At 57.4% G+C, this 186,043-nt stretch carries 210 protein-coding genes and 1 tRNA gene (1 of these 211 only partly in view); 118 read left to right on the top strand and 93 right to left on the bottom strand.

What is annotated here, in order from left to right; translation table 11 throughout:
* From ACR0AU_RS14800 to parC, 3 genes are all read right to left on the bottom strand, one after another.
* Window positions 1-91, bottom strand: a 91-nt coding sequence (locus tag ACR0AU_RS14800; RefSeq protein WP_036223564.1) for a GTP-binding protein, incomplete at its 3' end; no start/stop codon positions are given.
* Window positions 92-207: 116 nt separating this feature from the next.
* The gene (locus ACR0AU_RS14795) at window positions 208-798 is read right to left on the bottom strand and encodes a hypothetical protein (protein WP_170392584.1); all 591 of its coding nucleotides are present in this window, start codon (window positions 796-798) and stop codon (window positions 208-210) included.
* A 97-nt stretch (window positions 799-895) separates the two neighbouring features.
* Window positions 896-3,244, bottom strand: a complete 2,349-nt coding sequence (gene parC, locus ACR0AU_RS14790) for a DNA topoisomerase IV subunit A (protein WP_170513470.1) — start codon at window positions 3,242-3,244, stop codon at window positions 896-898.
* Between the two features lie 200 nt (window positions 3,245-3,444).
* Here parC and ACR0AU_RS14785 point away from each other — a divergent pair, with 200 nt between their 5' ends.
* From ACR0AU_RS14785 to ACR0AU_RS14760, 6 genes are all read left to right on the top strand, one after another.
* Window positions 3,445-4,062, top strand: a complete 618-nt coding sequence (locus ACR0AU_RS14785; protein ID WP_480763913.1) for an SH3 domain-containing protein — start codon at window positions 3,445-3,447, stop codon at window positions 4,060-4,062.
* A 69-nt stretch (window positions 4,063-4,131) separates the two neighbouring features.
* A complete protein-coding gene (locus ACR0AU_RS14780) occupies window positions 4,132-4,959 on the top strand; it encodes an SDR family NAD(P)-dependent oxidoreductase (protein ID WP_170392586.1) in 828 nt (275 codons plus the stop codon).
* Between the two features lie 79 nt (window positions 4,960-5,038).
* On the top strand, window positions 5,039-5,239 hold the full coding sequence (locus ACR0AU_RS14775; protein WP_170392587.1) for a twin transmembrane helix small protein: 201 nt from the start codon (window positions 5,039-5,041) through the stop codon (window positions 5,237-5,239).
* Window positions 5,240-5,242: 3 nt separating this feature from the next.
* Entirely contained in the window at window positions 5,243-5,815 is a 573-nt protein-coding gene (locus ACR0AU_RS14770) for a cob(I)yrinic acid a,c-diamide adenosyltransferase (protein ID WP_170425243.1), read from the top strand.
* 185 nt (window positions 5,816-6,000) lie between these two features.
* On the top strand, window positions 6,001-6,759 hold the full coding sequence (locus ACR0AU_RS14765; RefSeq protein WP_170392589.1) for an electron transfer flavoprotein subunit beta/FixA family protein: 759 nt from the start codon (window positions 6,001-6,003) through the stop codon (window positions 6,757-6,759).
* Window positions 6,759-7,688 (top strand): electron transfer flavoprotein subunit alpha/FixB family protein, encoded by a 930-nt coding sequence (locus tag ACR0AU_RS14760; RefSeq protein WP_170402252.1) that lies wholly within the window; start codon window positions 6,759-6,761, stop codon window positions 7,686-7,688. Before ACR0AU_RS14765 ends, ACR0AU_RS14760 begins: the two co-directional genes overlap by 1 nt.
* Window positions 7,689-7,751: 63 nt before the next feature.
* On the opposite strand, the gene ACR0AU_RS14755 is transcribed toward ACR0AU_RS14760, so the two are convergent.
* Window positions 7,752-8,570, bottom strand: coding sequence for a DUF6473 family protein (locus tag ACR0AU_RS14755; protein WP_480439339.1), 819 nt, complete (start codon window positions 8,568-8,570; stop codon window positions 7,752-7,754).
* A gap of 163 nt (window positions 8,571-8,733) precedes the next feature.
* Here ACR0AU_RS14755 and ACR0AU_RS14750 point away from each other — a divergent pair, with 163 nt between their 5' ends.
* Window positions 8,734-9,609 carry a 3-hydroxybutyryl-CoA dehydrogenase gene (locus ACR0AU_RS14750; protein WP_170392931.1) on the top strand — a complete coding sequence of 292 codons (876 nt, stop codon included), beginning with the start codon at window positions 8,734-8,736 and terminating at the stop codon, window positions 9,607-9,609.
* Between the two features lie 79 nt (window positions 9,610-9,688).
* On the opposite strand, the gene ACR0AU_RS14745 is transcribed toward ACR0AU_RS14750, so the two are convergent.
* From ACR0AU_RS14745 to ACR0AU_RS14715, 7 genes are read right to left on the bottom strand one after another with little or no spacing between them, the layout of a single operon-like run.
* Window positions 9,689-10,588 carry a lysophospholipid acyltransferase family protein gene (locus ACR0AU_RS14745; protein ID WP_480795844.1) on the bottom strand — a complete coding sequence of 300 codons (900 nt, stop codon included), beginning with the start codon at window positions 10,586-10,588 and terminating at the stop codon, window positions 9,689-9,691.
* A gap of 34 nt (window positions 10,589-10,622) precedes the next feature.
* Window positions 10,623-10,892, bottom strand: a complete 270-nt coding sequence (locus tag ACR0AU_RS14740) for an HPr family phosphocarrier protein (RefSeq protein ID WP_480795843.1) — start codon at window positions 10,890-10,892, stop codon at window positions 10,623-10,625.
* 16 nt (window positions 10,893-10,908) lie between these two features.
* Window positions 10,909-11,301, bottom strand: a complete 393-nt coding sequence (locus ACR0AU_RS14735; protein WP_170392594.1) for a PTS sugar transporter subunit IIA — start codon at window positions 11,299-11,301, stop codon at window positions 10,909-10,911.
* On the bottom strand, window positions 11,298-12,179 hold the full coding sequence (gene rapZ, locus ACR0AU_RS14730; RefSeq protein WP_255611801.1) for an RNase adapter RapZ: 882 nt from the start codon (window positions 12,177-12,179) through the stop codon (window positions 11,298-11,300). The genes ACR0AU_RS14735 and rapZ overlap by 4 nt, the downstream gene beginning before the upstream one ends.
* The gene (locus ACR0AU_RS14725) at window positions 12,176-12,646 is read right to left on the bottom strand and encodes an HPr kinase/phosphorylase (RefSeq protein ID WP_480795842.1); all 471 of its coding nucleotides are present in this window, start codon (window positions 12,644-12,646) and stop codon (window positions 12,176-12,178) included. Before ACR0AU_RS14725 ends, rapZ begins: the two co-directional genes overlap by 4 nt.
* Before the next feature lie 3 nt (window positions 12,647-12,649).
* Window positions 12,650-14,359, bottom strand: coding sequence for a sensor histidine kinase (locus ACR0AU_RS14720; RefSeq protein ID WP_170392597.1), 1,710 nt, complete (start codon window positions 14,357-14,359; stop codon window positions 12,650-12,652).
* A 32-nt stretch (window positions 14,360-14,391) separates the two neighbouring features.
* Window positions 14,392-15,096 (bottom strand): response regulator transcription factor, encoded by a 705-nt coding sequence (locus ACR0AU_RS14715; protein WP_170733744.1) that lies wholly within the window; start codon window positions 15,094-15,096, stop codon window positions 14,392-14,394.
* 344 nt (window positions 15,097-15,440) lie between these two features.
* On the opposite strand from ACR0AU_RS14715, the gene ACR0AU_RS14710 reads away from it, so the two are divergent.
* The 3 genes from ACR0AU_RS14710 (at window position 15,441) to ACR0AU_RS14700 (ending at window position 18,227) form a co-directional block, all read left to right on the top strand.
* On the top strand, window positions 15,441-17,039 hold the full coding sequence (locus tag ACR0AU_RS14710) for a phosphoenolpyruvate carboxykinase (RefSeq protein ID WP_170402270.1): 1,599 nt from the start codon (window positions 15,441-15,443) through the stop codon (window positions 17,037-17,039).
* Window positions 17,040-17,361: 322 nt separating this feature from the next.
* Window positions 17,362-17,652: a hypothetical protein gene (locus ACR0AU_RS14705; protein WP_170392600.1), complete on the top strand. Its 291-nt coding sequence runs from the start codon at window positions 17,362-17,364 to the stop codon at window positions 17,650-17,652.
* Window positions 17,653-17,684: 32 nt separating this feature from the next.
* Window positions 17,685-18,227 carry a hypothetical protein gene (locus tag ACR0AU_RS14700; RefSeq protein ID WP_255611805.1) on the top strand — a complete coding sequence of 181 codons (543 nt, stop codon included), beginning with the start codon at window positions 17,685-17,687 and terminating at the stop codon, window positions 18,225-18,227.
* Here ACR0AU_RS14700 and ACR0AU_RS14695 read toward each other — a convergent pair.
* Window positions 18,224-18,988: a sulfite exporter TauE/SafE family protein gene (locus ACR0AU_RS14695; RefSeq protein ID WP_170662871.1), complete on the bottom strand. Its 765-nt coding sequence runs from the start codon at window positions 18,986-18,988 to the stop codon at window positions 18,224-18,226. The two genes, ACR0AU_RS14700 and ACR0AU_RS14695, sit on opposite strands and share 4 nt — an antisense overlap.
* Window positions 18,989-19,132: 144 nt before the next feature.
* Here ACR0AU_RS14695 and ACR0AU_RS14690 point away from each other — a divergent pair, with 144 nt between their 5' ends.
* The 3 genes from ACR0AU_RS14690 (at window position 19,133) to ACR0AU_RS14680 (ending at window position 21,989) form a co-directional block, all read left to right on the top strand.
* Window positions 19,133-20,824 carry an acyl-CoA dehydrogenase family protein gene (locus tag ACR0AU_RS14690; RefSeq protein WP_480795841.1) on the top strand — a complete coding sequence of 564 codons (1,692 nt, stop codon included), beginning with the start codon at window positions 19,133-19,135 and terminating at the stop codon, window positions 20,822-20,824.
* Window positions 20,825-21,041: 217 nt separating this feature from the next.
* Window positions 21,042-21,584: a hypothetical protein gene (locus ACR0AU_RS14685; protein ID WP_170402284.1), complete on the top strand. Its 543-nt coding sequence runs from the start codon at window positions 21,042-21,044 to the stop codon at window positions 21,582-21,584.
* Window positions 21,585-21,596: 12 nt separating this feature from the next.
* On the top strand, window positions 21,597-21,989 hold the full coding sequence (locus ACR0AU_RS14680; RefSeq protein ID WP_480616401.1) for an META domain-containing protein: 393 nt from the start codon (window positions 21,597-21,599) through the stop codon (window positions 21,987-21,989).
* Here ACR0AU_RS14680 and recO read toward each other — a convergent pair.
* Window positions 21,973-22,698, bottom strand: coding sequence for a DNA repair protein RecO (recO, locus tag ACR0AU_RS14675; protein ID WP_170392605.1), 726 nt, complete (start codon window positions 22,696-22,698; stop codon window positions 21,973-21,975). The two genes, ACR0AU_RS14680 and recO, sit on opposite strands and share 17 nt — an antisense overlap.
* Before the next feature lie 168 nt (window positions 22,699-22,866).
* Here recO and ACR0AU_RS14670 point away from each other — a divergent pair, with 168 nt between their 5' ends.
* Entirely contained in the window at window positions 22,867-23,256 is a 390-nt protein-coding gene (locus ACR0AU_RS14670; RefSeq protein WP_170402289.1) for a VOC family protein, read from the top strand.
* A gap of 9 nt (window positions 23,257-23,265) precedes the next feature.
* Here the strand turns inward: ACR0AU_RS14670 and ACR0AU_RS14665 are convergent, their stop codons facing one another.
* From ACR0AU_RS14665 to folK, 15 genes are all read right to left on the bottom strand, one after another.
* Complete coding sequence (locus ACR0AU_RS14665; RefSeq protein ID WP_170392607.1) at window positions 23,266-23,589, bottom strand: SemiSWEET transporter; 324 nt, start codon at window positions 23,587-23,589, stop codon at window positions 23,266-23,268.
* A 110-nt stretch (window positions 23,590-23,699) separates the two neighbouring features.
* Window positions 23,700-24,029, bottom strand: coding sequence for a DUF1491 family protein (locus ACR0AU_RS14660; protein ID WP_170733742.1), 330 nt, complete (start codon window positions 24,027-24,029; stop codon window positions 23,700-23,702).
* Window positions 24,030-24,084: 55 nt separating this feature from the next.
* Window positions 24,085-24,993 (bottom strand): GTPase Era, encoded by a 909-nt coding sequence (gene era / locus ACR0AU_RS14655; RefSeq protein ID WP_480795840.1) that lies wholly within the window; start codon window positions 24,991-24,993, stop codon window positions 24,085-24,087.
* Window positions 24,994-25,161: 168 nt separating this feature from the next.
* Window positions 25,162-25,674, bottom strand: a complete 513-nt coding sequence (locus ACR0AU_RS14650; protein WP_480795839.1) for an N-acetyltransferase family protein — start codon at window positions 25,672-25,674, stop codon at window positions 25,162-25,164.
* A gap of 19 nt (window positions 25,675-25,693) precedes the next feature.
* Complete coding sequence (rnc, locus tag ACR0AU_RS14645; RefSeq protein WP_170392611.1) at window positions 25,694-26,371, bottom strand: ribonuclease III; 678 nt, start codon at window positions 26,369-26,371, stop codon at window positions 25,694-25,696.
* The gene (gene lepB, locus ACR0AU_RS14640) at window positions 26,368-27,207 is read right to left on the bottom strand and encodes a signal peptidase I (RefSeq protein WP_480562505.1); all 840 of its coding nucleotides are present in this window, start codon (window positions 27,205-27,207) and stop codon (window positions 26,368-26,370) included. Before lepB ends, rnc begins: the two co-directional genes overlap by 4 nt.
* Window positions 27,208-27,266: 59 nt before the next feature.
* Complete coding sequence (gene acpS / locus ACR0AU_RS14635) at window positions 27,267-27,686, bottom strand: holo-ACP synthase (RefSeq protein ID WP_480562506.1); 420 nt, start codon at window positions 27,684-27,686, stop codon at window positions 27,267-27,269.
* A gap of 1 nt (window position 27,687) precedes the next feature.
* Window positions 27,688-28,665: an NADPH:quinone reductase gene (locus ACR0AU_RS14630; RefSeq protein ID WP_170648480.1), complete on the bottom strand. Its 978-nt coding sequence runs from the start codon at window positions 28,663-28,665 to the stop codon at window positions 27,688-27,690.
* A 27-nt stretch (window positions 28,666-28,692) separates the two neighbouring features.
* Window positions 28,693-29,019 carry a Dabb family protein gene (locus tag ACR0AU_RS14625; protein ID WP_170587919.1) on the bottom strand — a complete coding sequence of 109 codons (327 nt, stop codon included), beginning with the start codon at window positions 29,017-29,019 and terminating at the stop codon, window positions 28,693-28,695.
* A 16-nt stretch (window positions 29,020-29,035) separates the two neighbouring features.
* On the bottom strand, window positions 29,036-29,659 hold the full coding sequence (locus tag ACR0AU_RS14620; protein WP_170425202.1) for a LysE family translocator: 624 nt from the start codon (window positions 29,657-29,659) through the stop codon (window positions 29,036-29,038).
* The gene (locus tag ACR0AU_RS14615; protein ID WP_170392617.1) at window positions 29,656-30,402 is read right to left on the bottom strand and encodes a pyridoxine 5'-phosphate synthase; all 747 of its coding nucleotides are present in this window, start codon (window positions 30,400-30,402) and stop codon (window positions 29,656-29,658) included. The genes ACR0AU_RS14620 and ACR0AU_RS14615 overlap by 4 nt, the downstream gene beginning before the upstream one ends.
* On the bottom strand, window positions 30,395-31,093 hold the full coding sequence (locus ACR0AU_RS14610) for a DUF2062 domain-containing protein (RefSeq protein ID WP_170392618.1): 699 nt from the start codon (window positions 31,091-31,093) through the stop codon (window positions 30,395-30,397). Before ACR0AU_RS14610 ends, ACR0AU_RS14615 begins: the two co-directional genes overlap by 8 nt.
* Window positions 31,094-31,109: 16 nt before the next feature.
* On the bottom strand, window positions 31,110-33,242 hold the full coding sequence (locus ACR0AU_RS14605; RefSeq protein ID WP_170761855.1) for a RelA/SpoT family protein: 2,133 nt from the start codon (window positions 33,240-33,242) through the stop codon (window positions 31,110-31,112).
* Between the two features lie 26 nt (window positions 33,243-33,268).
* Entirely contained in the window at window positions 33,269-33,622 is a 354-nt protein-coding gene (gene rpoZ, locus ACR0AU_RS14600; RefSeq protein WP_010437681.1) for a DNA-directed RNA polymerase subunit omega, read from the bottom strand.
* A gap of 94 nt (window positions 33,623-33,716) precedes the next feature.
* Window positions 33,717-34,298, bottom strand: a complete 582-nt coding sequence (gene folK, locus ACR0AU_RS14595) for a 2-amino-4-hydroxy-6-hydroxymethyldihydropteridine diphosphokinase (RefSeq protein WP_170597420.1) — start codon at window positions 34,296-34,298, stop codon at window positions 33,717-33,719.
* Window positions 34,299-34,424: 126 nt separating this feature from the next.
* On the opposite strand from folK, the gene ACR0AU_RS14590 reads away from it, so the two are divergent.
* From ACR0AU_RS14590 to ACR0AU_RS14560, 7 genes are all read left to right on the top strand, one after another.
* Complete coding sequence (locus ACR0AU_RS14590; RefSeq protein ID WP_039541714.1) at window positions 34,425-35,000, top strand: LabA-like NYN domain-containing protein; 576 nt, start codon at window positions 34,425-34,427, stop codon at window positions 34,998-35,000.
* 202 nt (window positions 35,001-35,202) lie between these two features.
* On the top strand, window positions 35,203-36,153 hold the full coding sequence (gene ispH / locus ACR0AU_RS14585) for a 4-hydroxy-3-methylbut-2-enyl diphosphate reductase (RefSeq protein ID WP_170802257.1): 951 nt from the start codon (window positions 35,203-35,205) through the stop codon (window positions 36,151-36,153).
* The gene (locus ACR0AU_RS14580; protein WP_480587594.1) at window positions 36,150-36,602 is read left to right on the top strand and encodes a DUF3429 domain-containing protein; all 453 of its coding nucleotides are present in this window, start codon (window positions 36,150-36,152) and stop codon (window positions 36,600-36,602) included. Before ispH ends, ACR0AU_RS14580 begins: the two co-directional genes overlap by 4 nt.
* Window positions 36,599-37,186 (top strand): class I SAM-dependent methyltransferase, encoded by a 588-nt coding sequence (locus tag ACR0AU_RS14575; RefSeq protein WP_480587597.1) that lies wholly within the window; start codon window positions 36,599-36,601, stop codon window positions 37,184-37,186. Before ACR0AU_RS14580 ends, ACR0AU_RS14575 begins: the two co-directional genes overlap by 4 nt.
* Window positions 37,179-37,646 (top strand): ribonuclease HI, encoded by a 468-nt coding sequence (rnhA, locus tag ACR0AU_RS14570; protein WP_170733738.1) that lies wholly within the window; start codon window positions 37,179-37,181, stop codon window positions 37,644-37,646. The genes ACR0AU_RS14575 and rnhA overlap by 8 nt, the downstream gene beginning before the upstream one ends.
* Window positions 37,643-38,266 carry a trimeric intracellular cation channel family protein gene (locus tag ACR0AU_RS14565; RefSeq protein ID WP_170392625.1) on the top strand — a complete coding sequence of 208 codons (624 nt, stop codon included), beginning with the start codon at window positions 37,643-37,645 and terminating at the stop codon, window positions 38,264-38,266. Before rnhA ends, ACR0AU_RS14565 begins: the two co-directional genes overlap by 4 nt.
* A gap of 24 nt (window positions 38,267-38,290) precedes the next feature.
* Window positions 38,291-38,890: a Clp protease/crotonase-like domain-containing protein gene (locus tag ACR0AU_RS14560; RefSeq protein ID WP_170733737.1), complete on the top strand. Its 600-nt coding sequence runs from the start codon at window positions 38,291-38,293 to the stop codon at window positions 38,888-38,890.
* On the opposite strand, the gene speB is transcribed toward ACR0AU_RS14560, so the two are convergent.
* The 6 genes from speB to def (ACR0AU_RS14530) form a co-directional block, all read right to left on the bottom strand.
* Window positions 38,887-39,708, bottom strand: coding sequence for an agmatinase (gene speB / locus ACR0AU_RS14555; RefSeq protein WP_480795838.1), 822 nt, complete (start codon window positions 39,706-39,708; stop codon window positions 38,887-38,889). The two genes, ACR0AU_RS14560 and speB, sit on opposite strands and share 4 nt — an antisense overlap.
* A 62-nt stretch (window positions 39,709-39,770) precedes the next feature.
* A complete protein-coding gene (locus ACR0AU_RS14550) occupies window positions 39,771-40,007 on the bottom strand; it encodes a GlsB/YeaQ/YmgE family stress response membrane protein (RefSeq protein WP_480795837.1) in 237 nt (78 codons plus the stop codon).
* Between the two features lies 1 nt (window position 40,008).
* Window positions 40,009-40,245 (bottom strand): hypothetical protein, encoded by a 237-nt coding sequence (locus ACR0AU_RS14545; protein WP_170392629.1) that lies wholly within the window; start codon window positions 40,243-40,245, stop codon window positions 40,009-40,011.
* Window positions 40,246-40,251: 6 nt separating this feature from the next.
* Window positions 40,252-41,166 carry a methionyl-tRNA formyltransferase gene (gene fmt, locus ACR0AU_RS14540; protein ID WP_480795836.1) on the bottom strand — a complete coding sequence of 305 codons (915 nt, stop codon included), beginning with the start codon at window positions 41,164-41,166 and terminating at the stop codon, window positions 40,252-40,254.
* A gap of 23 nt (window positions 41,167-41,189) precedes the next feature.
* Window positions 41,190-41,684 carry a peptide deformylase gene (gene def, locus ACR0AU_RS14535; RefSeq protein ID WP_480592533.1) on the bottom strand — a complete coding sequence of 165 codons (495 nt, stop codon included), beginning with the start codon at window positions 41,682-41,684 and terminating at the stop codon, window positions 41,190-41,192.
* Complete coding sequence (gene def, locus ACR0AU_RS14530) at window positions 41,681-42,199, bottom strand: peptide deformylase (RefSeq protein WP_170392632.1); 519 nt, start codon at window positions 42,197-42,199, stop codon at window positions 41,681-41,683. Before def (ACR0AU_RS14530) ends, def (ACR0AU_RS14535) begins: the two co-directional genes overlap by 4 nt.
* Before the next feature lie 94 nt (window positions 42,200-42,293).
* On the opposite strand from def (ACR0AU_RS14530), the gene ACR0AU_RS14525 reads away from it, so the two are divergent.
* Both ACR0AU_RS14525 and ACR0AU_RS14520 read left to right on the top strand, forming a co-directional pair.
* Window positions 42,294-43,466 (top strand): MalY/PatB family protein, encoded by a 1,173-nt coding sequence (locus ACR0AU_RS14525; protein WP_480562514.1) that lies wholly within the window; start codon window positions 42,294-42,296, stop codon window positions 43,464-43,466.
* A gap of 29 nt (window positions 43,467-43,495) precedes the next feature.
* Window positions 43,496-44,194, top strand: coding sequence for a fumarylacetoacetate hydrolase family protein (locus ACR0AU_RS14520; protein ID WP_170609756.1), 699 nt, complete (start codon window positions 43,496-43,498; stop codon window positions 44,192-44,194).
* 91 nt (window positions 44,195-44,285) lie between these two features.
* Here the strand turns inward: ACR0AU_RS14520 and ACR0AU_RS14515 are convergent, their stop codons facing one another.
* Complete coding sequence (locus tag ACR0AU_RS14515) at window positions 44,286-44,639, bottom strand: hypothetical protein (protein ID WP_170513411.1); 354 nt, start codon at window positions 44,637-44,639, stop codon at window positions 44,286-44,288.
* A 212-nt stretch (window positions 44,640-44,851) separates the two neighbouring features.
* Here ACR0AU_RS14515 and ACR0AU_RS14510 point away from each other — a divergent pair, with 212 nt between their 5' ends.
* The gene (locus ACR0AU_RS14510) at window positions 44,852-45,841 is read left to right on the top strand and encodes a glutathione S-transferase family protein (protein ID WP_480795835.1); all 990 of its coding nucleotides are present in this window, start codon (window positions 44,852-44,854) and stop codon (window positions 45,839-45,841) included.
* On the opposite strand, the gene ACR0AU_RS14505 is transcribed toward ACR0AU_RS14510, so the two are convergent.
* Window positions 45,823-46,185 (bottom strand): response regulator transcription factor, encoded by a 363-nt coding sequence (locus tag ACR0AU_RS14505; protein WP_008756687.1) that lies wholly within the window; start codon window positions 46,183-46,185, stop codon window positions 45,823-45,825. The genes ACR0AU_RS14510 and ACR0AU_RS14505 overlap by 19 nt on opposite strands.
* A gap of 181 nt (window positions 46,186-46,366) precedes the next feature.
* Between ACR0AU_RS14505 and ACR0AU_RS14500 the strand changes: the two genes are divergently transcribed.
* The 3 genes from ACR0AU_RS14500 to ACR0AU_RS14490 are packed head-to-tail and all read left to right on the top strand — an operon-like array spanning window position 46,367 to window position 49,425.
* The gene (locus ACR0AU_RS14500; RefSeq protein ID WP_170513404.1) at window positions 46,367-47,332 is read left to right on the top strand and encodes a threonine-phosphate decarboxylase; all 966 of its coding nucleotides are present in this window, start codon (window positions 46,367-46,369) and stop codon (window positions 47,330-47,332) included.
* Window positions 47,329-48,249 (top strand): adenosylcobinamide-phosphate synthase CbiB, encoded by a 921-nt coding sequence (gene cbiB / locus ACR0AU_RS14495; RefSeq protein WP_170513402.1) that lies wholly within the window; start codon window positions 47,329-47,331, stop codon window positions 48,247-48,249. Before ACR0AU_RS14500 ends, cbiB begins: the two co-directional genes overlap by 4 nt.
* Window positions 48,250-48,261: 12 nt before the next feature.
* Window positions 48,262-49,425, top strand: a complete 1,164-nt coding sequence (locus ACR0AU_RS14490; protein WP_480795834.1) for a lytic murein transglycosylase — start codon at window positions 48,262-48,264, stop codon at window positions 49,423-49,425.
* A 10-nt stretch (window positions 49,426-49,435) separates the two neighbouring features.
* Here the strand turns inward: ACR0AU_RS14490 and ACR0AU_RS14485 are convergent, their stop codons facing one another.
* From ACR0AU_RS14485 to ACR0AU_RS14465, 5 genes are all read right to left on the bottom strand, one after another.
* Window positions 49,436-50,233 (bottom strand): class II glutamine amidotransferase, encoded by a 798-nt coding sequence (locus ACR0AU_RS14485; RefSeq protein WP_170648503.1) that lies wholly within the window; start codon window positions 50,231-50,233, stop codon window positions 49,436-49,438.
* A 125-nt stretch (window positions 50,234-50,358) separates the two neighbouring features.
* Window positions 50,359-50,712: a hypothetical protein gene (locus ACR0AU_RS14480; RefSeq protein WP_170392640.1), complete on the bottom strand. Its 354-nt coding sequence runs from the start codon at window positions 50,710-50,712 to the stop codon at window positions 50,359-50,361.
* A 54-nt stretch (window positions 50,713-50,766) separates the two neighbouring features.
* Window positions 50,767-54,222: an AAA family ATPase gene (locus ACR0AU_RS14475; protein ID WP_170392641.1), complete on the bottom strand. Its 3,456-nt coding sequence runs from the start codon at window positions 54,220-54,222 to the stop codon at window positions 50,767-50,769.
* Between the two features lie 141 nt (window positions 54,223-54,363).
* The gene (locus ACR0AU_RS14470; RefSeq protein WP_170625093.1) at window positions 54,364-54,759 is read right to left on the bottom strand and encodes a hypothetical protein; all 396 of its coding nucleotides are present in this window, start codon (window positions 54,757-54,759) and stop codon (window positions 54,364-54,366) included.
* Window positions 54,760-54,804: 45 nt separating this feature from the next.
* Window positions 54,805-55,998, bottom strand: a complete 1,194-nt coding sequence (locus ACR0AU_RS14465; RefSeq protein ID WP_480795833.1) for an aminotransferase-like domain-containing protein — start codon at window positions 55,996-55,998, stop codon at window positions 54,805-54,807.
* Between the two features lie 151 nt (window positions 55,999-56,149).
* Here ACR0AU_RS14465 and ACR0AU_RS14460 point away from each other — a divergent pair, with 151 nt between their 5' ends.
* The gene (locus tag ACR0AU_RS14460) at window positions 56,150-56,920 is read left to right on the top strand and encodes a FadR/GntR family transcriptional regulator (protein WP_170392644.1); all 771 of its coding nucleotides are present in this window, start codon (window positions 56,150-56,152) and stop codon (window positions 56,918-56,920) included.
* Between the two features lie 81 nt (window positions 56,921-57,001).
* Here ACR0AU_RS14460 and ACR0AU_RS14455 read toward each other — a convergent pair whose 3' ends face one another.
* The 5 genes from ACR0AU_RS14455 to ACR0AU_RS14435 form a co-directional block, all read right to left on the bottom strand.
* Window positions 57,002-57,562: a F0F1 ATP synthase subunit B gene (locus ACR0AU_RS14455; protein WP_170392645.1), complete on the bottom strand. Its 561-nt coding sequence runs from the start codon at window positions 57,560-57,562 to the stop codon at window positions 57,002-57,004.
* 5 nt (window positions 57,563-57,567) lie between these two features.
* Window positions 57,568-58,119: a F0F1 ATP synthase subunit B' gene (locus tag ACR0AU_RS14450; RefSeq protein ID WP_170392646.1), complete on the bottom strand. Its 552-nt coding sequence runs from the start codon at window positions 58,117-58,119 to the stop codon at window positions 57,568-57,570.
* An 86-nt stretch (window positions 58,120-58,205) separates the two neighbouring features.
* Entirely contained in the window at window positions 58,206-58,430 is a 225-nt protein-coding gene (locus ACR0AU_RS14445; protein WP_005981269.1) for a F0F1 ATP synthase subunit C, read from the bottom strand.
* A gap of 48 nt (window positions 58,431-58,478) precedes the next feature.
* A complete protein-coding gene (locus ACR0AU_RS14440; RefSeq protein WP_170392647.1) occupies window positions 58,479-59,237 on the bottom strand; it encodes a F0F1 ATP synthase subunit A in 759 nt (252 codons plus the stop codon).
* A gap of 2 nt (window positions 59,238-59,239) precedes the next feature.
* On the bottom strand, window positions 59,240-59,572 hold the full coding sequence (locus ACR0AU_RS14435) for an AtpZ/AtpI family protein (RefSeq protein ID WP_170392648.1): 333 nt from the start codon (window positions 59,570-59,572) through the stop codon (window positions 59,240-59,242).
* Between the two features lie 231 nt (window positions 59,573-59,803).
* Here ACR0AU_RS14435 and ACR0AU_RS14430 point away from each other — a divergent pair, with 231 nt between their 5' ends.
* Complete coding sequence (locus ACR0AU_RS14430) at window positions 59,804-60,136, top strand: ArsR/SmtB family transcription factor (RefSeq protein WP_170392649.1); 333 nt, start codon at window positions 59,804-59,806, stop codon at window positions 60,134-60,136.
* On the opposite strand, the gene ACR0AU_RS14425 is transcribed toward ACR0AU_RS14430, so the two are convergent.
* The 4 genes from ACR0AU_RS14425 to ACR0AU_RS14410 form a co-directional block, all read right to left on the bottom strand.
* Window positions 60,133-60,546, bottom strand: a complete 414-nt coding sequence (locus ACR0AU_RS14425; RefSeq protein ID WP_170402365.1) for a universal stress protein — start codon at window positions 60,544-60,546, stop codon at window positions 60,133-60,135. The genes ACR0AU_RS14430 and ACR0AU_RS14425 overlap by 4 nt on opposite strands.
* 81 nt (window positions 60,547-60,627) lie before the next feature.
* Window positions 60,628-60,906 carry a hypothetical protein gene (locus tag ACR0AU_RS14420; protein ID WP_170625091.1) on the bottom strand — a complete coding sequence of 93 codons (279 nt, stop codon included), beginning with the start codon at window positions 60,904-60,906 and terminating at the stop codon, window positions 60,628-60,630.
* Window positions 60,907-60,963: 57 nt separating this feature from the next.
* Window positions 60,964-61,875 (bottom strand): DMT family transporter, encoded by a 912-nt coding sequence (locus ACR0AU_RS14415; RefSeq protein ID WP_170597451.1) that lies wholly within the window; start codon window positions 61,873-61,875, stop codon window positions 60,964-60,966.
* A complete protein-coding gene (locus tag ACR0AU_RS14410; protein WP_170513380.1) occupies window positions 61,872-62,750 on the bottom strand; it encodes a LysR family transcriptional regulator in 879 nt (292 codons plus the stop codon). The genes ACR0AU_RS14415 and ACR0AU_RS14410 overlap by 4 nt, the downstream gene beginning before the upstream one ends.
* Before the next feature lie 120 nt (window positions 62,751-62,870).
* Between ACR0AU_RS14410 and ACR0AU_RS14405 the strand changes: the two genes are divergently transcribed.
* Entirely contained in the window at window positions 62,871-63,452 is a 582-nt protein-coding gene (locus ACR0AU_RS14405) for an NAD(P)H-dependent oxidoreductase (protein WP_170565116.1), read from the top strand.
* 64 nt (window positions 63,453-63,516) lie between these two features.
* The gene (locus ACR0AU_RS14400) at window positions 63,517-64,257 is read left to right on the top strand and encodes an aspartate/glutamate racemase family protein (protein WP_480795832.1); all 741 of its coding nucleotides are present in this window, start codon (window positions 63,517-63,519) and stop codon (window positions 64,255-64,257) included.
* Here ACR0AU_RS14400 and ACR0AU_RS14395 read toward each other — a convergent pair whose 3' ends face one another.
* Window positions 64,258-64,788 carry a prolyl-tRNA synthetase associated domain-containing protein gene (locus ACR0AU_RS14395; RefSeq protein WP_480795831.1) on the bottom strand — a complete coding sequence of 177 codons (531 nt, stop codon included), beginning with the start codon at window positions 64,786-64,788 and terminating at the stop codon, window positions 64,258-64,260.
* An 89-nt stretch (window positions 64,789-64,877) separates the two neighbouring features.
* On the opposite strand from ACR0AU_RS14395, the gene ACR0AU_RS14390 reads away from it, so the two are divergent.
* The 12 genes from ACR0AU_RS14390 (at window position 64,878) to trmD (ending at window position 72,336) form a co-directional block, all read left to right on the top strand.
* Complete coding sequence (locus ACR0AU_RS14390; protein ID WP_170802233.1) at window positions 64,878-65,396, top strand: hypothetical protein; 519 nt, start codon at window positions 64,878-64,880, stop codon at window positions 65,394-65,396.
* Window positions 65,397-65,556: 160 nt separating this feature from the next.
* Window positions 65,557-67,065 carry a signal recognition particle protein gene (gene ffh / locus ACR0AU_RS14385; protein WP_170636254.1) on the top strand — a complete coding sequence of 503 codons (1,509 nt, stop codon included), beginning with the start codon at window positions 65,557-65,559 and terminating at the stop codon, window positions 67,063-67,065.
* A gap of 41 nt (window positions 67,066-67,106) precedes the next feature.
* Window positions 67,107-67,619, top strand: a complete 513-nt coding sequence (locus ACR0AU_RS14380; protein ID WP_170776226.1) for a GNAT family N-acetyltransferase — start codon at window positions 67,107-67,109, stop codon at window positions 67,617-67,619.
* The gene (locus tag ACR0AU_RS14375; protein WP_170392660.1) at window positions 67,616-68,167 is read left to right on the top strand and encodes a GNAT family N-acetyltransferase; all 552 of its coding nucleotides are present in this window, start codon (window positions 67,616-67,618) and stop codon (window positions 68,165-68,167) included. Before ACR0AU_RS14380 ends, ACR0AU_RS14375 begins: the two co-directional genes overlap by 4 nt.
* Window positions 68,164-68,703 carry a GNAT family N-acetyltransferase gene (locus ACR0AU_RS14370; RefSeq protein ID WP_170733722.1) on the top strand — a complete coding sequence of 180 codons (540 nt, stop codon included), beginning with the start codon at window positions 68,164-68,166 and terminating at the stop codon, window positions 68,701-68,703. The genes ACR0AU_RS14375 and ACR0AU_RS14370 overlap by 4 nt, the downstream gene beginning before the upstream one ends.
* Window positions 68,700-68,996, top strand: coding sequence for a chorismate mutase (locus ACR0AU_RS14365; RefSeq protein WP_170392662.1), 297 nt, complete (start codon window positions 68,700-68,702; stop codon window positions 68,994-68,996). Before ACR0AU_RS14370 ends, ACR0AU_RS14365 begins: the two co-directional genes overlap by 4 nt.
* A 42-nt stretch (window positions 68,997-69,038) precedes the next feature.
* The gene (rpsP, locus tag ACR0AU_RS14360) at window positions 69,039-69,428 is read left to right on the top strand and encodes a 30S ribosomal protein S16 (RefSeq protein ID WP_010437590.1); all 390 of its coding nucleotides are present in this window, start codon (window positions 69,039-69,041) and stop codon (window positions 69,426-69,428) included.
* A gap of 12 nt (window positions 69,429-69,440) precedes the next feature.
* Window positions 69,441-70,076, top strand: coding sequence for a 5,6-dimethylbenzimidazole synthase (gene bluB / locus ACR0AU_RS14355; protein ID WP_170392663.1), 636 nt, complete (start codon window positions 69,441-69,443; stop codon window positions 70,074-70,076).
* A gap of 2 nt (window positions 70,077-70,078) precedes the next feature.
* Window positions 70,079-70,225, top strand: coding sequence for a hypothetical protein (locus ACR0AU_RS14350; RefSeq protein WP_170392664.1), 147 nt, complete (start codon window positions 70,079-70,081; stop codon window positions 70,223-70,225).
* Window positions 70,218-70,721, top strand: coding sequence for a ribosome maturation factor RimM (gene rimM, locus ACR0AU_RS14345; RefSeq protein WP_170392665.1), 504 nt, complete (start codon window positions 70,218-70,220; stop codon window positions 70,719-70,721). The genes ACR0AU_RS14350 and rimM overlap by 8 nt, the downstream gene beginning before the upstream one ends.
* Window positions 70,721-71,536, top strand: coding sequence for a hypothetical protein (locus ACR0AU_RS14340; RefSeq protein ID WP_170425117.1), 816 nt, complete (start codon window positions 70,721-70,723; stop codon window positions 71,534-71,536). The genes rimM and ACR0AU_RS14340 overlap by 1 nt, the downstream gene beginning before the upstream one ends.
* Complete coding sequence (gene trmD, locus ACR0AU_RS14335; RefSeq protein WP_480795830.1) at window positions 71,533-72,336, top strand: tRNA (guanosine(37)-N1)-methyltransferase TrmD; 804 nt, start codon at window positions 71,533-71,535, stop codon at window positions 72,334-72,336. Before ACR0AU_RS14340 ends, trmD begins: the two co-directional genes overlap by 4 nt.
* Window positions 72,337-72,338: 2 nt before the next feature.
* On the opposite strand, the gene ACR0AU_RS14330 is transcribed toward trmD, so the two are convergent.
* Complete coding sequence (locus tag ACR0AU_RS14330) at window positions 72,339-73,139, bottom strand: glycoside hydrolase family 25 protein (protein WP_170392668.1); 801 nt, start codon at window positions 73,137-73,139, stop codon at window positions 72,339-72,341.
* Window positions 73,140-73,509: 370 nt separating this feature from the next.
* Here ACR0AU_RS14330 and rplS point away from each other — a divergent pair, with 370 nt between their 5' ends.
* Window positions 73,510-73,893 (top strand): 50S ribosomal protein L19, encoded by a 384-nt coding sequence (gene rplS / locus ACR0AU_RS14325; RefSeq protein WP_170328369.1) that lies wholly within the window; start codon window positions 73,510-73,512, stop codon window positions 73,891-73,893.
* Window positions 73,894-73,904: 11 nt separating this feature from the next.
* On the top strand, window positions 73,905-74,126 hold the full coding sequence (gene rpmE / locus ACR0AU_RS14320; protein WP_170392669.1) for a 50S ribosomal protein L31: 222 nt from the start codon (window positions 73,905-73,907) through the stop codon (window positions 74,124-74,126).
* Between the two features lie 76 nt (window positions 74,127-74,202).
* On the opposite strand, the gene ACR0AU_RS14315 is transcribed toward rpmE, so the two are convergent.
* The 3 genes from ACR0AU_RS14315 to ACR0AU_RS14305 all read right to left on the bottom strand — a co-directional run bounded on the left by ACR0AU_RS14315 (window position 74,203) and on the right by ACR0AU_RS14305 (window position 77,527).
* Complete coding sequence (locus ACR0AU_RS14315; RefSeq protein ID WP_480795829.1) at window positions 74,203-74,880, bottom strand: SOS response-associated peptidase; 678 nt, start codon at window positions 74,878-74,880, stop codon at window positions 74,203-74,205.
* 51 nt (window positions 74,881-74,931) lie between these two features.
* A complete protein-coding gene (locus ACR0AU_RS14310) occupies window positions 74,932-76,521 on the bottom strand; it encodes an MFS transporter (RefSeq protein ID WP_170733719.1) in 1,590 nt (529 codons plus the stop codon).
* A 118-nt stretch (window positions 76,522-76,639) separates the two neighbouring features.
* Window positions 76,640-77,527 (bottom strand): AEC family transporter, encoded by an 888-nt coding sequence (locus tag ACR0AU_RS14305; protein ID WP_170402414.1) that lies wholly within the window; start codon window positions 77,525-77,527, stop codon window positions 76,640-76,642.
* A gap of 218 nt (window positions 77,528-77,745) precedes the next feature.
* Here ACR0AU_RS14305 and ACR0AU_RS14300 point away from each other — a divergent pair, with 218 nt between their 5' ends.
* On the top strand, window positions 77,746-78,555 hold the full coding sequence (locus tag ACR0AU_RS14300) for a division plane positioning ATPase MipZ (protein ID WP_170402416.1): 810 nt from the start codon (window positions 77,746-77,748) through the stop codon (window positions 78,553-78,555).
* 132 nt (window positions 78,556-78,687) lie between these two features.
* On the opposite strand, the gene ACR0AU_RS14295 is transcribed toward ACR0AU_RS14300, so the two are convergent.
* Both ACR0AU_RS14295 and ACR0AU_RS14290 read right to left on the bottom strand, forming a co-directional pair.
* Window positions 78,688-79,923 carry an adenylate/guanylate cyclase domain-containing protein gene (locus ACR0AU_RS14295; protein WP_170392675.1) on the bottom strand — a complete coding sequence of 412 codons (1,236 nt, stop codon included), beginning with the start codon at window positions 79,921-79,923 and terminating at the stop codon, window positions 78,688-78,690.
* A gap of 62 nt (window positions 79,924-79,985) precedes the next feature.
* Window positions 79,986-80,438, bottom strand: a complete 453-nt coding sequence (locus tag ACR0AU_RS14290) for a MarR family winged helix-turn-helix transcriptional regulator (protein WP_170392676.1) — start codon at window positions 80,436-80,438, stop codon at window positions 79,986-79,988.
* A 65-nt stretch (window positions 80,439-80,503) separates the two neighbouring features.
* Between ACR0AU_RS14290 and ACR0AU_RS14285 the strand changes: the two genes are divergently transcribed.
* Window positions 80,504-81,127 (top strand): LysE family translocator, encoded by a 624-nt coding sequence (locus tag ACR0AU_RS14285; protein ID WP_480795828.1) that lies wholly within the window; start codon window positions 80,504-80,506, stop codon window positions 81,125-81,127.
* Window positions 81,128-81,149: 22 nt separating this feature from the next.
* Window positions 81,150-82,409, top strand: a complete 1,260-nt coding sequence (gene fahA, locus ACR0AU_RS14280) for a fumarylacetoacetase (protein WP_170513345.1) — start codon at window positions 81,150-81,152, stop codon at window positions 82,407-82,409.
* A 20-nt stretch (window positions 82,410-82,429) separates the two neighbouring features.
* On the opposite strand, the gene ACR0AU_RS14275 is transcribed toward fahA, so the two are convergent.
* Window positions 82,430-82,993, bottom strand: coding sequence for a DUF2585 domain-containing protein (locus tag ACR0AU_RS14275; protein WP_170402422.1), 564 nt, complete (start codon window positions 82,991-82,993; stop codon window positions 82,430-82,432).
* Between the two features lie 52 nt (window positions 82,994-83,045).
* Between ACR0AU_RS14275 and ACR0AU_RS14270 the strand changes: the two genes are divergently transcribed.
* From ACR0AU_RS14270 to ACR0AU_RS14245, 6 genes are all read left to right on the top strand, one after another.
* The gene (locus tag ACR0AU_RS14270) at window positions 83,046-83,996 is read left to right on the top strand and encodes an MBL fold metallo-hydrolase (protein ID WP_480592556.1); all 951 of its coding nucleotides are present in this window, start codon (window positions 83,046-83,048) and stop codon (window positions 83,994-83,996) included.
* A 134-nt stretch (window positions 83,997-84,130) separates the two neighbouring features.
* Complete coding sequence (locus tag ACR0AU_RS14265; RefSeq protein ID WP_480795827.1) at window positions 84,131-85,741, top strand: FAD-dependent oxidoreductase; 1,611 nt, start codon at window positions 84,131-84,133, stop codon at window positions 85,739-85,741.
* Between the two features lie 5 nt (window positions 85,742-85,746).
* Complete coding sequence (locus ACR0AU_RS14260) at window positions 85,747-85,944, top strand: DUF2783 domain-containing protein (RefSeq protein ID WP_170392682.1); 198 nt, start codon at window positions 85,747-85,749, stop codon at window positions 85,942-85,944.
* 4 nt (window positions 85,945-85,948) lie between these two features.
* Window positions 85,949-86,491: a VOC family protein gene (locus tag ACR0AU_RS14255; protein WP_170392683.1), complete on the top strand. Its 543-nt coding sequence runs from the start codon at window positions 85,949-85,951 to the stop codon at window positions 86,489-86,491.
* A 7-nt stretch (window positions 86,492-86,498) separates the two neighbouring features.
* Window positions 86,499-87,137 carry a maleylacetoacetate isomerase gene (gene maiA / locus ACR0AU_RS14250; RefSeq protein ID WP_170402426.1) on the top strand — a complete coding sequence of 213 codons (639 nt, stop codon included), beginning with the start codon at window positions 86,499-86,501 and terminating at the stop codon, window positions 87,135-87,137.
* 88 nt (window positions 87,138-87,225) lie between these two features.
* Window positions 87,226-87,558 (top strand): DOPA 4,5-dioxygenase family protein, encoded by a 333-nt coding sequence (locus ACR0AU_RS14245; RefSeq protein ID WP_170402428.1) that lies wholly within the window; start codon window positions 87,226-87,228, stop codon window positions 87,556-87,558.
* Here the strand turns inward: ACR0AU_RS14245 and ACR0AU_RS14240 are convergent.
* Window positions 87,555-89,183 (bottom strand): acyl-CoA synthetase, encoded by a 1,629-nt coding sequence (locus ACR0AU_RS14240; protein ID WP_170392686.1) that lies wholly within the window; start codon window positions 89,181-89,183, stop codon window positions 87,555-87,557. The genes ACR0AU_RS14245 and ACR0AU_RS14240 overlap by 4 nt on opposite strands.
* 221 nt (window positions 89,184-89,404) lie before the next feature.
* On the opposite strand from ACR0AU_RS14240, the gene ACR0AU_RS14235 reads away from it, so the two are divergent.
* Entirely contained in the window at window positions 89,405-90,796 is a 1,392-nt protein-coding gene (locus tag ACR0AU_RS14235) for an aminotransferase class III-fold pyridoxal phosphate-dependent enzyme (protein WP_170392687.1), read from the top strand.
* A 199-nt stretch (window positions 90,797-90,995) separates the two neighbouring features.
* Window positions 90,996-91,481 (top strand): RidA family protein, encoded by a 486-nt coding sequence (locus tag ACR0AU_RS14230; RefSeq protein WP_170392688.1) that lies wholly within the window; start codon window positions 90,996-90,998, stop codon window positions 91,479-91,481.
* Window positions 91,482-91,633: 152 nt separating this feature from the next.
* Here ACR0AU_RS14230 and ACR0AU_RS14225 read toward each other — a convergent pair whose 3' ends face one another.
* Complete coding sequence (locus ACR0AU_RS14225; protein WP_170733716.1) at window positions 91,634-92,194, bottom strand: CHAP domain-containing protein; 561 nt, start codon at window positions 92,192-92,194, stop codon at window positions 91,634-91,636.
* Between the two features lie 322 nt (window positions 92,195-92,516).
* On the opposite strand from ACR0AU_RS14225, the gene ACR0AU_RS14220 reads away from it, so the two are divergent.
* The 19 genes from ACR0AU_RS14220 to ACR0AU_RS14130 all read left to right on the top strand — a co-directional run bounded on the left by ACR0AU_RS14220 (window position 92,517) and on the right by ACR0AU_RS14130 (window position 115,054).
* Complete coding sequence (locus tag ACR0AU_RS14220; RefSeq protein WP_170402438.1) at window positions 92,517-93,332, top strand: ABC transporter substrate-binding protein; 816 nt, start codon at window positions 92,517-92,519, stop codon at window positions 93,330-93,332.
* Window position 93,333: 1 nt separating this feature from the next.
* Entirely contained in the window at window positions 93,334-94,167 is an 834-nt protein-coding gene (locus ACR0AU_RS14215; protein WP_010437538.1) for an amino acid ABC transporter permease, read from the top strand.
* Window positions 94,167-94,898, top strand: coding sequence for an amino acid ABC transporter ATP-binding protein (locus ACR0AU_RS14210; RefSeq protein ID WP_170818898.1), 732 nt, complete (start codon window positions 94,167-94,169; stop codon window positions 94,896-94,898). The genes ACR0AU_RS14215 and ACR0AU_RS14210 overlap by 1 nt, the downstream gene beginning before the upstream one ends.
* A gap of 101 nt (window positions 94,899-94,999) precedes the next feature.
* Window positions 95,000-96,475, top strand: coding sequence for a Y-family DNA polymerase (locus tag ACR0AU_RS14205; RefSeq protein ID WP_480795826.1), 1,476 nt, complete (start codon window positions 95,000-95,002; stop codon window positions 96,473-96,475).
* Window positions 96,472-99,819, top strand: a complete 3,348-nt coding sequence (locus ACR0AU_RS14200) for an error-prone DNA polymerase (RefSeq protein ID WP_480795825.1) — start codon at window positions 96,472-96,474, stop codon at window positions 99,817-99,819. The genes ACR0AU_RS14205 and ACR0AU_RS14200 overlap by 4 nt, the downstream gene beginning before the upstream one ends.
* Window positions 99,820-99,964: 145 nt before the next feature.
* Window positions 99,965-100,951, top strand: coding sequence for a cobaltochelatase subunit CobS (gene cobS, locus ACR0AU_RS14195; protein WP_010437533.1), 987 nt, complete (start codon window positions 99,965-99,967; stop codon window positions 100,949-100,951).
* A 121-nt stretch (window positions 100,952-101,072) separates the two neighbouring features.
* A complete protein-coding gene (cobT, locus tag ACR0AU_RS14190; protein WP_170733711.1) occupies window positions 101,073-102,950 on the top strand; it encodes a cobaltochelatase subunit CobT in 1,878 nt (625 codons plus the stop codon).
* A gap of 265 nt (window positions 102,951-103,215) precedes the next feature.
* Window positions 103,216-104,382: an alpha/beta hydrolase gene (locus tag ACR0AU_RS14185; RefSeq protein WP_480795824.1), complete on the top strand. Its 1,167-nt coding sequence runs from the start codon at window positions 103,216-103,218 to the stop codon at window positions 104,380-104,382.
* A 77-nt stretch (window positions 104,383-104,459) separates the two neighbouring features.
* Window positions 104,460-106,250: an aminopeptidase P family protein gene (locus ACR0AU_RS14180; protein WP_480795823.1), complete on the top strand. Its 1,791-nt coding sequence runs from the start codon at window positions 104,460-104,462 to the stop codon at window positions 106,248-106,250.
* 63 nt (window positions 106,251-106,313) lie between these two features.
* Window positions 106,314-106,658, top strand: coding sequence for a DUF427 domain-containing protein (locus ACR0AU_RS14175; RefSeq protein ID WP_170392698.1), 345 nt, complete (start codon window positions 106,314-106,316; stop codon window positions 106,656-106,658).
* 86 nt (window positions 106,659-106,744) lie between these two features.
* Complete coding sequence (locus ACR0AU_RS14170) at window positions 106,745-107,299, top strand: DUF333 domain-containing protein (protein ID WP_480795822.1); 555 nt, start codon at window positions 106,745-106,747, stop codon at window positions 107,297-107,299.
* 134 nt (window positions 107,300-107,433) lie between these two features.
* Window positions 107,434-107,670, top strand: a complete 237-nt coding sequence (locus tag ACR0AU_RS14165; protein WP_170648561.1) for a hypothetical protein — start codon at window positions 107,434-107,436, stop codon at window positions 107,668-107,670.
* A 333-nt stretch (window positions 107,671-108,003) separates the two neighbouring features.
* Entirely contained in the window at window positions 108,004-108,879 is an 876-nt protein-coding gene (locus ACR0AU_RS14160) for a carbon-nitrogen hydrolase family protein (RefSeq protein WP_170402459.1), read from the top strand.
* A gap of 90 nt (window positions 108,880-108,969) precedes the next feature.
* Window positions 108,970-109,188: a translation initiation factor IF-1 gene (infA, locus tag ACR0AU_RS14155; protein ID WP_005978431.1), complete on the top strand. Its 219-nt coding sequence runs from the start codon at window positions 108,970-108,972 to the stop codon at window positions 109,186-109,188.
* 10 nt (window positions 109,189-109,198) lie between these two features.
* Window positions 109,199-109,777 carry a Maf family protein gene (locus ACR0AU_RS14150; protein ID WP_480795821.1) on the top strand — a complete coding sequence of 193 codons (579 nt, stop codon included), beginning with the start codon at window positions 109,199-109,201 and terminating at the stop codon, window positions 109,775-109,777.
* Window positions 109,774-110,796, top strand: coding sequence for a ribonuclease E/G (locus ACR0AU_RS14145; protein WP_170733707.1), 1,023 nt, complete (start codon window positions 109,774-109,776; stop codon window positions 110,794-110,796). The genes ACR0AU_RS14150 and ACR0AU_RS14145 overlap by 4 nt, the downstream gene beginning before the upstream one ends.
* Window positions 110,793-110,975, top strand: coding sequence for a DNA gyrase inhibitor YacG (locus ACR0AU_RS14140; RefSeq protein WP_170402469.1), 183 nt, complete (start codon window positions 110,793-110,795; stop codon window positions 110,973-110,975). Before ACR0AU_RS14145 ends, ACR0AU_RS14140 begins: the two co-directional genes overlap by 4 nt.
* Window positions 110,976-111,054: 79 nt before the next feature.
* A tRNA-Phe gene (locus ACR0AU_RS14135) sits at window positions 111,055-111,129 on the top strand.
* 832 nt (window positions 111,130-111,961) lie between these two features.
* Complete coding sequence (locus ACR0AU_RS14130; protein WP_480439360.1) at window positions 111,962-115,054, top strand: hypothetical protein; 3,093 nt, start codon at window positions 111,962-111,964, stop codon at window positions 115,052-115,054.
* Window positions 115,055-115,280: 226 nt separating this feature from the next.
* Here the strand turns inward: ACR0AU_RS14130 and tcuB are convergent, their stop codons facing one another.
* From tcuB to ACR0AU_RS14115, 3 genes are read right to left on the bottom strand one after another with little or no spacing between them, the layout of a single operon-like run.
* Window positions 115,281-116,351, bottom strand: a complete 1,071-nt coding sequence (gene tcuB, locus ACR0AU_RS14125; protein WP_170733702.1) for a tricarballylate utilization 4Fe-4S protein TcuB — start codon at window positions 116,349-116,351, stop codon at window positions 115,281-115,283.
* On the bottom strand, window positions 116,341-117,735 hold the full coding sequence (tcuA, locus tag ACR0AU_RS14120) for an FAD-dependent tricarballylate dehydrogenase TcuA (protein ID WP_480795820.1): 1,395 nt from the start codon (window positions 117,733-117,735) through the stop codon (window positions 116,341-116,343). Before tcuA ends, tcuB begins: the two co-directional genes overlap by 11 nt.
* An 11-nt stretch (window positions 117,736-117,746) precedes the next feature.
* The gene (locus tag ACR0AU_RS14115; RefSeq protein WP_170597540.1) at window positions 117,747-118,427 is read right to left on the bottom strand and encodes a GntR family transcriptional regulator; all 681 of its coding nucleotides are present in this window, start codon (window positions 118,425-118,427) and stop codon (window positions 117,747-117,749) included.
* Between the two features lie 78 nt (window positions 118,428-118,505).
* Here ACR0AU_RS14115 and ACR0AU_RS14110 point away from each other — a divergent pair, with 78 nt between their 5' ends.
* Window positions 118,506-119,570, top strand: a complete 1,065-nt coding sequence (locus tag ACR0AU_RS14110; RefSeq protein ID WP_170424977.1) for an AbrB family transcriptional regulator — start codon at window positions 118,506-118,508, stop codon at window positions 119,568-119,570.
* On the opposite strand, the gene ACR0AU_RS14105 is transcribed toward ACR0AU_RS14110, so the two are convergent.
* The 5 genes from ACR0AU_RS14105 to ACR0AU_RS14085 all read right to left on the bottom strand — a co-directional run bounded on the left by ACR0AU_RS14105 (window position 119,539) and on the right by ACR0AU_RS14085 (window position 125,183).
* Window positions 119,539-120,519 carry a D-2-hydroxyacid dehydrogenase family protein gene (locus ACR0AU_RS14105; RefSeq protein WP_170392732.1) on the bottom strand — a complete coding sequence of 327 codons (981 nt, stop codon included), beginning with the start codon at window positions 120,517-120,519 and terminating at the stop codon, window positions 119,539-119,541. The two genes, ACR0AU_RS14110 and ACR0AU_RS14105, sit on opposite strands and share 32 nt — an antisense overlap.
* Complete coding sequence (locus tag ACR0AU_RS14100; RefSeq protein WP_170391780.1) at window positions 120,516-120,752, bottom strand: hypothetical protein; 237 nt, start codon at window positions 120,750-120,752, stop codon at window positions 120,516-120,518. The genes ACR0AU_RS14105 and ACR0AU_RS14100 overlap by 4 nt, the downstream gene beginning before the upstream one ends.
* 51 nt (window positions 120,753-120,803) lie before the next feature.
* Window positions 120,804-121,892: a 4-oxalomesaconate tautomerase gene (locus ACR0AU_RS14095; RefSeq protein ID WP_170597544.1), complete on the bottom strand. Its 1,089-nt coding sequence runs from the start codon at window positions 121,890-121,892 to the stop codon at window positions 120,804-120,806.
* 92 nt (window positions 121,893-121,984) lie between these two features.
* Window positions 121,985-124,015, bottom strand: a complete 2,031-nt coding sequence (locus ACR0AU_RS14090) for a tripartite tricarboxylate transporter permease (RefSeq protein WP_170513284.1) — start codon at window positions 124,013-124,015, stop codon at window positions 121,985-121,987.
* A 79-nt stretch (window positions 124,016-124,094) separates the two neighbouring features.
* The gene (locus ACR0AU_RS14085) at window positions 124,095-125,183 is read right to left on the bottom strand and encodes a tricarboxylate transporter (RefSeq protein WP_480795819.1); all 1,089 of its coding nucleotides are present in this window, start codon (window positions 125,181-125,183) and stop codon (window positions 124,095-124,097) included.
* Between the two features lie 139 nt (window positions 125,184-125,322).
* Here ACR0AU_RS14085 and ACR0AU_RS14080 point away from each other — a divergent pair, with 139 nt between their 5' ends.
* The 9 genes from ACR0AU_RS14080 to ACR0AU_RS14040 all read left to right on the top strand — a co-directional run bounded on the left by ACR0AU_RS14080 (window position 125,323) and on the right by ACR0AU_RS14040 (window position 135,023).
* Entirely contained in the window at window positions 125,323-125,991 is a 669-nt protein-coding gene (locus ACR0AU_RS14080) for a response regulator transcription factor (protein WP_170733700.1), read from the top strand.
* The gene (locus tag ACR0AU_RS14075) at window positions 125,988-127,355 is read left to right on the top strand and encodes a sensor histidine kinase (RefSeq protein ID WP_480795818.1); all 1,368 of its coding nucleotides are present in this window, start codon (window positions 125,988-125,990) and stop codon (window positions 127,353-127,355) included. The genes ACR0AU_RS14080 and ACR0AU_RS14075 overlap by 4 nt, the downstream gene beginning before the upstream one ends.
* Before the next feature lie 190 nt (window positions 127,356-127,545).
* The gene (locus tag ACR0AU_RS14070) at window positions 127,546-128,667 is read left to right on the top strand and encodes a ring-hydroxylating oxygenase subunit alpha (protein ID WP_170733699.1); all 1,122 of its coding nucleotides are present in this window, start codon (window positions 127,546-127,548) and stop codon (window positions 128,665-128,667) included.
* Window positions 128,664-130,190, top strand: coding sequence for a choline-sulfatase (gene betC, locus ACR0AU_RS14065; protein WP_170776218.1), 1,527 nt, complete (start codon window positions 128,664-128,666; stop codon window positions 130,188-130,190). Before ACR0AU_RS14070 ends, betC begins: the two co-directional genes overlap by 4 nt.
* 5 nt (window positions 130,191-130,195) lie before the next feature.
* The gene (locus tag ACR0AU_RS14060) at window positions 130,196-130,990 is read left to right on the top strand and encodes an SDR family oxidoreductase (RefSeq protein ID WP_170395498.1); all 795 of its coding nucleotides are present in this window, start codon (window positions 130,196-130,198) and stop codon (window positions 130,988-130,990) included.
* On the top strand, window positions 130,990-131,922 hold the full coding sequence (kce, locus tag ACR0AU_RS14055) for a 3,5-dioxohexanoate:acetyl-CoA acetone transferase (protein WP_170597199.1): 933 nt from the start codon (window positions 130,990-130,992) through the stop codon (window positions 131,920-131,922). The genes ACR0AU_RS14060 and kce overlap by 1 nt, the downstream gene beginning before the upstream one ends.
* Window positions 131,923-131,932: 10 nt before the next feature.
* Window positions 131,933-133,351, top strand: coding sequence for a gamma-aminobutyraldehyde dehydrogenase (locus tag ACR0AU_RS14050; protein WP_480795817.1), 1,419 nt, complete (start codon window positions 131,933-131,935; stop codon window positions 133,349-133,351).
* A complete protein-coding gene (locus tag ACR0AU_RS14045) occupies window positions 133,351-134,091 on the top strand; it encodes an SDR family oxidoreductase (RefSeq protein ID WP_170733695.1) in 741 nt (246 codons plus the stop codon). Before ACR0AU_RS14050 ends, ACR0AU_RS14045 begins: the two co-directional genes overlap by 1 nt.
* Complete coding sequence (locus tag ACR0AU_RS14040; protein WP_170408433.1) at window positions 134,091-135,023, top strand: 3-hydroxyacyl-CoA dehydrogenase NAD-binding domain-containing protein; 933 nt, start codon at window positions 134,091-134,093, stop codon at window positions 135,021-135,023. The genes ACR0AU_RS14045 and ACR0AU_RS14040 overlap by 1 nt, the downstream gene beginning before the upstream one ends.
* On the opposite strand, the gene ACR0AU_RS14035 is transcribed toward ACR0AU_RS14040, so the two are convergent.
* Window positions 135,001-136,098: a GlxA family transcriptional regulator gene (locus tag ACR0AU_RS14035; RefSeq protein WP_480439367.1), complete on the bottom strand. Its 1,098-nt coding sequence runs from the start codon at window positions 136,096-136,098 to the stop codon at window positions 135,001-135,003. The genes ACR0AU_RS14040 and ACR0AU_RS14035 overlap by 23 nt on opposite strands.
* A gap of 20 nt (window positions 136,099-136,118) precedes the next feature.
* Between ACR0AU_RS14035 and ACR0AU_RS14030 the strand changes: the two genes are divergently transcribed.
* Complete coding sequence (locus ACR0AU_RS14030) at window positions 136,119-136,529, top strand: hypothetical protein (protein WP_480795816.1); 411 nt, start codon at window positions 136,119-136,121, stop codon at window positions 136,527-136,529.
* An 89-nt stretch (window positions 136,530-136,618) separates the two neighbouring features.
* Here the strand turns inward: ACR0AU_RS14030 and ACR0AU_RS14025 are convergent, their stop codons facing one another.
* Entirely contained in the window at window positions 136,619-137,563 is a 945-nt protein-coding gene (locus ACR0AU_RS14025) for an alpha/beta hydrolase (protein WP_480795815.1), read from the bottom strand.
* A 29-nt stretch (window positions 137,564-137,592) separates the two neighbouring features.
* Here ACR0AU_RS14025 and ACR0AU_RS14020 point away from each other — a divergent pair, with 29 nt between their 5' ends.
* From ACR0AU_RS14020 to ACR0AU_RS13985, 8 genes are all read left to right on the top strand, one after another.
* Entirely contained in the window at window positions 137,593-138,273 is a 681-nt protein-coding gene (locus ACR0AU_RS14020) for a TetR/AcrR family transcriptional regulator (protein WP_480795814.1), read from the top strand.
* A gap of 425 nt (window positions 138,274-138,698) precedes the next feature.
* Window positions 138,699-139,937 carry a hydroxymethylglutaryl-CoA reductase gene (locus ACR0AU_RS14015; RefSeq protein ID WP_480444234.1) on the top strand — a complete coding sequence of 413 codons (1,239 nt, stop codon included), beginning with the start codon at window positions 138,699-138,701 and terminating at the stop codon, window positions 139,935-139,937.
* On the top strand, window positions 139,934-140,845 hold the full coding sequence (locus ACR0AU_RS14010) for a UbiA family prenyltransferase (protein ID WP_170733692.1): 912 nt from the start codon (window positions 139,934-139,936) through the stop codon (window positions 140,843-140,845). The genes ACR0AU_RS14015 and ACR0AU_RS14010 overlap by 4 nt, the downstream gene beginning before the upstream one ends.
* Window positions 140,842-143,298, top strand: coding sequence for a PEP/pyruvate-binding domain-containing protein (locus ACR0AU_RS14005; RefSeq protein ID WP_170776214.1), 2,457 nt, complete (start codon window positions 140,842-140,844; stop codon window positions 143,296-143,298). Before ACR0AU_RS14010 ends, ACR0AU_RS14005 begins: the two co-directional genes overlap by 4 nt.
* Entirely contained in the window at window positions 143,291-144,391 is a 1,101-nt protein-coding gene (locus tag ACR0AU_RS14000) for a DUF3419 family protein (RefSeq protein WP_170733690.1), read from the top strand. The genes ACR0AU_RS14005 and ACR0AU_RS14000 overlap by 8 nt, the downstream gene beginning before the upstream one ends.
* Window positions 144,388-145,719, top strand: a complete 1,332-nt coding sequence (locus tag ACR0AU_RS13995; protein ID WP_170733689.1) for a hypothetical protein — start codon at window positions 144,388-144,390, stop codon at window positions 145,717-145,719. Before ACR0AU_RS14000 ends, ACR0AU_RS13995 begins: the two co-directional genes overlap by 4 nt.
* Entirely contained in the window at window positions 145,716-146,561 is an 846-nt protein-coding gene (locus ACR0AU_RS13990; protein WP_480795813.1) for a hypothetical protein, read from the top strand. The genes ACR0AU_RS13995 and ACR0AU_RS13990 overlap by 4 nt, the downstream gene beginning before the upstream one ends.
* The gene (locus ACR0AU_RS13985) at window positions 146,554-147,975 is read left to right on the top strand and encodes an AMP-binding protein (RefSeq protein WP_480795812.1); all 1,422 of its coding nucleotides are present in this window, start codon (window positions 146,554-146,556) and stop codon (window positions 147,973-147,975) included. The genes ACR0AU_RS13990 and ACR0AU_RS13985 overlap by 8 nt, the downstream gene beginning before the upstream one ends.
* A gap of 265 nt (window positions 147,976-148,240) precedes the next feature.
* Here the strand turns inward: ACR0AU_RS13985 and urtE are convergent, their stop codons facing one another.
* The 5 genes from urtE to urtA all read right to left on the bottom strand — a co-directional run bounded on the left by urtE (window position 148,241) and on the right by urtA (window position 154,205).
* Entirely contained in the window at window positions 148,241-148,936 is a 696-nt protein-coding gene (urtE, locus tag ACR0AU_RS13980) for an urea ABC transporter ATP-binding subunit UrtE (RefSeq protein ID WP_480707328.1), read from the bottom strand.
* 3 nt (window positions 148,937-148,939) lie between these two features.
* Window positions 148,940-149,680 (bottom strand): urea ABC transporter ATP-binding protein UrtD, encoded by a 741-nt coding sequence (gene urtD, locus ACR0AU_RS13975; protein WP_480795811.1) that lies wholly within the window; start codon window positions 149,678-149,680, stop codon window positions 148,940-148,942.
* Window positions 149,677-150,906, bottom strand: a complete 1,230-nt coding sequence (urtC, locus tag ACR0AU_RS13970; RefSeq protein WP_170513230.1) for an urea ABC transporter permease subunit UrtC — start codon at window positions 150,904-150,906, stop codon at window positions 149,677-149,679. Before urtC ends, urtD begins: the two co-directional genes overlap by 4 nt.
* 3 nt (window positions 150,907-150,909) lie before the next feature.
* Window positions 150,910-152,862 carry an urea ABC transporter permease subunit UrtB gene (gene urtB / locus ACR0AU_RS13965; RefSeq protein ID WP_480795810.1) on the bottom strand — a complete coding sequence of 651 codons (1,953 nt, stop codon included), beginning with the start codon at window positions 152,860-152,862 and terminating at the stop codon, window positions 150,910-150,912.
* Window positions 152,863-152,924: 62 nt separating this feature from the next.
* Complete coding sequence (gene urtA, locus ACR0AU_RS13960; protein ID WP_170625015.1) at window positions 152,925-154,205, bottom strand: urea ABC transporter substrate-binding protein; 1,281 nt, start codon at window positions 154,203-154,205, stop codon at window positions 152,925-152,927.
* Window positions 154,206-154,648: 443 nt separating this feature from the next.
* Between urtA and ACR0AU_RS13955 the strand changes: the two genes are divergently transcribed.
* The 9 genes from ACR0AU_RS13955 (at window position 154,649) to ureG (ending at window position 159,997) form a co-directional block, all read left to right on the top strand.
* Complete coding sequence (locus ACR0AU_RS13955; RefSeq protein ID WP_480439375.1) at window positions 154,649-155,416, top strand: urease accessory protein UreD; 768 nt, start codon at window positions 154,649-154,651, stop codon at window positions 155,414-155,416.
* Between the two features lies 1 nt (window position 155,417).
* Entirely contained in the window at window positions 155,418-155,720 is a 303-nt protein-coding gene (locus ACR0AU_RS13950) for an urease subunit gamma (protein WP_170733683.1), read from the top strand.
* A 14-nt stretch (window positions 155,721-155,734) separates the two neighbouring features.
* A complete protein-coding gene (locus ACR0AU_RS13945) occupies window positions 155,735-155,896 on the top strand; it encodes a peptidase M23 (RefSeq protein WP_170392785.1) in 162 nt (53 codons plus the stop codon).
* Window positions 155,893-156,198, top strand: a complete 306-nt coding sequence (locus tag ACR0AU_RS13940; RefSeq protein ID WP_170402578.1) for an urease subunit beta — start codon at window positions 155,893-155,895, stop codon at window positions 156,196-156,198. Before ACR0AU_RS13945 ends, ACR0AU_RS13940 begins: the two co-directional genes overlap by 4 nt.
* Entirely contained in the window at window positions 156,198-157,907 is a 1,710-nt protein-coding gene (gene ureC / locus ACR0AU_RS13935) for an urease subunit alpha (RefSeq protein WP_480795809.1), read from the top strand. Before ACR0AU_RS13940 ends, ureC begins: the two co-directional genes overlap by 1 nt.
* A 121-nt stretch (window positions 157,908-158,028) precedes the next feature.
* On the top strand, window positions 158,029-158,253 hold the full coding sequence (locus tag ACR0AU_RS13930; protein ID WP_170392788.1) for a DUF1127 domain-containing protein: 225 nt from the start codon (window positions 158,029-158,031) through the stop codon (window positions 158,251-158,253).
* Between the two features lie 28 nt (window positions 158,254-158,281).
* On the top strand, window positions 158,282-158,734 hold the full coding sequence (gene ureE / locus ACR0AU_RS13925; protein WP_170565436.1) for an urease accessory protein UreE: 453 nt from the start codon (window positions 158,282-158,284) through the stop codon (window positions 158,732-158,734).
* Window positions 158,718-159,371 (top strand): urease accessory UreF family protein, encoded by a 654-nt coding sequence (locus ACR0AU_RS13920; protein ID WP_170733681.1) that lies wholly within the window; start codon window positions 158,718-158,720, stop codon window positions 159,369-159,371. Before ureE ends, ACR0AU_RS13920 begins: the two co-directional genes overlap by 17 nt.
* Window positions 159,368-159,997 (top strand): urease accessory protein UreG, encoded by a 630-nt coding sequence (gene ureG / locus ACR0AU_RS13915; protein WP_170733680.1) that lies wholly within the window; start codon window positions 159,368-159,370, stop codon window positions 159,995-159,997. The genes ACR0AU_RS13920 and ureG overlap by 4 nt, the downstream gene beginning before the upstream one ends.
* A gap of 70 nt (window positions 159,998-160,067) precedes the next feature.
* Here the strand turns inward: ureG and ACR0AU_RS13910 are convergent, their stop codons facing one another.
* From ACR0AU_RS13910 to ACR0AU_RS13865, 10 genes are all read right to left on the bottom strand, one after another.
* The gene (locus ACR0AU_RS13910; RefSeq protein ID WP_170776209.1) at window positions 160,068-161,180 is read right to left on the bottom strand and encodes a cytochrome c peroxidase; all 1,113 of its coding nucleotides are present in this window, start codon (window positions 161,178-161,180) and stop codon (window positions 160,068-160,070) included.
* An 8-nt stretch (window positions 161,181-161,188) separates the two neighbouring features.
* Window positions 161,189-161,494 carry a hypothetical protein gene (locus ACR0AU_RS13905; protein WP_170733678.1) on the bottom strand — a complete coding sequence of 102 codons (306 nt, stop codon included), beginning with the start codon at window positions 161,492-161,494 and terminating at the stop codon, window positions 161,189-161,191.
* Window positions 161,495-161,562: 68 nt separating this feature from the next.
* Complete coding sequence (locus ACR0AU_RS13900) at window positions 161,563-162,369, bottom strand: amidohydrolase family protein (RefSeq protein ID WP_170513215.1); 807 nt, start codon at window positions 162,367-162,369, stop codon at window positions 161,563-161,565.
* Window positions 162,370-162,390: 21 nt separating this feature from the next.
* On the bottom strand, window positions 162,391-163,257 hold the full coding sequence (locus ACR0AU_RS13895; RefSeq protein WP_170392795.1) for a dioxygenase family protein: 867 nt from the start codon (window positions 163,255-163,257) through the stop codon (window positions 162,391-162,393).
* A 10-nt stretch (window positions 163,258-163,267) separates the two neighbouring features.
* Window positions 163,268-164,572 carry a TRAP transporter large permease gene (locus ACR0AU_RS13890; protein ID WP_170565456.1) on the bottom strand — a complete coding sequence of 435 codons (1,305 nt, stop codon included), beginning with the start codon at window positions 164,570-164,572 and terminating at the stop codon, window positions 163,268-163,270.
* Window positions 164,569-165,120 (bottom strand): TRAP transporter small permease subunit, encoded by a 552-nt coding sequence (locus ACR0AU_RS13885; protein WP_170565459.1) that lies wholly within the window; start codon window positions 165,118-165,120, stop codon window positions 164,569-164,571. The genes ACR0AU_RS13890 and ACR0AU_RS13885 overlap by 4 nt, the downstream gene beginning before the upstream one ends.
* Window positions 165,121-165,150: 30 nt before the next feature.
* A complete protein-coding gene (locus ACR0AU_RS13880) occupies window positions 165,151-166,224 on the bottom strand; it encodes a C4-dicarboxylate TRAP transporter substrate-binding protein (protein ID WP_170392798.1) in 1,074 nt (357 codons plus the stop codon).
* Between the two features lie 35 nt (window positions 166,225-166,259).
* Window positions 166,260-166,715 (bottom strand): OsmC family protein, encoded by a 456-nt coding sequence (locus ACR0AU_RS13875; RefSeq protein WP_480795808.1) that lies wholly within the window; start codon window positions 166,713-166,715, stop codon window positions 166,260-166,262.
* 18 nt (window positions 166,716-166,733) lie between these two features.
* Entirely contained in the window at window positions 166,734-167,399 is a 666-nt protein-coding gene (locus ACR0AU_RS13870; protein WP_170733676.1) for a malonic semialdehyde reductase, read from the bottom strand.
* Window positions 167,396-168,280: a fumarylacetoacetate hydrolase family protein gene (locus tag ACR0AU_RS13865; protein ID WP_170733675.1), complete on the bottom strand. Its 885-nt coding sequence runs from the start codon at window positions 168,278-168,280 to the stop codon at window positions 167,396-167,398. The genes ACR0AU_RS13870 and ACR0AU_RS13865 overlap by 4 nt, the downstream gene beginning before the upstream one ends.
* Window positions 168,281-168,364: 84 nt before the next feature.
* Here ACR0AU_RS13865 and ACR0AU_RS13860 point away from each other — a divergent pair, with 84 nt between their 5' ends.
* The 4 genes from ACR0AU_RS13860 (at window position 168,365) to ACR0AU_RS13845 (ending at window position 170,197) form a co-directional block, all read left to right on the top strand.
* Complete coding sequence (locus ACR0AU_RS13860) at window positions 168,365-168,751, top strand: YciI family protein (protein WP_170625007.1); 387 nt, start codon at window positions 168,365-168,367, stop codon at window positions 168,749-168,751.
* A gap of 51 nt (window positions 168,752-168,802) precedes the next feature.
* Window positions 168,803-169,459 (top strand): GntR family transcriptional regulator, encoded by a 657-nt coding sequence (locus ACR0AU_RS13855; protein WP_255611858.1) that lies wholly within the window; start codon window positions 168,803-168,805, stop codon window positions 169,457-169,459.
* A 336-nt stretch (window positions 169,460-169,795) separates the two neighbouring features.
* Window positions 169,796-169,963: a malonyl-CoA decarboxylase N-terminal domain-containing protein gene (locus ACR0AU_RS13850; protein WP_170733674.1), complete on the top strand. Its 168-nt coding sequence runs from the start codon at window positions 169,796-169,798 to the stop codon at window positions 169,961-169,963.
* A gap of 54 nt (window positions 169,964-170,017) precedes the next feature.
* A complete protein-coding gene (locus ACR0AU_RS13845) occupies window positions 170,018-170,197 on the top strand; it encodes a malonyl-CoA decarboxylase domain-containing protein (protein WP_480592641.1) in 180 nt (59 codons plus the stop codon).
* A gap of 123 nt (window positions 170,198-170,320) precedes the next feature.
* On the opposite strand, the gene ACR0AU_RS13840 is transcribed toward ACR0AU_RS13845, so the two are convergent.
* A complete protein-coding gene (locus ACR0AU_RS13840) occupies window positions 170,321-170,707 on the bottom strand; it encodes an ectoine synthase (protein WP_170733673.1) in 387 nt (128 codons plus the stop codon).
* 11 nt (window positions 170,708-170,718) lie between these two features.
* Window positions 170,719-171,468 (bottom strand): SDR family oxidoreductase, encoded by a 750-nt coding sequence (locus ACR0AU_RS13835; RefSeq protein WP_170513178.1) that lies wholly within the window; start codon window positions 171,466-171,468, stop codon window positions 170,719-170,721.
* Between the two features lie 112 nt (window positions 171,469-171,580).
* Between ACR0AU_RS13835 and ACR0AU_RS13830 the strand changes: the two genes are divergently transcribed.
* Window positions 171,581-172,459, top strand: coding sequence for a LysR substrate-binding domain-containing protein (locus ACR0AU_RS13830; RefSeq protein ID WP_170733672.1), 879 nt, complete (start codon window positions 171,581-171,583; stop codon window positions 172,457-172,459).
* 331 nt (window positions 172,460-172,790) lie between these two features.
* Here the strand turns inward: ACR0AU_RS13830 and ACR0AU_RS13825 are convergent, their stop codons facing one another.
* On the bottom strand, window positions 172,791-173,177 hold the full coding sequence (locus tag ACR0AU_RS13825) for an excinuclease ABC subunit A (protein WP_255612012.1): 387 nt from the start codon (window positions 173,175-173,177) through the stop codon (window positions 172,791-172,793).
* Window positions 173,178-173,506: 329 nt separating this feature from the next.
* Between ACR0AU_RS13825 and ACR0AU_RS13820 the strand changes: the two genes are divergently transcribed.
* Window positions 173,507-173,695, top strand: a complete 189-nt coding sequence (locus ACR0AU_RS13820) for a hypothetical protein (RefSeq protein WP_170395992.1) — start codon at window positions 173,507-173,509, stop codon at window positions 173,693-173,695.
* A gap of 253 nt (window positions 173,696-173,948) precedes the next feature.
* Here the strand turns inward: ACR0AU_RS13820 and ACR0AU_RS13815 are convergent, their stop codons facing one another.
* Window positions 173,949-174,512 (bottom strand): coiled-coil domain-containing protein, encoded by a 564-nt coding sequence (locus tag ACR0AU_RS13815; RefSeq protein WP_170566463.1) that lies wholly within the window; start codon window positions 174,510-174,512, stop codon window positions 173,949-173,951.
* Window positions 174,513-174,543: 31 nt separating this feature from the next.
* Here ACR0AU_RS13815 and ACR0AU_RS13810 point away from each other — a divergent pair, with 31 nt between their 5' ends.
* The 4 genes from ACR0AU_RS13810 to ACR0AU_RS13795 all read left to right on the top strand — a co-directional run bounded on the left by ACR0AU_RS13810 (window position 174,544) and on the right by ACR0AU_RS13795 (window position 177,918).
* Complete coding sequence (locus tag ACR0AU_RS13810) at window positions 174,544-175,119, top strand: hypothetical protein (RefSeq protein ID WP_170733671.1); 576 nt, start codon at window positions 174,544-174,546, stop codon at window positions 175,117-175,119.
* A gap of 134 nt (window positions 175,120-175,253) precedes the next feature.
* On the top strand, window positions 175,254-175,892 hold the full coding sequence (locus ACR0AU_RS13805; protein ID WP_480439385.1) for a PepSY domain-containing protein: 639 nt from the start codon (window positions 175,254-175,256) through the stop codon (window positions 175,890-175,892).
* Between the two features lie 38 nt (window positions 175,893-175,930).
* Window positions 175,931-176,590 carry a response regulator transcription factor gene (locus ACR0AU_RS13800; RefSeq protein ID WP_170395997.1) on the top strand — a complete coding sequence of 220 codons (660 nt, stop codon included), beginning with the start codon at window positions 175,931-175,933 and terminating at the stop codon, window positions 176,588-176,590.
* 320 nt (window positions 176,591-176,910) lie between these two features.
* Complete coding sequence (locus ACR0AU_RS13795) at window positions 176,911-177,918, top strand: sensor histidine kinase (protein ID WP_480795807.1); 1,008 nt, start codon at window positions 176,911-176,913, stop codon at window positions 177,916-177,918.
* Between the two features lie 1,106 nt (window positions 177,919-179,024).
* Here ACR0AU_RS13795 and ACR0AU_RS13790 read toward each other — a convergent pair.
* From ACR0AU_RS13790 to ACR0AU_RS13775, 4 genes are all read right to left on the bottom strand, one after another.
* Complete coding sequence (locus ACR0AU_RS13790; protein ID WP_480454316.1) at window positions 179,025-179,159, bottom strand: hypothetical protein; 135 nt, start codon at window positions 179,157-179,159, stop codon at window positions 179,025-179,027.
* A 181-nt stretch (window positions 179,160-179,340) separates the two neighbouring features.
* Window positions 179,341-179,661, bottom strand: a complete 321-nt coding sequence (locus ACR0AU_RS13785) for an ATP-binding protein (RefSeq protein WP_170636310.1) — start codon at window positions 179,659-179,661, stop codon at window positions 179,341-179,343.
* A gap of 17 nt (window positions 179,662-179,678) precedes the next feature.
* Window positions 179,679-179,948 carry an HlyU family transcriptional regulator gene (locus ACR0AU_RS13780; protein ID WP_480772069.1) on the bottom strand — a complete coding sequence of 90 codons (270 nt, stop codon included), beginning with the start codon at window positions 179,946-179,948 and terminating at the stop codon, window positions 179,679-179,681.
* Window positions 179,949-179,995: 47 nt separating this feature from the next.
* On the bottom strand, window positions 179,996-181,195 hold the full coding sequence (locus ACR0AU_RS13775) for an ROK family transcriptional regulator (protein ID WP_170402926.1): 1,200 nt from the start codon (window positions 181,193-181,195) through the stop codon (window positions 179,996-179,998).
* 186 nt (window positions 181,196-181,381) lie between these two features.
* On the opposite strand from ACR0AU_RS13775, the gene ACR0AU_RS13770 reads away from it, so the two are divergent.
* The 5 genes from ACR0AU_RS13770 to ACR0AU_RS13750 form a co-directional block, all read left to right on the top strand.
* Window positions 181,382-182,401, top strand: coding sequence for a sugar ABC transporter substrate-binding protein (locus ACR0AU_RS13770; protein WP_170392952.1), 1,020 nt, complete (start codon window positions 181,382-181,384; stop codon window positions 182,399-182,401).
* Window positions 182,402-182,518: 117 nt separating this feature from the next.
* Window positions 182,519-183,589 (top strand): ABC transporter permease, encoded by a 1,071-nt coding sequence (locus tag ACR0AU_RS13765; RefSeq protein WP_170392953.1) that lies wholly within the window; start codon window positions 182,519-182,521, stop codon window positions 183,587-183,589.
* On the top strand, window positions 183,589-184,371 hold the full coding sequence (locus ACR0AU_RS13760) for an ATP-binding cassette domain-containing protein (RefSeq protein WP_170402609.1): 783 nt from the start codon (window positions 183,589-183,591) through the stop codon (window positions 184,369-184,371). Before ACR0AU_RS13765 ends, ACR0AU_RS13760 begins: the two co-directional genes overlap by 1 nt.
* The gene (locus ACR0AU_RS13755; RefSeq protein ID WP_480444231.1) at window positions 184,368-185,039 is read left to right on the top strand and encodes a nucleoside/nucleotide kinase family protein; all 672 of its coding nucleotides are present in this window, start codon (window positions 184,368-184,370) and stop codon (window positions 185,037-185,039) included. The genes ACR0AU_RS13760 and ACR0AU_RS13755 overlap by 4 nt, the downstream gene beginning before the upstream one ends.
* Window positions 185,040-185,761: 722 nt before the next feature.
* A protein-coding gene (locus ACR0AU_RS13750) for a hypothetical protein (protein ID WP_480592659.1) crosses the window boundary here: on the top strand, window positions 185,762-186,043 show its 5' portion. Its footprint extends 48 nt past the window's final position; the window shows 282 of its 330 coding nt (coding positions 1-282); it begins with the start codon at window positions 185,762-185,764; its stop codon lies beyond the right edge, outside the window.

The following is a 186,043-nucleotide window of genomic DNA, read 5'->3' as shown; positions in this document are numbered from 1 at the left end:
CTGCGGTCAGCGTGGTCTTGCCGTGGTCAACGTGGCCAATCGTGCCGATGTTGACGTGCGGCTTATTACGCTCAAACTTTTCCTTTGCCATTCCTCAGGCGCCCTTTTTGCAATTTGGGGGACCCTTGGTCCCGTGGTTACATCTGCGCGCGCGAGATATTTGGTTCAGGGGGGAAAATCAAGCACATCCTGAGGGAAATGCATCCATCACGCCGGATTTTGTGTGACAGCTTCAGTTTCAAGCGGCTGGATCAAGCTGGGACGCTTGTCAAACCAGCCATCATCCTTGTGCTCTTCGGCCAGCCACTCCTCAACCCGGTCGGCAACCTTCAAGGCCAGACCGTTCATCTGTTCTTCTCGGGTGCGCGCATTTCCTGATCCTGTAAGGGCGCTTTCACCGGTGGTATCTTCGAGCACCTGAAACTGCTTGCCTTTAGCAAGGAACTCTTTCTTTTCAACGTCATAGACGTTTACCAGAACGATGGCGGTGCTTTTGGGGTTGTAAATCACAGGAATTCCCGGAGGTGCCAACATGTAGCCCTCGAGACTGATGCCAATGTCGTATTCCTGTGAACCTTCATACCGGCCAAGCCTGATGTCCACTGCATTCTGGATCGCTTTGGTCCATTCATCCGGCGTAGCATCCCGCGAAACCGGTCCCTGAACGGCCTTTTCCGCAAAGGCATAATTCACGCGTAGCTTGAATTCACCCAGCGACTCGGGGTCTTCATAAACCTGCGTTTGGGTGCATGCGCCCATCAGGGCCAACCCGGTGATCAGTGTCAGAATGCGCAGCATGTCTCTCGTCTCGATAGGCCTGTTTTCTTTGGATGTAGCGCACCGATACGGGTTGTGCCAAGCCGTATCGGCAGATTTTCACCAAGCGGACAGCATATCACGAGAACTTGTAATCCCTCGGAAAGCCATAAGGTGCTTTTTTCCCAACACCCGCACGCTTGGCCAACCATTGGGACATATCTGCCTCGTGCCGGGTTTTGTCGCCGCCCATGGACCATTTCAGGCCCTCTTCCCAGTTGAAGGTGGTGATATCGGATAACCCACCATCCAATTCCAGTGTGCCCTGCCGTCCACGCGCCATGTTGTACTTCTGCAAGCGGACACCCTTACCACGGGTCATCTCGGGCAGTTCCTCTGTCGGGAACACTAGGAATTTCCCGTTCTGCGAGACGACAGCAACATGATCGCCCTCAACCGGCTTACAGATCATCGCCGTCTCGTCTCCTTTGACGTTCAGCACCTGTTTGCCATTCCGGGTCTGCGCCAGAACGTCATCTTCCGGCACCATAAAGCCGTTGCCCGCATCTGAGGCCACAAGCAGCTTGCGCCCCGGTTTGTGGATCAGGATGTCGATAATCTGCGCCTCGTTCGGCAGGTCGACCATCAGACGTAGCGGTTCGCCCATGCCACGCCCGCCAGGCAGGTTAGCGGCGCTGACGGTATAGAATCGGCCATTTGACGCAAAGACCAGCAGGCGGTCCGTAGTTTCCGCGTGGAAAATGAAACGCGGGCCGTCACCATCTTTGAACTTCAACTCGCGCTTCAGATCGATATGGCCGGTCATTGCCCTGATCCAACCCATCTGAGAGCAGACGACCGTGATCGGTTCCTTGTCGATCATCGCCTCAAGCGGCACTTCCTCGACCTGACCTGCCTCGGCAAATTGTGTCCGGCGCGCGCCGCCTTCATAGTCTTTGCCGAAGGTCTTCTTGGTCTCTTTGAGTTGCTCGGCGATCTTGGCCCATTGCAGGGCGGGGTCGGCCAGCAGGTCTTCGAGGTTGGCGCGTTCCAGCATCAGTTCGTCACGTTCGCGTACCAGTTCCATCTCTTCCAGACGGCGCAAGCTGCGCAGGCGCATGTTGAGGATTGCATCGACCTGCACCTCGGACAGTTCGCCCTCACCCGGCTTCGGCGAGACGTAATCGGACTCATCGGTTGCGCGGACGTGATCGATGCCCCAATCTTCGCGCATCAGAGCGGCCTTGGGGTCGTCGTCGTAGCGGATGATATCGATCACCCGGTCGAGGTTCAGGAAGGCGACGATAAAGCCCTCCAATACCTCAAGGCGGTGGTCGATCTTGGCCATGCGGTGACGCGACCGCCTGATCAGCACCTCTTGCCGGTGGTCAAGGAACGCGCGCAGCACTTCCTTCATCGAGCAGACCTTAGGCGTCACCCCGTCGATCAGCACGTTCATGTTGAGGCTGAAGCGCACCTCAAGGTCCGAGTTGCGATAGAGCATGCCCATCAGCACCTCGGGGTCCACATTCTTAGAGCGTGGTTCAAGGATCAGGCGGATGTCATCAGCGGATTCGTCGCGGACATCGGCGAGGATCGGGATCTTCTTGGTCTGGATCAGTTCCGCGATCTTTTCGATCAGCTTGGATTTCTGAACCTGATAGGGAATCTCGGTGACGATGATCTGCCACTGGCCACGCCCCAGATCTTCAACCTCGTATTTACAGCGCAGCCGGAAGGATCCACGCCCGGTGCGGTAGGCCTGCGCGATATTTTCGGGCGGCTCGACAATGACGCCGCCGGTCGGAAAATCCGGGCCGGGAACATAATTCAATAGCGTATCGTCACGCGCATCCGGCGTCTTGATCAGATGCAGACAAGCGTCGCACAACTCAGAAATATTATGCGGCGGGATATTCGTCGCCATGCCCACCGCGATACCGCTGGCGCCATTGGCCAGTAGATTCGGGAACTGTGCGGGCAACACGACCGGTTCGGTCAGTGTGCCGTCATAGTTGTCGCGGAAATCGACAGCGTCTTCGTTCAACCCTTCCAACAGGGCTTCGGCCACGATGGTCATCCGCGCCTCGGTGTATCGAGAGGCCGCCGGATTATCGCCGTCGATATTGCCAAAATTCCCCTGCCCGTCGACCAGTGGATATCGGACGTTGAAGTCCTGTGCCAGTCGCGCCATTGCGTCGTAAATCGCCGCGTCGCCATGAGGGTGATAGTTACCCATCACATCGCCAGAGATTTTCGCTGACTTACGGAAACCGCCCGTCGCACTGAGTCGCAACTCGCGCATCGCGTAGAGGATTCGCCGGTGAACCGGCTTCAATCCATCGCGCGCATCTGGCAAAGCGCGGTGCATGATGGTGGAAAGCGCATAGGTCAGGTAGCGCTCGCCAATTGCGCGGCGCAGCGGCTCGGCTACCTCGCCCCCATTGTCAGGGGTCTCCATATTGGGGTCGTCGATCGTATCGTTCATACATGATGTGATACGACGCAAGCGCGCGCGGGTAAAGCAATCGGCGCATATTTTGCTGGGGACAAGTCGGGCTTTTTGCAATAGGGGGAGGCAAGTATCGGATTTCCCCCGCTTTTCGACTCGAAGCTGAATCTATGGTAGGGTTTCGTACATTAAGACTGCTGCCTTTTATTGATGTTACGATTGCCAGGGGGTGCGCCATGAAGCGCGTTATTGTTATCACTTTCGCCATGCTCGGCTGGAGCTTCTATGTGATGAGCGGGGGCCCGGATTTCGAACCGCGTGGCACCCGCGTCGAGCAACCGGTTCGCGTTGCCTCTGTGCCAGAACATGAGCCTGCATCCGACCACGCACCTCGGGCTGAAGACCTTGTGACCAACGTTGCCGCGCGCATTGTACAGGCGCGCGCTCAGCCCGAGCCACAAGTAGAGGAGGATGCCGCGGTCGTCCTGTCACAAGTCACCAACGATCCGCTGTCTCAGTTCTCTGCATTTGACGAGAACGGCGTCAGCTTTACTCTGGCTTCGCTTGAAGACGGAGCCGCCGGACTGTTGCAGGTCGAGGCCGAGGTGCAGGATGACATCACACCTGTGACTCAAGTCATCGAGCCCGAGAAAGATATCCGCGAAATCTCGGGCACGCGGGTCAATATGCGCGATGGGCCCGGAACGATTTACCCCATCATCGCCAAAGCCAAACTTGGCCAGCGCGTCGAGGTTCTCAGCGATTCCGGCACCGGCTGGCTGCGTTTGCGGTTATACCCTGATCAGCGTGTGGGTTGGATTTCTGCCTCACTGGTTCGGAAACCAACAAACTGACGCAACTGTGTCATTGTCCTGACCTATAGCTCGCCATAGCTATGGGCGAAGTACAGAGGCGGGGGCAATATGCAGAAATCAATTCTGATCACAGGCTGCTCATCCGGGATCGGTCTGGACGCGGCGCACGGGATGCGCGCGCGCGGTTGGCGCGTTTTTGCCTCATGCCGTCAACAGCGTGACTGTGATCGGCTACGGGCACAGGGTTTCGACAGCCCGCTGATCGACTATACCGATTCCGATAGCATTACCTCAGGCCTGCAGCAGGTTTTGGACGCGACCGGTGGTACGCTGGATGCGTTGTTCAACAATGGCGCTCACGGCCTTCCCGGCGCGGTTGAAGATGTCCCAATCGAAGGGCTTCGCCTAATTTTCGAGACCAACGTATTTGGCTGGCACGAACTGACCCGGCAAGTGATTCCCGTGATGCGGGCTCAGGGCCATGGGCGCATCGTGCAGAACTCATCAGTGTTGGGACTGGTCGCGTTCCCCTGGCGCGGGGCATACGTCGCCACCAAATACGCCATCGAAGGCCTGACCGATACCTTGCGCCTAGAGCTACGAGACACCGACATCAAGGTCATCCTGATCGAACCAGGCCCGGTCACCTCGAAGATCCGTGTGAACGCGATCCCTGTCTTCGAACGCTTTATTGACTGGAAAAGCTCGGCCCTGCGACAGAGATACGAGGATACGCTGCTGAAACGCCTCTACGAATCCTCCGGACCTGACAAGTTCGAACTGCCTGCCTCGGCTGTTACCGCCAAATTGGCGCATGCGGTTGAATCCAAGCGCCCACGTCCGCGATACTATGTGACGACGCCCACCTATATCGCCGGATATCTGCGCCGTATTCTGCCCACCCGGGCCATTGATCGCATCCTCTCGGACATATGAGGCGAAATTACCTGTTCGCTTTTGCCGCTATCAACGCTAGATGACGGCTCAACAACTGAACAAACACGGACGGTGAGCTATGGACCTGACGATGGTCATACTGCTTCTGGCCATGGCGGCGGTCGTCGTCGTGCTAGTGATGGGCATTGCCAATTTTGGAAAACCCGGCAAAGAAGCCGCGCTGAAAAGCAACAAGCTGATGCGCCTGCGTATCCTGTTTCAGTTCATTGCGGTGCTGCTGATCGTACTTTACGTCTATCTGCGTGGGCAGGGAGGGTAAGGCATGGTCGTTCTCAACAAGATTTACACGCGCACCGGCGATGACGGGAAAACCGCTCTGGGCAATGGTGAGCGCGTTGCCAAATATTCCGGGCGTGTCGCGGCCTATGGCACTGTGGATGAGCTTAATTCCTTTGTCGGCGTGGCACGGACCGAAGCAGACGGAGAAGTCGAAGCCGCCTTGTCCCGTATCCAGAATGACCTGTTTGATCTGGGTGCCGATTTCTGCCGCCCCGACATGGATAAGGATGCCGAGGCCGACTACCCGCCCCTGCGTATCGTTTCCGCTCAGATCGACCGGCTTGAAGCAGAGATCGACGCGATGAACGAAGCGCTCCAGCCCTTGCGCAGTTTCATCCTGCCCGGTGGCTCACGTTTGGCCGCGCATCTGCATGTTTGCAGAACAGTTTCGCGCCGGGCCGAGCGGTTGGCGGTTGAGCTGACAAACATGGAACCGGTCAATGAGGTGGCTGTCAAATACCTCAACCGCCTGAGCGATTGGTTCTTTGTCGCCGCGCGCTGTGCCAACAACGGCGGGCACGATGATGTGCTCTGGATTCCCGGCGCAAACCGGTGATTGCGCCTGCCGTCGGGAAACTAAATTTCGTTTTTGGTCCAAAAAATGACAAAACGCGACGTCTCGAAACCATGACGTGACGATTTTGCTCTGTTGCGAGGCATCACGACTCGCTATCTAGGCCAGCGAGAGCATTGGTGGAGTCGCTGCGCGGCTTGCCGTTTTTGTAAGGAGCATACGCAAAAATGAAGGTACTTGTGCCTGTCAAGCGCGTGATTGACTACAACGTGAAAGTTCGTGTGAAAGCGGACGGCAGCGGAGTTGATCTCGCCAATGTAAAAATGTCGATGAACCCCTTCGACGAGATTGCCGTGGAAGAGGCGATCCGCCTGAAAGAGGCGGGCAAGGCCGATGAGGTTGTTGCCGTTTCGATCGGTGTGAAACAGTCGCAGGAAACCCTGCGGACCGCGCTGGCCATGGGTGCCGACCGCGCCATTCTGGTTGTCGCTGCGGATGACGTGCATCAGGACATCGAACCGCTTGCAGTTGCCAAGATCCTCGCCAAAGTGGTCGAAGAAGAGCAGCCCGGCATAGTTCTGGCGGGCAAGCAGGCGATCGACAATGACATGAACGCCACCGGTCAGATGCTGTCAGCCCTGCTGGGCTGGAGCCAAGGCACTTTCGCGTCCGAACTGGACATCGAAGGCGACACTGCCAAGATCACCCGTGAGGTTGACGGCGGTCTGCAGACCATCTCCGTCAAAATGCCAACCATCGTGACCGTCGACCTGCGCCTGAACGAGCCGCGCTATGCGTCGCTGCCGAACATCATGAAAGCGAAGAAAAAGCCGCTGGATGAGAAAACCGCCGCCGACTATGGCGTCGACGTCACTCCGCGTCTGGAAGTCGTCAAGACCGAAGAGCCGCCGGCACGCGCCGCCGGTATCATCGTGGGCTCGGTTGATGAGCTGGTCGAGAAACTCAAAGAAGCGGGGGCTGTGTAATGGCTGTTCTTCTTCTCGCAGAGGTTAACAATGGTGAGCTGTCGGTTGACGCCACCGCCAAGACCGTAGCGGCTGTCAAATCGCTGGGCGACATCACCGTTCTGGCCGCAGGTGGTTCTGCCGCTGCTGCTGGTGAGGCCGCTGCCAAGATCGATGGCGTATCCAAGGTTCTGGTGGCCGAAGACGCCTCGCTGGGTCATCGCCTGGCGGAATCTACCGCAGCCCTGATCGTGGGTCTGGCCGATGGGTACGAGCATATCGTTGCCCCTGCCACCACCGACGCCAAGAACGTGATGCCGCGCGTTGCAGCTCTGCTGGACGTGATGGTGATTTCGGATGCATCCGGCGTGGTCGATGCCACGACCTTCGAGCGTCCGATCTATGCGGGTAACGCGATCCAGACCGTGAAATCGAACGACGCCAAGAAAGTCGTGACCATCCGGACCGCCAGCTTCGATGCGGCGGGCGAAGGTGGTTCGGCGGCGGTCGAGACCATCTCAGTCGGTGAAAACCCCGGCCTGTCGTCGTGGGTCGAGGACAAGGTTGCTGAAAGCGACCGTCCTGAACTGACTTCGGCTGGTGTTGTTGTTTCGGGTGGCCGTGGTGTTGGCTCGGAAGACGACTTCAAACTGATCGAAGGCTTGGCCGATAAGCTGGGAGCCGCCGTTGGTGCCTCACGCGCCGCAGTTGACTCGGGCTACGCCCCGAACGACTGGCAGGTGGGTCAGACCGGTAAAGTTGTTGCCCCTGACCTGTATGTTGCAGTCGGCATCTCGGGTGCGATCCAGCACCTGGCGGGCATGAAGGACTCCAAGGTCATCGTTGCGATCAACAAGGACGAAGAAGCGCCGATCTTCCAGGTCGCAGACTTCGGTCTGGTCGCAGACCTGTTCCAGGCCGTGCCGGAACTCACCGAAAAACTCGGCTGATTTCAGACAAAGATTTCTCGACGAAAAATCTTAGAAGGCCCGCCACTGGCGGGCCTTTGCTGTTTATACGCCCAGGTCGTTGATCACTTGGGCAAGTGAGCCAGCGATATTGCGATGTGTGGCTGGGCCGATCATATGCTCGGCAATCGGTTGTTGCAGGGTGCCAAACAACATGTCTTCAAGCTCATCGGATACGCCGGACACCTGAACCTGCAAGGACAAAATATCCGTACAATGGGGCCCCAAAGGCTCAATCATCTCGGGGTTGATTGCAAAGCCGACACCCGGTGTCGAATCCAAATCGCTTCTCTCCACTTGCAGATGCAAAAGCAGGACGGGCGGGCCTACTTCTGCAAGAAACTTGCCGAGCTTTTCGATCCAGACATTGCGCAACTCTTGTTCCACAAGTTCAATACGGGCATCCGAGCGTGACGACAGGCGGTTCAGCAAATGCTGTACAAAATGGACATCCGTAAAATCTTCTTCGGGATACAGCGCAACCAGATCGGTATTTGGCGCAACGAAACGGTCATTGCGTCGTGGGTGCACCCGGTAGAATCGGTTCGATAGCCCCAGCATGCCGGGTAACTGCAGGACGCAGACATCAGACCGGTTTGCGATCTCCAGTAGCCCTTTGTCCTGCGTCAACGCTTCGACACCGCAGAACAGGCTGCCAAGGTTGAGGCATCGACGATCCAGACGACGTTCCAACTCATTGGGAAAGGGGGTTTCTACGAAACGGCCAAAAGTCTCTTCGCCCCCCAAACATGCCACATAGGGGTTGTTCAACGCCCTTTGAGGGCCCCTGAAACGTAGTTTGGAATTTTCATATTCGCACGTCGTTTCCTCGGAATGGACCGCATTGATCGATTGATAGCTCATCACACTCACCCAAATATTCACCCAACCGCCATTTTGCCGCCGCAAGTCTTGAGAAAGTCCTAATGCGCGCATTTGAAGCGAAATTGACTGTCCCCGTCCCCTTGCCGCCCATAGGGAACTGCCGATAATGTCGCCATATTCTGCGAACAAGGGCATCGAACAAATGGACGTAAAATCAGTCGGAGTGATCGGCGCTGGACAGATGGGCAACGGGATTGCTCATGTTATGGCGTTGGCAGAGTATGATGTTCTACTGAACGATGTCAGCCAGGACGCGCTAAACAGCGCGATGGCAACCATTGAAACCAACCTGGCGCGTCAAGCGTCGCGCGGCAAAATCTCGGATGATGCAGTGAAATCCGCGTTGGGTCGGATCACGACGACGCTGAATCTGCCGGATTTGGGGCAGACCGATCTTGTAATCGAAGCCGCGACCGAGCGGGAAACGGTGAAACAGGCAATCTTTGAAGACCTGTTGCCGCACCTACAGCCACATACGATCCTGACATCGAACACTTCGTCGATCTCAATTACCCGGCTGGCCAGCCGCACCGACCGGCCCGAACGTTTCATGGGATTCCACTTCATGAACCCGGTCCCTGTGATGCAGCTCGTCGAGTTGATCCGGGGCATCGCCACCGATGAAGCAACCTTTAATTCCTGTAAAGCCGTAGTGGACCGGCTTGGCAAAACCTCAGCCAGCGCCGAAGATTTTCCGGCCTTTATCGTGAATCGCATTCTGATGCCCATGATCAATGAGGCGGTTTACACATTGTATGAAGGTGTCGGGAATGTGCAGTCCATTGACCAATCGATGAAACTGGGCGCAAACCACCCTATGGGCCCATTGGAACTAGCGGACTTCATCGGCTTGGATACCTGTCTGGCGATCATGAACGTGTTACATGACGGACTGGCAGACACCAAGTATCGTCCCTGCCCGCTGTTGACGAAATATGTCGAAGCCGGATGGCTGGGACGCAAAACCGAACGCGGGTTTTATGATTATCGAGGCGAGGTTCCGGTACCCACACGGTAGAATCTGAGAGGGCCAGCCCTCTCTCGAGCCTATGGCTCAATTCACTCCCGAGATATTTTTGGCCAGATGAAGGGGCGGATCAGGATCTGAGCGTCTTGCCCAGCGCCATGGTGTGATCACGGAGCCATGCCATGAAACCGCGGGGGTCGCGTTCCAGCAGGTCCATGTCTTTATCCGAAATCGGATCACCGATCACCGGCGACTGGGGCCTGTTGCAGGATCGGACGATTTCGTGCAGCAGTAGGCCCTGGCGCAGGATGGGCGATATCCGGTTGGCAATTTGATACCAGCGCGAGTTGCTGCCAGGGAAGAAGATCGGCACGACCTTGGCACCCGACCTACGGATCATCTTCGCGGTGAAGACATTCCACTCCCGCTCGATGGCTGGTCCGAACCAATCATCCGAAGACATCACAACACCTGACGGGAATAACGCGACAACACCCCCATCTGCCAGATGCTTCATCGTCTTGCTGCGCATCTCAAGCATCTTGGCCTGCGCTTCAGGATCATGTGGGAACGGCACCGGGATCATGAATGAGGTCGCAGCTTCATCCAACCCGGTCAGGACTGAGCGGGTCAGGATGCGATAGTCACTGCGGACCCGGCCGATGAGTTCAGCGAAGATCATGCCATCAACCATGCCGTGCGGATGGTTCGCGACGACCACTACGGGGCCTTCTTTTGGAATGCGGGCGATCTGTTCGGCTGGGGTTGTCAGCTCAATACCCATGGTCTTGAGCGCGCCGCCCCAGAACTTCTGACCTCGATAGCGTTCGTTCTGCTTCTCGAACTTGTTGACCATGCGCAAGATGGTCAGCTTGCCTGTGCACCATTCGATGGCGCGAATGGCCGTAGACGTCCAGGCATCGTCAAACGAGTTGGCGTAGGTCAGGGTTCTGCGGTCGTAGATTTCACCCTGATCGGTGTCGTGATCCACTACAGGACCTGTCTTGGTATCGTGCGTGGTTTCCGCCAATTGCCTTGTCTTTCCGTCCTTGGTGTCGTGGCTGTCAGAACCCTTCGCCGAACTTATCGTTCACCAATGTTTCCAAAGCCTCTGCCAACGCCTCAGCATCCGGGCCGGACGTCTCGACGTCAATAGTGCTTCCGCGCGACGCTGCCAACATCAAAAGGCCCATGATACTGTCGCCCGAGGCAGAAAGCCCGTCTCGTGACACCTCGGCGCGCGCATCAAAGCCCTCGACCACCTCGACCAGCTTGGCAGAAGCGCGGGCGTGAAGGCCCTTTTCATTGATAATTTTCAAACTCTTGGTCGCCATATGAATCTATCCGGTGTCAATCCAATGTCACATTTTGCGCATTGATGTACTTTCGTCCAGCTTCCAAAGCCAAACGCACGGCCTCGGCCAGTGGCAAGTGGCGACTTTTGGCCAGTTTGATCAGCATGGGAAGGTTGGCCCCGTAAAGGATTCGCCGGTCTTGTGGCGCACATGCGCGCAGACTCAGATTCGAGGGGCTGCCGCCGAACAGATCGGTCACCACAACGACGCCATCGCCCATATCGACCTCGTCCGCCGCGCGGCAGATTTCAACTTGTTTCGCTTCGCGATCATGGTCGGCTTCTATCGGGATGGCCACCAGTCCGGGTTGCTTTCCAACCACATGCTGCGTGGCCGCAAGATACTCCTGAGCCAACCCACCATGTGCAACAATAACGATCCCGATCACTCCGGCCTCACATTCAACGCGCGTCGTTCCATTTCGCGATGCCTAATTGCCACCTGCTGCCCCCCTTCTGCAAGGGCCTTTGCAACTGCTTCAGCCACCGCGACCGAGCGGTGCTGCCCTCCGGTGCACCCAAATGCAACTGAAAGGTGCGCTTTGCCTTCCTCACGGAAGGCCGGAAGCAGTTCGATCAGCAGGTCGACCACCCGGTCAAAGAAGACGCCATAGTTTGCATCTGATTGAACATAGGCCGCCACATCCGAGTTTCGACCATCCGCATCCCGCAGTTCAGGCCGCCAGTATGGATTGGCCAGAAACCGGCAATCGAACACCATGTCCAAACCGCGCGGCAAGCCCCGCTTGTACGAGAAGGATTCGATCGACACCGCCAGATGCCGCCCGCCCTTTGGGGCGAACCAGCGTTCGACCTCTTCCCGCAGCTGATGCACATTCAACGCGCTGGTGTCGATCAGCGTGTCGGCAAACTCGCGAATTGGGGCTAACAGTTCCTTTTCCTGACAAATGCCGGTTTCCGGGCTGGCATCAGTCGCAACCGGGTGACGGCGGCGGGTCTCCGAGAAGCGACGCAGCAGCACCTCGTCCCGGCAATCCAGATAGAGGATCGTCAGGTCGACATTCTCCATCCGGCCCAGTTTGGCGGCAAGTTCGATAAACCCGGTGGTTGAAAAATCGCGGTTGCGCGCGTCGATACCCAAAGCCATTGGGCGCGCAGGCTCCGAATTGTCGACGAGGCGAGCCAGCAACCCCATCGGCAGGTTGTCAATCGCCTCGAACCCCAGATCTTCAAGCACATGAATTGCGGTCGATCGCCCTGCACCGGAAGGACCTGTTATCAGAACGACGCGCTGTTGTGCTGTCATGTATTCGGCCATTCCGGGGCTACGCGCCCCATTTTCACAAGTTGAATAAGTCCTGCAGCCAAATTGGGCACGCCAGCCCCCCGAAGCAAGGGAACAGTTTGCTTCAACACAAGAATTTCAGCGGGTTCAGGTAATCGCGCGGGCTCGGGTTGGTCCATATCCACAACAAATGCCAATCGGACCGGCCTCGCGGCTTCAGCTCGCAGTAACCCGATGCCGCGCGCTTCAATCAGGCCGCGGATCTGCGGAAGTCCAGCTGCCATCACGTGATCGGCCTGTCCAGTCAATTCGACCCGGTCATCCGCGACAAGCTGTGCCCCAAGCGCCATCATCTGTAGCGCCAAAGAAGATTTGCCCGTACCCGAGGCGCCAATGATCAATAAGCCCTTTTCCTGAACCGCAATACAGGTCCCATGAATGCAGGCCGACCCTTGACCCGCTATCTCAGAAAGTGGGGTGGTGCTCATAACCTAGACGGGAAGCCCGACAACAAACCGCGCACCTAGCGGGTCCGAGGTGATATCGGCTTCGGTCGGACGGATGTTTTCTGCCCAGATCACACCACCATGCGCCTCGACGATTTGTTTCGAAATCGCCAATCCAAGGCCCGAATTGTTGCCGAAATGCTCTTCGGGGCGTTCGGAGTAGAAACGCTTGAAGATCTTGGTCAGCGCCTGATCAGGAATGCCGGGACCGGTGTCTTCAACCACCACGAGCACGCGGTTGTCACGACGGCGGACCCAGACCCGGATGGCGTCTTTGTCCTCGCAGAACGAAATCGCATTGGTGATCAGGTTGACAAAGACCTGCGCCAGACGCGCCTCGAGCCCGTTGACCACGATGGGGTCCGAGGGAAGGTCAGTGATATATTCGATGCCTTTCGAACGGGCATCTTCACCCAGAAACTGACTGATATTGCCAAGCAGATTGAGCAGGTCAAAGGGCTGCTCTTCTTCTTTCACCAGTTCCGCGTCCAGCCGCGATGCGTTCGAGATATCGCTGACCAGTCGATCCAATCGCCGCACATCATGCTCAATCACGCCCAATAGCTTTTCGCGCTGATCATCGCGTTTGACCATGCGCATGGTGCCCACGGCGGATTGCAGGCTGGCCAACGGGTTCTTGATCTCATGCGCGACATCGGCCGCAAATTGTTCGTTCGCGTCAATGCGGTTATAAAGCGCCGTGACCATCCCGCGCAAAGCCTGGCTCAGACGGCCGATTTCATCCGGGCGCGCACTGAGATCCGGGATGCGGATACGTCCGGGGTTCACTCCGGCTCCGCGGTCCTTGCCCATCTCGGCAGCGGCGGCCAGATCAGCAAGAGGATTGGCAATCGTTGAGGCCAAAACGAGGCTCAGACCGATCGAGACCAGAAGTGCCACCACAAACATCTGAAGGATCCGCTCTTGCTCCTTGCGGGCCAGCGCATCGATCTCGCCTGCCGGGCCCGCCATAGCAACGGCACCCACAGGCGTATCGTCCAATAGGATCGGGGCCACGGCGACAATCACCGTCTTGCCTTTATCGTCGTGCACGGCCTGAACTTGCAATCCGCCGTTCAGCGCCTGCGGGATCATTTCCTGCACCCGTTGCGCCAGCGTCGGAGCCTCGCTTTCGGAAGAACCGCTAAAGACCGCAGACACACCATTCCAAACCGCATTCAATGCGTCGCTGATCAAAGTGCTTCCAGTGGCGCTGTCGGCGTCCTGATGCAAAAGGCTGGGCAATTTGTCGGCCATGGACGCCCCGCGTGTCCAACCGATCAGAGTGCCCGTGCCGTCATAAACAAAAACCTCGCCGCCTTCGGGCAAGCTGAGACCCGCTAGCGTATCACGGACATCCAATGTGCCTGCACCATTGGCAGAGGGTTGACGCAGCTGGGTTTCAAAAACGTTGCTGACAAGTTGCGCATCACCGACCAGGTTCTGCGCGGTCTGTTGAACCCGTTCTTTTCGCGTGTCGTCCAGATACAGCAGCCCTGCAACCAAAATGACAAGGGCAATGAGGTTGAAGGTGATAATCCTGCGCGCCAGGGGCGAATAGCGCATCGAAAACAGGTTTCGTCGCGAACGCTTGGCCTGTAGCTCGGCAGCATCAGGGTCTTGGGGGATGACCCAGTCATCCCCAAGAACGACGTCTGCGTCGTGCACTTGGTTGGCTTGTTCAGTATCGCGCACGAGACCCCTTCGGCTTGATAAAACGGCCGCGCCTATTCTTCGTTATAACGATACCCGATACCGTACAGCGTTTCTATCGCCGAAAACTCGGGATCGGCTGCGCGCATCTTCTTACGCAGTCGCTTGATATGACTGTCAATGGTGCGGTCATCCACGTAGACCTGATCATCATAAGCGACATCCATCAGCTGATCGCGGCTTTTGACAAAGCCCGGACGTTGCGCCAAGGCCTGCAGCAGCAGAAACTCGGTAACTGTCAGCGAGACATCATTGCTTTTCCAGCTGACTGCGTGGCGCAGCGGGTCCATCCGCAGCTCGCCCCGCTCCATCACTTTTGTATCGCCCGAGGCCGCGTTGGTCACATCACCATCGACCGCTTCCTGACGGCGCAACAAGGCGCGAATCCGTTCAACCAGCAGCCGCTGAGAGAATGGTTTTTTGACGTAGTCATCTGCACCCATGCGCAGACCCAGAACCTCGTCAATCTCATCATCCTTGGAGGTTAGGAAAATCACGGGCATCTGGGTTTTCTGCCGCAGCCTTTGCAGAAGATCCATGCCGTCCATCCGCGGCATCTTGATATCCAGTACGGCCATGTCTGGCAGCTTTTTGTTGAAAGCGTCCAGCGCAGCCTGACCATCGTTGTATGTTTCGACCTCAAACCCTTCGGCTTCGAGTGTCATGGACACGGACGTCAGGATATTTCTGTCGTCGTCCACCAGTGCAATCTTTGACATCGGGTTCACCCCTATTCCTGCTCACTCGCGCAATAATACGCTTTTTTGTAAGGCATTGTTGGCGGTTTTGAGCCACCGAATCAACTCGTAACCTCGAATCGTGCCATTCTTGCGGCAGGTATGCGGCAAATTTGCCTTGCTGCGCCCAAATAGCTGCCTTGATTTACGGCACACAATTCGTGATGGCGCTAAACCTTAACTTGGTTGCGCTAACTACCCCCAACCCTCCTGTTCATGTCCCAAAATACCGTGATAAGAGGCGCTTGACCGCCGGCTCTTTCCGGTATCCGCCCCAATGGTGCACCCGGCCCAAGGCCCTCGCGCCGCCACAGGAGAAGACACACATGACATCTGGACGGGTTAACCCGCAATTCCGCCTCGAAGATCAGGGCATCGAGGGTCTGGGCAATGTCTATTACAACTTCATGGAACCGGCGCTGATCGAAGAAGCGCTGAAGCGCGGCGAAGGCACCCTTGGCAATGGCGGCGCCTTTCTGGTCACCACCGGCAAATTCACTGGCCGCTCGCCCAAGGACAAGCATGTCGTCAAGACAGACAGTGTTGCCGACAGCATCTGGTGGGAAAACAACGCCGCCATGAGCCCTGAAGGTTTTGACGCGCTCTATGAAGATATGCTGACCCATATGAAAGGCCGCGACTACTTCGTTCAGGACCTCGTGGGCGGGGCTGATCCCAGCTACTCGATCAATGTGCGCATGGTAACCGAGCTGGCGTGGCACAACCTGTTCATCCGCCACCTGCTGCGCCGCCCGGATCGTGAGGATCTTGATGATTTCACGGCTGACTTTACCATCATCAACTGTCCCAGCTTCCATGCGGACCCCAAAAAGCATGGCTGCCGCAGCGAAACGGTGATTGCACTGAACTTTGACCGCAAGCTGATCCTGATCGGCGGCACCGAATACGCAGGCGAGAACAAGAAGTCCGTCTTCACCCTGCTGAACTACATGCTGCCCGAAAAAGGCGTGATGCCGATGCACTGCTCGGCTAACCACGCGGTTGGCAACCCGGTCGACACTGCCGTGTTCTTCGGCCTGTCCGGCACCGGCAAGACCACCCTGTCCGCCGACCCGTCGCGCACCTTGATCGGTGATGACGAACACGGTTGGTCGGATCGAGGCACCTTCAACTTTGAAGGTGGTTGCTATGCCAAGACCATCAACCTGAACGCCGAAGCCGAACCAGAAATCTACGCCACCACCTCGAAATTTGGCACTGTGATCGAGAACATGGTTTTTGATCCCGAGACCAAAGAGCTGGATTTCAACGACGACTCGCTGACCGCGAATATGCGCTGCGCCTACCCGTTGGAATACATCTCCAACGCGTCGAAAACTGCATTGGGTGGGCACCCTAAGAACATCATCATGTTGACCTGCGATGCGTTCGGCGTTTTGCCTCCGATCGCGCGGCTGACGCCTGCGCAGGCGATGTATCACTTCCTTTCCGGCTTTACCTCGAAGGTCGCCGGGACCGAACGTGGCGTGACCGAACCGCAGCCCACCTTCTCGACCTGCTTTGGCGCGCCCTTTATGCCACGCCGCCCCGAGGCTTATGGCAACCTTCTACGCGATAAGATTGCTCAGCATGGCGCGACCTGCTGGTTGGTCAACACCGGCTGGACTGGAGGTGCCTACGGCGTGGGCAGCCGCATGCCAATCAAGGCCACCCGCGCGCTGCTGACGGCTGCGCTGGAAGGATCACTGACTGATGCGGAATTCCGCAAGGACGCCAATTTCGGCTTCGATGTGCCGGTCTCTGTCCCTGGTGTGCCCGAGGTCTTGCTGGATCCGCGCCGCACCTGGGACGATCAGGAAGCGTTCGACAAACAGGCGGAAAAGCTGGTGCACATGTTCGCTGAAAACTTCGAGCAGTACCTGCCCTTCATCGACGAAGACATCAAAGCTGTCGCGATCGGTTGATCGAATTCAGGGGCCATCATGGCCCCTGACCCACCAAAGCTTACGCTTCGGCACCTTGTGTGCACACAGACAAGTTCATTGCGATAACGTGCAACATGCGCTATCGCAATTTACCCAAGACGCTTCGAAGCCCGGCGTCCTTTGGCAGCGGCTTCTGTTAAATTTGAACATCGGGCGATCCGGGCTAGCTTACTCACATCATGTCTCGGGCCGTTCAACAAGGTAATGATTATTTCTACACGGGGATGGGTGTCGGCGTGATGTGTTCCAAAGGTCAGCCTTTCGAACTGCCTCGGTCCGTCACGGAAACTATAGGCAAGTAATGACTGAAATCTCAAAACTCACCGAACTGCGCAAATTGATGCAAAGCATGGAGCGCACTCTTGGGCTGGAAGAACTCTCACCGGTCGAGCGCGACATCTACTATGCCGCCGAAGAACTGTCGAAAGATGATCGCGAAGTACGCACCTTTGGTCTGATCGAACACACGCTGGTCAAAAGCGTATCTCGCCCGACATTTTTCCGCGCGCTGAAGTCTCTGGTTCAAAAGGGTTATCTGTCGCAAAGCGGCAGCGCCAATCGCGGACGGTATCTGGTTCATGCGCCCAGGTGATCGCCACCCCAGATCTGTAATCGGCTGACCCCGTGCGCAGATGGGCCTCTGAAACATTCTATGCCTCTTTGGCCTATGTCGCTGCATCGTTCCTAACATTCCAGGTGCTGATGCCGCTTCAGAACGTGTTTTTTCCCGCATACCCCAGCTATGCCAGCTTATTGTTCCTGCCGCACGGCGTGCGGGTTCTGTCGGCTTGGTTGTTGGGATGGAGGGCGATATTCGCACTGTTGCCCGGCGTTGCCATCGTCTTTGCCCTTGTGGGCGGTTGGGATGTTCTTCTGCCCAGCAGATTGCTGGCGATCACTATCGCGGTCACCACAGTTCCAGCGGTTTTTTATGTCTGCAAGGCGTTGGGCTGGGATTTGTTTCCGCGCGTCGATCGGAAGCCATGCTGGCTGTGCGTGATGGGCGTTGGAATCATCACATCGGTATTGGTGTCCGTTCTCACCAACATGGCCTTCGGCAGCGCAACGGCCGAGTATATCGCCTATCTGATCGGTGATATCTCAGGTCTTTTCTTCCTAATGTTGGGCCTCTATTTCGCCTTTCGGTTTGCTGAAAGACGCAATTAACCCAAAAGACCCCTGCGCAGCAGGTTCAGCCCTGCAATCAGCAGTACAAGCAGAGTGAGTTTGCGGAACTGTGCCTGATCGATACGATCCTGCAGAAACTGACCGCCGCGCATTCCCAGCAAGGCAGGGATAATCAGCAGCGCTGAGAACACCGCTGTGTCAGTCCTTAGAATACCCGAACCCAGATGCGCCACAATAAGCGCCACAGCGCCCAGACCGTATATCACGCCCTGCACCCGCATCTGATCCTTCTTCGGTGTATTCAAGGCTGTCAGATAGGCCACGGTTGGTGGTCCCCACACGCCCGAGATGCCGCCGACAGCACCGGCCACCGCACCCACCATAGCCTCAACCCGCATTGAGGGCGCTTGCAGCGTCAGTTTCAGCCCCAGTAGTTGCATCAGAGCAAAGAACGAAACTGGTGCGCCTAAGATCAACAGAAATGCCTTGGGCGACAAGATGTTGATCAGCTGCGCGCTGGCCAATAGACAGACCAGTCCAACGCTCAGAAATACCTTGAACTTTCGAACTGACGCCACCGCCGCAGGTAAACCTTCCCGCAAGGCCTGCACCCCATTGGTCACCAGCGTGGGCAAGATTAGACCTGCCAGCGCCAGCTCAGGCGGCAGCATCATGCTAAGACCAGAAACAAGCACCATTGGCATGGCAAAACCGACCATGCCTTTGACCCAGCCCGCGACGAAGGCAACGACCAAAGCCAGACAGAAATCCTGCGGCGACATAAGTGAAAACAGTCCCATCGACCCTTCATACCAGTCCAAAAAAATTCTGCACTGCAAAAGTCGCTAAGCAATTTTTGAACTTTTTATGGATGATTTGCGTATTTTTGTTGCGCTGCATGTGCAGCATGATATGACCAGACAACCCAGCAGAGGACGTGATTCATGGCCCATGACGGACAGGATGTGACGAACATGACGCAGCCAGCGGTTTTGCCCGATCTTCTATCACTCAGCGCAGCAGCCCTGCCCGGCGTTCAAGCGGTATTCGATAAGGCAGTCGAATTGGTTCGCGCGCAGGTGACAAGCGAAGGTCGCATATCGGGCGCACTGATCGAGGCCAATCAGACAGCCGCACATGGGCTGGCTTGGCTGGCCACATACCACCAGTCGCTGCAGCAGATGCAGCGCTGGGCCGAGGCGCTTCAGGCCGAGGGAAAATTCGGCGAGATGGAGCAGCTGTTGCATCAGATCGCCTTTGGGGAATACTTGCATCAGATCGCCGGTGGTATTCCGATGAACCAGGGCGAGGTTGTACGTTTGCAGGATCTTGGCCTTGGCTGGGATGCTCTGTCGGGATTCCAATGCAGCGAAGTGCAGACACTAATGGCGCAAGCCAACTCTCAGGCCGCGCGCACGCGTCTGGTTGAGTTGATGCAGGACCAGTCCGGTGCCACCATGTTTGGTGCGTCTGGTCTGGACGAAGAACTGGAGATGATCCGAGACCAGTTTCGCCGCTATGCCGTTGAAAAGGTTGAGCCTAATGCCCATGAATGGCACCTGAAGGACGAACTGATCCCAATCGAGATTATCGAGGAACTGGCCGAGATGGGCGTGTTCGGTCTGACCATCCCCGAAGAATTCGGCGGGTTCGGCCTATCCAAAGCCTCAATGTGTGTGGTCTCGGAAGAGCTTTCGCGCGGGTACATCGGTGTGGGTTCTCTGGGCACACGGTCCGAAATCGCCGCAGAACTGATCATAGCGGGCGGTACGGATGAACAAAAGGCCAACTGGCTGCCAAAACTGGCCAGCGCCGAGATCCTGCCAACCGCTGTTTTCACTGAACCCAATACCGGATCGGATTTGGGCAGCCTGCGCACGCGGGCCGTCAAGAGTGAAGATGGTAACTATAAAATAACAGGAAATAAAACATGGATCACACACGCGGCGCGCACCCATGTGATGACCTTGTTAGCGCGGACTAATCCCGACAGTACCGATCACCGTGGGCTGTCCATGTTCCTGGCTGAGAAGACACCTGGAACCGACGAGAACCCTTTCCCCACGCCCGGCATGACTGGTGGTGAGATTGAGGTGTTGGGTTATCGTGGCATGAAGGAATACGAGCTGGGATTTGACGGCTTCGAAGTGAAGGGCGAAAACCTGCTGGGCGGCGAAGAAGGCAAAGGTTTCAAGCAGTTAATGGAAACCTTCGAATCTGCCCGCATCCAAACGGCTGCCCGCGCCATCGGCGTAGCGCAGAGTGCTTTGGACATTGCCATGCAATATGCACAAGACCGCAAGCAGTTCGGCAAATCTCTGATCAATTTCCCTCGCGTCTCGGGCAAGCTGGCGATGATGGCGGTCGAAATTATGATCGCACGGCAGCTAACCTATTATTCTGCTTGGGAAAAAGACCACGGTCAACGTTGCGACCTTGAGGCCGGGATGGCCAAGCTGCTGGGCGCTCGAGTTGCTTGGGCTGCGGCGGATAACGGGCTGCAGATTCATGGCGGCAACGGCTTCGCTCTGGAATACAAAATTAGCCGCGTGCTTTGTGACGCGCGCATCCTAAATATCTTTGAAGGCGCCGCAGAAATACAGGCGCAAGTCATCGCGCGTCGATTGCTGGGCTGACGCCCGAAGCGACGCGGTTTCCCCAACTGAACCCGGCCTTGCGCCGGGTTTTCTTTTTTCTTCCGTGTTGTACGGATCTTCAGGCCTATTTCTTCCGAGTTGTACAACTCGGTTTCAGGGCTTAATGGGCGAAACTTCCCCCTCGGATCGAGCGCAGAAATCGGGTAAAGGGCGTCAACCAAACCCAGCGCCCAAGCTGGCCAGAGGAGAATCGAGCGTGAAGATCATCATCGCAGTTTTGGCCACCTGCATGGCCCTTGCCGGATGCGCCATGGCACCAAACACCGGGCCCGATGATGTGGACCAGTTGGCACAAGCGATCCAGCAGCTTGACCCCAAGGTTGACCCTGCCGAGGCGCGGCGTGCAGCCGAGATATCTTATGCCTATTCCAATCAACTGAAACAGGACTGGAACGTCACCGATCCAGCCATCATCCACAACGCAAAGGTCATCAACGGATTTCGCGAAAAAGGTCTGTGCAATGATTGGGCGCAGGCCATGACCACGCGTTTGAAGCAAGAGAACTTTCGCACTCTGGATTTGCACTGGGCCACGTCGCCTCCAACTGCGTTCCGGATCATCCACCATTCGGCTCTGATCAGCGCTAAGGGAGATTCAATGTATGAAGGCATCATCCTTGACCCGTGGCGCAACAGCGGGGTGCTTTATTGGGATCAGGTGCGCGAGGACACCAAATACAACTGGCGCCCCCGCCTTGAAGTGCGCGAAGAGTTAATCAGCGGTGTGAACCCCTACTGACAGGATATTGCGATGTTACGTATGGCCTTGTTCCTGCCCCTTTTAACCCTGTTCCAATGCGACAAGGATGAGACTGTCGCCGCCTATGGCGCAGCGGATCAGACATGGGCTTTGCAAGAGATCGACGGGCAGCCTTTTGAGGCCAGCGCCCTTTTGCGATTCCCCGCAGAGGGTCGGATTGAGGGCAATGCCCCGTGCAACACCTATTCAGGTACACTGAATGCACCCTACCCGTGGTTTGAGATCACCGATCTTGTCGCCACCCGCGCGGCTTGCGCCGGGCTTGAAGCCGAGGGGTTTTATTTCGCCGCACTGATGGCGATGACCCAGTCCGAGGTGTCCGGCGATGTGCTGATCCTGCGCAATGAGGACGGGCACGAAATGGTGTTCAAAGCCGCCGAGTAAACTGCGCCACAAATCGCGCGCGTGCGTCCGGCAACGGCGTATGACCCAGCGACGGAGCCAGATGGTTTTCCAGAAAATACCCGGTTGTGCGTAAGGCTTCAGCAATCTCGGTATCCGGAGCCGCGCCTTCGCCGCGCAGGCAGGGGGGCAAAGGCAGCAGCTTATCGGCCCAGTCCCCTGCCCCCGCCGCACTGACCGCGCGGCCGGTTTTCGGAGAGACATAGACCAACCCCTCGGTCGCCCCTGTCACTGCGCAGGCCGAAAGATCCAAGCCAAAGCCCAGCTCTTCCAGCAGCGCCAGTTCCCAGCGCAGATAGGCCAGTGGCCAGACCTCATCCTGACCCAGCAGGTCCATCAACTGTTCTGTTTGCTGATAGATCGCCGGATGAGGCTCGCGTTCGGGCAGGCAAAAGGACAGCAGCGCCACCACCGCATTTAATCCGGCGAGCGCCAGCCGCCCTGAAAACGCCGCTGCAGCGCGCGAGCGCAGGGGTTCGACCTGAAAGGTGCCCAGATGTTCCTCAAGCCGCGCGCGCCAGAGCACGTCCAGCTGCGCGCCGGGTTGCAGGATCGGGGCGATCTTGCGGCTGGTGCCACCGCGCACAATGCCGGCGTGACGACCATGGGCTTCGGTAAAGACCTCGATAATCGCCGCTGTCTCACCATGACGGCGAGAGGTCAGAAGAATGCCGTGATCACGCCAGTCCAAGTTTGGCCTCGTTAGGTCACCAGATATATACGCAGGAAATCTTATGGCCGTTGCAGGTTCAAGGTAGAAACGCGTTAGGTTGACCCTGTGGAACACCAAAAACACGTTGCGTGACATCTGTTCACGCAATAGTGTTCACTTTATGTTCTGCACGGAGGAATTTAAGAAATGTCACTTAACTATGTCATGATCGGTTCAAATGATGTCGTCAAAGCGCGAAGCTTTTACGATGCGGTTGTACCCAAAATCGGCGGCAAGGTTATTGCTGAATATATGCCCCACGCTGTTTGTTACGAGCTGCGGGGCGGTGGGTCCATGTGGGTCGCGACGCCCTTTGACAAAGAGGCCGCGACGGTTGGAAACGGTAACATGGTTGGCTTGCTTTGCGAAAGTGAAGCGGAAGTTCGCGAGGTGCATGCCGAGGCTCTTGCCAATGGCGGAACAAATGAAGGTGATCCCGGAGATCGACCTCAATATGGCCCGAACTTCTATGGCGCTTATGCGCGCGATCCTGATGGCAACAAGATGAGCTTTGTCTATTTTAGCGATGCAGGCTGATCGCGCGCCCTAGAACGTCATACCTGCGTGAATCAGAATGCCGATAACCATCAGCAGGTTCAGCACCATTGAGATACCGTTGCCCACATAGATGGGCAACTTGCCCACCACCAGCCCATAGGCGAACCACAAAAACGACAGCCCAGCATACAGAGACCAGGACAGCAGCGACTGTCCGGTCGCGTGTTCGGAGTGGGTGAAATAAAGCTTGATCAGTTGTGGAAGCGTGGCGAAGGGGCCAACGACGCCGATGAAGACCATGAACCCCTCGAACCGCTGCATCCAGTGACCGAGATTTGAGTTTTCCAGTTTCTGGGCAAGCGTTTCAGCCACTCAACCCCCTCCTGTTCCTGCGGCCTCCGGAAGATTGGGCCGTTTCATTCAGCCGGTTGCAAAGCAAAATAGTCGCTTTGCGCCGTACGTCCAAGATCATTTGGCGCGGGTTAATCCAGACCTTCTTCACCCAGCAGGTGCCTGCCTCGGCGGTCTTCCACCTCGATCACCCAAAGGTCGGGGTCAAAACTGCGTTGGCGGGTGATGGCGGCATCTACGTCTGCCTCTTCGCCGGATGAGAGCTCCACCCATTTGCGCTCGCCGCTCATCAGATCAAAACTGCGCTGAAAGGCTGCGGCCCGCCCGTTGAGTGTGTTGAGTTTGATAAGCACCGCCCCTGCGGTGTCATCCCCATGCGCCACAACAAAAGCCGGTATTTCCTGAAACCGCAGCCGCGCCAGATAGGCATGCACCCAGAATTCAGCCGTCAACCGGGTCATGGTTCTGACCTTTCCGTAGGGGTTGAGAATTTTCGACGAAAATTCTTGGCCCGGGTCATGCGTTGCCGTCTTTGAAATCCAGACCCATTTCCGAGTAGCGCTCGGATTCCTCCAGCCAGTTGGGCCGGACTTTCACCTGCAAGAACAGGTGGATCTTGCGGTCCAAAAACTCTTCCAGCTCGGCACGCGCCGCCTGACTGACGGCCTTTATGGTCTCACCACGTTTGCCCAGCACAATCCCTTTGTGGCCATCACGCATAACATAGATGACCTGATCGATCTTGGCCGAGCCGTCCTTGCGCTCTTCCCAGTTCTCGGTCTCGACGGTCAGCTGGTAGGGCAGTTCCTGATGCAGGCGCAGGGTCAGTTTCTCGCGCGTCATCTCAGCCGCGATCATGCGCAGAGGCAGATCCGCAATCTGGTCTTCTGGATAGAGCCAGGGGCCCTCGGGCAGTTCCGAGGCCAGCCATTTGCGCAGGTCGTCGACACCGTGGCCTTTTTCGGCCGAGATCATGAAGGTCTCGGCAAAGGGATAACGCGCATTCAGGTCACTGGTCAGCGCCAGCAGCTTTTCCGAGGGCACCTTGTCGATCTTGTTGATCGCAAGTGCGATAGTGCGGCCCTGCCCGATCTCTTCCAGGCCTTCGAGGATGCGTTCGACACCTTCGGTGATACCGCGATGCGCCTCGATCACCAGCACGACCACATCCGCATCTGCAGCCCCGCCCCAAGCGGCGGCTACCATGGCACGGTCCAGACGGCGGCGCGGTTTGAAGAGGCCCGGCGTGTCGACAAAGACCAGTTGCGCATCGCCCTCCATCGCCACGCCACGGATACGAGCACGGGTGGTTTGCACTTTGTGCGTCACGATCGAGACTTTGGCTCCGACCATGCGGTTCAGAAGGGTGGATTTGCCTGCGTTGGGCTCTCCGATCAGGGCGATAAATCCGGCGCGTGTGCTCATGTGTCCTGCGATCCTGTTTGCAAGTGCGCACCCCTATAGCAGAATGCGCGGACGGGCCAGAGGGATTTGTCGCATTGCGGATATCAGTGAGCGAAGGCCAGTCTGCGGCCCATAGGGCGACGCTGCCCGGTCGGCCGGTGCCGGCATTGGCCGGGCTTGATCGCGCGATCAGGTTGTAGTGTTCAACGCCAGAACTTGGTTCGGATAGGCTTGGTCCCCGATCCGAAAATCTGTGACTCCGATCTGCCGGAACCCTTTGGCTAGATAGAAGTCGATTGCGGGCGTGTTTTCAGAATTGGTTGTCAGCCAAATCGAAGGGCGCCCTTTTTCATGCATGTAGTCGACCGCGACGTCCAGCAGCGCAGAGCCGATGCCTTTACCATGATGGCGGGGCTGGACGTAGAACGTTACGATCTCCAGATCAGAAAGCCCGTCCACGGGTGCGGCGCGACTTTCCGCAAGCCGAATATAGCCGTCGATCCCGTCTTCGTTTTCAGAAACCATCAAGAGATCTTGGCCGTCGTCCAATATGGCTTCGAACCGGGCGGTTGTGAATTCGGACAGTGCGAATTCGGCAAAGAAGGAATTCACACCTCGCTTTAGATAGGTTCCGATCCAGACCTCAATTGACAGGGCCGCAAGGCTGGCGGCGTCGGTTTTTTGGGCGGGTCTGATTTTCATGATCTGGCTGCGCAGAGGATCAAGACAACTGTTCCAACAACGCCTTTGCCGCTGCCTGTTCGGCCTGTCGCTTGGAGCCTGCGGTGGCCTGAGCTTCGGTACCATTCTGCAGACGAGCGGCGATCGTGAAGATCGGGGCATGGTCAGGGCCGGTGCGTTTGACCTCGACATAGCTGGGTGGTTTCTGGCCGCGGGCCTGTGCCCATTCCTGCAGGGCGGTTTTTGCATCGCGGGCGTCGGCCTCGACCTTGTGGATGCGATCGCCCCAGAGGGCGAGGATCACGTCTCGGGCAGCCTCGAACCCTGCGTCGCGGTAGATGGCCGCGATGACCGCCTCCATCGCGTCGCCCAGCAAGGCCTGCTTGCGACGACCTCCGGACAGCATCTCGGACCGGCCCAGTTTCAGCACCGCACCCAGATCAATCTGGCGGGCCACATCGGCGCAGGCTTCCTTGCGCACCAGCGCGTTGAAACGGGGGGCCAGTTGGCCTTCGGAAGCTTTCTTGTCGGCCTCAAGCAAAGCAGTGGCCATGACGAGGCCCAGGACGCGGTCGCCCAAAAATTCAAGACGCTGATTGTCGGGGCGCGTGGCAGAAGACACCGAGCCGTGGGTCAGTGCGCGCACCAGCAGTTCAGGGTCGGAAAACTCATACCCCAAGCGCTGCTGGAACGCCTTTATCTCAGCCGATAGCTTCAATTGACCGCCTTGAAGAAGCGGTCACCGCGCCATGTCCAGAAGAACAGCATCGAGCGACCTGCGGAGGAGAACATGATCCGGTCGGCGCGACCGATCAGGTTTTCGTAAGGTACATAGCCCACGCCACCAGCGGATTGCGGTAAGCGGCTGTCGGCCGAGTTGTCGCGGTTGTCGCCCATGAAGAAATAGTGGCCCTCGGGTACGGTATAGACCCCGGTATTGTCGGAGCCCTGATTGCCGATGTTCAGCACGTCGTAGGACACGCCATTTGGCAGGGTCTCGATCAGGCGGTTCTTTTCGCAAACACCGCCGATCCCGACGGGACCGTTGGAACAGCGCGGGCGCAGGCCTTGTGGGCCCTGCGGTTCAGCAACTTCGGTGAACACACCGTCGGGTTGCTGCGGCACAGGAGTGTCGTTGAGGATGATTTGACCTTCACGAATCTGGATACGATCACCCGGCAGGCCGATCAGTCGCTTGATATAGTCGCGCCCTGTCACCGGATGGCGGAAGACGATGACATCGCCGCGCTCGGGATCGCCACCCAGCAGACGGGAGTCGTCATCACCCTGCATCCAACCGCACACATCCTCGGCATCGATATTCAGGCCGATGCTGGGGATGATCAGGCTAGGGCAGGACGCGTAGGAATAGCCATAGGCCATCTTATTGACGAAGAGGAAATCACCGATCAGCAGCGTCTGCTTCATGGAGCCTGAGGGAATCCAGAACGGCTGAAAGAAAAGCGTGCGGAAAACGCCCGCGATCAGCAGGGCATAGACGATGGTTTTGATCGTCTCCCAGACGGCGTTTCCGGATTTGGCTTCCTCGGCCATACTGCTCTCTCCAGTCTATGCGTGGTTGGGGTGCTACATGCGTGTCGGGTGGAGGCAAGTCAAGGCTGCGCGGGCGCTTCTTTCAGCGGACGGGCCTCGATCACCACAAAGGCCTGCGCCCAGGGATGATCATCGGTCAGGGTGACGTGAATGATCGCCTCGTGGCATTCGGGAGTCATTTCTTTCAGACGCTTTGCGGCCCAGCCGGTGACATGCATAACGGGCTGGCCGGTGCGCAGGTTGGTCACCGCCATGTCTTTCCACGCGATCCCCATCCGCAGACCGGTGCCTAACGCCTTCGAGCACGCCTCTTTCGCGGCCCAGCGTTTGGCGTAGGTGCCCGCAGTATCGGCGCGACGCTCAGCCTTGAGCTGTTCGGTTTCAGTGAAGACACGGTTACGGAAGCGGTCGCCGAACCGGTCGAGCGTGCCCTGAATGCGATCAATATTTGCGAGGTCGGTGCCGATGCCGAGGATCATGTCAGACCTCCAACACAACGGTCCCGAGCTTTTGCCCCGCCTCGACCATTGCGTGTGCATTTGCCGCATCCATCAGCCCTCCGCCAGGGACGACGGCGTGGGACAGTGCGCCTTGTTCCAGCCACTGGCCCAACTGCGCCTCGCCACGACGGCGGGCAGCGGCGTCGAGTTGGTAGACGATCAGCATATGCAGGCGGATGTTCTTGAACATGAAGCCATAGAAATCCAGTTCGGGCTTCATTTGCGAAGCCGAGGCATAGCTGGCGATAGTGCCACCGGGGCGGATCATAGAAAGGGAAGCGGGTTGGTTGGCGGCGAAATCAACCTCGACAATGCGGTCTATGCCTGCGCCGTTGGTCATGTCCATCGCCGCCTCGGCCACGTCTTGCGTGCGGTAGTTGATCCATTCGGACGCGCCGGAATGGGCGGCTTTTTCATCTGAACTGACCGTTGTGATAACACGCGCGCCACCCAACGCGGCCATCTGGCAGGCGTAGCGCCCAACCGTTCCTGCACCACCGGTCACAAGCACAGTCTGGTCATTGATCGGTCCGTCACAATAGAGCGCATACCATGCAGTCAAGGCTGGGATACCAAAACACGCGCCCTCGGCGAAGCCGGTCGTATCTGGAAGGAATACGGCCTGTTCGGAGGGTAGCGCAATGTATTCGGCCCCAGTGCCAAAAGCGCGTTGCCATTGGCCGTTCCAGATCCAGACACGTTCGCCAACGCGCGCGGGATCGACCCCTTCGCCTACGGCCTCAATCACTCCGGCCCCGTCCGAGTGGGGAACAACCATCGGGTATTGCATCACAGCGCCAGGGCGCGCGCCGCCGCGCAGCTTGACGTCGGAGGGGTTGATGCCGCTGGCATGGACCCGGACAAGAACGTCGCCTGGGCCGGGGTTGGGCGTGGGCAGATCGACCAACTCAAGGACATCCGCCGCCGCACCAAATCCGCGATAGGTGATTGCTTTCATGACATTCCCTCGTCTCCTATTGGTCAGCTATTGGTCAGCCGCGTCGGGCGTTTCCAGATCGAACACCAAGACGCCCTCGGCCCCATCCACGCACAGCGCGACAAGCCGCGCGCCAAGTTGCTGGTGGGTTTCGTCACTGGCATAGCGCTGTAGGTCGGCCTGAGCCGCGAAATCCAGTGTGAAGCCGTAGGGATAGCTTGGGGATTTTGCCTCAAAGTCGCGGTTGGGGCCGTGGATGAAGCCACCGCAGCCCGACAAACGGTCTGCGACCGCGCCCAGCCCATCCATCACAGCGGAAAGCTCTGCGGTGTCGTGATCGGGCTCGAGTCGCAGCATCACGCAATGTCGGATCATCCTTGCACCTCAGAGGTCATGACAGGCGCACCGTGAGGATCTTGTAGCTGGCCACGCCAAAGAAACCCGCGAAGGCAAAATCAAACCAGCGGCGGGCGCGGCGATAGGCGTTGACCATGCGCGCAGACGAAAACAAGAAGGCGTAGCCGATGAAGATCAGCAGTGAACCCGCATAAAGCATGGCGAAATAACCCAGCAGCATAGCAAGGCTGGCGTCATTTGGCGCAACTATGGCGTAGATCGAGCCCCAGCTGAGGATCGCCTTGGGGTTGGTCAGGTGGATCGCCGCACCTTTGGCAAATATCGTTCCCAATGAGCCGGTGACCGGATTGCCCAGCGCCACTTCATCCGAAGTCAGCGCGCGACGTAGCGCCTTGAGCGCCAGCCAGCCCAGATAAGCGACGCCGATATAGCGGATCACCTCGAACACCCAGACATTGGCCAGCATGATCGCCGACAGCCCCAGTGCGGCGGCGATGCCCCACGCGGCGGACCCGGCGCAGATGCCCAGCGCAAAGGCCAGACCGGCGGTGCGGCCTTCGTTCATGGCGGTTCCGGCGATGCCCATGGTGGCAGGGCCCGGAGAGCCCCCGGCCATGAGCCATGCAAACCAGATCGCCACAAAGCCGGGTGTGATCATGCCCGCGCCTCGTCCATCAGGCGGCGCATTTCGTGAACCGCAGGGGTGAGGCCCCGGAATATCGCCTCGCCGATCAGGAAGTGGCCGATATTCAGCTCTCGCACTTCAGGGAAGGCCGCCACCGGTTGCACGGTGTCGTAAGTCAGCCCGTGACCCGCATGAACTTCAAGACCCAGCGAATGGGCATAGGCGGACATCTCGCGCAGGGCTTCCAGTTCGCGCGCGGCGTCGTCCAGTTTGCCTTCGGCGTGGAAATCGCAATAGGCACCGGTGTGCAGTTCGATCACCTCAGCCCCGATGCGGTGGGCGGCGTCGATCTGGCGCTGGTCGGCGGCGATGAAGATCGACACGCGGCAGCCCACATCGCGCAAGGGCGCAATGAAATGAGCCAGCTTATTTTCCTCGCGCGCGACTTCTAACCCCCCTTCGGTTGTGCGTTCCTCGCGCTTTTCGGGAACGATGCAGACGGCGTGCGGCTTGTGGCGCAGAGCGATCTTCTGCATCTCGTCTGTTGCGGCCATCTCGAAGTTCAGCGGCACCGACAGGATCTCCATCAACCCGTCGATATCGGCGTCCGAGATGTGGCGGCGATCTTCGCGCAGATGTGCTGTGATGCCGTCGGCCCCGGCCTCTTCCGCGATCCGGGCGGCGCGTAGTGGGTCCGGATAGGCCCCGCCGCGCGCATTCCGCACGGTGGCTACGTGGTCGATATTCACGCCCAGACGCAAACGGTTGTCAGACATCTTTCGAATCCTTCATTGTCCCTGAGGTCGAGCCTAGTGGTTTTGTCGGGGGAACGTCAGCCTCTGCCTGAGCAAGGCGTTTAATTTGTTCAAACTTCGCTTTGATTCTGGCGCGGCGGCGTTGCTGATAAGTACGGATAAGCGGCAGGCTAAGATAGGCGCAGATCACTCCAGCCACGATGCCTGGAATGACCCCGCCGATCATATAAGGAAAGAACACATCGTCATAGAACCGGCTAAGCCCGTGCCAGTCCGCCTCGCGATGGGTGAACATGGCGATGCAATTGTCCTTGAGATCGCCCATCGCATCCGCAAATTTCCCCATCAACCCATCGGTATCGTCTTTGCGGAACTTGGTCCCCAGCAGGAAATGCCCGGTTTGCAGGCTGATGACCGCGATCGGCACGTAGGTCAGGGGATTGCCAAAGAACGTGCCGCTGAGCGCGGCAAGAATGTTGCCGTTCAGCAGGCGCGCCAGCACGGCGGCGACCAGGAAATGCAAGCCATAGAAAGGTGTAAATGAAGCGAAAACCCCTGCCCCGATGCCACGCGCGATGCGTTCCGGGCTGTCAGGCAGGCGCCGAACCCGATGTTTGACATAGTGAAAGGCACGGGTCCATCCGCCGCGCGGATAGACGAACTCTGACGCGACTTGGACAGGCGAGCGGCGATCTCGGCGCTTGAAAACCACTCGTGATCACCCCTTCTCAGCCAACCGCGACGGCGGGTTTCTTGCTTTCCCGGTACCGTTCGACCGCGGCCACATCGCTTTCGGCCTCAAGCATCAGCATCAGCGAATGCAGCTGTTCAAGATCGCGCAGCTCGACATTGATCATCAGGCGGTAAAAATCCGGTTTGCGGTCAATGAATTCGAGGTTCGAGATATTGGCCTTTTTCTCGCCGATCAATGTGCAAATACGCCCCAGTACTCCGGCATCATTGCCGATGGTCAGATCAAGCGTCGCGCCATAGACGGCGGGGTGCGTGCCTGCATGCCAGTGCAGATCGACCCAGCGTTCGGGTTCGTCTTCAAACTCGGACAGGCGGTCGCAGTCGATGGCGTGCACCTCAACGCCCTTGCCGCGATAGGTGATGCCAACGATGCGTTCGCCCGGCAGCGGCTGACAGCAGGGCGCACGGTCAAACTTCTGGCCCGGCTCAAGCCCGATCACCGCGCGGCGGGGCGAGATGGCATCGCCATCGTCCTTGGTCAGCTCGGGATACACGGCCTCGACCACCTCATGGGCGGTCAGTTCGGCACTGCCCAGACGGGCCAGCAATTCTTGGCGATCTTTCAGGCGCAGGTGCTTGGCGGCGGTGTCGAGCGCCTTGTCGGTGGCCTTGCGGCCAACGTTTTCAAAGCCTGCACGGGCCAGTTCCTTGCCCAGCTTGATGAAACGCTCGCGGTCAACCTCGCGCAGCGCACGGCGGATCGAGGTCCGGGCCTTGCCGGTTACCGCAATCTCAAGCCATGTGACCTGCGGCATCTGGCCATCAGCGGTGATGATATCCACCGATTGCCCGTTCTTGAGCCGCGTCCAGAGCGGGACACGGATGCCATCGACCTTGGCACCCACGCAAGCATGGCCGATACGGGTGTGGATCGCATAGGCGAAATCAATCGGGGTCGCCCCGCGCGGCAGTTTCACCACGTCGCCCTTGGGTGTGAAGCAGAACACCTGATCCGAATACATCTCAAGCTTGACGGCTTCGAGGAAATCTTCGTGATCCTCTTCGTTGTCGAACTGCTCGGTCAGGTTCGAAATCCACTTGGCCGGATCAACCGCAAAGGGGTTTTCGGTACGCACGCCATCGCGATAGGACCAGTGCGCAGCCACGCCGGTTTCGGCCACGTCATGCATCTGGCGGGTGCGGATCTGCACCTCGACCCGTTTGCCATCGCGCCCTGAAACTGTGGTGTGAATCGAGCGGTATCCGTTGGATTTCGGCTGGCTGATATAGTCCTTGAACCGCCCCGGCACCGCGCGCCAGCGCTGGTGGATCGCGCCAAGGGTGCGATAGCAGTCTTCCTCGGACCCGGTGATGATTCGGAAGCCGTAGATGTCGGACAGGCGCGAGAAACCCTGATCCTTCTCCTGCATCTTGCGCCAGATCGAATAGGGTTTCTTGGCGCGGCCAAACACCTCGGCCTCGATGCCGGCTTTTTCCAACTCATGCCGCATGTCTCCGGTGATCCGGTGGATCACATCACCGGTTTCGCGCTGCAAAGTGATAAAGCGGCGGATGATCGATTGGCGGCCTTCGGGGTTCAGAACACGGAAAGCGAGGTCTTCCAGCTCCTCGCGCATCCATTGCATCCCCATGCGACCCGCAAGCGGCGCATAGATATCCATCGTCTCGCGCGCTTTTTGCACCTGTTTTTCGGGGCGCATCGCCTTGATCGTGCGCATGTTGTGCAGACGGTCGGCGAGCTTGACCAGAATGACCCGCAGGTCCTTGGACATGGCCATGAACAGCTTGCGGAAGTTTTCGGCTTGTTTGGTCTCACGACTCGAAAGCTGCAGGTTGGTCAGCTTAGTGACACCATCGACCAGCTTGGCAACCTCGTCCCCGAACAGCTCGGACACCTTGCCATAGCTGGCCTTGGTATCTTCGATCGTGTCGTGCAGCAGAGCCGTGATGATGGTCGCATCATCCAGACGCTGTTCAGTCAGGATCGCGGCAACGGCAACGGGGTGCGAGAAATAGGGCTCGCCGGAATGGCGGAACTGCCCGTCATGCATCTGCTGGCCAAACTCATAAGCCCGCGAGATGCGGTCGGCATTTGTCTTGGGATTGTAATTGCGGACCAGCGCAATCAGGTCTTCTTCTGAAATCATCCGGTCCGCACCTTTGTCGCTGGGGTTTACCCCTGGCCCTGGGCCTCCATCAGAGCGCGCAGGAGTTTTTCCTCGGACATGTCGTCATCCGCAGGTTTGTCGGACTCTGCGCCCATCAACAGGGCCATCTGATCTTCTTCGGGCTCATCAACCTCGATCTGGGTCTGGTTGGCCTCGATCAAACGCTCGCGCAGTTCATCGGCGCTTTGGGTTTCGTCGGCGATTTCGCGCAGCGAAACAACGGGGTTCTTGTCGTTGTCGCGGTCAACGGTGATCGGACCACCGGCAGAAATCTCGCGCGCCCGGTGGGCTGCAAGCATCACCAGTTCGAACCGGTTCGGGACCTTGTCTACACAATCTTCGACCGTAACGCGGGCCATTGGGCGCTCTCCGTAAATGAATCCGTGGCAAGAAGGGGTTTATCTAAGCGCGAATCCCCGCCTTGACAAGCAAGAAATGCCGCAAATGCGAGGATCACAGAGGCTTGACCTCTGCCACCTCATCGGGCGGCAAGGCTGCAACCATCTGCGTCACTGTCCGGTCCAGAACGGGATGGCGCCAATCGGGGGCGACATCCATCATGGGAACAAGCACAAAAGCGCGGTCCTGCAAGCGCGGATGGGGCAGGATTAGGTGTTCCGGCGCAGATTTGGTCTGATCTTCGGGGGGAAGGGTCAGCCAGCGCTGGTATTCGGCGTCATCCGGCAGCACAAGTTCATCCCAAAAGACCAGATCGAGGTCCAGAGTGCGCATGCCCCAACGCTGTTCACGGGCGCGCTCAAAATCATGTTCGATGCGGTGCAGCAGGTCCAGAACACCCTGTGGCGTGAGGTCCGATTCGATCAAAACCGCTGCGTTGACATAGTCCGGCCCTGCCCCTGCCGGAAAGCATGGGGTGGCAAAAAACCGGCTTGTCTTGCGAATCACCAAGCCCGCCTCGGCCATCGCGATCAGCGACCGCTCAAGTGTCACCTTGGGCCCACAACCTCTCAGACTGAGATTTGCCCCTAGGGCAATGACCGCTTTTGACAAGGTTTTGTCCACTTCAGACCCCATATTCGGACCAGAGAATACTTGCGATAAAGCCTAAAACACCTATTTTAAGGACACCATTGCACTGACCTATTACTTTATCACTCACGGAGCTCACGGTGCGGTGGCTTATACCGGAAGGACCATTTTATGTTTTACAAGGACGAACGGCTAGCGCTGTTCATCGACGGCTCGAATCTTTATGCAGCCGCCAAAGCACTGGGGTTTGACATCGACTACAAGTTGCTGCGTCAGGAATTTATGCGCAGAGGCAAACTGCTTAGAGCTTTCTACTACACAGCGCTACTGGAAAATGACGAGTATTCCCCGATCCGGCCTCTGGTGGACTGGCTGCACTATAATGGCTTCACCATGGTCACCAAACCGGCCAAGGAATACACCGACAGCATGGGGCGTCGGAAGGTCAAGGGAAACATGGATATCGAGCTTACCGTCGATGCCATGGAACTGGCACCACGCGTTGATCATATCGTACTGTTTTCGGGCGATGGGGATTTCCGCCCGCTGATCGCAAGCCTGCAACGGCAGGGCGTACGTGTTTCCGTTGTTTCGACCATCCGTAGCCAGCCGCCGATGATTTCGGACGAACTGCGCCGCCAGGCCGATAACTTCATTGAGCTGGAAGACCTGCGCGACGTGATCGGCCGCCCTCCGCGCGAGATGCCGACTGAACCCCGCAGCGTCGCAGCTGCAGGCGGGCACTGACCCCACCAAACCCCACCACTCACCAATGGGGGTTGGCAAGAATATGCGCGGCCAGGGCCAGAAGCCCTGGCCGCGCGACTTTAAAGGTATAGGTGCTGAAAACACCCTTGTGCTAACAGCGATTCATGTCAGTGAAATGACGCAGTGCTGTCTGGACCATGGCAATGAAAAGACCTAGGTGTTCGGTCCAGGAGATCGCCGAATGACAAAGCCGCCGCTGACATTATATCTGGCCGCCCCGCGCGGGTTCTGCGCCGGAGTGGACCGTGCCATCAAGATTGTGGAAATGGCCCTTCAAAAATGGGGGGCGCCTGTCTATGTGCGCCATGAGATTGTTCACAACAAATTCGTCGTCGACGGTCTGCGCGCCAAGGGTGCCGTGTTTGTCGAGGAGCTGGACGAATGCCCTGATGATCGCCCCGTGATCTTCTCGGCCCACGGTGTGCCAAAATCGGTGCCCGCCACAGCAGCCCAGCGCGAGATGATCTATGTCGACGCCACCTGCCCGCTTGTATCCAAGGTACATGTCGAGGCGCAGCGCCATGCGGATGCCGGGCTGCAGATGATCATGATCGGCCACAAGGGCCACCCCGAAACCATCGGCACCATGGGACAGCTGCCCGATGGCGAGGTGCTGCTGGTTGAAACGGTAGAGGATGTGGCGCAGGTCGCTGTGCGTAACCCCGAAAAGCTGGCCTTTGTCACCCAGACAACCCTATCGGTGGATGACACCAAGGACATTATTGCCGCGCTTGAGGCCCGCTTCCCCGCCATCGTCGGGCCGCACAAGGAAGACATTTGTTATGCCACCACCAACCGGCAGGAAGCGGTGAAAGCCGTCGCTCCGAAAGCCGATGCCTTGCTGGTGGTGGGTGCGCCGAACTCATCGAATTCACGTCGTCTGGTCGAGGTCGCCTCGCGCGCCGGATGCAGTTATGCGCAGCTGGTGCAGCGCGCGACCGAGATCGACTGGCGTGCGCTGGAAGGAATTTCCAGCATTGCGGTTAGCGCCGGGGCATCCGCGCCCGAGGTGCTGGTGAACGAGGTGATCGATGCATTCCGCGACCACTACGATGTCACCGTCGAGCTGGTCGAAACCGCTGTCGAGAATGTCGAGTTCAAAGTTCCCCGCGTATTGCGGGAACTAGCATGAGCGGCATCCCCCGCGCGCCGTTATTCCTTGGTTTGGCTGGGCTGATCCCGTTTGTCTGGGGCGCGCTGACTTATCTGAACGGTGATTTGAACGATTGGGGTCGGCAGACGCTGGGGTCGCGCTTCGTGGGGCCGTATATTCAGCTATTTTATGGCTCGGTAATCCTGAGTTTCATGTCGGGCGTGCTGTGGGGCTTCGCCACCAAAACCTCAGGTAACAAAGCTGCGGCCTGCTACACCTTGTCGGTGTTGCCTGCACTTTGGGCATTTTTCACGACCGGCGGCGGTCCGGTGAATGCGGGCACCAACCTGATGTATGGGTTTGCGGGCTTGCTTTTGCTGGACGCCATGTTCTCATATTGGCGGTTGACCCCGGTCTGGTGGATGCGGCTGCGCGTCCTGCTAACCGCTGTCGTGCTGACCTGTCTTGCTGTGGGAGTTTACCTGTGAGTGATGAACGGACCATCAAGGCCTACTCGGATCGCGTTGCGGATTACCTAAGGATCCCCCTGCCCGCCGAGCAGCTAGAGGCGCGTCAGGCTTTTGTAGATGCGGTCCGCGAGGGTGGATATGTGCTGGATCTGGGCTCGGGTCCCGGATCAGACAGCGCGTTTCTGATGCGGCAAGGGCTGAAGGTACGGGCGCTGGATGCAACCCCTGCCTTTGTTGAACATGCGCGGAGCAACGGTGTTGACGCCCACCTTGGCACCTTCGATGACGTCACAGAGGTGGCAGAGTATGACGGCGTCTATGCCAGTTTCTGCCTGCTGCACGCCCCGCGCGCCGATTTCCCGCGTCATCTGAACGCGATCCACACCGCACTGAAGCCGGGCGGGCAGCTGTTTCTGGGAATGAAGCTGGGCACAGGCGAGCATCGCGATGATTTGGACCGTTACTATACCTATTATTCAGAGACCCAGATCAAGGACGCCCTGACCTCGGCAGGTTTCACCATTGATCGTACCGTGCAGGGAATGGGGAAAGGTTTGGCCGGGTCTTACGACGGGTTCATTCTGGTATTCGCTCATGCCTGATCTCTTTGCCTATACCGATGGTGCCTGTTCCGGAAATCCCGGCCCCGGCGGCTGGGGCGTACTGCTGCGCGCGATGGATGGCGAGACCATCCTGAAAGAACGCGAGCTGAGCGGAGGCGAAGCCGAGACAACCAACAACCGGATGGAACTGCTGGCTGCAATCAGTGCTTTGGAGACGCTGGAGCGGCCCTCGAAACTGACTATCGTCACCGACAGCGCTTATGTGAAGAACGGCGTTACGGGATGGATTTTCGGGTGGAAGCGGAACGGCTGGAAGACGTCGAACAAGAAGCCGGTCAAAAATGTCGATTTGTGGCAGCGGCTGGATGAGGCGCAAGAGCGGCATCAGGTGACCTGGGAATGGGTCAAGGGCCATGCGGGCCACCCGGAGAATGAAAAGGCCGACGAACTGGCGCGCGCCGGCATGGCCCCATTCAAACCTAAGAAGGCGCAGGCGTGAGCGGGCTTGCCCTGCTGGATTACGCCTCGGTTTTGGTCTTTGCGCTGACCGGTGCGCTGGTGGCCAGCCGAGCGCAGCTTGATCTGGTCGGGTTTGCCTTCATCGCCTGTCTGACGGCAGTGGGCGGTGGTACCGTACGCGACTTGCTGCTGGACCGACATCCGATCTTCTGGGTCGGTCAGCCCGCTTATATCCTGATCGCTTGCGGCGCTGCGGTGCTGGTATTTTTTACCGCTCATCTGGTCGAAAGCCGGTATAATTGGCTGGTCTGGTTGGACAGTTTCGCCCTGTCCATCGCGGTCGCTGCTGGCACTGGTGCAGCGTTGTCACTGGATCAATCCGGTATCATCGTAGTGCTGATGGGGGTGACCACGGGCTGTTTGGGCGGCTTGATGCGTGACGTGGTGTGCAACGAGGTGCCGCTGGTACTGAAACAGGGTGAGCTTTATGTATCCTGCGCCTTTATCGGGGCCTTGACCGCTGTGTTTGCCACTCGCCTCGGGCTGGAGGGCCTGCTGGCTTTGGGCTTATGTGCATTGATTTGCTGGGCGTTGCGCGCCGGATCTCTGCTGTTCGGTTGGCAGTTGCCGGTTTACAAGGCCCGACCGCCTCGGCAATAGGGTAGAAACGGACAAGAGATCGCGATGACCTACAGACTTTCGTTTCTGGCCACGGCACTGCTGCTAACGGCATGCGCAGGGCAATACGCCCCGGTCAGCTTCACAGCAGTGGGCAATCAGATCGTCGCGTCCGGAACGATCGACCATACAACGCTCAGCGCGTTTGAAGAAGTGATGGACGAGAACCCCGAGATTAAGACGCTGGTGCTGCAAAATATCGAAGGTTCGGTCGATGATGACTCGAATGTGGTCTTCAGTCGCGTAGTGCGTGAGGAAGGGTTCGACACGGTGGTTCCATCAAACGGGCTGGTGGCCTCGGGCGGCACTGATTTGTTTCTAGCGGGTAACCGGCGCGTGCTGGAACCCGGCGCCTGCGTGGGGGTCCACAGCTGGGGCGGCGGCGGCTATGTCGCTGCGGAGCTACCCGAAGATCACCCCGAGCATGACCGGTATTTGAACTATTTCGAAGATATCGGCGTCGATCCCGACTTCTACTGGTTCACGCTGGATGCAGCATCCGAGGAAGAGATGCACTGGATGACGGCGTCCGAGGCGAACCGGTTCGACATGACTACACGGTCCGCCCCTCGCCTTGGCACTGCCGCAATCTGCGACGAACGTTAGCGCGTCAGCAGTCGCGCGCCGATTTCCTTGACGAATTTCGCCGCCACCATGGCGGTCATGCCATAGGGGTCGCGATGCGGGTTCAGCTCGACAATATCCGCGCCAATCAACTGGCCCTTGAACCGGTGGATCAGGTCGATCACCTCACGCGTGCTGAGGCCACCGGGTTCGTGATGCGACACCCCGGGGGCAAAGGCGGGGTCCAGCGCGTCAAGGTCCAGTGATAGATAAACCGGGCCATCAAAGCTGATCTCAAGATCGGGGCTCCAGTTGCGCATGTCGATTACCTCGACCCCGAACTTGTCGGCCTGTTCCTGTTGGTGCTTGTTCATGGTGCGGATCCCGACCTGCACCAGATGGTTGATCTTGCCGGTTTCCATCACGCGGGCAAACGGGCAGCCATGGCCCAGCGGGCCGATCTGCTGACTGTCATAGAGGTCGGGGTGGCTGTCGATATGCAAGACATTCAGCCCCTCATACCGGTCCGCGTGGGCCTTGATCAGCGGATAGGCGACCGAGTGATCACCGCCCAATGACAGCAGCCGTGCGCCGGTTTCAATCCGGGCGGCGGCCCCTGCCTCGATCCGGTCGATGGGTTCCTGCCCCATCATCTCGAACACATCCAGATCGCCGGTATCCTTGAAACGGTCGGTTGCGCCCAGATCAGTGCCATCCTCGGCGGTCAGGTTGGCCGCGCCGGAATGCAACGCCTCGCGGATGCGACCCGGGGCAAAGGCGGGGCCTTGCAGGAATGAGGAATGCAGGTCCAACGGCACACCCATCAGGGCGACGTCTCCGGCGGTCAGATCATGCGACATGAGAGGCCTTTCAACAAAGAATTGACGGGACATTGGTCGCAGATCACGGTCGGGTCAAGCGATCAGCGGCGGATATATGTCTGCCAAATCCATATCACCAAAAGCGCGCCCAGAACGGCGCCGATAAACCCTGAGAGCCATCCCATCACGGTGATGAGCGTGCGTAGGACCAAACCGCCCACCAAAGCGCCGAAAATGCCGATCAGCATGGTGGTTGGAATATCGGCCTCGATCCGCATTAGGCGGGTGGCGAGGAAACCTGCAGCGGCTCCGACGATGATCAGGGCGATGATCGGCATATCATTTCCTCCAATGCGTGGGAACGATGATCAGCGCACCGATCGAGGACAGCACCGCGTCCAACCCCGGCGGGCCAAAGCTGATGCCGAACATGATGCGCACGAAATAGAACAGGAAAGCACCACCCACGCAGATGATGATCGACTGCAGATAGCCGTTATGGGTAAAGCCAGTCTGTTCAGACAGATAGCCTACGATCCCGGCAATCACGACCGTGCCCATCATGATCATGATCATGTACGCCTACTCCGATGACAGTTGGGTCCCGGCCGACATGGGCCATCCCCGCAGAAAAGTTTCCCTATCCTGCGCGCCCTTGCCTGCCCGTTGCAAGCGCAGCAACTCAACTGCGCCTTCGCCGCAAGCCACGCGCAGGTGGTCGTCCAGCACCTCGCCCGGAGTGCCCCGTCCTTCGGCCAGCCGCGAAGCCAGCAGTTTGATCCGATTGCCCTCGACCTCGGTCCATGCGCCGGGGAACGGGGAGAGACCGCGGATTTTTCTGTCGACTTCGGACGCGAGGGCCGACCAGTCGATCCGCGCCTCGGATTTGTCGATCTTGGCGGCGTAGGTTACGCCGACCTCGGGCTGCGGTTCGGGGGTCAGGCTCGGCAGCGTGTTCAGCGCCTCAACGATCAGCGCCGCACCCATGCCCGATAGGCGGTCATGGAGTTGCGCCGTGGTTTCCTCAATCCCGATCTCGGTGGCCTCGCGCAGCAGAACGGGGCCTGTATCCAACCCGGCCTCCATCTGCATGATACAAACACCGGTTTGCACATCGCCTGCCATGATCGCGCGGTGTATTGGCGCGGCCCCACGCCAGCGCGGCAACAGGCTGGCGTGAATGTTCAGGCAGCCATGGGTTGGCGCGTCCAGAATAGGTTGTGGCAGGATCAGGCCATAGGCGACGACCACCGCGATATCGGCATTCAGCGCTGCAAAGCTGGCCTGTTCTTCGGGTGATTTCAGCGAGGTCGGATGGCGAACGTCTAAGCCCAGCGCCAAGGCACGCGCGTGCACCGAGGTTGGACGGTCTTTTTTACCGCGACCGGCGGGGCGTGGCGGTTGGCAATAGACGGCGGCGATTTCGTGCCCGTCACGGACCAGCGCATCCAGCACCGGCACCGAGAAATCTGGCGTTCCCATGAAGATGATACGCATCCGTCCCTCCGTAGGATGGGGTTTCACCCCTTCTTCTGTGCTTTGCGCAGCAGCATGTCGCGTTTGACCTTGCTGAGCCGGTCGAAATACATCCGCCCGTTCAGGTGGTCGATCTGATGCTGCACGCTGGTGGCCTCGATGCCGACAAAATCACGGCGGTCGATCTGGCCCTGTTCGTTGAGAAATTTCACGGTCACTGCGCGCGGTCGCTTCACCTTGGCGGACACGCCGGGCAAGTTCGGGCTGGCCTCGTCATGTTCACGCAGCTCAACCGAGCTGTGCAGAATCTCGGGGTTGGCCAGTCGCACAGCTTTGCCTCGCTGGGTCGAGCCATCCACGACAGCCAGCCGCAGCATCACTCCGATCTGCGGCGCAGCGAGGCCAACACCCGGCATCGCCTCCATCGTATCGATCATATCGTCCCAGATGGTGCGGATGTCGTCGGTGATTTCCGTGACATCCTCGGCCTTGGTGCGCAGGCGCTTGTCGGGCCACGGCAGGCAGGTCCGCACCGTCATGTACGGGCCTTTTCGCGCTTGAGCTTCTGCATTTTGCGCGTGATCATCTGACGCTTGAGCGGTTTGAGATAGTCGATGAAGAGCTTACCGTTCAGATGGTCGATCTCATGCTGCACACAAGTCGCCCAGAGATCATCAAAGGTTTCCTGCTGCAGATTACCGTCACGGTCCAGCCAGGTGACATCAACCGTCTTCGGGCGCGTGACTTCGGCATATTGCTCAGGGATCGACAGGCAGCCTTCTTCGTAAACGTTGGTCTCGTCCGAGGACGCGATGACCTCGGGGTTGAACATCACCAGTGGGCGTGGGGCCTCGCCTTCTTCTTTGACGCAGTCCACCACGATCAGCCGGTCGAGCACACCGATCTGCGGCGCAGCAAGGCCAATGCCGGGCGCGTCATACATCGTCTCCAGCATGTCATCGGCCAGTTTGCGCAGATCGTCGGTGATGTCGGCCACCGGCGCGCAGACCTTTTTCAGGCGGGGATCGGGGTGGATCAGGATATTGCGTTTCATGGGGCTGATTTAGGCCATCGCGCCCGCCTCCGCAACGGCCCCCTTGCACCTTATGGATTTGTGGTTAGCTTTCGCCTCGACAGATGGAGATGACATGACTTTCAACGACCTGATCGACCGCCGGGGCACCAACTCTTCAAAATGGGATAAGATGGAGCAGCTTTACGGTGTCGCCCCCGAGGATGGGCTGGCCATGTGGACGGCTGATTCCGACTATGCCACGGCCCCTTGCGTGATCGAGGCGGTGCGGGAAGCGGCCGATCATGGCGCGTTTGGATATTCATGGATGCACCCGGATTATCTGAATGCAATCCAGTGGTGGATGAAGACACGCCACAACTGGGAGATCGACACCGATTGGATTCTGACCTCGCAAGGGTTGGGCAATGCGATTGCCCTGTGTCTGGATGTTTGGAGTGAACCGGGAGATGGCGTCGTGATCTTCACGCCCGTCTACCATGAGTTTGCCCATAAGGTGAACAAATCCGGCCGCCGCGTGGTGGAATGCCCGCTGGTACGCGATGGCGACAGCTATGGGCTTGATCTGGACGATGCGCAGTCGCGGTTGGACGGATCAGAAAAGCTGCTGCTGTGGTGCTCGCCGCAGAACCCGTCAGGTCGGGTCTGGACGCCGGATGAACTGCGCGCTGTGGCGGCGTTTGCAGAGCGCAACGGGCTGATCCTTGTGTCGGACGAGATTCACCATGATCTGGTTTATCCGGGCAATACCTTCGTACCGATGGATACGGCCGCCCCCGACGCGCGCCCGTGGACGGTGACACTGACCGCGGCGTCGAAAACATTCAACATCGCCGGTCAGCGTACCGGCAACATGATCATTCCCGACGCCAAGCTGCGGGCCGAGATGCGGCACCGGATCACAACGCTGGACTATGACCCCAGCGCGCTGGGGGTGGCGATGATTACCGCCGCCTATTCGCCGGAAGGTGCAAAATGGGTCGATGAACAAATTGCCCACCTGGACGCGAACCGGAAGCTGTTTGATGCTGCCATCGCCGAGATACCGGGCCTGTGGTCGATGCCTCTGCAGGCGACCTATCTGGCATGGGTCGATTTTTCGGGCACGGGTATGAGCCACGATGAGTTTGTCCGCCGCCTACGCGAAGATGCGCGGATCGCGACATCCTCTGGCCCCGGTTTTGGCACCGGTGGAGAAACCTTCGAGCGCTTCAATCTGGCCACCCAACGCGAGCGGGTTGAAGAGGCCTGTGCGCGATTGAAGGCAGCCTTTGGCGATTTACAATGAACCCCGTTCAAAAAAAACGGAGGCACGTCATGCCCAACCACCTTTTTACGCTTCCGGACATCCCAAGCATCCCGGTGCAGGGGGAACAGGCGACCTATCCGATCGGACGGATTTTTTGCGTGGGCCGCAACTATGCCGCCCACGCTGCCGAGATGGGGCATGAGGTGGATCGTCAGGCGCCGTTTTACTTCACCAAATCCGCGCCCAACGCGGTTTTAACCGGAGCGCATGTGCCGTATCCGGCAGGGACCGAGGATTATCATCATGAAATGGAACTGGCCGTTGCCATCGGCAAGCCGGTTTTTCAGGCCACGGCCGCGCAGGCCCAAGCCGCGATCTTTGGCTACGGCTGTGCCCTGGACATGACGCGCCGCGACCTGCAGATTCGTGAGCGCAACAAACAGCGTCCCTGGGATCTGGGCAAGGATGTGGAAAACGGCGCGGTCTTCGCTCCGCTGACCCGCGCCGATGACTGGAGCCCATCTGATGACAAGCGCATCTATCTGAGCGTCAATGAGCGGGTCGTACAAGACGCCACATTGTCAGAGTTGGTCTGGAAGATCGATGAACTGATCTCCCATCTATCGGGCTTCTACCATTTGCGCCCCGGCGATCTGATCCTGACCGGCACACCCGCCGGGGTCGGGCCTGTGGTCGCCGGAGACCGAATTGAAGGCGGCATCGATGGTTTGGCTCCTGTGCACCTGACCCTGACAGCCTCCGACTAAACCGTCCGGCCTGATCCCTGAGAATCTTGAGGCCCCATTGCCGCCCGAGCGCCGGTGGCGCGTCGGTGCCAAAGGTCAAACGGTGCGCGCGTCAGTCTCGGTTTTCAAGCAATGCGATCGGTGCATCCGGGGCGCGGTAGAAATCCAGCGGGGCCTTGTCGGCTGCCACGGTGCTGCGCTTGAACTCATAGCGCATCTCACCCACCGCTTCTTCATCTGCGATGATCAGGCACTGATACATGTGATTGGCACCGTCATAGATATCGACGAGCCCGCGCAGGCGTGGCGTGGTTTCGGCCTCGACGGTGAAACCATCCTTCCACAATGTCAAAATTTTGAAGCTATTGTCGCCAACCTCCACCCGCAAACGGCTGGATTTCTTGAGGGTAGCGATTCGGGCCGCATCCAATTCGGCGCGAATTTCCTTGGAAACATAGGTACTCATAATAAACTTCCCCCCTTAACACTCATTAGTCTGACGCGATTCCTGTAAAAATCCAGTGAACGGCGTCACATAAGTTTTGGCATTGCGGTTCTGGTGCCCAGACACCGCACCCCACCTGTGCGCGCATGCAGGCCTGATGCGCGCCCGGTGAAATAGGATCGTGGCGCAAGACGGCCTATCTTTGACCCAATCGCAATGCGAAAGGAATAACGATGGGCCTGCTTGTCGACGGCGAATGGCATGACACCTGGTATGACACCAAATCCACAGGCGGGGCGTTCAAACGCTCGGCCGCACAGTTTCGCAACTGGATCACCGCCGATGGCGCACCCGGCCCTTCGGGGCGCGGCGGGTTCGAGGCGGAATCGGGGCGCTATCACCTTTATGTCTCGCACGCCTGCCCTTGGGCGCACCGCACACTGATCTTTCGTGAGTTGAAAGGGCTGAGCGACCACATCTCGGTCTCGGTGGTGCATCCGGATATGCTGGACAAAGGCTGGACCTTTGAGACGGACGCGCATGGAGCGACGGGCGACAAACTGTTCGGGCATGATTTTGCCCATCAGATCTATACCCGTGCCGACCCCAACTATTCGGGCCGCGTGACGGTGCCGATCCTGTGGGACAAAGTTGAGAAAACGATCGTGTCGAACGAAAGCTCGGAAATCATCCGCATGTTCAACTCGGCTTTCAACGGGATCACCGGCAACACAGACGACTACTGGCCCGAGGCAATGCGGGACGAGATCGAAGAGGTCAACGCGCGCATCTATTCCGATGTCAATAACGGGGTCTACAAATCCGGCTTTGCCACCTCGCAAGAAGCTTATGACGCCGCGGTTGGCCCTCTGTTCGACACGCTGGACTGGCTTGAGGATCGTCTGGCCCGGAACCGCTATCTTATGGGTGACCGCGTGACTGAGGCCGACTGGCGCCTGTTCACCACATTGATCCGGTTCGACCCGGTTTATCATTTACATTTCAAGTGCAACAAGCGTCGGTTGGTGGACTACCCGAACCTCTGGGCCTTTACGCGGGAGCTATATCAATGGCCCGGCGTGGCGCAGACAGTGAACATGAACCACATCGTGCGCCACTATCACTTCAGCCATGACAGCATCAATCCGCACCGAATTATTCCAGTGAATCCAACGTTGGACTATTCAGAACCTCATGGACGAGATCAGCGCCCGGCGGCGTAGTGTTCGACCATGGCCGCCAGATCCTCGGGCGGGGTCGAGCTTTGGACATAGGCGCAGGCATTTGCGCTATGGGCAAAGATTGATCCGTCCGAGAAGAATGTGGTGTTGGTGACGAAGATCACCCGCGCCTCGGGCCTGCGATAGCTTGCGAAATCGGCAACCGCCAAGGCGCTGCCGGTTTCCAGAACCAGATCCAGCACGATGATATCGAATGCGGTACCATACAGTGCCAGGATCGCGGCCTCTTGCGTTTCGACCAGCGTGACTTCGGCCTCCTGCCTTTGCAGATGCCGCTGCCAGACCCGACCTAGATCGGGGTTACTCTCAACAATCAGTACTTTCATTTGCAACAACCTCGGCACGTGATATGGGTGAGTGGTGCCGACCCCTGTTGTCCGTGATCACGCGATTTCCTTAACAAAGTGTTAACAAGGCCCGCACAGCGCCGTGATCGGGCGGATTCGCTTGTAAGAACGGCAAAAATCCGCTTGAAGCATGAGAAATAGGCGATTCCGGCTGGGGCAGATGGTTGGACAGGATGACAGATTGAACCCTCGGGCTGCGCGCGATCATGGCGGAGGGCTGGATGGCGCGATGACGCGGTTTGGGGGCACGCGCGCAGACTGGATCGATCTGTCCACGGGGATCAATCCGCATGCTTATGAGGTCTCGGGCCTGCAGCCTCCGGACTGGATGGAACTGCCGGATCATGGCGCGTTCGAACGCCTCTCGGACGCGGCGCGGGTGTTTTGGAACGTGCCTGATGGGGCCGAGATTCTGCCATCGCCTGGTGCCTCTGCGGTGATTGCCCGCGTGCCCGCGCTGACCAAAGCCGGCCGCGTGCAGATCACGATGCCCACTTATAACGAACATGCCGCTGCATTCACCGCTCAGGGGTGGACGGTGCACGAGCGCGGCCCGGCTCAGGCACGTGTCATCGTACACCCCAACAATCCCGATGGGCGCATCTGGCAGGACGCGGATGTCGACGCGCCGCTGACGGTGATCGATGAAAGCTTCTGCGACGTAACGCCCGAAGCCTCGCTGATTCATCTGGCCCAGCGGCCCGGCATCGTGGTGCTGAAGAGCTTTGGCAAATTTTGGGGGTTGGCCGGGTTGCGACTGGGTTTTGCAATTGGCCATCCCGATCTGATTGCACGATTGAACGACCTGACCGGACCATGGGCCGTATCCGGCCCGGCACTGCGGATCGGCGCGCAAGCGTTGCACGATGTAAAATGGGCTGATGAAACGCGCATGCGTCTGGCAAATGAAGCAACACGGTTGGATCAGCTTGTAACGGCCAAGGATGCGCGGCTGATTGGCGGCACCAGCCTGTTCCGCCTCTACGACGTTGATGACGCGACCGCCTGGCAAGACCGATTGGCGCGGGCGCATATCTGGAGCCGTATTTTCCCCTATTCCCGGACCTACCTGCGCCTTGGATTACCGCCAGCAGATGGTTGGGCCCGGTTGGAAGCAGCGCTGTGAGCACCGCGTTCCTATTGGTCTGCGCTATGTGTCTGGACGCAGCATTGGGTGAGCCGGATTGGCTGTGGTCGCGGATTCGCCACCCTGCCGTACTGATGGGCAACGCGATTGGCTGGCTGGACAACCGGCTGAACCATGGGGCGTATCGCCGCCTCAAAGGGGTTGCGACGGTGCTCATCCTGGTTGCGGTGGCACTCATCCTTGGCCGGTTGCTGGAGCTGCTTGGTCCGATCGTCGAGATCGTGGTCTGCGCCATCCTTCTGGCCCAGAAATCCCTGATCACCCATGTTCGCGCAGTTGGCGAAGGCCTGTTGACCTCGCTTGCCGAAGGGCGCGCGCAGGTCGCCATGATTGTCTCGCGCGATACGCGAGATATGACCGAGGCGCAGGTGGCGCGCTCGGCCATCGAAAGCGCCGCCGAAAACTTGAGCGACGGGGTGATTGCCCCAGCCTTCTGGTTTCTGGTCGCAGGTCTGCCGGGGCTTCTGGTTTACAAGGTCGTCAACACCGCCGACAGTATGATCGGTTATCGCAACGACAAATACCGCGCCTTCGGCTGGGCAGCAGCGCGGCTGGATGATTTGCTGAACCTTGTCCCGGCACGCCTGACCTTTGTAATGATCGTGGCACTGTCCAGCCAATGGTCGCGCTGGGGAGAGATGGTTGAGGATGCACGCCGCCATATCTCACCCAACGCAGGCTGGCCCGAGGCCGCGATGGCACGTGCGCTTGATATCGCGCTGGCAGGACCGCGCAGCTATGACGGGCAGATGCGGGATCTCGCCTGGGTGAACGGGAATGCGCGGCAGAATATCGACGCGGCGGAGGTTTTTCGCGCATCAGACATGCTCTGGCAGGTATGGGGGCTTGCGCTTGGGCTCGTGTCGGTGTGGGTTGGGTTCAACTTCATATTCTGACGGATCAGACCCATGCGTTTCCTTTCCGGCCTTATTGCCGCCGCCCTCTTCGCCTCGCCCGCGCTTGCCCAATGCGGCGGCGGGTTCAATACCTTCGTCAAAGGGCTGAAAGCCGAAGCCATTCAGCAGGGTTACGACAAATCCACCGTCAACAGCTTTTTCAAGGGCGTTCAGCAGGACGGAGCCGTTCTGAAAGCCGACCGCGCGCAGGGCGTATTCCAGAAACCATTCATCGACTTCTCGCGGCGCCTGATTTCACAGAACCGGATCGACCGGGGCAAGGCCATGTCGGGCAAATACGACGCGGTGTTTGACCGGATTGAGCAGGAATACGGCATTTCGCGGGGTGTGCTACTGGCATTTTGGGCGTTCGAGACCGACTACGGGTACTTTCAAGGCGATTTCAACACTCGCAACGCGCTGGTGACGCTGGCCCACGACTGCCGCCGCCCCGAGTTGTTCCGCCCGCAGATTTTCGCCGCGATCGAGCTGTACAGCCAGGGCAATTTTGACCCCGCCCGCACCACCGGGGCTTGGGCCGGTGAAATCGGCATGGTCCAGATGCTGCCCCGCGACATTCTGGAAAACGGCGTGGATGGGGACGGAGACGGCAAGGTTTCGCTAAAAACCTCGGCACCGGATGCACTGATGTCCGGGGCCAAGATGCTGTCGCATCTTGGTTGGCAACCGGGTCAGCCATGGCTGCAAGAGGTCACCGTGCCCGCGCAGATGGACTGGTCTCTCTCTGGCCCCGGCAAGCCTCGCTCGGTGTCCGAATGGCAGGCGATGGGCGTGCAGGCGCGCAGTGGGTCGTTGGCAAATCTGCCTGCCTCGCTGATCCTGCCACAAGGGCACAAGGGCCCCGCCTTTCTGGCTTACCCGAATTTCGACGTCTATTTCGAATGGAACCAGAGCTTCGTTTACGTCCTGACCGCCGCCTATTTCGGCACACGGCTGGAAGGCGCGCAGATTTACGATGCAGGTAATTCTGCGCCGGGGCTGACGGGCGCGCAGATGAAGCAGTTGCAGAGCAAACTGCAGGCGCGTGGGCACGACGTGGGCAAGATCGACGGCATCCTTGGGGCCGGAACGCGTGCGGCTGTGCAGGCTGAACAACTGCGTCTGGGTTTGCCAGCCGATGCGTGGCCAACGACACAGCTGCTGAAGCAGCTATAAGGGTCAGCGCCTAGGCAACCTTTGCAGGTTCACGTTTCACTGACGGATCAAACGCATGGATAGATACCAGCGAGCCTTCTGTGACGATGGCGGTATTGGGCTGTATTTCAACCCAGCCGTCACTGTCTGCATCAAGCGGTTCGGACGATATCACTATCCCGTCTTCTGAGGTTCGGTAATGCAGACTGGGTGCATAACGATCAGACGCATAGCGCGCCGCAAATACACGCTTGCCGTCTGACCAGCACGCAGCAAACCGCATATAAGGCGACGATCCGCATTGACGGGACAGCGCTTCCACCCGCCCCACGGCCCGTGCCATTGCGTCGATCGGATTTGAATCCAGACCTTCGCCATGAGCAATCAAAAAGATCGCTTCACTTTCTGTCGCACCCATTCGGTGCCCGTATAAATGTGCCGGGATCATAGCATCGAGCTGCTGCCGGATTTGGTCATGCCCTCCAGCCTGGCCATTGTGCATGAAGCTCCATTTGCCAAATCCAAATGGGTGACAGTTGTTGCGCGAGGTCGCAGTGCCTGTCGACGCTCTTACATGGGCCAAAAACAGTCGTGATCGTGTGTGATGAGCCAGTTGTTTGAGATTTGCATCGGACCATGCGGGATGAGTGTCCTTGTAGAAACAGGGCGTTTCGCGATCAGAATACCAGGCCAGTCCAAACCCATCGGCATTGATTGGTGTCTTCCCAATCAACGCGTTGCGGCTTTGAATGACAAGCGATTGCTCTTGCTCCTGAATCAATTCATCCAGATATCGCTGCTCCCCAACCCAAGCCAAAAAACGGCACATTTGGCATCCCCATCAGTTTTTCGATCCAGGGCATTCTACAACTTGATTTGACGATGATTATCCCGTTTTCTTCCGTTTTTACTCAAAGCCTCTATCAAATTTACCAATTGATCGGGAATAACAGATCAATTACTCGCTCTGACCGGATAGCGATCGCCTTTCTCGTCGATCAGGATCAACCGCTCACCACTGCGGACATATAGGTCGCATCGGCTGAACCCATTGCGATACGCGATGCAAACACTGCCGTCCCCGGCGATGGAATAGGTGCCAAAGGCGGATTCTCCGCTGGCATAGGTATAAGAATAGGCCCCTCCAGCCGAGTATTTGGACTGGCCGTCGTCGTAGAAAGTGAGAGTACGACCGGCCAAAGCCTCCAATTCTTCTGGCGTCAAGGGGACGTCACCGGGTTTCGTGGGCCATTCGGCAGCCCAGAGGGGGTTGGCCGCGAGCAATGCGAGGGTGAAATATCGGATCATGATGCTAGCCTACCCTCATACACGGGTGATGGCTCATAACGTTGCAGTGATCGATCAAGCGACCATCTGCTCGGCCTTTTTCAGATCGACCGAAACCAGTTGGCTGACACCCTGTTCCTGCATCGTCACACCGAACAGCCGATCCATCCGCGCCATGGTCACCGCGTGGTGGGTGATGATCAGGAAACGCGTATCGGTCTGGCGGCACATCTCGTCCAGCAAGTCGCAGAAGCGGGTGACGTTGGCATCGTCCAGCGGGGCGTCGACCTCATCCAGCACACAGATCGGGGCGGGGTTGGCAAGGAACACGCCAAAGATCAACGCCGTCGCGGTCAGGGTCTGTTCGCCGCCCGAAAGCAGGCTGAGAGTCGAGAGCTTTTTGCCCGGCGGCTGGCACATGATCTCAAGGCCCGCATCCAGCGGATCGTCGCTTTCGACCATGACCAGATTGGCCTCACCGCCACCAAACAGGTGCTTGAACAGCATGGCGAAGTTGGAATTCACCTGCTCGAACGCGGTCAGCAGGCGTTCGCGACCCTCGCGGTTGAGGCTGGCGATGCCGCTGCGCAGGGCCTTGATCGCCTCTTCCAGATCAGCCTTTTCGCCGTTCAGCGTGTCGAATTCTTCCTGAACTTCTTTGCTGTCCTCTTCAGCCCGTAGGTTCACTGCGCCCATGGCGTCGCGCTGACGCTTGTGGCGGTTCACTTCGGCTTCAAGTGCGTCGGCGGCGGGCATCTGGTCAGGGTTCACGTCCAGTTGGTTCAGCAGCTGGTTCGGCGTCAGTTGCTGATCCTCGGCAATGCGTTCTGCTGCGGCGACTACGCTTTCCTTGGCGGCGTCGCAACGCGCCTCAGCCGCCGCGCGGCTTTCACGCGCCTCCGAGGCCAGACGTTCGGCTTCGCGCTCGGCAAGAACCACCTCGCGCTGCTGGGTCTCGGCCTCGGCCAACTTGTCGGCGGCTTCGGCGCGCCGAGACTCAGCGGTTTCGATCAGCTCGTTCAGTTCTTCCCGTGCCTCGGCGATTTCGCTGGGGGCCGCCATCGCCTCGGTCAGTTCTTCTTCCGAGCTTTCCTTGCGTTCGGCCAGTTCCGATATCCGCTTTTCCGCCGTTTCCAGACGATGCCGCCAACCGCTGAGGTCCTTAGTCACCTCCTGCGTGCGCCGGGTGCGCGCCTCGCCCTCGCGGCGCAATTCATCATGCGTCGAGCGGTGGGTCAGCATGGTGATCCGCGCCGCCTCGACAGTCTGCTTGATGTCCTCGACCTGCGCGCGGGCGCTGTCGAGATCGCCAAGGCCAGTCAACGCGCCTTCAGCCTCACGCAGTTGTGCGCGGGCGGACATGGCGTCTTCCTTGTGACGGTCGACCGCGAGGGTCAGTGTTTCCAGCTTGCCCTGCGCCAGATTTCGATCCGCCTCAGCCCGGCTGAGCATCCGCGCGGTTTCCGCCATGCGCTGATCCGCGGCACGGCGGGCCTCGCGGGCGCGGCGGTCAGCCTCGGTTACATTGGCCAGTTGCTGTGACAGCGCTTCATGCGCGGCGCGGGCACCTTCGGCCTGCGCCTCGGTGCGGGTCAGTTCCTGTTTCAGCGCCTCAAGCTTGTTGAGCTGCTCCAAACGCAGGGCGGCAGCGCTTGGTGCATCCTCGGCCCAGGCGCGGAATCCGTCCCAGCGCCACAGATCACCCGAGCGCGACACCAGTCGTTGACCCGGTTTCAACGACGCCTGCAGGCGCGCGCCCTGATCCGCATCGACCAGACCGATCTGCGCAATACGGCGACTTAGGCGGTCGGGGCCGGACACATGCAACGCCAGCGGCTCGGCCCCATCGGGCAAGGGCTGGTCGCTGTCATAGCCCGCTACCTGCACCCAACCTGAAGGTCCGTCGCCCTCGACCAATGGTGCACGCAGGTCATCCGCCAGCGCAGCCCCCAACGCCTTTTCAAAGCCCGTTGCCACCCGCAGCATGTCGAGCACTTGCCCACCCTCAGCCGTGTCGCGTTCGACCAGCTTGGCCAGCGCGGTGGTCTCGGCCCTTATCGCGCCCAGTTCACCCTCAGCCTCGGAGCGTTTGGCGCGGGCCTCGGCCTCACGCGCCTGCGTGTCGTTGCGCAGCTCGTCGGCGGCGGCCAGTGCTTCTTCCGCTGCCTCAGCAGCTTCGCGGGCTTCTTCCTCACCCTCCTGCGCGGTCTCGAACGCCTCGCTGGCGCGGGAAAGGGCATTGCGCGCCTCGTCCACGGCGGCGCGGGCCTTTTCTTCCTCGCCCTCGGAACGAGCCAGTGTCTTGCGGCTGTCTTCAACCAGTCGTTGCGCCGATTGGTGGCGAGCCACCAGACGGGCCATGTCTTCGGTTTCCTGCGACAGGTGATCTTCGCGATCCTGCAACACCGACGCGGCCTCGCGCGCAACTTCAGCAGCTTCAGCGACCTTTTCGTCATAGCCATCGGCGGCTTTTGCAAGCTCGCGGGCCTCCCATTCCAGCCGTTCGATCATCTCACCCGCGTCCCGGTTCAGACCGGATTCGCGTTCGATGTCGTTGCCCAATTGCTGGATACGGTTGGTCAGAGTCTCGATCGTCTGGCGTGCGCGGGTTTCCTGATCCGACAGCTGATCGCGCTGCACCTGCTGGCGCTGCAGGACGGCTGCGGCGATGGCCTCTTCCTCACGCAAGGGCGGCAGGGTTTCCTCGATCTCGGCGCGTTTGGCGGCGGATTCACGGGCGGATGCCTCGGCGCGAGAGGCTTCGGTGATCCGGTCGCGTAGCTTTTCCTCGGCCGCCTGACGGGCCATGTCGGCCTCTTTCCAACGGCGATAGAGCAGCATCCCTTCGGCCTGACGCAACAGCTCGCCGATCTCACGATAACGCGCTGCCTGACGGGCCTGACGGGCGAGTTGCGCCAACTGCCCGCCCAACTGTTCCAAAACGTCATCCACACGGGTCAGGTTGGCCTCGGTGCCTTTCAGTTTCAGTTCAGCCTCGTGGCGTCGCTGGTAAAGCCCGGAGATGCCGGCGGCCTCTTCCAGAATGCGACGTCGTGCGCGAGGTTTGGCGTTGATCAGCTCGGCAATGCGGTTTTGCCCCACCAGCGCAGGCGAATGCGCACCGGTCGATGCGTCCGCGAACAGCATTTGAACGTCGCGGGCGCGCACGTCCTTGCCGTTGGTCTTGTAGGCACTGCCCACATCGCGGGTGATGCGGCGGACAATTTCCAACTGGTCGCTGTCGTTGAAGCCGGATGGCGCCAAACGTTCCGAGTTGTCCATCGTCAGGACCACCTCGGCAAAGTTGCGCGCAGGCCGAGTGGCAGCGCCCGCAAAGATCACATCCTCCATCGCGCCACCGCGCATGGATTTGGGACGGTTTTCACCCATCACCCAGCGCAACGCTTCCAGCAGATTGGACTTGCCGCAGCCATTCGGACCAACCACTCCGGTCAGCCCGTCCGCGATGATCAGATCGGTCGGGTCCACGAAGCTTTTGAAGCCTGTCAGTTTGAGTTTGCTAAAGCGCAATGGCTGCTCTTGGTATGATTCCTATGGGTAAGAAGTCTGCGCAACGGATGGGGGAGGTGTCAACGTGATTGCGCAGGATATGGGAGATTGGACCAAGTTATCCACAACATCTTGGCAAAACTACGCGGAGTCTCGCGTATCTCAGTAAGGCGAGCATTCAAAGACCTGATATCCGTAGTCTTCGTAATATCCGTAATCAACGCATTCATAGGGACGGCGAAGGAGTGCGCCGAAAATCAGTTTTTTCCCCAGTTCCTGGTCGCAGCCCAGCACGCCCACAGTGACGGCCGCATCGCCAAGAACGTCCAGAAGCGGACAGCCCGAGACCTGCGCCATGGCCAGCGCGGCCCGGTCACGGATCGGACCCAGACGCGGCGCGTATTGCGGGTTCACGCGGACGGCCTCGGCCAGTTCATTGCGGACGCGGACGTCGAAGATACTGCCATTCACCGCGACGCGCGTTGCGGGCAAGTCGCGAAAATAGGGTGTACCACCCGAGCAGGCGGCGAGGCACAGGAAAGCGAGCACGCGGATCATGCTGCTTTATTAGCGACAATATGGTTAATGAAACCTTTCCCCGGTTCAGGCGCGCAACACTTCTCCTAACCGGCGTATACCCTCGCGGATCGTGTCCTCATCCGAGTTGGAAAAACTCAGTCGAATGGTATTCGACCCGGTGTCGTCGGGATAGAAAGCCTGACCGGGTACAAAGGCCAACTTGACCGTTTCCAGCGCCCTCGCCAGCAGTTCGGCGCCGTTCATTTCCTTGGGCAGAGTGACCCAAATGAACATGCCACCCTCGGGTCGGGTCCAGTCGACGCCATTGGGCATGTGCTGGTTGAGCGCCTCAAGCATCGCATCGCGGCGCGCGGCATAGGTCTGGCGTAGCATGGGGACATGAGTGCCGAAGCGATCCCGTGCCACCTGATACACCGCCATCTGGTTGATCGTAGAAGAATGCAGATCAGCCGCCTGTTTCAGCAGCACCAGTTGCGAGATCACCGGTTTTGCTGCAACCACCCAACCCAGCCGCAACCCCGGTGAAAGAGTTTTCGAGAAGCTGCCGCAATAGATCGTCCGGCAGTTCTCGATCGATCCCTTGCGCGCCTGTTCTAACGCGAGGATCGGAGGGATCGGATCGCCGTCATAGCGCAGTGCTTGATAGGCTCCGTCCTCGATTACTGCGCAATCCAATTCATCTGCCAGATCGAGCAGCGCCTCCCTGCCCCGCAAATCGGCCGTCTCACCAGTCGGATTTGCAAAATCGGCGGAAAGATAAGCGAATTTGATCGGGCTGTTACCGGCGGCGGCCTGGTATTCGGCAGCCCCACGATTGCCATTGATGCTAAGCTGGTCAAAGCGCGGCTCATAAGCGTCAAACGCATTGAGCGCGCCCAGATATGTGGGCCACCCAACCAACGCAGTATCACCCGGTGACAAGAACAACTTACCCAAGTAATCCAGCGCTTGCTGCGAGCCTGAGGTGATCAGGATGTTGTCGATGCCGCACGTAACGCCGATCCCACGCATATGGTCGGCCAGCCATTCACGCAGCGGGGCATAGCCCTCGCTGACCGAATATTGCAGCGCCTGCGCCTGTTGATCTGGGCCAAGCGCATTTTGAAACGCTTCGGCGAAAGCCTCTGCTGGAAACAAAGCGGGGTCGGGAATACCGCCTGCGAAGGAAATGATACCGGGCTCGCCCAGCAGTTTCAGCAATTCGCGGATTTCGGAAGCCTTCATCCGAGCGGTTCGGGTGGCGTAGAGCTGATCCATCGTAGGGGGCCTCCTCCGCCCTTGGGTCGCAGATTAGGCAATGCGCCTCTTATGTCAATAATTCTGACCTAATGTTTCAACCTCTGTGAGCGACTTGAACGCCCCTTACAAACGTGGTCAAGTGACTTGACCAATTCCAAGTGGTAGCCAGATGCCTTTTCAAAAAGTTCAAACCGAAAAACTGTCACTGGCTGTTGTGCGCCAGATCGAACTGCTGATCCTGCGCGGCATTCTGCGCCCCGGAGAACGCCTGCCCTCAGAACGGGAGCTGGCCGAGCGGATGGGCGTGTCGCGCCCGTCGCTGCGCGAGGCAATCTCGGACCTCCAGGAGCAGGGATTGCTGACTGCCAAGGCCGGATCGGGCATCTATGTGGCCGAGGTTCTGGGCTCGGCCTTCGCGCCAGCTTTGATCCGGTTGTTCGGCAATCACGACGAGGCAGTGTTCGACTATCTCTCATTCCGGCGTGACATGGAGGGTCTAGCGGCTGAGCGTGCCGCCCGCATGGGCTCGGGCAGCGATCTGAAGGTGGTGCAGACCATACTGGACAAGATGGAAGACGCCCACGCCCGCAATGCAGCCGAAGAAGAGGCGCATCTGGACGCCCAGTTCCATATGGCGATCATCGAGGCCAGTCATAACGTGGTGATGCTGCATATGATGCGGTCGATGTTCGATCTGCTGCGGCAGGGCGTATTCTACAACCGACAGATCATGTTCCAGCAACGCACCACCCGCGACGCAATTCTGGACCAGCACCGAGCCATCAACACAGCCCTGCAGGACCGCGACCCGAAAGGGGCACGGAAGGCGGTCGAAGATCATCTGAACTTTGTCAAAAGCTGCATGGCCGATCAGCAGAAGGCCCTGCGCAATGAAGAGATAGCGCAACAGCGTTTGAAGCACGAGACTGGAGAGGTCTGATCCTTCAAACTGGAAGCCACAAAAAGAAAAAACCCGAGAGCCTGAAGCCCTCGGGTTTTTCAAATCATATGATCCAGGCGATCAGTGTAGCTTTTCACCCACATCCGCGATGGATGCATCGATCAGCTTGTTCGCCTGCGTTGCGGTCATCTGTTTGGCCAGCACGGCGTTGGCTGCCGAAACCGCTACGGTGATTGCCTGATCGCGGACTTCCTTGACGGCAGATGCCTCAGCCGATGCGATCTGATCCTGCGCTGCCGCGAGACGGCGCGCGATGGATTTTTCCAGATCCACCTTAGCTTGTTCAGCCGCCAGAACCGCGTCTTCCTTGGCCGCGGCAACGATAGCTTCGGCCTGACCCTGAACTTCGCGCTGCTTGCGCTCATACGAGGCCAGCAGACTGCGTGCTTCTTCATGCAGGGCGCGGGCTTCGTCCAGCTCGGCTTGAATACCTTCGGCGCGATTGTCCAGCGCACCACCGATCATACCGGGGACCTTGAAGTAGAACAGGACCGCGATAAAGACGATGAAGCCCAGAGTGACGACAAAGTCAGTGTTGGCAAGCGAGAAGAACGGGCCGCTTGCGGCCAGCGCGGGGCTGGCGGCACCAACGGTCAGGATAAGGGCAAGAGTGTTCCGCATGTCACTTATCCTTTCGTCTGCGCATCTACTGCACTGTTGATGGCTTTGGCATCCGCCTCGCCGCCCAGTGCTGTGACCAGTTCAGCCGCCGTATCCTTGGCAACCACTTGAATGCTTTCCAGCGCACCGGCACGGATTTCGGCAATTGCCTTTTCCGATTCAGCCGCCTTTGCAGCGATTTCCGCATCCGCCTTGGCAATCGCGTCATCCAGACCAGACTGGATTTCGGCGCGGGCTTCCGCTGCGATACGCTGAGCCTCAGAACGGGCATCGGCCAGCGCTTTGTTATAGGCCTCTTCGGCCTCGACCGCTTTGGCCTTCAGATCTTCGGCCGCAGCCAGGTCATTTGTAATGGTCCCCTGGCGTTCAGCCAGGATTGCCGCGATGCGGGGCAGAGCCACGCGGGACAGGACCAGAAAGATGACGACCAGCGTGATGACCAGCCAGAAAATCTGGTTGGGGAACCAATCGAAGCAGAGCTGCGGCATCCCGACGGCGTAGCCGCTGGAATCAACGCATGTGCCTACTACTTCTTCAGCAATGGGTTCAGTCGCCATGATGTCCTCCGTCGGAACGTTGTCTTTACAACAGATGGGCCGCTATGGCTTGGGCCCACCTGCGCGTAAGGATCAGGTTCCGCAGATTATACGGCGAACATCAGCAGCAGCGAGACCAGGAATGCGAAGATGCCCAGCGCTTCTGCGAACGCGATACCGATGAACAGGGTTGCGGTCTGCGAAGCAGCCGCCGAAGGGTTGCGCAGGGCGCCGGCCAGGAAGTTGCCTGCAACGTTGCCCACCCCGATTGCGGCTGCGCCGGAACCGATTGCTGCCAGGCCTGCGCCGATGTGTGCGAGATCGCCTTCCATGAGAATTCTCCTTACGATTTGGAAGTTTCGATGTTGGGGGTTCGGACCTTAGTGCGACGGATGCAGCGCATCTTTCAGATACACACAGGTCAGAATGGTGAAGACGTAGGCCTGAATGAAGGACACGAGGACCTCAAGGCCATACATTGCGGTGATCGCCAGAACCGACACGGGCGAGATCACGGCAATCGCGGCAAAGCCTGCGAACACCTTGATAACCGCGTGGCCTGCCATGACGTTACCGGCAAGACGAATGGAGTGGCTGACCGGGCGCACGAAGTACGAGATCAGCTCGATGATCGCCAGAACAGGGCGCAGCGCCAGCGGCGCGCTGGAGACCCAGAACAAGCCCAGGAACGCGGCGCCGTTCTTGACGAAACCCAAAACGGTCACGGTCAGGAACACGGCCAGCGCCAGCGGGATGGTCACGGCGAAATGCGATGTGGTGGTGAAGGACATGGGCAACATGCCCAGGAAGTTCGCGCAGACGATGAACATGAACAGGGTCATGACATAGGGGAAGTACTTTACGCCTTCCTTGCCGCAGATGTCTTCCAGCATCTTGTAGATGAAACCATAGGCCAGCTCGGCCACCGACTGCATCCGCGTCGGAACAATGGCGCGCTTGGACGTGCTGAGAACCAGCAGGGCAAAGATCGCCGCAATCGCCAGGAACAGCCACAGGGTCACGTTGGTGGGCGTGTACCAGGCAATCGCACCGTCGCCGAACAACGGCTTGACGATAAACTGGTCCATTGGATGGAAAGCCAGGCTGCTGCCTTTTTCTGCGGTGGTCTCGGTTGCCACGTTCAGTCCCTCTCGTCCTTCTCGGTCGCGCTTGCGGCCGCTTGTTTCTCTTGAACCTCTTTCGCGCTGCGGAGCATAACCTTCACGCCCGCGACAAGGCCCAGCAATGTGAATAGCACCAGAAAGATCGGGATCGTCCCGAGCAGGCTGTCCAGCCCGTATCCGATGCCAAATCCGATCCCCAGACCGGAAACCATTTCGATGACCATCCTCCAGGCAAGCTCGCCTCCGGATACGTCAGCATCCGCACGAGGTTTCGGCGCTTTGGCCTTTTTCGCCGCTTCGATCTTGGCCTCCAGCTGCGCCATACGCTGCTTTTGGTCATCTTCGGTCACGGGCGTTTCCCTCGCACAGTCTTGGGTAGGGTGCTAAGGGGCTGAGGGCGCAGAGTCAACGGCAATGAAGCCGCAGCATGAACGGCAATAAGTATATGATTTTTATATTAAAATCACAGACCGCGTGAAACCTGCCGATGGCGTATAATTCGCTGACCGGGCGGATAAGCCTGAATCCGCATATTCAACCAAATGGTTGACCAAACTCACAGGCTATGGTTCAGCGGAACCATGTCCAACGACCTCGACACTGTCTTCGCAGCCCTCGCCGATCCCACCCGCCGCGCCATCTTAGCGATGCTGCTGGAAGATGACATGGCCGTCACCGACGTGGCCGAACCGTTCGAAATGTCGCTGGCCGCGATTTCAAAGCATCTGGTGATCCTGACCAAAGCAGGTCTGATTTCTCAGGAAAAACGCGGACGGGTGAAGTGGTGCAAACTAGAACCCGACGCGCTTCGAGCGGCCTCGGTTTGGATGCAGGGGTTCGGACAGTTCGAACCGGTCAATCTGGATGCGTTCGAGCGGTTTCTTGAAGTTGAACTGCCCCCGGATGAGGCCTAACGCACAACTAAGACCGACATGCTGGCGTGTTTGGCCAGATATCCCGCGTGGCTGGACAGGATATAGTCTGTGATCCGGGGTGCGTGGGTTCCCACAACAATCAGATCGGCCCCCATTTCCTCTGCTGCGTGGGTCAGGTCCTTGTCGATCTCGACCGCGACATCAACCGAATGAATGTTGCGTGTGTCCACCTGCGCCCCGCTTTGCATCGCGATTTCATTGGCGCATGTCAGCAATTCTTGTTTGATCGCGTCTGTTGTCAGGTGGCTATCCCCTGGCTGCGGGCCGGTGACGCTGACGATGGTCACTTTGGCGCCCTGCCATTTGGCCAATTGCGCCGCAACCTCGGTAGCTTTCTTGACCTCGGGCGGCAAGTGCAGGTCGACCGGGACCATGATGTGTTTGAACATATTGGCGTCCTCCTGATCCTGAGATATGTCGACCCGGGCGGTTCGCCAGTCTGACCCGTCGGGACGATCCAAACGGCAGGCTCAGCCCTCGCGGCTATATTCCACCCCGGTCACAACCCCCGTTGGGTCGGCACGACAGAGCCACGGAGCCTCGGCCCCCGCCACGAATACACTGGTGACCGAGCCTGTCGGGCTGGACTGGGTCGACATCGCTTTGACACCATCAGGCCCTGTGCCGGTTTCGGCGCCCACCAGAGCTTCGCAGCTGGCTTGCAGGTCCACCTCTGCAGCGTCTTTCGCGCCACCGGGGGCACAGGCGGACAGCGCCAGCAATGCGGGAATAAGTGACAGTGTTTTCATGGCCCAGCTCCTTGGTGGTGACAGGCAGGCTGCCACATCAGGTAGAAATCACAAGCTTCAATTCGAGCGCACAGGAGTATTTGCAGGCGCGTCTTCTCCTTTCAGCAGCAACAACAGCGCAACAGCGGTGAGCCCGGCACCAACCAACACCAGTGCCGTCGGCGCAGGACGTCCCAGGGCGATTTCCCACAGGATCACCCAGCTGGGCGTCAGGTAAGTGTAGGCCATGACCTTTGCCGCGGGCAAACGCAGGGCTGCAAACTGAACCAGTACAAAACTGGCGGCGGTCGCAAACAACGAGATATAAAGCAGCGTCACCCAGACAATCCCGGGAAGGTTGCCCCAATCTACTGCACGTATATCGGACCAGCCCCAGACCGTCAGGATCAAACACCCCGCAACCAACGTACCGAAGGTGAACACCACCGCAGGCTCGCCCCGGTTCAATCGCCGTATCATCGGCGTATAGACGGCGTGCGCGGCGCAACCCCAGAAATAGATGATCTCGCCGCCTCCGATCTCGAAGGCCTGAAAGGCTTGCCAATCCGCTCTGAAGATCACCCACAGCGCACCGACCGCACCGACCGTCAGGGCCAGCGCCATGCGTGGGGTGGTGATCTGGCGCAGCAGCACCCACCCGGCCAGCGCCGACATGACCGGGGTCAGCGTAAAGACCGCCGCCGCGCTGACCGGGGGAGCGGTTTTCAATCCGTAGAACATTAGGACAAAGTAGGCTCCGAACAATCCGCCAAGAACCAGATAGCGCCATGGTGCCCGAGCCGCGCTGCGCGGAATGCCCGTTGTGGCAATCGCAGCGATGCCGATCACAACCGCCGCAATCGCAAAGCGCGCTGCCGTGATCGCCGACGGTGCGATCTCATTTGCCGCCATTGAGCCAAGTGAGAAACTGCCCGCCACCAAAGCCGAGAATGTTAGCATGGCCAGATGGCCGCGCGCCTGCGGTGTCACGGCAGCCAGCCCTTGGATTGATCTTTCAGGAAGGATAGGAAAGCCTGCACCTTAGTGGTCCGGTGCAGATCCACATGAGTCACCAACCACAGCTTGCCAGACCACTCGGGCAACGGTGCCATCACCTCGACCAGATCGGGATCGCGCGCGGCCTCCCAACGGGCCATAAAGCCGATGCCTGCACCGGCCAGAACAGCCTCTCGCATACAGAAATTATTGGTGCAGCGGAAAGTGATCGCCTGCTCCGGCGCGTTGGCACGCAGCCAGCGGGAAAACGGCGCGCGGCTGTTTTCGTCATCATTGCCGACGAAGTGGTGATTGGCGAAATCTGCAACGTCCGCGGGTTTGCCGTGGCGCGCGAGATAGGCCTTGCTGGCGAATAGTCCGACCTCTTGTGGAATGAACGGCTGCACCACATTGTCCGGTTGATCCGGCGCGGCCCCGGCGCGGATCGCCACATGCGCCTCGCCATATTCCAACCGGAACAGGCGGTCGCCGGTCAGATAGCGCACGATCAATCCCGGGTGGGTCTGCTGGAACTCGGTCAGCGTCGGTACGATGAGCGGGGCCAGTGAGGCCAGTGAGGTGACCACGATCTCGCCCGAGACATCGTCTCCGCGCCCCTTCATGCGACCGACCAACTGGTTGAATTGATCTTCGGTTGCCTGCGCGACCCGCAACAGGTCCTCACCCGCTTCGGTTGGTGTGTACCCACGCGCGTGACGCTGGAATAGTTTGACGCCCAGCCGTGCCTCGATCGCATCGATATGGCGGATCACGGTGGCGTGGTGCACACCCAGCACATCCGCCGCGCCGCTGACCGTTCCCATGCGCGCCACCTGATAGGCGGTTCTCACTTCATCCCAATTGTCCATTGCATCTGATCCAATGTGCAAATTCTAACAATGCTTGTTGATATATCCGAGTTTTGTTCATGCACGCAACAGCCATATTGGGGCAACAGAAGCTAATTCCGCAACAAAGGACGCCCCGAAATGACCAAAACCATCCTGCATATCGACGCCTCGGCCCGCCGCACTGGATCTGCCACCCGCGATCTGTCCGACCGCGTGGTTCGCCACCTGAACGCCAGCCGCATCATCCGCCGCGATCTGGCCACCCCCCTGCCCCTGCTGACCGAAGACTGGATCGGCGCCAATTTCACCCCCGCCGACCAGCGTGACGCGGTACAGAAAGACCTGCTGGCCCTGTCGGACGAATTGGTGTCCGAGTTGCAAAAGGCCGACACGATCGTCATCGGCCTGCCGATCTACAACTTCTCAGTTCCCGCCGCGTTCAAGGCCTGGATTGATCTGGTCGCCCGTGCCGGTCTGACATTCTCCTATTCCGAAGAAGGACCGAAAGGTCTGCTGGAAGGCAAACGCGCCATCCTTGCTGTTGCATCAGGCGGTACGGCGGTGGGCTCCGAGATCGACTTTGCCACCACCTATGCGCGCCATGTTCTGGGCTTCATCGGCATCCATGATGTCGAAGTCATCGCCGCAGATCGCATGGCACTGGACCCCGAAACAACCCTGTCCAATGCGCAGAAAGCTGTCACCAAACTGGCAGCCTGATTGACCTGCCCCCCTTGAACCGTCCAGTCTGCGCCGAGGCAAATCGGCAGACTGGGCGTTTCACATGAAAAAGATTGGAATATTGGGCGGTGTTGGCTGGGCCTCAACTGTCGACTACTACCGGGCGATCGCTGAAGGCGCGGGTCGGTATTTTGCTGAACGCGGCCACGGATCGCCGCTGCCCATCCCACCCATGACCATCGAATCCGTCACCCAAGCCAAAACCCGCGCCTTGCGCGGCGTGGCCGGTGACGAAGACAGCTGGGCCGCTTTCGACGCGGTGTTCCGCGAAGCACTGCTGACTTTGGAACACGCAGGCTGCGATTTCGGCATCATCGCCTCCAATACGCCACACGCGCGGCTTCACGCGATCCGCGAAGGCGTCTCCATGCCTATTCTCAGCATTTTTGACGCAACCGCCGACGCGACCGCCTCGACCGGCGCCACCAATGCTTTGGTCTTTGGAACCGCAGTCACCATGCAGGCCACAAACTATGCCGACCGGCTGGGCGCCGAGGGTATCACGGCAAACACACGCCTGCCCGAGCCCGAGATCGCCGAGATGCAGGCGATGATCGACAGTGATTTCTACGGCGGTGCATCCGACACCGCACATGCGCGCCTGCTGGCCTTCTGCAACAAACACGCCGCACCCGGAACGGCGATCTTGCTGGCCTGTACCGAGTTGCCTCTGGCCTTCCCCGATCACCTGGACGATCCGGTGTTCGAGGCGGACGGTCACCTGTTCGTCAACCCCTCCGCCGCCCATGTCGCTGCCGCTTTGAACGAAGCGCTTGAAGGGTAATCACGGCAGCCAGGTCACCTCGCACCCGATCTTATCAAAGAACGCCATCAGATCATCGCGCGACAAAACGACGGTTCGGTCGTTGACCAAAGGGTGCATGTTGATGACATCGGCCTGTTGCGCGGCGGCGTCCATGAAGAACTTAACGTTGTTCTCAACGCCGTTGATCATCGCCAGCGGACTGACCGCGCCAGGGCGGATGCCGAGGTTCTGGAACAGCCGATCCGCCGAGCCGAAGGACAGGTTGCCAACCCCCAACTCCGCGCCCAGCGCCTTGAGGTCGATCTCGCGGCTCTGTTCCAGCGTCACCAGATAGTTCCGCTTTTTCTTGTCGCGCAGATACAGGTTCTTAAGCCGCAATGTGTTTTCACCCGGCACCATGAACTGGCCCTCGACCCCCATGGCATCCTCAACGGTGCGCAGCGGGATATGAGTATGCAACCGATAGGGCAGCCCCCATTCATCCAACTGCGCCAAAAGCGCATCCGAGCTGATCGGCAACGTATCCTGAAAGGCAGATGATGCGTCCATGGGAACCTCCTCGTATGGCGCGCTCATCGCCCAACCGACAGGTAAATTCAAGCCACGACAGGCGCGGCATTCGGTGCTAGCGTGCCGCCATGAAAGTCACGCGTAACACTCCGAGCCAACTGATCCTGTCCAATACGCCATGGTTCATCGGCATCACGCTGGTTTTCTTCATTCTGGCATTTGTAGGCGCGGGCGTCTTCTTGGCCAGTGAAGGTGGCGAGGGTATCTTGTTCGGCATTTTCTTCGCACTATTCGGCGGAGGCATGGGTTTTGGTGCATTTTGCGCCTTTGTCCGCCGCGTGCAGGTCATACTGGATCGCAATAAAAACAGCATCCTGATCCGCAGACAGTCAGTCTTTGGATATGATGCGGTGGAACATGAGCTCTCGCACCTCTCGCACGCGGAAACCGAAAGCACGACCTCGCGTAGCGACAATGGCACATCGACCCTCTATCGCCCTGTCCTAATACTGGATGAAGGCATGAGCGCCGGGCGGCATCCCATTGTCGAGGCTTATTCCAGCGGGCGCGGCGCGCATCGGCTGGTTGATGCGATCAATGACTGGCTTCCGGCGCGCAAGGTTGACTCTGCCAGCCAATCGGCCTAAATCGCCGCCAACATCCGGAAGCGTTTGATCTTCCGGTCCCTTGAGTCGTTCAGGGATCGCCCCCCACCAGCGAGTTTCGCCCGTGGGGGCGTTTGTGCATTTAACCGACGCGTCCTATCTAGGGCACGCCACCAGATAACCGGCTAAGGAGGCCGAAGGCATGTTTGAAAATCTATCCGAACGCCTTTCCGGCGTCTTTGACCGGCTGACCAAACAGGGTGCCCTGTCTGAAGAAGACGTGAAAACCGCCCTGCGCGAAGTCCGCGTTGCCCTGCTTGAGGCCGACGTCTCGCTGCCGGTGGCGCGCGAGTTCGTCAAGAAAGTACAGGAACAGGCGACCGGTCAAGCTGTCACCAAATCGATCACGCCCGGCCAGCAGGTCGTAAAGATCGTGCACGACGCGTTGGTTGATACACTGCGTGGCGAAGAAGACCCCGGCGCGCTGAAGATCGACAACCCGCCTGCCCCGATCCTGATGGTCGGCCTGCAGGGTTCCGGTAAGACAACCACCACCGGTAAGCTGGCGAAACGCCTGAAAGAGAAAGAGGGCAAGAAGGTCCTGATGGCCTCGCTGGACGTCTATCGCCCGGCGGCGATGGATCAGCTTGCGGTCCTGGGCACGCAGGTTGGTGTAGATACGCTGCCGATCGTTCCCGGCCAGACGCCGGTTGATATCGCCAAGCGCGCCAAGCAACAGGCAACGCTGGGCGGCTATGACGTCTACATGCTCGACACCGCGGGCCGTCTGCATATCGACGAAGTCCTGATGGACGAGGTCGAGCAGGTTCGTAACGTGGTCGACCCGCGTGAGACGCTGCTGGTGGTCGACGGCCTGACCGGTCAGGTCGCTGTTGAAGTGGCCGAAGAGTTTGATGCCAAGGTCGGCATCTCGGGCGTGGTCCTGACCCGTATGGACGGTGACGGGCGCGGCGGTGCGGCGCTGTCGATGCGCGCGGTCACCGGCAAGCCGATCCGCTTTGTTGGTCTGGGCGAGAAGATGGACGCGCTCGAAACCTTCGAGCCGGACCGGATCGCGGGGCGTATTCTGGGCATGGGCGACATCGTTGCTCTGGTCGAAAAAGCCCAGGAAACGATGGAGATGGAACAGACCGAGCGCATGATGAAGCGCATGGTCAAAGGTCAGTTCAATATGAACGACCTGAAAATGCAGCTGGAGCAGATGATCCAGATGGGCGGCATGCAGGGCATGATGGGCATGATGCCGGGCATGAACAAGATGGCCAAGCAGATGGATCAGGCCGGTCTGGACGATAAAATCCTGCGCCAGCAGATCGCCATGATCCAGTCGATGACCAAACGCGAACGCGCCAACCCGCAGTTGCTGCAAGCCAGCCGTAAGAAACGGATCGCCGCCGGTTCTGGGATGGAGGTCAGCGACCTCAACAAGCTGCTCAAAATGCACCGGCAGATGTCGGACATGATGAAAAAGATGGGCAAGATGGGCAAAGGCAAGATGCTGAAACAAGCCATGAAGGGCATGTTCGGCAAAGGTGGCCCCAGCCCCGAGGAGATGGCTGCCGGCATGGACCCCAAGGCGCTGGAACAAGCCGCCAAAGCGATGGGCGGTAAGATGCCCGGCGGTCTGCCCGGACTGGGTGGCGGCATGGGCCTGCCCCCGGGGTTGAGCGGTTTTGGAAAGAAAAAGTGACGTCAGCACGCTGCACCCAGCCCCCGTCCGGAAAGGCGGCGATGGCAGCAGCGCAGTATCGCGCGGCCCTGCCGGTCATTGAGACCCGGCGGCTGGTTCTGCGTGCACCCACTCTGGACGACCTGCCGGTGTGGACATCGATCTGCAAGGACAGCTTTGGCGATACCGAGCAAGACGCCTGGACTGAGTTTTCCTACTACACATCAGGCTGGCTTTTGCATGGTCACGGCTTGTTCACCGTCACGTTTAAAGACGATGATCAGGTCATTGGCTTCGTCATTCTGGGCCTCGAATGGGACGATCACGAGCCCGAGCTTGGCTATATGTTTGATAGCAAGTTCCGCATGCAAGGTTACGCGACCGAAGCGTGCAGCGCCGTTCGCGATTTTGGGCTTGATCTGCTCGGATCCGGCCAGTTCGTAAGCTACGTTTCGCAGTCCAACGCTCGTTCGAACGCATTGGCACAGCGTCTGGGTGCAACGCGCGACGCCGTTGCCGAAAGCGCCTTTGGTCCAACACAGCATGTCTGGCGATACGGCGAGGTGCAGGCATGACACTTGCCATGGCCATACCAACGCTGGAAACCGAACGCCTGATCATGCGGGCCCCCTGCGAGGCCGATTTTGAGGCTGAGGCAGAGTTTTTTGCCAGCGACGCCTCGAAATTCGTCGGCGGCCCGAAACGCCCGGATGAGACATGGCGCGCTGTTGCGATGCTGTTAGGCCACTGGGCGATGCGGGGATATGGCTTCTGGGGTGTCGAGGAAAAAGACACGGGCACCTATGTAGGCCATGTTGGATTGTGGAACCCGCATAGCTGGCCCGAGCCCGAAATTGGCTGGACCCTGATGAACCACGCCACCGGCAAGGGTTATGCGACCGAAGCGGCACTGGCTGCACGTGCACATGCCTATGACGTGCTGGGCTGGGAAACCGCAATCTCGCTGATCGATCCGGATAATCTGGGCAGCAAGGCTGTCGCGGAACGGCTGGGCGCGCAGTTCGAATATATGTTCGAACACCCGGCTTTCGGGGCGATGCAGGTCTGGCGTCATTCTGCGCCTGCCGATCTGGTAAACGGTGGCGTGGAGGCATACGCATGACCTCGTTCACTATACCCACCGTCGAAACCGATCGCCTGATCCTTCGCGCGCCGCATCTGGACGATCTTCCTGCGATGACCGCGTTCTACGCGACCGAGCGCAGCCATATGGTTGGTGGTCCCAAGGACGCGCTTGGAAGCTGGAGCTCTCTTTCGAACAGATTGGGTCATTGGGCGCTGCGCGGTTATGGTCTGTGGCATTTGACTGAAAAGACCAGCGGCGCATTCGTGGGATGGGCAGGCATGATCTACGTACCCGGCTGGGCGGAGCCCGAGCTGGGCTGGACGCTGATGGCCGAGGCCGAAGGCAAAGGTCTGGGCTTTGAGGCCGCCGCGGCTGCACGCGACTATGCAGCGCAGCATCAGGGGCTGAACGGTGTGATTTCTTACATCGCCCATGCCAATGATCGCTCGCGCGCGCTGGCCGAACGGCTGGGCGCAACGCTGGAGATTGAGAGAGCCGAACTTTTGGGCAAACACGCCCAGATCTGGCGTCATCCGCAGATTGAATTGACCACCGAAAGGACCGGCCAATGAACAACCCCGTGACACAAGCTGCCGCGCTGTTGAAGGATCACCGCGAAAGCATCGACCGGCTGGATGCGATCCTGGTCTATACGCTGGGCGAGCGGTTCAAGCACACGCAGGCCGTTGGCAAGCTCAAGGCCGCACACGACCTTCCCCCGTCCGATCCGTCGCGCGAGGCTGCGCAGATCGCACGGTTAGAAGACCTGGCGAAAGAGGCCGATCTGGACCCCGATTTCGCCAAGGCTTTTCTGAATTTCATCATTCAGGAAGTCATCCGACACCACAAGAAACACCAGAACTAAGCCGGTCTAGCACCGGATACGCCATTCAAAGGAGATACCACCATGGCAATGAAAATTCGTCTCGCCCGCGGCGGCTCGAAAAAGCGTCCCTTCTATCGCATTGTTGCGGCTGACAGCCGTATGCCGCGCGATGGTCGTTTCATCGAAAAACTGGGCACCTACAACCCGCTGCTGCCGAAAGACAGCGAAGAGCGCGTGAAAATGAACATGGAGCGCATCCAGTACTGGCTGGATCAGGGCGCACAGCCCACCGACCGGATCGCACGTATGCTGGAAGCTGCCGGCGCCCGTGACAAGGCCGAGCGCAACAACCCCAACAAGGGTACTCCGGGCAAGAAAGCTCAGGAACGCGCGGAAGAGAAAGCTGCCAAGGCTGCTGAAGCTGCCGAAGCGGCTGCTGCACCGGCTGAAGAAGCTGCTGCAGAAGAATAAGCAGTCGGGCGCGTGCAGGATCAGGCCTTTTCCGACGATTTTCGCACGCAGTTCGATCTGTTGATGCGGCTCCGGCGTGATGTGCGCCGGTTTCGCACCGATGCAATTGACGAGGCAGTGCTTACGCGCTGCCTCGACGCGTTTCGACTGGCCCCTTCTGTTGGGCTCAGCGAACCCTGGCGCGTGATCCGCATCGAAAGTCAGGCCGCGCGCGACGCGGCGCTGAAGAATTTCCAAGCGGCCAACGAGCGGGCGCTGAGCGGGTATTCCGGCGAAAAGGCGCAGCTGTACAGCCAGCTGAAACTGTCCGGGATGAAAGAAGCTCCGGTGCAGCTGGCCGTGTTTTGCGACGATGCCACCGACAAAGGTCAAGGTCTCGGCGCAGGCACTATGCCCGAAATGCGGCGTTATTCCGTCGTCTCAGCCATCACGCTCTTCTGGCTCGCCTTGCGGGCAGAAGGCTTGGGCCTGGGCTGGGTCTCGATCCTCGACCCGGACCAGATGGTGCGCGATCTGGATGTCCCCGAGGACTGGCGGTTGATCGGATATTTCTGCTTGGGCTGGCCCGAGGCCCAATCCGATACGCCGGAGCTGGAGCAGGTCGGCTGGGAATGCCGCGACGCCTCTCTGCCGATCGAGGTGCGTTAGTCATGTTCGGTTTGTTACGGCTTCCCATCCTGCTGGCGATCGCATTTATTGTGGGCGTATTCTTCGAACGCTCGAACCAGCGCGAGGCGTGCGAGGTGATCGGACAATGGCGGGACGGGCTATGTGTGACGGATGGTCGAAATGAGTGATCTGATCTGCGTAGGCAGCATCGCGGGCTCGTATGGGGTGCGCGGCGAGGTGCGGCTGAAAAGTTTCTGTGCCGTCCCCGAGGATATCGAGGGCTACTCGCCGCTGACAGACGAAGAAGGTAAAGAGCGCTATCCAGTAGTCCTGACCCGCGCGATCAAGAACGGCTTTGCCGCTCGGCTGGGTGGCATTGAGACGAAGGAAGCGGCGGATGCGCTGAATGGCCTGCGCCTTTATGCGCGGCGCGATCAATTGCCGTCGCTGCCGGATGATGAGTTTTACCACACCGACCTTATCGGGCTTGAGGTTTATGACACCGGCGGCACGCTGCTGGGCCGAGTGAAATCGGTGCAAAATCACGGTGCGGCGGATCTGTTGGAACTGCATGGGCCGGGCTTAAAGGCCACCGTGCTGCTGCCGTTTACACTCGAATCCGTTCCGACCGTTGATCTGGACAAGGGCCGCATCATCGCTGATCCGCCCGAGGGCCTGCTGTAATGCGCCGCGTGTTGCTGCATCTGGGTCTGCACAAGACCGGGACGACGGCGGCACAGTCCTTTCTGTTCGAAAACCGCTCACTGATCTGGCCGCACCATGCGTTGGTCCTGCCCTATCGGACCCGCAAAACCGGCTTGTCCGAAGCAGCCACTCGCTATTCCGTCTACGGCACCCCCGGCGCGATGAGCGATTTCAAGGATCAGATGCGTCACTTCCTGAATTCACTGGAATTTGGCCAGAAGCGCGGGCTGGTTCTGAGCGAAGAGAATTTCTCAGGCCTGCGCCCCAGCCGCAATGTCGCGGTGGGATATGAGGCCGCGCCCGAGCTCGCCTCGTGCCTTGTCGGCCTGATCCGCGACCGGTTTGCCGGGGAAGAGGTGCATATCACGATCTACTACTCGCTGCGCCAACGCGGAAGCTGGCTGCGCAGCCTGTGGGCACATGATCTTCAACGCTCGCGCCTAATTCAGGATTTTGAGACTTTCCGCGCCCGGCTTGAACCGGTGCCGTCGCCTCAGATTGCTGCTGCGGCTGTGCGCGACCGTTTGCCCTCGGTCTCGGTCCGCACCGAATGGCTGGAAGATCTGCAGGGCCAGCGACATGGGCTTGGAAGCACTTTTGCTGAATTCCTTGACCTGCCTGCGGACAAAGCCGCCGAATTGGTAGGCCCGACCCGATCAAACCCACGCCTGCCCGAGGATGTCTTGCAGCAGATGCTGGAAATGAACCGATCCGATCTGGACGATGCTGCGCTGATCGATCAAAAGACGGCTTTGGTTCAAAGCACCCAGAATGATCTGATCGGCTCGAGATGACAGATAAACCCGGAAAGTCCCTTGGCCGCAAAGCCATCCGTCCAACGTTGAAGCCGCGCGAGTTGATGACGCCGACGCCCGATCTGCACGGGGTGTGGAAGGCCAAGATCATCACGTTGTTCCCATCTGCCTTTCCCGGTGTTCTGGGCGAAAGCCTGACCGGCAAGGCCCTGCAAGAAGGGCTATGGCAGTTGGAAACTGTGGATTTGCGCCAATTCGGGATCGGCAAGCACCGCAATGTGGATGACACCCCGGCGGGCGGCGGTGCAGGCATGGTCCTGCGTGCCGATGTGCTGGGTGAGGCCATTGAGCATACGATGGCGGGCATCCGGGGCAACTGGCCGTTGATCTACCTCAGCCCGCGTGGGCGTCGGATGGATCAGAAAATGATGCAAAACCTGGCTCGCTGCGATGGCATGACCCTGTTATGTGGTCGTTTCGAAGGCGTCGATGAGCGCGTGCTGGAACATTACGGCGTGCAAGAGATCAGCTTGGGTGATTTTGTCATGACCGGGGGTGAAATCGCCGCGCAGGCCCTGATCGACGCCACCGTGCGGCTGATCCCGGGCGTTCTGGGCAATCAGGCCTCAGCCGAGGAGGAGAGCTTTTCCTCTGGCTTATTGGAGCATCCGCAATACACCCGCCCCGCCGACTGGAAAGGCCGCCCGATCCCCGAGATCCTGATGTCAGGCCACCATGGACGCATTGCGGATTGGCGTCATGAAATGTCGGAACAGATCACCCGCGAACGGCGGCCGGATCTGTGGGACGCCTATCGAAAATCAGAAGATAAGGGCTAAGACTAACGGGTTGCCTTCCACAACGCCCAGGTTTCCGGCGTGCCGTTGAAGGTGTTAATGTCCACCTTACCCTGAACCCCCGGCACCAGCCCGGTGCCGGTGTATTGCCAGAACCGCCAGACCGAGCCTGGATAAACGTTGCGCGGGTGGCCCGCGACCGAGCGCAGCCAGAACTCGGTTTTGGGAAGTCGTCCGATATCGGTGTCGCCGTAGAAATCCACCGTCGTGTAGACAATCGGGCGTCGGCCATAGTGGCGCTCGAGAATATCAAGGAACCGCTGCGCCTCGGCCCGAACGGTTCGGCCATCAGGGCGCAGGGTGCAGGTTTTGGAATGGGGCGTCCATTCCATATCCAGCACATGCGGCAGGTCGGCCCCTTTGGGCACGTTCTGGATGAACCAACGCGCCTGTTCATGGGCCGGACGGCAGAAATAATAATAGTGATAGGCCCCCCACGGCACTCCGGCAGCTTGTGCGCCGCGTCGGTGCTCGTCGAACATCGGGTCGGTAAAATCTCCGCCCTCGGTGGCTTTGATGAAGGCAAAGCTGACACCGTTCTTCTGCGCGGTGCGCCAATCAATCGGCCCCTGCCAACGCGAGACATCCAGCCCATGCACCGGGTAATGGCCGGGATGACGTCCCTCCCACGGGTGCGGGTCAGCGTCACCAAAGGCGGGGTAGATGATCGAAGGCGGGGTCGTGTCCGCGAAGGCCTGCGGCTCAACCGCCTGAGGTTGCGGGCCGCGGCGACCACATGAGACAAGTGCAAGCGCCATAACGGCCAACAGAAGTGCTTTGCGCATCTTATGATCCTGTATCAAATATCTGCTCTTATAATTGATCCCAGAATGCCTGATCTGGCGGACAAGGCAACGGCGGATTTGACGGGTGGCAAAAACTCACCTGTTTCACCAAGAATAAGGCTTGATCCCCGCCCGCAAAGCCCGTAAAGCAGCGCAATCCGGTGTGGCGTTACGCGACTCCGGCGTTTTGGTTTGCATCCTGACGTGACGCCCAGCTTTCTTCGGCACCGGCGCGACAGGGCGGACCGGACCAAAAGGAACATTCGATCTGACCTCTGGCGGGCTGTACGCAGGACCCGGTGAAGACCAAGAGCTCTCAGGCCGTGCCCAAACTTCGTGGACCAACCACGAGCATATAGGAGTAAATGCGATGGACCTGATCGCACAGCTTGAGGCGGAGCAAATTGCCGCCCTGGGGAAAGACATCCCCGATTTCAAAGCCGGTGACACCATCCGTGTCGGCTTTAAAGTGACCGAAGGGTCGCGTACCCGTGTGCAGAACTACGAAGGCGTCTGCATTGCGCGCAAAGGTGGCAGCGGTATCGCCGGTTCGTTCACCGTTCGCAAGATTTCGTTTGGCGAAGGCGTGGAGCGTGTGTTCCCGCTGCATTCGACCAATATCGACAGCATCACCGTTGTCCGCCGTGGCCGCGTTCGTCGCGCCAAACTGTACTACCTGCGCTCGCGCCGTGGTAAATCCGCGCGTATCGCAGAAGTCACCAACTACAAGCCCAAGGCTGGCGCCGAGGCGTAAGGAGCGGAAAGATGAAAAAAGACATCCATCCCGATTATCACGTCATCAACGTCAAAATGACCGATGGCTCCGTGGTTCAGATGAAATCCACCTGGGGCAGCGAAGGCGACCAGCTGGCTCTGGAAATCGACCCTTCCGTGCACCCCGCATGGACCGGTGGTTCGTCGCGCCTGATGGACGCAGGCGGCCGCGTGTCGAAGTTCAAGAAGAAATACGAAGGTCTGGGCTTCTAATCCCGACCTGGTTGAAATGCGAAAGGCCGTCCATTTGGGCGGCCTTTTTTGTTCTCCTGCCGTGATTACTGCAGGCTCAGAAATCAAACCCGGTCTGGACGGGGGGCGTGTAAGGCTCGATCATGTCCTCACCCTCGGCCCCGCGCTTGATGGGTTTGACGGTGTGATATTCGAACCGGCCTTCGTACTGCGTGCCCAACGACTGCTGCGCCTCTTGCGCAGTTGTGACGCCCGATAGCCAGTTTTCGATCTCATCCGGGCTCAGGATCACCGGCATTCGGCTGTGAATATGCGCGATCTGAGGGCTGGGTGGCCGGGTCAGGATCGTACAGCTATGGCTGCCGTCATCAGTCCTGTAAAACCCCGCAAAAAACATCACCGGGGCATTGCGCTGAACCGTGATGTAGACCGGGCAATCATGGCCCTGGTCCTTGGGCCACTCGTAATATCCCAGTGCCGGAATTAGACAGCGCCCCTTGTTCCAGTATTGCTGCCAGAAGCTGACATTTTCGATCTTCGAATTGATCATCGGCTTCTTGCTGCGCGGATCCTTGATTTGCCAGCGCGCAGTAGCCAATTCGGCCTGATCGCCGTCCCAACGGACCATGCCAACCCGATTGGTCGGAGACACATTGTACCCACCCGAAGGCAGCTGCTCGGGCAGATCAGGCGAGACCTTGCCGTAGAGAAAATACTCGGTAATCGCCAGCATTTCCCGCTGCGTCAGGTGACCGGCTGCAAACTTTCCACACATGACAAAAGCCTAGGCCGATTGAGTGCCGGTCACAAGTGGCCCCACCGACGATCAGTCCCTTGTCAGATCAACCGCGCTGTGCGGTGGAGGCACCGGGCCTCGCAGCATTACGGCAGCCAGGATCATCCCCAAAAGCGCAGCGATAGCGGCGACAAGCATGGCACTGTTAAATGCATCATCCTGCAAATCCCGCAGGGCACGCGCCAGCGTTTCGCCTGTGGTCGGATCAAGCCCAGCGATAAGCTGTTGCACCTGACTTGCAGTGCCATGTGTCAACGCATGGGCCAGATCAGCCCGTTGCTCGGACCCGGTGGGCAAGGCGTTGATCACTTCGGTCAGGCCGCGCCGGGTGGTGATCGCTTCAGCCAACCCGCCGACAACCGCACCAAGCGTGGCCCCAAAATAAAGGAACGCATTCACTACGCCCGAGCCCTGCCCCATATGTTCTTCCGGCAACAAGCGCAGCCCGAGACGCGGCAATAACGAAAAACCGATGCCAAGCCCGATCCCGATAATCACCAGCTTCCACCAAATCGCACCCATGCCTGTTGTGTTCGTCGTTGTCGTCAACAGCATGAACCCACAGGTCATGAACCCCATGCCCAGGATCACCGGCCATCGAAAACTGTAAGGTGCAAGAAAACGCGGAGCCACCACGGACACGACGAACATACTGAGGCTCAACGGCAGGATCGCCACCCCCGCCCCAACAGCGGACAGGCCAAACGCATCTGGCGATTGCACGAAGACGTTGAAATAGACGAAAAAGCTGAACAGCGCGAAGCCGGTAATGAACATCCCTGCCGCCGCCATGAAATAACGGGGGTGGCGGAAGTAGCGCAGCTCGATCAGAGGGTCCGCGCTGCGGCGCGAGGTGATGATCAGTGCAATCACCGCTACAGCCGACACGGCAAGCGGGATCAGGGTCGATCTTGTGGCCCATCCGTGGCTTTCCCCATTGCTGAGGGCGAAGGATAGCGGGCCAAGCAGCAGGACCAGTGCGACTGCACCCGCAAGATCGAACTTTGCGCCTGCAAGACGGGTGTCGGGGACGTAATGCTCCTTGCTGACCCGCAACCCGACCGCAAACGCCACGATCAGCAGCGCCAGATCTGTGGCAAACACGCCCCGCCAGCTGAGGTAATGCGCAAACGCGCCGCCAACGATCGGACCAACACCAATTGCCAGCCCGACGATCGCGCCCCAGGCACCGGTGACGCTGGCCCGTTGTTCCTCGGGCGTGGCGGCAGTTAGCAGCGAAAGCGAGGTGCCAAACAGCGCTGCCGCCCCGGCACCTTGGGCCCCGCGGCCTGCCAGCAACATGGCTGCATCCTGTGAAAACAACACAAGGGCCGAGCCAAGACCGAACACGATCATTCCGGCAAAGAAGACGCCCATCTTGCCGGTGATATCGCCAAGTCGGCTGACGATGGTAACGAGGGTCGCGCTAACCACCGTATAGATCGCCATCACCCATTGCAGGCTGGAAGGCGACAGATCGAACTCGGCCTTCAGATTTGGCAGGATCGTCGCAACGGCGGTTGTGTTGAAGCCAACAACCATCATGCACAGCGCGGTCATCACCAGAACCAGACGTGCCCCTCCCGCGCCGGATATGTCGTCAGTGACGTCTTTTGGCATCTGCCTGTCCCCCGTTCAGGAATAGCGCGCTGGCCCTTCGGGCACCGTGTTGTGCCTATTATTAAACGGTTTTTTGCTGATAGATACTGTTTTTAGCGCGCTGCGCGCGCAGCGCCTATTAGATCCAGTAGGACAGCGCCAATGGCAGCACCAGGATCGTGGACAGAGTCGAAACCAGAATGAACCCGGCCACATCGGGTCCGTATTCCGGCACATGCTGATCGATGAACAAATAGGTCGCGACAGAGGAGGGCATCAAACAGCACAGGATCACCGCGCCCCGCTCAGCCCCGGTGAAGCCGAAGCTCCAGACCAACGCGCTGGCAATCACCGCAGCCATCAGCAGGTGCAGCGCTGTCAGCAAAACGGCTCGGCCAAGGCTTTTGATCCGCAGGGTCGCCAGCGTGTGGCCCAGCGTCAGCAACATCAGCGGGATTGAAAGACCGCCCAGAATATCAAAGGATTTGGCCACCGGTTGCGGCAGGCTGGTGCCCGTCGCCATCAACACCAGCGACAGTGCGACCGCGTAAATAATCGGCGAAGTCGCCAGTTTCTTGGGTGAGAACTCTCCGGCCGGAATCCACATGCCGATCGTGAAGATACTGATCAGCACAACCACCACAAATGCCATCGTATAGGCCATTCCCGCATCGCCCAGCGCCAAAAGGGTAATGGGCAGGCCGATATTGCCGACATTGCCATGCATCAGTGGCGTCAGAAATGCCCGCACCGGCAGCCGCATCAGTTTGAGCGCGACAAGCCCCAACAGCCCAAAACCTGCAATCGCCAAAGCGGCGGCCATCATGACATCAAGAAAGGTGCCGACCGCAATCTGGGTGGTTGAAAGGTGCGAGATAATCAGCGTCGGATACCCGACCCGCGAGACGATCCCGCCAATGACCTTGTTGTCATAGGGGGCCTTGATCAAAGCCAGAGCGTAACCGATTCCAGCGCAAATCAGGACAGGCAGAACCACGTTCAAAACGTTCAGAAACAGATGATCCAATGGCTGCCCTCGATCACAAATCCATAGGATGGACAGTGAAACAGGGGTGTGTGTTTGGCAAGGATTTACCCTAACCCCCAAGTACCAAGCACTTTTCCAATTTGAGGCTTGATAATACCGCTCAAGACGGCCCGAGGTTCTTCCCTTCCCGGCCTACACAACATATAGTGGCTGCCAACAACGTGTAGGCAAACACGGCGGGACTTGGGAATACAGGCATGGCACATATCATTGTGGTCGGGAACGAAAAGGGCGGCGCAGGCAAATCAACCGTGTCGATGCATGTGGCCACTGCATTGGCACGGCTGGGGCACAAGGTCAGCACACTCGATCTTGACCTGCGGCAGCGCAGTCTGGGTCGTTATTTCGAGAACCGCTTGAACTTCCTGAACGGCTCGGACCTGTCTCTGCCCAGCCCACGCCACCACGACCTGCCCGAGATTGACGCCAGCGCTCTGCAACCCGGTGAAAACATCTATGACCACCGCCTTTCGGCCGCCGTGGCCGAACTGGAAAGCGATAGCGATTTCATCCTGATCGACTGCCCCGGTTCGCACACTCGACTCAGCCAGGTTGCACATTCGCTGGCCGATACGCTGATTACACCGCTGAACGACAGTTTCATCGATTTTGACCTGCTGGCGCGGATCGATTCCAAAGGTGAGAGAATCCTTGGCCCCTCGGTCTATTCCGAGATGGTCTGGAACGCGCGCCAATTGCGTGCACAGGCCGGGCTGAAACCCATCGATTGGGTAGTGGTGCGCAACCGGGTCGGGACCCAGCGCATGGTCAACAAGGAGAAGATGCAACGCGCGATCGAAATGCTGTCACAGCGCATCGGCTTCCGCGTCGCCTCGGGCTTTTCCGAGCGAGTGATTTTCCGCGAGTTGTTCCCGCGCGGACTGACTTTGCTGGACCTCAAGGATATCGGGGTCAAGCAGCTCAATATCTCCAACATCGCCGCACGCCAGGAATTGCGCGACATGATGAAGGAACTGAGCTTGCCGGGTGTTGAGATCGATTTCTGAGCGACCACAGCTCGAATTACCCAACATATCCGCCCAAGACCCCGGAAAATTTAAAAGTTTCCGGATCGATTTCATTCTATGAAATCGTGCGCAGCAGCAGTCGCACGCGTTGGCACGGGTGTCAGTGATCGGTTAGCCCGCCGTTCTGTAAATCGTAAACAGCTCTTTCGGCTCTGCCACGCCCCGCAACATATAGCGACCGACCGAGATCAGATCCTGATCGCAGGGATGGGCCGCGCGGGCTACATCGTCGGAAATCAGGATGCGCTGCCCCAGTGATCTGTGCATTCCCGCGATTCTCGAAGTCTGGTTGACCGCCGGACCAATTACCGTGAAATCCAGCCGACTTTCGGAGCCGATGTTTCCATAGAGGATCTCACCAGAGTGCAATGCCAGCGTATAGTTCGAAACCGGTTGCCCCCGTGAACTCCGCTGAGTGTTCAATTCGGCCATGCGCTCTTGCAGCATGGTCGCCGCAGCCAGCGCGGCGCGGGCATCGGCATCGATCTCGCCGACATCAAACATCGCCATGACACCGTCGCCCATGAACTTCAGGATGTTGCCTTCGCATTGATGAACAACATCGACCACCACACCCAGGTAGTCATTCAGCATATCTATGACTTCGATCCCTGGCATCTCTTCCGACAAGCTGGTGAACCCTTCCAGATCGAAGTTCCAGATCACCGCATCGATCTGCTGCAGTGACCCGCGACGGATTTCACCGGACAAGACCCGACGACCGGCATCGCGCCCCAGATAAACCCGCATCAAATCTTTCGACACCCGCGCGTTCGAGGCTGACTTCAGAGCCAGCCCCAGATGCGGTAGCGCCGTATTGATCACGTCCAGATCATCGTCGCAGAATCCTTCCGGCGCATTGCTGGACCAGGACATTAAGACACCGTCGATTGCCTCTTTCGCATCATAGGGGTTGCGTTGAGCCGGCACATCAAAGCTGATGCCAGTCGCGTAATAGTCCGTGGCTCCGTTTTCCCGCAACTCGTTTAGCAGGGGAAAACGGCTGGGTTCGTTCTGGTCGACCAGCCGTTCACGGATAGCATCGATATCTTCGTGCAATACGGCATACAGCGGACTTTGTGTCCAAACTTCACTGGGCTCTTCGGAATACTCGAAGGTTTCCAGATTACTTCCTTTGCTGCGGTACCAGCTATAGCCCGTTCCGCCATAGACGGGATGCAAGGCCGGTTGCGCCGCATGAAAGCGCATCAAGGGCACACCAAGATCAACTAAACGGGTGCAATACCCGTCCAGAAGTTCTTGTTTGTCGGCCCCTTCCAGGCCTCGGGTCACCAACCAATCTATCAGATCATGGGATTTTGCCGTTGGGGAATCCGGCGCTGTCATGTGTCGTTCCTGTGTCCGTTATGACGTTGATCTGGGGGCAGCTGTACCGGATTACCAGTACCCTAATCCATTCCGGCCAGACGTCGCAGCATCATGCGCAGCAAAGCGGCCTCACCCGTGGTGAAACGCGATGCCAGTTTCTGATCATAATCCTGCGCGATACCGCTTAGCTCACGATAAACCTTCTGGCCAGCCGAGGTCAGCGATAGCCGCTCAACCCGCCGGTCATTTTCATCCCGCAACCTTTGCAAATATCGGCGCTGTTGCAATCGGCTGACCGCACGGCTGACCTTGGTTTTGTGGATTTTGGCACGCTCAACAATGTCGCGTGCGGTCATCTCACCATGATTGCCCAGATGAAACAGCACCCTCCATTCGGTGCGCAGCATTCCGTAGCGATCCTTGTAAACGCGCTGAAACTCAAGCGAACTTTCCTCGGCCGCCTGATTCAACAGGAACGGCAGGAAATTTCGCAAATCAAACTCATCTTTTTGGTCATTTTTAGGCTGGGTCATCCTTGTTAGTTACAAAATCAACTATTATTCGACAAGTAACAAGTTGAAGGATCACCGGAGACGAGATGAGTTTTGATATCTGGATCACCTATGTGGCGACGGTGTTGCTGCTGATGAGCACACCGGGGCCAAGCCAGTTGCTGATGCTGTCGAACTCGGCAACCAATGGGCTGCGGCGAGGTTTTTTTACCGCTGCGGGTGATTTGACGGCCAATTTCTTTCAAATGTTGGCCGCCGGTCTGGGTCTGGCTGCCCTGATCGCCACGTCCGGGACCGCCTTTACCGTGATCAAGTGGTTGGGCGTGGCCTATCTGGTCTATCTCGGCGTCAAGCAAATCGTGAAGGCACGTGTTGCCGAAACCAACGATGCGCCACGTGCCAGCCGAAAGGTGCTCTGGATGCAGGGCTTCATCACCTCTGCCGCGAATCCCAAGGCGGTGGTGTTCTTCGCCGCTCTGTTTCCGCTGTTCATCGATGGCGCGCTGCCATTCTGGCCGCAATTCGCCATCCTCTCGGCCACATATCTGATCATAGACGGGTTGTTTCTGATGGCCTATGGCTCCACTGCCAGTTGGCTGGCCCGGCGCCTGCAGGGGCCGGCAAGGCCTTGGCTCGACCGGATCGGTGGCAGCTTCATGATATTGGCGGCAGCCCTGCTGGGCTTCAAATCCCTGCGCGCCGCCTCGTAACCGAAAGACATAAGGACGCAATATGCCTTTGAAGAAATCCTGGGTCGCATCAGCCAATTCCGCCGACCACCCCTTCCCGCTGAACAACCTGCCTTATGGCGTGTTCTCGACCGAAACCACCGAGCCCCGCTGCGGCGTTGCCATCGGCGACATGATCTTCGACATGACTGCTGCCGAAGCTGATGGATTAATCGCGCTTTCGGATGAGCCGCTGTTCGATCTGCCCTTCTGGAATCCGCTGATGGAAGAAGGCCCTGCCGTATGGGCTGCATTGCGCGACCGCCTATCTACGCTATTGGCTGAAGATTCGGACGAACAGCACAAGATTGAAGGTCTGCTGATCCCGCAGGACGAGGCCGAGATGCACATGCCCTTTGCCGTCAGCGAGTACACCGATTTCTACGCGGGCCGCCACCATGCCCAGAACGTGGGCACCATGTTCCGCGGCCCGGAAAACGCGTTGCCGCCGAACTGGCTGCACATCCCCATCGGCTATAACGGCCGCGCGTCGTCTGTTGTCGTTTCAGGCACGGATATCCGTCGCCCCTGGGGTCAGTTGAAATCGCCCGATCAGGACCTGCCTGCTTTCCTGCCCAGCCGTCGATTTGATATCGAACTAGAGATGGGTGCAATCGTGGGCACACCGTCTGACGGTCCAATTTCAGTGCAGGAAGCCGATGACAACATCTTTGGCTATGTCCTGCTAAACGACTGGTCCGCACGCGATATTCAGGCCTGGGAATACCAGCCGCTGGGGCCATTTCAGGCCAAGGCGACCGCGACCTCGATCAGCCCCTGGATCGTGACCAAAGCGGCGCTGGAACCGTTCCGCTGCGATACGCCCGACCGTGAGTTTGCCCTGCTGGACCACCTGAAGGATTGCGGCCCGATGCTCTATGACATCGATTTGGCCGTGACGATGGCGCCCGAGAATAAAGACGCCACGACCATCGCACGGACCAATTATCGCGAGATGTACTACTCGGCGGCGCAGCAGTTGGCGCATCACTCGACGTCTGGGTGTCCGATGAACACGGGCGACCTGTTGGGGTCCGGCACCATTTCGGGACCGAACAAGCCAGAGCGCGGATCACTTCTGGAACTCAGCTGGGGCGGGAAAGAGCCGCTGACGCTGGACACAGGCGAGACCCGCACCTTCATCGAGAACGGCGACACGCTGACCCTGACCGGCGCAGCCAAGGGCGACGGCTATTCCATCGGGTTCGGCGATTGCACCGGCACTGTGCTGCCCGCACTCGAAAATCCATTCGCCAGAGATTGATGCAGGTCCAGTCCGCATATTCAGAGCGCGCTCTGCCAGTCCTTAACGGCCTCGATGGGATAAAGCAGCATCAGCACGTTCAGCGTCAGACCATCGCGGATCAGCGTGGTGGTCAGGATCTCGAATCCCAGCGCAATGGTGACCGTCATCCAGATCGGCAGGCGACGCGCCAACCAGAACCCCAGCATCATCGCGCCAATATCGGCGATCGAGTTGACGACACTGTCGCCGTAGTAATCCAGCGAGATCGTGACCGCGCGGTAATGTTCGATCACGGCATTGGTGTTCTCGGAAATCTCCCACGCGACTTCTATCAAGGTGGCGATGAACAACCGCCAGCCAACGGCAAGGCGGCGCGCCACCAGCCACAGAAGACCGTAAAACAGAAAGCCATGAATGATGTGGCTGGGCGTGTACCAATCGGTCAGATGCTGCGAGCTTTCGGAACTGAAGGTTTCACCATGCCACAGCTTGACATAACCGCATTTGCAAATCGGTTCGCGGCCCATCCACAGCAGGATGATGGCGCAGGCAATGACAACACAAGCGGTTGCCCAATAAGGCAAAAATCGACGTTCAAACATATGGCGACAACATCATCAAAGCCAGTCGCTGTCCAGAAGGGAAATCACTGATATGGCCAAGGCATTTGCGTCCCAGGGGGACATGTCGGAAAAGAAAATCTCGTTCACCGAGGTGGGCGAAGGGCTCTATGCCTTCACCGCCGAAGGCGACCCGAACTCGGGCGTGATCATCGGCGATGACAGCGTGATGATTGTCGAGGCGCAGGCGACCCCGCGTCTGGCCAACAAGGTGATCGAATGCGTGCGGTCGGTGACTGACAAGCCGATCACCCATGTGGCGCTGACCCATTACCACGCAGTACGCGTGCTGGGCGCGAGCGCCTTTGGTGCGCAACAGATCCTGATGTCGGATATGGCGCGCGCCATGGTGGTTGAACGCGGTCAGGAAGACTGGGACAGCGAATTCCAACGCTTCCCGCGTCTCTTTGAAGGACACGAAAGCATCCCCGGCCTCACATGGCCCACCACCACCTTCAGCGACACAATGACGGTTTATCTGGGCAACCGCCGGATCGACCTGATGCATCTGGGCCGTGCGCATACCGCTGGCGATATCGTCATCCACGTGCCCGATCAGAATGTCATGTTCACCGGTGACATCGTCGAATACCATTCGGCCTGCTACTGCGGCGATGGGCATTTCAGCGACTGGGGAGATACGCTGGACGAAATCAAGTGGTTCGACGTAGACGCTATCGCGCCGGGGCGCGGCGACGCTCTGATCGGTAAAGACATGGTCAACGCGGCCATCGAAAACACTCGCGGTTTCGTGGAAAGCACCTACCGCCCGGCAGCAAAGGTCGCGGCGCGTGGCGGTTCGCTGAAAGAAGCCTGGGACGCCGTGCGCGCAGAATGCGACCCAAAATTCGCTGACTATGCGATCTACGAACACTGCCTGCCCTTCAATGTTGCCCGCGCCTATGACGAGGCCCGCGGCATCGACACGCCCCGGATCTGGACCGCCCAGCGCGATCTGGAGATGTGGGAGGCCCTGCAGGGCTAAGAATTCCGGGCCGGATTTGATCCAGATCGTGGCGGCCCGGATTTGACAGTGAAACGCTAAGACCAACCCTCCGGCGCTATCCCGCCGGAGAACAGATGAGTTGTGCCCGCTGCACCAGAACTGGGAGAGAGACCGTGAACAAGATTTTCGAAGTTCCACTTTATGCCTACGAGGCCAGCCCGGATCAATCCGCGCCAGCGCCCGTGCGTCACAAGGTCATCGTTGTTGGGGCCGGTCCGGTGGGTCTGGCCGCCGCCATCGATCTGGCCCAGCAAGGGGTTGAGGTGCTGGTGCTGGACGACAACGACAAGGTCAGCTTTGGCAGCCGCGCCATCTGTTTTGCCAAGCGCCCGCTGGAAATCCTCGACCGACTGGGTTGCGGGCAGCCGATGGTGGACAAGGGCGTTCTTTGGAACAAGGGCAAAGTGTTCTTCGACGCACGTCAGGTTTACGAGTTCGACCTGCAGCCCGACAGCGGCGATCAGCGCCCGGCCTTCATCAACCTGCAGCAATACTATTTCGAGCAGTTTCTGGTCGACCGAGTCCGCGAATTGCAAGCGCAGGGCGCACCGATCGAAATCCGGGGCCGCAACAAAGTCGAAGCGGTGGGCACCCATCCCGATCACGTTAAGCTTGAGGTCGAAACGCCCGAGGGTTCGTACACCATCGAGGCCGATTGGGTCATCGCCTGCGACGGCGCGGGCTCACCCATGCGCGCCATGATGGGTAAGGATTTTGTGGGCCGCGTGTTCGAAGACAACTTCCTGATCGCTGATGTGATCATGGAGGCCGATTTCCCTTCGGAACGCTGGTTCTGGTTCGATCCGCCCTTCAACAAAGGCCAATCTGCGTTGCTGCATAAACAACCCGATGGCGTCTGGCGCATCGATCTGCAGCTGGGATGGGATATCGACAAGGAACGCGAAAAGCGCCCGGAAAACGTGATCCCGCGCCTCAAGGCCATGCTGGGCGAGGAGGTAAATTTCGAGCTGGAATGGGTCAGCATCTACACCTTCCAGTGCCGCCGGATGGAGCAATTCCGCCATGGCCGCGTGATCTTTGCCGGTGACAGTGCCCATCAGGTCAGCCCGTTTGGCGCACGGGGCGCAAACTCGGGCGTGCAGGATACCGACAACCTGTGCTGGAAACTGAAACTGGTGATCGATGGCAGCGCACCTGAATCTTTGCTGGACAGCTACGATCAGGAACGCATTCACGGTGCGGACGAAAACATCCTGAACTCGACCCGCTCGACCGATTTCATCACCCCGAAATCGCAGATGTCCCGCATCCTGCGCGACGCGGTGCTGGACTTGAGCGAGCACTATGACTTCGCCCGCCCGATGGTGAATTCTGGCCGCCTGAGCGTACCTTGCGTCTATGACGGCTCGTCGCTGAATTCGGCGGATGCGTTGAACGGGCCGACGCAGACGCGTCCCGGAGCGTCCTGTCCCGATGCGCCTTTGGGTGATGGCTTTCTACTGCCTAAACTGGCTGGACAGTTCACGCTGCTGACCATCGACGCCGATGCACAAGATGAGATCGAGGTCGATGGCATCATCGTCAAACGCCTGGCACTCTCGGTCAAAGACGACCCGACCCTGACGCTGAAGCGCCGCTATCTGGGCGATGCCAGCGGAGCGGTCTATCTGATCCGTCCCGATCAGCACGTGGCCGCCCGCCGCGACACCTACGAAGAAAATGCATTCCGGCACGCGGTGCGCCGCGCCACAGGCAAGGAGTAAGCGACATGGCTGATCTGATCCTCTCATCCAATCTGACCCAGGCAGACGATTTCTATGCCGATCTGGTGGCCGCCCATGAAGGGCTTGAGAAAGCCGAAAGCGATGCGTTCAACGCGCGCCTTGTGCTGGTTCTGGCAAACCACATCGGCGACAACGCGGTGCTGAAGCAGGCGTTGGACGCCGCAGCCCTGAAACAGGAGTAAGCCCATGAAAATCGAACAGATTCACCACGTCGCCTATCGCTGCAAGGACGCGAAAGAGACCGTTGAATGGTATGGCAAGATGCTGAACATGGATTTCATTCTGGCGATTGCCGAAGACCATGTGCCCTCCACCCATGAACCTGATCCCTACATGCACCTGTTTCTGGATGCCGGAAATGGCAATGTGCTGGCGTTTTTTGAGCTGCCTACCAAGCCGGAAATGGGGCGCGATCCCAACACGCCGATTTGGGTGCAGCACATCGCATTCAAGGTGAAGGACCGTGATGAGCTGATCGCATTCAAGGACCATCTCGAAGCCAACGGCGTCGAGGTTCTGGGTGTCACGGATCATTCGATCTTTCATTCGATCTATTTCTTCGATCCGAACGGTCACCGGGTGGAACTGGCTTGCCCCGACCCCGAGGAAGAGGCCATGCTGGCCCGGCTGGATTCGGTCAAATGGGATATGCTCGAAGAATGGTCGCGCACCAAACGAGCCCCTCAGCATGCCGACTGGCTGCATGCCAAGGAACTAAGCAAAGGCTAACCATCGTATGTCCGAAGTGGTTCTGTTTGATTACTGGCGTTCGTCCGCCAGTTACCGGGTGCGGATTGCACTGAATCTGGCTGGGATCACCTACCGCCCGGTCGTCGTGGATCTGGTGAACGGGGCGCATCGCGCCCCGGATCATTTGGACCGCAACCCGCAAGGTCTGGTCCCGGTGCTGGATATCGATGGGGTTCGATTGACCCAATCGCTGGCGATCATCGATTATCTGGATGAGACCCGCGAACTGGGTCTGCTGCCAACCGATCCGGCCAAGCGAGCCGCGGCGCGGGCATTGGCGCACAGTATCGCGGTGGATATCCATCCGGTCTGCAATCTGTCGGTTGCCAAACATGCCACCGCGCTCACCCAAGGTGCAGGCGACATGCCCGGCGACTGGATGCGTCACTTCATCCGGCCGGGTCTGCTCGCGTTTGAATCGCTGCTGGGCGGCTTTGATCAATCCCCGTTCTGCACCGGTGAAACGCCGGGTCTGGCCGATATCTGCCTGATCCCACAGCTTTATAATGCGCGCCGGTGGGAAGTTGATCTATCCGATATGCCACGCCTGACAGCAGTCGAGGCCGTCTGCGCCGAGCATTCGGCCTTTGCCGCAGCCCATCCTGACCTGCACGCTCCGCTCTGAACCGGCGCACAGAGTCTGTGTGGCGGTGCGGGTGCACAAATCCTCGCGCCGTCCTTAGGTTTCTATGCAACGACAGATGGAGAACCCCATGCCCAAGATCACCGGCTACCACGCCCATGTCTATTTCGACGCCGACACTCAGGACACGGCACGGCAGGTCTGTGAAGAGGCCGCGCGCCTGTTTCCCGCTGTCCAGATGGGCCACATGCATGCGCGTAATGTTGGCCCGCATCCGCGATGGAGTTGCCAGCTGGGCTTTCCCGCCGAAGCCTTTGATCAGGTCTTTCCCTGGCTGATCCTGAACCGGCAAGGGCTGACCATCTTTACGCATCCAGAAACCGGCGATCACTTGGCTGATCACCGGGATCGCGCTATCTGGATGGGCGAGATGCTGCCGCTTGATTTGTCGATCTTCGATTAACCCAATTCACGCGCTCGGTCGCGCAGGATGAACTTCTGAATCTTCCCCGTCGACGTCTTGGGCAACGCCCCAAACACAACCGTCTTGGGTGCTTTGAAATGGGCCATATGATCCCGGCAGAAAGCGATGATCTCCGCCTCATTCGCCTCTGCCTGCGGTTTCAACTCAACAAATGCACACGGCGTTTCACCCCATTTCTCATCCGGGCGGGCCACCACCGCCGCCTCCATCACAGCCGGGTGTTTATACAGCGTATCTTCGACCTCGACCGACGAGATGTTCTCACCGCCCGAGATGATGATGTCCTTGGACCTATCCTTCAGCGCGATATAGCCATCCGGATGCATCACCCCCAGATCGCCCGAGGCAAACCACCCGCCCTTGAAGGCCTTGTCTGTCGCCTCAGCGTTCTTGAGATAGCCCTTCATGACAATGTTGCCCTGCATGAAAATCTCACCCATGGTTTCGCCATCCGAAGGCACGGGTTCCATCGTCTCGGGGTCAGCCACCATCAACCCGGACAGGGCGACGTATTTCACCCCCTGACGCACCTTCAGCGCGGCGCGATCTTCCGCGCCTTTCTCGTTCCATTCGTCCTTCCATGCACAGACAACGGACGGACCATAGGTCTCGGTCAGGCCATAGACATGGGTAACCTCAACACCCATCCCTTCCATCGCTTCGATCACCTTGGCCGGCGGTGGAGCGCCAGCGGTCATCGCCTTGATCTGCTGCGTGAAATCCTTGAGATGATCGGGCGCGTTGGCCAGCATATTCAACACGATCGGTGCGCCACAGAAATGGGTCACACCCTCTTCTCGGAAGGCGCGATAGATCGGTTCGTCCCGCACGGCGCGCAGGCAGACGGAGGTGCCCGCATTGGCCGCCATCGTCCACGGGAAGCACCAGCCATTGCAGTGAAACATCGGCAGCGTCCACAGATAGACCGAATGCTGCGGCATCCCCCATGTCAGGATATTCGACGTTGCGTTCAGCGCCGCGCCGCGGTGGTGATAGACCACACCCTTGGGGTTGCCGGTGGTGCCCGAGGTATAGTTCAGCGTGATCGCATCCCATTCATCTGCGGGCAAAGACCAGTCGAACTCTGGATCACCCTCGGCCAACAGAGCCTCATAGGTCAGATCTCCCAATCGCTCGCCACCGTCAAAACTGGCGTCTTCGATGTCGATCACCAGAATGTTGTGATCCACCTGCGCTAACGCTTGTTTCACGACGCCTGAAAACTCGGGATCGACCAGCAGAACCTTGGCTTCGGCATGGTTCAGAATGAAGGCGATGATCGGCGCATCTAGCCTCGTGTTGATCGCGTTCAGCACCGCCCCTGCCATGGGCACGCCAAAATGCGCCTCATACAGCTCGGGGATATTGGCCGCGATGATCGAGACTGTATCGCCCACGCCTACGCCACGCGTAGTCAGCGCGCTGGCCAGACGTCGGCTCCGCGCATAGGTTTCTGCCCAGCTATACCGGCGCTCGCCATACACAACGGATGGGTAATCCGGATACACTGCCGCCGTCCGCTCAAGATAGCTCAGCGGAGACAACGGCGTGAAATTCGCCGGGGTTTTATCCAGATGTTGCTGGTAGATAGGTGTGGCTGTCATCCGGCGATCCTCCCAAACTCGTCAGATTGTCGTATTGAGCACAAAGTTTACGTCATAACAAACCCGTATTAATACGAGTTTGAGCTACACTGGAGATATCCTATGGGCTAATCTGGCCCTACTTCACGCGCACCATTCGCGTTGATCTGCAGTATCACGTCACTTTGCGCCCGCCGGGACCTACTGATTCCCCGCGCGCCCCACTTTTGAAAGGACATGTCATGGACGGCACGTTCAACGAAAACGATCTTTCCCGCGTCGTCGAAGCCGACCGCGCCCACCTCTGGCATCACCTGATCCAGCACAAGCCGTTTGAGACCAACGATCCCCGTATCATTGTCGAAGGCAAAGGCATGCGCGTGTGGGACCAAAAGGGCAAAGAGCACCTGGATGCCGTGTCAGGCGGTGTCTGGACCGTGAACGTGGGCTATGGTCGCGAATCTATCTGTAAGGCGGTTTATGACCAGCTGATGAAGCTGTGCTACTTCGCCAACACCGCAGGCTCGATCCCCGGTTCCAATTTCGCGGAAATGCTGATCGACAAGATGCCGGGCATGAGCCGCGTGTACTACACCAATTCAGGTTCTGAGGCGAACGAGAAGGCGTTCAAGATGATCCGCCAGATCGCGCACAAGAAATATGGCGGCAAGAAAACCAAGATCCTGTATCGCGACCGCGACTATCACGGCTCCACCCTGGCGACCATGTCGGCAGGTGGTCAGGACGAGCGCACCGCACAATACGGTCCCTTTGCACCCGATTTCGTGCGCGTGCCTCACTGCATGGAATACCGCAAGCACGAGCTGGACGGCGCACCGGAAGAGAACTTTGGCGAATGGGCTGCAGATCAGATCGAAGAGGTCATCCTGCGCGAAGGCCCTGACACTGTTGGTGCCCTGTGCCTTGAGCCCGTGACCGCAGGCGGTGGCGTCATCGAAGCGCCTGAAGGCTATTGGCCCCGCGTGCAGGAGATCTGCAAGAAATACGACATCCTGCTGCACATTGACGAGGTTGTCTGCGGCGTAGGTCGGACCGGCACCTGGTTCGGCTATCAGCAATACGGCATCAAGCCGGACTTCGTGACCATGGCCAAGGGCGTTGCCTCGGGTTATGCCGCGATCGCCTGCATGGTCACCACCGAGGAAGTCTTTGACATGTTCAAAGACGACGCGGCAGACCCGATGAACTATTTCCGTGATATCTCGACCTTTGGCGGCTGCACTGCCGGTCCGGCGGCAGCGGTTGAAAACATGCGCATCATTCAGGATGAAAACCTGCTGCAGAACTGCGTGGACATGGGTGATCGCATGATGGGCAACCTGCAGGCGCTGATGGAAAAGCACAAAGTCATCGGCGACGTGCGCGGCAAGGGCCTGTTCCTTGGCGCCGAGCTGGTAACCGATCGGACCACCAAGGATCCGATGGACGAAAAGCGCGTTCAGGCCGTTGTCGCAGATTGTATGGCGCAGGGCGTCATCATCGGTGCCACCAACCGCTCGATCCCCAGCCGCAACAACACGCTGTGCTTCTCGCCAGCGCTGATTGCAACAGCGGACGATATCGACCAGATCACCGACGCCGTCGACGGCGCGCTGGGACGTGTGTTCGGCTGATCCGACCACTGTAGTATTGCTAAAACAGATGAAACCCGCCAGCTTTTGGCGGGTTTCTTTTTATGTGGACACCATCCAAGCGTATTAGCTGATGCCAAGGATACTCAGTTTACATTCAAATTGCAGGAACGATCCCGAAGATGACATTGGTTTTCTTTCCGCCTAGCTTGCAGCCCATGCACTAGTTGGAGGGATTACTATGTCGACGCCAGAAAGCAGGCTTGAAGAATTGGGCTTGAAATTACCTGCGCCTACCAAGTTACCGGATGGCCTGCACATACCCTTCGAATTTGTTAATGTCAGAGGTGACCGAGCCTTTTTCTCTGGTCACCCAAAAAACGCAATGGATGGTAGTCTGGCCGGGCCCTTTGGAGTTGTCGGAGCCGAAATTACTACGGATCAAGCGTATGCTGAGGCCCGCGAAGTGGCACTAACGGTACTGGCTAACCTGAAAGCAGAAATAGGCGAGCTATCAAGAATTGTTGGATGGGTCCGCGTCTTTGGTATGGTGACATCTGCGCCCGGATACTCGGATCAACATGTTGTGGTAAATGGCTTTAGCGATTTGATAATTGAGGTGTTCGGCCCAGACATCGGTCGCCATGCGCGTTCTGCTATCGGTGTGTCTGGACTACCGCTCGGTTTCGCAATGGAAATTGAGGGCGAAGTCATGATCTCTGCCTGACAGGCCTGCGACGGCTTAGTCCGCCCTGCAGTCATTGATCATGTGTCAAAGTAAACATACCCGCCACCGAACACACGCGCCCGGATGACAGCGGCACGTCGGACGCTCGGCTTCACCGTACCAGCTACCGGCGGGGGCGCGGAGAGCTTAGATTACTCACCAAAATTCGGATAGATAAACCCGTTCACCGGGTACGAACTGCCGTACCTGCCCGGCCGGCTTTCAACCCGGACAAGCGTCCAATCATTGTTTTTGGACACATCCCTCACGCCCATCTGCAATGACACCTTATTCCGGAGCCAGTTTGCGTGGTTCACAATGACTTCCCGCTCGGTGACAATATCGGACACGACAGCCACATGTCCCAGGGGCATCCCTCTGGTGGCCCGAAACGACATCACCGCACCGACCTCCGGTTCATTACCCCGGTCAAACCCATTGCGGGCCTTGCCCCACCAATCCTTGGCGTTGCCACGAATTTCGATGCCGCTGAGGTTGCGTGCGTAGGGCACGCACCACACCCTTTGTCCCAGCGCATGTTTTCTTGAGACCTCTTGCAACGCCATGGCCTGACGTTCGGGATCCAAGTCCACCTCATTCGGATTCTTGGCACAGGCCGAGATCAGACTGAAAAGTCCCAAAACAACGGCAATTCGCGCGACGCCGGGCAGGCGCGACCAGATCGTATCGGTATTGCGTGCGTTGTACTGCAAGAAGGTTCTTTGCCGGTTTGAGTGGTGAAGCAGTTTTAATAATATCTTTAGGAAAAAGAAAAGAGCCCAACTGTTCCCCGGCAGAATATTGCCAGTTCCTGCGCCGCATTCCGGCCGTTGGCCGAGCGTGCGGTCACTTATGCAACAGGTTTCCTCCCTGTGCCGTCCCTGGGATTCATGGCAGGCGAAGAGACCGGCACAATGTCATCGGACACATGAACGCCAACCCGTCCCGCAGGTCGACGATCAAGCATCCGCTGGACAGTCGGGTTAGGCAGAATTACTTTGACCGCAACCCAATCCAACAGGAGGTTTGTATCGGATGTCCAAGACACTCTCGATCGCGGCAACTTCAATTCTGTTTTTGTCAACAGCGGCCTATGCGCAAGAACAATGCGCTGCTGGCAAAACGCTGACAGACGGCAAATTCACCATCGCAACGGGCAACCCGGCCTACTATCCGTGGGTGATCGACGACGCGCCAGAAAGCGGCGAAGGGTTCGAGGCAGCCGTTGCTTATGCCGTGGCTGAAGAAATGGGGTTCGCAGCTGATGATGTCGTTTGGGTCCGCTCGTCCTTCGACGAGGCGATCCAGCCCGGCGCCAAGGAATTTGACGTCAACATGCAGCAATATTCGATCACGCCTGAACGGGATCAGGTGGTCGATTTCTCTACCCCTTACTACACCGCCCCGATGGCAGTTCTGGTCAGCCCCAATTCGACCGACACTGCCCCGACGCTTGAAGCGCTGAAAGGCCTGCAATGGGGGGCCGTCGGCTCGACCACGGCGGTGCCGAAACTGGCCAGCATCATCCAACCCGACAGCGACCCGTTGCTGTATGGCGACAATGCTGACGTTAACGCCGCCATGTCGGCCAACCAGATTGATGCGGCCCTGTTCGATCTGCCCACCGCCCTGTTCCTCAGCGCGGTGATGATCGAAGGCTCAAAGGTCATCGGTCAGTTCCCGGCGGATGAAAATGATAATCCGGATCATTTCGGCATGTTGATGGAAGAAGGCAACCCGCTGAAAGCCTGCGTGGACGAGGCGCTGGCGGCACTGGCAGCTAACGGCAAACTGGCCGAGATCGAGGCCGTATGGCTGCAGGACACCACTGGTGTCCCTCTGATCAAGTAACATGGCAGATCATAAGGCGGCGGGGATGACCCGCCGCGAACGGTACGAGGCGCACCAACGACGCAGGTCGTTGGTGATCGCCACGATTAGCACGGTCACTGTTGTGGCCGCGATCTACTTTCTGGTTCCGCTGGCTCCGGGCTGGTCGAAGGTTCAGCAGAGCTTTTTTAACGGCGAGACGCTTGTCAAAACCTTCCCGAAACTGCTTGAGGCGTTTCGGATCAACGTGATGATCTTTTTGTGGTCCGCACCGGCGATCGCCGTGCTTGGCCTGTTGATTGCCTTGGCGCGGGATGCCAAATCGCCCGCCCTGTTTCCGCTGCGCATCTTTGGCGCGGCGTTCACCGACATTTTCCGCGGCGTGCCTGTGATCCTGACGGTCTATCTGATCGGCTTCGGTATTCCGGGGCTGGGCCTGCCGCGCCCGTGGAATTCACCTTATATCTGGGGTTCGCTGGCGCTGATCCTGACCTATTCGGCCTATGTGGCTGAAATCTTCCGCTCGGGCATCGACAGCGTCCACCACAGCCAGCGCGCCGCCGCATTATCGCTGGGTTTGTCGGAACGGCAGGTGATGCGCGACGTGGTGTTGCCGCAGGCGATCCGCAACGTGGTGCCCTCACAGATGAACATGCTGATTGCGCTGCAAAAGGATGTCTCTCTGCTCAGCTTCATCGGCCCGGTCGAAATCTTCCGTCAGGCCGGAGTGTTCAAGTCGCTGCTGGCGAATTTCACTCCCTATGTGGGCGCGGCGATCATCTTCCTGATCGTCACCATCCCCGCCACACGCTACGCCGATCACCTGATGGCCCGCCAAATGCGAGAGAGGCGCTGATGCCCAAACTGGAACTTCAGGGCGTGGTGAAACGCTTTGGCGACCGCACGGTCTGTGACGGGATTAATCTCACCGTTGATGAGGGCCAAATGGTTTGCTTGATCGGCGCATCCGGGTCGGGCAAGTCGACTCTGCTGCGTTGTATCAACCTGCTGGAACCCATCGAAGACGGCGCGATCTTTCTGGATGGCGAGGATATCTCAATCCCCGGTCTGAACCCGCAATCGGTGCGTGCCCGGATCGGGATCGTGTTCCAGAGCTTCAACCTGTTTCCGCATATGACCGCGCTTGAGAATGTCATGCTCGCGCCCCGCCGGGTGCGTGGGCTGACGCGCGCTGAATTGCAGCCCGAGGTCGAAGCGCTGTTTGCCCGGTTCGGACTGGCCGACCGGATGCACAACTATCCCGACCAATTGTCGGGCGGGCAGCAGCAGCGCGTCGCCATCGTACGCGCCTTGGCCATGCAGCCCGAGGTCATGCTGTTTGATGAAATCACCTCGGCCCTCGATCCCCAACTTGTGGGCGAGGTGCTGGATGTTCTGCTGATGCTCAAGAAACAGGGCATGACGATGATGATGGCCACGCATGAAATGGGCTTTGCCCGCGAGGCCGCCGACAAGATCTGCTTCCTAGACAGCGGTCGGATCATCGAAGAAGGCCCGCCCGACGCGGTGTTTGACCACCCTTCGCACCAGACCACACAAGCCTTTTTGGCGCGGGCGTTGAAGTAAGCGCCTGGGCTCTGAATCCCTGACAATCTGACCCTCAAGGACTCGACTCTTTGAGGGTCAAGAACATATAAGAACAAATGTAGAACATTTGGGGGTTTTATATGTTCGGCGGGATGCAGCGCCGTATCGTTTCACTCTGGTTTCCCCGGCTGGCAAGTGACCGGGCTTTGCGTGTGCGCCCGGTCGATGGGCCGTTTGTTCTGACGCTGAAACAGAACAATGCAAACCGGGTGTATTGCCTGAATGTACAGGCCCAGCGGCAGGGCCTGCACAGCGGCATGCCCTATTCCGATGCCCGCGCCTTTTGCCCCGATCTGCAAAGCCATCCTGCCGACCCGCAAGGGGATCAACGGTTTCTGCACGCCCTGCGCCGCTGGGCCACGCGCTATTGCCCCTGGGTCGGGCTGGAAGGTGAGGATGGGCTGGTTCTGGACATCACAGGATCGGCGCATCTTGCGGGCGGGGAAGAGATGATGCTGACCGACATACGCAGGCGTCTGGCCCGGGCCGGGCTGGCGGTGCAGATCGGTCTGGCCCCGACACGCGGTGCGGCCTGGGCTTTGGCCCATTATGGCGAAGGGGTTGCGACCCAGGATACGCTGAAGGCCATCCGCGCCCTGCCAGTGGCAGCACTGCGGCTGGATGAGGATACCTCGGTCGCGCTGCAACGGCTGGGACTGCGCCGGATTGGCGAACTGGCGCAAACCCCGCGCGCGCCGCTGACACGCCGCTTTGGCCCCGAGGTACTGATGCGGCTGGATCAGGCGTTGGGGGATCAGCCCGAACAGATTACCCCGCTGGCCGATCCGCCCCATTACGGCGTGCGCATGACCCTGCCCGAGCCCATTGGGCTGTTGTCCGACATGATGGCCGGGGCGGAACGGCTGCTGGAACGGCTCTGCGACAAGCTGAAAGCGCAGGAAATGGGCGCGCGCAAGCTGTGCATGACCTTGCGCCGGGTGGATCAGGATCATCAGCAGGTCGAACTGCGGCTGGCCCGGCCTCTGCGTGATCCATATCGCATCCTGCCCCTGTTCGAGCGTGGACTGGCCGAGGTGGATGCAGGCTTTGGCGTCGATCAGCTGCGGCTGGAGGCTACGCTGGTGGAACCCCTGCCGGTGCGCCAGATCAGCCGCGCCGCAAGCCGGGGCAAAGATCAGCTGGATGACCTGATCACCCGCATCGGCACCCGGATCGGGCTGGAACAGATCCACCGCCTGCTGCCCGCGCAAAGCCATATCCCCGAACGCAGCTTTATCATCTCGCCCGCCGCCTATTCCGACCCTGCAGGCGGGTGGGTCGCTCTGCGCCCGCGCCCCCTGCAGCTGTTTCCGCCGGAACCCATCGCCGGATCGGGCCCACACCCGCCGCGCCGCTTTCGCTGGCGACGCATGTCGCTGACCACAGGCCGCTCAACCGGCCCCGAACGCATCTGCCCCGAATGGTGGCTGGAAGATGAGAACTGGCGCACGGGCTTGCGTGATTACTGGCAGGTTGAAACCCGGCAGGGGCGGCGGTTGTGGCTGTATTACACGCCGCAAAATCCGGGATGGTTCGTGCATGGGGAATTCGCATGAGCAAACCGAACCCGCCCAGTTCCCACGCGCAGGACCCCGGCTATGCCGAGCTGGGCGTAACCACCAACTTCACCTTCCTGACCGGAGCCTCACACCCAGAAGAGCTGGTAACCCGCGCGGCAGAGCTGGGCCTGAAGGCCATCGCGATCACCGACCGGAACTCTCTGGCCGGGGTGGTCCGGGGCTGGAGCGCATTGAAAGAGCTGCGGCGCGAGGCGGAAGGCGCGGTTCAGATCCGCTCGCAACACCGGGTTGATTCCTCATCCCGGCAAGAGGTCGGGCATGTGCAGCCGATCGACAAACCGGATGTGCCCGCTCTGCCCAAGCTGATCGTCGGCTGCCGTCTGGTTCTGCGCGACAGCGCGGTGGACTGGCTGGCCCTGCCCCGCGACCGCGCCGCCTATCAGCGACTGACCCGCCTGCTGACGCTGGGCAAGCGACGGGCCGAGAAAGGCGACTGTCATCTGGATTTGAAAGACATGCTGGCGGCCTGTCAGGGGATGATCCTAATCGCGCTGCCTCAGGCGGGGTTGAAACAGGCCATCCCCGACATTCAGACCGTCCGGCGGCAATTCCCCAATGCGGTGTTTCTGGGGGCCGTGCCGCGTTATGACGGCAGCGACCGGGCCTATCTGACGGCCTGTGCGCAGGCGGCGCTGCGGGCCTCGGCCCCGATGGTGGCGGTGGGCGATGTGCTGATGCACCGTGGCAGCCGCCGCCAACTGGCCGATGTGCTGACCTGCATGCGCGAACACATCACGATTGACCAGATCGGCACCCGCGCCCTGCCCAATGCGGAACGGCGGCTAAAAAGCTATGCGGATATGGCCCGGCTGTTTCAGGACCACCCCGGCGCGCTGCGCCGCACGCTGGAAATCGCCGACCGCTGCAGCTTTGACTTAAATGAGTTGTCTTATGAATACCCCGACGAGATCGCCAGTTCTGAGACCCCGCTGGCGCGACTGGAACGTCTGGCGCGCGAGGGGTTGAAACGGCGCTATCCCGATGGCCCGACCGAGAAGGCCATCAACCTGATGGAAAAGGAACTGGCCCTGGTCGCCGATCTGGATTTCCCGGCCTATTTCCTGACCGTGCATGACATTGTGCAATTCGCCCGCTCGCAGGGCATTCTTTGCCAGGGGCGCGGATCAGCCGCCAATTCGATCCTGTGTTATCTGCTGGGCATCACCGATGTCAGCCCCGACATGATCGCCATGGTGTTCGAGCGTTTTGTCTCGAAGTACCGGGGTGAGCCGCCGGATATCGATGTGGATTTCGAACACGAGCGGCGCGAAGAGGTGATCCAGTGGATTTACGAGCAATATGGCCGCCACCGCGCGGGCCTCTGTGCCACGGTCATCCATTTCCGATCCCGCGCGGCAATCCGCGAGGTGGGCAAGGTGATGGGCCTGTCTCAGGACGTGACCGCGGGCCTGTCCGGCCAGATCTGGGGGATGAGCAATGGCGGCGTTGATGCCGAGAGGTTGCAGGAACTGGGCCTCGACCTCAAAGACCGGCGCCTGATGCAGACGGTTCGCCTGATTGGCGAGATCATCGGCTTCCCGCGCCATCTGTCGCAGCATGTGGGCGGGTTCGTCATCACCAAAGGGCGGCTGGATGAGCTATGCCCGATCGAAAACGCCGCGATGGAAGACCGCACCGTGATCGAATGGGACAAGGATGACATCGACGCGCTTGGCATTCTGAAGGTGGATATATTGGGGCTGGGGATGCTCAGTTGCATCCGCAAGGCGTTTGACTTGATGCAACAGCACAACAGCGAAACCCTCAGCATCGCGACCGTCCCGCAAGAGGACACGGCGACCTATGACATGCTGTGTGCCGCTGATGCGGTGGGCGTGTTTCAGGTCGAAAGCCGGGCACAAATGAATTTCCTGCCCCGGATGCGACCGCGCGAATTCTACGATCTGGTGATCGAGGTTGCCATCGTCCGCCCCGGCCCTATCCAGGGCGATATGGTGCAGCCCTATATCCGACGGCGCAACGGGCTGGAAAAATCCGAACCCTTCGGCCCTGCCTTGGAAGAGGTGACGCGGCGCACGCTGGGCGTGCCGCTGTTTCAGGAACAGGCCCTGCAAATCGCCGTGGTTGGTGCAGGGTTTTCGGCGGAAGAGGCGGATCACCTGCGCCGCTCGCTGGCCTCATTCCGGCGCATGGGGACGATTGGCACCTATCGCGACAAGTTCATCGCGGGGATGCTGAACAACGGCTATACGCCCGAGGTCGCCGACCGCTGCTTTGGCCAGATCGAAGGCTTTGCCGATTACGGCTTTCCCGAAAGCCACGCAGCGGCTTTTGCCATGCTGGCCTATGTCTCGGCCTGGATGAAATGCCACCACCCGGCGATCTTTGCCTGCGCGCTGCTGAACTCGCAGCCCATGGGGTTTTATGCCCCCGCCCAAATCGTGCGCGACGCGCGCGAGCATGGGGTCGAGATCCGTCCGGTCTGCGTCAACGCCTCGGAATGGGACAATCTGCTGGAACGCCGTGCCGATGGGGCGCTGGCCCTGCGGCTGGGTTTTCGTCAGATCAAGGGATTCAAGCAGGAAGACGCAGACTGGATCGTGGCCGCGCGGGGCAATGGGTATCCGGACCCCGAAACGCTGTGGCTGCGGGCCGGGCTGCGCCCGGATGTTCTGACCCGTCTGGCCGAGGCAGATGCGTTCTCCGGCATGGACCTGACCCGGCGCGACGCCCTGTGGCATGTCAAAGCCATCCGCAGCCGAACCGCCCTGCCGCTGTTCAATGACCCGATCGATGGCGAAAGCATCAGTGAGCCGCAGGTGAACCTGCCGGTCATGCATCTGGGCGAGGAGGTGGTCGAGGATTACGTCTCGACCCGTCTGACCCTGCGCTCGCACCCGATGGAGCTGTTGCGCCCGTCCCTGCCCGGCCTTGTGCCGCATGCCACGCTGCAGGACATCCCGCTGGGTCGCTACAGCGTCTGCGGGCTGGTGATCACGCGCCAGCGGCCGGGAACTGCCTCGGGTGTGATCTTTCTGACGCTCGAGGATGAAACCGGGGTCAGCAATGTGGTTGTCTGGCCCAAGGTCTATGAACGCTTTCGCCGCATCGTGATGGGCGGGCGGTTGCTGCAGGTCCGCGGGTATCTGCAGCGCGAGGGGATCGTCGTGCATCTGATCGCGCAGGAAATCACCGATATGTCGCACAAACTGTCCGAGCTTGGGCATCCTCTGGACGAGGCCATCGGCATCACCCAACCGCAGGCGGATGACACCCCGCGCCCCCGGCAGAACGGCCCGAGCGCCCGCCATCCGCGCGAACAGGCCAAGCGTCTGTTCCCAAGTCGGGATTTTCACTAGAACCCGCGCCAGCATAAGGCCAGTTTCAAAGAAACATCCGGCTAGCGTGATCCGGTCACCTCTTTCCCTTGCCCTTGCCCGCAATATGTTGCACCACACACGGGTTCAAACCCGGTGAACGGGCCAAAGGATAAGGACAAGGCGCATGGCTGACGGATCGATCGACATCAACGCAAAACCCACCGAGGACATTTCGGTTCGCGAGGTGTTTGGCATTGACAGCGATATGGCAGTCAAAGGCTTTGCCGAACGCAGCGACCGCGTGCCGGTGATCGATCCGACCTACAAGTTCGATCCCGAAACCACGCTGGCGATTCTTGCGGGCTTTACCCATAACCGCCGGGTGATGATTCAGGGCTATCACGGCACCGGGAAATCGACCCACATCGAACAGGTCGCCGCCCGCCTGAACTGGCCCGCCGTGCGTGTGAACCTCGACAGCCATATCAGCCGGATCGACCTGATCGGTAAGGACGCGATCAAACTGCGCGACGGCAAGCAGGTCACCGAATTCCACGAAGGCATCCTGCCCTGGGCTCTGCGCAACCCGGTTGCAATCGTATTCGACGAATATGACGCGGGCCGTGCGGACGTGATGTTCGTGATCCAGCGCGTGCTGGAGCATGACGGCAAGCTGACCTTGCTGGACCAGAATGAAATCATCACGCCGAACCCCAACTTCCGTCTGTTTGCGACTGCCAACACCGTCGGTCTGGGCGACACCACCGGCCTCTATCACGGTACACAGCAGATCAACCAGGCGCAGATGGACCGCTGGTCGCTGGTCTCGACGCTGAACTACCTCAGCCACGATGCCGAGACTATGATCGTTCTGTCGAAAGCGCCGCATTACAACACCGCCGAGGGCCGCAAGACCGTCAGCCAGATGGTCACCGTCGCCGACCTGACCCGGACCGCCTTCATGAACGGCGATCTGTCCACCGTGATGAGCCCCCGGACCGTGATCAACTGGGCCCAAAACGCAGAAATCTTCCGCAACATCGGCTATGCCTTCCGCCTGTCGTTCCTGAACAAATGTGACGAGCTAGAGCGCCAGACGGTTGCTGAGTTCTATCAGCGCTGCTTTGATGAGGAACTGCCGGAAAGCGCGGCGAGCGCGAGCTTGGGCTAAGCAATATGAATTGCGCCCTGCGGGGCGCAATGCCTCCGGCGGAGGTATTTTTGGCCAGATGAAGGGGGATCCGGTTTCGCATTGATGCGGCGGGTCACTGCAACACAAAGGGCGATTGAACATGGTGCAGAAGAACGACAATCCTGCTGATCCGTTCAAGAAGGCTCTGGCCGAGGCTACTAAAGTTATGGCCGACGACCCCGAATTGTCGGTGAGCTACACTGTTGATCCATCGGGCCTGTCGGGCGAGTCGATGCGTTTGCCGCAGGTCTCACGCCGGATGACGCGCGAAGAGGTTCTGTTGGCGCGCGGGACGGCAGACGCATTAGCTTTACATCGCAAATATCATGATGACGCGACCCATGCGCGATATGCCCCTCCGGGTGATATGGCACGGGATCTTTATGAGGCGATGGAGACCGCCCGGTGCGAGGCGATGGGTGCGCGGGACATGCCCGGCACCGCGTCGAATATCGACGTCAAGATCGGGCATGAGGCGATCCGGCGCGGCTATGATCAGTGCAAACAGCCTGCGGATGCGCCATTGGCTGTGGCGGCGGGTTATCTGATCCGGCATCTGGCCACCGGGCGCGACATGCCGCCTGCCGCCGAGAATGTCATGAACCTGTGGCGCGGATTTATCGAGGAACAGGCCGGCGGGACGCTGGAAAACCTTGACGAAATCCTTTCGGACCAGGCCGAATTTGCCAAGTTTGCCCGACAGATGATCAAAGATCTGGGTTACGGCGATCAGCTGGGTGATGACCCGGATGAACTGGACGACGAACAGGAAGATCAGGCCGAAGAAGACGCCGAAGAGCAGCCCGATCCCGACAGCACCGGGCAGGATGATCAGGACGAACAGGACGCCGATGCAACCCCTGAACAAACTCAGGAAGAACAGCAGGACCAGTCTCAGGCCCAGGTCTCGATGGACGAGATGGCCGAGGATGAGATGGGCGATGAGGCTGAAATGCCCGAGGGCGAGGCTCCGCTGGAACCCCCTGCTCCTCCGCCCGCATCCGAGGCTGATCCGGACTACAAGGTCTACCTGAACACCCATGACGAAGAGATTGCTGCCGAGGATCTGGCGGAACCGGCTGAACTGGAGCGCCTGCGGGCGTACCTTGACCAGCAGCTTGAACCGCTGAAAGGCGCAGTGAGCCGTCTGGCCAACAAGTTGCAACGCCGCCTGCAGGCGCAGCAGAACCGGTCTTGGGAATTCGACCGCGAGGAAGGCATTCTGGATGCCGGACGTCTTGCGCGTGTCGTGGCCAACCCGACCACGCCGCTAAGCTTCAAGGTCGAAAAAGATACCGAATTCCGCGATACAGTGGTGACGCTGCTTCTGGACAATTCCGGCTCGATGCGGGGCCGTCCGATCTCGATTGCCGCGATCTGTGCAGATGTCCTGGCGCGGACGCTGGAACGTTGCAACGTCAAGGTCGAGATTCTGGGCTTTACCACCCGGGCCTGGAAAGGCGGTCAGGCGCGCGAGGCGTGGCTGAACGATGGCCGCCCGCAACAACCGGGGCGTCTGAACGATCTGCGCCACATCATCTACAAAGGCGCCGATGCCCCATGGCGTCGCGCGCGACCCAATCTGGGTCTGATGATGAAAGAGGGCCTGCTGAAGGAAAACATCGACGGTGAGGCGCTGGAATGGGCGCATCGCCGGATGCTCGCGCGGCGTGAGGCCCGCAAGATCCTGATGGTGATCTCGGATGGCGCTCCGGTCGATGATTCAACGCTCAGCGTGAACCCGGCGAACTATCTGGAAAAACACCTGCGCGACGTGATTGCGATGGTGGAAAAACGCAAGATGGTGGAATTGCTGGCCATCGGGATCGGCCATGACGTGACACGGTATTATGACCGCGCCGTCACGATCACCGATGTCGAGCAGCTTGCAGGTGCTATGACCGAGCAGTTGGCCGCACTGTTCGACAGCGACCCGCGCGCCCGCGCGCGCGTGATGGGGATGAAGCGGGCCAGTTGACGGCCCTGCTTCGACAGTGCAGACTTAGTGCCATCCAAGCCAGTTTTTGCACCGCTGAAGGCGACTTTGCTTATGGTGGCGCAACGGATAGCGCATAAGCGCTATATCGAAGGGCAGGAACATCATTCGTTCTCCTGTTTATCTGCTTGGATAGTGTCCAAACCCTGCCCGGCCTGCTTGTAGCTGGTCCTGAGATACGCCCTAGAAACCCTTGAGATTGTTGTTGAACCTTGTCGTTCCGCGAGAAACGGAGTGTATTTGCCCCATGCGCTATGAGTTTGCAGACTGTATTCTGGATGTGGATCGACACGTCCTGACCCGCCGGGGTGAGCCCGTCGCAATCGAACCTCAGGTATTCGATCTGTTGGTCCTCTTGGCCCAGCACCCAGGTAAGCTGGTGCCCCGGGACGAGATCATCGCGCGGGTATGGAGCGGCCGCTTTGTCTCGGATTCTACCATCAGCGCACGTATCGCAGCGGCGCGTAAAGCAGTCGGCGATGATGGCAAAGCGCAGCGGATCATTCGGACAGTCGTACGGCGCGGGTTGCAAATGGCGGCGGATGTGATCTGCGACGCAGACACCAGTTCAGGCGTAGAAAACCATACACAACGGCTGCGTTACGCGCGCGGTGCGAAGGGCCGCGCTGTTCCATACACGCTTTCCGGTGATGGGTTGCCGCTGCTGCGCATCGGTTCGGTCGTGCACGATCTGGAGGCGGAATGGCGCATCCCGTCCGAGCGTACCCGGTTGCAGGACATGGCAAACCGTTTCCGCCTGTTACGCTACAACAAGGACAATGACGTCAGCTCAAACATCGACCATCAGGCGGTGTATGACCGCAGAATAGAAGAAATCCTGACCGTCGTGAATGCAGCGGGGTTTGACCGCTTTTCCATTCTCGGTGAAATGGGCGGCACCTTCCCTGCCCTACACTTCGCCGCAAGGCACCCCGAGCGGATTGACAAGCTGATTATCTCCGGCGGATGGGCAGAAGGGCGAGATTACCGGGAAGATACCAAACAACCCGACTCGATCCGGTCACTGATCGCGGAAGGCTGGAACACGCCGGGCAGCGGCTATGCTATGGGCGCTGAATTCAGCTATTTTCCAGAAGGTCCGCTGGATAGCGTTCGGCACATGGTCAATGAATTGCAGACACTTTATTCAAGCGAGGAAAGACTTCACTACCGTGACATCGCCAATAGCACCTCGGTGCTGCAACTTCTTCCGATGGTGCAATGCCCCACTCTGGTTCTGCACGGGCGGCACACAGCCGTTCACCCCCTGTCCGAGGCGCGCAAACTGGCGGCTGGAATCCCCAATGCCTCGCTCGTGATCCTTGAGACCGGCAACCAGATACCATTGCCTGGAAATGAGGCCTACAACCCGTATATCCAGGCCATTCAACGCTTTCTTGAGACAGAAGAATAGTGTGCGCCGGGGCGCTGGACATTTCCTACCGCAGGCCGCAGGTTTGCGCGCAGCAAGACCGACGAATGAGGCCGCCCATGTTCCAGAGTTTCGAAGTGACCGCACGCCCCGAGCAAGGCCCACCACGACTGGCCGCTTTGCGGGACGAGCTGGCGCGCGAAGGCCTGCAGGGCTTCCTGATCCCGCGTGCGGATGCGCATCAGGGTGAATATGTGGCCCCTCGGGACGAAAGGCTGGCCTGGCTTACCGGATTCACCGGTTCTGCGGGGTTTTGCGCGGCGCTCACGGACATTGCCGGGGTTTTCATCGACGGGCGCTATCGCACTCAGGTAAAGGCCCAGGTCGCACAGGATTACACGCCGGTCCCATGGCCAGATGTCAGCCTGAGCGCCTGGTTGAAAGAGCAATTGCCAAATGGCGGCAAAGTCGGGTTTGATCCGTGGCTCCACGCTGCGGGACAGATTTCGTCTGCACAGAAAGAGCTTGAAGGCAGCGGCGTCGAACTGGTGCGCTGTGATAACCTTGTAGACCGAATTTGGGCGGATCAACCCGACCCTCCGATGAATCCTGTCAGGGCACATCCGATTGAATTTGCAGGTGAAAGCGCCGAGAGCAAAATCAAGCGCCTCGCGAGTGACCTGCAGAGCGCAGATCGCGCGGCAGCGGTGATCACCTTGCCGGATTCGATCATGTGGTTGTTGAATATCCGCGGCGCGGACATCGCATACAACCCTGTGGCCCATGGCTTTGCCATCCTGCACGGTGATGGGCGGGTGGATCTGTTCATGGCCGCTGCCAAACTGAACGGGCTGAAGGATCATCTGGTCCCGCAGGTCACCCAACACCAACCCGACGCGTTCCTGACAGCGGTTGAGGCACTTGAAGGCAAGGTACAGGTCGATCCGGGAACGGTTCCGCAGATCGTAGCGGATGCGTTGGGGGACCGTATGGTCGATGGCGGCGATCCCTGCGCCCTGCCCAAAGCCCGCAAGAACCCGGCCGAAATCGCAGGCACGGCCGAGGCACATCTGCGAGATGCCGCAGCGGTGATCGAACTGCTGTGTTGGTTGGACGCGCAGAAGCCCGGCACCCTGACCGAGACACAGGTAGTAACGCGGCTGGAAGAAAGCCGCCGCCGGGACAACGCGCTGCAGGATATCTCATTCGACACCATCGCGGGCACCGGGCCGAACGGGGCCATCATGCATTATCGCGTGACCGAGGAAATCGACAGCAGGCTGGAAAACGGTCACCTGCTGGTGCTGGACAGCGGTGGGCAATATCTGGACGGCACCACCGATATCACCCGCACAATTGCAATCGGCGATGTTGGGGATGAGGAGAAGGCCTGCTTTACACGCGTCCTCAAAGGCATGATCGCCATGTCGATGCTACGCTGGCCTGTTGGCTTGGCAGGACGCGATATCGAATGCGTAGCGCGGCTGCCGCTATGGCTGGCCGGGCAGGATTTCAACCATGGGGTCGGTCATGGGGTCGGTACCTATCTCAGCGTGCATGAGGGCCCTCAGCGCCTGTCTCGGGTCAGCCATGTCCCGCTTGAGCCGGGTATGATCCTGTCGAACGAGCCGGGATATTACCGCGAGGGTGCTTTTGGCATCCGGCTTGAGAACCTTGTCGTAGTGGAAGAGGCCCCAAACCTGCCCAACGGTGACGACGAACGCGCCATGCTGAACTGGCGTACGCTGACTTATGTCCCAATCGACAGGCGTTTGATTGTAGTCGATATGCTGACACGAGAGGAACGTGCTTGGCTGAACGCCTATCACCGCGACGTGGCGGAAAAAGTCCGGCCAAGGCTGGGCGACGCCGCTCAACTGTGGTTGGATGCCGCAACCGCACCGGTCTGACACCGGATTGTTACATAGTTTGGGCAGAGGAGAAGCCCTGACACGACGAGGGAAGGAACAGGAATGACAGACACCATCACGATCCGCAAAGCACCGGGCAAATGGAGCGTCCGCTCAGGCGGCGCGATTTTGGGTGAAACCAACAACGCGCTGGAACTTCTGGAAGGCGACAAAGACCCGGTTATCTACTTCCCGCGTGCGGACATTGCGATGGCCTTTCTAGATCGGACCAACAAAGTCACCCAATGCGCAGGCAAGGGAGACGCCACGCATTTCTCGATCGTAAACAAATCCTCAGTCACCGAAAACGCCGCTTGGAGTTATGAAAACCCGATCGACGCGGTGGCCGAAATCAAGGATCACTTGGCCTTTTATCCCGCAGACTCGATCAAGGTGGAACAACTCTGATCCAAGTATCCGTGCAGGACCGGATCGATCTGCAAAACGGCGAAAATCCTCAGAACCTGCCCTGTCCACAATGTTGCGAGGTGACCATGACAAAGCGTCTATTGAATTCCGCAGGCACGATTGCGACCCTGACGATGGCCTTTTCAATGGCCCTGCCCGCCGCAAGCTCTGCCAACACCGGTCTGGCCAATCCCGCGGCAACATATTGCATCGCGCAAGGCGGGCTCTACGGTATACATGACGGCCCGGACGGTCAGAGCGGTATCTGCCAATTGCCCGACGGCACCCGGATCGATGCCTGGACCTATTTTCGCGAACACCATGCGGGCGCGGATGGCAGCAAGCCGGTCGGCCTTGCAAATCCCGCCGCCGTGTACTGTGGCTCAATTGGAGGCGAATATGACCTGACCACGTCTCGCTGCGCACTGAGCGACGGTACGTCCGCCGATGCATGGGAGCTGTACCGCAAGGCACATGGAAAAACGCATCAGGTGGTGAACCCCGCAGCAGCCTACTGCCTTGAGATCGGCGGCAGCTACAAGATCAAAGACACTGGTTCGGGTCAGGTGGGTATATGCACCAAGCCGGACGGCACCTCGCAGGACGCATGGGCCCTGTTCCGTACGGAAAATCCCGAGTGATCCGATCCGGTAATCAAGCCCGACATCCACACCCAAAATGAACTTGAAGCCCCGATTGAGCCGCAGTTTACCGAAGATCAGAGCGCGTGTTAGTGACCGTTTTGCGACAGCCTGATCGCGTCCATTAAGTCGCCTTGGCTAATTTTCAGGTTTTCCTGCAACGCAAGCATATTATCTGGCTGCTGATTACACTGGGGTTCGCCTTCCTCGCTTTCGATGAAGGGTTCGAGATTCACGAAGGTCTGGACAAGGCGTTTCACCGCTTTTTCGGGATTTCGCAAACCAGCCTGACCGACCGGATCGACGACATACCTGATCCCCGGATTTGCCCTTCTGGCCGCATCCTTGGTGCACGATGCCGTTACAAATGACAACGCCTTGTTTCTGTGAGTCGATATCCCCGGGGCCAATGTTCTTGATGTAAAACTGCCCCTTCGCGCGCTTGAAGAAGTTGCAAAGTTGATGCCCGAGGTGGAGTTCCTTGCCTGTTTCGTTCAGGTTCTTCGATAGGTCAAATCGACCTCTGATCAGCCATTCGATGCAATCTCTGCACCGGCGGCCGAGAAAGCCTGCCAATAAACACACACCCGCCTCGAAACAGTAAGTCGCAACATAGGTTTCAGAATCACCCGTGCCGCGATTGCAGTAGCCCTGGACGATCTGCTGTTCTAGTGTCGCGCAGCGACCAGACATAGGACTCGGGAATGAAAATCGCCACCGCCGCCTACGACCTCGATTGGCTCGATAGTTGGGCTCAATATGAAGACAAGCTTGAGGCATGGGTTTCCGAGGCCGCAGGACAAGGTGCCGACCTTCTGGTCTTTCCCGAATATGGCGCAATGGAGTTGTCGACGCTCGACGGCCCTAAGGTGGCCGGTGATCTCGAACGCTCAATCCGGGCGGTTTCCGACCGGATGGAAGATGTACAAGTTGTGCATTCGCGCCTTGCAAAGATGTACAACACATACATTCTGGGGGCTTCCGCCCCGGTCATCGACGGACCAGGGCGCCCGGTGAACCGCGCAGTGTTCTACGCTCCTGACGGTCGTCTCGATCATCAGGACAAGCAGATCATGACACGGTTTGAACGCGAGGCCTGGGACATCGCCCCGGGCGGTTCGTTGAAACTGTTTGATACCGCATTGGGTAAAATCGGCGTTCTGATCTGCTATGACAGTGAGTTCCCTCTCTTGGGCCGGGCCCTGAGCGAGGCCGATTTGATCCTCGTACCATCCTGCACCGAAGCCCTGTCCGGGTATTGGCGTGTGCGGATCGGCGCCATGTCTCGTGCCCTTGAAAATCAATGCGTTACGGTAATGTCATCGTTAGTTGGCGGCAATGAATGGTCCGAAGCAGTCGACATGAATACCGGCATGGGTGGCGTGTTTGGCCCGCCCGATATCGGGTTCCCACCGACGGGAGTGCTTGCCGAGGGCACGCTGAATACCGCCGGCTGGACCTATGCCGAGGCCGACCTGTCCACAATTGCAAACGTCCGCGCAGACGGGTGGGTGTTGAACCGCACGCACTGGACCGAGCAAGACGCTCGGGTCGATTCAGTCACAATATCACCCCTTTAGGTGACTTCGCCCTTGAAATAAGGCCGAAATAGGCTCATTTAAGCGCACGATCTGCAGATTCTGCAGGTGCAACCTAATGATGGAGACAACATGGCCAAGGAAGATACGCTCGAATTTCCCGGTGTCGTGAAGGAACTCCTGCCTAATGCGACGTTTCGGGTCGAGCTGGAAAACGGCCATGAGATCATCGCACATACGGCAGGCAAGATGCGCAAGAACCGCATCCGTGTTCTGGCCGGCGACAAAGTTCAGGTCGAAATGACCCCATATGATCTGACCAAGGGTCGGATCAACTATCGCTTCAAGTAACGCTTCGTACATGGCGTTTATCCTCGGATCGGGCAGCCCGCGGCGGCTGGACCTGCTGGCGCAGCTTGGCGTTCAGCCCGATGCGATCCGTCCGCCGGATATCGATGAAACGCCGCTGAATGGCGAACTGCCGACCCCCTATTGTAGCCGCATCACCCGGCAAAAAGTTCAGGCTGTTCAAGCTGATAGCGATGATATCACCTTATGTGCTGACACTACGGTCGCACTGGGTCGCCGCATTCTTGGCAAACCCGAAGACGCGGGACAAGCTGCTGAGTTTCTGCACGCCCTGTCCGGCCGACGCCATCGGGTGATCACTTCGGTCGCTGTGCGGCGCGGGGATAAAATCCTCCAGCGTGACGTGGTTTCTCAGGTAAAGATGAAACGTCTGTCTGACAGCGAAATCAATGCCTATCTTGCGACGGATGACTGGCAGGGCAAGGCCGGAGCCTATGCAATACAAGGCCCTGCCGGTGCATTCATCCCGTGGATTTCAGGCTCGTTCACCGGTATCGTCGGCCTGCCCTTATCCGAAACGGCTGCACTGCTGCAAGGCATCGGTTATCCCTTATATCGCGAGGTATCATGAAGGGTCGTACCATCATTCTGGATCATATTCAGGAACGCGAAGCTGCAGCTCTGATGGTGGATGGTATTCTCGACGATTTCCTGATCGCCACAGATGCCCCTGCGCCAGGTACGATCTACCGCGCCCGCGCCGATCGCCCGGTCAAAGGTCAGGGCGGCATGTTTCTCACCACACCCGACGGCCCGGCTTTTCTGAGGCAAGTCAAAGGGTTGGCACCCGGCGCTTTGCTACTGGTGCAGGTGACCGGATATGCCGAGCCCGGCAAAGCCATACCCGTCTCGAACCGTATTTTGTTCAAAAGCCGCTTTGCGATCGTGACACCTGACGCGCCCGGCCTGAACATCTCGCGCCGTATCCGTGATGAAGATATGCGCGACCAACTTCTCGAAATCGCGCATGAGCAAATGGGAGACAGCACGCACGGCCTGATCCTGCGCTCGTGCTGTCAGACGGCGGATGCAGATGAAATCGCTGAAGATATCTCTGCCATGTTGGCACTTGCCGAGCAGGTATTGGCTGATACGGGCAGTGAACCAGAATTGCTGAGCGAGGGCGATGGTCCGCATATCCTGGCCTGGCGTGATTGGACGGACCCGGCAGAGGTCGTGACCGCATCCGGCGGATTTGAGGACCACGGTGTCGTTGATGCGCTCGATACAGCAAAGGGGATTTCCGAAACGCTTCCCGGTGGAGGACACCTCTATATCCAACCGACCCGCGCGCTGGTTGCGGTGGATGTGAACACCGGCGCCGACACATCTCTCGCGGCGGGAACCAAAGCTAACTTCGCCTGCGCCAAAGCCCTGCCGCGCGCCCTGCGCGTGCGCGGGTTGGGGGGGCAGATCACTCTGGACCTTGCACCGATGCCCAAGAAAGACCGGAGGGGTTTCGAGTCGGCCTTGCGGTCGGCATTCAAGTCCGATCCTGACGAGACGATCCTGGCCGGTTGGACCCCGCTTGGCCATTTCGAACTACAGCGCAAACGTGGTCGTATCCCATTGACGGAGATCCTGAAATGAGCTGCCCGATCTGCGGAGAAGATACCCAGCAGGCCTTTCGACCATTCTGCTCCAAACGCTGCGCGGATATCGATCTGGCAAAATGGCTAAACGGTTCTTATGCGGTGCCATCGCAACGTGAAGAAGACGCCGAGACGACCTCGGAACCAACCGAAAGCCCCACGTCCCTCCCGCATTGAAAAAATGTCAAAAAGCCTCTGGACACCGCCTGTGGCAAGTCATAGAAGGCCTCCACCCAATGGCAAACGCCATTCCCGTGCCCGGGTAGCTCAGGGGTAGAGCAGTGGATTGAAAATCCTCGTGTCGGTGGTTCGATTCCGCCCCCGGGCACCACTTCCTCAGGTAAACTCTTGGTTTCACTCCAGCTTTTAACGTAGGTTGGAGCGGTAGACCATCTCAGAGACCATTTCGCCGAAGTACACCTTTGTGAAAGAAGGTGTTTTTTCTTCAGTCACCGCATCCACAAGGAGCTTTGCCGCTATTACTTTTCTTCTTGGATCGCATTTTCTTTGCGTGCTCACTCGGCAAACGTATAGGCGACGAGAACAAGAAGAGCAGTCGATCAACTGGATGAATATTGGTTTCATCTGAGGTCGCAGGATATGCAAGTGCCTGGAAAGCACATGTTACGACTCGGCGCAGCCAATTCTGCCGCAACGCCAGTTGTACTGAACGAGACTTCTGTTGCCTCTATACTGTTGTCAGAGGCAGTCGAGATATACCTTACACAGAGGGGCCAAGGACGCCCCGTAACATTTCACAAGGGTGCTGAGAGAGCGTGTGGTTATTCCTAGCTTCCTAGTCTGATGACCCTCTTCTTCAGCAACACAGTGATTACATTCGCTATGGCGTTGCAAATTCGATGCCAGTTGTACGGCGCTAACCGTTACATACCTGCACCTACAGCTCGCATTGACCGAGAGCCTCGGGTGAGCGGCGATAGCAAAACAAAGGTGATCGCGCCTTCCGGCTTAGCGGGCAGATTTTTGCGGGAATCGACAATAAATGTTACGATAGCTTTGTTGGCAGGATCGCCGCTGGGTCTCTCCGGCCATCGCGCTTCGTTATTCTTTTTTTATTACAACAAGTTCTTTTTTTGCCGTTCGGCCGGGCGATCCGGGGCCTCTGGGCCAGCGTTTCAGAATGCTTTTGAACGGAGGCAGACATGCCGGAAACAGTATTTGAACGCGCGCCAGACGGCGCAATCATTGGACTTCAGCATCATGGCGACCCTCTTCGAGGGCGTTCTAAAGGAACCAGTGCGCTGGATGTGGCGCAGGCTTATGCCGCCGAAGTGGCGGGGCTTTACCGGATAAAGCCCGATTTTCTTGACAGGCTCGGCGAGAGTGTTTCAGGCAAGTATAATCGCGAGGAGGGCAGCAAGCTGCGGCTGGAAGAAGCCAAGGCAGTACAGTCCTTTCTGGTCTACACATTTCGTCAGACACATCACGGCATCCCGGTCTGGGAGCGAGGTCTGACACTACGCATGGCCGGCCCAGACAATGTGGTCACCGGTTCGTCCTCAAGTGTTGCTGCCGATATCGAACTCAGCAACGCCCCTACTCCGCCTGCTGGCCGCGACAAACAAGCTGGCGCGATTCTGCGCGAAGCTGTGAAAGGGGCCAAGTTTACAAAATTTAAGGTTAATGACACCCGGGACTTTGTCTATCGCTACGACGCAGAACATCGCCTGCCACACAAAGAACCGGGCGAGATCGAAGGGGCCGAGTTAACCCCGCTGCCAGAGATCGGTCGTGTACCAAAGGGCATCAAGGACGGCGAATGGCGTTTCGTAAGCCTTGTGCATTTTGGCTGCAAAATTCCCGACTACGGAGAGCTGAACTGGCGAGCATTGGTCGATTGGGAGACCGGCGCGGTGCTTTACATCCGGCCATTGGTGGGGTGTGTTTCGGGTTACGTCTTCACAGACGACCCGATATCACTTTCAGGAGATTCAGAGCTTGATCCGACGGCCCCGGTTGCGCTTTTGGATGCGCAACGCGAACTGGTGGCGCTGGAACGGTTGATATTACCGGGCGGAGGCGCACCGGTGGAACTAAGCGGCGAATTGGTGGCGGTACGTGATCTCGATACACCGAACATCGCCCCACCGACTGAAAACGCCGGTGCCGCATCGATCTTTGATTATCCCGCCGACAGCGACGATTTCGCGGCGGTCTGTGCGTACTACAACCATGATTTCCTGTATCGCTTCGTCCAGTCTTTGGGCTTCGATCTGCCCAGCTATTTCGACGGGGTGACCTTCCCGGTGGATGTTGATCACCGCTGGTTCAATCCCATTGCAGGACCGGTGAATGCTCAGGCGCCAGGCAATGCCATAGGCAATGGTGTACTACGCTTTCGTTATGCGCTTGCGGCAAATGGGTCCACAGTCGGCATGGCCACAGACTCGCGCGTATCGGCGCATGAATTCGGGCACGCGGTGCTATGGGATCATCTCAATTGGCCCAATTTCGGCTTTTGTCATGGCTTTGGTGACGCGCTGGCGGCAATACTTTACGATCCTCAAGGTATTGCGCCGGATCGTTTCCGTACCTTCCCCTTCAGCAACCTAATCACCCGGCGATGGGATCGGTCGGTCGCCTCGGGTTGGGGCTGGGGTGGCACGATGGACGTGGGCGGATATCGGTCGACCGAGATCAATGCCACTACTTTGGGCCGAATCTATCGATCTCTCGGAGGTGATTCCACAGAACTGGACGACAGGCTGCATGCCAGCCGCTACACGATCTATCTGATCCTGCAGGCGGTGCCGCTTTTGGCCGGGATCGTGCCCAACACAGTCGAAGGTTTTTCCCGCGCCTTGCAGGAATCAGACGAGAACACTGCTCAATTCGACGGTGCAGCCGGAGGCTGGGCACACAAAGTGGTACGCTGGGGCTTTGAGAAACAGGCGCTCTACAACGGATCCCCGCCTGATGTTGACGTCTTCATTGATGACGGACGACAGGGTGAATACCCTTGGCACCAACCGGGCAACAATGCTCCCGGCATCTGGAATCGGCACCGCCCTGACGGCGGCACCGACCACGAGACTCCGCGCCGCTGCGTCGAGAATTATCTGTATGTCCGGATCGGCAATCGCGGCAACTCCCCAGCCCAATCAGTGACTTTGTCATTAGCCCGCGCGATGGAAGGCAAGGGCACCACATGGCCCGATGACTGGAATCCGCTGATCGTAGGCGAACCTATCGGCCAGTCAGTGCATTATGGCGACGAAGTGATCGTCGGCCCGATCCCATGGTGCCCCGAGGACCTGTGCGAGGAATACATTCTTGCCAGCGTGGATACGCCAGAAGACCGCAGCAATGTCGAGACGATTGCAGGCAGTCTGCCTGTCGATCGACTGGCGCTTGGTGACAACAACGTCGCCCTTCGCCGAATGGAGGTGAACCGCGACGAAGATGACACCCCTTGCTGCGAGGAGGAAGAAACGAAGATGACCTATCGTTACGCCGTCAAGTTCGTCTGCGGCTGTTCCAAGGGCCGCATTTTGTCCCAGGGCCGCTATCACACAGCAATCAACATCGGAAACGGCAGCGGCGATGCTGTGCGTTTTCGTAAACGGGTGTCGTCGGCCTTGCCAAACGAAAAACCGGGCAATGTCTCGGCCAGAACGAAGAACAAACTCGGTCCCTGGGAATCGATGGAGATCGATTGCGAAGATGTGGCACGACACCTGCGGGTGGCCGAATGCTGTTTCTTAAAAGGGTTTGTCTTTATCGACAGCGAAACACCGCTGGACGTGGTCGCGGTCTACACCGCCGCCCATGGTGAAGGCGAAGTGGAAACCATCGATGTCGAACCGGTCGTGCCTCGGCTGATCAAAAAGGTACCGCCCCCGCCACCGCCACCTCCGCCGCCGCCCCCACCCGAGGACAAGCCGGACCTAATCCCGGTGCAGCCCTTCCCGCCCGGCCCGCCGCCCTTCCCGGCTTGGTATTGTGAGGAGCCGCGCAAGTTGAGGATCATCGTGCGTAACATTGGTGCAGGGGCTGCCGGGCCTTCGACCACGCGGGTCGATTTCTTCCAGAGCGGCGTGGTGGTCGATCTGCCGACACCAGCACTGGGGCCAAACGGGGATGAGACCACGCTATCGCTCGAATTCCCGGACGAGGTCAAAGGTGGCGAGCAGATCCCCTTCAAGATCACCGTCAATGCCAATCCGGCCGATGGTGTGACGGAGACAGACACCACCAACAACAGCGACTCTTCCTCCTGCGGCCTGGCCAGCTAAAGCAAACTGGGGGTGGCCCGGGCCATTATCGGCCCGGGCTGCGCGATCTAGAGGTGCCGGTCGCTAGGCTGAATCATGATCGTGATTGCGCTCTACATTCAGGAGGGCAATTTGCTTCAACGACACCAAGGTGGGACCGCCCTGTCTGATCCCAAAGTCAGACCTCAAGCTGCGATTTAAGTATACTTTTCTACCGCTTCCCAAGGGGCGACAGGGTCGCCGCAGCCTAGTAACTATCACTTTTCCGTTGCGCATCTTTGATAAGAGCAGCAAGCCGATAGAAACCGTGGGCCATCTTGGTGTAGGGCGTTAGCAGGAAGAATGTCAGGACCGATCCAAGATGAATAGCAAGCAACGCGGGCATCAAAGCCGTTGATCCGAAAGCGTAAAGAGCAAGTCCGCTAAAACCGACGAATCCCAGCAACAGGATGAAACCGATATCGCCGCCCCATGCCGAAGCATCACCGAGATTGCGATCGGACCTTTGCTTGAGAATTGCCATGGCGCAGCAACCCACTGTCAACAACACACCGCCGGAGATTCCGAATAGTTTGGGCAAAGACCAGAACCCGTACGGCGCATGCATTCCAAAGCCATAATGCATAACCGTTGCAATCGAGGTCGACGCGAAGCAAAGCAGGAAGCCATACATGATCGCGTGGTGAATATGACGTCGCGCCTGACTGAACCGGTCTTCGTCTTCAAAATTACAGCCTTCACCATGACCTGCGGCAAGATCCTGCATTTTACCCGCTCGTTTGAAGGCGGCCAGCAGGTCCGCCATTTTGATGGGTTTTCCCCCCACCTCGGCCCAATAGCGCCTTAGGCTGATGGCAATGCTAAAGAGTGGCAGCAAGAATGCCGGAGCAAAAATCGCAACCATCGCATTATGCGACAGAACGGCATAAAACCCGTCCCCTCCGCTAGAACCTATCGCGCGAATTGCCCAGAACAACAGGGCAAATCCGACCACAAGTGCCAGCGCAATCGCCCCGCCCTGGGTGTGAAATCGGCGCGCCAGCGGCTGCGGCCATGCGAAGCTTTCCCAGCTGTCCCTCCGTACCTCGGCCAGAGCCTTCGGCAAATTCAGGTCGAACTCGTGCGGGGCTGTGTACTGGCAGGCGTAGTAGCAGCCGCGGCAGTTGTGGCACAGGTTGGCCAGTTGCGTGATGTCCCCATCCGAGAACGCGCGTTCCGCATGAAGCGACGGAAAGACCGAACAATAGCCCTCGCAATAGCGGCAGGCGTTGCAAATTTCAGCCTGACGGCGGGCTTCCTGTATCAATTCAGTTTGCATAAGCGGCGGCCTCACGTCCTGCGATGCGTCCAAAGACGGTTCCGATGGTCATGCCGAAACCGGCTAGATAGCCTTGCCCAAGGATCGAGCCCGCCATGGTTTCGCCAGCCGCCCACATGTTTTTGATCTTGCCGTCGGCGCTCGAACATTGCGCGGCATCGTCGACTTTGAGGCCCAAATAGGTGAAGGTTACGCCCGTACGCAGCGAATAACCGTAAAATGGCGGCTCGGTGATCGGACGCGCCCAGTTGGTCTTGGGCGGGTTCAAGCCAGATGTTGAAACGCCGTCCAGCTCTGTCGGATGAAAGGCGCTTGTATCTCCGCAGGCGGCGTTGAATTCAGCGATTGTTGCGGTCAACTTTCCGGCAGGCAGGCCCATCATCCCGGCCAGTTCTTCCAACGTATCTGCCTTCAGCGGTGGAAACACCGACGGCATGAACAGATTCAACGAATTGGCGTCGATGATCACATAGCCAACTTGATCTGGTTGGGCTGCCACCAAGCGCCCCCAGATTGCATAGCGCTTGGGCCAGACATCCTCGCCCTCATCGTAGAAGCGCTCGGCATCCTTGTTCACGACGATCGAAAACGGCACGCAATCCAGACGGGTGACAATACCACCGTCAAATTTCGGTGCACGCCCATCAATAGCAACGGCGTGGCATTGGGTCGGGTCGCCAACACTCTCGACGCCTTGGTCCAGAAGATCAGCCAGGACCACGCCTCGGTTATGAGGAGTGCCTCGGATCAGAAAGTTTTTTGCAGGCTCACCCCATGCACGGGTCAGCCAATCCGTATCGGCCTGAAACCCGCCCGAGGCGACGATGACTGCCTTTGGCATTATCCGGTGGTTTTGACCTTCATAGGTATAGTCGACCCATTCGATCCGATCCCCGTTCAGCTCCAAATGCGTGACGGCGGCTTCATACAAAACATCGATACCCAAACCCGCCGCAGTTCGGTAATAAGCATTCACCAGAGACTTCCCGCCTCCCATAAAAAAGGCATTTGTCCGCGCCAAAGAAAGTGTTCCGGAAAGAGAGGGTTGAAACCTGACACCGTGCTCTTCCATCCATGGCAGGCATTCCTCGGAAGTGCGGATCGCGAGGCGGGCCAGATGCTCGTCAGTTTTGCCGCCGGTGACCTTCATCAAGTCCGCGAGATATTCGTCTTCGCTATACTCTTCGATCAACGGGCCCAAAGGGCCACCATGCATGCAGCGAAAATTGCGCGTATGGCGCGAGTTTCCTCCGCGATAGGGTTTTGGTGCGGTTTCCAGTATCAGAACGCGGGCACCGGCTTCCGCGGCGGTCATCGCGGCGCACAAAGCAGCGTTCCCGCCACCGATCACAGCGATATCGTAAGCTTCCTTTTGGGTGGCCATATCCTGTCTACCTAGTGATTTTCGTCGGTTGTCCGATCGCGTTCCTGCAACGCCCGGATACGCATTCGTTGTGCGGCCTGAATATGCCCGCGCATTTCTGTCTCGGCCGCCGCGCCATCACGTGCCTTCAGCGCGGCCATGATACGCCGATGTTCAGCGACTGCCGCTTCGGCCCGATCTCCGTCCAACAATTGCGACGGCCCAAGGATCAGCAGCGCCTTCTGCAAGGACAACATGGATTTCGCGAGAAATCGGTTCTTGGCTGCATCCAAAAGTGTGGCATGAAATATCCGGTTGATCCGAGCCGCGTCTGGACCTGTGCCAGCCTCTGCCAAACGATCATTCAAAACATCCAATTCGTCCAATTCGACATCCGACGCCGCACGCGCTGCTAGACGGGCCGCAGTGCCCTCGAGCACTGCGCGCATCTCATAGAGTTCCATCACCTCGGCGTAATCCAGACTGCGGACGGTCGCTCCCTGCCGCGGTACATGCGTGACCAGGCCGTCGGTCTCCAGCTGCCGGATCGCCTCGCGCACCGGTGTTCGGCTGACACCCAACCGTTCAGACAGCTCAATCTCGCGCAGGCGCTCGCCGGGCAGAAGGGTGCCCTCGCGAATCTCATCCAACAGGCGTTGATACGCCGAATTGCCTTGCGGGCCAGGCTGTACGGGGTCGTCCTGAATGGTCATCGCGAGCTCACTTGTCTTCTTGCGTCCATTTGTATACATTTGGATACATAGTGAGTCAATATTGTCGGAAGCTGCACTTTGCCCACCCAGAACAAAACACCTTCTCTCCTAGCGAAGCGGGCCCTAACACTGGGCTTGGCACTTCTTGGCACAGGGCTATTCTGGGCGTTGGATCTGCCATTGCCTTTTCTGTTCGGCCCGATGAGCGCGTGTCTGATCGCGGCTCTGGCTCATGCTCCAATGGAAGGCTTTGGTCAGGTCTCGATTGCGGCGCGCACCATACTCGGCGTGGCTGTAGGGGCTTCGATTACCCCAGCCCTATTTGCAGAACTGCCGAAGATGGCAGCTTCGATTGCACTGATCCCGTTCTTTATCCTGCTGATCGCGCTGGTCGGAGTGCCATTCTTCCGCAAGGTCTGGGGCTTTGATACCACGACCGCGTTTTACGCGGCCATGCCCGGCGGATTGCAGGATATGATCATCTTCGGGGCCGAGGCTGGCGCTAACCCGCGAACGCTGTCCCTGATCCACGGAACCCGCGTTCTGATTATTGTAACGCTGGCCCCTCTGTTTCTTACGGTGTTTTACGACGCCCAACTCACCAACCCAATCGGAGAGCCCGCGCGCAACCTGCCGATACATGAATTGGCGCTGATGGTTCTTGCTGCCTTTGTCGGCTGGAAAGGCGGTGAGCGGATCGGCTTGTTCGGAGCGTCGATTCTAGGGCCAATGATCCTGACGGCTGCGTTGTCACTGGGCGACTTCATTCACACCCGACCGCCTCGCGAGGCCATCCTTGCGGCTCAGTTCTTTATCGGCTGCGGAATCGGCGTGAAATTCGTAGGTGTCACATGGGTCGAACTACGCCGTGTGGTAGCGGCGGGCTTCGCCTATGTCATTGTCCTCGCCGTTCTGGCAGCCGCTTTCACCGCCGTTGTCACCACCTTGGGGCTGGGCCAACCGGTCGAGGCATTTTTGGCCTTTGCCCCCGGCGGGCAGGCAGAAATGACAGTTCTGGCCATCGTCTCAGGCGCGGATCTGGGCTTTGTGATCACGCATCATCTGACAAGGATCGTGTTGGTAATCATCGGTGCGCCGATAGCGGCCAACCTTATCCTGCGCTGGTCCAAACCTCGGGGTTGATCATGTGAACCGGAGCGCCTGCAGCGTAGGCGTTCACTTGATCGAAAATGTCCGAAAATTGCAGATCGAACTCATCCTCGGTCACAAAGCCGATATGCGGCGTCGCAATCAGATTTGGATGCGAAAGCAAGGGGTCTTTCGGATCATTGAGGGGTTCGGAATCGAAGACATCGATTGCGGCCTTCCCGGGATGGCCGGCATTCAGCGCCCCAAGCAATGCCCCTTTTGCAATAAGGCCAGCACGGGATGTATTCACAAACAGTGATCCCGGCTTCATGTGTGCGAAGTCCGACGCAGTAATGATGCCGTTTGTGCCTGGCTTCAGGCGAACATGGATCGAGACAACATCGCTGTTAGCAAAGAAAGCTTCGCGGTTCGCGGCGACCTGAACACCATCTGCCTGCGCCCGAACCCGGCCTTCATCTGAGGACCACCAGACTACATTCATTCCAAATGCCTCGGCGTAGCCCGCGACAGCGCGTGCGATACGGCCATAGCCGTACAGTCCCAGCTGCCGCCCTCTCAGCGTCTTGCCAACTCCGGCCTGCCACCGCCCCGCTTTGACCGAGGCCATCTGCGCCGGTAAATCGCGCATCCCAGCCATGATCAGCGCCCAAGTGAGTTCGGCTGCAGCATATGAAGGCGTTCCACCATGCATGTTTGAACACAGCAGAACACCATTGTCCGAACATGCCTGCACATCAACGTGCGGATACACGCTGCGCTGACTTATCAATCTCAGGTTCGGCAGCTTTTCGATCAAGTCGCGGGTTACCTTGGTGCGTTCGCGAAACAAAACCAACGCCTCGGCCTCCTGCAACCGTGCCGCCAATTCATCGGTATCCTCGACATGATCTGTCCAGATCTTCACTTCGTGGTCAGATAGCTTTCCAAAACAAGGCAAGCCCTGCAGTGTATCAAACCAATCATCCAGAATGTGAACCTTCATCGACTTTCCACACCCTGCCCGGTGTTCAGTTTTCTTGGCGTCGGCACAAAATGCAGCGTATCGAGTGCTGCAAGCGCATTGCGGACCCGCTCGCTTTGATCCAGCAAATGGTTGAACTGCTCATCGCACCCGGCGATCGGTGTCGGGTATTCCGCAATGTCCCGCCGCAGGACTGACTGCGCCAGCCTTAGTTCCTGACGCGCAATATCGAGGCATTCAGAATAATTGTTCATCGTGGCACCTTCATATTGTATACCTTAGTATACATAAAGGAGATCCCAGTTTCAACTGCCGCTCCACACAGATCCGGGTATGTAAACATGCCCATCTGCAAGCTTTCGCGCAGTCCGAACCAGACCAGCAGAGTTTACGTTGAAGTCCCCGTCATTCGAGAAGTCCACCAGCACATCAATCTTCCCAGAAGCGTGTTCCAGCACAACTTCAGCCGGGCTTGCCTTAGGTCGGTCCAACAACCCATCAGCGACGGTTCCGGGCGTCAAAGCACAAGACGCCATGCACTGCGCACCCGTAACGGCCATTGTCGGGTGAGTTTTCCATGGCATGAAATACCGGACTGCAAGGGTTCCGCCCTCTTTGGCTGGTGCCAACAGCCCGAATTTGGGGGTTACCGATTTCGATACATCCCCCATACCCATCAGTTCCCCGGCTTCGATCCGAACTGCCTCCATCCGGGCAAAGAAAGAGCGGTTGGCGTCCAGTTCTTCCGCGCTTTCATACCCAGTTAGTCCAAAATCGGTGGCGCGGGCCATAGCCATAGGCATCGCGACATCCATACAGGTCAGTTCGACCCCTTGCACCGTATCGCGCAGATTTCCGGTGGGCAGAAATGCACCCGTTGCCGAACCCACAACTCCCATAAAACTCAGTTGTACCGGTGCAGATTGCCCGGGAACTCCGGCAATCTCGGCATCGCCCTCATAGGCCAGTTCACCACCCGGGGTCTGCACTTTGGCAACCACTCGCGCACCCGTATTAACTGCGCGTATCCGGACCACGGTCTCATCGCCTTGAGGCTGAAACAAACCCATTTCAATTGCGGCCGGAGCGACGCCGGAAAGAATGTTTCCACAAGTTGGCTTGAAGTCGACCAGCTTTTCCTCAACCGAAACCTGCGCGAAGAAATAATCGATATCGGCCCATTCATCATCGCTGACAGATAACATGGCTACCTTGGTCGTCACAGCAGTACCGCCACCGATTCCGTCAATGTTAAACGCCTGCCCAGCCCCTAGGGCAGCGACCAGCACATCAGCCAACGTGTCCATATCCACGGGCAGGTCAGAGCGACGAAAATAGGGCCCCCGCGAAGTGCCGCCACGCATAAAAATATACGGGATTGCTGTCTGGGTCATCTCGAACCCCTCCTCTACAAACCGTCAAAAACTGTTGTGTTTTCAGCTTTGTCCGACCTGTCTGCTTCGCAGGCCGGACCTCAGTGGAGCATTCATTTCAGTGGCCATGGCAGGCTCACCATGTCTTGCAACAGTCCCGGTGGGAAATCCCGGTTCAGAGCGCCTGCCATGATGCACATGAAACCGATGCCGCAGGCTGTCAGGATCAGCGTCATCTGCCAGCTTGAACCGGCTCGAATGCGGAAGAAGGCAATCAGAAACCCGATCAGGGCTAGGATGAAACCAACAACCCACGTTGCCGCGATAAGACCTGCAAACCACGCCAACGTCGACCAAAGCCCATGCGGTGCGCTCGCATCTTCACCGGCAATTTCCTTATCGGCAAAGATTGCATCACCCTCGGGTCTCCGCATCATCTGGATCAGCAGGATCACGCAGCAGAACAAGGACACACCGCCGATCACCAACGGGATGATCTTGTCGGTCATGTTGTAGTCTGGGATCATGTTGGCGTTGATCAATGCCGCGATTAGGTAGGCCATGATCACCAGCAGGAAGATCAACGGCGCGCGCTTGCTGCCAGACTGGACTTCACCTTCGGCCATGATCATCTTAGCCTGCCGAATTCCTAAAATGACCGAAGCCACAGTGACCAAGATCAGAACAATCACGATCGGGCTGAAGACATACTCCATGCCCTCACCAAAGCTTTTGCGGAACCGGAATGAGGCAATCTGGAACGCCTGATTGGTAAACTTCTCAACCGGGTTCGACAGCACGAACCCAATAAGAAAGGCCGGACGCGACCAATCGAACCGGCGCAGGAAGATCCCAATCAGGCCGATCACGAACAGCGCCAGAAGGTCTTCGAAGTTCTGACCGGACTGGAAGGCTGCAAAGCTGATCAGCATAAACAGGAAAGGTGCCAGATAGGTGAAGCGGATCGTTGTCAGCTTGGCGATGCCTCCGGAAGCCGCGATGCACAGGATGGTGCCCACGACGTTAGCAAGCGCCAAAAGCCAAACGATCGAATAGGTGATGTCGAGATTGTCCTTGAGCATGCTTGGACCGACCTCGATGTCGCCAGACCCCAACAGAGCCACTGCGCCGATGAAGATCGCCATCGAGCCCGAGCCGGGAATGCCGAACAGTAGCGTAGGCACCAGCCCGCCGCCTTCCTTGGCGTTGTTTGAGCTTTCCGGCCCGATGACGCCACGCACTTCGCCCTTGCCGAAGTTGCTTTTATCTTTGGTCGATTGAACCGAATGGCCGTAAGCGATCCAGTCGACGACCGAACCGCCTAGGCCGGGAATGACGCCAACGACCACCCCGATGATCGAGCAGCGAACAGACAGCCAGATATTCGCGGCCCAGTCTTTGACGCCGTCCAGCCAACCCGCCCCCAGCGAAGCCCCTTTGGCAATCGATCGATCCTGCCGCAGCAGCGAGACGATTTCGGGAACGGCAAAGATGCCCAATCCAACGATGACCAGCTTCAAACCATCTGTCAGATACGGAATGTCATAGGTTGCCATACGGAGCGAACCGCCAGCGTCCGCCTCACCAATTGTGCCAACCATCAACCCAAGCCCAGCAGCTGCGACGCCCTTTAAGGGGATGCGCCCAGCCAGAATGGCAACCATGGAAAGGCCGAGGATGGTGATCATCAACATCTCTGGTAGACCAAACGCCAGAACGATGGGCCGCGCGACCAGAATGAACATTGTTAGGAAGGTTGCGCCGACCAAACCGCCAAACAGCGATGAAGCGAACGCGGCAGATAGTGCCCGCGCAGCCTCACCCTTCTTCGCCATTGGGAAGCCGTCCAGGACAGTTGCCTGAGAGGCGGAACTGCCGGGGATCCCCATAAGAACAGAAGCAAAGGTGTCAGAGGTCGGAACAACGGCGACCATCCCGATCATCAGCGCCAAACCAAGGATTGGGTCCATCCCGAACATGAAAGGCAGCAACAGGGACAAACCGGCAATACCGCCAAGTCCCGGGAAAACACCTACGGCCAGTCCCATAACGACACCGAGAACAAGATATCCCAGTACGATAGGTTGCAGGATCAAACCCCACGCATCATTGAGCGCAGGAAGAGCGGTGGCGAAAACCTCCATAGCGGCCGCCTTTCATATACTGTCTTGTGTTTAAAAAAGCGCGCACCCGACATTGGGGTGCGCGCTGTGGTGTGTGGGCTTAGTTCAGCTCGACACCGTAGGCTTCTTTGAGCCAGTTAAGAACGTAGCCTTTGGCATTGTCGTCGACGTTTGTCGCGGTTTGCAGCGCCGCCTTGGAACCGTCGCCCACAAATACCGGGTACTTACCGACGCGTTTGGACGAAATATCAGCAAAGTCGCCGCGCTCGGTCACAGCCTGAAACGCTGCGGTGTAGGCGTCGACCACTTCCTGTGGTGTATCGCCAGGCAGAAAAGCCAACTTCTGAACCGGGAAACCTGCGACAAAGAACGCTTTCCAAGCGTCCCACGCCTCGCCACTGGTTTCACAGCCATCCGTTGCCCCGCAAACCTCTTTGAAGGTTGGAATATCAGGGAAGGTCGGGTCGCGGACGATGTTTCCATCGGCATCCAGCGCCCCCCAGGTCATCATCGGCACAGCCTGACCGGCCTCAACCAGCGGGGCCGATCCACCCAAATAGCCGGATGAGGTCTGATAGTCGATGTTAGCTTCGCCACGTTCGAACATCAGACGACCATCGCCACGGCCTTTGATGCCAAAGACTGGCTCAACGTTCATACCCAGCATTTGCCATGCCAACAGCGGCACGAGATCCAGACGCGTTGCGCCCTGCGAGCCGTAGATGAAGTTCGTGTCTTTCAACGCATTTGCGGAGCCATCAAACTTGGCACCATCTTCTGCGTTCAGATAGGCGACACCTCCTGTCCCGGACGCCATAACCGGGATCCAGTCGTTGTATTCATAACGCACGCGCGGATCGCTCAGCAGATAAGGGAATTGAGTTGAACCGGAAGTGCCGAACAACAAGGTTCCATCATCGTGGCTTTGTTCCTGGAACCAGTTTGCGCCTTTGGTCGAACCAGCACCCGGCATGAATTTCACGACCACGGTCGGTTGACCCGGAAGAGCTTCGGACAGAAGCGGCGCAAAGAAGTTGGCCCATTTCGCCGAACCACCCGTTTCCGAGAACGGGATGACCCATTCGATGGTCTTGCCCGAGAAATCAACCTCGGCAGCGGCAGGTGCAGCGATACCGGCGGCGGCGATCAGCCCCACGACGGCGCGACGGGTGAAGTTGGAAATGGTCATTGGTTCCTCCCTGTTGACCAGACAATCACGTCATCGCCCCCGGCGCTACCGTGATCGCAAATAGAACTGTGGGGTTGATTCCCCCTCCCATCTGGCAATCATGGAGCGCCAACCTTGCGCGAAACTTGCGGGAGACCCGATGCGGATCGTCATAGTCGAGGACAATGAGCCACTCGCCAATGCCATTGCTTATCGCCTTCGTGACCGAGGTCATGCGGCAGATATACTGACTGACGGAGATGCGGCTGACCTTTACCTTCAACAAGAAGGCGCGGATTTGATCGTTTTGGATATCAACCTACCCGGCCGGTCAGGGTTGGACATCCTGAGGTCGCTTCGCGAACGTGGTGACAGTGCGCCCGTGATCCTGCTAACAGCGCGCACCGAAACAAGCGACCGGGTGACTGGCCTGGATATGGGCGCAGATGACTATCTGGTCAAACCCTTCGAAATGGACGAGTTAGAAGCACGCGTCCGAGCACTTTCTCGGCGCAAAGAGCTTGACTACGGAGCGCGGGAGAGCATCGGTAGCCTCGAATTCGACCGCGCATCGCGTCAGGTTAGTGTTCAGGGCGAAGTCATGGATATACCACGGCGGGAAATAGCGGTGCTTGAATGCCTGTTGGAGCGTCGGGGCAGAATTGTTCCTAAAAGCCGACTCACAGATTATGTCTATGGCGTTGGGGCCGATGTCGATGACTCAGCTGTTGAACCTCATGTGTCGCGGTTACGAAAACGCCTTCAGAATCTCGGCATTAAGATCAAGACAGCGCGCGGTCTGGGGTACCTTCTTGAGGTGCAGAAGTGATCAGGCACGGCTCCCTCAGGCTACGACTCTTCATTCTTATCCTGACGCCCTTGGTGTTGCTTGCGATCCTTCTTGGGCTTTGGCGCTTCATGATTGCCCAGGAAACGGCTCAGGAGCTGTTTGACGACAGCCTGCTATCTGCCGGTCTTGCAATTTCACGAGATGTCGCGATTTCAGGAGGTGACGCACTTTCGCCCACCACGCGCAGCTTGATCCGCGACGCGTCGGGCGGAGAGATCTTTTATCATGTTACGGGCCCGGGTGGCATCTACGTGACCGGCTATGCATACCCTCCGGCACCCGCGAACCCGTCTGCTCAAGAGGCGAACAGGCCGCAGTTTTTCGAAGCACTCTATCGCGACGAGCCGGTACGAGTTCTTAAGCTGACAGAACGTGTGACCATAGAAAATTTGATAGGAGATGCGACGGTCACAGTTTGGCAACGTATGGCGGATCGCAACGCGTTTGCAAATGAGCTGTCAATCCGCGCAGGAATTCTCATGGGAATCCTACTTGCCACTCTTGCATTTGTGGTATGGTTCGGAGTTGCTCGCGGCCTGCGGCCCCTCCTGGATTTACAGGACGCAATCGACCTGCGCTCCCCAGATGACCTGAGTGAGATCAAACGCCCTGTACCGGTCGAAGTTCAAGGTGTCGTCAAAACCTTGAACCGACTCTTTGGACAGGTGGAAAAAAGTATCAATGCCCACCAGGTGTTCATATCCGAAGCCGCACATCAGCTACGGAACCCTGCGGCCGCCGTTCAGTCGATGGCCGAAGCGCTTCGAGATGCGAAAACCGATGAAGACCGCGATAAACGCATCATCGAGCTTGTCGCAGCGGCAAAGAACTCTGCAACAGTCGCTGAACAACTGCTATCACTTGAACGGCTCAGGCAACCGACGCACCAAGGTCAAATGGTTGAAATTGATTTCCGCTCGGTTGTCGAAGAAGCCTGCGCAGAAATGGGAGTTCACATTCTTGCAAAAGGCATCGAGTTTGATGTCACTATGCCCGAGACGGCGGTCATAGTATCAGGTGATCGGGTGTTTCTAACTGAAGCTCTAAAGAACCTGTTAGACAATGCTGTTAAGCACGGTGGCGCTAAACTGAGCCGCATTTCAGTCGTGCTGCGTTCTGACGGCGGAAACGTTAGGCTTACTGTCGCTGATGACGGCGCTGGCCTTTCGCCCGACCAAAGCGAAGCTGCATTTAGTCGGTTCTCCCAGCTGGAATATTCCGAAGGCAGTGGTCTGGGTTTGTCAATCGTCTCTGCGGTGGCGCAGCGCCACGAAGGATCAGTCTTAATCAACCAAGTCGAAAGAGGAGCGAGCGTTACGCTTGAGCTTCCGATAATCCTCTGAATTGTTTCGTTTTTGACAAGTCCGACACCTATAAGGGTTGAATTGCTCCTCGACTAAATCCGGCGCTCGAGAGATTGAAACAGAGTCCCCGCAGGTCAAATAACTGTCGAAAATGATCAAACTAGCGGCCGATTAAGCATATCCCCAAATCTCACTTGAAATAGGTTTAAGTTTAACGGGAGAGGGCAGCATGACCGATTCAGAAACAATTTCCTTGGGCTATCACGTCGATCCATCACGCTCTAGCTCGTTACAGGCTGCGGCATACACACAGAACAAGTGGTTTGACACTGACCTTCGCTCCATCCTCTCCAAAACTTGGCAATGGGTGTGTCATGTCGAGAAAACACGAGAGCCGGGGTCCTTTGTAACGGTGGAAGTTGCCGGTCAACCTATTGCGGTTGTGCGCGACAAAGAGGGTAAGCTTCGCGCCTTTTACAACGTATGCAAACACCGTGCCCATGAACTGCTATCAGGCGAAGGCAATACCACACGGATTATGTGCCCCTATCATGCCTGGGTCTATAAACTTGACGGGCAATTGGCGCGTGCGCCACATACTGAAAACCTCGAAGACTTCAACAAGGATGAGATTTGTCTCGATGCTGTACAGGTTGAAGAATTTTGCGGCTTTGTTTTTGTCAATTTGGATCCGACGGCTGCCTCTTTGTCAGAGCAATCCGGAAACCTGGAAACCGAGGTGCGCCATTGGGCACCGGATGTGGATCAACTCACTTTTGGCCACCGTCTGACCTACGACATCAAGTCGAATTGGAAGAACGTCGTGGACAATTTCCTTGAGTGCTATCATTGCCCTACGGCCCATAAGGATTTTTGTGACCTCGTGGATATGGATACCTACAAGGTTACAACCTACGGCATCTACTCCAGCCATATGGCTGACGCAGGCAACAGTCCAAATACCGCCTATGACGTCTCGAACGCCACGGTGAAAACTCACGCGGTTTGGTGGCTCTATCCCACCACTTGCCTGATGCGATATCCCGGACGGTCCAGCATGATCGTGTTGAACATCATACCTGTTGGGCCAGATCGGACGCTTGAAACTTACGACTTCTTCCTTGAGACGCCGGAACCCGACCCGATGGAGTTGGACGCAATTCGCTATCTGGACGAAGTTCTTCAGGTCGAAGATATCAGCCTTGTCGAAAGTGTGCAGCGCGGGATGAATACACCTGCGTTCACCCAAGGTCGGATCGTCAATGACCCGGACGGGTCCGGCAAGTCCGAGCACGCCGTTCATCACTTCCATGGCTTAGTCTTGGACGCTTACGCAAAAGGTGCCACGTGACGCGGCCAAACATCCTTGTGGTCATGGCGGACCAATTGGCTCCGCATTTCACAGGGGCGTACGGGCATAAGGTCGCCAAGACGCCACATCTTGACGCGTTGGCCGCGCGCGGCAGGCGCTTCGATGCAGCTTACTGCAATTCCCCTCTCTGTGCGCCTTCACGGTTTTCCTTTATGTCGGGTCAGCACATCAGTCGCATCGCAGCTTACGACAATGCATCCGAGTTCAAGGCTTCGGTGCCGACATTTGCGCATTATCTGAAATCGCTGGGCTATCGTACATGTTTGGCAGGCAAGATGCACTTTGTCGGGCCGGATCAGATGCATGGATTTGAGGATCGTGTGACAACCGACATCTATCCTGCTGATTTCGCGTGGACCCCGGATTGGGAGGCCCCGGACGAGCGGATCGACAAGTGGTATCACAACATGCAAACGGTCAAGGAAAGCGGCGTTGCCCACGCGACTTTCCAGATCGACTATGACGACGAGGTCGGTTTTGCTGCCAAACGCTGGCTGTTCGATGCGGCCCGAGACAAAGCGCTTGGCAATGACGCGCCTTTTGCGATGGTTGCAAGCTTCATTCACCCGCACGATCCATATGTAGCCCGACCAGAATGGTGGAACCTGTATGCGGATGATGAAATTGACTTGCCCGCGTTTGTGCCCGCGTTGGAGGATCAAGACCCCTTTTCACGACGTTTATTGGATGGGATCGAAGCGTCTTATGTGCCACTGACCGAGGAAGAAATCCTGCGCGCGCGCCATGCCTACCTGGCAAACGTCAGTTACTTCGACAGCAAAATCGGAGAGCTGGTTCAAACCCTCGAAGAAACGGGCGAGTTGGACAGCACCATTGTGATTGTCACAGCCGACCATGGCGACATGCTGGGTGAACGTGGGCTGTGGTACAAAATGAACTTCTTTGAGCACTCCGCGCGAGTTCCGTTAGTCATGGCCGGGCCGGGCATTGCGATTGGAACGGCGCAGAATGCAGTGTCACTGGTCGATCTGTTGCCGACATTTATCGACCTCGGTGGCGGTGATGAGGCGATGATCGGAGAGCCGATCGACGGTCGTAGCCTTATGCCTCTGGCTCGGGGTGAAGATGATCCAGTTGATGAGGCGATCGGAGAATACTGTGCCGAGATGACGGGCTATCCTGTGATCATGATCCGGCGCGGGCCCTTAAAATATATTCATTGTGATAGCGACCCACCGCAGCTCTATGACCTGAGTGCTGACCCGATGGAAACGAAGAATTTAGCTTCGGACCCAAGCTACTCTGACGCGAAAACTCGTTTTGCAGCTGAAGTCGTCGAGCGTTGGGACGGCAGTGCTTTGCGAAAGAAGATAATCGCCACGCAAAAATCGCGCCGTGCATTACATGCCGCGATGGAGGCCGGTGCCAGCGAGCCTTGGGACTACAACCCGCCGTCCGATGCAAGTCAGCAGTATGTACGCAACAATTTGGATTGGACAGTGGCTGCACGCCGCTACCGCTATCCGCCATTGAAGGATTGAAACCAATGATGCTGAACGGAAAAGTTGCTCTCGTGACTGGTGCCCGCGGTGGAATCGGGCGCGCGATTGTCGCTCGGTTTCTAAGAGAAGGCGCAACGGTATTTGCCGCTGACCTCACACCGGAAGGGTCGTTAGATCAGCACGATGATGATGGCAGTCATTTTGTTAAGCTGGATGTGACTCAAGAAGCAGACTCGGTTGCGGCGATGGATCATGTGCGCGCCGCACACGGAAAGTTGGACATCCTAGTGAACGCGGCGGGGATCGAGATCGAAAAAACGGTTGAAGAGACCACGTTGGAGGAATGGAATCAAAGCTTTGCGGTTAATTCCACGGGCACGTTCCTGACCTCGAAATACGCCATCCCATTGATGCGCGAAGCGGCGAAGACAGGGAATAGCGCAAGCCTTATCAATTTTGGCTCCTACGACGGGTTCATCGCAGACCCTGGGCTTGCGGCCTATTGCGCGACCAAGGGTGCAGTTCACGCTTTGACCCGCGCAATGGCTTGCGATCATGGCCCAGAAGGTATCCGGGTGAATGCCATCTGCCCTGGCTATATCGACACTCCAATGCTGCAGAGCTTCTTCAACGGCGATGGATCCGGCGGAGGAGGTGGCAACATTGAAACGCTGCAAAAGGCCGTGCGCGATGTTCATCCAATGCGGACCTACGGGACGCCCGAGGATATTGCAAATCTGGTCAACTGGCTTGCCTCGGACGAGGCGCGCTATGCCTCTGGCCAGTTGTGGGTTCTGGACGGGGGGCTGTCTGCACAAGTGCAGCAGATGAAACTCTGATGCCCAAGCCAGTCATTATCACTTGCGCGCCGACCGGAGGCATCCATACGCCGTCAATGTCACCGCATCTGCCGATTACACCGGCCGAGATTGCGACGGCCAGTATTGAGGCGGCCCAGGCAGGGGCATCAATCATTCACCTGCACGCACGGCACCCGGAGACAGGAAAACCCGATCCCCGACCTGAGCTATTCAAGCAGTTTCTACCCGTAATCAAGCAGTCCACCGATGTTGTGATGAATGTCTCGACCGGCGGCGGCTTGGGGATGTCGATGGATGAGCGGCTGCTGGCGGCGACATCTACCAGCCCAGAGATGGCATCGCTCAACATGGGATCCATGAACTTTGGTATCTTTCCGATGCTGCAGAAATACACCGAGTTTCAGCACGACTGGGAACGGCCATTTTTGGAGATGACGGAAGACTTTATCTTTCCCAACACTTTCAAAACAATTCGTTACGCCATCGAAAAACTTGGTGGAGATCACGGCACCAAGTTCGAGTTCGAATGCTATGATCTTGGACATCTCTACAACGTCAAATGGTTCGTGGATCAGGGCCTGATCAAACCGCCATTTTTCATTCAGATGGTATTTGGCATCTTGGGTGGCGTTGGCGCAGATGCGGACCATCTGACTCACATGCACAACACAGCCGATAAGCTGTTCGGAGCAGAGAATTACGAATGGTCGGTCCTTGCCGCTGGTCGTCACCAAATGCCATTTGCGACCCAAAGCGCCATGCGGGGCGGTAACCTGCGTGTCGGTCTCGAAGACAGCCTGTTCATCGGCAAGGGTGAGTTGGCAAAATCTAACGCGGAACAGGTCACGCGCATCCGATCAATCGTTGAAAACCTTGGCCTTACGGTCGCGTCGCCAGCAGAAGCCCGCATGCGGCTAGCACTAAAAGGCGGCGATCAGGTTGGCTTCTAAGGAGATGCATATGCAGACGAAGATGTTGATCAATGGCGAAATGGTCGAAGGGATCGGAGAGGCCTTGGACGTCCTGAACCCTGCAACAGGCGAGGTAGTCGGTGCTGTAAAAGAAGCCAGCGATGCACAGGTCGAGGCGGCGGTGCGCGGCTCAGCAGAGGCATTTGAAACCTTTTCGGTTACGCCCCCTGCAGAACGCGCTGCAATCTTGCTTCAGATAGCTGATGTTATCGAGGCGAACAGCCATGAGTTGGCAGAACTTGAGAGCCTAGATGTGGGAAAACCCTGGCCATCGGCTCATGATGATGAAATGCCGCTTACGATTGATGTCTTTCGCTTTTTCGCCGGGGCTGCGCGCACCATGATGGGGTCTGCCTCTGGAGAGTATGTCGCGGGTCATACGTCGATGATCCGGCGCGACCCCATTGGCCCTGTCGCCGCCATCGCCCCTTGGAACTACCCGCTGATGATGGCGTCCTGGAAGATTGCTGCACCAATTGCGGCAGGATGTTCGGTGGTGTTGAAACCGTCCGAGATCACGCCGCTATCTACTCTGCGACTTGCAGAACTGTTACAAGATGTTCTGCCAAAAGGCGTGCTTAACGTGATCCATGGTCGCGGGCCCGGCGTGGGGAATGCCCTGATGAACAGCCCACAGATGGAAGGGATCAGTGTTACGGGTTCTCCGGCGACAGGCATGGCTGCAATGCGGGCTGCTTCCCAGAAAATTAAACACGTTCATCTGGAATTGGGCGGCAAGGCGCCAGTCATTGTCTTTGATGATGCTGATCTCGATGCAGTGGCCGAGACGATCCGATATGGCAGCTACTTCAATGCCGGTCAGGACTGCGCACAGCCTTGCCGCGTGATGGTTGCAGACAGAGTTTACGACAAACTTGTGGCCGCGATTGCCGATCAGGTTGGCCAGATCCAGATCGGTGCACCGAAAGCTCAAGGAACGGAAATGGGCCCGCTTGTCTCTGCGACACAGCGGGATCGTGTAGCGGGTTTTGTGGATCGCGCGCGCAGCAGCTCTGAAATCGTTTCCGGTGGGGTGTCTGGCGAAGAAGACGGCTTTTTCTACCAGCCGACAGTCATCGCCAATGTCGACAACAATGCAGAGATTGCCTGCAATGAGGTTTTTGGACCCGTTGTAACTGTCTCTCGGTTTTCTGAGGCAGAAGATGCGTTGAAGACCGCCAACAACGGACCTTACGGGTTGGCCTCATCGGTTTGGACACGAGATGTTGGGAGAGCAATGCAAATGACGTCCAAGTTGCGCTATGGATTCACCTGGGTAAACACGCATGGGATTGCGACCCCCGAGATGCCATGGGCCGCGATGAAGGGCTCAGGCACGGGCAGCGATATGTCGGTCTATGCGCTGGATGCTTACACCGCAATCCGTCACGTTATGGTGGCACACTGATGCGGTTAGCTGGGAAACGCGCCTTTGTTACAGGCGGCAAACAAGGCATTGGTCGCGGCATCGTTGAGGCCTTCATGGCTGAGGGCGCGGGTGTCGCAACATGCGGGCGCGGCCCTAAGCCAGATGATCTACCGGATCAAGTAACCTGGTACACGCTGGATGTATCCAATCCCGAAGCGGTTGCACGTACTGCCCGAACAATCGGCCTGGTAGATATCCTGGTAAACAACGCCGGCGTTCAGGTCGAAAAAACAGTGACCGAAAGCTCAGACGCGGATTGGGATTTGGTGATGGGAGTAAACGCACGAGGCGTTTTTAACTGTTGCCGCGCCCTCATTCCGAAAATGTCTCAGGGTGGTTCGATCATCAACATTGGTTCGATCTCGGGCAATGCCGCTGACCCATCGATGGCGCTCTACAATGCTTCAAAAGCCTTTGTGCATGGGCTTACACGCTCTATCGCGGTGGACCATGGACCTGCGGTGCGCTGCAATGCAATCTGCCCGGGATGGATTGAGACGGGCATGCTGGACGCAGCATTCGAACTCGCCCATGACCCAGAAAAGGCTAGATCAGACGCGCTGGCACGCCATGCGGTCAAACGCTTTGGTAAGCCCGCAGACATTGCTGGGATGGCTGTTTGGCTAGCTTCTGACGAGTCGTCTTTTGCGACTGGCCAACTGTTCACTGTAGACGGTGGTATGACTGCGGCATCCCCCCTGAATCCGGGACTGTTCTGATGTCGGAAATCGAAAGAACCGCCATTCTCGGAGCCGGTGTCATCGGGGCAAGCTGGGCAGCGCTGTTTCTCGCGTCGGGTCGCAGTGTGACCGTATTTGATCCCGATCCGAACGCTGAGGCATCCGTCCGTAAATACATTGAAAAGGCGTGGCCTGCGTTGGAAGAATTGGGCCAAGTTGGCCACGCCACCCGAGATGCGATCACCTTTGCACCGACCGCAGCTGAGGCCGTGCGAAACGCGCAGTTCATTCAGGAGAATGTGCCGGAGCGGTTGCCGATCAAACATTCCACCTATGCGGAAGTTGAGCCAGAGTTGAGCGCTGATGCAATAGTTTCAAGCTCAACATCCGGCCTAACACTCGAGGCTCTCCAACAGGGATGGCGCGATCCGAGTAAGCTCATCTTAGGTCATCCGTTCAACCCGCCACATCTCATTCCGCTGGTCGAGTTGACGGCGAACGACGCCACCGGTTCAGATGTTCTGAACCGAACAGAGACGTTCTACGAAGACCTGGGCAAAGTCACGATCCGGATCAAGAAGGGCATGCCCGGACACGTCGCAAACCGCTTACAAGCTGCAGTATGGCGCGAGGCCGTCCATATGGCGATTGAAGGCGTTGCCAGTGTCGAAGACATCGATAAAGCGATGTGGGCCGGCCCCGGATTGCGGTGGGCCGCGATGGGTCCGACGACGCTTTTCCACCTGGGTGCAGGCGACGGCGGTTTGCGGGCCTTCTGTGACCATTTCAAGGATACATTCAATGGCTGGTGGGATGACCTGGGCAACCCTCGTCTTGATGAGGATGTCATCAATAAACTGGTCGATGGCATTAACGATCAAACTCAGGGGCAAAGTACCGAAGAGTTATCCGCGCAACGCGACAAGATGCTTACGGCGATGCAAAAAGCTACCCAACACCTTCGGACTTAATATCAGGCTTGAACATTGGCCACGCGCGGAACTCGAATGGAGTACGGCCTTCAATACGGTCTGCAGTTGGTGTGAGGCCAAAACGGCTTCGATATGCCCGGCTGAAATGAACTTGCCCGTTAAATCCTGATGCTTCTGCAATCTCGCTGAATTTCAACTCTGTTTGGGTTACTAGTCCACGCGCGCGATCAAGGCGTATGTCACGGTAGTACTCGATCGGCGACTTCTGGACATATTGCTGAAACAATCTGCTAAGTTGTCGTTGCGAAATCTTCAACCTCGCTGATATTTCAGGGATCGACAAAGTGGCTTCCAAATGTGCCTCCATCAAGTCGATTGCGTCCCTTACCACCCCAGAGGTGACATACCCCAGTGGCTCCACGTCTTTGGGGTTCTGTGATTGGCCCTCACCGCGTACATTGTGATGAAAAAGATATCGCGCAGATGCATTGGCGATACTCTCACCATCGACAGAATGCACAAACCGCAAACCCAGATCGGTCGCTGCGGAACCCCCGCAACAAGTGAACATCTTTCCATCCATAACAATCATGTTCTCTGACACTGTGGTATCATGGGCCATTTCAGCAAAGGCATCGATGTGCTCATAGTGAACCGTCGCTGTCTTGCCTTTAAGCAGTCCAGCAGCCGCAAGAACAATCGCACCAGTATCCAAGCCGCCAACGATTGCTCCGCACGCCTCCCACTTCTGAAGGGCCACCTTAAACTGAGATGTTCCGTGACGTTCAGGTGACCAACTTGTACTCACCAGAACCAACCAGGGCTTGCGCCCCGTCACGGCCGCCAATGGGGCAGTATCAACGACTAGGCCGCTGCTAGACTCGACTGGTCCACCGAGGTCCGAGACATAGGTCCAAGAAAATCGAGCCGAACCTGTCAGGTAATTGGCTATTCTGAAAGGATCCACGAAAGACGTAGTCGCCGAAACATTGAAATGCGGACTCACCAGGACAACGATATCTAGCTTGCGATCAATTGGATGGATCATGGCCGATTCTGTAAAATGGAGTCCAAAATTGTCAATTGTGTTTCGCAGGAGTGCAAAAGTTACCAATTCACGGGCTCAGTGTCGTGATGCACACCATAACGGAATGCCTCAAATACATTGATGACGTGAAAGCGTTTGTTTGCACGCAACCCGCGTCCATCAATGTCATGTCAAAGGTATCGATGGACGCGATGGGGCTGGCCGCGTTTCATAACGTTCTGGCCGAAGAGATTGAAAAGATTAGAGGCTTGCCCTTGGACAAAATGACCCCTCATCTTCACGCCAAAAACGTCACCATGCCGACGTACATTGTGCAGAACAAAGATGATGCCTGGACGATCCCCGAAGACGTTCAGACCACTTTTGACCTGATTCCGGGTGAAGAAAAGAAGCTACACTGGATTGAAAACGGCGATACGCGACGCTTCATTGGATACAATTTCTTCGGTGAACATCCTGAAACAACGATTGAGTTTTTCGACAAGCACATGCGGTGACGTCAAGGTTCTTTCGGAACCGGCCAAGCGATCCCGAAATTCATCATTCAAAATGGCAGAGGTCACGTAGTGACCTCTGCCTTATCAGTTTATCTGCCAAAGAACTCAGCAACTGCATCGGTCGACGCTTTCACAGCCTCCGGCTTGTAGTAAAAGTCCACGTGGCTGAATTCATCGAAAGCCAACTCCTCATGTTCATTCGTCAACTTCGCGACAAATTGGGTGGAGCACGGCGCTGTAAAGGCCGTGCTGCTGTAAATTGTCAGGGACGGTTGCACGATCTTATCGGCATAAGCCTCTCCAATGGAAATCAGAGACTGCATGCCCTGATCGCCGATATGCATGTTGGTATAGGTCGGAACCGCAACCGGGCCTTTGACTCCATCGCGTCCGTAGTAGTCATAGGATTCTCCGGCCATCGGGTTGACACCCGATCCAACAAATTCTTCTCGGGTTTGCTCATCATTCAGCCCAAATGGTGCGACATATTCCGGCTCGCCGGTTTCATACATCTTCTGCATCGAGGCGTTCGAGGCTGCGATCTGCTGGTTGACCATATCGCGGTCGGTCCACTGGAAAGCGTCTGCGGCCATCATGCCGGAAACCATGGCAATCTTCTTGATCCGGTGATCGGTCACGGCAGCCGATGCGATGATCGAGCCGCCTTGGCAAACACCCAGACCGTAAATCTCGTCAACGAACGGCAGAGTGCCGAGGTAAGACACGGCGTCCCAGGTGTTTTCGATGAGCCGGAACATGTAGCGGGATTGCTTGTACTCTCCGGGCAGCGCAGGGGACGAGCCCATGCCGAGGTAATCGAAACCGAGGTAGATGAAACCCCGCGCGGCCATTTCCGGCCCGTAAGTAGCCGGGATCTGATCTTTGACCTGAGGGAACGGGCTGGCCCCCACGATGGCCTTGTAGGTCTTGGTCTCATCAAAGCCTTCGGGCAGGTAGAGATCGCCCGCCAGATCCACGCCAAAGGATTTGAAGGTAACTTCGTTTTTGCCCGCGGTGAGATTTTGGGTCGTCATGGTCTTGGTCCTTTCGGGGTCAGGTAGCTTTGCGCCTTGCTAAAGTAAATTGTTTTGTTTACTTATGGTGGGGAGGTAGCGCTTGTAAACACGTCTTTTTACTTTTTGAGGTAGAAATCTTGAAACGCACTGAAAAAAAACGAAAAGATATTATCGATGCGGCCATCGATGAGTTCAAAGAGCAGGGGTTTCTGGGGGCAAAGACCACTTCAATCGCCAAAAAAGCCAACGTATCGAGTCGCACGCTCTACAATCACTTCGAGAGCAAGGAGGCCCTTTTCGAGGCGATCTCACAGATCATGCTGGAGCAAAACCGGAGCATGGAGCCAGCGCCCTATGATCCGGATCGTGACTTCGTCGAACAATTGAAGGAAGCCTTGTGGCGTTACATTGGGGTGATCACCGATGAGACCGCCATCGGATTGAACCGGATGGTCATCTCAGAATTGATCCGTGACCTTGACCGATCCCGGCAATTCTTCACTGAAACAGCAACTCACGATTACCCAATAACGAGGCTGATCAGCGAAGCCATGGATGCAGGCGTGATCCGCAAGGCGGATCCGGTTTTTGCGACCAACCAGCTTTTGGCGCTCATCAAAAACTTCTTTTTCTGGCCAGAGTTCTTCCTTGGCGAGAACCCGACGCCCAAAGATATATTGGACGATTGCGTCGCGATGTTTCTGGCACACTACAAAGCAGACGTTTGATCGATCATCACCGAAACAGATCTTGGATGGCGGGTTCTTGCACCCACCGGGTGAATGACGGCATAGTGATGAACCGAGTAGCTCGCTGGTCATAATGTCTGATGCGAGATCTGGTTGTACCTCAGGTAAAGAGCAAGGCATCTGAAAAGCACCCCCAGTTTGAACGCTTAGCGTTTAGTTCCAAAAGGGTTACACTCCCTTTTTGCGATGCGTGTCGTGCCAAGATCATCGTCCTCAGGCCTACCGGAACTTTCAACTGCGACAAATGCGAGACCCTTTGGGATCAAACACTTGATCGATGAACATTTGACTGGATTTCGATCAAACGACTGATAACTTGCCTCGCAGCGGTTTTTGGTTGCAACAGCGTTGCACAGAAAATCTATTGGAGCGTGCTATTGGTAATTCCGTTTCATGTCCGGGAAATGCTTCAACGCATAAAAGCACGATTTGATGCTGACCAGATACCTCAGCAGATGGCGCCAAGCGATGCTGAGTTTTCAACCTTACGCCCATCTCGCAAGCCGACCAAGGAGATGGTCGCACGATTCTGGGAAAAGTTGAAACCAACGGCCAGCGACAAGGATCAGGCACAAATTGCAGATTTGGCGGCTATCGAAGATGCCGAAACCTATGGCGCCAATATCGAGAATTTCATCGGGACGGTTAAGCTTCCAGTCGGGGTTATTGGCCCCTTACGCCTGAACGGAATGAACGCCAACGGCGACTTTCATGTCCCCCTCGCAACAACCGAGGCAGCGCTGGTCGCATCTTATGCCCGGGGCGCCTACGCCGCCACTCGGTCGGGCGGTATCAGTACCGCTGTTTTATACGAAGGCGTGCTGCGGACCCCGGCCTTTGTGTTCGATAGCCTGCTAAGAGCGGGGCAATTTGTGGATTGGGTGGTGACCAATGTTGACAGGCTCAAATCTGCGGCCGAAGCGACGACCCGTCATGGCAAGCTTGTATCGCTGGAGCCATTCATTGACACCAACGTCGTTTTCCTGATTTGCCGCTATACCACTGGTGATGCTGCAGGTCAGAACATGGTGACCATCGCCACCGACGCCCTTTGCCACGCAATCACGGATAGCTGTCCTGTTGCGATTGAGAACTGGTATGTCGAAGGTAATTTCTCGGGCGACAAGAAGGCCTCGGCGCTGGGGTTGGTGACGGGGCGCGGGCGGAAAGTCAGCGCCTCGGTTACGCTTCCGGCTGAGATTGTCGAAAAGACACTGGGAACGACGGTCGAGGCGATGCTGGACTATGGCCGTGTCGCCAATCTGGGCGCACATTTGTCTGGCCAGTTTGGCGCACAGGCGCATTATGCCAACGGGCTGGCTGCGTTCTATATCGCAACCGGACAGGACGCGGCCTGCGTTGCCGAAAGTGCAATGGGCGTCACGCGTATGGAACCTAGGGGCGGCGATCTATTCTGCTCGGTCACGCTTCCGAATATCCTTGTCGGCTCGGTCGGCGGCGGAACCGGTTTGCCAAGCCAGGCAGCAGCGCTGAACATACTCGGTCTACGGGGCAGCGGGTGTGGCACGGCTTTAGCCGAAGTTGCTGCGGCCACGTGCTTATGCGGCGAAATCTCCATTGTCGCCGCGATTGCTGCCGGTCATTTCACCCGCGCCCATGAGAGTCTGGCCCGCCACAGATGAGCTTTCAGAACCGATTTTGGATTTACCAATCCGAGCGCTTTCCGCTTAAGAAAACCGTCCCCCTGCTGCTGGTGTTTTCCTCGGCCAGCATTTGTGTGTCTGCCCGTCTGGCAGACCGCCCCTTGCCCGAGTGGCCTGCCTTTGCCGCCGGTTTTGTGCTGGCCATGGCGCTGTTCTTCCAGATGCGGGTCTGTGACGAGTTCAAGGACGCCGAGGATGACCGACGTTACCGGCCCGACAGGCCGATCCCACGCGGATTGGTCTCACCAGGCGAAGTTTTGAGCTTGGGCTTACTGACCATTCCAGTTGCACTTGCGGCTTCCTGGTTCTGGCACCCGTCGGTTTTGTGGCTGTTGGGCGCGGTTTGGATCTGGCTCGCTGCGATGACAGTTGAATTCGGTGTCCCGGCCTGGCTGAAGGCCCGGCCGGTTCTGTACCTGCTAAGCCACATGGCAATCATGCCCTTGATCGATCTATTGCTGACTGGCCTCGAATGGCTGCCGGCAGGCGGCGCAGCACCCTCACTATGGCTGTTCCTGGCGTTGTCCTTTGTGAATGGCTGCGTCCTTGAGATCGGGCGGAAATTGTGGGCGCCCGAAAACGAGATTGAAGGGGTCGACACCTATTCCTCCCTATGGGGTCCGCGTACGGCGGGACGTATCTGGATCGGCTGCGTTCTGTTATCCTACGCGCTTCTCGCCGGCACAGGAAGCGCCACCGGGGTTGGCTGGCCAAGCGCCCTGATCGGCACACTGGCGCTGGTTCCCTGCGGGGTTGCTGTATTCCACTACAGTCAGACACCCACTGAGAAAGCACAAAACAGGATGGACGCTGTTTCCGGTCTGTGGGTATTTTTCAGCTATGCCACGGCTGGTTTCCTACCCTACCTGATCGGAGCCGTAGCATGACTTTCATCGTCGACCAAATGGATGCCAACGACATCTCTGTGGTTGGAGGCAAAGCGGCAGCCCTGTCGCATCTGTCACAGCACGGGTTTTCCCCGCCCGCATTCTTTGTCATCACAAATGACGCGTTTCGTATGGGGCAATCGGGCCCGATCGCGCAAAAAGGCCTGCGACCGGCGGTGTCCACCGCGCTTGAAACACTCGGGTCCGGGCCTTACGCGGTACGCAGTTCTGGCCAGTCCGAAGATGGCGTGGACCACAGCCATGCAGGACAGTTCGCAACGGTCCTGAATGTTCCCGGCAAGAGTGTGATCGCGGCGGCCAAGCAGGTTTGGCAATCCGGTTTCTCATCAACGGTCGAAACCTACCGCGCGGTCAAATCCGGTGGCGAGGCCGAGGCCCCCGCAATCATCGTGCAACGCATGATCGATGCCAAAGCGGCCGGGGTAGCCTTTTCCGCCGATCCGGTCAGTGGCCGGCGCGATGTGGTCGTGATCTCAGCGATTGACGGGCTTGCAGAGCAGCTTGTGTCGGGGGAAGCGGACGGAGAAGACTGGGTCATCGATGCAGATGGCGTACCGGAAAGCGCTCCTGACGCCCCTGCACATTTGACCGTCACGGAGGCGCGATCCATCGCAGCCCTAGCCCGAAAGGCCGAGGTGCTATTCGTTTCTCCTCAGGACATCGAATGGGCCATTGATGCGCAAGGGCTGCATATTCTGCAGGCCCGCCCGATCACCACGACCCTGCGCCCTGCCCCGCTCGAAGATCAGACGCTTACCATTTTCGACAATTCCAATATCGTCGAAAGCTATCCGGGCATCGTCAGCCCGCTGACTTATTCCTTTGCCCTGCACGTGTATTCTCAGGTATATCGCGCTTTCGTTAGGCTGCTGGGCGTGTCCCGGCACACGGTCGCGCTGAACCCCACTGTGTTTGACAATTTACTGGGGCGGGTGGACGGGCGCGCCTATTACAATCTGATCAACTGGTATCGCGCGCTGGCACTGTTGCCCGGGTATTCACTGAACCGCGACTATATGGAAACGATGATGGGCGTTTCTGAACCGATGCCGCGTGAGGTCACGGATGCTCTTGCCCCACCCCCCACCACCGGCTGGCGCAAGGTCGTGGAGTACGCGAAACTGGCCAAGGTTGCGGGCGGCCTGATCTGGCAGGCCATCCGCCTACCGCAGACCCGGCGTGATTTTTACCGCAGGCTGAACGACATATTACAGACGGGGCTGAACGTGGATGCCTCTAACGCGACCCAACTGGCTGCGGAATACCGGCGCATTGAAAGCACTCTGCTGGATCGGTGGGATGCCCCGCTGATCAACGATTTCCTGTGCATGATTGCCTTTGGCGGCTCGCGTAACCTGCTGCAAAAGTGGCTGGGCGAGGCCGGGTTGAGCCTGCACAACGACCTCATGATCGGGCAAGGTGATATCGTTTCGGCGGAACCCGCGCAACGCATCGCCCGGATGGGAGAGTTGGTTCGGCAGGCAGGGCTTGCCGCTCCTTTGAAGGCCAATGCACATCTGTCGGTTTTGTCAGAACACCGGCAAATCGAAGCTGAGGTTGATGCGTATCTTGAGAAGTTCGGCGACCGGTGTACGGAAGAGCTCAAGCTGGAAAGCGTTCCGTTACGCGATGACCCGACCAGTCTGTTGCTGGCCATTGCAGCCAGCGCTGAACGTCCACCTTCCGGGCGTCAGGACGGCGATGAACCGGACTGGAAGGCTCAGTTTCCGTCAAACCCACTCAAACGGCACTTCGCCAAATGGATTTTAAGCTGGACCAAGGCGCGGGTGCGCGACCGTGAAAACCTGCGCTTTGAACGCACGCGCATATTTGGTTATGCGCGGCGCGTGTTTCTGGGCATCGGCCGCGAATTCGCTGCCCGTGACCTGCTTTCATCGCCAAAGGATGTATTCTTCCTGACAACACATGAAGTTCTCGGAGCAGTCGAAGGTTATAGCCTGTCACCTGATCTGAAAGGCATCGTTGCGCAGCGCAAACTGGAAGACGAAGCCTCGTCCCGACGCCCAGATCCGCCGGAACGCATCGAAATCCGTGGCCCCGCCATCGCCCCGGTTTGGTCCGAGAACGCAGAAGCGGAGGCGGACACTGCTCGGATGAAGCACGGCACAGGTTGTTCTGCAGGTCAGATCAAGGCGCGCGCGCGCGTGATCCGCGACCCGCGCACCGAGGCCTTAAACCCCGGAGATATACTCGTGGCGCGCCACACCGATCCGGGCTGGATCGCCGTATTCTCGAACGCATCCGCCATCGTCGTCGAACGGGGGTCTCTGTTGTCACATTCTGCGATTGTCGCACGCGAACTGGGTATCCCCTGCGTGGTTGGCTTGAAAGGCGCAACCAACTGGATCGAAGATGGTGAGATGATCCGGGTCGACGGGGCAAGCGGCGCGGTGGAGCGGTGCGATGGATAGCAGTGAGATTGAGAAAAAGGCGGATTTCGACCATATCCGCTATGCCCAACTGTGGGAAGACGCGGATGTTCTCACCTCCGCCCTGGGCGATTGTGCGGGCAAGACATTGGTCTCCATCTGCTCTGCCGGGGATAATGCGCTGGCAATGCTGACACTCGATCCCGCGCGCATTGTCGTTCTGGATCTTTCACCGGCCCAGATCGCCTGCCTTAAGCTCAGGATCGCGGCCTATAAAATGCTGACCCATCCCGAATTCATTGAACTCACCGGCTCGCGGCGAAGTACCCGACGGGGCGCATTGCTGAACCAGGTTTTGGAAGCCACAGATGCCGAAACGCGCGCTTTCTGGCGGACTCTGATCACGGATGTCGAAAAACACGGCATCGGTGGCGTCGGCAAGTTCGAGCGCTATTTTCGCATCTTTCGAACTTGGCTACTGCCTCTTGTGCATTCACGCCGAACCATCGACGCAGTGTTTGTTCCCCGCTCGCCCGAAGAGCGACTGACATTCTTCGACACGCGGTTCAACACGGTGCGATGGCGTCTTTTGCTGAACATCTTCTTCTCTCGCCTCGTCATGGGTCGCATGGGCCGGGACAGTGCGTTTTTCGACCATGTAGAGGGTAGCCCGGCCCAACATGTCTCCCGCCGCATCCGTCATGCGGGAGTCACCACCGATCCCTCGCAAAATCCCTATCTGCACTGGATTCTCAAAGGCGATCATGGCGACGCGCTGCCAATGGCGTGGCGTCCCGAGCATTATGAGACAATCCGATCCCGGTTGGATCGTCTCGACATCCGCCTTGGATCGCTTGAGGCTTTTGTGTCGACCGACGAAAAAGCCAGAGGATTCAACCTGTCCGACATCTTCGAGTACATGTCGCCCGAGACCTTCCATCAGGTTTACGGGTCGATCCTGACCGCTGCGGAGCCAAATGCCCGACTAGTCTATTGGAACATGATGGCACCCCGGAGGGTTCCGCCGGAATTCAGAAACAAGGTTGAAACCCTGACCGACATCGAAACACAGCAGAAGGCCCGCGACATGGCATTCTTCTATTCGGATTTCGTCGTCGAAGAGTTTCAACCGTGACTGTTATTGGGCAGATTCTGCTGGCGGCGGGGTCGGTGCTGGCTCTGGTCGGCGTAATGATGGTCATACGCAATCTGGCCAATACAGCGGGCCTGAAACCCGAAGTGCAGCGCAAGCTTATGCATGTCAGCACCGGCCTCTTTGCGTTGCTGCTGCCCTGGTTGTTTCCCGATCGCTGGCCGGTTTACATGCTGATTGCGGCCACAATCCTGGTGATGCTGGTGCTGCGCCTGCCTCGTTTTTCGTCGGGTCTGGGTGCAACTTTGCATGGTGTGGATCGTACGTCCTACGGCGACTTTCTGCTCGCCCTGTCAGTTGGGCTATGCTTTCTGCTAGCCGGGGAAAACACGCTGTTCTACATCCTGCCAATCGCCGTTCTAACACTGGCGGATGCAGCCGCTGCGCTTGCCGGGACTACGTATGGAACCAAACGCTACGTGGTAGAAGATGGCGACAAGAGCTTAGAAGGGTCCGTGGTGTTTTTTGTCGTAACGCTATTGGTTGCGATCATCTGCTTCTTGTTCTTATCGAAACTCCCGCCATCTAACATCATGATGTTGTGCCTTATGGTTGCGGCTTTTGGCACATTGGTCGAAGCACAAAGCTGGCGCGGGTTTGACAACCTTTTCCTGCCGCTTGGCTTGTTGATTTTCCTAAACGGCCACTATTTCAGCTCTTTGGCAGAGCTCGCCCTGTTGGCCGCCATGTTCTTTGCCGCCCTTGCCAGTTTTGGCGTGGTGGGAACCAAACTGGGCCTGACCAAACATGCGACCCGTGTGTATGTTGTCGCGGTTTTTTTGCTGCTGGCCGCTGCAAAATTGCAGAACACAGTACTGCCGATCATGGTTCTTGCCGCACATGGCTGGGCGCGTACCGCTTCTCCTTGTGACAGTAAGTACCCCGATCTGGATATCATAGCCGCCTTGGGGCTATTGGGGTTCGGTTGGCTTGCGGCTGGAAATGCAACGGGATGGGATGCAGTTTCCTTTTTTGGGCTCAGTGCGATGGGGTTAGCTATGGGGCTCACTGCTGTGGCGCTGCGTCCCATTCCTGTTGTTATACCACTTGCTGCGGTTGTCCTGTTTCTTATTCGGACATGGGCTGTTTCCCAGAATTCTGAACAGTCGAACTGGGCCGAGCCGCTGACGGTACTGGCCCTGTTCTCATTAACTTGTTCAGTCGCAGCGCCGTTGCTCCGACCAACTTGGTTCGAAAAAGATCGGGTGCTCAGGCTGACGCTGTTGGCCCTCGCGCCGCCGTTGCTTTACTACGTTTGGATCGTTGCTGGATCGCTAAGTGCTGGGTTCTTTGCCGGAGTTTTTTCATGACCAAAGAGATCATCAGAACGGCGGATGCAAAGCTGACCGTTTATCTGAACGGTCCGATCTGGGACGGCGCGCGCGCCGCGACCTTCGGCGATTTTTCCTGCAAAACGCCCGAAGCCGGTGCCGAAATCCTGCGCAAAGGGATCGAGAGGGTGCAAGACGCAGGCCTGGATCGCATCATCGGGCCGATGTCGGGCGACACCTGGCACAGTTACCGGTTCGTCTCGGATAGCGACGGGTCCGCTCCGTTCCTGATGGAGCCTACCAACAAACTTCATGAGCCGGGGGTTTTCCAGTCGGCAGGATTTACAGAGATCAGCCGGTATTTTTCGGCCCGGGTGCCGTTGCGGACCGCCGCTGGATCAGCACCGCCAGAAACCGATGGTTTTGTCGTGGAAGAATGGGATGGAACAGACCCCGAGGCCCTGTTTCGTCAGGTCTTTAAACTTTCAACCCGTGCGTTCTCAAACAACGCGTTCTACAAGCCGATTGCCGAGGCAGATTTTCTGGCCATGTATATGCCAGTTGTGCCGATGATGAAGCCCGACCTGATCCTTTTTGCGCGCCGCCATGACGGGACATTGGCCGGGTTTCTGTTTGGCATTCCCAATTATGCCGAAGGCCCCAATCCGGCATCCGCAATCCTCAAGACCTATGCAAGTCTCGAACCGGGCGCCGGACGGCATCTGGCTCACCGGTTTCACAAGGCGGCGCTCAGGATGGGGTACGAAACCGCCATTCATGCGCTGATCCATGATGACAACACCTCTGCCGAACGCAGTGCAGCGGAAGGCGCGACAATATTCCGGCGCTATACTTTGCTTGGACGGAAGCTGAATGGCTGACCTGCTGTCCCAATTCGCCGCGGCGGTTAAACGGGTTCCTGACCGGACAGCCATAGTGGACGGCAAGGGCCGCGAGATCACCTTTCAAACCCTGCACACGCGCGTTCAGCACTTGGCAGGTCGGTGGCAGGACAAGGGTATCCAGTCAGGTGATCGCGTGTTGTTGGCCATGCCTGTCAAAGCGGACCTATATGCGAGTCTGGCTGCGCTTTGGACCCTTGGCGCAACCGTTGTCTTACCAGAGCCAGCCTTGGGGCTGGCCGGTCTGCGCCACGCCGCCCGAACAACGAAGCCAAAAGCGTTCTGTGCAGCGGGTGCGTATTCTTTGCTGAAGTTTCTGGTTCCGGATCTCTGGGCCCTGCCCCTGCTGACGCCTGGTAAAAGCCGCAGTAACCCGGTGGCGCAAAAGGTACAACCGGACGATATCGCCCTTATTTCCTTTACCTCTGGTACAACTGGCCTGCCCAAGGCCATTCCGCGCTCACATGCGTTTCTGATGGCGCAGCACGATGCCATCGCACCCCTCCTCGGCAGCCGCAAGGCCGAGCGCGATCTGGTGGCCTTTCCGGTGTTCACCCTGATCAATCTGGCGGCCGGGCGCACAAGTGTTTTACCGAACTGGAGGTTTAGCAAGCTGGACCGATTGTCGTCCGTGCAGTTGGAAAGTTGGCTTCAAACGCAACAGATCACCCGGGCCCTCATCCCACCATCGCTATGTGAAAAACTGATTCAATCCGACGATACCGGTCCGTTGCACACGGTGTTCACCGGCGGCGGTCCGGTGTTTCCGAATCTTGTCGAGGCGTTGAGAACCCGGCACAGTCTGTCGGTTGTGTGCGTCTATGGGTCGACCGAGGCTGAACCGATTGCCCATCTCGACGCCGCGGATATCACTGTGAAGGATCACCACGACATGGCTGTTGGAAGGGGTCTTCTTGTGGGATACCCAGTGCCCGAAATCACGCTCCGCATCCGCGACAATGAAATTCAGGTCGCCGGCGCACATGTGAATGACGGGTATTTGGACCCGACCCACTCGAAGAACAATAAAATCGAAGAAGGTGGTGTCATATGGCACCGGACCGGTGACGCTGGCGCGCTGGATGATGACGGGCGTTTATGGTTATGGGGGCGCGTCGAGTCCGAAATTGAAGTCTTTTCAGGTACGCTCTTCCCCTTTGCTATCGAAGTCGCGGCACAGCGATGGCCAGGTGTAGATCGATGCGCGCTCGTCAATACCAAAGCAGGCCCCACACTTTGCGTCCAAGGTTCCGCGGATCACATCGACGATTGGAGTGAATCTGCGCTTGGTTTTGGCGTTCCAAATGTGATTTCGATTAAGAACATCCCTATGGACAAGCGTCATGCCTCCAAAGTCGATCGTACGAAACTTACACGCATAATAGAAACCTGACGCAATATGGCTCGTAGGCCACTGAGCCTGCACGCCACTACCCAAATTGCGATACAAATTGGGGGAAAGGCCAAGCATAACCTCAGTACGATATGAAGTCCTTCACTTGATCAAAACAATTCTCCGCTCAAGGCAGGGGTCAGCGAACGACGGTATCTCAAAAGGAAAAACTGTTAGTACTTAACATGTTCGTAGGGTCAAACTATGTCCCGAACTAAATCTGGATTTCATCCTTCAATTCCGAAAGCAATTTCAAGTATCAGCACTAGACTGTTACAGCCTGCAGCAACTCACCGCGTGTCACGTCTTCCCTGGTGCCGTTGCTTATGACTTCTCCTCGTCGCAACGCGATAAATCTGTCGGCAAGTTCATAGGCAAAGTCAAAGTATTGCTCCACCAGAATGATTGCCATTCCGCTCGTGGTTCTGAGGTGTCGGATGACTTCGCCTATCTGTTGGATGATGTTGGGCTGAATACCTTCGGTCGGCTCGTCCAACAGAAGCAGGCCTGGTCGTGTTATCAATGCCCGTGCAATCGCCAGCTGTTGCTGCTGACCGCCAGAAAGGTCACCTCCGCGACGGTTTTGCATCTGTTTGAGGACCGGGAACATATCAAATATATCACCTGGAATGAAATGTTCGCTGGCCGGCAGACAGGCATACCCCGTTTCAAGATTTTCGCGAACTGTGAGCAAAGGAAATATCTCACGACCTTGTGGGACATAGGCCACACCTTTCCACGCCATTTGATGAGCAGGCAGGACGCCCAGAATTTCCCCGTCCAGTTCCAGACTGCCGCCCGATCGCGGATGCGTACCTGATATTGCTTTCATAAGGCTGGTTTTCCCGACACCATTGGTCCCCATGACGCAAGTCACTTCACCTTGTCTGGCTTCCATGGAAATCCCGTTGAGGATTTGCGAATGCCCATAATGCAAAGTCAGTTCTGTTAGCTTCAGCATTGTTTAGCGCCCTAGATATACGTCGATGACGTCCTGGTTAGATGTCACGTGATCAAGACTGCCTTCAGCCAAGGCGGACCCTTCGTGTAGAACCGTGACTTTGCAATTCAGGCGTCGTACAAATTCCATATCGTGTTCCACCACGACAACGGCACGGGTTCTGGCGGCTTGTACTAGCAAGTCGGTGGTGTGTTCGCGCTCCTGCGGTGTCATGCCAGCGGCAGGCTCGTCCACCAGCAAAAGTCGTGGCTCCTGAGCCAGCAGCATGCCAATTTCCAGCCACTGCTTTTGACCGTGGCTCAGTTCACCAGCTTTGCGGCTTAAACTCTTATTCAGACCGATTTCGACAGCCAGATCTTCAACTTTTTGCAAATCGTCAGTGGAGGTTCGATAGAAAAGCACGTGAAGCCAGCCACGTTTGTTCTGAAGCGCCATCAACAGGTTTTCCTGCACGGTCTGGTCTTCGAAAACCGTAGGTTTCTGGAACTTCCTTCCGATCCCAGCCTGCGCGATCTTTGCTTCGGACAGCCCCAACAAAGATACGGATTTCTCTCCCCAGATGACACGTCCTTCATCGGGCCGGGTTTTACCTGTAATGATGTCCATGAATGTGGTCTTGCCTGCCCCGTTCGGGCCGATCACGGCGCGAAGCTCGGCCTCGCCGATCTGAAACGACAAGTTGTTGATAGCTCGGAAGCCATCGAAAGTGACCGAAACGCCGCTAACCTCAAGCAAAGTGCTCATTCGATGGCCTCCTTCTCGCGCAGGGCGCCGTCATCTGGTCCCAGATTTGCCCCATGCCTGTCCGGGTGGCGGCCGTTGGTCCACAAGTCGAACAATCCTCCGATGCCCTGCGGGGCGAACAGCGTAACCAACACAAAAGTTATGCCCAATAGCACCTGCCACCAGTCGACCCATTTGATCGTGTAAAATCCAAGCGGAATATCCGGGGCCTGTCCGCCCGTGAACCACGTGCTCAGAAGACTGACAAAAGCTGCACCAATTACCGCGCCGTACAATCGGCCTCGTCCACCGATGGCGACCCAGACAGCCAAATAGATCGAGGCGATAGGGGCCATTTCCTCGGGGTTGATGATGCCTGCTTGCGGGTAGTAAAGCGCGCCGGCAATGGCCGCGATACAAGCAGTCAGGGTGAAGACGGCCAGCTTGAATACCTCGACTGAATAGCCAAGGAAGCGCACCCGTGCCTCGTTATCGCGAATGCCACGGATGACCGATCCGAACTTGCCTGACACGATCCACGCCGCCAGCATATAGCCCAGACCCAAGGCCAGCGCCGAGGCCCAGAGGAACCAGATCGACACCACGTCCTGCGAGGCGGTGACACCTGGCAGGTTCTGCAGGCCGGACAAGCCGTTGTTCCCACGCAGCCCGCTGTCGTTCTGAAACAGATACAGGGCCAGTGCCAACGTCATCGCCTGTGTCAGGATCGATAGGTACACTCCGGTGACACGGCTCCGGAAAGCCAACCATCCGAAGACCAGCGCCAACAGACCCGGGACCAGCACAACCAGGATCAGTTGCAGGGTCAGGCTGTGGGAGAACGCCCAGATCAACGGAAACTCCGACGATCCGACAACGCCAAAGACTTGTGTACCAATCGCGTCCACCACTTCGGACGACGTCGGTGGAATTTCGGCCTGTGCCAGCGAGTCGACCACGATCAGGCGGGTGCGTTCGTACATCAGCCACATGCCGATCATGTAGCCCCCCAGCCCGAAGAAGGCGAAGTGACCCAGTGACAGGATGCCGGTGAAGCCCCAGACCAGATCCATCGCCACTGCGATCAGGCAAAGGCACAGGGTTTTGCCCAGCGTTTTGACGAAACTGGTCGAGATTACACCGATCCCGAATCCCTCGGACAGGATGGTTACGCTCAGGGTGAACAGGGACAGGATGGCAAGAAAGACCAGCACGGATGGGTTCTTGGCGATAAAGCTGCGTTCCATGGCTCAATCCCCCGCCGCGCGACCCTTGAGGGCGATAATGCCCCGCGGCCGAAACTGGATGAAAATGATGATGAAGATGATCATGTAGGTTTGGGCCGCGAGGGTGTTCGACGGGATCATCCACTCGATCCCCTTCTGCAAGAAGCCGATCATGCCCGCACCTGCAAGCGCGCCCCAGATGTTACCAACACCACCCACAACCACTGTCATGAAACTTTGCACGATATAGTCGCTGCCCAGATCGGACGTGACCTTGGCGAATAGGCCAATCGCGACCCCGGCGATGCCGGCAATGCCGGAGCCAAGCCCAAAGGTCAGCATATTCACTCGCCCGGGATTAATCCCCATTGACGCCGCCATGCGCGAGTTCTGCGTTACTGCACGCATCTCAAGCCCTAGCCTCGTCCGTTTGATGATGTAGAGGAAAAGTCCCAGAAAAATAAGCGCCAGAACGAAGATCGCAATGCGGATGTAGCTGATTGAAACCACGTCATTCAGCATCCACGAACCATCCAACCAATCGGGAGCAGTCAGCGGGCGCGCCTGCGTGCCAAAGATATTCTTGGCCAGCTGCTGTAGGGCAATTGAGATGCCGAACGTCGCCAGCAACGTCTCCAATGGGCGAGCGTAAAGCCAGCGGATCACCAACCGCTCCATAGCGACGCCCATCGCGAAGGTGACGGCAAAAGCCATTGGAATAGCAACCATGATCGAAAGCGTATGATCAGGGATAATCTGCTGCACCACGTAGCCAGTATAGGCACCCATCATGATGAACTCGCCATGGGCCATGTTGATCACGCCCATCACGCCGAAGGTGATGGCCAGACCGATGGCGGCGAGGAAATAGATCGACGCCAGTGAGATCGCGTCCAGCGTCAGGTCGAGTGTTTGGTTCAGGCCGACCTTCAGTTCGATCTGTTGCAGGGCTTTCTCTGCTGCTTCAGTGACCTCGGCAGATGGCTCACTGTAGGTTTCGAAGAATACATGCGTGTTAACTGCAGCGTTGACATCCGCGTTCGTGACCAAGGCTGGCACAGTCCCCGCCTCTGCCAGAGAGGTATACGCACGCGCGCGCATTGCATCTGAATTCAGCTGTGCGACGGGAGTACCACCTACACGACCACCTTCTATATTGGCCGCCAGTGCCGATCTGATATCTTCCGCCGAAACACGCGGTGCGGCCAGGTTTCTTGCAACGAGCAAGTCATATGCTTCGTCAGACGTTAAGGCGTCTGACCCCGCTTCAAGAATAACGGCGACGTTCAGGTCCTGGGGCAATTCGGTAGCGGCTTGGCGGGCAGTGACGACCAACGGGTTCAGAGCCGCACGAACGTCTACGCCCAGATCGCCGGACATTTCTTTGATCGCCACCACGCGGGCTGCGGTATCTTCGTCAAAACCAATCGTCAGCAACCGTTCCAGCCGCTGCTTTTGCGCCTTCAATTCTGCTTCGGGTTCATCCCCTATCGAAGCGCGAAGTCGCTCCAAGAGTGCACTTTCGGGATCACGTTGGATGGATTGCAATGCGGCCAGACGTTTTGCGCGATCCGGATCGGTCAGTTGGAACTGGACCAGAGCGGTCCCGATCATCGCGCGGATACCGCTGTTGGGCTTCAGCTGCCTAAGCTCGGATTTCTCAAATGTACCGACGACTTCTCCGGTATCGAAGTCGGTCAATTCATACGACCGCCCCTCTCCTTTCTGGCCAGCGAAGAACAGACCGTCCGACTTGCGCATCCACATGTTCTTGGCTGCCCATGTCTCAAGCATCACTTGCGCTTGGGGCAAGCCGCTTGACGCAATCGCATCAATCGCCGGTTTGATCGTCTTGCGCGAGCTTTTGGCGATGATCTCCTGATGCTCTTGCAGGATCGGTTGTAGACCGACCTCTTGAGCGTTGGCAGGCAGGCAGGCGCACAGGATTGCGAGGCCCGCAAGGAAAAGTCGTACCATGTGGTGAAACCCGAATGTCTTTTGTGGCAAGGCGGGCAAACAAACCCGCCTTGCGTGGTCTGTTAGTAGTTCGACAGGGTCTGAACGCAGGTCTTGGTCTCGGTGTTGTACATACCGCAACCCAGCTCTTTCCAATCCGAGACGAGCACAGCCGACTCCGGCAGGAAGTCGGTCCAGGCGTCACCCGGCACGACATCAGTCTCACTGATGATATCGAACTGGCCGTCTTCCTGAATCTCGCCGATCAGAACCGGTTTCGCGAGGTGATGGTTCGGCAGCATCACAGCGGTGCCTCCGGTCAGGTTCGGGAATTCCTGCCCATACATCGCGGCGCGCACGGCATCGACCTCGGTCGAACCGGCCTCGGTCGCGGCGTTTACCCACATGTTGAAGCCGATGTAATGCGCCTCCATCGGGTCATTGGTCACACGTTCATCACCCATGGTGGCTTTCCAGGTGTCCACAAATTCCGCGTTGGCCTCAGTATCCGCCGACTGGAAGTAGTTCCAAGCGGCGAGGTGACCGACGAGGTTGGTGGTGTCCAAACCGGACAGTTCTTCCTCACCGACCGAGAAGGCCACGACCGGAATGTCATCTGCCGAAACACCAGCCGCTGCCAATTCCTTGTAAAAACCAATATTGGCGTCACCATTGATGGTCGAGATCACACCGACTTTTTTACCATCCGCGCCCAGCGCGACCACGTCCGCCACGATCTTGGACCAGTCGGAATGGCCGAAAGGCGTGTAATTGACGAAGATATCTGCTTCCGCGACACCTTTTTGCTTCAGATAGCTTTCCAAGATATTGTTGGTGGTCCTGGGGTAGACATAGTCTGTGCCGAGCAGAGCGAATTTCTCGACCCCCAGTTCCTCCAGGAAATAGTCCGTGGCGGGGATGGCCTGTTGGTTCGGAGCGGCACCGGTATAAAAGACGTTTTTAGAGCTTTCTTCGCCCTCATACTGGACCGGATAGAACAGAAGGCCGTTTAGTTCCTCGATCACTGGCAGAACCGACTTGCGGCTCACCGAAGTCCAATTGCCAAAGATTACATCCACCTCGTGGACGGTTAGCAGCTCACGCGCTTTTTCGGCAAACAGAGGCCAGTCAGAGGCCGGGTCGACCACGACAGCTTCAAGCTGTTTACCCAACAGACCGCCCTTGGCGTTTTGCTGGTCAATCAGCATCAGCATGGTGTCTTTCAACGTCGTTTCCGAGATCGCCATCGTACCGGAAAGCGAATGCAGCACTCCTACCTTGATCGTGTCTTCGGTCGACAAGGCGGCGGTGGCCATGACAGCAAATACTGCCGATCCGGCGAGTGTGGATTTGAGCGATTTCATGTGATCCTCCTGGCGGGGCCGGGAGAGAGGGCTTGCACAAAGGCACACTCTTCTTCTACCTGATCCCCGCAACTGTTGTTGCGTTCCGTGTGGCGGTTGTGTTCGAGGTCCAATTCGCGCAGCCGTCACACACCCCCGGGTCATCTCCGCGGTGGCACCCATACGGTTTCTGCATCGCAGCAAGCTTGGCAACTTACCTTTAACCCAATTCGGAAAATCGGCGCGATCCGCCTATTTTTTCATCCAAGACCGAGGTCGCTGTCTAAAATTTAGCCGCGCGATGTCGAATTAAGCAGATTTCGACACGGTAGATTAGTGTTCCGCCCCTTCAACAGAGAAACAAGTGGCACCAATCAAAGCTCCATAGGTGCCCTATTACACACGTTGCAGCCATATTGCCTACGCACAGTGCTATTCCACCGCGCGCTGCAGGTGCCGTCAGTTTGAGTACCAAGCAATTGGGTGACAGGACGGTGCTGAACAAGTTTCGCCAGTCCGGGTCTTATAAATGTCTGTTCCCCAGAACCAACACACCTGATCTTGACGCGGTTCTTCTTAACACGGCAGGCGGCGTAACCGGAGGCGACTCATTTCGACTTTCCGGTAAGGCAGCAAAAGGAACGGCGCTGACTTTGACAACACAAGCCTGCGAGCGCGCCTACAAGGCCAAGCCGCAAGAATGTGGCCAGATTACCAATCATCTGACTGTTGAGACTGAAGCCCGGCTGAACTGGTTGCCGCAAGAGACTATTCTGTTCAATGGCAGCGCTCTGGAGCGACGCCTGAAAATCGAGATGGCGCCAGATGCCGAGATGCTGATGGTAGAGCCGCTGGTCTTCGGCCGCATTGCGATGGGCGAGACGCTGACCGATATCCGTCTAAACGATCGGATCGAGATACGGTACCAAGGAAAAAAGGTGTTCCTTGACGCGATCCAGTTCTCGGGTGATTGGCACAAACATCTGTCCAAACCGCATATTGCAAACGGCGCGGGTGCGATGGCGTTGATCGTCTTTGTATCGGGGTCAGCCGAAGGTCATCTGAATGCCATTCGTCAGATGCTGCCCGACACCGCAGGTGCGACTATGATCCGCAATAACCTGTTGGTTGCTCGTGTTCTTGCCGAAAACAGCTTTGCCCTCCGTGGCACATTGATGCCGATCTTACGTCGGTTGAACAAAGACACGCTGCCTCGATGCTGGATGCTTTGACATGAACCTGACCCCTCGCGAAAAAGACAAACTGTTGGTCGCCATGGCCGCCGAAGTCGCCCGCAAACGGCTGGACCGCGGCGTCAAACTGAACCACCCCGAGGCGATCGCCCTGATCACCGATGCCGTGGTCGAAGGTGCACGCGATGGGCGTTCAGTTGCTGACATGATGCAAGCCGGGGCCGAGGTGATCACCCGAGAGCAATGCATGGAAGGTGTGCCCGAAATGATCCACGAAGTTCAGATCGAAGCCACCTTTCCAGATGGCACCAAGCTGGTGACCGTCCACCACCCCATTCGCTGAAAAAGGAAACCAATATGACACGCATGCTTTTCCCCGCCCTGATCTTCGCTGGCCCGGCAGCCGCCCATAATGGAACGCATATCCACGCGCACGGCACCGATTATGCGGCGATGGGCGTTGGGCTGGCGGTTGTTGCGCTGGCTGCTGTCGCGCTGATCACAAAGCTGAACAAATGATCCCCGGGGAGCTGTTCCCGGCTGATGGTGAAATTACCCTGAACCCCGACACTGATGCGATCACTTTGATGGTCGCCAATACCGGCGACCGCCCGGTTCAGGTCGGCTCACACTACCATTTCGCCGAAACCAACCCGGCGCTCGACTTTGACCGAACTGCCGCGCGTGGCCTGCGCCTGGACATTGCGCCAGGCACCGCTGTGCGGTTCGAACCGGGGCAGGCCCGCGAAGTTTCGCTGATCCCGATCAGTGGTGCGCGCAGGGTCTACGGCTTCAATCAAAAGGTCATGGGGGCACTCTGATGCCAGCAAAAATCAAGCGCTCAGACTACGCCGCGATGTTCGGTCCCACCACCGGGGATAAGCTGCGGCTGGCCGACACCGATCTTGTGATCGAGGTCGAACGTGATCAGACCAGCTATGGCGAAGAGGTCAAGTTTGGTGGCGGAAAGGTAATCCGCGACGGGATGGGGCAATCTCAGACCACGCGCGCCGAAGGCGCTGTGGATACGGTCATCACCAATGCTCTGATCGTTGATCACTCGGGCATCTACAAGGCCGACGTTGGCCTGAAAGACGGGCGGATCGCCAAGATCGGCAAGGCGGGAAACCCCGATACACAACCCGGTGTCGACATCATCATAGGACCCGGAACCGAGGCCATTGCTGGCGAGGGTCGTATCCTGACGGCAGGTGGGTTCGACAGTCATATCCACTTCATCTGCCCGCAACAGATCGAAGACGCGCTGCATTCCGGCCTGACCACCATGCTGGGCGGTGGCACCGGTCCTGCGCATGGGACATTGGCCACCACTTGCACCCCCGGTCCATGGCATATCGGGCGGATGTTGCAGGCGGCGGATGCTTTCCCGATGAATCTGGCCTTTGCAGGTAAGGGCAACGCTTCGCTGCCTGCCGCGCTCGAAGAACAGGTCAAAGCCGGAGCCTGTGCCCTGAAACTGCACGAGGACTGGGGAACCACCCCGGCCGCCATTGATTGCTGCCTGTCGGTGGCCGACGCGATGGACGTGCAGGTGATGATTCACACCGACACGCTCAATGAATCAGGCTTTGTTGAAAACACCGTGGCGGCCATGAAGGGTCGCACTATCCACGCCTTCCACACCGAAGGCGCAGGCGGAGGCCATGCCCCGGATATCATCAAGATCTGCGGCGAGAACCACGTTCTGCCGTCCTCCACCAATCCCACGCGGCCCTTCACCGTGAACACGGTTGAGGAACATTTGGATATGCTGATGGTCTGTCACCACCTCGACAAATCCATCCCCGAGGACGTGGCCTTTGCCGAAAGCCGCATCCGGCGTGAGACGATCGCAGCCGAAGATATACTGCACGACATGGGCGCATTCAGCATCATCGCGTCTGACAGTCAGGCTATGGGTCGGGTCGGAGAGGTTTTGATCCGCACGTGGCAAACCGCTGACAAGATGAAGAAACAGCGCGGGCGCCTGGCCGAAGAAACCGGTGAGAACGACAACTTTCGCGTCCGTCGCTATATCGCCAAATATACGATCAACCCTGCTATTGCCCATGGGCTCAGCCACGAGATCGGGAGCATCGAGGAAGGCAAACGCGCTGACCTCGTCCTTTGGAACCCGGCCTTTTTCGGCGTGAAGCCCGAGATGGTTCTGCTAGGCGGCACCATAGCTTGCGCGCAAATGGGCGATCCCAACGCGTCGATCCCTACACCGCAGCCGGTTTATAGTCGGCCGATGTTTGGCGCTTACGGACGGTCGGTGGAAAACTCGGCGATCACATTTGTCTCGCAGGCGGCCCATGCGGATGGGATCGGTGATACACTGGGATTGGCAAAGCAAACCGTCGCCGTCCAAAACACACGAGAAATTGGCAAGCAGGATCTTCTGCTGAACAACGCGACACCGCATGTCGAGGTCGACCCGGAAACCTACGAGGTGCGTGCGGATGGCGAATTGCTGACTTGCCAACCCGCCGAAACGCTGCCGATGGCGCAACGATATTTTTTATTCTGATCAAAAAATGTGCTGCGTTGCGGCGCGTGCAAGGCAGCAATGACCAAATACGCACTTCTAAGTGAGGCCAATATGACAGATATAAAAACCCATGGGAGGACCAACGTTTACGAGGGTCCAAATGGCACACTCAGCAACACATACAAACACGCGCTTTTCGCTGGCCGGTTTAATCGTATCCATCGGGTCGTCAATTTACTCGGCCCTGATCAGCGTAGCCGAAGCTCAATCTCGCGTCCGGCAAGTCGAATTCCTGCAATCGCTCAGCGACGAAGAGCTAAAAAACCGCGGTCTGACGCGCGAACGGATCGTGCATCGGGTGTTCTCGGACTCAATCTGGCTCTGACTATTCCCGCTGCAGAGGAGGTGATGGTATGACCGCCCTGCTCTGCACTGCGCGCCAGTATTCGGATCACACGCATGGCGATCCGGCAGACTGTCTCTCGTTGACCTACGACGACCGTTTTTTGCGGCGTAAGGTTCTTACCTGCGAAAGCGGCGAACAGATTCTCATCGATCTCGCGCAAACGACCTCACTGAACCACGGTGGCGCGTTGGTTTTGGACGACGGTCGCGAAGTGGAAATACAGGCAGCACCGGAAGTGTTGCTGGAGGTAACAGCCCCGGACCTGACACGTATCGCCTGGCATATCGGCAATCGGCACACGCCTTGTCAGATTGAAAAGACTCGCCTGTTGATCCAAGTCGATCACGTCATCCGTGATATGCTTCTTAAAATCGGAGCAAAAGTGCGAGAGGTGAATGAACCATTCACCCCCGAAGGCGGGGCCTATGGCCACGGCAGGACCCATGGCCACACCCACTGACGCCAATATCCTGACGCTGACACAATGGTTGTCCCCTGCCTATCCTGTTGGGGGGTTTGCCTACTCTCACGGGCTTGAAGCTGCGATTGACGGGGGAACTGTCGCGAATTCTCGGGATACTGAAGCCTGGATTTCAGATGTGCTTGAACATGGCTCTGGGTGGAATGATGCTGTGTTCGTTGTGGCGGCCTTCAACGCGCATGACAAAGAAGAACTGATCGACGTCGATATCGCGGCGCGCGCCTTTTGTGCGACATCCGAAAGGCTCATGGAAACCGAGTTGCTGGGACAGGCCTTCGGAAACGTCACTAAAGGTGTCTGGGAATTGGACCTTGGGCAATTCACCTACCCCGTCTCGATTGGACGGGCTGCAAGACTAGAAAACCTTCCTTTGCTGCTGACGACCAAGATGTTTCTGCAAGCATTCGCAAGCAACCTTGTCGCCTGTGCGACGCGCCTTGTACCACTGGGACAGACCGATGCGCAGCGGTTGATCCGCCAGCTGACACCGTTGTGCGCCCAGATTGCTGAAAGGGCAAAAAAGGCGAGCCTGGACGAGTTAAGCTCTACCGCGTTCTTGGGGGACATTGCGGCCATGAAGCACGAAACACAATATTCGAGGATTTTCCGCACATGACCAGTATGAACGGGCCGCTTCGCGTAGGTATTGGAGGCCCAGTAGGAGCCGGAAAAACCACTTTGACCGCCGCCTTGTCTGAAGCGCTGCGCGATGTCTGTTCGGTGGGAGTTATTACTAACGACATATATACGCATGAAGATGCCGAAGCGCTGATGCGCATGCAGGTCCTGCCGCGGGACAGGATCATCGGCGTCGAAACTGGCGGTTGCCCGCATACAGCAATTCGCGAAGACGCCTCGATCAATTTGGCCGCCGTCGCCGAGATGCAGACACGTCATCCGGACCTCGATATTGTTTTGATTGAAAGCGGAGGCGACAATCTATCAGCCACATTCAGCCCGGAACTGGCGGATCTGACCATCTACGTGATCGATGTCGCTGCAGGCGAAGAAATACCCAGGAAAGGCGGGCCGGCGATTACGAAATCAGACATCCTCGTAATCAACAAGACCGACCTTGCACCGCATGTTGGCGCTTCGCTGCAGGTTATGGAACGTGATGCGAAAATGATGCGTAAAGGAAGGCCATTCTTGTTTTCGTCACTTCGTCACAGAAGCGGGGTCGACGCAATTGTGGATCTGCTTGTGAAAGGCGGAGGTTTAAGAATTTCGGAAGCGAATTAGTCCCAGAGACGAAGAGGCTAAGATAGCTCGCCAATTAGCCCATTCCCAAGCCCTTTACACCAGTGCTTTATTAAGAATCCTTGGAGAGCGTGACCAAAAACGCAACTAAGTCTGCAATCTCCTGCTCAGATAAATTCAATTCCGAAAGAATGGCTTCACCGTCGGCGTGCAGCCTTTCAGTATCAATTTTGCTGTAATGCCGTATCACAGATTTCAGATCATCTAAGCTGCCGTTATGCATGTAAGGAGCGGTTTCAGCCACTCCCCGCAGGCTGGGCGTCCGAAAGGTTCCAAAATCAGAATGGCTCCTGCGTACATTTCGCACGGCCCAGGCACCTTTCTTTTCCGGATCGTCGTTCCAGTCGCTGTCCAGTGTGTAGGGGCTTGAGAGTAAATTGTTCAATCCTCCGAACCGACCTTGGTCAACCTCGGTTTCATTCAGAAAATATGGCACACCAGCGTCATGGAACTCGTTGTTGGAAAACCTCGGACCGTTGTGGCAAAATACGCATTTCCCGCGCCCTAAAAAGAGCTGAAGACCTCGCTGAGCTGCTTCGGGGTATTCCTTAGCCGCTGCAATATCTCGGCGCTCCAAAGCATCGCGAAAATCGTCAAATACCGTCCGGTCGGTGGCTAAGGTCTCCAAGTAAGCAGAAAGAGCTTTTGCGGTATTCACCAGAAAAAGTTCAGGGCTTTGATCCTGGAGGTGACCAAATATGGCTTCAAAATCATCAATGTAGGTACTTTCAGAGATAGCTATCTTTAGGCTTTCGGCACTATGCGCCATCTCTTGTTCTTCGATGATCGGATGCAGGCTGGCTGCCCAAAGATTATCGCTTTTGCCGCCCCAACCATACCAGCGCAGCCCGGCAAGGTTTCGCAGTGATGGTGTGTTTCGATTTAACAAATCACGACCGAGTGCCCGCGCCTCCGGCGTCGTAAATGCCTGATCAGGATCATGACAACTTGCACATGAAAATGCACCATCGACTGACAATATCGGATCGTTGAATAATGCCTGTCCGAGCTTGATTGCCGTGGCGTCTTTGGAAAATCTATTGCTTGGATCCGGCTGGAAGGATGGTGGCCACGGCCCAAAGGGCAACGTTTGTTCAATTTCGTCTTCGGTCAACAAGACATCTGCACGTACTGCCCCGCTCAGAAAAATTAGCGCAGCTGTCATCCACAGCTTCATTTCAGCGCAATTTCTGACGTGTAAAAAACCGATTGGCCACTGACGTCGACATCGATTTGCAGCTCCCACAAACCCGGCATGTGAAACAACATATCATCAATTCGGAACACTCCGCCGTCCAATGCAGTAACCTTGGGAGTATAGTTCATACCATGTTGATGAGCGGGCATGATTGCATCCACACGCATTTGGCCCACAGCAGTTTCACTACAAACTGAAACCAACACCGAAAACGGTTGGGCCAACGGAATTTCGTCGACCGCCAGATAAACCTTGGGTGCGTTTTGAACTTCCGAATTCATGCGTTGCCCCGTCGCTTCACAAGCAACCGCCGCGCTGGACCATATAAGAAACCAAGCAGCGCCGTGGGTCATTCTGATGCCAGCAAACGTTCTGCGTTAGCATAGGCAATGTTGTCTGCGATCTGGTCCGGCAGCAAATCCAACCATTCACGCGAAAAATCGGCATGAGGGCCTACGTAGTACCAACGTTCAGGTGCGAACGTATCCGTACCGACCATGAACCTATCGGGATGGGCTTGGAACGCAGCCCTCCAATCCGGGTCGACACGGCCTCGCGAAACCATGTCCGAACGAAATGCCAGATCGGCCCATAGCCCGGGATAGATGTCTAGCGCATCGACCACGCTGGCTGGATCGTCAAACCCAGAATGGGCCCACAATACCCGAGCTTCCGGCCATGTTTCGAAGATCAAGTCAACGGCCTCGCGATCACCATGGTGGTGCAGGATTAGGTTCCGCTCTTTCGCCAGTGCAATCATACGCTGGATGACCGGCGTCTTGATGTCATCTCCGTAAGCGTGAAACTCGCCGATGGCCTCGTAGTTGTTTTTTGCCAGGTTTGTTTCCAGATACTCGATTACAGTTTCATCGTGCATCCAGGTGTTGATCTCACCGCGACGACGATAAGGGCGAAGCGCCGGAACAACGATGTCCGGTGCCACGGCCAACAATAGCTGAGTGCCATTGTCATCCGAGCTGGAAATCAGCGCTTTACGCACGCCTGCATCTCGAAGGATTTCGGCCACCTGTTCAGGCGGAACCAGTTTGACGGCATCGTGGCTGTAGTGAATATGTGCGTCAAAGATCGGTCGCTGTTCTGCGACGGCGGTACTGCAAAATAACGCTGCACTTAAAATGGAGATATGTTTCAGCACCTCAAGCCTCCTCAATATCATTCAGACCCTGGCAAGCGTCACGTCGAAATTCACGTGCAAGAAAGGTTCGGCAATCTTACCAGAAAGCTCCATGCCATCGGGAAATTCTGATGCAGGTCGTTCAACATATGTCATTACCAGATCGTCTCGAACGCCAAAGACAGTATCCTGATCTAAATAGGGATCATTGTCCGGAAAAATCTCCGTCACGAGGGAGCGATACCCGGGGGCTTTGACGATAAAGTGCAAGTGTGAGGGCCTCCATGGATGGCGACCACAAGCGCGCAGAATATCACCGACTGGCCCGTCAGACGGCACGGTGTATTCAACTGGTTTAACCGTGGTGAACGCATATCTGCCATCATCGCCAACTGACATCAGCCCGTGGAAAGAATAGGTGTCCTGTTCTTCATCCTGACTGGCGTAGAGGCCGTTGGGTGCCGTTTGCCAGATATCCAGTTCTGCCCCGGCGATAGGGTTACCTTCGGTATCGCGGATCACGCCCTCTGCAAGTAGAACCGGCCCGCCGTAGTGACGCTTCATATCGCCACCGATTGGCAGCGGGGGGGCGCCCGAGACGTGAAATGGACCTAAAACGGACGAACTGGTCGCATCGGCACTGGAATGCAGCATATCAACCAATGACGACAGGCCCAACACGTCCGAGGCTAGCACGAATTCATGCCTATCCTCGGTTTCCACCGCAGCGCAGCCTTCCAGAAACGCAATCCCGGCCCGCCACTCGTCATGCGTCAGGTTGGTTTCCCGCGCAAAGTCGTGGAGGTGTTTGACCAGGGAGCCCATGATTTCACGCATCCGTGGATCAGTATCTTTGGACAGGTACCCCATGAAGACGTCGGTGATATTGTCTTTGGTGACAGAGCGCATCTTGTCCTCCTTAAATCAGGGCAAGGCTGAGGATCGGGAACTCGATCAGAATGAACAGAACGATCAGCATTACGAACGCAAAGGGAAGTGCGCCCATGAACACGTCCTTAAGTGATATGCGGTCATCGTTAATCGTGGATTTGATAACGAAGCAGGATATACCCAAAGGTGGTGTCAAAAGACCGATTTCAGCCCCAACCACGGTGATAATCCCAAACCAGATCAGCGACATATCAAGCGCTTCGGCCATGGGTAAGAACAGCGGTACTACAATCAGAATGATCGACGCGGTGTCGAGCAATGTTCCCAGAAATAGCATCAACAGAACATAGAGCAGCATTATCGACCAGAAAGATGCGGAATTCCCCGCAAGCAGATCCTGCAGTTGATTGGGTAGCCCGGCCAGTCCCAGCATGCGGCTGTAGATTGAAGCGGCCGTGATCAGGAACAGGATCGCCGCTGTGATGTGACCGGTTTCCAGCAACGCGTCCCAGAATGCGCGTGGAGACATCGACTTGCGGGCAACCGCGATGATTAGCGCAACGAGAGCTCCGGCGGCCCCTGCTTCTACGGCAGTCAACCAACCTGTGTAGATACCACCAAGGACGATGGTAATGATGAACAGTGTCGGCAGTGTTTTGGAAGCTATCTCGCGCCCTGACATCCACTCGGTGTCTTCGACAACGCGGCCACCGACGAATGCAGGGGTGAAACGACCCATAACCCAAATCGCGCCTACATAAGCGATCGCCAGCATGATCCCCGGAATAACCCCCGCAAGGAACATGTCCCCTACAGATTGCTCGGCGACAAAGGAATAGATGATCAGCATCGCCGAGGGCGGGATGATCATCCCCAAAACCGAAGACCCGGCGACCACGCCAACAGCAAAGCGTGGGTTATAAGCCTGCGCCATCATCTGCGGGACCGAGACCTTGGTGAACACGGATGCGGAGGCTATTGACGACCCAGTCACTGCGGCAAAGACGGCGTTGGCTCCAACGGTTGCCATACCGATACCGCCTTTGACCTTGCGAAATCGCATGGTCATGACTTCGTAGATGTCCCTGCCCAACCCGGCTTTTGAGACAATGAGCCCCATGAAAGTAAACAATGGGATTGTTGCAAAGCTGTATTCCATCGCGCTGTCGCCGACCGCCACTTTCAGCAGGTTGAGCGCAAGCGTGAAATTGTCCCGCATCAGCCAGATCGACACGAACGAGACCACGCCCAATGCGATGGGAATGTAAACGCCTGCGTAAATCAGAAAGACGATGGCTATGACCGAGATCAGGCCAATCTCAATCGGCGTCATTCTGCGGCCTCGTCATGTTCAGGGGTGCGAATTAGATGCGGGCGGTCCTGCGCCGTGACAACCTTGAGAAGGAAGATCACGCAGGCAAGCGCAGTACCGCACGCGATGACCAGTTTGACCGGCCACCATGGCAGAGTAAAAAGACCCGGAACTCCGAAGTAGTCCTGTGTCTCCCACATATGCAGGAACTCGGGAAAGGTTACATAAGCAATCAGACCCATGAAGATTGCGGAGATGGCATTGATAATGCGCCTCAGGTTGGCCGTTAGCCCAGGACGGCGGTGGTGTAGCAGGTTCAGAAACCCGTCCGAGCGCGTCAGCCGATCCACTCTGACTACGTCGGCCAGCTGCAAAAAAACGATCATCACGACCGAAAACTGCACCATTTCATAGGTGCCACGCAGAGGTGCCGAAAACAGACCGCGCGCAATGACGTCGACATTCAGAATGACCACCAACGCAAGGACGACAAGCGTACCCAATGCGTTGGCGGCGATAGCAAGCGAATTGGCGACCCGCGACAAGCCAGCAACTGCGGTCTTCAGCATGAAAGGCCCCTTTCGTGGATCGCCAGACTGTTACTCGGCCGTCCAGTCACGCACTCCGGTAAAACCGGCGTCCTGCAGCTTGCCGAGATAAGCGGCCAGTATCGCGTCGCCTTGTTCACCGTTCTCATTCAGCGTGGCTGCCCATTCCTGTGCTACATTTGGCATTGCGTTGGCCCAGGCCGCTCGGTCTTCGTCCGAAACTTCGACAATCGTCCCGCCGGCTTCGGTGTACGCGTCCCTTGAGGCCGCAGCCCGGTCCATAGCGATGCCAGCCACATGATCACGGTAGTCAATTGCGACGGCCTGCAGAACGCCTTTGACTTCATCCGGCAACTTTGCCCAATAGTCAGAATTCACTGTGATCGTCTTGGAGTTCACGGCACCCAAGTCAGCTTTGAGCATGTAAGGAGCTACTTCGGCGATCTTGAAGGTCTTGGCTGCTTCAGGCCACAGCATCGCACAATCAACAAGGCCGGTTTGCAGCATATTGTAGAAATCGGTCAGGCCACCACGAACCCCCGCTGCATCTTTGATACCTTCGAGATATCGGAGGTTCAGTCCCGCCCCTGCCACTTTTCGGCCTTCCAGATCAGAAACAGCCGAGACCGGCTCTGTACAAAAAACCTGATACGTATCGAGTACTACACCGGTCGCCAGATAGACTTGGTTCTGCGCAGCGAACTCATTTTGCATCGCTGGGTATTCGCGCGCGATCTCATCCACGGCTTTGGCTACCGCGCGAGAGTCCGATGACACGAACGGGGTCGACCCCGATATCCCCTGACTGGGCAACTTGGACGAATGGAAGATAGTTGTGACAATGCCGATGTCGCCAAGGCCAAGCTGGATCCCTTCCAGCACGCCCTTCGGCTTTACGATCGAACCGCCATAGTTCTCTTGCCAGTTCATCTTGTAGTTGCCGGAGTCGGCCAGCCGCTTGTCCACTTCTGGAATGAAGAAGTTGGTGAATTCTTTCACCCACAAGGCCCGATCGGGATAGCCATCAATCACGACGGCGGAAATGGTCTCTTCTGCTGCAAGAGGCAACGCCATGGTGCCTGCCAGAGCAAATCCCATTAGGCTGCGTTTAGTCCAGTTTTTCATTTCTCTCCTCCCAGAAAGTCGGGTCCTGTCGATTTTTATTGGTTGGTTTTGACCCAGTTGACGGTCAGGTCCGTGCCTGCCGCTTGAAACAGTTTTGCGATGGCGCAATACTTGGCTGTCTCCTCGCCCACGCGTGTCAGATCCTCCTGATTGGCGGGCGTATCGCACTTCACAGTGAGTTCGATTTCGGGAAACGGAACATCGATCTCCTCTTCCATCAGGACACCGCGCCGATCCAGCCTGCATTTCGCGTCGATTGTCACGGTGCCAAGATCAATTCCCAAGCGGTGCGCATTCTTGTGCCCGATGACATTCGTGCAGGCGATCAGGGCTGCCATTGCGGCTTCAGTCGGAGACGGACCAAGATTTGTTCCACCTCGTTCGACAGGCTCGTCGATAATCACGTCCAGATCGCGAATTGGGATCTCGGTGCGCGCGTGTGTCGGGCATTGAGCTGTCGTACGGTAGGTCACGACAGGTTTCACTTTCATCGCCACAGCGTCACCTCCTCATGCATAAGAGCAAACCTTTTCGAATGAGAAGCGAGGCAGCTTGTGAAACAATCCTGTTTCGTCTGCGTAGCCCAGATTGCAAAGAAAGTTCGACTTGAGCGTCGTGCCCGCGAAGAATTCCTCGTCGACGATCTTGTTTGAAAAGCCAGACATGGCGCCGACGTCCAACCCAACCGCACGCGCGGCGATCATGAAGTAAGCGCCCTGAAGCGTTCCATTGCGAAACGCTGTATCGGCTACATATTCGGGATTATTTTCGAAAAGTGGCCGTCGATCTTCGTGCGGGAAAAGAAAAGGTAATTCCTTCCAGAAGTCCATGTCATAAGCAATGATCGCAGTGACCGGCGCATCCATCATCTTTGGCACGTTCTTCGGCTTTAACGACTTAGCTAGGCGCTCTTTTCCTTCCGCACTTTTAACGAAAACGAAGCGGGCGGGCAGCGTGTTCATGCTGGTCGCGCCGTTGATCGTGATGTCATAGATCTCTTCAAGCAATTCGTTAGAAACAGCCTTGTCGGTCCAGGCGTAATGAGATCTGGATTCGCGGAGGATCAGAGCAATTGCGTCGTCTGAAAGACGTGGAATGCGCTCGCGCAGATCGCGATGATCTTGCTGCGCCTTTGCGCGAAGTGCCTCCAGCTCTGCCCCGGTTGGTGCGCTCATGCTGCGGCCACCTTAGTCTCGGCGTCCTTTTCGTCGATGACGGGGCTGGCGCATATGCCGATGCCCTCAATCTCGACCTCGACGGTTTCACCCGGCTTCAACCAACGTGGATTGGGCTTTTTGGCGTGACCAACACCCGGCGGCGTACCCAACGCAATCAGATCACCGGGTTCGAGAGTGGTATATTCCGAGATCGTGGCGATGACCTGACGAACCCCCCAGATCATGTTGGCGGTGTTCGAGCTTTGCAGGATTTCGTCCCCCACTCGGCTTTCGATTTTCAGGCCGGATGCTCCCTCCGGCAAGTCTTCCGGCGTTACAGTGAAAGGGCCGATCGCGCCTGTGTCATCGAAGTTTTTGCCGGGCGTCCATTGAACGGTTTTACGCTGATAATCCCGCAGCGACCCGTCGTTAAACACGGTGTAGCCGAAGACATAATCCAATGCGTCCTCTTCCGAGATATGACGGCCGCGTTTTCCAACGATCAGCATAAGCTCGGCTTCGTAGTCGAGTTTCTCGGAACAGGTAGGCCGCACCATAGGTTGCCCTGCCGCCATGATCGAATTCTTCCCACGCATAAACAGCGTCGGATACTCCGGGATATCATACCCGCCTTCCTTGATGTGGTCCGTGTAGTTCAACCCCATGCAAATGATCGTTCCGGGAGCGGCAACGGGCAATGCCGGAGTGATGGAAGACACGGGCACACTGTCTGCCGCGTCAATTTTGGGGGCAAGTGAGTCGGCCAGTTCAGGCTTGGCTATCAAACCCATCAAATCCGAACCGATTGCAGGATGCAAAGCCGTTAGATTCACTGCATTTTCGCCGTTTACAGCAAAAACCGCTGTGCCATCCAAAGTCTCTCCCACCAGGTATTTCATTTTCACCATCCATGTCAGTTCACTTGATTTTTGCCGACTATTTTGCAATATGTCAAATAATATCGATATTTTTGGAGGACGCAAATGGTTGCCTGGGCGAACTACAAATCAGAAGCAAAAAGCCGTGGTGCACTTGCTTTGGAACTCTACGTAGTACTCAGCACACCTGCCAAAAAACCCGAAGATGTAAAGGCGACACTTCCTGACCACCTGGCCTATCAAGCACAGCTTGAACGCGCGGGACAGCTGGCTTTTGCAGGGCCAATGTCGGATGAGACTGGTGAGCACATGCAGGGGATGGGCCTGATTATCTATCGTGCTGACAGTCTTGAGGCTGCCCGAAAACTGGCCGAGGACGATCCGATGCACCAAAGCGGTGCGCGCGAATTTGAACTTCGGCGCTGGATGATCAACGAAGGCTCGCTGAGCCTTTCAGTTGGCCTATCGACTGGAACGAGTGCCCTCAGTTAAGAGCAATCAAAAGTTTTGCCGCGAACAAAGGAACGGTCGGATATGGACGCCATGCTTGATACTGAGGGCAAAGAGACATCAGCCACGCATGGCGCGTATCGAAGGCTGCGCGACATGATATTGACCGGAGAATTACCTCCGGGACAAAAACTCAAGATCGAGCAGCTTCGGGGGCTTTTGGACACCGGCGCTAGTCCGGTTCGCGAAGCGCTTAGCCTTTTGACATCGGACATGTTGGTCGAGCGGATTGATCAGCGCGGATTTCGGGCAGCACCGGTCAGCAAGTGTAACTTCGAAGAAATACTTCTGTTGCGATGCAACCTTGAGGAAACCGCGTTGCGCGCCTCTATCACCAACGCGGATGAGGCCTGGGAAGATCGGCTTGTTTTGCGTCACCACCATATGAAAAAGGCCGGCCAGAACGGCGCGCGTGACTTTGAAGACGCTCACAAGGAGTTTCATATGGCCTTGTTGGACAATTCGAATCTGCCGTTGCTGATGCGGTATTGCTCGCAGCTTTACGACCTGAACATTCGCTATCGCTATCTGGCGGCTGGCGGTTCGAGCTACAAGAAGCGGGACATTGCCGCTGAGCACCAGCAAATCTTGGACGCCGCACTGAACCACGACGCGGACAGCGCAACTCGTCACCTGGTTGATCACTATCGTCGAACAGGCGAATACCTTAGTAGCCAGATGGAGCCCTGAAATGCAGCGGAATTAGTTTCTAGGTGACCTATTAAACCAACTGCTAGACCGTCCTGACAAAACGTGAGGTAAGGATGATAAACGATCCGTTGCCTAGTTATGTGAGGCGCTTCTGTCCGCAGACGGTGAAGTATCAGGTTTCACGATGGTGTCTACGATTCTTGATCGCTTCCAAACCCTGGATGATGCGGAGAAACTAAACTTATTTGCCTGTTTGAAGGGCTATCTAGAGCTAGACGCCGATCAGCTTTTCCAAACGGCGCGCCGCTACGACACTGATCGAAGTGTGAGTCTTTATAAAGGCTTAGTGAAGTTTCAGGGCCAAGGCGGCAAGAGTTGTTGCGACGGTTGAACCAGCCGTCTGGTGCGACGCAGGAACTTGTGGCCATGCACGTCGACATGCTGCGCTTTCTCCAATCCAACCCGGAACTCAAGCGAACAGATATTTATTTCGTCCATTTGTTGCGCAACCGATTCAATTGGGGCTTCTTTGTCCTAAAGTAAATCAGCCGGGATAGCCCCACCCGTTTTCTTTACAAAATCATCACCTATGAGGCGATGCACGAGATCAACGATCTGGACGATTTGGGGCGAATGCGCTATCAGCCAGATTGTCGTTATTTTGCGGCCTTTCATCCTGCGTTCTCGGATGCGCAACTGATATTCGTTGAGATCGCTCTTACTGCTGTTATCCCAGATACGATTGACACGCTTCTATCAACGCTGCTGCGACACTAACCACGGCCAAGAAAGGCAGCAATGTAATGTTAGCCGGTTTACCGTTCTGTTTTTACTGCTTGTTGCCGCTTTCAATTACGCCCTTGCGACCGGATTTTGTTTTTCTGCTAATAGCTGCCCCGGTTAGGTTCCCGGGCCGTAGCTTCCGTCTTCGCGGTGCACTTCACGCCCGCTGAGCGGTGGAGTGAAGACACAGACAAGCCTCAGATCGGCCTTTGTGGCTTGCACCACATGCCTGTCATGTTGATCCAACGCGTAAAGGGTGAATGGCACAAGGGCATGCCAGGTTTCAACGTCGGCTGCTCTGATTCTGCCCTTACCCTCGATACAATAGCACGCCTCCAGATGATGGGTGTATTCAAGCTCCAACTCTGCACCATGGTTGATGAGTGTGTCAGTGAGCGTGAACTCCATACCATCTGAGGCCAGAAGCAGCCGTCTGCTGTTCCAGCCCGGGCCAAAGACGTCCCGCTCTGTTCCAAGAATATCTTTGAGTGCTCTGACAATCATTTCACTGTTCTCTATCGGACCGCGCGGTTCATGCCTCCGTCAGATAGTATGCTCTGGCCGTTGATATAGCGAGCTCCTTCGCTGGCGAGAAACACGCACGCCTGTCCGATTTCCTCAAAAGTTGCCGCACGCTGTGCTGGGATTTCCCGGCGAGCCTGTTCGGACAGGTTCACGTTCTCGCAGAACCCCGGCAGCAGGTTGTTCATGCGAATGTTGTGCCGTGCATATCGGTCCCCGTAAAGCTTTGAGAAACTATGCAATGCTCCACGCAGCATGCTCATGGGATAGGGCGCACGTGGCTCGATTGTGTTCATGGATGAGATATTAACGAATGCACCACCGCCTTGTTCGATCAGAATGGGCGTGACGATACGGGCGATCTTGACGACATTTAGCACATACATGTCCAGACTTTCGTGCCATAACTCGTCGCTGAGTTCCAAAAGCGGTCCGTCAAAGTCAGGATCGAAGCCAACGGTTTTGATGGCCTCAGGCACGGATCCGCCATGCCCCATGTTACTGACAATGGCATCAATCCGGCCGTACTCGCGCATAGTGTCGTCAACCAACGCCTGCAGATCATCCGCATCAAGAACCGAGCCTCGACGGCCAATGCCGCCAAGCTCTTCCGCCAACGCTAACGAACGATTGGACGGGGACATTAAAGAGAGTTTGTAGCCGGCTTTAGCCATTTCAACGGCGCACCCTCGACCGATGCCTTGCCCCGTACCTGTCATGAGCGCAACTTTGAAAGCTGACATGTGACCTTCGTCCAAATAAACCCGTGAGATTTCTTAGAGTCACCCCGCTATAACTCTTTGTAACCAATAAATCCTATCGATTTTATTTGATAAGCCTGTTAGTTTTTCTCACATGTCGAAAAGCCTTAGACATCTTCGCGCCCTTCAGGCCTTTGACGAGACCGCGGCACATTCCAGCCTGACCAAGGCAGCGGGCGTGTTGAACGTAACGCACGGGGCGATCAGCCGGCAGATCAAATTGCTGGAGCAGCATCTTGGCGTAACGCTCTTCCACCGCCACCCCAATGGCGTAAATCTTACCGACGCCGGAGAACGCCTGCATCAATCAACGCGTGGAGCGTTTTCTGCGTTGCAGATGGGCGTGACAGAGGTGAGACGCATTCATCAACGCCAGTCGATCACAGTGTCTTTGTCGACGTCTCTGGCCCTGAAGTGGCTTGTGCCATTGCTGAGTTTGTTTCAGCAAGAGCACCCGGAAATTGCGCTATTGCTGGATACAAATGATACCTTTGCAGATTTCGACAGGTCCGATGTCGACGTTGCGATAAGGTTTGGAGAACCCGGTTGGGACGGGCTCTATCATGAGCAAATCAGACAAGAGGAATTGATCGTCGTCGCTGCACCAACGCTCGTCGAAAAATCACAGCTTCCGATGCGCGCCGAGGATGTGGCAAACTTCCCATTGTTGCATGACAACTTCAACGCAGGTTGGGACAGTTGGATCATACAAGTTGGGCTGGACGCGGATCACATTAAGGCGCGGAACATCAATTTTGTGGACAGCGCCGTCCTTCTAGAAGCGGCGATCGACGGCCAAGGCGTCGCCTTGGCGAGACACCTCTTGGCGGAGAGAGACCTTAAGCTTGGCCGGCTAATTCGCTTGGACGAAAGCCGCGTTCCATTGAACCGGGGCCTCTACTTAGTCTGTCGCCCAGGAGATCAAGATCGGGTCGCAGTAAGAGCCTTCAAGAATTGGCTGATGTCTATTTAGAGCTTGGGCTATTTTGATGGCAGCAAAAACGGTCCCTGGTTCGTGTGTCACACATAACCATTTTGCAACTCATCTAATGTGCCCAACAGATTTGTAGTCGATGTACTGTCCAATAAACCGCAAACATCTCTGAACGGATGTATTGCGAAGCGATCTCTAGTTGAATGATCAGCTTCCTTGCGGACCAAACGAAACACTACTTCAATAGCCAGATAGCAGTAATTGATCCTTCACGCGAAGAATGTCTGTTTCTACCCCCTACACCTTTGACTGCCGCAATCCAACCGAATGGCGGCAAACAGAGATGCAAGTCAGTGAACGATAACATCTATCAATTCAGAATGTCGGCGATTGCCCCTATCAGGTTCAGCACTTCATGTGTTTCACGGTTTACTTCGTAAACATAATCTCCGGCACGCACGTAATATCCGTTGCGCCGTAGTCCCCAACGGCTGGGATCATCAATGCGGACATACCCATCATAGATGTAATCGCCACGTCGATATTTCTTTGCCTGTCCAGGCGGTACGCACGGGATTGCCTTTTTTGCCAAGCCCGGCGGACAATGTCCGGATTTGGATTTCACATGGATCGGCGAGGTAGCGCCGGTTCCGCTAACGTGCCCCGTGCTAAGGCTCCACAAGCTGACACTGGCGTTCGCAAATGACGCGCCTTGCACGGTCAGTGCCACCGCCAGAATCCCAACAATCTTTTTCATTCCCAGCGCCTTTTTCAGCTTCTTAGCTTAGATATGATCTTGAATGGGCCTTGGCGAGTTCATAAGCGAAGAGTTGCTTTCCGATGCAGCAGTTTGTTCACGAGCTGAAATCATCGGCTGCGATTGTCATCGCAAATTCAACTAAAGCATCAAAACGGGATGTTCTTCCTCCATCTGGTCGCCCGCCTATTCGTTTGTCTTTATTTCGCGAACAACATTAACTGAACGTGAACAATGTATTCTCAGAGTGTTCAAACAGTCTCAGGCATAGTGACGGTGTTAGATCATACGGGACGTTGTTCCGTTTGATCGCTGACAAGGGGAAACGCATGATCAAGTCTGCCTTTGTGACTGAAGAGTCCAGCACAACAGCTGTGATGCAAACCTCCGGCAAAATCGCCGGAGAACGTTTGTCAACCACGACCAAATCGAGCAGTGGTCGCTTCCCTCCTATCGAAAATGCATTAACACAGATCGTCAAAAACAAGCGGCTTTCCGAGGCACATAACAACGTCTGAAGGCAGTTCAGCAGACCCCCACACAATTCCCGGTATTCGTCCTAGATATTGGAATTGAAAACTAAATCCCGCTCCAGTTATGGGGCGGGGTTTCTTTCTTATGCCTTTGGGAAAAAGGGCGTAGCCCTTGATTTGCAAAAGTATCCGGCCAGCCGCTACCCATCCTGTGAAGCCTTTGGCTGACCCGGGCTTTAGTACTTCCGTGAGTGGTCAGTACTGAGGGTTGATTGACGCAGAGAGCCGTTGTCTTTCGTTACAGACCCAACAGCGCCTTTACCTCATGTTCAACGGCGTCGGTCACGGGTTTGTTGGCGGCGGCTTCCAGGGCTTCCCGTTCGGTCAATTCCTGTTCCTCGACCTGGTCAGCCAGTTCTTGCACCTGTTCAGTCGCTTCTTCGTATTCGACGGCAGCCTGACGTTCATCGTTCAGCTCCTGCGCTGCTTCGATCGAAGAGTCCAAATCAGCGCGGGCTTCATCCAATTGCTCCTCAATCTCTGGGTCCGTTCCGCCTGCGTCTTCCAGCGCTTGTTCGAGATCCTCGACGCGTTCCTGGTTTTCCTGGACTTCACCCAACGCGGCTTCCAGGTCTTCTTCAATCTCAGGAACAGTCCGCTCCGGCGGCTCCAAGCCAGCGAGCTCTTCCAATTGTTCCTCAAGCTCTTCGCGCAAGGGTTCTCCGGCCAACACAGTATCTCGATAATTGGCAATTCGGCCTACGCGGGAATTGGGCGCTGCATTTTCTAATGCAGTTGCGCTGGCGTTGGCGGCATTGAGCGCCCCTAACTCAGACGGGTGGGCACCAAGAAGTGCCGCCATCTTGTTCCCCTTTTCCCTGACCGCTGGGCGAATGGACTCTTCGACAATTACTGTTTTCGAAGGCTTCTTGTACGTCCTGGGCTTTTGTTTGCTACCGCTGGTGGTCGAGCGTTTTCCAGATGTGGCAACCGTTCTCGACTTGCCTTTGCCGCTAAAGATATCCTTCAAGGAAAAACGACCGCCCTTGCCCAAAGCAGAGCGCGAAGATTTTGTCTTGGATTTCCCGGTGTTTCGGCCACCAAAACTTTTGTCGGCACCTTTCTTTCCGCCTTTGTTACCGGCGAAACTGTGGTCATCACGATCTCCGCTGGCGGAGTTCCCCTTGCCACCGCTATTGCCTTTTCCGCCGCCGTTGCCTCCACCGTTTCCTTTATCGCCGCCTTTGCCGTTGCCTGGACCGTTACCCTTTCCACCGCCATTGCCTTTGCCCTCCTTTGCAAATGCAATATCCGGCACCGCAACGGTGGCTACGATGGCTGTAGATCCCAACAACGCGATTGCCAGGGTCGATGCTTTTAGCAGTCTCAAACTGGTGATTTTCATATCGACCTCCTCGGTGGAAATCAGCGGGTATCAGTTTTCTGAAACAACTCGCTATGTTCAATAGTCTCGATTCACGCACGAATCCCCAATGCTTCTTGCCATTTAACTTGAGGGTGCTTGAACGCAGGGCTAACTGCTTGTTCATCATCGGTTCATGTCGAAAGACGTAGTCTCTAGCCGCGAAATACGAGGACTTTCATGCGCGCGAAGGTGATCTTGGTGGTAGCAAGCCTGATTGTTGCTTTGCCTTTTGGGGAAGCGGCTGCCCAGACACGCGAGCTCAAGCAAGGTGAACTGCGCAAAGCGACCCTGACCGGGGACACCATTCGTTTGAAACGGGTTATCAAAGGTGTCGAAAAAGCCTATGGCGGGACTCCAGTCGATGCGCGCGCGTTTCAGGCTGATCAAATTTACTATCGTATTCTAGTCAAAAAGCCCGATGGAAAAATTGTCAGTGTCATTGTGAATGCACAGACCGGTACAGTCGTTTCCAATCGATCCAGTGTTGGGCGTCAAATATCGAAAGCAGCCCGTTCGAACCCCGCCAACGCCAACAACAGCCGCGACACCAACAGCAATCGTGGAGCTTCTGCGAGCCGTGGAAACAACGGCAAAAGCAGTGGCAATAGCAATGCTGGTGGAAACGGCGGTGGCAATGGCAACGGCGGTGGCAATGGCAATGGCGGCGGCAACGGCGGCGGCAATGGAGGTGGAAATGGTGGTGGAAACGGAGGAGGTAATAGCGGTGGTAACGGCAGCGGCAATGGTGGCGGAAACAGCGGTGGAAACGGCGGCGGCAACTCTGGCGGGAACGGCAAGGGCAACGGTAAAAAATAGGGCTTAAACCAAAGCAGTTGTGACTGTAGTTTTTGAATATGAGAGTACTTCTAGCCGAAGATGAACCGCAGCTATGCGAGCAGATTAAGAAACTTCTTAGCGCAGAAGGCCGCGTGGTAGATGTGGCCAAGAATGGTACTGACGCCCTGCACCTGGGTGCGACCGAACCTTACGACATGATCATCCTCGACATCGGGTTGCCGGAACGCGACGGTATTTCTGTCCTGCGCGAATGGCGCAGCGCGGGCGTCAAGACACCCGTGTTGATCCTCACCGCCCGCGATGGGTGGAGCGAGCGCGTGGATGGTCTTGATGCAGGTGCTGATGACTATATGACCAAGCCATTTCACATGCCCGAGCTGGCCGCTCGTGTACGGGCCATCCTGCGCCGACAAAGCGGTCAGTTAAACCCGGTTATCGAAATGGGGGACGTTATGCTCGATACACGAAACGGTCGCGTCAGCGTGGGCGGCATTCCTGTTGATCTGACGGCGCAAGAGATCGCAGTTCTGACATACCTTGCCCACAACATCGGACGCATGGTGTCACGTACCGAGTTGTCAGAGCATATCTATGAATATGACGGTGACAGGGATTCGAACACCATTGCCGTCTTCATAACCCGGCTGCGAAAGAAACTGGGCTCTGACCTTATTACAACGGTCAGAGGACGCGGCTATATGATCGATACGGCCTGATGTTATCGCTGCGCCAACGCGCTTTGCTTGGCGGCCTTGCGACAGGCGCGCTTTCTGTCGGCGTCGGAACGTTGATTGTGTTTTCGTACATCAACACACGTGTTCTGGAACAATTCGACCAGACGCTACGTGACCGGCACACCCAACTCGTTGTCGGTTTGAGCGCAACGACGCATAACCCTGAGGCACTGCGCGAACTGATATTCGATCCAGCCTATGGAACGCCGTATTCAGGCAGATACTGGCAGGTTACCGATGGAAACGGGGCTACATTCACATCAGCCTCGCTCTTTGACGAGACAATTTCCGAACCTGTACGTGTGAGCGAAGAGGCAATCGTTTGGAACACCACAGGTCCGGAAAGCGAAGCCGTTCGTAGCGCATATCAGAGAATCACATTCGAAGACGGAACCGAGTGGGGCGTAACTGTCGCCGAAAGCAGGCGAGAGCTGATAAGCGAACGCAGAGCCGCGCAAAACAACTTGCTACCGGTTTTTGGATTGGTTGGTTTGATTGGAGTTGCCGGTTCGTTGTTGTTGATGTCAGCAATTATCGGCCCCCTCAGGAAGTTGCGTGCAGATGTGGCGCATCGCTGGGACAAGGGAGATGACTTGATTCCTGAAGATTACCCAGAAGAGGTTTCGCCGCTTGTTGAGGACCTAAATAAATTGTTGCACAGGAATCGTGAAATTGTGTCTGGTTCTCGACGACAAGCTGCGGATCTGGCACATGCGCTCAAAACACCGACGGCAATTCTCAGAAATGAACTGGCGACTTTGTCGGACGCGGGTGCAGATATCGAACCTGCAGATGACGCGTTAAATCGAATTGATGCTCAGCTAAAGCGCTCACTTGCGCGTATGCGTGCGTCGAACACCGCAGAACTTACGCATTCACGAACTGACCTTACCAATTCCGTCAACAGGTTATCCAGACTGTTTTCGGTCATGGCAGAACGCGAAGGAAAATCTCTGACGACAGATTGCGAGGATGGGATTCAGGTTCGAATGGATACTCAGGACATCGAAGAGGTGATTGGAAACCTTCTCGACAACGCGCTCAAGTGGTGTCGGACAACAATTCACATCGCCGCAAAGCGTGTAGAGGGCGGCATTGAGATTTGCATTGAGGATGACGGACAAGGAATTCCGGAGGATGCACTTGACGGAGTAGTTCGATCCGGAGGTCGGTTGGATACCTCTGTCAGCGGCACAGGATTGGGTTTGGCAATCTGTGTTGATCTGATGAACGCTTACGGCGGCAAACTAAAACTGGAGAAATCAGAGGACCTTGGCGGCTTGGCCTGCCGAGTATTTATATCAAGCTAAAGGTGGCTGCATCTGGTTAGAAATAGTCGTTGATCGCAAGCAATCAAAAGACGACATTCGCCCGCAAAGTATCGATCGCTCAAGATCCAATCCATTGTCAGCTTTGAATTATCTCTGCACCTCTGCTGGTAGCGGGGCTATGGTAGTCCCAACGTCGATATTGCACGAATTGCGGTTGTGGCTGCACGGCATCAAAATTGCCTAGTTTCGCAAGCGCTGAGCGATTTGACCACATCGAAGGGAAGCGCGAATGTCTCTAGGGATGTTAAGTGAAGCGATCTTTGTTTGAGTACCTGACATGCTGTCACATACCCTCGTCAATGGCGGTTTGGGTCTCAGCATATTCCTTAACGAAGTACCCCAGCAATTTAGGCTGGTTTGGACCCTACTAGTTACTATTTAGCTCGCCCAGCCGCTCCTGTTTTGGGCCAGCGGGATTTGGACGAGCCAAACGCCTCTGGCCGTAAGGGACAAGGCTCTGCCTTCCCCACGGGCACCCCTATTAGACAATACTGTGTCCTCGGCTGTGCCTGCGGGCCGCACTTCCCCTGTCGAATAGCATAGCCTCGCGCTCTCCCGCGTTCGCCACGTGGCAGATCAGCGGGAACAGGCAGCTTCGCTGTCTGATCTGCAAATCAGACCTGATCCTTCCAAAAGGAAAGCCAGATCACACGTAACTCTCTGCTGGAGTATTAACATGGGGAACTTGGGTCAGTTTAAAACGCGAAAGTCAATATCAGTTAATGTCCAACATCTGAGGTGCCTTCCGATATCGAACGCTCACTTCGTTTCTGGTCCAACTGAGACGGTAGGGTCAGGTTGGTGCGACGTTCAACAGGAATTTGGGGCGACACATAGTTTTTGCCATTCGGCGACACGCAAACCATTGAATTTGAGGCATTCGATCTTTTTTGGGCGCACTGGTTTTGCCTTTTTGCAACTCAAAGGTTTTCCATTACATCAGAGCAGCCCGATATTCCGGTCCGCACGGTCCTCAGGCAGTTCGCCAACCATATCAAGACCGAACAAACCGATTTAATTCGGTTCGGGTACTCGATGTCAATCGCTGGGACGTTTCCAATACGCTGAACCTGAAGAACACTCGATCAATCGAGGCCCGACGACCAGCGGGCCAGAGAAGGTGCTGTCAAAGCCATTATCAGGATCAAGTCGTACAACGTCAGATCCGACTCGGCTCGTTTCAGCAGTTCGTCCTTCTTCTTGAGCCAATTATGGTCCACTAATTGATCCACACCACCGCGCCGAATTACCCGATTACATCAAAGCGGGACATCCCTCGCCCTGTCAGCACCTTAAATTAACGCTGTTTCGAGACAATTTCGCCCGGCCTCGATCGTTTGACTACCTTCTATGGCCCCATGTTTCATAAGTACCAAGTTAGCTTCGCTCACTTATTATGTGTCACCACGCAACTTCGAATTGAATTGAGACAGTCAACCCAGTTGAGTTATTTGTGGTCGATAAGAGCGATGAATGATGATATGCGATAGCTTTCAACAGCGCCAATCCCAAACCATTCCCAACACTGTTCCGTTCACTTTCTAGTTTATCGAATGGAATAAAAAGCTTACCCAGTGTGTTTTCGGGAACGCCAGGACCATCGCCAACAACCGAGAGCGTAATGGTGCTTTCTTCTTGCTCAACAATCAGGACAGTTTTGGACTGTTCTGGACAATGACCGTTTGAGTTCTGCAAAAGGTTTGTGCAGAGCTGTTTCAGCATCCCTTCATTGCCTTCGGTTAACCGAAAATACACTCGCCTTGCTCGTCGATCACCTGTTTCGCCTTGGTGATGCTAAAGCTCTCGGCCTGATCCCGGCTTTCGAAGACATCCGCCCGGATCAGCGCATAGGACTTACGATCTCCGCTGATGATTTTTTCGATACGGGCCGACAGGCGATACTTTCCGCCCTCGGCAATCAAAACGGGGAAAATGTCGAACCCTTTGTACGAGACCGGTTGCAGCTCCGACTTTTCACCGCCACCAAAGAGTTTTGAGAAGATTGACATTATGCGGTTCCTTTCTACTTAGGAAATTTGACCCCTATGAATTTCGACTACATCCCAGAAAGCCCAGCATTAGTGTTCAATAGAAACTGGCGGAAAATCGGGCTGCTTGCCGCCCCAATCCCGCGGGCGTTTTCTCCAACAGCCGCAGCTTCTACAACCGGAGGAATCAAACCGCGTTTATCTTGGTTGACTAGGTAACGACGAACCCGTGAGACCAACTCCTCACGTATTTCAGATGGGAATGCGCCGTCGATAAAAATCGCCTCAAAGTCGATGACCGCGCAAATAGACAGCGCAGCTTTGGCCAGTTCCTGCGCGGTGGTACCGATCCATGGTTCGACATAGCGAGAAATGCTGCTCCAGTCCTGCGGCTTTTTCCACAAAATTCCCGGATCAACACCCGCTTCTATCAACCTGTCCTCGAGCAGGAACAGCGATGCAGTGTCAATCAGTTGCTGGCTTTCACCCAAAGGACCTGTCGTCCGCATGGCGCCCAGGGCACCGGCGTTGCCTTGGTTGCCCTCAAATACGGTGCCATTCAGGGCAACGCCTCCGCCAATCATTGAGCCTATGAAGAAATAAAAATAGTCTCGATACTCAGCCCCGCGGCCATAGAGGTGCTCCGCGTGACACGCGGCAGTAGCATCATTGACCACAAAGACCGGCAATTCGCTGAACTTGGCCACCTCGGAAAAGAAGTTCACGTTTCTCCAGGACCTGAATTTCTGAGCCGCAAGCCCAGAAAGGTCGTGCCACTTCCACAGCTCGAACGGTGTTCCGATTCCAATCCCGCATACACGGTCCCGAAGTTTCTGGGGTTCATTGGCCAGAAGCTCTTCCAATCCTACCTCCAGAAACCCGAACACTGCTTCGGGTAGCGGGTAGTCATAAGTCGTCGAGAGCTGTTGGCGTGGCTTACCGGTGAAGTCGATCAAAAGAAGATCGGCGCTGCGGCGACCGATCTTCATTCCCACCGACAGAATGCCTTCGGGATTGAGCTCCATAGGGATCGAAGGTTTCCCAACTTTGCCCTTCAACGGCGTCCCACGTTTGAGAATCTCGTCCTTTTCGAGCTTACGCAGAATGATCGACACGGTCTGGGGTGACAGGCCCGTCAGCCGCGCGACGTCCGCCCCGGCAGCAGGTCCATGCCGTTGTAAAACCGTCAGAATGAGGCGTTCGTTATGATCACGAACACCGCTTTGGCTTACCCCGCCGGTTAGTATTTTCAACGCCTCTCTCTCCATAACCTTAAACATAAACACCTTGTTTTCTTATGAAAAGATACGTGGGCAAATTAATAAATAAACTTTATTTATTTATTGACACAGAGGCTAGAATCACGGTTTCTTGAACGGGACCTTCATTGGAGGATGGAGGCCCGCCTTGTCGCTATTCCGCGCGGGGCCACAACAATTTTCTGGGAGGACAACATGAGAAATCTACTCAAGCTCGCCGCATCCGCGACTGCGCTAACTTTGGCCGCTGCATCCGCGCAAGCGGCTGGTGAAACCGTCTGCCTGATTACCAAGACCGACACCAACCCCTTTTTCGTTAAGATGAAGGAAGGCGCAACCGCCAAGGCAGAAGAGCTGGGCATGACGCTCAAGGCGTTTGCCGGCAAGGTTGATGGCGACCATGAAACTCAGGTTCAGGCCATTGAAACCTGCATTCTCGATGGCGCAAAAGGCATTCTGCTGACAGCATCCGACACCAGCTCAATCGTTCCTGCGGTCAAACAGGCGCGGGATGCGGGGGTTTTGGTCATTGCGCTGGACACGCCGCTTAGCCCGATTGACTCGGCGGACGCGACATTCGCGACGGACAACTACAAGGCCGGCCTTCTGATCGGTCAATGGGCTAAGGCCAAAATGGGCGACGCCGCAGCCGATGCCAAGATCGCGACGCTGGATCTGAACGTCAGTCAGCCGACAGTGGACGTTCTGCGCAATCAGGGTTTCCTCGACGGATTCGGCGTGGACTTGGCGGACCCGAACGTCATCGGTGACGAAACCGATGCGCGTCTGGTTGGCAGTGACGTGACCGACGGCAACGAAGAAGGCGGCCGCCGCGCCATGGAAAACCTTTTGGCCAAGGATTCATCCATCAACGTTGTTCACACGATCAACGAACCGGCTGCTGCGGGCGCATATGAGGCGCTGAAATCCATCGGGCGTGAAAACGACGTACTGATCGTTTCGGTTGACGGGGGGTGCCCCGGCGTCCAAAACGTCGAAGCCGGTGTGATCGGGGCGACAAGCCAACAGTACCCGCTGTTGATGGCGTCGCTTGGCGTTGAGGCCGTGAAAAAATGGGCCGAAGAGGGCGTGAAGCCGGAAAACACACCCGGCAAAGACTTCTATGACACGGGCGTGGCGCTCATCACCGACCAGCCGGTTGATGGGGTCGAGTCGCTATCTGTCGCAGAAGGCCTGGATCTCTGCTGGGGCTAAAGGCAGCCCTACAAGGTGAGGCGCGCCGCAGCGCCTCATCAATCCTTTCACCAGCAAACCTAAACTTCCTGTAAACTGATTTCGTGGACGCAATGCCAGCCACGAAAAGGGGGAGAGATGTCTGAAGCAAACCAAAACGCCCAGGAATTCGAAACCGCCGCCAACGCGTCAGAAACCGTAGCGGAATTTGAAGATCACCGGCGTGGTGTTCTGGGGAAGTTGCAGCATCTTCTCCATGTCAACCCTTCCTTTGTGCCGTTGATCGTTCTGGTCGGCGCCATCGTAATTTTCGGTCTGCTGCTGGGGTCCAAGTTCTTCTCCCCCTTTGCGATGACGCTGATCTTGCAGCAAGTTCAGATCGTGGGCATCGTGGCCGCAGCGCAAAGCCTTGTCATTCTGACCGCCGGCATCGACTTGAGCGTCGGTGCGATCATGGTGTTTTCATCCGTCATCATGGGTCAGTTCACCTTCCGCTACGGTATCCCCGTGCCCATTGCTGTGATGTGCGGGCTGGCAATGGGTACGCTGATCGGGGCTCTCAATGGCTGGCTGGTCAGTCGCGTAAAGCTGCCACCCTTTATTGTCACGCTCGGCATGTGGCAGATCGTTCTGGCGACAAACTTCCTGTATTCCGCAAACGAAACAATTCGCAGCCAGGATATCGAGGCCAACGCCCCGTTCCTGCAATTCTTTGGTACCAAATTCAGCATCGGTGGCGCGACCTTCACGGTTGGCGTGATATTCATGCTCGTTCTGATTTTCGTTCTGGCTTACGCGCTCAAACACACGGCCTGGGGCCGGCATGTCTATGCAGTGGGGGATGACCCTGAGGCGGCTGAACTATCCGGTGTGAACGTGCACAGAACGCTGATGTCCGTTTATATGTTATCCGGTTTGATCTGTGCCTTTGCGGGCTGGGCCTTGATCGGGCGCATCGGGTCGGTTTCACCTACATCCGGTCAGTTGGCCAATATCGAAAGCATCACCGCGGTTGTGATCGGGGGCATCTCTTTGTTTGGCGGGCGGGGATCCATCCTGGGATCGCTGTTTGGCGCGCTGATTGTTGGCGTGTTCACTTTGGGGCTTAGGCTTCTGGGCGCAGACGCACAATGGACCTTCTTACTTATCGGACTTCTCATTATCGCTGCGGTTGCCGTCGACCAGTGGATTAGAAAGGTATCGGGCTAATGTCAGACTCAACTCCAGTCGTCCAAGGCCGCGGGATCGTAAAGCGCTATGGCCACGTTACCGCCATCGACCATTCCGACTTTGAACTGCGCCAGGGGGAAATCCTGGCAGTGATCGGAGATAACGGCGCGGGCAAATCATCCATCGTGAAGGCGATCTGCGGCGCCACAATCCCGGATGAAGGCGAGATTCTGATCGAGGGCAAAAAGGTTAACTTCACCTCTCCGATCGATGCGCGGAATATGGGGATTGAGATTGTCTATCAGCAGCTCGCCATGTCTCCTGCCCTTTCGATTGCGGACAACATGTTCATGGGGCGCGAAATCCGCAAGCAGGGGTTCATGGGTAAATACATGCGTAAGCTTGACCGTCCAGCGATGGAGAAGTTTGCCCGTGAAAAACTGACCGAGCTTGGGCTGATGACTGTACAGTCGATCAATCAGGCGGTTGAGACTCTCTCTGGTGGCCAACGCCAAGGTGTTGCCGTTGCTCGTGCCGCTGCCTTTGCAACCAAGTTTATCATCATGGACGAACCGACGGCTGCTTTGGGCGTCAAGGAAAGCCGCAAGGTGCTTGAACTGATCCAGGACGTGCGTGCGCGTGGCATTCCGATCATCCTGATCAGCCACAACATGCCTCATGTTTTTGAGGTTGCCGACCGCATTCATGTGCATCGGTTGGGTAAAAGGCTCTGCACAATTGATCCCAAGGATTACACGATGTCCGATGCAGTCGCCTTCATGACCGGTGCCAAAGAACCCCCAAAAGAGGACGCAGCGTGATCGAGCAGGACGTACAGCGCGTTTGCGACCTGATCTCCTCCCGGCGGCAAGTTGGAGTCCGGACGATTATCGCAATCGCCGGCCCCCCCGCATCCGGAAAGTCGACCTTAGCGGAAGCCGTTGTGCAATCGCTGAACACACAACAGAGCTCGGCGGTTCCGTCAGCCACACTTGTACCAATGGATGGTTACCATTTGGACAACCGCGTGCTGGAAACGCGTGGATTGCTGGCGAGAAAAGGCGCGCCAGAGACTTTCGACGGGGTCGGGTTTTGCGCTGCAATCAGAGAGCTTCAAGTTACGCGCCACGAGTGCTTTCATCCCAAATTCGATCGCACAATGGACCTAGCTATTGCCAACGCCATTGCGGTTCACCCGGCAACTCCGGTCGTCGTCGTTGAGGGTAACTATCTTCTGATGGACAGCGACCCATGGAGAAACCTGACGGATGTTTATGCCGCGACGGTTTTTATCAGCCCAACTTTGGAAGAGCTTGAAAACAGGCTGCAACACCGCTGGATCAGCCATGGCTTTGACCCGGTCACGGCATTGAAACGTGCAAAAGCGAACGATCTGCCAAATGCAGAACTCGTCATCAGCACTAGTCGAAATGCCGACCTAAGATTAAACCAGAACTGCACCGAATTCGGGACGCGCCACGCGTTCTGAATTTACGCCCTGGACCCCGCCATCCGTCGATGCAGCGCCTCTAAGCGAATTCACGTGCAACCAATATTAGCTCACACACGATGAGGAAAACCATGAAATTTTTCGTGGATACTGCAGAAGTAAGCAACATCAAAGATCTGTTAGACTTGGGGCTGATTGACGGCGTCACCACCTGCTGTTGGAAAGCAGGCCGGAGCGCACGGTCGTAATCCCGGCGCATGATAAAACGAATTGATACCTACGCCTGGGCTCTGATTCGGGGTTTTGAATTCGTCATTGTGGATGACGGCAGTACAGATGGAACATTTGCCGATGCGATGGTATTTGCACTTGACCACCCAATGCCTTAATCACCAGGTCTGTTGTGGCCACCAAGCAGACCTTCGTTTCGAGTGCGGCACCTATCATCACCAATGGCAGCAACGCGCGGTTCGGAACCTGCTGCACGAGCAAAACTATTGGTGCTGGCGAGGGCCCGCTCAGAGCTCAGATAAACGATTGGGATGCCCGCGGAGCGCAACTGGTTAGAGCCTAACGTAAGCTGCTAGTCGCCAAATTTCATCGCGACAGGGGTGCCCATCGAAAGCTTCGCAAAGGGCTTTGCGAACCATTTCTTGAGCAACCTCCAATTCGAAGCATGAGAAACTATGCTTCTTGCATCCGTTCCATCCTGTTAATTGACCTCCCAATTGTGTTGGGGAGATTTCTAGAATTTATTCTAAATGAAAATGATAGAAAGTAGCGGTAGCGTTATTCTCGCTTTGTTTCTTACCCACTTGAAGCAAACAGCCATGGATCTCCCGATCCTTAAGCGTGGTACAGAAGCGGATGTTGGGGTGGCGTCGGTTTGCCTCGCCCGCATCCGCGTTCGCCACGTGGTAGATCAGCAGGATCAGGCGCCCTCGGCGACTGAACTGCAAATTAGCCCAGATTTTCCCATAAGGAACTCAGGATCGATGAAATCGGGCGAGGTGATGGATGATGGAAGTGAGGCGAAAATGGCA

The sequence above is a fragment of the Ruegeria sp. CG1 genome, assembly GCF_056537265.1.
This window is presented reverse-complemented; position numbering and strand designations above follow the sequence as displayed.

Excerpts from the sequence above, each read along its gene's own strand:
- ACR0AU_RS14310 (WP_170733719.1), bottom strand. The coding sequence starts at position 76,521 with ATGCCAAAAGACGTCACTGACGACATATCCGGCGCGGGAGGGGCACGT.
- kce (WP_170597199.1), top strand. The coding sequence starts at position 130,990 with ATGCCCAAGCCAGTCATTATCACTTGCGCGCCGACCGGAGGCATCCAT.
- rapZ (WP_255611801.1), bottom strand. The coding sequence starts at position 12,179 with ATGACAGCACAACAGCGCGTCGTTCTGATAACAGGTCCTTCCGGTGCA.
- ACR0AU_RS14590 (WP_039541714.1), top strand. The coding sequence starts at position 34,425 with ATGTTTTACAAGGACGAACGGCTAGCGCTGTTCATCGACGGCTCGAAT.
- ACR0AU_RS14680 (WP_480616401.1), top strand. The coding sequence starts at position 21,597 with ATGTTACGTATGGCCTTGTTCCTGCCCCTTTTAACCCTGTTCCAATGC.
- ACR0AU_RS14010 (WP_170733692.1), top strand. The coding sequence starts at position 139,934 with ATGAGCTTTCAGAACCGATTTTGGATTTACCAATCCGAGCGCTTTCCG.
- ffh (WP_170636254.1), top strand. The coding sequence starts at position 65,557 with ATGTTTGAAAATCTATCCGAACGCCTTTCCGGCGTCTTTGACCGGCTG.
- ACR0AU_RS14045 (WP_170733695.1), top strand. The coding sequence starts at position 133,351 with ATGCGGTTAGCTGGGAAACGCGCCTTTGTTACAGGCGGCAAACAAGGC.
- ACR0AU_RS14580 (WP_480587594.1), top strand. The coding sequence starts at position 36,150 with ATGAGCGGCATCCCCCGCGCGCCGTTATTCCTTGGTTTGGCTGGGCTG.
- ACR0AU_RS14795 (WP_170392584.1), bottom strand. The coding sequence starts at position 798 with ATGCTGCGCATTCTGACACTGATCACCGGGTTGGCCCTGATGGGCGCA.
- ACR0AU_RS14740 (WP_480795843.1), bottom strand. The coding sequence starts at position 10,892 with ATGGCGACCAAGAGTTTGAAAATTATCAATGAAAAGGGCCTTCACGCC.
- ACR0AU_RS14405 (WP_170565116.1), top strand. The coding sequence starts at position 62,871 with ATGACCAAAACCATCCTGCATATCGACGCCTCGGCCCGCCGCACTGGA.
- ACR0AU_RS14040 (WP_170408433.1), top strand. The coding sequence starts at position 134,091 with ATGTCGGAAATCGAAAGAACCGCCATTCTCGGAGCCGGTGTCATCGGG.
- ACR0AU_RS13880 (WP_170392798.1), bottom strand. The coding sequence starts at position 166,224 with ATGAAAAACTGGACTAAACGCAGCCTAATGGGATTTGCTCTGGCAGGC.
- ACR0AU_RS14765 (WP_170392589.1), top strand. The coding sequence starts at position 6,001 with ATGAAGGTACTTGTGCCTGTCAAGCGCGTGATTGACTACAACGTGAAA.
- ACR0AU_RS14450 (WP_170392646.1), bottom strand. The coding sequence starts at position 58,119 with ATGGCGACTGAACCCATTGCTGAAGAAGTAGTAGGCACATGCGTTGAT.
- ACR0AU_RS13780 (WP_480772069.1), bottom strand. The coding sequence starts at position 179,948 with ATGTCAATCTTCTCAAAACTCTTTGGTGGCGGTGAAAAGTCGGAGCTG.
- ACR0AU_RS13820 (WP_170395992.1), top strand. The coding sequence starts at position 173,507 with ATGATCAAGTCTGCCTTTGTGACTGAAGAGTCCAGCACAACAGCTGTG.
- ACR0AU_RS13775 (WP_170402926.1), bottom strand. The coding sequence starts at position 181,195 with ATGGAGAGAGAGGCGTTGAAAATACTAACCGGCGGGGTAAGCCAAAGC.
- urtD (WP_480795811.1), bottom strand. The coding sequence starts at position 149,680 with ATGAGCACTTTGCTTGAGGTTAGCGGCGTTTCGGTCACTTTCGATGGC.
- ACR0AU_RS14545 (WP_170392629.1), bottom strand. The coding sequence starts at position 40,245 with ATGATCATGATCATGATGGGCACGGTCGTGATTGCCGGGATCGTAGGC.
- ACR0AU_RS14510 (WP_480795835.1), top strand. The coding sequence starts at position 44,852 with ATGGGCCTGCTTGTCGACGGCGAATGGCATGACACCTGGTATGACACC.
- rimM (WP_170392665.1), top strand. The coding sequence starts at position 70,218 with ATGAGTGATCTGATCTGCGTAGGCAGCATCGCGGGCTCGTATGGGGTG.
- parC (WP_170513470.1), bottom strand. The coding sequence starts at position 3,244 with ATGAACGATACGATCGACGACCCCAATATGGAGACCCCTGACAATGGG.
- ACR0AU_RS14030 (WP_480795816.1), top strand. The coding sequence starts at position 136,119 with ATGCACACCATAACGGAATGCCTCAAATACATTGATGACGTGAAAGCG.
- ACR0AU_RS14350 (WP_170392664.1), top strand. The coding sequence starts at position 70,079 with ATGTTCGGTTTGTTACGGCTTCCCATCCTGCTGGCGATCGCATTTATT.
- ACR0AU_RS14485 (WP_170648503.1), bottom strand. The coding sequence starts at position 50,233 with ATGTGCCGTTTTTTGGCTTGGGTTGGGGAGCAGCGATATCTGGATGAA.
- ureC (WP_480795809.1), top strand. The coding sequence starts at position 156,198 with ATGCCAGCAAAAATCAAGCGCTCAGACTACGCCGCGATGTTCGGTCCC.
- lepB (WP_480562505.1), bottom strand. The coding sequence starts at position 27,207 with ATGGCCGAGGAAGCCAAATCCGGAAACGCCGTCTGGGAGACGATCAAA.
- ACR0AU_RS14785 (WP_480763913.1), top strand. The coding sequence starts at position 3,445 with ATGAAGCGCGTTATTGTTATCACTTTCGCCATGCTCGGCTGGAGCTTC.
- ACR0AU_RS14705 (WP_170392600.1), top strand. The coding sequence starts at position 17,362 with ATGACTGAAATCTCAAAACTCACCGAACTGCGCAAATTGATGCAAAGC.
- ACR0AU_RS14205 (WP_480795826.1), top strand. The coding sequence starts at position 95,000 with ATGTTCGGCGGGATGCAGCGCCGTATCGTTTCACTCTGGTTTCCCCGG.
- ACR0AU_RS14145 (WP_170733707.1), top strand. The coding sequence starts at position 109,774 with ATGAAGGGTCGTACCATCATTCTGGATCATATTCAGGAACGCGAAGCT.
- ACR0AU_RS14390 (WP_170802233.1), top strand. The coding sequence starts at position 64,878 with ATGAAAGTCACGCGTAACACTCCGAGCCAACTGATCCTGTCCAATACG.
- def (WP_480592533.1), bottom strand. The coding sequence starts at position 41,684 with ATGACGGTGCGGACCTGCCTGCCGTGGCCCGACAAGCGCCTGCGCACC.
- ACR0AU_RS14460 (WP_170392644.1), top strand. The coding sequence starts at position 56,150 with ATGCCTTTTCAAAAAGTTCAAACCGAAAAACTGTCACTGGCTGTTGTG.
- ureE (WP_170565436.1), top strand. The coding sequence starts at position 158,282 with ATGACCGCCCTGCTCTGCACTGCGCGCCAGTATTCGGATCACACGCAT.
- ACR0AU_RS14780 (WP_170392586.1), top strand. The coding sequence starts at position 4,132 with ATGCAGAAATCAATTCTGATCACAGGCTGCTCATCCGGGATCGGTCTG.
- ACR0AU_RS14430 (WP_170392649.1), top strand. The coding sequence starts at position 59,804 with ATGTCCAACGACCTCGACACTGTCTTCGCAGCCCTCGCCGATCCCACC.
- urtB (WP_480795810.1), bottom strand. The coding sequence starts at position 152,862 with ATGGTACGACTTTTCCTTGCGGGCCTCGCAATCCTGTGCGCCTGCCTG.
- ACR0AU_RS14240 (WP_170392686.1), bottom strand. The coding sequence starts at position 89,183 with ATGACAGCCACACCTATCTACCAGCAACATCTGGATAAAACCCCGGCG.
- folK (WP_170597420.1), bottom strand. The coding sequence starts at position 34,298 with ATGGGGTCTGAAGTGGACAAAACCTTGTCAAAAGCGGTCATTGCCCTA.
- ACR0AU_RS14255 (WP_170392683.1), top strand. The coding sequence starts at position 85,949 with ATGAAAATCGAACAGATTCACCACGTCGCCTATCGCTGCAAGGACGCG.
- ACR0AU_RS14050 (WP_480795817.1), top strand. The coding sequence starts at position 131,933 with ATGCAGACGAAGATGTTGATCAATGGCGAAATGGTCGAAGGGATCGGA.
- ACR0AU_RS14185 (WP_480795824.1), top strand. The coding sequence starts at position 103,216 with ATGCGCTATGAGTTTGCAGACTGTATTCTGGATGTGGATCGACACGTC.
- ACR0AU_RS14505 (WP_008756687.1), bottom strand. The coding sequence starts at position 46,185 with ATGAAAGTACTGATTGTTGAGAGTAACCCCGATCTAGGTCGGGTCTGG.
- ACR0AU_RS13865 (WP_170733675.1), bottom strand. The coding sequence starts at position 168,280 with ATGAAATACCTGGTGGGAGAGACTTTGGATGGCACAGCGGTTTTTGCT.
- ACR0AU_RS13930 (WP_170392788.1), top strand. The coding sequence starts at position 158,029 with ATGGCACACTCAGCAACACATACAAACACGCGCTTTTCGCTGGCCGGT.
- ACR0AU_RS14710 (WP_170402270.1), top strand. The coding sequence starts at position 15,441 with ATGACATCTGGACGGGTTAACCCGCAATTCCGCCTCGAAGATCAGGGC.
- ACR0AU_RS13825 (WP_255612012.1), bottom strand. The coding sequence starts at position 173,177 with ATGAAAAAGATTGTTGGGATTCTGGCGGTGGCACTGACCGTGCAAGGC.
- ACR0AU_RS14380 (WP_170776226.1), top strand. The coding sequence starts at position 67,107 with ATGGCAGCAGCGCAGTATCGCGCGGCCCTGCCGGTCATTGAGACCCGG.
- ACR0AU_RS14140 (WP_170402469.1), top strand. The coding sequence starts at position 110,793 with ATGAGCTGCCCGATCTGCGGAGAAGATACCCAGCAGGCCTTTCGACCA.
- ACR0AU_RS14620 (WP_170425202.1), bottom strand. The coding sequence starts at position 29,659 with ATGATCACACCCGGCTTTGTGGCGATCTGGTTTGCATGGCTCATGGCC.
- era (WP_480795840.1), bottom strand. The coding sequence starts at position 24,993 with ATGAGCACACGCGCCGGATTTATCGCCCTGATCGGAGAGCCCAACGCA.
- ACR0AU_RS13845 (WP_480592641.1), top strand. The coding sequence starts at position 170,018 with ATGCACGAGATCAACGATCTGGACGATTTGGGGCGAATGCGCTATCAG.
- ACR0AU_RS13940 (WP_170402578.1), top strand. The coding sequence starts at position 155,893 with ATGATCCCCGGGGAGCTGTTCCCGGCTGATGGTGAAATTACCCTGAAC.
- ACR0AU_RS14015 (WP_480444234.1), top strand. The coding sequence starts at position 138,699 with ATGCTTCAACGCATAAAAGCACGATTTGATGCTGACCAGATACCTCAG.
- ACR0AU_RS13840 (WP_170733673.1), bottom strand. The coding sequence starts at position 170,707 with ATGATTGTCAGAGCACTCAAAGATATTCTTGGAACAGAGCGGGACGTC.
- ACR0AU_RS13890 (WP_170565456.1), bottom strand. The coding sequence starts at position 164,572 with ATGACGCCGATTGAGATTGGCCTGATCTCGGTCATAGCCATCGTCTTT.
- ACR0AU_RS13950 (WP_170733683.1), top strand. The coding sequence starts at position 155,418 with ATGAACCTGACCCCTCGCGAAAAAGACAAACTGTTGGTCGCCATGGCC.
- ACR0AU_RS14420 (WP_170625091.1), bottom strand. The coding sequence starts at position 60,906 with ATGAAAACACTGTCACTTATTCCCGCATTGCTGGCGCTGTCCGCCTGT.
- ACR0AU_RS14330 (WP_170392668.1), bottom strand. The coding sequence starts at position 73,139 with ATGCGCAAAGCACTTCTGTTGGCCGTTATGGCGCTTGCACTTGTCTCA.
- ACR0AU_RS14260 (WP_170392682.1), top strand. The coding sequence starts at position 85,747 with ATGGCTGATCTGATCCTCTCATCCAATCTGACCCAGGCAGACGATTTC.
- urtC (WP_170513230.1), bottom strand. The coding sequence starts at position 150,906 with ATGGAACGCAGCTTTATCGCCAAGAACCCATCCGTGCTGGTCTTTCTT.
- rplS (WP_170328369.1), top strand. The coding sequence starts at position 73,510 with ATGGACCTGATCGCACAGCTTGAGGCGGAGCAAATTGCCGCCCTGGGG.
- ACR0AU_RS14095 (WP_170597544.1), bottom strand. The coding sequence starts at position 121,892 with ATGACCCAGACAGCAATCCCGTATATTTTTATGCGTGGCGGCACTTCG.
- ACR0AU_RS14160 (WP_170402459.1), top strand. The coding sequence starts at position 108,004 with ATGAAAATCGCCACCGCCGCCTACGACCTCGATTGGCTCGATAGTTGG.
- ACR0AU_RS14295 (WP_170392675.1), bottom strand. The coding sequence starts at position 79,923 with ATGACAGCGCCGGATTCCCCAACGGCAAAATCCCATGATCTGATAGAT.
- ACR0AU_RS14395 (WP_480795831.1), bottom strand. The coding sequence starts at position 64,788 with ATGGACGCATCATCTGCCTTTCAGGATACGTTGCCGATCAGCTCGGAT.
- ACR0AU_RS14245 (WP_170402428.1), top strand. The coding sequence starts at position 87,226 with ATGCCCAAGATCACCGGCTACCACGCCCATGTCTATTTCGACGCCGAC.
- ACR0AU_RS14455 (WP_170392645.1), bottom strand. The coding sequence starts at position 57,562 with ATGCGGAACACTCTTGCCCTTATCCTGACCGTTGGTGCCGCCAGCCCC.
- urtA (WP_170625015.1), bottom strand. The coding sequence starts at position 154,205 with ATGAAATCGCTCAAATCCACACTCGCCGGATCGGCAGTATTTGCTGTC.
- ACR0AU_RS13870 (WP_170733676.1), bottom strand. The coding sequence starts at position 167,399 with ATGAGCGCACCAACCGGGGCAGAGCTGGAGGCACTTCGCGCAAAGGCG.
- ACR0AU_RS14760 (WP_170402252.1), top strand. The coding sequence starts at position 6,759 with ATGGCTGTTCTTCTTCTCGCAGAGGTTAACAATGGTGAGCTGTCGGTT.
- ACR0AU_RS14650 (WP_480795839.1), bottom strand. The coding sequence starts at position 25,674 with ATGAAAATCAGACCCGCCCAAAAAACCGACGCCGCCAGCCTTGCGGCC.
- ACR0AU_RS13910 (WP_170776209.1), bottom strand. The coding sequence starts at position 161,180 with ATGACAGCTGCGCTAATTTTTCTGAGCGGGGCAGTACGTGCAGATGTC.
- ACR0AU_RS14425 (WP_170402365.1), bottom strand. The coding sequence starts at position 60,546 with ATGTTCAAACACATCATGGTCCCGGTCGACCTGCACTTGCCGCCCGAG.
- ACR0AU_RS14100 (WP_170391780.1), bottom strand. The coding sequence starts at position 120,752 with ATGAACAATTATTCTGAATGCCTCGATATTGCGCGTCAGGAACTAAGG.
- rpoZ (WP_010437681.1), bottom strand. The coding sequence starts at position 33,622 with ATGGCCCGCGTTACGGTCGAAGATTGTGTAGACAAGGTCCCGAACCGG.
- ACR0AU_RS13800 (WP_170395997.1), top strand. The coding sequence starts at position 175,931 with ATGAGAGTACTTCTAGCCGAAGATGAACCGCAGCTATGCGAGCAGATT.
- ACR0AU_RS14480 (WP_170392640.1), bottom strand. The coding sequence starts at position 50,712 with ATGATCCGATATTTCACCCTCGCATTGCTCGCGGCCAACCCCCTCTGG.
- ACR0AU_RS14340 (WP_170425117.1), top strand. The coding sequence starts at position 70,721 with ATGCGCCGCGTGTTGCTGCATCTGGGTCTGCACAAGACCGGGACGACG.
- ACR0AU_RS14235 (WP_170392687.1), top strand. The coding sequence starts at position 89,405 with ATGGACGGCACGTTCAACGAAAACGATCTTTCCCGCGTCGTCGAAGCC.
- ACR0AU_RS13985 (WP_480795812.1), top strand. The coding sequence starts at position 146,554 with ATGGCTGACCTGCTGTCCCAATTCGCCGCGGCGGTTAAACGGGTTCCT.
- tcuB (WP_170733702.1), bottom strand. The coding sequence starts at position 116,351 with ATGCAAACTGAATTGATACAGGAAGCCCGCCGTCAGGCTGAAATTTGC.
- ACR0AU_RS14400 (WP_480795832.1), top strand. The coding sequence starts at position 63,517 with ATGAAAAAGATTGGAATATTGGGCGGTGTTGGCTGGGCCTCAACTGTC.
- ACR0AU_RS14090 (WP_170513284.1), bottom strand. The coding sequence starts at position 124,015 with ATGGAGGTTTTCGCCACCGCTCTTCCTGCGCTCAATGATGCGTGGGGT.
- ACR0AU_RS14000 (WP_170733690.1), top strand. The coding sequence starts at position 143,291 with ATGGATAGCAGTGAGATTGAGAAAAAGGCGGATTTCGACCATATCCGC.
- def (WP_170392632.1), bottom strand. The coding sequence starts at position 42,199 with ATGAAACGCAATATCCTGATCCACCCCGATCCCCGCCTGAAAAAGGTC.
- ACR0AU_RS14105 (WP_170392732.1), bottom strand. The coding sequence starts at position 120,519 with ATGAAGGTTCACATTCTGGATGATTGGTTTGATACACTGCAGGGCTTG.
- ACR0AU_RS14520 (WP_170609756.1), top strand. The coding sequence starts at position 43,496 with ATGCCCAACCACCTTTTTACGCTTCCGGACATCCCAAGCATCCCGGTG.
- ACR0AU_RS13895 (WP_170392795.1), bottom strand. The coding sequence starts at position 163,257 with ATGCGCTCTGTCACCAAAGACAATATCACCGACGTCTTCATGGGGTAC.
- ACR0AU_RS14715 (WP_170733744.1), bottom strand. The coding sequence starts at position 15,096 with ATGTCAAAGATTGCACTGGTGGACGACGACAGAAATATCCTGACGTCC.
- ACR0AU_RS14550 (WP_480795837.1), bottom strand. The coding sequence starts at position 40,007 with ATGCCGATCATCGCCCTGATCATCGTCGGAGCCGCTGCAGGTTTCCTC.
- infA (WP_005978431.1), top strand. The coding sequence starts at position 108,970 with ATGGCCAAGGAAGATACGCTCGAATTTCCCGGTGTCGTGAAGGAACTC.
- ACR0AU_RS14210 (WP_170818898.1), top strand. The coding sequence starts at position 94,167 with ATGCCCAAACTGGAACTTCAGGGCGTGGTGAAACGCTTTGGCGACCGC.
- ACR0AU_RS14465 (WP_480795833.1), bottom strand. The coding sequence starts at position 55,998 with ATGGATCAGCTCTACGCCACCCGAACCGCTCGGATGAAGGCTTCCGAA.
- ACR0AU_RS14370 (WP_170733722.1), top strand. The coding sequence starts at position 68,164 with ATGACCTCGTTCACTATACCCACCGTCGAAACCGATCGCCTGATCCTT.
- ACR0AU_RS14410 (WP_170513380.1), bottom strand. The coding sequence starts at position 62,750 with ATGGACAATTGGGATGAAGTGAGAACCGCCTATCAGGTGGCGCGCATG.
- ACR0AU_RS14445 (WP_005981269.1), bottom strand. The coding sequence starts at position 58,430 with ATGGAAGGCGATCTCGCACACATCGGCGCAGGCCTGGCAGCAATCGGT.
- ACR0AU_RS13920 (WP_170733681.1), top strand. The coding sequence starts at position 158,718 with ATGGCCACACCCACTGACGCCAATATCCTGACGCTGACACAATGGTTG.
- ACR0AU_RS14750 (WP_170392931.1), top strand. The coding sequence starts at position 8,734 with ATGGACGTAAAATCAGTCGGAGTGATCGGCGCTGGACAGATGGGCAAC.
- ACR0AU_RS14660 (WP_170733742.1), bottom strand. The coding sequence starts at position 24,029 with ATGACCCGGTTGACGGCTGAATTCTGGGTGCATGCCTATCTGGCGCGG.
- urtE (WP_480707328.1), bottom strand. The coding sequence starts at position 148,936 with ATGCTGAAGCTAACAGAACTGACTTTGCATTATGGGCATTCGCAAATC.
- ACR0AU_RS14130 (WP_480439360.1), top strand. The coding sequence starts at position 111,962 with ATGCCGGAAACAGTATTTGAACGCGCGCCAGACGGCGCAATCATTGGA.
- ACR0AU_RS14115 (WP_170597540.1), bottom strand. The coding sequence starts at position 118,427 with ATGACCATTCAGGACGACCCCGTACAGCCTGGCCCGCAAGGCAATTCG.
- ACR0AU_RS14180 (WP_480795823.1), top strand. The coding sequence starts at position 104,460 with ATGTTCCAGAGTTTCGAAGTGACCGCACGCCCCGAGCAAGGCCCACCA.
- ACR0AU_RS13990 (WP_480795813.1), top strand. The coding sequence starts at position 145,716 with ATGACCAAAGAGATCATCAGAACGGCGGATGCAAAGCTGACCGTTTAT.
- ACR0AU_RS14695 (WP_170662871.1), bottom strand. The coding sequence starts at position 18,988 with ATGGGACTGTTTTCACTTATGTCGCCGCAGGATTTCTGTCTGGCTTTG.
- rnhA (WP_170733738.1), top strand. The coding sequence starts at position 37,179 with ATGCCTGATCTCTTTGCCTATACCGATGGTGCCTGTTCCGGAAATCCC.
- ACR0AU_RS13885 (WP_170565459.1), bottom strand. The coding sequence starts at position 165,120 with ATGCTGAAGACCGCAGTTGCTGGCTTGTCGCGGGTCGCCAATTCGCTT.
- ACR0AU_RS14670 (WP_170402289.1), top strand. The coding sequence starts at position 22,867 with ATGTCACTTAACTATGTCATGATCGGTTCAAATGATGTCGTCAAAGCG.
- cobT (WP_170733711.1), top strand. The coding sequence starts at position 101,073 with ATGGTGCAGAAGAACGACAATCCTGCTGATCCGTTCAAGAAGGCTCTG.
- ACR0AU_RS14175 (WP_170392698.1), top strand. The coding sequence starts at position 106,314 with ATGACAGACACCATCACGATCCGCAAAGCACCGGGCAAATGGAGCGTC.
- ACR0AU_RS13905 (WP_170733678.1), bottom strand. The coding sequence starts at position 161,494 with ATGAATTCGGAAGTTCAAAACGCACCCAAGGTTTATCTGGCGGTCGAC.
- ACR0AU_RS14025 (WP_480795815.1), bottom strand. The coding sequence starts at position 137,563 with ATGACGACCCAAAATCTCACCGCGGGCAAAAACGAAGTTACCTTCAAA.
- ACR0AU_RS14230 (WP_170392688.1), top strand. The coding sequence starts at position 90,996 with ATGTCGACGCCAGAAAGCAGGCTTGAAGAATTGGGCTTGAAATTACCT.
- ACR0AU_RS14285 (WP_480795828.1), top strand. The coding sequence starts at position 80,504 with ATGAGTTTTGATATCTGGATCACCTATGTGGCGACGGTGTTGCTGCTG.
- maiA (WP_170402426.1), top strand. The coding sequence starts at position 86,499 with ATGTCCGAAGTGGTTCTGTTTGATTACTGGCGTTCGTCCGCCAGTTAC.
- ACR0AU_RS14005 (WP_170776214.1), top strand. The coding sequence starts at position 140,842 with ATGACTTTCATCGTCGACCAAATGGATGCCAACGACATCTCTGTGGTT.
- speB (WP_480795838.1), bottom strand. The coding sequence starts at position 39,708 with ATGTCGCATGATCTGACCGCCGGAGACGTCGCCCTGATGGGTGTGCCG.
- ACR0AU_RS13875 (WP_480795808.1), bottom strand. The coding sequence starts at position 166,715 with ATGAAAGTGAAACCTGTCGTGACCTACCGTACGACAGCTCAATGCCCG.
- tcuA (WP_480795820.1), bottom strand. The coding sequence starts at position 117,735 with ATGGCCACCCAAAAGGAAGCTTACGATATCGCTGTGATCGGTGGCGGG.
- ACR0AU_RS14630 (WP_170648480.1), bottom strand. The coding sequence starts at position 28,665 with ATGAAAGCAATCACCTATCGCGGATTTGGTGCGGCGGCGGATGTCCTT.
- ACR0AU_RS14170 (WP_480795822.1), top strand. The coding sequence starts at position 106,745 with ATGACAAAGCGTCTATTGAATTCCGCAGGCACGATTGCGACCCTGACG.
- ACR0AU_RS14625 (WP_170587919.1), bottom strand. The coding sequence starts at position 29,019 with ATGATCCGACATTGCGTGATGCTGCGACTCGAGCCCGATCACGACACC.
- fmt (WP_480795836.1), bottom strand. The coding sequence starts at position 41,166 with ATGCGTATCATCTTCATGGGAACGCCAGATTTCTCGGTGCCGGTGCTG.
- ACR0AU_RS14080 (WP_170733700.1), top strand. The coding sequence starts at position 125,323 with ATGCGGATCGTCATAGTCGAGGACAATGAGCCACTCGCCAATGCCATT.
- ACR0AU_RS13785 (WP_170636310.1), bottom strand. The coding sequence starts at position 179,661 with ATGCTGAAACAGCTCTGCACAAACCTTTTGCAGAACTCAAACGGTCAT.
- ACR0AU_RS14275 (WP_170402422.1), bottom strand. The coding sequence starts at position 82,993 with ATGTTTGAACGTCGATTTTTGCCTTATTGGGCAACCGCTTGTGTTGTC.
- ACR0AU_RS13815 (WP_170566463.1), bottom strand. The coding sequence starts at position 174,512 with ATGGCGGCACTTCTTGGTGCCCACCCGTCTGAGTTAGGGGCGCTCAAT.
- ACR0AU_RS14755 (WP_480439339.1), bottom strand. The coding sequence starts at position 8,570 with ATGAGCTATCAATCGATCAATGCGGTCCATTCCGAGGAAACGACGTGC.
- cobS (WP_010437533.1), top strand. The coding sequence starts at position 99,965 with ATGGCTGACGGATCGATCGACATCAACGCAAAACCCACCGAGGACATT.
- ACR0AU_RS14725 (WP_480795842.1), bottom strand. The coding sequence starts at position 12,646 with ATGAGCACCACCCCACTTTCTGAGATAGCGGGTCAAGGGTCGGCCTGC.
- ACR0AU_RS14200 (WP_480795825.1), top strand. The coding sequence starts at position 96,472 with ATGAGCAAACCGAACCCGCCCAGTTCCCACGCGCAGGACCCCGGCTAT.
- ACR0AU_RS14470 (WP_170625093.1), bottom strand. The coding sequence starts at position 54,759 with ATGATCCGCGTGCTCGCTTTCCTGTGCCTCGCCGCCTGCTCGGGTGGT.
- ACR0AU_RS14770 (WP_170425243.1), top strand. The coding sequence starts at position 5,243 with ATGGTCGTTCTCAACAAGATTTACACGCGCACCGGCGATGACGGGAAA.
- ACR0AU_RS14150 (WP_480795821.1), top strand. The coding sequence starts at position 109,199 with ATGGCGTTTATCCTCGGATCGGGCAGCCCGCGGCGGCTGGACCTGCTG.
- ACR0AU_RS13765 (WP_170392953.1), top strand. The coding sequence starts at position 182,519 with ATGTCTGAAGCAAACCAAAACGCCCAGGAATTCGAAACCGCCGCCAAC.
- ACR0AU_RS14500 (WP_170513404.1), top strand. The coding sequence starts at position 46,367 with ATGGTTGGACAGGATGACAGATTGAACCCTCGGGCTGCGCGCGATCAT.
- ACR0AU_RS13760 (WP_170402609.1), top strand. The coding sequence starts at position 183,589 with ATGTCAGACTCAACTCCAGTCGTCCAAGGCCGCGGGATCGTAAAGCGC.
- ACR0AU_RS14775 (WP_170392587.1), top strand. The coding sequence starts at position 5,039 with ATGGACCTGACGATGGTCATACTGCTTCTGGCCATGGCGGCGGTCGTC.
- ACR0AU_RS13810 (WP_170733671.1), top strand. The coding sequence starts at position 174,544 with ATGGACTCTTCGACAATTACTGTTTTCGAAGGCTTCTTGTACGTCCTG.
- ACR0AU_RS14490 (WP_480795834.1), top strand. The coding sequence starts at position 48,262 with ATGCGTTTCCTTTCCGGCCTTATTGCCGCCGCCCTCTTCGCCTCGCCC.
- ACR0AU_RS14690 (WP_480795841.1), top strand. The coding sequence starts at position 19,133 with ATGGCCCATGACGGACAGGATGTGACGAACATGACGCAGCCAGCGGTT.
- ACR0AU_RS14070 (WP_170733699.1), top strand. The coding sequence starts at position 127,546 with ATGACCGATTCAGAAACAATTTCCTTGGGCTATCACGTCGATCCATCA.
- fahA (WP_170513345.1), top strand. The coding sequence starts at position 81,150 with ATGCCTTTGAAGAAATCCTGGGTCGCATCAGCCAATTCCGCCGACCAC.
- ACR0AU_RS13770 (WP_170392952.1), top strand. The coding sequence starts at position 181,382 with ATGAGAAATCTACTCAAGCTCGCCGCATCCGCGACTGCGCTAACTTTG.
- ACR0AU_RS14270 (WP_480592556.1), top strand. The coding sequence starts at position 83,046 with ATGGCCAAGGCATTTGCGTCCCAGGGGGACATGTCGGAAAAGAAAATC.
- ACR0AU_RS13805 (WP_480439385.1), top strand. The coding sequence starts at position 175,254 with ATGCGCGCGAAGGTGATCTTGGTGGTAGCAAGCCTGATTGTTGCTTTG.
- rpmE (WP_170392669.1), top strand. The coding sequence starts at position 73,905 with ATGAAAAAAGACATCCATCCCGATTATCACGTCATCAACGTCAAAATG.
- ACR0AU_RS14560 (WP_170733737.1), top strand. The coding sequence starts at position 38,291 with ATGACCTACAGACTTTCGTTTCTGGCCACGGCACTGCTGCTAACGGCA.
- rpsP (WP_010437590.1), top strand. The coding sequence starts at position 69,039 with ATGGCAATGAAAATTCGTCTCGCCCGCGGCGGCTCGAAAAAGCGTCCC.
- ACR0AU_RS13860 (WP_170625007.1), top strand. The coding sequence starts at position 168,365 with ATGGTTGCCTGGGCGAACTACAAATCAGAAGCAAAAAGCCGTGGTGCA.
- acpS (WP_480562506.1), bottom strand. The coding sequence starts at position 27,686 with ATGATCCTCGGCATCGGCACCGACCTCGCAAATATTGATCGCATTCAG.
- ACR0AU_RS14515 (WP_170513411.1), bottom strand. The coding sequence starts at position 44,639 with ATGAGTACCTATGTTTCCAAGGAAATTCGCGCCGAATTGGATGCGGCC.
- ureG (WP_170733680.1), top strand. The coding sequence starts at position 159,368 with ATGACCAGTATGAACGGGCCGCTTCGCGTAGGTATTGGAGGCCCAGTA.
- ACR0AU_RS14290 (WP_170392676.1), bottom strand. The coding sequence starts at position 80,438 with ATGACCCAGCCTAAAAATGACCAAAAAGATGAGTTTGATTTGCGAAAT.
- ACR0AU_RS14365 (WP_170392662.1), top strand. The coding sequence starts at position 68,700 with ATGAACAACCCCGTGACACAAGCTGCCGCGCTGTTGAAGGATCACCGC.
- ispH (WP_170802257.1), top strand. The coding sequence starts at position 35,203 with ATGACAAAGCCGCCGCTGACATTATATCTGGCCGCCCCGCGCGGGTTC.
- ACR0AU_RS14300 (WP_170402416.1), top strand. The coding sequence starts at position 77,746 with ATGGCACATATCATTGTGGTCGGGAACGAAAAGGGCGGCGCAGGCAAA.
- ACR0AU_RS13830 (WP_170733672.1), top strand. The coding sequence starts at position 171,581 with ATGTCGAAAAGCCTTAGACATCTTCGCGCCCTTCAGGCCTTTGACGAG.
- ACR0AU_RS13855 (WP_255611858.1), top strand. The coding sequence starts at position 168,803 with ATGCTTGATACTGAGGGCAAAGAGACATCAGCCACGCATGGCGCGTAT.
- ACR0AU_RS14375 (WP_170392660.1), top strand. The coding sequence starts at position 67,616 with ATGACACTTGCCATGGCCATACCAACGCTGGAAACCGAACGCCTGATC.
- ACR0AU_RS13835 (WP_170513178.1), bottom strand. The coding sequence starts at position 171,468 with ATGTCAGCTTTCAAAGTTGCGCTCATGACAGGTACGGGGCAAGGCATC.
- ACR0AU_RS14220 (WP_170402438.1), top strand. The coding sequence starts at position 92,517 with ATGTCCAAGACACTCTCGATCGCGGCAACTTCAATTCTGTTTTTGTCA.
- ACR0AU_RS13945 (WP_170392785.1), top strand. The coding sequence starts at position 155,735 with ATGACACGCATGCTTTTCCCCGCCCTGATCTTCGCTGGCCCGGCAGCC.
- trmD (WP_480795830.1), top strand. The coding sequence starts at position 71,533 with ATGACAGATAAACCCGGAAAGTCCCTTGGCCGCAAAGCCATCCGTCCA.
- ACR0AU_RS14060 (WP_170395498.1), top strand. The coding sequence starts at position 130,196 with ATGATGCTGAACGGAAAAGTTGCTCTCGTGACTGGTGCCCGCGGTGGA.
- ACR0AU_RS14615 (WP_170392617.1), bottom strand. The coding sequence starts at position 30,402 with ATGTCTGACAACCGTTTGCGTCTGGGCGTGAATATCGACCACGTAGCC.
- ACR0AU_RS14605 (WP_170761855.1), bottom strand. The coding sequence starts at position 33,242 with ATGATTTCAGAAGAAGACCTGATTGCGCTGGTCCGCAATTACAATCCC.
- ACR0AU_RS14085 (WP_480795819.1), bottom strand. The coding sequence starts at position 125,183 with ATGACCATTTCCAACTTCACCCGTCGCGCCGTCGTGGGGCTGATCGCC.
- ACR0AU_RS14525 (WP_480562514.1), top strand. The coding sequence starts at position 42,294 with ATGACTTTCAACGACCTGATCGACCGCCGGGGCACCAACTCTTCAAAA.
- ACR0AU_RS14315 (WP_480795829.1), bottom strand. The coding sequence starts at position 74,880 with ATGTGTGGAAAGTTTGCAGCCGGTCACCTGACGCAGCGGGAAATGCTG.
- ACR0AU_RS14215 (WP_010437538.1), top strand. The coding sequence starts at position 93,334 with ATGGCAGATCATAAGGCGGCGGGGATGACCCGCCGCGAACGGTACGAG.